The organism is Nonomuraea rubra (assembly GCF_014207985.1).
GTDB lineage: Bacteria > Actinomycetota > Actinomycetes > Streptosporangiales > Streptosporangiaceae > Nonomuraea > Nonomuraea rubra.
The window spans coordinates 6,880,873-7,110,540 of record NZ_JACHMI010000001.1 but is presented as its reverse complement, the minus strand read 5'-3'; the positions used below and the strand labels follow the sequence as shown (position 1 = coordinate 7,110,540).

The 229,668-nt window shown below is 72.1% G+C and carries 208 protein-coding genes, 1 tRNA gene and 3 pseudogenes (2 of these 212 cut by a window edge); 94 read left to right on the top strand and 118 right to left on the bottom strand.

The genetic code is table 11. The features are described from left to right. The 6 genes from HD593_RS32455 to HD593_RS32430 all read right to left on the bottom strand — a co-directional run. Positions 1–433 carry the 5' portion of an SDR family NAD(P)-dependent oxidoreductase gene (locus HD593_RS32455; protein WP_185105761.1) on the bottom strand. The gene continues 20 nt to the left of window position 1, outside the view, so the window shows 433 of its 453 coding nt (coding positions 1–433); the start codon lies at positions 431–433; its stop codon lies beyond the left edge, outside the window. A gap of 73 nt (positions 434–506) precedes the next feature. Further along, complete coding sequence (locus HD593_RS32450; protein ID WP_185105760.1) at positions 507–1,040, bottom strand: DM13 domain-containing protein; 534 nt, start codon at positions 1,038–1,040, stop codon at positions 507–509. Between the two features lie 80 nt (positions 1,041–1,120). After that, positions 1,121–1,750 (bottom strand): response regulator, encoded by a 630-nt coding sequence (locus tag HD593_RS32445; RefSeq protein WP_185105759.1) that lies wholly within the window; start codon positions 1,748–1,750, stop codon positions 1,121–1,123. Next, positions 1,747–2,970, bottom strand: a complete 1,224-nt coding sequence (locus HD593_RS64590) for a sensor histidine kinase (RefSeq protein WP_185105758.1) — start codon at positions 2,968–2,970, stop codon at positions 1,747–1,749. Before HD593_RS64590 ends, HD593_RS32445 begins: the two co-directional genes overlap by 4 nt. A gap of 16 nt (positions 2,971–2,986) precedes the next feature. Further along, positions 2,987–4,126 carry a DUF418 domain-containing protein gene (locus tag HD593_RS32435; RefSeq protein WP_312903863.1) on the bottom strand — a complete coding sequence of 380 codons (1,140 nt, stop codon included), beginning with the start codon at positions 4,124–4,126 and terminating at the stop codon, positions 2,987–2,989. 140 nt (positions 4,127–4,266) lie between these two features. Then, positions 4,267–5,661 (bottom strand): sensor histidine kinase, encoded by a 1,395-nt coding sequence (locus HD593_RS32430; protein ID WP_221525107.1) that lies wholly within the window; start codon positions 5,659–5,661, stop codon positions 4,267–4,269. Positions 5,662–5,784: 123 nt separating this feature from the next. Between HD593_RS32430 and HD593_RS32425 the strand changes: the two genes are divergently transcribed. The 9 genes from HD593_RS32425 to HD593_RS32385 all read left to right on the top strand — a co-directional run bounded on the left by HD593_RS32425 (position 5,785) and on the right by HD593_RS32385 (position 16,189). Next, positions 5,785–6,804 carry a sigma-70 family RNA polymerase sigma factor gene (locus HD593_RS32425; protein ID WP_221526202.1) on the top strand — a complete coding sequence of 340 codons (1,020 nt, stop codon included), beginning with the start codon at positions 5,785–5,787 and terminating at the stop codon, positions 6,802–6,804. Positions 6,805–6,861: 57 nt separating this feature from the next. Next, complete coding sequence (locus HD593_RS32420; protein WP_185105755.1) at positions 6,862–7,416, top strand: dihydrofolate reductase family protein; 555 nt, start codon at positions 6,862–6,864, stop codon at positions 7,414–7,416. Between the two features lie 81 nt (positions 7,417–7,497). Continuing rightward, a tRNA-OTHER gene (locus HD593_RS32415) sits at positions 7,498–7,569 on the top strand. 34 nt (positions 7,570–7,603) lie between these two features. Continuing rightward, positions 7,604–9,076: an SDR family NAD(P)-dependent oxidoreductase gene (locus HD593_RS32410; protein WP_312903859.1), complete on the top strand. Its 1,473-nt coding sequence runs from the start codon at positions 7,604–7,606 to the stop codon at positions 9,074–9,076. Beyond that, the gene (locus HD593_RS32405; RefSeq protein WP_185105754.1) at positions 9,076–10,209 is read left to right on the top strand and encodes a leucine-rich repeat domain-containing protein; all 1,134 of its coding nucleotides are present in this window, start codon (positions 9,076–9,078) and stop codon (positions 10,207–10,209) included. Before HD593_RS32410 ends, HD593_RS32405 begins: the two co-directional genes overlap by 1 nt. Further along, a complete protein-coding gene (locus tag HD593_RS32400; protein ID WP_221525106.1) occupies positions 10,206–12,053 on the top strand; it encodes an ankyrin repeat domain-containing protein in 1,848 nt (615 codons plus the stop codon). Before HD593_RS32405 ends, HD593_RS32400 begins: the two co-directional genes overlap by 4 nt. After that, on the top strand, positions 12,050–13,777 hold the full coding sequence (locus tag HD593_RS32395) for an ankyrin repeat domain-containing protein (protein ID WP_185105753.1): 1,728 nt from the start codon (positions 12,050–12,052) through the stop codon (positions 13,775–13,777). Before HD593_RS32400 ends, HD593_RS32395 begins: the two co-directional genes overlap by 4 nt. A 24-nt stretch (positions 13,778–13,801) precedes the next feature. After that, entirely contained in the window at positions 13,802–15,004 is a 1,203-nt protein-coding gene (locus HD593_RS32390; protein ID WP_185105752.1) for an AAA family ATPase, read from the top strand. Between the two features lie 3 nt (positions 15,005–15,007). Continuing rightward, on the top strand, positions 15,008–16,189 hold the full coding sequence (locus HD593_RS32385) for a vWA domain-containing protein (protein ID WP_185105751.1): 1,182 nt from the start codon (positions 15,008–15,010) through the stop codon (positions 16,187–16,189). A gap of 306 nt (positions 16,190–16,495) precedes the next feature. Here HD593_RS32385 and HD593_RS32380 read toward each other — a convergent pair whose 3' ends face one another. Together HD593_RS32380 and HD593_RS32375 are read right to left on the bottom strand one after the other, a co-directional pair. Further along, positions 16,496–17,743, bottom strand: coding sequence for an erythromycin esterase family protein (locus HD593_RS32380; RefSeq protein WP_185105750.1), 1,248 nt, complete (start codon positions 17,741–17,743; stop codon positions 16,496–16,498). Between the two features lie 103 nt (positions 17,744–17,846). Next, positions 17,847–18,011: a hypothetical protein gene (locus HD593_RS32375; RefSeq protein ID WP_185105749.1), complete on the bottom strand. Its 165-nt coding sequence runs from the start codon at positions 18,009–18,011 to the stop codon at positions 17,847–17,849. A gap of 73 nt (positions 18,012–18,084) precedes the next feature. Here HD593_RS32375 and HD593_RS32370 point away from each other — a divergent pair, with 73 nt between their 5' ends. Both HD593_RS32370 and HD593_RS32365 read left to right on the top strand, forming a co-directional pair. Beyond that, the gene (locus HD593_RS32370; protein ID WP_221525105.1) at positions 18,085–18,600 is read left to right on the top strand and encodes an SDR family NAD(P)-dependent oxidoreductase; all 516 of its coding nucleotides are present in this window, start codon (positions 18,085–18,087) and stop codon (positions 18,598–18,600) included. 284 nt (positions 18,601–18,884) lie between these two features. Continuing rightward, the gene (locus tag HD593_RS32365) at positions 18,885–19,571 is read left to right on the top strand and encodes a GNAT family N-acetyltransferase (RefSeq protein WP_185105748.1); all 687 of its coding nucleotides are present in this window, start codon (positions 18,885–18,887) and stop codon (positions 19,569–19,571) included. A 107-nt stretch (positions 19,572–19,678) separates the two neighbouring features. Here HD593_RS32365 and HD593_RS32360 read toward each other — a convergent pair whose 3' ends face one another. Together HD593_RS32360 and HD593_RS32355 are read right to left on the bottom strand one after the other, a co-directional pair. Continuing rightward, a complete protein-coding gene (locus HD593_RS32360) occupies positions 19,679–20,599 on the bottom strand; it encodes a M48 family metalloprotease (protein ID WP_185105747.1) in 921 nt (306 codons plus the stop codon). A 68-nt stretch (positions 20,600–20,667) separates the two neighbouring features. Then, the gene (locus HD593_RS32355) at positions 20,668–21,093 is read right to left on the bottom strand and encodes a BlaI/MecI/CopY family transcriptional regulator (protein ID WP_185105746.1); all 426 of its coding nucleotides are present in this window, start codon (positions 21,091–21,093) and stop codon (positions 20,668–20,670) included. Positions 21,094–21,232: 139 nt separating this feature from the next. Here HD593_RS32355 and efeU point away from each other — a divergent pair, with 139 nt between their 5' ends. From efeU to HD593_RS32325, 6 genes are all read left to right on the top strand, one after another. Next, the gene (efeU, locus tag HD593_RS32350) at positions 21,233–22,057 is read left to right on the top strand and encodes an iron uptake transporter permease EfeU (protein WP_185105745.1); all 825 of its coding nucleotides are present in this window, start codon (positions 21,233–21,235) and stop codon (positions 22,055–22,057) included. An 11-nt stretch (positions 22,058–22,068) separates the two neighbouring features. Then, positions 22,069–23,205: an iron uptake system protein EfeO gene (gene efeO, locus HD593_RS32345; RefSeq protein ID WP_185105744.1), complete on the top strand. Its 1,137-nt coding sequence runs from the start codon at positions 22,069–22,071 to the stop codon at positions 23,203–23,205. Between the two features lie 11 nt (positions 23,206–23,216). After that, positions 23,217–24,443: an iron uptake transporter deferrochelatase/peroxidase subunit gene (gene efeB, locus HD593_RS32340; RefSeq protein WP_221525104.1), complete on the top strand. Its 1,227-nt coding sequence runs from the start codon at positions 23,217–23,219 to the stop codon at positions 24,441–24,443. Between the two features lie 84 nt (positions 24,444–24,527). Beyond that, a complete protein-coding gene (locus HD593_RS32335; RefSeq protein WP_185105743.1) occupies positions 24,528–25,748 on the top strand; it encodes an FAD-dependent monooxygenase in 1,221 nt (406 codons plus the stop codon). A gap of 114 nt (positions 25,749–25,862) precedes the next feature. Then, positions 25,863–26,570, top strand: coding sequence for a sulfotransferase family protein (locus HD593_RS32330; protein WP_185105742.1), 708 nt, complete (start codon positions 25,863–25,865; stop codon positions 26,568–26,570). Positions 26,571–26,782: 212 nt separating this feature from the next. Continuing rightward, positions 26,783–29,863, top strand: a complete 3,081-nt coding sequence (locus HD593_RS32325; RefSeq protein WP_185105741.1) for a beta-L-arabinofuranosidase domain-containing protein — start codon at positions 26,783–26,785, stop codon at positions 29,861–29,863. A gap of 258 nt (positions 29,864–30,121) precedes the next feature. Here the strand turns inward: HD593_RS32325 and HD593_RS63690 are convergent, their stop codons facing one another. The 10 genes from HD593_RS63690 to HD593_RS32275 form a co-directional block, all read right to left on the bottom strand. Further along, on the bottom strand, positions 30,122–31,060 hold the full coding sequence (locus HD593_RS63690) for a sodium:calcium antiporter (RefSeq protein WP_185105740.1): 939 nt from the start codon (positions 31,058–31,060) through the stop codon (positions 30,122–30,124). A gap of 2 nt (positions 31,061–31,062) precedes the next feature. Continuing rightward, the gene (locus HD593_RS32315; RefSeq protein ID WP_221525103.1) at positions 31,063–32,721 is read right to left on the bottom strand and encodes an ABC transporter permease; all 1,659 of its coding nucleotides are present in this window, start codon (positions 32,719–32,721) and stop codon (positions 31,063–31,065) included. Continuing rightward, positions 32,718–33,611 carry an ABC transporter ATP-binding protein gene (locus HD593_RS32310; protein ID WP_185105739.1) on the bottom strand — a complete coding sequence of 298 codons (894 nt, stop codon included), beginning with the start codon at positions 33,609–33,611 and terminating at the stop codon, positions 32,718–32,720. The genes HD593_RS32315 and HD593_RS32310 overlap by 4 nt, the downstream gene beginning before the upstream one ends. Positions 33,612–33,808: 197 nt before the next feature. Then, positions 33,809–35,017: a glycosyltransferase gene (locus HD593_RS32305; RefSeq protein WP_185105738.1), complete on the bottom strand. Its 1,209-nt coding sequence runs from the start codon at positions 35,015–35,017 to the stop codon at positions 33,809–33,811. Beyond that, complete coding sequence (locus HD593_RS62080) at positions 35,014–35,466, bottom strand: GbsR/MarR family transcriptional regulator (RefSeq protein ID WP_185105737.1); 453 nt, start codon at positions 35,464–35,466, stop codon at positions 35,014–35,016. The genes HD593_RS32305 and HD593_RS62080 overlap by 4 nt, the downstream gene beginning before the upstream one ends. A 44-nt stretch (positions 35,467–35,510) precedes the next feature. Further along, positions 35,511–36,800 carry an ArsB/NhaD family transporter gene (locus HD593_RS32295; protein WP_185105736.1) on the bottom strand — a complete coding sequence of 430 codons (1,290 nt, stop codon included), beginning with the start codon at positions 36,798–36,800 and terminating at the stop codon, positions 35,511–35,513. Between the two features lie 270 nt (positions 36,801–37,070). Beyond that, on the bottom strand, positions 37,071–37,673 hold the full coding sequence (locus tag HD593_RS32290; protein ID WP_185105735.1) for a superoxide dismutase: 603 nt from the start codon (positions 37,671–37,673) through the stop codon (positions 37,071–37,073). Positions 37,674–37,772: 99 nt separating this feature from the next. Then, positions 37,773–38,216, bottom strand: a complete 444-nt coding sequence (gene cynS, locus HD593_RS32285) for a cyanase (RefSeq protein WP_185105734.1) — start codon at positions 38,214–38,216, stop codon at positions 37,773–37,775. 90 nt (positions 38,217–38,306) lie between these two features. Continuing rightward, on the bottom strand, positions 38,307–39,467 hold the full coding sequence (locus HD593_RS32280) for an NAD-dependent formate dehydrogenase (RefSeq protein WP_185105733.1): 1,161 nt from the start codon (positions 39,465–39,467) through the stop codon (positions 38,307–38,309). Positions 39,468–39,564: 97 nt separating this feature from the next. Further along, entirely contained in the window at positions 39,565–40,497 is a 933-nt protein-coding gene (locus HD593_RS32275; protein WP_185105732.1) for a LysR family transcriptional regulator, read from the bottom strand. Positions 40,498–40,596: 99 nt separating this feature from the next. Between HD593_RS32275 and HD593_RS32270 the strand changes: the two genes are divergently transcribed. The 5 genes from HD593_RS32270 (at position 40,597) to HD593_RS32250 (ending at position 45,943) form a co-directional block, all read left to right on the top strand. Continuing rightward, entirely contained in the window at positions 40,597–43,311 is a 2,715-nt protein-coding gene (locus HD593_RS32270) for an AAA family ATPase (protein ID WP_185105731.1), read from the top strand. A gap of 87 nt (positions 43,312–43,398) precedes the next feature. Next, positions 43,399–43,953 carry a dihydrofolate reductase family protein gene (locus HD593_RS32265; protein WP_185105730.1) on the top strand — a complete coding sequence of 185 codons (555 nt, stop codon included), beginning with the start codon at positions 43,399–43,401 and terminating at the stop codon, positions 43,951–43,953. Between the two features lie 58 nt (positions 43,954–44,011). Beyond that, a complete protein-coding gene (locus tag HD593_RS32260) occupies positions 44,012–44,788 on the top strand; it encodes a maleylpyruvate isomerase family mycothiol-dependent enzyme (RefSeq protein WP_185105729.1) in 777 nt (258 codons plus the stop codon). A gap of 73 nt (positions 44,789–44,861) precedes the next feature. Beyond that, positions 44,862–45,248 (top strand): PadR family transcriptional regulator, encoded by a 387-nt coding sequence (locus HD593_RS32255; RefSeq protein ID WP_185105728.1) that lies wholly within the window; start codon positions 44,862–44,864, stop codon positions 45,246–45,248. Beyond that, the gene (locus HD593_RS32250) at positions 45,245–45,943 is read left to right on the top strand and encodes an RDD family protein (protein ID WP_185105727.1); all 699 of its coding nucleotides are present in this window, start codon (positions 45,245–45,247) and stop codon (positions 45,941–45,943) included. Before HD593_RS32255 ends, HD593_RS32250 begins: the two co-directional genes overlap by 4 nt. A 3-nt stretch (positions 45,944–45,946) precedes the next feature. On the opposite strand, the gene HD593_RS32245 is transcribed toward HD593_RS32250, so the two are convergent. Beyond that, positions 45,947–46,375, bottom strand: a complete 429-nt coding sequence (locus HD593_RS32245; protein ID WP_221526196.1) for a VOC family protein — start codon at positions 46,373–46,375, stop codon at positions 45,947–45,949. A gap of 297 nt (positions 46,376–46,672) precedes the next feature. Between HD593_RS32245 and HD593_RS32240 the strand changes: the two genes are divergently transcribed. From HD593_RS32240 to HD593_RS32235, 3 genes are all read left to right on the top strand, one after another. Then, positions 46,673–48,319, top strand: coding sequence for an amidohydrolase (locus HD593_RS32240; protein WP_185105725.1), 1,647 nt, complete (start codon positions 46,673–46,675; stop codon positions 48,317–48,319). Between the two features lie 429 nt (positions 48,320–48,748). After that, entirely contained in the window at positions 48,749–48,877 is a 129-nt protein-coding gene (locus HD593_RS63685) for a hypothetical protein (protein WP_281402485.1), read from the top strand. 117 nt (positions 48,878–48,994) lie between these two features. Next, the gene (locus HD593_RS32235) at positions 48,995–49,600 is read left to right on the top strand and encodes a WD40 repeat domain-containing protein (RefSeq protein WP_185105724.1); all 606 of its coding nucleotides are present in this window, start codon (positions 48,995–48,997) and stop codon (positions 49,598–49,600) included. Between the two features lie 20 nt (positions 49,601–49,620). Here HD593_RS32235 and HD593_RS32230 read toward each other — a convergent pair whose 3' ends face one another. Further along, positions 49,621–51,210, bottom strand: a complete 1,590-nt coding sequence (locus HD593_RS32230; RefSeq protein ID WP_185105723.1) for an alpha/beta hydrolase family protein — start codon at positions 51,208–51,210, stop codon at positions 49,621–49,623. A 95-nt stretch (positions 51,211–51,305) separates the two neighbouring features. Between HD593_RS32230 and HD593_RS60550 the strand changes: the two genes are divergently transcribed. The 4 genes from HD593_RS60550 to HD593_RS32210 all read left to right on the top strand — a co-directional run bounded on the left by HD593_RS60550 (position 51,306) and on the right by HD593_RS32210 (position 59,942). Then, positions 51,306–51,884, top strand: a complete 579-nt coding sequence (locus HD593_RS60550; protein ID WP_312903856.1) for a TetR/AcrR family transcriptional regulator — start codon at positions 51,306–51,308, stop codon at positions 51,882–51,884. 92 nt (positions 51,885–51,976) lie between these two features. After that, on the top strand, positions 51,977–53,839 hold the full coding sequence (locus HD593_RS32220; protein WP_312903854.1) for an N-acetylmuramoyl-L-alanine amidase: 1,863 nt from the start codon (positions 51,977–51,979) through the stop codon (positions 53,837–53,839). A gap of 215 nt (positions 53,840–54,054) precedes the next feature. Continuing rightward, positions 54,055–56,343 carry a trypsin-like serine protease gene (locus HD593_RS32215; protein ID WP_185105722.1) on the top strand — a complete coding sequence of 763 codons (2,289 nt, stop codon included), beginning with the start codon at positions 54,055–54,057 and terminating at the stop codon, positions 56,341–56,343. A 50-nt stretch (positions 56,344–56,393) separates the two neighbouring features. Continuing rightward, a complete protein-coding gene (locus HD593_RS32210) occupies positions 56,394–59,942 on the top strand; it encodes an ALF repeat-containing protein (RefSeq protein WP_185105721.1) in 3,549 nt (1,182 codons plus the stop codon). Here the strand turns inward: HD593_RS32210 and HD593_RS60545 are convergent. Continuing rightward, the gene (locus HD593_RS60545; protein ID WP_221525102.1) at positions 59,828–60,448 is read right to left on the bottom strand and encodes a TetR/AcrR family transcriptional regulator; all 621 of its coding nucleotides are present in this window, start codon (positions 60,446–60,448) and stop codon (positions 59,828–59,830) included. The genes HD593_RS32210 and HD593_RS60545 overlap by 115 nt on opposite strands. 171 nt (positions 60,449–60,619) lie before the next feature. Between HD593_RS60545 and HD593_RS32200 the strand changes: the two genes are divergently transcribed. Further along, a complete protein-coding gene (locus tag HD593_RS32200) occupies positions 60,620–60,952 on the top strand; it encodes a hypothetical protein (protein WP_185105720.1) in 333 nt (110 codons plus the stop codon). 130 nt (positions 60,953–61,082) lie between these two features. On the opposite strand, the gene HD593_RS32195 is transcribed toward HD593_RS32200, so the two are convergent. Next, positions 61,083–61,304 (bottom strand): hypothetical protein, encoded by a 222-nt coding sequence (locus HD593_RS32195; RefSeq protein WP_185105719.1) that lies wholly within the window; start codon positions 61,302–61,304, stop codon positions 61,083–61,085. 99 nt (positions 61,305–61,403) lie between these two features. Here HD593_RS32195 and HD593_RS32190 point away from each other — a divergent pair, with 99 nt between their 5' ends. Further along, the gene (locus tag HD593_RS32190) at positions 61,404–62,471 is read left to right on the top strand and encodes a hypothetical protein (RefSeq protein ID WP_185105718.1); all 1,068 of its coding nucleotides are present in this window, start codon (positions 61,404–61,406) and stop codon (positions 62,469–62,471) included. A 164-nt stretch (positions 62,472–62,635) separates the two neighbouring features. On the opposite strand, the gene HD593_RS32185 is transcribed toward HD593_RS32190, so the two are convergent. Next, positions 62,636–62,962, bottom strand: coding sequence for a hypothetical protein (locus tag HD593_RS32185; protein ID WP_185105717.1), 327 nt, complete (start codon positions 62,960–62,962; stop codon positions 62,636–62,638). Between the two features lie 262 nt (positions 62,963–63,224). Between HD593_RS32185 and HD593_RS32180 the strand changes: the two genes are divergently transcribed. Continuing rightward, a complete protein-coding gene (locus tag HD593_RS32180) occupies positions 63,225–64,265 on the top strand; it encodes a hypothetical protein (RefSeq protein ID WP_185105716.1) in 1,041 nt (346 codons plus the stop codon). A gap of 70 nt (positions 64,266–64,335) precedes the next feature. Here the strand turns inward: HD593_RS32180 and HD593_RS32175 are convergent, their stop codons facing one another. Genes HD593_RS32175 through HD593_RS32150 form a run of 6 tightly spaced genes read right to left on the bottom strand, consistent with a single transcriptional unit; the run spans position 64,336 to position 70,571 of the window. After that, entirely contained in the window at positions 64,336–65,403 is a 1,068-nt protein-coding gene (locus tag HD593_RS32175; protein ID WP_312903852.1) for a M24 family metallopeptidase, read from the bottom strand. Further along, entirely contained in the window at positions 65,400–66,311 is a 912-nt protein-coding gene (locus tag HD593_RS32170) for an ABC transporter ATP-binding protein (protein WP_185105715.1), read from the bottom strand. The genes HD593_RS32175 and HD593_RS32170 overlap by 4 nt, the downstream gene beginning before the upstream one ends. Beyond that, positions 66,308–67,111, bottom strand: coding sequence for an ABC transporter ATP-binding protein (locus HD593_RS32165; RefSeq protein ID WP_312903850.1), 804 nt, complete (start codon positions 67,109–67,111; stop codon positions 66,308–66,310). Before HD593_RS32165 ends, HD593_RS32170 begins: the two co-directional genes overlap by 4 nt. Next, positions 67,108–67,968, bottom strand: coding sequence for an ABC transporter permease (locus HD593_RS32160; RefSeq protein WP_185105714.1), 861 nt, complete (start codon positions 67,966–67,968; stop codon positions 67,108–67,110). The genes HD593_RS32165 and HD593_RS32160 overlap by 4 nt, the downstream gene beginning before the upstream one ends. Continuing rightward, positions 67,965–68,987 carry an ABC transporter permease gene (locus tag HD593_RS32155; protein ID WP_185105713.1) on the bottom strand — a complete coding sequence of 341 codons (1,023 nt, stop codon included), beginning with the start codon at positions 68,985–68,987 and terminating at the stop codon, positions 67,965–67,967. The genes HD593_RS32160 and HD593_RS32155 overlap by 4 nt, the downstream gene beginning before the upstream one ends. A gap of 9 nt (positions 68,988–68,996) precedes the next feature. Continuing rightward, positions 68,997–70,571: an ABC transporter substrate-binding protein gene (locus HD593_RS32150; RefSeq protein WP_185105712.1), complete on the bottom strand. Its 1,575-nt coding sequence runs from the start codon at positions 70,569–70,571 to the stop codon at positions 68,997–68,999. A gap of 110 nt (positions 70,572–70,681) precedes the next feature. Here HD593_RS32150 and HD593_RS32145 point away from each other — a divergent pair, with 110 nt between their 5' ends. Beyond that, positions 70,682–71,317 (top strand): Lrp/AsnC family transcriptional regulator, encoded by a 636-nt coding sequence (locus HD593_RS32145; RefSeq protein ID WP_185105711.1) that lies wholly within the window; start codon positions 70,682–70,684, stop codon positions 71,315–71,317. 6 nt (positions 71,318–71,323) lie between these two features. Here HD593_RS32145 and HD593_RS32140 read toward each other — a convergent pair whose 3' ends face one another. The 7 genes from HD593_RS32140 to HD593_RS32105 form a co-directional block, all read right to left on the bottom strand. Next, on the bottom strand, positions 71,324–71,659 hold the full coding sequence (locus HD593_RS32140; RefSeq protein ID WP_225275458.1) for an avidin-fold protein: 336 nt from the start codon (positions 71,657–71,659) through the stop codon (positions 71,324–71,326). 152 nt (positions 71,660–71,811) lie between these two features. Beyond that, a complete protein-coding gene (locus tag HD593_RS32135) occupies positions 71,812–72,291 on the bottom strand; it encodes a hypothetical protein (RefSeq protein WP_185105710.1) in 480 nt (159 codons plus the stop codon). Positions 72,292–72,352: 61 nt separating this feature from the next. Beyond that, positions 72,353–72,901: a TetR/AcrR family transcriptional regulator gene (locus HD593_RS32130; protein WP_185105709.1), complete on the bottom strand. Its 549-nt coding sequence runs from the start codon at positions 72,899–72,901 to the stop codon at positions 72,353–72,355. Positions 72,902–72,995: 94 nt separating this feature from the next. Further along, positions 72,996–73,679: a DUF6461 domain-containing protein gene (locus HD593_RS32125; protein ID WP_312903848.1), complete on the bottom strand. Its 684-nt coding sequence runs from the start codon at positions 73,677–73,679 to the stop codon at positions 72,996–72,998. Next, the gene (locus HD593_RS65285) at positions 73,582–74,175 is read right to left on the bottom strand and encodes a TylF/MycF/NovP-related O-methyltransferase (protein WP_221525101.1); all 594 of its coding nucleotides are present in this window, start codon (positions 74,173–74,175) and stop codon (positions 73,582–73,584) included. The genes HD593_RS32125 and HD593_RS65285 overlap by 98 nt, the downstream gene beginning before the upstream one ends. Continuing rightward, the gene (locus HD593_RS32110; RefSeq protein ID WP_185105707.1) at positions 74,127–74,309 is read right to left on the bottom strand and encodes a TylF/MycF/NovP-related O-methyltransferase; all 183 of its coding nucleotides are present in this window, start codon (positions 74,307–74,309) and stop codon (positions 74,127–74,129) included. The genes HD593_RS65285 and HD593_RS32110 overlap by 49 nt, the downstream gene beginning before the upstream one ends. A gap of 110 nt (positions 74,310–74,419) precedes the next feature. Next, positions 74,420–75,433, bottom strand: coding sequence for a zinc-dependent alcohol dehydrogenase (locus tag HD593_RS32105; RefSeq protein ID WP_185105706.1), 1,014 nt, complete (start codon positions 75,431–75,433; stop codon positions 74,420–74,422). Between the two features lie 115 nt (positions 75,434–75,548). On the opposite strand from HD593_RS32105, the gene HD593_RS32100 reads away from it, so the two are divergent. Continuing rightward, positions 75,549–77,252 (top strand): IlvD/Edd family dehydratase, encoded by a 1,704-nt coding sequence (locus HD593_RS32100; protein ID WP_221525100.1) that lies wholly within the window; start codon positions 75,549–75,551, stop codon positions 77,250–77,252. Between the two features lie 11 nt (positions 77,253–77,263). Further along, positions 77,264–77,902, top strand: coding sequence for an SDR family oxidoreductase (locus HD593_RS32095; protein ID WP_185105704.1), 639 nt, complete (start codon positions 77,264–77,266; stop codon positions 77,900–77,902). A gap of 86 nt (positions 77,903–77,988) precedes the next feature. On the opposite strand, the gene HD593_RS32090 is transcribed toward HD593_RS32095, so the two are convergent. Together HD593_RS32090 and HD593_RS32085 are read right to left on the bottom strand one after the other, a co-directional pair. Further along, complete coding sequence (locus HD593_RS32090; RefSeq protein ID WP_185105703.1) at positions 77,989–79,482, bottom strand: carboxylesterase/lipase family protein; 1,494 nt, start codon at positions 79,480–79,482, stop codon at positions 77,989–77,991. Beyond that, entirely contained in the window at positions 79,479–80,390 is a 912-nt protein-coding gene (locus HD593_RS32085) for an MBL fold metallo-hydrolase (protein WP_185112260.1), read from the bottom strand. The genes HD593_RS32090 and HD593_RS32085 overlap by 4 nt, the downstream gene beginning before the upstream one ends. Positions 80,391–80,596: 206 nt before the next feature. Here HD593_RS32085 and HD593_RS64585 point away from each other — a divergent pair, with 206 nt between their 5' ends. Both HD593_RS64585 and HD593_RS32075 read left to right on the top strand, forming a co-directional pair. After that, complete coding sequence (locus HD593_RS64585; protein ID WP_185105702.1) at positions 80,597–83,374, top strand: helix-turn-helix transcriptional regulator; 2,778 nt, start codon at positions 80,597–80,599, stop codon at positions 83,372–83,374. Positions 83,375–83,588: 214 nt separating this feature from the next. Continuing rightward, positions 83,589–83,993 (top strand): DUF4189 domain-containing protein, encoded by a 405-nt coding sequence (locus tag HD593_RS32075; RefSeq protein ID WP_185105701.1) that lies wholly within the window; start codon positions 83,589–83,591, stop codon positions 83,991–83,993. A 67-nt stretch (positions 83,994–84,060) separates the two neighbouring features. Here the strand turns inward: HD593_RS32075 and HD593_RS32070 are convergent, their stop codons facing one another. Genes HD593_RS32070 through HD593_RS32060 form a run of 3 tightly spaced genes read right to left on the bottom strand, consistent with a single transcriptional unit; the run spans position 84,061 to position 88,309 of the window. Beyond that, entirely contained in the window at positions 84,061–85,170 is a 1,110-nt protein-coding gene (locus HD593_RS32070; RefSeq protein WP_185105700.1) for a saccharopine dehydrogenase NADP-binding domain-containing protein, read from the bottom strand. Continuing rightward, positions 85,167–87,113 (bottom strand): phosphopantetheine-binding protein, encoded by a 1,947-nt coding sequence (locus tag HD593_RS32065; RefSeq protein ID WP_246546818.1) that lies wholly within the window; start codon positions 87,111–87,113, stop codon positions 85,167–85,169. Before HD593_RS32065 ends, HD593_RS32070 begins: the two co-directional genes overlap by 4 nt. Positions 87,114–87,151: 38 nt before the next feature. Further along, positions 87,152–88,309, bottom strand: a complete 1,158-nt coding sequence (locus tag HD593_RS32060; protein WP_185105698.1) for a class I SAM-dependent methyltransferase — start codon at positions 88,307–88,309, stop codon at positions 87,152–87,154. 113 nt (positions 88,310–88,422) lie between these two features. Here HD593_RS32060 and HD593_RS32055 point away from each other — a divergent pair, with 113 nt between their 5' ends. Genes HD593_RS32055 through HD593_RS32025 form a run of 7 tightly spaced genes read left to right on the top strand, consistent with a single transcriptional unit; the run spans position 88,423 to position 106,639 of the window. Beyond that, positions 88,423–92,568, top strand: coding sequence for a non-ribosomal peptide synthetase (locus HD593_RS32055; RefSeq protein ID WP_185105697.1), 4,146 nt, complete (start codon positions 88,423–88,425; stop codon positions 92,566–92,568). After that, positions 92,565–99,314 (top strand): type I polyketide synthase, encoded by a 6,750-nt coding sequence (locus tag HD593_RS32050; protein WP_185105696.1) that lies wholly within the window; start codon positions 92,565–92,567, stop codon positions 99,312–99,314. The genes HD593_RS32055 and HD593_RS32050 overlap by 4 nt, the downstream gene beginning before the upstream one ends. Positions 99,315–99,316: 2 nt before the next feature. Beyond that, entirely contained in the window at positions 99,317–100,846 is a 1,530-nt protein-coding gene (locus HD593_RS32045; protein WP_185105695.1) for an ABC transporter substrate-binding protein, read from the top strand. Positions 100,847–100,856: 10 nt separating this feature from the next. Further along, a complete protein-coding gene (locus tag HD593_RS32040) occupies positions 100,857–101,795 on the top strand; it encodes an ABC transporter permease (RefSeq protein WP_185105694.1) in 939 nt (312 codons plus the stop codon). Next, positions 101,792–102,766, top strand: coding sequence for an ABC transporter permease subunit (locus HD593_RS32035; RefSeq protein ID WP_185105693.1), 975 nt, complete (start codon positions 101,792–101,794; stop codon positions 102,764–102,766). Before HD593_RS32040 ends, HD593_RS32035 begins: the two co-directional genes overlap by 4 nt. Next, the gene (locus HD593_RS32030; RefSeq protein WP_185105692.1) at positions 102,763–104,196 is read left to right on the top strand and encodes an ABC transporter ATP-binding protein; all 1,434 of its coding nucleotides are present in this window, start codon (positions 102,763–102,765) and stop codon (positions 104,194–104,196) included. Before HD593_RS32035 ends, HD593_RS32030 begins: the two co-directional genes overlap by 4 nt. Beyond that, on the top strand, positions 104,183–106,639 hold the full coding sequence (locus HD593_RS32025; RefSeq protein WP_185105691.1) for a class I SAM-dependent methyltransferase: 2,457 nt from the start codon (positions 104,183–104,185) through the stop codon (positions 106,637–106,639). The genes HD593_RS32030 and HD593_RS32025 overlap by 14 nt, the downstream gene beginning before the upstream one ends. A 48-nt stretch (positions 106,640–106,687) precedes the next feature. On the opposite strand, the gene HD593_RS32020 is transcribed toward HD593_RS32025, so the two are convergent. From HD593_RS32020 to HD593_RS32010, 3 genes are all read right to left on the bottom strand, one after another. After that, entirely contained in the window at positions 106,688–107,611 is a 924-nt protein-coding gene (locus HD593_RS32020) for an NAD(P)/FAD-dependent oxidoreductase (protein ID WP_185105690.1), read from the bottom strand. After that, positions 107,611–108,336, bottom strand: a complete 726-nt coding sequence (locus HD593_RS32015; RefSeq protein WP_185105689.1) for a class I SAM-dependent methyltransferase — start codon at positions 108,334–108,336, stop codon at positions 107,611–107,613. Before HD593_RS32015 ends, HD593_RS32020 begins: the two co-directional genes overlap by 1 nt. 85 nt (positions 108,337–108,421) lie before the next feature. After that, a complete protein-coding gene (locus HD593_RS32010) occupies positions 108,422–110,410 on the bottom strand; it encodes a heavy metal translocating P-type ATPase (protein ID WP_379478816.1) in 1,989 nt (662 codons plus the stop codon). 66 nt (positions 110,411–110,476) lie between these two features. On the opposite strand from HD593_RS32010, the gene HD593_RS32005 reads away from it, so the two are divergent. After that, the gene (locus HD593_RS32005) at positions 110,477–110,821 is read left to right on the top strand and encodes an ArsR/SmtB family transcription factor (RefSeq protein ID WP_185105688.1); all 345 of its coding nucleotides are present in this window, start codon (positions 110,477–110,479) and stop codon (positions 110,819–110,821) included. Between the two features lie 29 nt (positions 110,822–110,850). Here HD593_RS32005 and HD593_RS32000 read toward each other — a convergent pair whose 3' ends face one another. Continuing rightward, complete coding sequence (locus tag HD593_RS32000; RefSeq protein ID WP_185105687.1) at positions 110,851–111,600, bottom strand: SDR family NAD(P)-dependent oxidoreductase; 750 nt, start codon at positions 111,598–111,600, stop codon at positions 110,851–110,853. A 133-nt stretch (positions 111,601–111,733) separates the two neighbouring features. On the opposite strand from HD593_RS32000, the gene HD593_RS31995 reads away from it, so the two are divergent. Further along, positions 111,734–112,180 (top strand): Rrf2 family transcriptional regulator, encoded by a 447-nt coding sequence (locus HD593_RS31995; protein WP_185105686.1) that lies wholly within the window; start codon positions 111,734–111,736, stop codon positions 112,178–112,180. A gap of 8 nt (positions 112,181–112,188) precedes the next feature. On the opposite strand, the gene HD593_RS31990 is transcribed toward HD593_RS31995, so the two are convergent. After that, positions 112,189–114,858 carry an ATP-binding protein gene (locus HD593_RS31990; protein WP_221525099.1) on the bottom strand — a complete coding sequence of 890 codons (2,670 nt, stop codon included), beginning with the start codon at positions 114,856–114,858 and terminating at the stop codon, positions 112,189–112,191. A gap of 376 nt (positions 114,859–115,234) precedes the next feature. Here HD593_RS31990 and HD593_RS31985 point away from each other — a divergent pair, with 376 nt between their 5' ends. Both HD593_RS31985 and HD593_RS31980 read left to right on the top strand, forming a co-directional pair. Continuing rightward, on the top strand, positions 115,235–116,668 hold the full coding sequence (locus tag HD593_RS31985) for a dihydrolipoyl dehydrogenase family protein (protein ID WP_185105685.1): 1,434 nt from the start codon (positions 115,235–115,237) through the stop codon (positions 116,666–116,668). A gap of 30 nt (positions 116,669–116,698) precedes the next feature. Then, positions 116,699–117,022: a hypothetical protein gene (locus tag HD593_RS31980; RefSeq protein WP_185105684.1), complete on the top strand. Its 324-nt coding sequence runs from the start codon at positions 116,699–116,701 to the stop codon at positions 117,020–117,022. Between the two features lie 43 nt (positions 117,023–117,065). Here HD593_RS31980 and HD593_RS31975 read toward each other — a convergent pair whose 3' ends face one another. From HD593_RS31975 to HD593_RS31955, 5 genes are all read right to left on the bottom strand, one after another. Next, positions 117,066–119,831, bottom strand: coding sequence for an ATP-binding protein (locus HD593_RS31975; RefSeq protein WP_221525098.1), 2,766 nt, complete (start codon positions 119,829–119,831; stop codon positions 117,066–117,068). A 136-nt stretch (positions 119,832–119,967) separates the two neighbouring features. Continuing rightward, on the bottom strand, positions 119,968–121,365 hold the full coding sequence (locus tag HD593_RS31970) for an FAD-binding oxidoreductase (RefSeq protein ID WP_185105683.1): 1,398 nt from the start codon (positions 121,363–121,365) through the stop codon (positions 119,968–119,970). A 39-nt stretch (positions 121,366–121,404) separates the two neighbouring features. Next, positions 121,405–121,947 carry a carboxymuconolactone decarboxylase family protein gene (locus tag HD593_RS31965; RefSeq protein WP_185105682.1) on the bottom strand — a complete coding sequence of 181 codons (543 nt, stop codon included), beginning with the start codon at positions 121,945–121,947 and terminating at the stop codon, positions 121,405–121,407. A gap of 17 nt (positions 121,948–121,964) precedes the next feature. Continuing rightward, a complete protein-coding gene (locus HD593_RS31960) occupies positions 121,965–122,342 on the bottom strand; it encodes a nuclear transport factor 2 family protein (RefSeq protein ID WP_185105681.1) in 378 nt (125 codons plus the stop codon). An 81-nt stretch (positions 122,343–122,423) separates the two neighbouring features. After that, complete coding sequence (locus HD593_RS31955) at positions 122,424–123,488, bottom strand: class I SAM-dependent methyltransferase (RefSeq protein ID WP_185105680.1); 1,065 nt, start codon at positions 123,486–123,488, stop codon at positions 122,424–122,426. A gap of 353 nt (positions 123,489–123,841) precedes the next feature. Here HD593_RS31955 and HD593_RS31950 point away from each other — a divergent pair, with 353 nt between their 5' ends. After that, complete coding sequence (locus tag HD593_RS31950; RefSeq protein ID WP_221525097.1) at positions 123,842–124,750, top strand: RNA polymerase sigma factor; 909 nt, start codon at positions 123,842–123,844, stop codon at positions 124,748–124,750. A gap of 112 nt (positions 124,751–124,862) precedes the next feature. Further along, complete coding sequence (locus tag HD593_RS31945; RefSeq protein WP_185105678.1) at positions 124,863–125,756, top strand: alpha/beta fold hydrolase; 894 nt, start codon at positions 124,863–124,865, stop codon at positions 125,754–125,756. Positions 125,757–125,784: 28 nt separating this feature from the next. Here the strand turns inward: HD593_RS31945 and HD593_RS31940 are convergent, their stop codons facing one another. From HD593_RS31940 to HD593_RS31925, 4 genes and pseudogenes are all read right to left on the bottom strand, one after another. Beyond that, the gene (locus HD593_RS31940; RefSeq protein ID WP_379478818.1) at positions 125,785–127,332 is read right to left on the bottom strand and encodes a serine hydrolase; all 1,548 of its coding nucleotides are present in this window, start codon (positions 127,330–127,332) and stop codon (positions 125,785–125,787) included. A gap of 61 nt (positions 127,333–127,393) precedes the next feature. Further along, positions 127,394–127,438: pseudogene (locus HD593_RS62070) on the bottom strand (hypothetical protein); the annotation flags it as partial. After that, positions 127,435–128,154, bottom strand: coding sequence for a glutamine amidotransferase-related protein (locus HD593_RS31930; protein WP_221525096.1), 720 nt, complete (start codon positions 128,152–128,154; stop codon positions 127,435–127,437). The pseudogene HD593_RS62070 and the gene HD593_RS31930, both read right to left, overlap by 4 nt. Positions 128,155–128,246: 92 nt before the next feature. After that, a complete protein-coding gene (locus HD593_RS31925) occupies positions 128,247–128,936 on the bottom strand; it encodes an ATP-binding protein (RefSeq protein WP_185105676.1) in 690 nt (229 codons plus the stop codon). 138 nt (positions 128,937–129,074) lie between these two features. On the opposite strand from HD593_RS31925, the gene HD593_RS31920 reads away from it, so the two are divergent. Next, the gene (locus tag HD593_RS31920; RefSeq protein WP_185105675.1) at positions 129,075–129,977 is read left to right on the top strand and encodes a lipase family protein; all 903 of its coding nucleotides are present in this window, start codon (positions 129,075–129,077) and stop codon (positions 129,975–129,977) included. A 462-nt stretch (positions 129,978–130,439) separates the two neighbouring features. On the opposite strand, the gene HD593_RS31915 is transcribed toward HD593_RS31920, so the two are convergent. From HD593_RS31915 to HD593_RS31905, 3 genes are all read right to left on the bottom strand, one after another. Then, positions 130,440–131,519: an ABC transporter substrate-binding protein gene (locus HD593_RS31915; RefSeq protein WP_185105674.1), complete on the bottom strand. Its 1,080-nt coding sequence runs from the start codon at positions 131,517–131,519 to the stop codon at positions 130,440–130,442. Continuing rightward, the gene (locus tag HD593_RS31910; RefSeq protein WP_185105673.1) at positions 131,516–132,049 is read right to left on the bottom strand and encodes a SigE family RNA polymerase sigma factor; all 534 of its coding nucleotides are present in this window, start codon (positions 132,047–132,049) and stop codon (positions 131,516–131,518) included. The genes HD593_RS31915 and HD593_RS31910 overlap by 4 nt, the downstream gene beginning before the upstream one ends. 211 nt (positions 132,050–132,260) lie before the next feature. Next, entirely contained in the window at positions 132,261–132,815 is a 555-nt protein-coding gene (locus tag HD593_RS31905) for a GNAT family N-acetyltransferase (protein WP_185105672.1), read from the bottom strand. A 274-nt stretch (positions 132,816–133,089) separates the two neighbouring features. Here HD593_RS31905 and HD593_RS31900 point away from each other — a divergent pair, with 274 nt between their 5' ends. Then, positions 133,090–133,533 carry an inositol polyphosphate kinase family protein gene (locus HD593_RS31900; RefSeq protein ID WP_185105671.1) on the top strand — a complete coding sequence of 148 codons (444 nt, stop codon included), beginning with the start codon at positions 133,090–133,092 and terminating at the stop codon, positions 133,531–133,533. A 101-nt stretch (positions 133,534–133,634) separates the two neighbouring features. On the opposite strand, the gene HD593_RS62065 is transcribed toward HD593_RS31900, so the two are convergent. Continuing rightward, complete coding sequence (locus HD593_RS62065) at positions 133,635–133,907, bottom strand: hypothetical protein (RefSeq protein ID WP_185112779.1); 273 nt, start codon at positions 133,905–133,907, stop codon at positions 133,635–133,637. 81 nt (positions 133,908–133,988) lie between these two features. Here HD593_RS62065 and HD593_RS62060 point away from each other — a divergent pair, with 81 nt between their 5' ends. Together HD593_RS62060 and HD593_RS31885 are read left to right on the top strand one after the other, a co-directional pair. Next, positions 133,989–134,189: an alpha/beta hydrolase gene (locus tag HD593_RS62060; protein WP_379478817.1), complete on the top strand. Its 201-nt coding sequence runs from the start codon at positions 133,989–133,991 to the stop codon at positions 134,187–134,189. Positions 134,190–134,310: 121 nt separating this feature from the next. Continuing rightward, positions 134,311–135,060 carry a DUF4184 family protein gene (locus tag HD593_RS31885; RefSeq protein WP_312903846.1) on the top strand — a complete coding sequence of 250 codons (750 nt, stop codon included), beginning with the start codon at positions 134,311–134,313 and terminating at the stop codon, positions 135,058–135,060. An 8-nt stretch (positions 135,061–135,068) separates the two neighbouring features. Here HD593_RS31885 and HD593_RS31880 read toward each other — a convergent pair whose 3' ends face one another. From HD593_RS31880 to HD593_RS31850, 7 genes are all read right to left on the bottom strand, one after another. Further along, positions 135,069–136,103, bottom strand: a complete 1,035-nt coding sequence (locus tag HD593_RS31880) for an ROK family protein (protein WP_185105669.1) — start codon at positions 136,101–136,103, stop codon at positions 135,069–135,071. After that, the gene (gene manA / locus HD593_RS31875) at positions 136,100–137,407 is read right to left on the bottom strand and encodes a mannose-6-phosphate isomerase, class I (RefSeq protein ID WP_312903844.1); all 1,308 of its coding nucleotides are present in this window, start codon (positions 137,405–137,407) and stop codon (positions 136,100–136,102) included. Before manA ends, HD593_RS31880 begins: the two co-directional genes overlap by 4 nt. 14 nt (positions 137,408–137,421) lie before the next feature. Further along, complete coding sequence (locus HD593_RS31870) at positions 137,422–138,261, bottom strand: carbohydrate ABC transporter permease (RefSeq protein WP_221525094.1); 840 nt, start codon at positions 138,259–138,261, stop codon at positions 137,422–137,424. Next, a complete protein-coding gene (locus HD593_RS31865; protein WP_185105668.1) occupies positions 138,258–139,211 on the bottom strand; it encodes a carbohydrate ABC transporter permease in 954 nt (317 codons plus the stop codon). The genes HD593_RS31870 and HD593_RS31865 overlap by 4 nt, the downstream gene beginning before the upstream one ends. Positions 139,212–139,280: 69 nt before the next feature. Next, positions 139,281–140,588, bottom strand: coding sequence for an ABC transporter substrate-binding protein (locus tag HD593_RS31860; RefSeq protein ID WP_185105667.1), 1,308 nt, complete (start codon positions 140,586–140,588; stop codon positions 139,281–139,283). 213 nt (positions 140,589–140,801) lie between these two features. Next, positions 140,802–141,842, bottom strand: coding sequence for a LacI family DNA-binding transcriptional regulator (locus HD593_RS31855; RefSeq protein ID WP_185105666.1), 1,041 nt, complete (start codon positions 141,840–141,842; stop codon positions 140,802–140,804). Then, positions 141,839–144,310, bottom strand: coding sequence for a glycoside hydrolase family 2 protein (locus HD593_RS31850; protein WP_185105665.1), 2,472 nt, complete (start codon positions 144,308–144,310; stop codon positions 141,839–141,841). Before HD593_RS31850 ends, HD593_RS31855 begins: the two co-directional genes overlap by 4 nt. 301 nt (positions 144,311–144,611) lie before the next feature. On the opposite strand from HD593_RS31850, the gene HD593_RS31845 reads away from it, so the two are divergent. From HD593_RS31845 to HD593_RS31830, 4 genes are read left to right on the top strand one after another with little or no spacing between them, the layout of a single operon-like run. Further along, positions 144,612–147,137 (top strand): cellulase family glycosylhydrolase, encoded by a 2,526-nt coding sequence (locus HD593_RS31845; protein ID WP_185105664.1) that lies wholly within the window; start codon positions 144,612–144,614, stop codon positions 147,135–147,137. 16 nt (positions 147,138–147,153) lie between these two features. Beyond that, positions 147,154–148,563, top strand: coding sequence for a glycosyl hydrolase (locus HD593_RS31840; RefSeq protein ID WP_185105663.1), 1,410 nt, complete (start codon positions 147,154–147,156; stop codon positions 148,561–148,563). Then, the gene (locus tag HD593_RS31835) at positions 148,560–149,834 is read left to right on the top strand and encodes a hypothetical protein (protein WP_185105662.1); all 1,275 of its coding nucleotides are present in this window, start codon (positions 148,560–148,562) and stop codon (positions 149,832–149,834) included. Before HD593_RS31840 ends, HD593_RS31835 begins: the two co-directional genes overlap by 4 nt. Then, complete coding sequence (locus HD593_RS31830; RefSeq protein ID WP_185105661.1) at positions 149,834–150,841, top strand: glycosyl hydrolase; 1,008 nt, start codon at positions 149,834–149,836, stop codon at positions 150,839–150,841. The genes HD593_RS31835 and HD593_RS31830 overlap by 1 nt, the downstream gene beginning before the upstream one ends. A gap of 154 nt (positions 150,842–150,995) precedes the next feature. Here HD593_RS31830 and HD593_RS31825 read toward each other — a convergent pair whose 3' ends face one another. Next, the gene (locus HD593_RS31825; protein WP_185105660.1) at positions 150,996–151,832 is read right to left on the bottom strand and encodes a hypothetical protein; all 837 of its coding nucleotides are present in this window, start codon (positions 151,830–151,832) and stop codon (positions 150,996–150,998) included. Between the two features lie 401 nt (positions 151,833–152,233). Here HD593_RS31825 and HD593_RS31820 point away from each other — a divergent pair, with 401 nt between their 5' ends. Further along, positions 152,234–152,545, top strand: a complete 312-nt coding sequence (locus HD593_RS31820; protein ID WP_185105659.1) for a hypothetical protein — start codon at positions 152,234–152,236, stop codon at positions 152,543–152,545. A 134-nt stretch (positions 152,546–152,679) separates the two neighbouring features. On the opposite strand, the gene HD593_RS31815 is transcribed toward HD593_RS31820, so the two are convergent. Both HD593_RS31815 and HD593_RS31810 read right to left on the bottom strand, forming a co-directional pair. Next, complete coding sequence (locus HD593_RS31815; protein ID WP_185105658.1) at positions 152,680–154,224, bottom strand: Gfo/Idh/MocA family protein; 1,545 nt, start codon at positions 154,222–154,224, stop codon at positions 152,680–152,682. Positions 154,225–154,359: 135 nt separating this feature from the next. Further along, positions 154,360–154,926 carry a dihydrofolate reductase family protein gene (locus tag HD593_RS31810; RefSeq protein ID WP_185105657.1) on the bottom strand — a complete coding sequence of 189 codons (567 nt, stop codon included), beginning with the start codon at positions 154,924–154,926 and terminating at the stop codon, positions 154,360–154,362. Between the two features lie 220 nt (positions 154,927–155,146). Between HD593_RS31810 and HD593_RS60530 the strand changes: the two genes are divergently transcribed. The 4 genes from HD593_RS60530 to HD593_RS31790 all read left to right on the top strand — a co-directional run bounded on the left by HD593_RS60530 (position 155,147) and on the right by HD593_RS31790 (position 158,666). Then, entirely contained in the window at positions 155,147–155,368 is a 222-nt protein-coding gene (locus tag HD593_RS60530; RefSeq protein WP_221525093.1) for a TetR family transcriptional regulator, read from the top strand. Then, entirely contained in the window at positions 155,365–156,618 is a 1,254-nt protein-coding gene (locus tag HD593_RS31800) for a glycosyltransferase (protein WP_185105656.1), read from the top strand. The genes HD593_RS60530 and HD593_RS31800 overlap by 4 nt, the downstream gene beginning before the upstream one ends. Before the next feature lie 109 nt (positions 156,619–156,727). After that, positions 156,728–157,888 carry a cytochrome P450 family protein gene (locus HD593_RS31795; protein WP_185105655.1) on the top strand — a complete coding sequence of 387 codons (1,161 nt, stop codon included), beginning with the start codon at positions 156,728–156,730 and terminating at the stop codon, positions 157,886–157,888. A gap of 106 nt (positions 157,889–157,994) precedes the next feature. Beyond that, positions 157,995–158,666, top strand: a complete 672-nt coding sequence (locus tag HD593_RS31790) for a class I SAM-dependent methyltransferase (protein ID WP_185105654.1) — start codon at positions 157,995–157,997, stop codon at positions 158,664–158,666. Positions 158,667–158,828: 162 nt separating this feature from the next. On the opposite strand, the gene HD593_RS31785 is transcribed toward HD593_RS31790, so the two are convergent. Continuing rightward, entirely contained in the window at positions 158,829–159,551 is a 723-nt protein-coding gene (locus HD593_RS31785; RefSeq protein WP_185105653.1) for a TetR/AcrR family transcriptional regulator C-terminal domain-containing protein, read from the bottom strand. 113 nt (positions 159,552–159,664) lie between these two features. Between HD593_RS31785 and HD593_RS31780 the strand changes: the two genes are divergently transcribed. From HD593_RS31780 to HD593_RS31765, 4 genes are all read left to right on the top strand, one after another. After that, on the top strand, positions 159,665–160,216 hold the full coding sequence (locus HD593_RS31780; RefSeq protein ID WP_185105652.1) for a hypothetical protein: 552 nt from the start codon (positions 159,665–159,667) through the stop codon (positions 160,214–160,216). 91 nt (positions 160,217–160,307) lie between these two features. After that, a complete protein-coding gene (locus HD593_RS31775; RefSeq protein ID WP_185105651.1) occupies positions 160,308–160,634 on the top strand; it encodes a PadR family transcriptional regulator in 327 nt (108 codons plus the stop codon). Next, positions 160,631–160,987 (top strand): DUF1048 domain-containing protein, encoded by a 357-nt coding sequence (locus HD593_RS31770; protein WP_185105650.1) that lies wholly within the window; start codon positions 160,631–160,633, stop codon positions 160,985–160,987. Before HD593_RS31775 ends, HD593_RS31770 begins: the two co-directional genes overlap by 4 nt. 1 nt (position 160,988) lies before the next feature. Continuing rightward, positions 160,989–161,315 (top strand): DUF1048 domain-containing protein, encoded by a 327-nt coding sequence (locus HD593_RS31765; RefSeq protein ID WP_185105649.1) that lies wholly within the window; start codon positions 160,989–160,991, stop codon positions 161,313–161,315. A gap of 428 nt (positions 161,316–161,743) precedes the next feature. On the opposite strand, the gene HD593_RS31760 is transcribed toward HD593_RS31765, so the two are convergent. The 11 genes from HD593_RS31760 to HD593_RS31710 all read right to left on the bottom strand — a co-directional run bounded on the left by HD593_RS31760 (position 161,744) and on the right by HD593_RS31710 (position 171,473). After that, a complete protein-coding gene (locus tag HD593_RS31760) occupies positions 161,744–162,256 on the bottom strand; it encodes a DUF1707 SHOCT-like domain-containing protein (RefSeq protein WP_185105648.1) in 513 nt (170 codons plus the stop codon). After that, positions 162,253–163,056 carry an ABC transporter permease gene (locus tag HD593_RS31755; RefSeq protein WP_185105647.1) on the bottom strand — a complete coding sequence of 268 codons (804 nt, stop codon included), beginning with the start codon at positions 163,054–163,056 and terminating at the stop codon, positions 162,253–162,255. Before HD593_RS31755 ends, HD593_RS31760 begins: the two co-directional genes overlap by 4 nt. Continuing rightward, positions 163,053–164,021, bottom strand: coding sequence for an ATP-binding cassette domain-containing protein (locus HD593_RS31750; protein ID WP_185105646.1), 969 nt, complete (start codon positions 164,019–164,021; stop codon positions 163,053–163,055). Before HD593_RS31750 ends, HD593_RS31755 begins: the two co-directional genes overlap by 4 nt. 10 nt (positions 164,022–164,031) lie before the next feature. Next, positions 164,032–164,970 carry a DUF4097 family beta strand repeat-containing protein gene (locus tag HD593_RS31745; protein ID WP_185105645.1) on the bottom strand — a complete coding sequence of 313 codons (939 nt, stop codon included), beginning with the start codon at positions 164,968–164,970 and terminating at the stop codon, positions 164,032–164,034. Then, a complete protein-coding gene (locus HD593_RS31740; protein WP_185105644.1) occupies positions 164,970–165,479 on the bottom strand; it encodes a toxin-antitoxin system HicB family antitoxin in 510 nt (169 codons plus the stop codon). The genes HD593_RS31745 and HD593_RS31740 overlap by 1 nt, the downstream gene beginning before the upstream one ends. Positions 165,480–165,782: 303 nt before the next feature. After that, a complete protein-coding gene (locus tag HD593_RS31735; protein ID WP_185105643.1) occupies positions 165,783–166,982 on the bottom strand; it encodes a cytochrome P450 in 1,200 nt (399 codons plus the stop codon). 118 nt (positions 166,983–167,100) lie between these two features. Further along, positions 167,101–167,553, bottom strand: a complete 453-nt coding sequence (locus tag HD593_RS31730) for an ABC transporter ATP-binding protein (protein ID WP_281402484.1) — start codon at positions 167,551–167,553, stop codon at positions 167,101–167,103. Then, on the bottom strand, positions 167,550–167,744 hold the full coding sequence (locus HD593_RS31725) for a hypothetical protein (RefSeq protein ID WP_185105642.1): 195 nt from the start codon (positions 167,742–167,744) through the stop codon (positions 167,550–167,552). The genes HD593_RS31730 and HD593_RS31725 overlap by 4 nt, the downstream gene beginning before the upstream one ends. Positions 167,745–168,183: 439 nt before the next feature. Then, positions 168,184–168,873, bottom strand: a complete 690-nt coding sequence (locus HD593_RS31720; protein WP_221525092.1) for a MerR family transcriptional regulator — start codon at positions 168,871–168,873, stop codon at positions 168,184–168,186. 97 nt (positions 168,874–168,970) lie between these two features. Then, entirely contained in the window at positions 168,971–169,882 is a 912-nt protein-coding gene (locus HD593_RS31715; RefSeq protein WP_185105640.1) for a hypothetical protein, read from the bottom strand. A gap of 583 nt (positions 169,883–170,465) precedes the next feature. Then, a complete protein-coding gene (locus HD593_RS31710) occupies positions 170,466–171,473 on the bottom strand; it encodes a GntR family transcriptional regulator (RefSeq protein WP_185105639.1) in 1,008 nt (335 codons plus the stop codon). A gap of 273 nt (positions 171,474–171,746) precedes the next feature. Between HD593_RS31710 and HD593_RS31705 the strand changes: the two genes are divergently transcribed. Then, complete coding sequence (locus HD593_RS31705) at positions 171,747–172,703, top strand: hypothetical protein (protein ID WP_185105638.1); 957 nt, start codon at positions 171,747–171,749, stop codon at positions 172,701–172,703. Between the two features lie 118 nt (positions 172,704–172,821). Here the strand turns inward: HD593_RS31705 and HD593_RS31700 are convergent, their stop codons facing one another. Then, positions 172,822–173,748 (bottom strand): LysR family transcriptional regulator, encoded by a 927-nt coding sequence (locus tag HD593_RS31700; RefSeq protein WP_185105637.1) that lies wholly within the window; start codon positions 173,746–173,748, stop codon positions 172,822–172,824. 106 nt (positions 173,749–173,854) lie between these two features. Between HD593_RS31700 and HD593_RS31695 the strand changes: the two genes are divergently transcribed. Together HD593_RS31695 and HD593_RS31690 are read left to right on the top strand one after the other, a co-directional pair. Continuing rightward, positions 173,855–174,943 carry an aldo/keto reductase gene (locus tag HD593_RS31695; RefSeq protein ID WP_185105636.1) on the top strand — a complete coding sequence of 363 codons (1,089 nt, stop codon included), beginning with the start codon at positions 173,855–173,857 and terminating at the stop codon, positions 174,941–174,943. A 273-nt stretch (positions 174,944–175,216) separates the two neighbouring features. After that, the gene (locus HD593_RS31690; RefSeq protein WP_185105635.1) at positions 175,217–175,681 is read left to right on the top strand and encodes a hypothetical protein; all 465 of its coding nucleotides are present in this window, start codon (positions 175,217–175,219) and stop codon (positions 175,679–175,681) included. Positions 175,682–175,888: 207 nt separating this feature from the next. Here HD593_RS31690 and HD593_RS31685 read toward each other — a convergent pair whose 3' ends face one another. Further along, positions 175,889–176,158 carry a hypothetical protein gene (locus HD593_RS31685; protein WP_185105634.1) on the bottom strand — a complete coding sequence of 90 codons (270 nt, stop codon included), beginning with the start codon at positions 176,156–176,158 and terminating at the stop codon, positions 175,889–175,891. A gap of 134 nt (positions 176,159–176,292) precedes the next feature. Here HD593_RS31685 and HD593_RS63665 point away from each other — a divergent pair, with 134 nt between their 5' ends. Then, a complete protein-coding gene (locus HD593_RS63665; RefSeq protein WP_221525091.1) occupies positions 176,293–176,772 on the top strand; it encodes a glycoside hydrolase family protein in 480 nt (159 codons plus the stop codon). 580 nt (positions 176,773–177,352) lie between these two features. Here HD593_RS63665 and HD593_RS31675 read toward each other — a convergent pair. Then, complete coding sequence (locus HD593_RS31675; RefSeq protein ID WP_185105633.1) at positions 177,353–178,378, bottom strand: LacI family DNA-binding transcriptional regulator; 1,026 nt, start codon at positions 178,376–178,378, stop codon at positions 177,353–177,355. Positions 178,379–178,775: 397 nt separating this feature from the next. On the opposite strand from HD593_RS31675, the gene HD593_RS31670 reads away from it, so the two are divergent. From HD593_RS31670 to HD593_RS31650, 5 genes are all read left to right on the top strand, one after another. After that, positions 178,776–180,110 (top strand): ABC transporter substrate-binding protein, encoded by a 1,335-nt coding sequence (locus HD593_RS31670; protein WP_185105632.1) that lies wholly within the window; start codon positions 178,776–178,778, stop codon positions 180,108–180,110. A gap of 104 nt (positions 180,111–180,214) precedes the next feature. After that, entirely contained in the window at positions 180,215–181,180 is a 966-nt protein-coding gene (locus HD593_RS31665) for a carbohydrate ABC transporter permease (protein WP_185105631.1), read from the top strand. After that, positions 181,177–182,082, top strand: coding sequence for a carbohydrate ABC transporter permease (locus HD593_RS31660; protein WP_221525090.1), 906 nt, complete (start codon positions 181,177–181,179; stop codon positions 182,080–182,082). The genes HD593_RS31665 and HD593_RS31660 overlap by 4 nt, the downstream gene beginning before the upstream one ends. Positions 182,083–182,135: 53 nt before the next feature. Beyond that, complete coding sequence (gene arfA / locus HD593_RS31655; RefSeq protein WP_185105630.1) at positions 182,136–183,662, top strand: arabinosylfuranosidase ArfA; 1,527 nt, start codon at positions 182,136–182,138, stop codon at positions 183,660–183,662. Positions 183,663–184,067: 405 nt separating this feature from the next. Then, positions 184,068–185,084 carry an arabinan endo-1,5-alpha-L-arabinosidase gene (locus tag HD593_RS31650; protein WP_312903842.1) on the top strand — a complete coding sequence of 339 codons (1,017 nt, stop codon included), beginning with the start codon at positions 184,068–184,070 and terminating at the stop codon, positions 185,082–185,084. A 426-nt stretch (positions 185,085–185,510) separates the two neighbouring features. On the opposite strand, the gene HD593_RS31645 is transcribed toward HD593_RS31650, so the two are convergent. After that, complete coding sequence (locus HD593_RS31645; protein WP_185105628.1) at positions 185,511–186,158, bottom strand: class I SAM-dependent methyltransferase; 648 nt, start codon at positions 186,156–186,158, stop codon at positions 185,511–185,513. Between the two features lie 115 nt (positions 186,159–186,273). Between HD593_RS31645 and HD593_RS60525 the strand changes: the two genes are divergently transcribed. Beyond that, the gene (locus HD593_RS60525) at positions 186,274–186,837 is read left to right on the top strand and encodes a TetR/AcrR family transcriptional regulator (protein ID WP_221525088.1); all 564 of its coding nucleotides are present in this window, start codon (positions 186,274–186,276) and stop codon (positions 186,835–186,837) included. Positions 186,838–187,089: 252 nt separating this feature from the next. On the opposite strand, the gene HD593_RS31635 is transcribed toward HD593_RS60525, so the two are convergent. The 7 genes from HD593_RS31635 to HD593_RS31605 all read right to left on the bottom strand — a co-directional run bounded on the left by HD593_RS31635 (position 187,090) and on the right by HD593_RS31605 (position 192,238). Next, the gene (locus tag HD593_RS31635) at positions 187,090–187,944 is read right to left on the bottom strand and encodes an alpha/beta fold hydrolase (protein WP_185105627.1); all 855 of its coding nucleotides are present in this window, start codon (positions 187,942–187,944) and stop codon (positions 187,090–187,092) included. Continuing rightward, on the bottom strand, positions 187,923–188,774 hold the full coding sequence (locus HD593_RS31630; protein WP_221525087.1) for an alcohol dehydrogenase catalytic domain-containing protein: 852 nt from the start codon (positions 188,772–188,774) through the stop codon (positions 187,923–187,925). Before HD593_RS31630 ends, HD593_RS31635 begins: the two co-directional genes overlap by 22 nt. Continuing rightward, positions 188,771–189,388: a VOC family protein gene (locus HD593_RS31625; RefSeq protein ID WP_185105626.1), complete on the bottom strand. Its 618-nt coding sequence runs from the start codon at positions 189,386–189,388 to the stop codon at positions 188,771–188,773. The genes HD593_RS31630 and HD593_RS31625 overlap by 4 nt, the downstream gene beginning before the upstream one ends. Before the next feature lie 25 nt (positions 189,389–189,413). Next, the gene (locus tag HD593_RS31620) at positions 189,414–189,779 is read right to left on the bottom strand and encodes an SgcJ/EcaC family oxidoreductase (RefSeq protein ID WP_185105625.1); all 366 of its coding nucleotides are present in this window, start codon (positions 189,777–189,779) and stop codon (positions 189,414–189,416) included. Next, positions 189,776–190,498, bottom strand: a complete 723-nt coding sequence (locus HD593_RS31615; protein ID WP_185105624.1) for an SDR family NAD(P)-dependent oxidoreductase — start codon at positions 190,496–190,498, stop codon at positions 189,776–189,778. The genes HD593_RS31620 and HD593_RS31615 overlap by 4 nt, the downstream gene beginning before the upstream one ends. A 147-nt stretch (positions 190,499–190,645) precedes the next feature. After that, positions 190,646–191,566 (bottom strand): LysR family transcriptional regulator, encoded by a 921-nt coding sequence (locus HD593_RS63660; protein WP_185105623.1) that lies wholly within the window; start codon positions 191,564–191,566, stop codon positions 190,646–190,648. Positions 191,567–191,617: 51 nt separating this feature from the next. Continuing rightward, positions 191,618–192,238 (bottom strand): TetR/AcrR family transcriptional regulator, encoded by a 621-nt coding sequence (locus tag HD593_RS31605; protein WP_185105622.1) that lies wholly within the window; start codon positions 192,236–192,238, stop codon positions 191,618–191,620. Between the two features lie 196 nt (positions 192,239–192,434). On the opposite strand from HD593_RS31605, the gene HD593_RS31600 reads away from it, so the two are divergent. The 6 genes from HD593_RS31600 to HD593_RS62045 all read left to right on the top strand — a co-directional run bounded on the left by HD593_RS31600 (position 192,435) and on the right by HD593_RS62045 (position 196,976). After that, complete coding sequence (locus HD593_RS31600) at positions 192,435–192,857, top strand: winged helix-turn-helix transcriptional regulator (protein WP_185105621.1); 423 nt, start codon at positions 192,435–192,437, stop codon at positions 192,855–192,857. Positions 192,858–193,088: 231 nt separating this feature from the next. After that, on the top strand, positions 193,089–193,652 hold the full coding sequence (locus HD593_RS31595) for an NADPH-dependent FMN reductase (protein WP_185105620.1): 564 nt from the start codon (positions 193,089–193,091) through the stop codon (positions 193,650–193,652). An 89-nt stretch (positions 193,653–193,741) separates the two neighbouring features. Further along, the gene (locus HD593_RS31590; protein WP_221525086.1) at positions 193,742–194,821 is read left to right on the top strand and encodes an LLM class flavin-dependent oxidoreductase; all 1,080 of its coding nucleotides are present in this window, start codon (positions 193,742–193,744) and stop codon (positions 194,819–194,821) included. Continuing rightward, positions 194,818–195,516, top strand: a complete 699-nt coding sequence (locus HD593_RS31585; RefSeq protein ID WP_185105619.1) for an NADPH-dependent F420 reductase — start codon at positions 194,818–194,820, stop codon at positions 195,514–195,516. Before HD593_RS31590 ends, HD593_RS31585 begins: the two co-directional genes overlap by 4 nt. Positions 195,517–195,529: 13 nt before the next feature. Beyond that, positions 195,530–196,228 carry an SDR family oxidoreductase gene (locus HD593_RS31580; RefSeq protein WP_185105618.1) on the top strand — a complete coding sequence of 233 codons (699 nt, stop codon included), beginning with the start codon at positions 195,530–195,532 and terminating at the stop codon, positions 196,226–196,228. Positions 196,229–196,418: 190 nt separating this feature from the next. After that, a complete protein-coding gene (locus tag HD593_RS62045; RefSeq protein WP_246546814.1) occupies positions 196,419–196,976 on the top strand; it encodes a DUF4406 domain-containing protein in 558 nt (185 codons plus the stop codon). 153 nt (positions 196,977–197,129) lie between these two features. Here the strand turns inward: HD593_RS62045 and HD593_RS31565 are convergent, their stop codons facing one another. After that, complete coding sequence (locus tag HD593_RS31565; protein WP_185105617.1) at positions 197,130–198,506, bottom strand: sensor histidine kinase; 1,377 nt, start codon at positions 198,504–198,506, stop codon at positions 197,130–197,132. 191 nt (positions 198,507–198,697) lie between these two features. Here HD593_RS31565 and HD593_RS31560 point away from each other — a divergent pair, with 191 nt between their 5' ends. Beyond that, positions 198,698–199,540, top strand: a complete 843-nt coding sequence (locus HD593_RS31560; protein WP_185105616.1) for an Lrp/AsnC family transcriptional regulator — start codon at positions 198,698–198,700, stop codon at positions 199,538–199,540. Positions 199,541–199,648: 108 nt separating this feature from the next. Here HD593_RS31560 and HD593_RS31555 read toward each other — a convergent pair. The 7 genes and pseudogenes from HD593_RS31555 to HD593_RS31525 form a co-directional block, all read right to left on the bottom strand. Further along, a pseudogene (locus tag HD593_RS31555) lies at positions 199,649–199,833 on the bottom strand (ISL3 family transposase); the annotation flags it as partial. Between the two features lie 262 nt (positions 199,834–200,095). Next, positions 200,096–202,075: a SpoIIE family protein phosphatase gene (locus HD593_RS31550; RefSeq protein WP_185105615.1), complete on the bottom strand. Its 1,980-nt coding sequence runs from the start codon at positions 202,073–202,075 to the stop codon at positions 200,096–200,098. A gap of 376 nt (positions 202,076–202,451) precedes the next feature. Continuing rightward, positions 202,452–203,270 carry a serine hydrolase domain-containing protein gene (locus HD593_RS31545; RefSeq protein WP_312904460.1) on the bottom strand — a complete coding sequence of 273 codons (819 nt, stop codon included), beginning with the start codon at positions 203,268–203,270 and terminating at the stop codon, positions 202,452–202,454. Positions 203,271–203,491: 221 nt separating this feature from the next. Further along, positions 203,492–204,391: a hypothetical protein gene (locus tag HD593_RS31540; protein WP_185105614.1), complete on the bottom strand. Its 900-nt coding sequence runs from the start codon at positions 204,389–204,391 to the stop codon at positions 203,492–203,494. A gap of 80 nt (positions 204,392–204,471) precedes the next feature. Then, on the bottom strand, positions 204,472–204,978 hold the full coding sequence (locus HD593_RS31535; protein ID WP_185105613.1) for a hypothetical protein: 507 nt from the start codon (positions 204,976–204,978) through the stop codon (positions 204,472–204,474). A gap of 122 nt (positions 204,979–205,100) precedes the next feature. Further along, complete coding sequence (locus HD593_RS31530) at positions 205,101–205,436, bottom strand: hypothetical protein (RefSeq protein ID WP_185105612.1); 336 nt, start codon at positions 205,434–205,436, stop codon at positions 205,101–205,103. A gap of 258 nt (positions 205,437–205,694) precedes the next feature. After that, positions 205,695–205,994: a hypothetical protein gene (locus tag HD593_RS31525; RefSeq protein ID WP_185105611.1), complete on the bottom strand. Its 300-nt coding sequence runs from the start codon at positions 205,992–205,994 to the stop codon at positions 205,695–205,697. Positions 205,995–206,380: 386 nt separating this feature from the next. On the opposite strand from HD593_RS31525, the gene HD593_RS31520 reads away from it, so the two are divergent. The 3 genes from HD593_RS31520 to HD593_RS31510 all read left to right on the top strand — a co-directional run bounded on the left by HD593_RS31520 (position 206,381) and on the right by HD593_RS31510 (position 208,270). Beyond that, positions 206,381–207,025 carry a sensor histidine kinase gene (locus HD593_RS31520; protein WP_185105610.1) on the top strand — a complete coding sequence of 215 codons (645 nt, stop codon included), beginning with the start codon at positions 206,381–206,383 and terminating at the stop codon, positions 207,023–207,025. Then, on the top strand, positions 207,013–207,648 hold the full coding sequence (locus HD593_RS31515) for a response regulator (protein ID WP_185105609.1): 636 nt from the start codon (positions 207,013–207,015) through the stop codon (positions 207,646–207,648). The genes HD593_RS31520 and HD593_RS31515 overlap by 13 nt, the downstream gene beginning before the upstream one ends. Before the next feature lie 475 nt (positions 207,649–208,123). After that, positions 208,124–208,270, top strand: coding sequence for a hypothetical protein (locus HD593_RS31510; protein WP_185105608.1), 147 nt, complete (start codon positions 208,124–208,126; stop codon positions 208,268–208,270). A 173-nt stretch (positions 208,271–208,443) separates the two neighbouring features. Here the strand turns inward: HD593_RS31510 and HD593_RS31505 are convergent, their stop codons facing one another. The 13 genes from HD593_RS31505 to HD593_RS31450 all read right to left on the bottom strand — a co-directional run bounded on the left by HD593_RS31505 (position 208,444) and on the right by HD593_RS31450 (position 222,489). Continuing rightward, on the bottom strand, positions 208,444–211,575 hold the full coding sequence (locus HD593_RS31505; RefSeq protein ID WP_185105607.1) for a S8 family peptidase: 3,132 nt from the start codon (positions 211,573–211,575) through the stop codon (positions 208,444–208,446). Between the two features lie 96 nt (positions 211,576–211,671). After that, positions 211,672–212,787: an ABC transporter substrate-binding protein gene (locus HD593_RS31500; protein WP_185105606.1), complete on the bottom strand. Its 1,116-nt coding sequence runs from the start codon at positions 212,785–212,787 to the stop codon at positions 211,672–211,674. After that, entirely contained in the window at positions 212,784–213,944 is a 1,161-nt protein-coding gene (locus HD593_RS31495) for a M28 family peptidase (RefSeq protein ID WP_246546811.1), read from the bottom strand. The genes HD593_RS31500 and HD593_RS31495 overlap by 4 nt, the downstream gene beginning before the upstream one ends. Before the next feature lie 708 nt (positions 213,945–214,652). Continuing rightward, positions 214,653–215,717, bottom strand: coding sequence for an ArsO family NAD(P)H-dependent flavin-containing monooxygenase (locus HD593_RS31490; protein WP_185105604.1), 1,065 nt, complete (start codon positions 215,715–215,717; stop codon positions 214,653–214,655). After that, positions 215,714–216,091: an ArsR/SmtB family transcription factor gene (locus tag HD593_RS31485; RefSeq protein WP_185105603.1), complete on the bottom strand. Its 378-nt coding sequence runs from the start codon at positions 216,089–216,091 to the stop codon at positions 215,714–215,716. The genes HD593_RS31490 and HD593_RS31485 overlap by 4 nt, the downstream gene beginning before the upstream one ends. A gap of 34 nt (positions 216,092–216,125) precedes the next feature. Beyond that, positions 216,126–217,376: an MFS transporter gene (locus tag HD593_RS31480; protein WP_185105602.1), complete on the bottom strand. Its 1,251-nt coding sequence runs from the start codon at positions 217,374–217,376 to the stop codon at positions 216,126–216,128. After that, the gene (locus HD593_RS31475) at positions 217,367–217,627 is read right to left on the bottom strand and encodes a hypothetical protein (RefSeq protein WP_185105601.1); all 261 of its coding nucleotides are present in this window, start codon (positions 217,625–217,627) and stop codon (positions 217,367–217,369) included. Before HD593_RS31475 ends, HD593_RS31480 begins: the two co-directional genes overlap by 10 nt. 15 nt (positions 217,628–217,642) lie before the next feature. After that, complete coding sequence (locus HD593_RS31470) at positions 217,643–219,043, bottom strand: FAD-dependent oxidoreductase (protein WP_246546810.1); 1,401 nt, start codon at positions 219,041–219,043, stop codon at positions 217,643–217,645. 275 nt (positions 219,044–219,318) lie between these two features. Continuing rightward, on the bottom strand, positions 219,319–219,810 hold the full coding sequence (locus tag HD593_RS31465; RefSeq protein ID WP_185105600.1) for an SRPBCC family protein: 492 nt from the start codon (positions 219,808–219,810) through the stop codon (positions 219,319–219,321). A 96-nt stretch (positions 219,811–219,906) separates the two neighbouring features. Beyond that, positions 219,907–220,551, bottom strand: coding sequence for an SRPBCC domain-containing protein (locus HD593_RS31460; protein ID WP_185105599.1), 645 nt, complete (start codon positions 220,549–220,551; stop codon positions 219,907–219,909). A 134-nt stretch (positions 220,552–220,685) separates the two neighbouring features. Continuing rightward, the gene (locus HD593_RS31455) at positions 220,686–221,078 is read right to left on the bottom strand and encodes a Tc toxin subunit A-related protein (RefSeq protein ID WP_312904459.1); all 393 of its coding nucleotides are present in this window, start codon (positions 221,076–221,078) and stop codon (positions 220,686–220,688) included. Between the two features lie 189 nt (positions 221,079–221,267). Then, positions 221,268–221,540 (bottom strand): hypothetical protein, encoded by a 273-nt coding sequence (locus HD593_RS65280; protein WP_350668867.1) that lies wholly within the window; start codon positions 221,538–221,540, stop codon positions 221,268–221,270. Positions 221,541–222,036: 496 nt separating this feature from the next. Then, entirely contained in the window at positions 222,037–222,489 is a 453-nt protein-coding gene (locus HD593_RS31450; RefSeq protein ID WP_185105597.1) for a DUF6623 family protein, read from the bottom strand. A 173-nt stretch (positions 222,490–222,662) separates the two neighbouring features. Between HD593_RS31450 and HD593_RS62040 the strand changes: the two genes are divergently transcribed. From HD593_RS62040 to HD593_RS31435, 5 genes and pseudogenes are all read left to right on the top strand, one after another. Then, a complete protein-coding gene (locus tag HD593_RS62040) occupies positions 222,663–223,160 on the top strand; it encodes an aldehyde dehydrogenase family protein (RefSeq protein WP_312903839.1) in 498 nt (165 codons plus the stop codon). Beyond that, the gene (locus HD593_RS31445; RefSeq protein WP_312903837.1) at positions 223,061–223,501 is read left to right on the top strand and encodes an aldehyde dehydrogenase family protein; all 441 of its coding nucleotides are present in this window, start codon (positions 223,061–223,063) and stop codon (positions 223,499–223,501) included. Before HD593_RS62040 ends, HD593_RS31445 begins: the two co-directional genes overlap by 100 nt. After that, positions 223,402–224,083, top strand: a pseudogene (locus HD593_RS65275) (aldehyde dehydrogenase family protein); the annotation flags it as partial. The gene HD593_RS31445 and the pseudogene HD593_RS65275, both read left to right, overlap by 100 nt. Before the next feature lie 34 nt (positions 224,084–224,117). Further along, entirely contained in the window at positions 224,118–224,402 is a 285-nt protein-coding gene (locus tag HD593_RS65270) for a hypothetical protein (RefSeq protein WP_350668866.1), read from the top strand. Between the two features lie 144 nt (positions 224,403–224,546). After that, positions 224,547–225,236, top strand: coding sequence for an alpha/beta fold hydrolase (locus HD593_RS31435; RefSeq protein ID WP_185105595.1), 690 nt, complete (start codon positions 224,547–224,549; stop codon positions 225,234–225,236). 205 nt (positions 225,237–225,441) lie between these two features. On the opposite strand, the gene HD593_RS65265 is transcribed toward HD593_RS31435, so the two are convergent. Then, complete coding sequence (locus HD593_RS65265) at positions 225,442–225,582, bottom strand: hypothetical protein (RefSeq protein ID WP_185105594.1); 141 nt, start codon at positions 225,580–225,582, stop codon at positions 225,442–225,444. On the opposite strand from HD593_RS65265, the gene HD593_RS31425 reads away from it, so the two are divergent. Beyond that, positions 225,581–225,802, top strand: coding sequence for a hypothetical protein (locus tag HD593_RS31425; RefSeq protein WP_185112778.1), 222 nt, complete (start codon positions 225,581–225,583; stop codon positions 225,800–225,802). The genes HD593_RS65265 and HD593_RS31425 overlap by 2 nt on opposite strands. A 387-nt stretch (positions 225,803–226,189) precedes the next feature. On the opposite strand, the gene HD593_RS31420 is transcribed toward HD593_RS31425, so the two are convergent. Together HD593_RS31420 and HD593_RS31415 are read right to left on the bottom strand one after the other, a co-directional pair. Then, positions 226,190–226,681: a hypothetical protein gene (locus HD593_RS31420; protein WP_246546809.1), complete on the bottom strand. Its 492-nt coding sequence runs from the start codon at positions 226,679–226,681 to the stop codon at positions 226,190–226,192. Positions 226,682–227,102: 421 nt separating this feature from the next. After that, on the bottom strand, positions 227,103–227,534 hold the full coding sequence (locus HD593_RS31415) for a pyridoxamine 5'-phosphate oxidase family protein (protein WP_246546808.1): 432 nt from the start codon (positions 227,532–227,534) through the stop codon (positions 227,103–227,105). A gap of 578 nt (positions 227,535–228,112) precedes the next feature. Between HD593_RS31415 and HD593_RS31405 the strand changes: the two genes are divergently transcribed. Next, positions 228,113–229,668: the 5' portion of a caspase family protein gene (locus tag HD593_RS31405; RefSeq protein WP_185105592.1), read on the top strand. The gene runs 967 nt beyond the window's last position; only the first 1,556 of its 2,523 coding nucleotides appear in the window; it begins with the start codon at positions 228,113–228,115; its stop codon lies beyond the right edge, outside the window.

Here is a 229,668-nt window from a genome sequence, read left to right as displayed (position 1 = left end):
CGGACAGTTCGCAGGCGTAGGCGTCGGGTGGTGCGCTCAGCGCCCAGACGATCATCGCGGCCAGCGTCTGCGGCCGGATGCACGCCTCCGGATCGTACGGCCGCCCGAAGGCGCTCCTGACCTCGCCCAGCAGGGCGGTCGCCGTCGCCGCGGGATAGACCGTGGTGACGCGGATCCCGTGGGCGGCCTCCTCCTCGCGCAGTGACCCGGCCAGCTCCCGCAGCGCCGCCTTGCTGGCGACGAACGCCGACCAGCGGGGCACGCCGGTCATCCCGGGTGAGGCGTTGACGAAGATCACGTGGCCTCTGGAGCGGCGCAACGCGGGCAGCGTCAGCCGCACCAGCTCGGCGGCGGAGGCCACGTTCACCGCCATCGTCCGCCGCCAGGTTTCCGGAACGGCCTCGGCGACGGCTTCGACGGGGGAGATCCCCATACTCGGCGATGCGACAGCTGATCATCCACTCAGGGGAGGAAGTACACAACATCGTGTGCCCGCGCTGCGCGGGTCAGTTCAGCGCGGCGGCGCCGAAGGAGACGCTGAAGCGTTTGCACCAGATGGTCACGCTCTTCAGCGTGCCGAGGTCGGCCTCGGCCGGGATGGCGTAGTTGGCGTTGCCCTGGTTGCCCTTGAGGTGGCCCAGCTCGAGATGGCGTCCGTCGTCGAAGACGTACCAGTCCTTCGTGACCGGCTGGTCGCTCAGCCAGACGCGGAGGTCGGGGCCGTCCGAGGTGTCCAGGTTCTCCAGGCGCAGCACGCGCGAGCCATCCGGCAGCCTCAGCACGTGCGCCGTGCCCGTGGTCCTGTGCTCGTGGGTGACGAACGTGCCCGAGGCGAGCTGCGCGGGTGCGCTCGCCGGCTGTTCCGATGGGGTGGCAGAGGGCAGGGCGCCTGCCTGGGGCGACGAGACCGTGGGCGGCGCCTCGTTCACCACGACGGTCGTGAACAGCCGCCACGGCTGGAACAGGTACATCACGAAGGCGACCGACGCGGCGCCCAGCCCGATGACGGCCAGCCCGACGGGATGTCTGAAGAACTTCATGCCTCAAGGGCACCACGTCAGCCGCCGGTCAGCTCTTACGTGACGGTTACGGCCCCCCGCACGCGGGTGCCGGGGCATGATCAGGGCAGCAGGCCGCGCGTGTAGGCGGTGGCGACCGCGGCGGCCCGGTCGGAGACGCCCAGCTTGGTGTAGATGTGCGCCAGGTGGGTCTTGACCGTGGTCTCGCTGATGAACAGCGCCGCTGCCGCCTCCTTGTTGGTCGCGCCACCCGCCACCAGCCGCAGCACGGTGTGCTCGCGCTCGCTCAGCTCGGCCGCCCGGGGCGCGGGGTCACGTACCCGCCGCAGGACGCGGGCCGCCACGGCAGGCGACAGGACCGTCTCGCCCGCGGCGGCCGCGCGGACGGCGCGGAAGACCTCCTCGCGAGGCGAGTCCTTCAGCAGGAAGCCGATCGCGCCGGCGGCCACGGCCGGCAGCACGTCGTCGTCCCCGTCGTACGTGGTCAGCACCAGCACCTGGGCCGACGGCACCCGCGCGGTCAGCAGCCCGATGAACTCGGCCCCGCCCAGCCCCGGCATCCGCAGGTCGGTCAGCACGACGTCGGGCTGCTCCCGTACGGCCACCGCCAGCCCCTCCGCGCCGTCACCGGCCTCGCCGACGATCTCCAGATCGGCCTGCTCGACGAACATGCCGCGCAGCCCGTCGCGCACCACGGGATGGTCATCGACGATCACCAGTCGTACTGTCACGGGCTCTCCCCTTCGCCGGCCGCCGGGATGGCGGGCACGCTCACGCTCACCGCGGTGCCCCGGCCGGGCGCCGACTCGACTTCGACCTCGCCCGACAGCCGGCCGACTCGCTGGCGCATCGCGGTCAGCCCGAAGCCGTCGGCCTCCGATGGGGTGAACCCGACCCCGTCGTCCCTGATGTCGGCCACGACCAGCTCCTCCATGTACGACAGCGTGACGACGGTCTTGCGCGCCCGGGCGTGGCGGGCCACGTTCGACAGCGCCTCCTGTACGGCCCGGAACAGCGTCACCTCGACCTCGGGGTGCAGCAGCCGGGCGGTTCCGGTGATGGTGAGCGTCGGGGGTACCCCGTGCGTCTCGCCCCAGCCGGACACCAGCGCCGCCAGCGCGTCCGGCAGCCGGGAGGCGGCCAGCGGGCCGGGCCTCAGGTCGTCGAGGGAGCGGCGGACCTCGGTCAGGCTCTCCCTGGCCAGGCCGCGGGCGATGGCCAGGCGGCGGCGTACCGCCTCGGGGTCGGAGGCGACCTCCTCGGCGGCCTCCAGCTGGGTGACGATGCCCGCCAGCCCCTGGGCGACGGTGTCGTGGATCTCGCGGGCCAGCCGCCCGCGCTCGCCGGCCACGCCGGTCCGGCGGGCGGCGGCCAGCAGCTCGCCCTGGAGGGCGGCGTTCTCCTCGCCGAGCCGCGCCAGGCGCGCGTTGGCCTCCTCCAGCGCCTGGTTCGCCGCGCGCCGCCGCCCCACCTCGGCCTCCATCGCCCGGACGATCCAGCCGATGAACGCCGCCAAGACCACCGATGCCAGCGCCGCCGGCACCTTGGGCCATAAGCCCCCCGATGCGGACAGCGCGAACGGGTCGCCCAGCACCAGGAGCCCGGTCGCGGCCACGCCGAGATAGGCGTAGCGGCCGGGCAGCGCCACGAACGCCATCGGGAAGCAGGCGACGACCAGCAGCGCGTACGCCGGGTGCCGCGCCGACAGCACCCACGACAGCGCCAGCAGCCCCGCGAAGTAGACCGCCATCGGCGCCAGCGCCCGCTCCGGCCAGTGCGGATGCGCCATCACCATCCAGCCGTGCCACAGTGCGGTGGCCACGGCCAGCGCCACGGTGACGGCGAGCGCGGACGGCGGGGCCGCGGAGCCGGCCACGGCGAGCACGGTGGCCACGGCCAGCACGGCCAGGGGCACGGCGTGCCAGGCCCGATCCCAGTCGCGTACCCGCACCACCCGCACCTCGCTCTCACCCGCGGGGATAGACCAGGCGGCGCAGCAGCGCCTCGGCGGGCCCGCGTGCGCCGGCCCGGCGCATCACCTCGGCCACGAGCACGGTGCCCGCCCAGGTGAACAGGCCCAGCGCCACGGTGGCGGCCGATCCCAGCCTTCCGCCGAGCCCACCCGCGGAGGGGGACAGAAGCGCCACGAACACCACTGACTGTAGTAGATAACACGTCAACGAGCGCTGACCACAGGCCGCCAGAGCGGTCACGACCGGCCCGCGCCGCTGCCCGATCCTGCCGGCCAGCACGCCGATCAGCGCCGCGTACCCCAGCCCGCCCGCGATCCCCGTCACCACGTGCACCGCGTTGAGCGCCATGACCGTGACGGGATCGTGCACGGTGAGCGCCCCCGCCGCGATCAGCCCCACCGGCAGCCCGCCGGCCGCGCCGATCAGCGGCCCCCACAGCGCCGCCCGCCGCAGCCGATCCGGCGAGGACAGCAGCTCCCGTCGCCCCGCCCACACGCCGGCCAGCGCCGCGGTCCCCACACCCAGCAGGCCGAAGGGGGTCGCCACCCACTCCAGCGGCCGTAGTGCCAGCGCCGTCAGCGGGTCCTCGACGGCGAACGACCAGAAGTACGACCGCTGCGCCGTGCCTTCCGGCGTGCTGTAGACCAGTGCCGACGACAGCGCCACAGGGACCAGCCAGCAGCCCGCCAGGACGAGCAGGGTCCGGTCACGCACCCGTAACAACCGGACCAGCACGAGGCCGACCAGCCCGTACAGGCCGAGCACGTCTCCGGAGAACAGCAACGTCGCGTGGACCGCGCCGAACGCCAGCAGCCACCAGCTGCGCCGCCTGAGCACACGCCGCCCCTCGGCGTCGTCGCGGCGCCGGTTCCAGATGTGCACGAAGCCGTAGCCGAACAGGGCCGCGAACATCGGGTACGCCCGTGCGTCCACGACCGTCATGCTCACCGCCGAGGCCAACCGGTCGGCCCAGCCGTGCTCGATGATGTGCTGCCTGATGCCGTACGGGCGCCCGTACAGGTAGATGGCCGAATTGGCCACCGCGATCAGCGCCAGCATGATTCCCCTGGCCAGGTCAGGGGCGAGCTGCCGCGCTCCCTGCTCCACCGGTCCCAACCGTTCGACCGCCACCACGTCGCCTCCCTGCGTTCCCGGGTTTCGCCTCGAGTGTGGAGGCAGGGGGCGGGCCGCCGGATCGTGCGGCGGGGCGCGATCCGGCGGCGAACGGGCGATGCGCGGCATCCTCCGTTCGGAGGATGCCCGCGCGCCGGTCGTCAATCGGCGCGGGCGGCCTCGGTGGCGGGGAGGCGCAGGACGAAGCGGGTGCCGCAGGTGGAGTCCTCGATTCCCAGGGTGCCGCCGTGGGCCTCGGCGGTCTGCCGGGCGATCGGCAGGCCCAGCCCGGTGCCGCCGGCGCCCCGGTCGCGGGCGGTGTCCAGGCGGGCGAATCGCTGGAAGACCAGCTCGCGCTTGCCCGGGTCGATGCCCTTTCCGTCGTCGATCACCTCCAGCATCGCGATGCCGTTCGGGAAGCGGTGGGCGTCACGCTTGGAGCCGGCCACGTGACTGACGCGGAGGGTGATGGTGGAGGCGGCGTACCGTTCGGCGTTGTCGATCAGGTTGGAGAGCAGGCGTGACAGCCGGGCCCGGTCGCCGATCACCACCACGCCGGGCTCCAGCGCGTAGTCGAAGCGCTTGGCCGGGTGGGGCCTCCTGCCGCTTTCCGTGGTGACGAGCTCGGACAGGTCGATGGGCTCGCGTTCGACCTGCCGGTCGTGGTCCTGCCGGGCGATGGTCAGCAGGTCGCCGACGATGGCCTCCAGCCTGTCCACACTCCTCAGGACGGTGTTGCCCACCGTGGGCACGCTGGTCTCCTCGGGGGCGAGCAGCGCGTCCTCGACCTCGGCGCGGATCGCGGCGATGGGGCTGCGCAGTTCGTGGGAGGCATCCGAGGTGAAGGCCCGTTGCTGCTCCATCGCGGCCTGCAGGCGGGCCAGGGTGTGGTTGACGCTGTCGGCCAGGTCGTGGATCTCGTCCTTGGCCTGCGGGTAGGGCACCCGGCGTTCGGGGCAGGTCTCGTTGATCCTGTCGAGTTCCGTGCGGATGGCGGTCACCGGCCTGAGCGCCGCATGGGCGATGCGATGGCCGAGCAACGTGATCGCCGCGGCCAGCAGGGCCGCTCCGCCCGCCACCGTGCCGGCGAGCCAGGGATCGACGTAGGGGGGGATCGTGGGGGAGGAGCTGTAGATGATCCAGTCGCCCGCCGTCGTGTGCGCCGACTGCGCGATCACGATCTGGCACCGGCCGCCCGGGAAGACGCCGCCGCACACGACGGCATGGGTGATGTTCTTGCTGTCGGGGCCGAAGGGCGCGATGATCGGCTTGCCCTGGAGCTGCGGCGTCGCGGCGACCACCACCCCGCGGGGATCGACGACCTGCAGGTTCCTGTCGCGTTGCCCGGCCAGGGGAGTGGTGATGGCCTCGTGGCGCTCCACCTCGCTGGCCACCCGGCCGCCGGCCGACATGGTCTCCGTGGTCAGCGCCGTGGTGGCGTACCGGTGGAAGACGAGCATGAGCGTGATGGCCAGCAGGGCAGACAGGAGCGTCGCCACCACCGCCGTGAACAGTGTGATGCGTGTAGTGATCGAGATGCGACGTCGGATGGTCATGTTGAGTCCCTCGACCCAGTCGAGCACGCCGCCGGTAGCGGCTCGTCGAAGCGGAGGGAAGGAGTTGGCACGCGTGACGCCAACACCTCGTCAAATCGTCCCGGAACGCTGTCTCGGGCGGGGCTGGAGGGCGAGTGCCGAGGGGCGGCTGCGGGAGCGTCGCGCGCGCTCAGCAGCTCCTGCCATGCTGGGGCGGTGGATTTCGAGCCGTATCGAGCGGAGCTGGTGGCGTACTGCTATCGGATGCTGGGCTCGTTCCACGAGGCCGAGGACCAGGTGCAGGAGACGATGTTGCGGGCGTGGAAGGCCCGGGATCGCTACGACGCCGGCCGCGCGTCGCTGCGGACGTGGCTCTACCGGATCGCGACCAACGTCTGCCTGACCGCTCTGGAGGGCCGCGCGCGGCGGCCGTTGCCGTCCGGGCTGGGCGCGCCCAGCGACGATCCCGGGGCGCCGCTCGCACCGGCGTTCGGCGTTCCCTGGCTGCAGCCGTTCCCCGACGCACGGGTCGAGCTCGGGCTGCGGGCCGACCTGCGGCTCGCGCTGGTGGCGGCGATGCAGACGCTGCCGCCGCGGCAGCGGGCCGTGCTCGTCCTGCGCGAGGTGCTGGAGTTCAGCGCCGCCGAGGTGGCCGTCCAGCTCGGCACCACGGTCCCGGCCGTCAACAGCGCGCTGCAGCGGGCCCGCGCCGCCCTCGCCGCAGCGGGCGAGGCCGTGGACGCCGGCGAGGTCGGCGAGCCGGAGGACCCGAAGGTCCGCGAGGTGATCGAGCGGTACATGCGGGCGTTCGAGAGGGCCGACGTCCCCGCACTCGTGCGGCTCCTCACCGACGACGCCGTCCTGGAGATGCCGCCGGTGCCGCTGTGGTACCGGGGCAGCCACGACTACGGCCTGTTCATGCGCCGCGTGTTCGAGATGCGCGGGACCGGCTGGGGCCTCACGCGCCTGACCGCCAACGGCCAGCCCGCCCTGGCCGCCTACGCCCCCGAGCCCGGCGGCGGGCATCGCCTGCACACCCTCCAGGTCTTCACGGTCACCGGTGGCCGCGTCGCGCGTAACGTCGTCTTCGCCGATCCCGCCGTGTTCGAGGCGTTCGGCCTGTCCCAGGAGATTCTTTTCGACAGGTCCGACGGGGGGCGATGAGTCCGGGCGATGCCGCCGGTACGTACGGGTGACCATCGAACGAGAGGGACACCCGACGTGAGCGTCATCGTCATCGAATTCATCACCCTGGACGGGATCGTGTCCGACCCGGACGGCTCCGCCGGCACACCGGCCGGAGGCTGGGCGTTCCGGCACGGGCCGGAAACGGTCGCCGGGGACAAGTTCCGGCTCGGCGGCGTCCTCGACGACGGCGTCCTGCTGCTGGGACGCGGTACGTGGCAGCTGTTCTCGCGGCTCTGGCCGGGACGCGACGACCCGTTCTCGGCACGGATGAACGCCGTGCCGAAACTGGTCGCCTCCCGCACGCTGACCGACACGTCGGCCTGGGCCGGTTCGCAGGTCGTCGACGGCGATCTCATCGACGCCGTCAAGCGCGAGCAGCGCGACGTCATCATCACCGGCAGCCTGAGCGTCGTCCGTACGCTGATGGCCGAGGACCTGATCGACGAATACCGGCTGCTGACCTTCCCCACCCTCCTCGGCACCGGCGACCGGCTCTTCCCCGCCGGCGGGCCACCCCGGCACCTGGAGTGCCTGTCGGCCGAACGGGCCGGCGCCGCCGTCCTGACCCGGTACGGGCGGGAGTCCTGATCCGTCCGGTGGTTCCCGGGTCCGCGTAGCACCCATTTCGGTCATGAGATGTCCGTGCCTTTCGCTAAGATCAGCAACGGCAAGGCTGTAGCGCAGAGGTCGTCGCGCCTTACAGCAGGTTGGAGGACGCCGGTTCGAATCCGGCCGGCCTTGCCCCAAATCCTGAAGGTCATCGGTGGGGGTGCGGGTGTCGGTCGTCGAGCCTGACCTGACCGGGACACCGCCGCCCGGGCCGGAAACCCTTCCCGGCCAGGCCGACGTCGAGACCTGCCTGCGGGTGCTGGCCCAGGCGGGCGCGGCGGACCCGGCCGATCCTCGGTGGGCGGCCGTGCACGAGGCCGCGGCGCACCTGTACCGGGCGGGGAAGAAGGCCCGGAAGGCGTCGCGGCACGCCGAGCGCAGGCGGCGCGACCACGAGGCCATGGCCGCCACGGCGCGCTACCGGGAGCAGGATCCGTCTCCCTCGCCCGGCTCCACGGGCTCCGCGGAGCCGGACGCGCCCGGCGACCGGCCGGCGCCGGCCCGGCGCCCGCTGGCGGGTACGCGACGCTGTTACGTCTGCAAGTCCGCCTACCGGCAGGTGCATCCGGAATACCACCTGCTGTGCCCGGACTGCGCCGAGGAGAACCTGGCCCGCCGGCACGCCCGCTGCGACCTGCGCGGACGCCGGGCCATCGTGACCGGGGGACGGGTGAAGATCGGCTTCCAGCTGACGCTGAAGCTGCTGCGCGACGGCGCGGACGTCCTGGTCACCACCCGCTTCCCCCGGGATGCCGCCCGCCGGCTCGCGGCCGTGCCCGACGCCGAGGCCTGGCTGGACCGGGTGCACGTCCACGGTGTCGACCTGCTCGACCTGGCGGCCGTCGCGGATCTGCTGGAGTCCGTCGAGCGGCGTTCCGGCCATCTCGACATCCTGGTCAACAACGCCGCCCAGACGATCCGCCGTCCCGCCGCGTACCACCGCGAGGTGCGTGCGGCGGAGCGTGCGCCGCTGAGCGGCCTGGCCGCGCGGATCGACGTGGAGGAGACGGCCGCGCTCGCCGCGCGGCTGGACCCCGCGCCGGCGATCGCGGCCGGGCGTGCGCTCACCGGGCAGGCCGTCACGCGGCGGGACGACCTGGAGGCGCTGTTTCCCGCCGGGCGGACGGACGAGACCGGTCAGCCGCTGGACCTGCGCGAGCGCAACAGCTGGAGCCTGCGGCTGCACGAGGTGGACCCGGCCGAGTGGATGGAGGTGCAGCTGGTGAACTCCTTCGCGCCGTTCCTGCTGACGTCCCGGCTGCGCGGCTCGCTGGAGGCCTCGCCGTGGCCGGACCGGTACGTCGTGCAGGTCTCGGCGATGGAGGGCAGCTTCTCCCGGGAGCAGAAGACCGTCCGCCACCCGCACACCAACATGGCCAAGGCCGCCCTGAACATGCTGACCCGCACCGCCGCCGCGGACTACGCGGCCTCGGGCATCTACATGAACAGCGTCGACACCGGCTGGGTCACCGACGAACGCCCCCATCCGGACAAGACCGCGCAGCGGGAGGCGGGGTTCCGCCCGCCGCTGGACGTCATCGACGGCGCGGCCCGGATCTACGACCCGATCGTGCGCGGAGTGGGCGGGAACCGGGTGTCCGGCCTGTTCCTGAAGGACTACCGACCGGTGGATTGGTGATGATGGAGCCGACACCCGTACGCTGCCCCGCGATCGAGCACCCCGACGTGCCGCCGGCCGATCCGGCGGACCTGGAGCCGCTGGTCGCCCGGCTGGCCGCACCGGCCCCGGTGGCCGCCGACGAGAGCTTCCCGCTCGGCACCGTACGGCCGGACGGCCGGGTGGACCTGTGCAAGCAGGGCCTCGGCCCGGCCGGCGCGGCGCGGCTGCTCCCGGCCGTGGTGGCCTCGCCGCACGCCGTCCACCTGCTGCTGGGCACCAACGCCATCGGGAACGACGGAGCCCGGATCATCGCCGGCGCCCTCGTTCCCGGCCATGGCCTGGAGACCCTCTACCTCGGCTGCAACCGCATCGACGCGGCGGGCGCCCAGGTGCTCGCCGATCGGCTGGCCACGGACACCACCGTGCGCGCCGTGTGGCTCAAGCGCAACCCGGTCGGCGACGACGGAGTCCTCGCCCTCGCCGCGATGCTGCGCCGCAACACCACGATCCGCACCCTAGACCTGGTCAACACCGGGCTCACGCGGGAGGGGCTGCGGGCGCTGCTGGCCGTGCTCGCCGGGCGGCCGAAGCCGGTCGAGCGGCTGTTCCTGGGCGGGAACGGGCTGGGCCCGGAGTCCGCAGACCTGCTGGCCGCGCTGATCCGCGACGCCGGGGTTCGCGAGCTCTACCTCCCGGCGAACCATCTCGGGGACGCCGGCGCGGCCACGCTCGCCGCGGCCGCCGACGCCGCCCGCCCGGTACGCCTGGGCCTCGGCGGCAACGGCATCGGCCCGGACGGTGCGTACGCGCTGGCCGGCGCGCTCAGCGGCATCGAGGCACTCGACCTGGGACGCCCGCCGTCGGAGCAGAGCCTCGGCGCGCCCGCGAACGTCACCGGCGACACGGGCGCGGCCATGCTGGCGGCGGCCCTGCCCGGCAGCCCGCTGCGCCGGCTGGAGCTGCGCAGGACCGGGATCACCGGCCGTGGTGCCAAGGCCCTGCTGGCCGCCGTTCCCGACGACACCCGGCTGGAATACGTCGGGTTCGGCCCCGGCGTGCCCCGCCGGGTGAAGCGCGCCCTGGCGCCGCGGCTCCGCCCCGCCGCCGGGACGCACCCGGACCTGCACGCGATCGGCAGCCTCTACAGGTGAGCGCGGCGCCCCCACCGGCCGGCCTGCCACCTCGTACGCCGTCCCGCTCGTACCCGCCGCACGAGGCGTCCCGGTTACGGCGGATCCGGCAGTACGCGGTTCCGCCGTGGATGGTCGAGCAGGCGACGGAACGACGGCTCGCCGGCGACTGGCGTGGCGCCTGCGCCGCCGCCAACGTCGAGGTCACCTTCGACCTGGCCGGGATCGCCGGCACGCACGGCACCGCGGTCGCCACGGCGATCGAGGACGACCTGTGCCACTTCGCCCCGGACCTGCTGCGCTGGCACCTGCCCCGCCTGGACCGCGGGCGTACGACGATCGTGCCCGACCAGGTGATGGTGCTGAGCCGGCCCGGTGAGGCCCCGGACGCCTCCTGCCTGTACCTCCAGACGCCCCGCTGGATGGCCCACGGCCCGCAGCGGCTGCGGTTACGCGTCGGGCCGGTCCGCCATCGGAACACCTATCTGGAGACCGACTGGGCGTACAGCGCGTTCTGGCGCGACGTCGTCCAGGACTGGAGCTCCTCGCGTCACCTGTGGGATGCGCGCCATGCCGGCGACCTGCGTGAACGCTGCGGCGGTGACCAGGCTCGGGCTCCCTTCCTCCACGGGGACGGCACGCCGCGCGGGGCGGAAGAGCTGCCCGCGGCCGGCCCCGGCCGCGCCGACCCGGCGGCGCTCACCGAGTGGGTCACGCTGCTGCACGAGCGCGGCGAGGTCGAAGCGGCGTTCGCGGCGGCCGGCCTCGAACTGGACACCGCGCCCTTCGAGGTCGGGTCCTACTACGCGGTGCAGCGTGTCGATCCGCTCGACGTTCTCGCGCGCCTGCCCCTGGCCCTGACCCGGGTGGAGGCGGAGATCCGCCGCCTCTCCGCCTCGACGGGGACCGGGCGCTTCTGGCTTCCGTACCGGCAGTACGCGGCGCTCGTCTTCGAGACCGGCGGATCGGAGGCGGGCCTGCGCGTCCGGGTCGTCGAATTCGGGCTGGGCACGGAGCCCGGCGACGCGGTGCTCCCCGAGGCGTGCTGGCGCCGCCTGCCCGACCTCGACCTGCTGCGGGACGGCTATCCGCCGGAGCGGCTCCATCCGCTCGTACGCGAGGCCCTGGTCCCGGGCCGCGCCGTGGACGGCGTTCCCGCGCAGCCGTCCGATCCGGCGCTCCCGGAGCCGGCCCGGGTCCGCTGCCGCGGCGAGTGGCACGAGGTGTCCTTCCGCGACGGCGTCCTCCAGATCCCGCACAGCGCGGAGGAGCAGCAGCGGGAGAGCGCCATGCGGGCGTTCGGGGGCGCGATCGCGGGCTGCTTCGCCGTACGGCACGCGTGGACGTCCGGAACAGGACGGCTGCCCAAGGTCCTGCGCGACCAGCGGAAGGAACTGCTCTCGCGGGTCCAGCACGGCGACCTCCCGGAAGTCCTGCGGCTGCTGGACGCCGGCGTGGATCCACGCGTCCGCGACGGCCGGCAACGCACCCTGCTCCACCTGCTGCACCTGCTCGACCCCGGCGCCGACCCGAAGGTGCCCGGCCGCCGCAGGCGCGAGGCGGCCCACCGGCTGCGCCACCTCGACCACGACGGTCTGCTCGGGCGGCTCCTGGCGGCGGGCCTGGACATCGACGCCAGGGACGAGGACCGGCGCACGCCGCTGTTCTCCGCGATCTGCGGCGACGGCTCGGTGGGGCTCATCCAGGCGCTGCTCACCGCGGGGGCGCGGATCGACCTGACCGGCGACATCCACGGTGGGCCCGTCTCGCTCCACCGCCTGATCACCTGGCTCGCCCGCGACGACCTGGACTTCATCACGGATCGCATCGAACGCGAGCATCCGGAACTGATCGAGGAAGAGTGAACGCCGTCAGCACGCCAGCCCCCGGCCCCGTGGCCGGCACACCCGCAGCCGAGGCGGCGCCGCGCCGCACCCCGCCGTCGTACCCGCCGGACGAGGCGTCGAGCCGGCGGCGGATCCTGCGGTACGCCGTCCCGCGGTGGATGATCGAGCAGGCCACCGAACGCCGGCTCGACGGGGACTGGCGCGGCGCCTGTGCCGCCGCGAACGTGGACGTCACGTTCGACCTGGCCGGCCTCGCCCGGGAGCACGGCGGCGCCGTCGCGGCCGCGGTCGAGGACGACCTCCTCCATCTCGCGCCGGACCTGCTGCGCTGGCACCTGCCGCGCGTCCTGGCCGGGCGTACGACGATCCGCACCGGCCAGACGGTGACCTTGGGCACGTACCAGGGCGCGGCCGTGCGGTACCTGCACCTCACCACGCCGGCGATGGTGGACGGGCCGCAGCGGCTGCGCCTGAGCTTCGGCCGGATCGAGCGTGCCGACCGCCGGGGCTACCACCGGCACACCCTGCACAACTGGACCACGCTGCGGCACCTGTGGGACGCGCGGCACACCGGCGCGCTGCTGGAACGCCACGGCGGAGGAGACCGGCCGCCGTTCCTGAACGCGGACGGGACCCGGCGCGCCGCCGGGGAGCTGCCCACGGCCGACCCCGGTCCCGCCGACCCGCCGGCCCGAGCCGAATGGGCGGCCCTGCTCCATGAGCGAGGGGAGATCGAGGCGGCGTTCGCCGCGGTGGGGATCGCGGTGGATCCGTCACCGCTCGAGCTCCGCTGGGGTGCCGCGATCGAGCCGCTGCCGGTCCTGGAGAGGCTCCCGCTGGCGCTGACCAGGCTAGAGCCGGAGATCCGGCTGCTCGACCGCGAGGGTTTCGGGCGTCGCTTCCAGATCCCGCGTCCCTACCGCGGCTCCCTGCTGCTCGAAGACGGCGAGCGGACCGGCGAACTGCGGATCCGGATCGCCGACGCCGAGGAGATCTCCGGCATCCCGGTGCTGCCCGAGGCGTGCTGGCGGCGGCTCCCGGACCTCGACGCGCTCCGGCACGGCGACGCGGATCCCGACCGGCTGCACCCGCTGGTCCGGGACGCGCTCTTCCCGCTGCGCGAGCACCCCGCCGGTCCGGCCGGGCCGCCGGATCCGCGGCTTCCGTCCCCGGTCCGGGTGCGATGCCGCGGTGACTGGCACGAGGTGTGCTTCCAGGACGGCGTCCTGCAAGTGCCGCACAGCGCGGACGAGCAGCGGCGAGAGCAGGCGATGCGGGCGTTCGGCGGCGCGGTCGCCGGCTGCTTCGCCGTGGCGCAGGCGGTGTCCTCCGGCACGGGCCGGCTGCCGAAGGACTTGCGGGAGCAGCGGCGGGAGCTGTACACCCGCGCCCAGCACGGTGACACGCCGGGAGTGCTCAGGCTGCTCGACGCCGGGATGGACCCGCGCTTCCGCGACGGCCGGCGCCGCACGCTCCTGCACGCGCTCATCCACCTGGACCACGAGGTCCTGCTGCCGCGCCTGCTGGCCGCCGGGGTGGAGATCGAGGCCGTGGACCACAACCAGCGCACGGCGCTGCACGTGGCGGTCGGGGACAACGGCTCCGCCGCACTGGTACGGGCGCTGCTGGCCGCCGGGGCGAACCCCCACGTCACCGACGACGTGGGCCACTCGCTCGCCCAGCTCATCCGCTTCCACCAGCGCACCGACCTGGACTTCCTCCTGGCCCTGCTGGACCGCTGAATCGACGTGGAAGGACGAGGAACAGTGAACGTCACCGACGAGGACTTCGCGCCGAACCCGCTCGCGGCGGCCGACGACCTGGTCCGCCGGCTCGGGTCCCACCGTACGGAGCCGGCCGCGAACCCCCAGCTGGAGGCGCTGTCGCTCGCGGTGTCGGCGAACCTCCCCGTGCTGCTGTGGGGCGAGCCGGGGATCGGCAAGTCCGCCGGCCTCCAGCAGCTGGCCGCCGGGCTCCGCGTCCCGCTGGAGACGGTGATCGCCAGCGTGCACGAGCCCTCCGACTTCGCCGGGCTGCCGATCATCGGTGACGATCCGGCCACCACCGGGGTGCCGATGGCCCCGCCCGACTGGGCGGTGCGGCTGGCCACGGCCGGGCGTGGCCTGGTGTTCTTCGACGAGCTGTCCTCCGCTCCGCCCGCCGTCCAGGCGGCGCTGCTGCGGGTCGTCCTCGAACGCCGGGTCGGCAGCCTGGCGCTGCCGGAGCCGGTCCGGGTGGTCGCCGCCGCCAACCCGCCGTCCAGCGCCGCGGACGGCTGGCACCTCAGCCCGCCGCTGGCGAACAGGTTCGTGCACCTGCAGTGGACGCACGATCCGCGGACGGTCGCCCGGGGCCTGGCCGGAACCTGGCCGGCCGTGCCCCTGCCGCTCATCGACCCGGCCCGGGTGCCCAGCGCGGTAGCCCGCGCCCGCGGGGTGGTCTCCGGGTTCCTCACCGCCCGGCCCGGCCTGGCCCACCACCTGCCCGGTGACGCGGAGAGCCGGGGCCGGGCCTGGCCGTCGCCGCGTACCTGGGAGATGGCGATGCGCCTGCTGGCGGTGGGGTACGCCGCCGGCTCCGACCAGAAGGCGGTCGCGGCCGCGGTGGTCGGCGCGGTGGGCGACGGCGCGGGACTGGAACTGCTCGCCTACCTCGAACAGCTCGACCTGCCCGACCCGGACCGCGTCCTGGCCAACCCGGAGGCCTTCGCCCTGCCGAAGAGGGGCGACCGGCAGCTCGCCTTCCTGACGGCCGTCGTCTCGGCGGTGCAGAGCGACCTCACGCGGCGGCGCTGGGAGGCCGGCTGGACGGTGCTGGCCAAGGCCGTCGACGCCGGCGTGCCCGACGTCGCGGCCCGGGCCGCCGCCGATCTCGCGGCGCTGCGCGACACCGACTGGCCCGTGCCGAGCGGCATCGACGCCTTCCTCGACCTGCTCCAGCTGTCCGGCGCGCTGCCGGGCGCCTCCTGACCCATGGCCGAACTCGACCAGGTCAAGCTGCTCGCCGCGCGGTACCGTGCCGCGAGCGACCGGCCCTACCTCGCCTCCGCGCTCTACTCGCTGACGGTCGTGCCGACCAGCAGGGTGCCGACGATGGCCGTCGACCGGCACTGGCGGTGCTACGTGTCACCGGCGTTCGTCGAGGCGACGTCCGTACCCGAGCTCGCGGGCGTGTGGATCCACGAGCTGGCTCACGTGCTGCGCGACCACCACGGCCGCGCGGACCGGCTGCCGGCCGCCGACCAGCGCGACCGGCTGCGCGTGAACGTCGCCCAGGACTGCGAGATCAACGACGACCTGCTCGCCGACGGGCTGGCACTGCCGGAGGGCCGGGTGGAACCCCGCACCTTCGGGCTGGCGACCGGACGGCTGTTCGAGGAGTACCTCCCGCAGCTGCCGCCGTCCGCCGTCTGCTCCGACTGCGGCTCCGGCGCCCACGGCACACCGGCTGACTGGGAGATCACCGGCGACGGGCCGGGCGGCGTCAGCACGGTCGAGGCCGACGCCGTGCGCCGGCACACCGCCGAGGCGATGCGCGCCCACCGGCGCAACCGCGGCAGCCTCCCGGCCGGCTGGCAACGCTGGGCGGAGGAGATCCTGGAGCCGACAGTCGACTGGCGCCGCGTGCTCGCCGGCGCCGTACGGGAGGCGGTCGCCTGGGCCACCGGGGCGGTCGACTACACCTACCACCGCCCGTCCCGCCGCACCGCCGCGCTGCGCGGCGTCGTGCTGCCGAGCCTGCGCCGCCCGCTGCCGGTCGTCGCGATCGTCATCGACACCTCGGGGTCCATGGGCGAGGACGACCTCGCGGCGGCCCTCGCCGAGGTCACCGGCGTACTGCGGGAGGTCGGCGTGGGCGGCAACCGGGTCACGGTGCTCGCCTGCGACGCCGACGTGCACACCGCCGCCCGGGTGACGTCCGCGCAGCAGGTGAACCTCGCCGGCGGGGGCGGCACCGACATGCGGGTCGGCATCAGGGCGGCCCTCGCCCTGCCCGAACGGCCCGGCATCGTGATCGTGCTCACCGACGGCTTCACCCCGTGGCCCGAGGCGCCGCCGTCGTCCCGCCTCATCGCCGCACTCATCGGCACGGACCCGCCGCCCCCGCCCGCCTGGATCGAGACTGTCCGCATCCCTGGAACCGCTGACGCCTGAAACGCCTGGAAGTCGCCGAACGTCTCCGGCACCGGTCGCTCACCTGCATTGCCGTGCCGTTCTCCGGGAACGGTGACGCTGAACAGGGTGGTGCAGTACCCATCCGACATGTACCTCAGATCACGTACGCCATTCAGCCCCATCCCACACTGACCGCTCGCCCTCCACGAGCCGACAGTTCCCGAACACCTCGCCCGCCGGCTCGGCTGCTGTCGCAGCGGCGTGCCTGCCGGAAGTCGGCGCCCACGCGCTGCGTCAGCTCATCGAGCTCCAGCCGGGCCCGGACGAGCCGCACTGACCGGCACTCTAGAGCGGCTTGCAGGGAGTGACCACCTGCCGGTGGACGACCACGTCGAACCACTGCGCCAGCGACCCGCCCTCCATGTACGACTTCTGCGCCAACGCCGGGTCGTAACCCCCGTACCCGCGTACCTTCGCCGGGGCGCGCAACCACGCGCTGACCGCCTCCGGCGCCTCGCCCCGCAGGTCCACGACGTACTGCGCGGGGCCGCCGCCGGCGAAGGCGTCGCCGAAGACGCGGTTGGCGAAACCGGCGTCCGGGCGCGGCACGGGCACCGGTGCCGCGTCACAGCTGGAGCCCGGGCCCAGGGTTCCGTGGTCGAACAGCACGGTGATCGAGCGGTACCGGTCGCCGTACCAGCGGCGCAGGTAGGAGCCGGCGTTGTCGAAGACGAGCGGCGGGCCGCCGAGCGTCAGGCGCAGGCCCGGCGCGGCGGCGGTGTGCGCGGCCGCCGCCCAGTACGCCACCTTGTCACCGGTACGGCGCTGCCACCAGCGCAGGTTCTCCGCCGCGCGGGCGTCCCGGTAGGCGTGGATGTCCTCGAAGGGCAGGTCGAACGCCTCGTACCAGGAGAGGATCTGGCGGGCGTGGTGCAGGGCCAGTTGCTGGTCGTCGTTCTCAGGCAGCCGTTCGACCAGCCGGTACACCGCGCGGGCGTGGCTGATGAAGGGCCGCTTGTCGGGCACGTCGAGATACCACTCCAGGTTGGCCCGGGTGTTCTCGTGGCGGGGCGCGATGAACGCCAGATGGCGCCGCAGCTCGCGCAGCCGCCACGGGGCGGCCTTGGCCACGTACGAGGAGACGGCGTCGTGCGCCAGGGAGCGGGTGGCGTAGTACTCCACACCGACGAACTTCACCTTCCGGCCGGGGTGATCGGCGTTGTAGGACCGCAGCCAGGCCAGCACGTCGCGCACCTCGCGGGTCCGCCACGTCGTCGTCAGCTCGCCCATGAGCGCGCCGAGGTCGCCGTCGCCGGTGAGAACGTACCGGTTGACCCGTACGCTCGTCGTCCAGTCCTCCTCCCAGGCGATCGAGCGGAACCCCAGCTCCTCGACCAGGTATCTCAGGAGGCCGAACTTGATCACGGCCTCCTCGTGCGTGCCGTGGGTGGACTCGCCCAGGCCGACGACGGTGGCCCCGCCGATCGACTCCTTGGTGATCTCCTGGCGGGCGTTCCGCTCGATCCAGTCGATCACCTGGGGATCGGTGACCGGAGTGGTGGCCAGGACGCCTGCCATGAGGAGGTGCAACATGAGGATTCCCTTTCTCGAAGTGGCGGTGAACCAAGAGTCCCGTCCACCGCGGCCAGAGGAATCCGGCAGGCGATCCATCACCGGCTACACCCAGCGGCGTAGTTCACGGGGTTGCCGGCTCAACTTGGTGCCAGAGACCGGTCATCTCGGTGACCGCCGCCTGGCGGATCGCGGCCGGCTCCCGATCGGTGAGCGAAGCCTGGACGAAGCTCAGCCAGACCCTCGGCTCCTTCGCATCGGCCACGGGCATGGTCGCGGCCTCGACCATGCCCGTGAGCGCTCAGGAGTGGCCCTCGACCTGCTGCTTCAGAGCCTCGTTGAGGCGGGCGAAGTTCCGCTCCGTGCCCGCGATCATGTTCCCGAGGAACGGCACGAGCAGCCCCCTGAAGCTCTCGGCGCGAACAGCGGAGCAGGCGCGGGCGGAGATCCTCAGGGCCCATCCGGCGGCGGAGCCGGAGGTGCGGCGGATCGGCCTGGCAGACCTGGCCTCGGTCGAGGAGTTCGCCGGCGGCCTCGTAGCCGATGGCCGCCCTCTCGACCTGCTGCTCAACAGCGCAGGGGTGGTGTTCCCGCCGGTGCGGCACGAGACCGCCGACGGGTTCGAGCTGCAGCTGGGCAGCAACTTCCTCGGCCCGTTCGCCCTGACCGTGCGGCTGCCGCTGCTGCTGCGAGCGCCCGCCGCGCGCGTGGTGACCATGAGCAGCGGCGTGGCGGCCCGCGGCGAGATCGACTTCGGCGATATCGGCGCCCCGGCCGTCGTGCGGCCCACGAAGAAGGCGCTCGACCGGGATGTCGCCGCCCGCCTGTGGGCCGAGGCCGAACGCCTGACCGGCGTCACCGTCCCCGCCGCCCTCTGACCCGCTTCTCTCCAGACGAAAGGCGCCCGGCCACCCCCGAGGCTCCATCCCCGGCCGCCAGCCACGGCGCCGGCGAGCTTGCACCAGGTCTCGCCCTAGGGAAGATGGTCGGCCACGTACTCGCCGCGTCGGGGGCGCAGGGTCCGCCGCGATCTTCCGCACGCGAGTTCTCCTTGGGGGCATTCTCCTGCCTCTCGAACGCAGGCCGTAGGATGACCGGCTGGATCTGAGCGCCGTCCAGCGGGGCCGGCGCCGGTCCCGTACGGAACGAGAGGCACAGCACCATGGCGAACGGGGACGCCTCCGCCCTGGACGACCCGGTGGGCGCGTCACTGCGCGGTCACCACGCGCACCTCGCCCGCCGCCTGGGGAAGGCGGCCACCTACCAGCCGGGAGTCGCCACGTTCTGTGCGGTCAGCGCCGACCCGGACGACCAGGAGTGGGCCGACCTCGCCCGGCTGCTCGGCCGGGGCGAGGTGGCCGACCTGTTCAGCTGCGCGGCGGTCCCGCCGCAGGACTGGGAGCCGGTCTTCGCCCTCGAAGGCCGCCAGATGATCTGGAACGGCGGCCGGCCCGAGCCGGACAGCGGGGTGGTCGAGCTCGGCGGGGACAGCGTGCCCGAGATGCTGGACCTCGTCGGGCGGGCCAAGCCGGGGCCGTTCTGGCGGCGTACCCGCGAGCTCGGCACCTACCTCGGCGTCCGCGAGAACGGCAGGCTGGTGACGATGGCGGGCGAGCGGCTGCGGCCGGCGGGCCACACCGAGATCAGCGCCGTCTGCACCGCCCCCGAGGCGCGCGGGCGAGGCTACGCCGCCCGCCTGGTCCGCGCGCTCGTCGCGCGCGTCCTGGCGCGCGGCGAACGCCCCTTCCTGCACGTCGCCGAGGCGAACACCGGCGCGATCGCCCTCTACGAACGGCTCGGTTTCGAGACCCGCAAGCCCGTGACCTTCCGGGGCTTCCGCACACCGTGACGGCTCGCGGCACCGAGCCCCGTGCGGGCGACGGGCCCAGCCGCGAACTCAGCCGCGCATCCGGTCGCGGGCTCAGTCACGCGTCCAGCCGCAATCCGGTCGCGGGCTCAGCCGTGCGCGAGGATGAGCAGCTCGACCAGGTCATAGAGGGCTTCGCCGGTCCAGACGAGCGAGCTCACCGCCAGGACGGCCGGAACGGCGGCCGGCCAGAGCCGGCCGCCGCGCGCCTGGTGCAGGAGCGCGGCGACCCTGCGCGGGACGGCGCCGGGACGCCGGGGCCTGGCGAAGGAGGCGAGGGGGCCGGAGCCGAGCGCCGGCCGGCCCCGGGCGGCCAGAGCCGCCGCGCCGATCGCTCCAGCGAGAGTCCTGCGATCGCCGATCGCCGCGGCCGCGTGCTCGTCGGCGGCACGTTCGACCAGGTAGTCGACCCGGCGCGAGACCCACCGCAGCGCCGGGTGAACCGCGCCGGCCAGGTCGCTCAGCAGCATCAGCCGGGGATGGTCCTGGTCCAGGTGGGCCCGCTCGTGGGCGAGCAACGCAGCGTACTGATCGTCGTCGAGGGACTCCCGCATCCCGGTCGTGACCACGACGTGCCCCGGCCTGCCCGGCACGGCGAACGCCGCGACGTCCGCGCTGGGGACCACGACGATCCCGTCCTCGGCCGCGACGCCGCCGAGCCGGAGGGCCCACGCCCGTCCGCCGCGATGGCGCCGCACCACCCTGGCGGCGGCCACCGCCGCCCATCCCATCAGGAGCACGCACAACCACGGAACCCACCGCACGTGCCCCGTGTCGGCGACCACCGTCCGGTAGGACCACCCGAAGAGGCCGGCGACGAAGGGAATCTCGGCCACGGCCTTCACGGTGAACGCCGCCACGTTGAGCAGGCTCGCCAGCGCCGTTCCCGCGGCCGACCAGGCGAGGAGCCTGGCGGCGGGCGAGGGCGGCAACCGGTCCGCGAGCAGCGTCACGAGGGCGACCACCATGACCGGGACCGCCAGAACGGACCAGACGAAATGATCGAACAAGGCACCAGCCGGCTTTCAGTCGCATGCATTCAGGCAAAGCCAACCTAACCCCGGAAAGGGTGGTCCGGTCACGTGCCGCTCTCGCCGGGCTCGTCGGCCAGCAGCCGGCGCAGGAGCTCCTCGTCGCCGGGCTCCAGCTCGCCCACGAACCGGCGGAGCACCGTGGCGCGGTCGTCCTCGGCGTTGAGCAGGGCGTTCATGCGTTGCGCGAGGAGCCCGGCGGCATCGGTGAGAGCCCCGTACCGATAGGCGCGGCCCTCCCTGCGGCGGGTGACGGCCCGCTTCCCGTGCAGCCGGACGAGCGTGGTGACGACGGCGCTGTAGGACAACCCGCCCGTGGGGTCGAGCAGATCCCGCACCTGGCCCGGCGTGAGCGAGGAGCCCGCGTCCCGGAGAACGGCGAGGACCGCCGCCTCCAGCTCGCCTGGCCGGCGGCGCTCGCCCTGATCGGCGAGCTCGGCCCGATCAGCGCGATCTCCCGGGTCTGTGTCCATCGCGCACACCCTATGCGATCACGGCGCTCGACGGATTCGCCCGCGACCAGGCCACCTGGCTTAGTTAGGTGAGCCTATGTTAACTTCTACAAGCATGTAGCAGCCCGGTGTCCCGGGCCTTCCCGGCATTGGAGCAACGGTGTTCGCCAGCTTTCTCATCGGCCTGCGCGAAGGGCTCGAGGCGGCGCTCGTCGTCTCCGTGCTGGTCGCCTTCCTGGTCAAGAGCGACCGCACGGACAGGCTGCCGTACGTCTGGAGCGGCGTCCTCGCCGCCGTGGCGCTCTCGGTCGGGTTCGGCGCGATCCTGACCTTCACCGCCGCCAACCTCGGGCACACGGGCCAGGAGCTCTTCGACGCCATCACCTCGCTGCTGGCCGTCGCCTTCGTCACCTGGATGATCTTCTGGATGCGGCGGGCCGCCCGCGCGCTCTCCGGAGAGCTGCGGGGCAAGCTCGCCGAGGCGCTGGAGCTGGGCCCGGTCGCCGTGGTCGTCATGGCCTTCCTGGCCGTGGCACGCGAAGGGCTGGAGACGGCGCTGCTGTTCTTCGCCTCCGTCCAGGGCGCGACCACCTCCGCCCAGCCGCTCATCGGCATCAGCCTCGGCCTGCTCGCCGCGGTCCTGCTCGGCTACGGCCTGTACAGGTCGGCCGTCCGCATCAACCTCACCACGTTCTTCACCTGGACCGGCCTGCTCCTCATCCTGGTCGCCGCCGGGATCTTCAAGTACGGCGTGCACGACCTCCAGGAAGCGGCCATCGTGCCGGGCCTGAACGCCTACGCCTTCGACCTCACCGCCGTCCTGCCCGCCGACTCCTGGTACGGCGCCCTGCTGGCCGGAACGCTCAACCTCACCCCGCAGCCCAGCGTCCTGGAGACCGTCGCCTGGGCCGCCTACCTGATCCCCACCCTCTACCTCTTCCTGCGCCCCTCCCGCACCCGCACCACGCCCGCGCCCGCGGCCTGAACAGGAGCACCATGTCCGCCATCACCCGTCTCACCGCCGGCGCGCTCGCCCTGGCCGCGCTCACCGCGTGCGCGGCCGAGACCCCCGCCCCCGGCGGGTCCGCCGCGGCGAAGAAGCCGGACAAGGTCGCGGTCGCGGCCAGCGACACCGAGTGCAAGGTCGCCGTCTCCGAGGTCGCCGCGGGAACCAGCACGTTCGCGATCACCAACGGCGGCAGCAAGGTGACCGAGTTCTACGTCTACGCGCCGGGCGACCGCGTCATGGCCGAGGTGGAGAACATCGTGCCGGGCCTGACCCGGGAGCTGATCGCCGAGCTGCCCGCCGGGACGTACGAGACGGCGTGCAAGCCCGGCATGGTCGGCAAGGGCATCCGCAACCCGCTGAAGGTCACCGGCGAGCACAAGGCGCTCAACACCGACGCCAAGCTCGCCGAGGCGACCGCCAGCTACAAGCGCTACGTCAAGAGCCAGAGCGACACGCTGCTGGTCAAGACGCAGGAGTTCGTCGACGCCGTCAAGGCGGGGCAGATCGACAAGGCCAAGGAGCTCTTCCCGGTCTCGCGGACGTACTGGGAGCGCATCGAGCCGGTCGCGGAGATCTTCGGCGACCTCGACCCGGCCATCGACGCCCGCGAGGCGGACCTGGCCGAGGGCGAGGAGTGGACGGGCTTCCACAAGATCGAGAAGGATCTGTGGATCACCAAGGACGTCAGCGAGGACGGCCCTGTCGCCGACAAGCTCATCGCCGACGTCAAGACGATCGTGGCCAAGGCCAACGCCGCGGAACTGACCCCGCTGAACCTGGCCAACGGCGCCAAGGAACTGCTCGACGAGGTGGCCACCGGCAAGATCACCGGCGAGGAGGACATCTGGTCGCACACCGACCTGTGGGACTTCGACGCCAACCTCCAGGGCTCCAAGGCGGCGGTCCAGGCGCTCCGCCCCGTGCTGGAGGAACGCGCTCCCGACCTGGTCAGGACCCTGGACGCGAAGTTCGCCGCCGCCGAGGCCGAGCTGGGCAAGCACCAGAAGGGCGACGGCTGGCGGCTGCACGACGAGCTGTCCGAGGCGGAGCTGAAGAGCCTGTCGGATGTGATCAACGCGCTGGCCGAACCGATCAGCGAGATCGCCCCGATCGTGGCGAAGTAGGAGCCGGGGCCATGAGCGAGCGGATGAGCCGCAGGAAGGTGTTCGGCCTCGGCGCGGCCGGGGTCGCGGCGGCGGGCGCCGGCGCGATCGCCGCTCGCTCGCTGGTGCAGGAGCCGCCGGTAGCGCACGCGACCACCTCCGACCCCTTCCCCTTCTACGGCGAGCACCAGGCGGGGATCGTCACCCCCGCCCAGGACCGGCTGCACTTCGTCGCCTTCGACGTCACCACCGGCAGCAGGGCCGAGCTGGTGGACCTGCTGCAGGAGTGGACGGCCGCCGCCGCCCGGCTCACCCAGGGCAAGGAGGCCGGCTCCTTCGGCGCGGCGGGCGGCTCGCCGGAGGCCGCGCCCGACGACACCGGCGAGGCGCTCGGCCTGCCCGCCTCGGGGCTCACGCTGACGATCGGCTTCGGCCCGTCCCTGTTCGACCGCCGCTTCGGGCTGGCCGCCAGGCGTCCCCCTGCCCTGGCCGATCTGCCGAAGTTCCCCGGCGAGCGGCTGATCCCTGAGCTCTCGGGGGGCGACCTCTGCGTGCAGGCGTGCGCCCACGACCCCCAGGTCGCCGTGCACGCCATCCGCAACCTGGCCAGGATCGGCTTCGGCAAGGTGTCGGTGCGCTGGTCGCAGCTCGGATTCGGCCGTACGTCGTCCACCTCGCGCGCCCAGGTGACCCCGCGCAACCTGATGGGCTTCAAGGACGGCACCAACAACATGAAGCTGGAGGACGCGGCCCTGCTGCGCGACCAGCTCTGGGCCGCGGCACCGGACGGGGCGGACTGGATGGCGGGCGGCACCTACCTGGTGACGAGGAAGATCCGCATGACCATCGAGACGTGGGACCGCACCTCGCTGCGCGAGCAGGAGGAGATCTTCGGCCGGGACAAGGTCAAGGGCGCGCCGGTCGGAAAACAGAACGAGTTCGACCCCGTGGACCTGGCCGCGATGAAACCCGACGCGCACGTCCGGCTGGCGCACCCCAGCGGCCACGGCAACGCGCACCTGCTGCGGCGCGGCTACAACTACGTGGACGGCTCCGACGGGCTCGGCAGGCTGGACGCCGGGCTGTTCTTCATCGCCTACCAGCGCGACCCGCGCAAGCAGTTCGTGCCCATCCAGATGGCCCTGGCCAGGACCGACCCGCTCAACGAGTACATCAAGCACATCTCCAGCGGCCTGTTCGCCTGCCCGCCCGGCGTCAGGGACGCCGGCGACTACTGGGGGCGCGGCCTGTTCGGCTGACCCGGCCGGGGCGGTGACGAGGTGAGCGGGGAGTGACACTATTCCCATGACCGTCGCCTGCTGACAAGTAAGGACGTTCGTCTCATGCGGATTCTCATCTCCGGCGCCAGCGTGGCCGGACCGGTGCTGGCGTACTGGCTCGTCAGGCACGGCTTCTCCGTGACCGTCGTCGAGCGCGCGCCGGCGCTGCGCAAGACCGGCGGCCACGCGGTAGACCTGTTCCGGCCCGCGGTCGACATCTCGGAGAAGATGGGCGTGCTGCCGCGCATCGAGGGGCGGGCCACCGGCACGAGCCGGATGAGCGTGCACCGGGAGGGCGCACGGCGTCCCGTCCGGGCGGACCTCGCCAAGATCTTCAGCGCCACCTCCGAGAGGCACGTCGAGATCATGCGCGACGACCTGAGCGAGATCTACCACGACGCGGCCCGCGACGACGTCGAGTACGTCTTCGGCGACTCGATCACCTCGATCTCGCCCGGCGGCGAGGTGCGGTTCGAGAACGCCGCGCCGCGCCGCTTCGACCTCGTCGTCGGCGCCGACGGGCTGCACTCCAACGTGCGCCGCCTGGCCTTCGGCGACGAGTCCGCCTTCAGCGCCTTCATCGGCGCCTACCTCGGGGTTCTGTCCCTGCCCAACCTCTCCGGCCTCGACGGCGAGCTGCGCATCCACGTCGGCGTGGGCCGCACCGCCGGCATGTACGGCGCGCGGCACCTCGGCGACGCGCGGGTGCTGTTCCTGTTCCGCAGCGAGCGGCAGCTCGACTACCACCACCGCGACGTCCCCAGGCAGAAGGAGCTGCTGCGCGACGCGTTCAAGGGCATGCACCCGGAGGTGGAGCGCTGGCTGGACGAGCTCGACCGCACCCCCGCGTTCTACTTCGACTCCATCACCCAGCTCCGCATGGACACCTGGTCGCGGGGGAGGGTGACGCTCGTCGGCGACGCCGGTTACTGCCCCGGCCCGGCCGTCGGCGGCAGCACCAGCCTGGCCGTCGTCGGCGCGTACGTCCTCGCCGGTGAGCTGGCGCGGGCGGGCGGCGACCACGAGCGCGCGTTCCCCGCCTACGAGCGCGCGATGGCGGAGCCCGTGCGCGGCAGCCGCGAGGTGGCGCTGAGCGCGGCGCGCACCCTGATTCCTGCGTCCCGCCTCGGCGTGTGGGGGCTGGCCCAGGGCGCCCGGCTGATCTCCGCCCTGCCCGCGGGGCCCAGCCGCGCCCTGACCCGCCTCGCCAGTAAGACCGCGCGCCTCCACGACTCCATGTTCGTCGACGACTACCCGCCGCAGCGGCAGGCGGCGTCCGGGTGACCTCTCGGCTCCGGTACGGCGGTGCCGTCGGATTCCGGGGCCGACAGGGGCATTGCCAGGCTCATGATCACACCATCATGATCGGGGCAAGCCGACACCTCATGGAGGATCACCATGCTGACCGTGATCGGCGCGGGATTCCCGCGCACTGGTACGAGCTCGATGAAGGCGGCACTGGAGCGGCTCGGGTTCGGGCCCTGCCACCACATGTTCGACGTCGGGTCCGACCGCGACCGTGCCCTGCGGTGGGCGCCCCTGGCCGACAGGGACGTGGTGCCGGACTGGGATGCCGTGTTCGAGGGATTCCGTTCCGCTGTGGACTGGCCTGCCTCGTTCTTCTGGCGCGAGCTGGCGGCCGCGTACCCCGAGGCCAAGGTCGTCCTCACGGTACGCGACCCGTCCGCCTGGTTCGCGAGCATGCGGACGCTCATCGCCAACGGCCCGGCGCGGTTACAGGCCGAGCGGCTGGCACCGGAGATGGCCGGTCTGGTGCAGAACATGCAGACCACCCGCCCGCTGCTCGAGCGCATGATCAGGGAGGGGCTGGGCAGCGACCGGCCCTTCGGCGAGGTCCCCGACGAGAAGGACAGCATCGCGGCCTTCGAGCGGCACGCGGCCACGGTGAAGGAGAGCCTGCCGCCTGAGCGGCTGCTCGTGTTCGACGTGCGGGAAGGGTGGGAGCCGCTCTGCCGGTTCCTGGGCGTGCACGTCCCTGCCGGCGAGCCGTTCCCGCACCTGAACGACAGCAAGGTGATGCAGCAGTCGATCGACAGGCTGATGCAGGGGGAGAACATCGGGCTTCCGTTCCACCCCACCGCCTGACCCTTTCGAACGGGCATCGGGCGGCCTGCGGTATTCCGCATCCTGATGTGCAACACATCAGTAACAGTCGGCGGGCCGCCCTGGCCGGTGATATCGGGTGAAGGCTTACTGAGTTCATCAGGCGTCCTAAGCACCTCATCCATGAACTCGATTGTTAGCGCTAACAGAAATGTTAGCGCTATCATCCGCTCGCAAGCGAAGGGAAACGGACCATGACAGCGTCCGAGCAGCCGGGAGTGAGCCGCCGCACATTCGTCCGCGCGTCTGCCGCCGGCCTGGCGTTAGCCGTGACGGCCAGGCCCGTTCCCGCGGCAGCGCAGACCACGACCGCGGCGCCGGGGCCGGCCGGGATCCCGTACGTCGGGGCGGGGAGCAACACGGCGGTCAGGCCGTTCCCGCTGCACGAGATCCGCCTGAACGCCGGTCTGCTGCAGGAGAAGCGTGACCGGATGAAGGCGTTCCTGCAGGCGTTCGACGAACGCCGCTTCCTCGTCCTCTTCAACGACCAGGCCGGCCGGCCGAACCCTCCGGGCCTGCAGGTGCCCGGAGGCTGGGAGAACGGCGGGCTGCTGAGCGGGCACTGGGCCGGCCACTACCTGAGCGCCCTCGCCCAGGCCTACGCGGACCAGGGCCAGCAGGTCTTCAAGGACAAGCTCGACTGGATGGTGGAGGAGCTCGCCGCGTGCCAGGCCGCCATCACCGCGCGGATGGACACTCCCGGCGGGGGCGACGAGGCCGAGGAGCCCGTCATCGGCCGGGTCGAGGGACGCTTCGGCAGAGGTCTGCGCCTCAACGGCGGCACCAGCGCGGAGCATCTGCGGCTGCCCCAGGAAGCGGTGTCCCAGCTCACCGACTTCACGATCGCGACCTGGGTCAACCTCGCCTCGGCACAGAACTGGAGCAGGGTCTTCGACTTCGGCCAGAACACCACGGTCAACATGTTCCTGACCGCCCGCGCGGGCGTGACCGGAAACCCGCCGCGGTTCGCCATCACCGTGGGCGGCAGCGGTCAGGAACAGCAGATCACGGGCACGTCGGCCCTGCCGGCCGGGCAGTGGGTCCACCTCGCCGTCACCCTCTCGGGCACCGTCGGAACGCTGTACGTCAACGGCTCGGCGGTGGCCACGAACACCACCATGACGCTCGACCCGACCAGCCTCGGCGTCCCGGGCAACATCTGGATCGGCCGGTCCCAGTACGGAGACCCGCTCCTCGACGCCACCATCGACGAGTTCCACATCTTCGACCGCGCGCTCAGCGCGGGAGAGGTCCAGTCCCTCACGAGCTCCGCCGCGGGATCCACGGGAGGCGGGAACATCGCCTGGTACCGCTTCGACGAGGAAGGCGGATCGACCGCGCTCGACTCGTCACCGAACGGCCGCGACGCCGGCATCGTCCCCGCCACGCAGGGGGGTGGCGGGACGTGGGTGCCCACCCATCCCGGCTATCTCGGGGCCATCCCGGAGGACGCCGTGCTCCGGCTCGGGCCGCCCAGGTTCGCCGTCTACGGCAGCAACCTCGACACGAACGTCTGGGCACCCTGGTACACCCAGCACAAGATCATGCGGGGCCTGCTGGACGCCTACCACCTGACCGGCAACGAGCAGGCCCGCGACGTCGTCGTCAAGATGGCGGAGTGGGCGCACCTCGCCCTGACCATCGGAGACAAGAACCACCCGCAATACCCGGGGCCCATCACCAGGAGCGACCTCAACCTCATGTGGGACACCTACATCGCCGGCGAGTACGGCGGCGCCAACGAGGTGTTCCCGGAGATCTACGCCCTGACCGGTGACGCCAGGCACCTCGAAACGGCGAAGCTCTTCGACAACCGGGAGTCCCTCTTCGGCGCCTGCGTCGAGAACCGGGACATCCTCGTGGTGACCGACCCGGCCGAGCTCGGCCGGCGTCGTCCGGCCCGGCTGCACGTCAACCAGCACGTGCCCAACTTCGTCGGCTACATGCGGATCTTCGAGCAGAGCGGCGACCGGGACTACCTCCAGGCGGCGAAGAACTTCTTCGGCATGGTCGTCCCGCACCGCATGTTCTCGCACGGAGGCACCGGCGGGAACTACCCGGGCTCCAACAACAACCTCGAGATGTTCCAGAACCGGGACAACATCGCCAACGCGATCGCCCAGGGCGGTGCGGAGACCTGCTCCATCTACAACGTGTCCAAGCTGGCCCGCAACCTCTTCTTCCACACGCAGGACCCGGCCTATCTCGACTACTACGAGCGGGCCGTCTTCAACCAGATCGCCGGTTCGCGAGCCGACACGGCCACCACGAGCAACCCGCAGGTCACCTACTTCCAGCCCCTGACGCCCGGCGCGAACAGGTCCTACGGCAACACCGGCACCTGCTGCGGGGGAACCGGGCTGGAGAACCACACCAAGTACCAGGACACCGTGTACTTCAAGTCCGCCGACGGCTCGGCCCTCTGGGTCAACCTCTTCGTGCCGTCCACCGTGACCTGGGCGGAGAAGGGCTTCGCCGTGACCCAGGAGACGAACTTCCCGCGCGAGGCCGGCACGAAGCTCATCGTCGACGGCAGCGGCAGCCTCGACATCAAGCTGCGCGTCCCCGCATGGGCCAGGAGCGGCTTCACCGTGCGGATCAACGGAACCAGGGCGCCGATCCGGGCCGCGGAGCCCGGCACCTACGTGACGCTGCGCCGCACCTGGCGTCCCGGTGACGTCATCGACGTCTCGATGCCGTTCGGCATCCGGATCGAGCGCGCCATCGACCGGCCGGACACGCAGTCCGTCATGTGGGGCCCGCTGCTCATGCCGATCGTCGGCGACCCCGGTGGCGGCACCTACCGCGAGCTGTCGCTCTACCGGTACCTCAAGCGGGACGGCGACTACTCGCGGGCGGCCATCACGCGGGCCGGCACGAGCACGGCAGGAGACCCGATCTTCACGACGCACGGGTTCACCCTGCGCCCGTGGTACGTCGGCGACACCCAGGCGCACTCGGCGTACTTCCGCAGGGTGGAGCCGGAGATCGTGTTCGGGAGCATCGACTCCGGCGTTCCCAACGTGAAACGCGACGACGGGCTGCCCAGGTACGACGTCCCGGTCAGCGGGATCCCTTCGCCCGGCACCGACGGGCTGACGTTCCTCGACGTCGTCTGGGACCACGCGCCGTTCGCGACCCACGGACGGTTCGTCTCCACGATCGCCAGGACGGCCGGGGAGTTCGTGGCGGCAGGGCACCTGACCGAGGAGCAGAGGGACAAGGTGGTGGCGGCCGCGGCGAGCGCGCGGAGCGAGCTGGCGCCGGAGGCCTAGGCGACGTCCGAGTTCGTCAGGGAGCCTTCACGGCCCGGGGCGGTTCAGGCGCGCCACCGCTGGCCGCCGTAGGCGACGACCGCGTCGCGGACCTCTTCGGGCGGGATCGGTCAGCACCTGGTACATGCCCGCCAGGTTGTTGGCCACCGCGGGTGAGGGCTGGAGCTCTGGCGAGCGGAACACGGACGTGCCCATGAGCACGGCGCGTGACCGATGCGGGTCGGCGAGTCGCATTTCTCAGCTTTGAGCGCCGCCCGGTCAGGTGACGAGAGGCAGGAGCGCGACGTACACCCCCAGCAGCAGAGCCGACTCCCTGCGGCTGAGCCGTTTGCCGCGCGCCAGCAGGGCCCAGGTGAGACCGCTGACCCCGGCCATCGCGGCGATGACGGCCGGGGCCAGGGCGGGCGGCGCGGTGCCGGCGAACGCGATGACGGCGCCGCCGGCCAGGCTGTTGATCAGGTTGCTGCCGAGCAGGTTGCCGACCACCAGGTCGCTGTCACCACGCCGCTGGGCCTGGAGGGAGGTGACCAGCTCGGGCAGCGAGGTGCCGAGCGCGACCAGGGTGAACCCCACCAGGTCCGGTGACAGGCCCGCCTGGATGGCCAGCTCGGAGGCGTTGGCCACGAGTAGTTGCGCTCCCAGCAGCGTTCCGGCCAGGCCGAGCAGCGTCCGCGGCACCTCGGCCGCCAGCCTCGGGCGTACGGACGTCTCCAGGTAGTCCGCCGTCTCCGCCGCGACCGGGTCGCCTGGCGCCTGCCGGGCGAAGCGCAGCAGCAGCACCAGCGCCCCGGCCAGGGCCACGACCAGGACGGCGCCCGCGCCGAAGCCGAGCCCCGACAGGGCGGCGATCGCGAACAGCGTGACCGCCGCCACCGACAGCGGCGCCTCCCGCCGCAGCACCGACGAGCGCACGGCCAGCGCCGCCGCCAGCCCGCAGACGCCGAGGATCAGCGTCACGTTGACGATGTTCGAGCCGACCAGCCCGGCCAGCGCCAGGTCGGTCCGGCCCCGCAAGCTCGCCGTCGCGGTCACCACGAGCTCCGGCGCGCTCGTGCCGAACCCGATCACGACCACGCCCACCACGACGGGCTGCAGGCCGAGCCGCTCGGCCAGCCGTCCGGAGCCGAGCACCAGGTGGTCGGCGGCGAGGGCGAGCACGACCAGCCCCAGCACGCTGAGGGCGACCAGCGGCAGCATGCTCAATCCCCCCGCAGGTCACGTCGCTGGAAGGCGAGGACGCCGGCCAGGACGAGGACCATGGTGACCAGGCACAGGCCCAGCAGCGGGCCCGGGTCCACCGGCCCGGGAAGGGCCCGCGGCACGTGCGCGAAGGGCGACAGGCTCCGGATCCGGTCGTCGAGCTGCAGCAGCTCGCCGAGCTGGGCGAGCAGGGCGAACGCGATCAGCGCCGCCCAGGCGAGCGCGGTCAGCCGGGGGAGCAGCCCGAACAGCAGCATCGCGATCCCGGCCAGGGTCCAGGTGGCGGGCACCTGGACCAGCGCCGCGCCGAGCAGCCGCGGCACCTGCAGCGCGGGTTCGCCGATCCTGAGGCCGTGGGTGACCCCGGCGGCCACGCCGCCCGCGGCCAGGATCGCGGCGCTGCCGGCCAGCGCCATGCCGAGGTGGCCGGCCGCCCAGCGCCATCGGGGCACGGCGGTGGCCAGGACGGGGTCGGCCCTGAGCGCCGACTCCTCGCCCTGTAACCGCAGCGTGGCCTGAACGGCGTAGCCGCCGGCGATCAGGCCGAGCACGCTCAGCTCCGCCGCCAGGAACGTGTCGGTCAGCAGGCCCGCGCCGCCGCCCATGCGGGAGAGCAGCGCGGCCAGTTGCGGGTTGTCGCGCACGAGGTCGCCGACGCTGTGGGCCAGCGCCCCGAACAGCGCGCCCCCGATCGTGAACGCCGCCGTCCAGCCCAGGAGCACCCCGCGGTGCAGCCGCCAGGCCAGCGCGACCGTACCCCGTAGGGAGGCGGCGGCGTCGCGCGGGCCGGAACGCGGTGCGAGCAGCCCGGCGCCCAGGTCGCGCCGCCTGGCCAGGAGGGCCGCCAGCCCGGCCAGGGCAGGCCCGGTGGCGGCGAACAGGATGAGCACCCACCAGCGTTCGCCGGCGAAGGCGCGTACCCGCTGGGCCCAGCCCAGCGGCGACAGCCAGGACAGCGCCTCGATCCGGGCCGCGTCGCCGAGGGCGCGCAGCAGGAAGGCCGCGCCGAGGGCCGCGACCGCGACGGCGCTGGCGGTGCGGGCGTGCGCGGTGAGCTGCCCGGCCAGGACGGCGACGCCGGTGAAGGTCCAGCCGGTGCCGCTCACCGCGGCGCCGAAGGCGAGCGAGCCCGCGACCGGCAGCCCCTGCCCGGCCAGGCCGAGCGTGATGAGCACGCCGATCAGCAGGTTCGCGCCCGCGGCCACCAGCACCCCGGAGGCCGGGAGCGCGTGCCGGCCGACGGGGCAGGCGCCGACCAGCTCGGCCCGGCCGCTCTCCTCCTCGGCGCGGGTGTGCCGGATCACCACGAGGATGCTCATCAGCGCGGCCAGCACCGAGGCCATCGTGGTCACGCGCCAGGCGGTCAGGCCGCCGACCGAGGCGGCGTCGTAGACGGGCCCGGTCAGCGCCTGCAACGCGGGCGCGGAGCCGATGGTGACGCCGAGCGCGATGCGCTGGGCCGCCTGCGGGTACAGCTCGGCGATGGCCGAGGCGCTGGCGGTGACGAGCCCGGCGATGACGGCGACCCACGAGGGCAGCAGGAGGCGGTCGCGGCGCAGCGCGAGCCGCACCAGCGCCGGCGTGCCCGTCATCGCTCGCCCTACCAGCGCCGGCGTGCCGGTCGTCGCGAGCCCCGGCGGCGCCGGGGTGGCGGTCATGGCGCGACCTGGTAGTGGCGCAGGAACAGCTCCTCCAGCGTGGGCGGCTGACACGTCAGCGCGCGCACGCCCGAGTCCGTCAGCAGGCGCAACGCCTGCTCCAGGTGGCCCGCGTCGACCTGGAAACGGACCTGCGCGCCCTCGACGGTCAGGTCGTGCACGCCGTCCAGCCGGGCCAGCTCGCCGGGGACCCGATCGAGGGCGGCGGTGATGGAGGTGCGGGTGAGGTGGCGCAGCTCGGCCAGCGTGCCCGTCTGGACGGCGCGGCCGTCACGGATGATGGTGACCTGGTCGCACAGGGCCTCCACCTCGGACAGCAGGTGGCTGGACAGCAGCACCGTACGCCCCTGGGCGCGCTCGTCCCGGATCGTCTCGCGGAAGGCCGCCTCCATGAGCGGGTCCAGGCCCGAGGTCGGCTCGTCGAGGAGCAGCAGCTCGACGTCCGAGGCCAGGGCGGCGATCAGCGCGACCTTCTGGCGGTTGCCCTTGGAGTAGGCGCGGCCCTTGCGGGTGGGATCGAGATCGAAGCGCTCGCACAGGGCCGCCTTGCGCCGCCGGTCGAGGCCGCCGCGCAGCCGTCCGAGCAGGTCGATGGCCTCGCCACCGGACAGCGCGGGCCACAGGACGACGTCGCCCGGCACGTACGCCAGCCGCCGGTGCAGCTCGACCGCGTCCCGCCACGGGTCACCGCCGAGCAGCTCGGCGTGCCCGGCGTCGGCGCGCAGCAGGCCGAGCAGGATGCGCAACGTCGTGGTCTTGCCCGAGCCGTTCGGGCCGAGGAACCCGTGGACCTCGCCGGTGTGCACGTTGAGGTCGAGCCCGTCCAGGGCACGGACCTTGCCGTAGCACTTGACCAGGCTATCGATGAATACGGCAGGACTGCTCGCCATGGGGGGCGCCTCCCTGAAGCCGGTCCGATGTGACGTTGCCGACCAGGCTTCCCGGCGCTCCACCACCGACGGTAACAGCGCCGGATCGGTCCCGCCAGACGTTTCTTGACGGATTCGCTACGGTGGCGCGCCGCCGCCCCGGCCCCAGCGGACGCCATGAGCGTGCCGGGCCACGTTGCCGCCCGCCGAGGCCCGGCTCACCTCGGGCGGCTGATGCGGGCGACGGCGGCGGCGACGCCGTCCTCGGCGCGGACGGGTGCGGCGAGTGCGCGGGCGGCGGGGGCCAGGGCGGTCGCGGCGTCGATGGCGGCGGCCAGGCGAGCCGGGGTGAGGCGGCCGGTGACGGGTGGCGGGGCGACGCCGAGGCGGTGCAGGCGTCCGGCCCAGAACGGCTGGTCGCCGAGGAACGGGCGGACCACCTGGGGGACGCCGGCGCGCAGGGCGGCGGCCACCGTGCCGATGCCGCCGTGGTGCACGGCGACCGCCATCCGGGGCAGCAGCCACTCGTGCGGGGCCTCCTCGATGACCAGCACGCCACCCGGCTCCGCGCCCGGCCGCAGCGCACCCCAGCCGGTGGCCAGGACGGCGCGGCGCCCGGTCAGCCGGACGGCCTCCAGCACCGTGGCGGTCAGCGTCTCCGGGTCGCCGCTGGAGGAGCTGCCGAAGCCGACGTAGACGGGCGGGTCGCCGTCGTCGAGGAAGCGGGCCAGCCGTTCGGGCGGGGTCCAGTCGCCGGGGGCGGGCATGGTCCAGAAGCCGGTGGGGTGGGCGTCGGCGGGCCAGTCGGCGGGTGCCGGGAGCAGGTGCGGGCTCCAGGCGTGCAGGACGCCGCCCGCCTTGACCAGGTCGGCCACCGGGTGGAATCCGTCGCGCAGGCCGAGCGCCCCGGCCCGCCAGTCCCGCACCGTGCCGCGGTAGGGCGCCTCGACGGCGGAGGAGACGCGCCAGGTCGCCCGGTTGAGGGCGGGCGGCACCCGTACCGGGAGGATGGGGGAGGGGAAGGCGGCGGTGGGCAGGTAGAGCGGCAGGAGCAGGCCGGCGAGCGCCGGGACGCCGAGCTTCTCGGCGAGGTAGGGGCCGCCGAGGGACTTGGGGTGGTAGACGACGACGTCGGCCTGGTGGGCGGCGAGCGCGGCCTGGTCGTCGAGCAGGCGGCGGAGCATCGGCTTGACCGAGCGGGCGGCGGTGACGGCGGCGCGCACGCCCTGCCCCTGGACCTTGTCCTGCAGCGCGAGCATCTCGTCGTTCAGCGGCGCGAAGTCCACCCCGCGGGCGGTGGCGAGCGGCTCGAAGCGGCGGGGTGCGGCCAGCAGTGGCCGGTGCCCGGCGGCCAGCAGCCCGTTGGCCAGGGCGAGGTAGGGCTGGACATCGCCGCGGCTGCCGACGGTGATCAGTAGGGGTCTCATCGGGAGTCCTTGAGCTCGTCCCACTCGTCCAGCAGGCGGGGGAAGCGGTCCATCATGAACGCGTACATGTCGCGCATGAGCTCCAGCCGCCGCCGGCGCTCCGGGTCGTCGCCCACCGCGCGCAGTCCTTGCTCGGCCAGGGTGCGGAAGCTCTCGAACTCGGCCATCTTCGCGCGGAAGGCGCGGGCGAAGACGTCCTCGGCCAGCCGGTAGCGGTCGCGCCGCTCGCCGCGTACCCGGAACCGTTCGACGAGGCCCGCCTGCTCCAACTGCCGCAGCGCGACGCTCATGCTGCTCTTGGCCACGGCCAGCGCCTCAGCCAGCTCGGGCGCGTCGGCGCCGGAGGTGTCGGCGGTCAGCAGCCAGCCCATGACCCGGCCTGACGTGCGGCTCAGCCCGAGCCGCTCGTAGAACAGGCCCGCGTCCTCCACGAATTCATCAACGCTCACGAACCGACTATATCGGTTTGTTCGGATGGATCCGAACAGATTAGTCACATGAGGTAGCGCAGCCACAGGTACGGGGCGACGAGCACGACGGTGACCACCGTGACGACCAGGCCGTACTTGGTGAACTGCCAGAAGCTGATCGGCGTGCCGTTCCGGGCGGCGATGCCGAGCACCACCACGTTGGCGGCGGCGCCGACGGCGGTGGCGTTGCCGCCGAGGTCGGCGCCGAAGGCCAGCGCCCACCACAGCACCTGCGCCGCGCCGTTGCCGCCCGCCTGCACGAGCTGCTCGACGATCGGGCTCATCGTGGCGACGTAGGGGATGTTGTCCACGACGGCGGACAGCACGGCCGAGAGGCCGAGGACTCCCATCGTCGTCACCTCGAGCCGGCCGTTCGTGGCGGCGACGGCGGCCCGCGACAGCTCGCCGATGACGCCGGTCTCGACCAGGGCGCCGACCATGACGAACAGCCCGGCGAAGAACACCAGCGTGGGCCATTCCACCTCGGCGATGGCCTGCTCGGTGGTCACCCGGGTGGCGGCCACCAGCACGCCCGCGCCCAGCAGCGCGACCACCGACGGCTCGTAGTGCAGCACCGGATGCAGCACGAACGCGGCCAGCACCAGCGCCAGCACGGCCAGCGACTGCCACAGCAGCCTGCGGTCGGCGATGGCCTCCCGCTCGTTCAGCGCCATCACCTCGGCCGCCCGCTCGGCGTCGTACCGGAACGTCCGGCCGAACAGCAGATAGCACAGGCCGATGAACACCGACATGAGCACGAGCACCATCGGCGCCATGTGGATGAGGAAGTCGTTGAAGCTCAGGCCGCCGCGGCTGGCGATGATGATGTTCGGCGGGTCGCCGACGAGGGTGGCGGCGCCGCCGATGTTGGACGCCATGGCCTCGGCGATGAGGAACGGGATCGGGTTGATCGCGAGCCGTTCGCACACCAGGAACGTCACCGGCGCGATGAGCAGCACGGTGGTGACGTTGTCGAGCAGCGCCGACGCCCCGGCGGTGATCAGCACCAGCAGCACCATCAGCCGGAACGGCCGCCCGCGGGCCCGCTTGGCGGCCCAGATGGCCAGGTACTCGAAGACCCCCGTCTGCTTCAGCACCCCGACGATGATCATCATGCCGAGCAGCAGGAAGATGACGTTCCAGTCGATGCCGGAGTGCTCGGAGAAGAACGCGGCCTCGGCGCCGGTGGCGTGGATGGCCAGCATGATGCCGGCGCCGCCGAGCGCGGCGGCCACGCGGTGGATCTTCTCGGTGGCGATCAGCGCGTACGCGGCCAGGAACACCGCCACGCTCACCCAGGACAGCACGCTCACGCCGCGAGCACCCGCTCCAGCGGCACCTGGGCGCCGGGCAGGACGGTTACGGCGGGGGAGCCGACCATGAGGTCACGCACCGGCACTTCCTTCGCAGGTCCATGGGAAAGGAACTGCCGACCAGACTTCCCGGCGCACCTGTGGGAAACCTATCAAGTGCCGTCAAGATCGCATAGGTGCCCTGCCTGTCTGGCCGGGAGCCGGGAGGTGACGGCGCCCGCCTGGCCCCGCGGACCAAGCTCGGGCCAGGCGGGCGTCGCCGGCATCGGGCTAGGCGCCGCGGGCGGCGTCGTAGCGGGCGATCACGTCGTTCCAGTTGATCAGGCCCCACAGCTTCTCCACGTAGTCCGGGCGGACGTTGCGGTACTGCAGGTAGTACGCGTGCTCCCAGGCGTCGAACACCAGCAGCGGGGTGGTGTTCATGCCGACGTTGCCGTGGTGGTCGTAGACCTGCTCGACCACGAGCCGCCGGCCCAGCGGCTCCCACGCCAGCACGCCCCAGCCCGAGCCCTGCACCGTGGCGGTGGCGGTGGTGAGCTGCTTCCTGAAGGCGTCGAACGAGCCGAAGTGCTCGGTGATCGCGTCGCCCAGCTCGCCGTCGGGGCGGTCGCCGCCGTCGGGTGAGAGGTTCTGCCAGAAGATCGTGTGCAGGACGTGGCCGGACAGGTTGAACGCGTACGTCTTCTCCAGCCCGACCAATCCGCCGAACTCACCCTTGTCGCGGGCCTCGGCCAGCCGCTCCAGGGTGTCGTTGGCGCCCTTGACGTAGGCGGCGTGGTGCTTGGCGTGGTGCAGCTCCAGGATCTCGCCGGTGATCGCGGGCTCCAGCGCCGCGTAGTCGTAGGGCATGTCGGGAAGGGTGTACTGACCCATGACGTCTGTCCTCCAAAACCGCTACTTGCATACTCTTTGCAATAACCATACTCATGCAAGTAGCTCACGTCTTGGAAGACCCTCCGGACGCGTCCAGGATCACCACTGATAGGGCAGGTACTTCCCGTCGAGGGTGATGACGACCCGGTCGCCCGCCGGGTCGGGCACCCGCTTGACGTCCAGCCGGAAGTTGATGGCGCTCATGATGCCGTCCCCGCACTGCTCGTGGATCAGCTCCTTGATGGCCGGCCCGTAGACCTGGACGATCTCGTACAGCCGGTAGATGGTCGGATCGACCGGGACGGCGGACTCCAGCCCGCCACGCGTGGGCTGGAGCTGGAAGGCGAGCGCGACGTCGTCGCCGAGTTCGAGCAGGGCCGCAGCCGTCGCCGCCTCGTCCTTGCTCATCGGATGCTGGCCGAGCAGGGCCGCCGTCGTCCACACCAGGGGGCGGCCGATGGCCTCGGCGAGCTGTTCCCAGGTGACGCCGGTGACCGCCTTGGCGTGGCGGACGGCCTCTGCCGCTTGTTGCTTGGTAACCATCGCTGCTCCCTGGAGATCGCCGGGCGGATGCACGTCCACTGTCCGTCCCCCCGGCCCAGGAGGCAACGACCGGGGCCGGGGGGCGGCCGGTCAGGTGCGGGTGGAGTAGGAGTGGGCGCCGGTGCCGGCCAGGGCCCCGCCCTCGACGATCAGGTACTCCTCGCGGATCGGCGTCCCGTCCAGCCAGGCTTCGAGGATCTCGCGGGTGCCGGCGGCGTAGCGGGCCTGCGCCGACAGCGAGGAGCCGGAGATGTGCGGGGTCATGCCGTGGTACGGCATCGTCCGCCAGGGATGGCCGGCCGGTGCGGGCTGCGGGTACCACACGTCGCCCGCGTACCCGGCGAGCTGCCCGCTGCCCAGGGCGCGGACGATCGCGTCCCGGTCGGCGATCCTGGCGCGGGCGGTGTTGATCAGGTACGCGCCGCGCTTCATCGTGGCGAGCAGCTCGTCCCCGAACAGCCCCTCGGTCTCCGGGTGCAGCGGCGCGTTGATCGTCACCACGTCACAGTGCGGCACCATCGCGGCGGCGTCCGGGTGGAAGGTGAGCCCCAGCTCCTCCTCGACCTCGCGCGGCAGCCGATGCCGGTCGGTGTAGTGCAGGTGCACGTCGAACGGCTTGAGCCGGCGCAGCACCGCCAGGCCGATGCGGCCGGCCGCGACCGTCCCGACGTGCATGCCCTCCACGTCGTAGGAGCGGGCGACGCAGTCGGCGATCCTCCAGCCGCCCTCCAGCACCGTCCGGTGGGACGGCAGGTAGTTGCGGACCAGCGAGAGGATCATCATCACGACGTGCTCGGCGACGCTGATGCTGTTGCAGTAGGTGACCTCGGCGACGGTGATGCCGCGGGCGATGGCGGCGTCCAGGTCGACGTGGTCGGAGCCGATGCCGGCGGTGACGGCCAGCTTCAGCCTGGGGGCGCGGGCGATGCGCTCGGCGGTCAGGTACGCGGGCCAGAACGGCTGCGAGATCACCACGTCGGCGTCGGCCAGCTCGCGATCGAACGCCGAGTCGTCCCCGTCCTTGTCGGAGGTGACCACGAGGGTGTGCCCACGGTCCTCCAGGAAGCGGCGCAGCCCCAGCTCGCCGGAGACGCTGCCGAGCAGGTGGCCGGGGGTGAAGCCGATGCCCTTGGGGCTGGGCAGCGTCTGCCCGCCGGGGTAGCCGGCCAGCTCGGGCAGGCCGTCGCGCGCGTAGGAGGTGGGGTATCCGTCGATCGGGTCGTCGTACAGCACGCACAACACCTTGGCCATGATCTCTGCTCCTCGTCGTCGGGGGGAGTGATCACACTCTCCGCCGGCAGGTTTCCGCAGGTCAAAGCGTTTGTTTCTATCGCTTGATAGGAGCCGGCTATGACAGGTGCTCGCTGGCGAGCCGGTGGAAGACCTCGTGCAGGTCGAGCTCGCGGGCGAGGTCCAGCACGGCCCTGGCCATCACGGGCTCCGGCCCCGCGCCGGGCAGCACGAGCCCGACCCGCGGCTCGCGGGCCGGCCGCTCCAGCCTGACCACCCGCATGCCTTCAGGGACGCCGAACATGTGCAGCCAGGCGTGCGCGATCACGCTCGACCAGCGGTGCGTGGCCACGTGCGCGAACAGCGCGGAGACGGTGTCGGTCTCGATGGCCGGCACGGCCACCGCCCCGGCGTGACGGAAGTTGGCGTCCAGGATGCGGCGATTGCGCATCTCGGGCGTCAGCAGGCACAACGGCAGCGCGGCGACCTCGGCCCAGCGCGCCACCCGCCGGTCGGCCAGCTCACCGTCGGCGGGGGTGAGCAGCAGGTAGTGCTCCTGGTACAGCGGGGTGGTGCGCACCTCGCCGAAGTCCTCCTCCGCGTCGTCGTCCAGGTAGGTCATCGCCATGTCGATCTCGAAGTCGGCGAGCTGGCGCGCGATCTCCCGGGACGACAGGGACGTGAGCATCACCCGTACGTGCGGGTACCGCTCGCAGAACGGCGTGGTCAGCAGCGAGGCGGCGGTCAGCGCGGTCGGGATCGCCCCCATGCGCAGCGTGCCCGACAGCCCCTCGCGCATCCGGGACAGGTCCTGGCGCAGCGCCTCGGCGTCGGCCAGGATGCGGTGCGCCCACAGCACCACCCGCTCGCCCTCCGGGGTCAGCCCGGCGAAGCGCTGCCCGCGCCGGACGAGCGGCACGTCCAGCTCGCGTTCCAGCTTGCGGATGGCCGCCGAGAGCGACGGCTGAGAGACGTGGCAGGCCGCGGCCGCACGGGCGAAGTGGCGCTCACGGGCCAGGGCGACGAGGTACTCCAACTGGCGCAACAGCACGTCACAGGATGCCGCGCCCGTACCTTTCCCGTCCATCCCCCCGCGGGCCGCGGTGCGAGGCCGAAGGAACCCGCCGGCGGGAGGTGTAGCGTGCCCGCTGTGATAGTCGGACGCTCCGCCGAGCAGTCGCGGATCAATCGCCTGGTGGCCGAGGCGAAGGGCGGTCGCAGCCGGTCGCTGGTGCTGCGCGGGGAGGCCGGGATCGGCAAGACGGCGCTGCTCGACTACGCGGAGAGTGTCGCCGGCGGCATGCGGGTGCTCCGGGTGGTGGGGATCGAGTCCGAGGCCGAGGTGGCGTACGCCGCGCTCCAGCTGATGTTCATGCGCGACCTCCACCTGCTGGACACGCTGCCCGGCGCGCAGGCGGAGGCGCTCAGGGCCGCGTTCGGGGCGAGCAGCGCCCCGGTCGAGCGGATGCTGCCGGGCGCGGCGGCGCTGTCGCTGCTCTCCGAGCTCGCCGGCGAGCGGCCGCTGCTGTGCCTGCTCGACGATGCCCAGTGGTTCGACCGGTCGTCGATCGAGGCGCTACTGTTCGCGGTGCGCCGCCTGCACGCCGACCCGGTCGCCACCATCTTCGCCGCCCGGGACGGGGACCCCGGCTTCCCCGCGCCCGGGGTGGAGAGCCTCACGCTGCCGAGGCTGGGTGCCGCCGACGCCGCCAGGCTCGCCACGGCCGGAGCGGCGCTGCCGGGCGAGGTCGTCGACCGGATTCTCGCCGAGTCCGGGGGCAATCCGCTCGCCATCGTCGAGCTGGCCGCCCATGCGGGCGCGGCGCCCGCGGTCCCCGCGCCCGTCGCGCCGCTGCCGGCCGCCGGACGGCTCGACGAGCACTTCCGCCGGCAGGTGCGGGCACTCGGCGAGCCGGCCATGACGGTCCTGCTCCTGGCCGCGGCCGACCACGGCTCCGCCCTGTCGACCCTCATGGCCGCCGCCGCGGAGTTCGGGGGCGACGCGGGCGACTTCGAGCCGGCCGAACGGAGCCGGCTCGTCCACGTGAGCGCCGACGGCGTCGTCTTCCGGCATCCCCTGATCAGGGCCGCGGCGTACCAGGAGGCGCCCTTCGCCCGCCGGGTCGCCGCGCACCGGGCCCTCGCCCGGGTGCTGACCGATCCCCGCGAGGCCGACCGGCGCGCCTGGCACCTGGCGGCCGCCGCCGGCGGGCCGGACGACGCGGTCGCGGACGGTCTGGAGCAGGTCGCCCAGCGGGCGACGGGACGCGGCGCGGTGGCGGCCGCGGCCTGCGCCCTCGCCCGGGCGGCCCAGCTGACCGGCGCACCGGCCGTCCGCGGCAGGCGGCTGGTCGCCGCCGCGCGGGCGGCGTACGACGCCGGGCAGCTCGACCGGGCCGCCGAGCTGGCGGACGCGGGCGCCGAGCTGGCCGAGGCGCCCGGCGAGGTGGCGCAGGCCGGCTGGATCCGCGCGCAGGTGGCCTACGAGCGTGCGTCGCCGGGCGAGGCGGTCCGGCTCGCTCTGGAGGCCGCGGCCCCGGTGCTCACGACCGAGCCGGACCTCGCCGTCTCGATCCTGACCGAGGCCACCTGGTGCGCGCGCGACACGGCCGACCCCGCACTGCTGTACCGCTGCGCGGACCAGCTCCGATCTATCCCGCGGAGCACCCTGCCGACCGACGGGCCGACCGACGGGCCGACCGACGGGCTGGTCGGCGGGCTGGTCGGCTTCGCGGACCTGCTGTGCGGCGACACCGCGGCGGCGGTCGAGCCGATGCGCGCCGCGTTCCTCGCCGCCAGGGACAGCGACGGGAGAGCCACCCTGCAGCGGTTGAACGCCGCGTTCATGGGTCTGCTGATCGGCGAGGACGAGCCGGCCGTGGCGATGCTCGACGCCCACGTCGCCGAGGTGCGCAGCCGCGGAGAGCTGGGCTGGCTGCCCTACACCCAGGAGCCCCTGGCACTCGCGCAGCTCGCGACCGGCAGGATCCGCGACGCCGACAGCAACGTCACGGAGGCGATGGCACTGGCCGGGGAGCTGGGTCAGGAGCTCGAAGTGGTCGTCCTGTCCGCGACGGCGGCCTGGCTCGCCGCGGTCCGGGGCGACAGCGCCGGCGCCGAGCGGCACGCGGCAGGCGTCCTGGACGATCCGCGGCGGCACGGCATGGCGGCCGCGCAGGCCACCTGGGCACTCGGGCTGGTCGACCTCATGGGTGGCGACCCGCGGCGCGCGCTCGATCGGCTGGAGGCCGCCTGCGAGGGCCCGCCCGGCCGCGACCTCATGGTCCGCGCGATCCCCGACCAGCTGGAGGCGGCGGTGCGGGCCGGGGACACCACCCGGGCCCGCCGGTTCCTGCCGGGGCTCGCCGACTGGGCGGCGTACACCGGGAGCCCGGTGGCCTCCGCCCTCCTGCTGCGCTGCCAGGCGCTCCTCGGCGACGAACCGGCCGCGGACCAGCGGTTCGAGGAGTCCCTGGCGGCCGGGAGCTGCGGCCCCTACGATCAGGCCCGGACCCGGCTGGTGTTCGGCGAGTGGCTTCGCCGGCACCGGCGGCGCATCGCGGCCAAGGAGCAACTCCTGGAGGCGTACCGGACGTTCGACCGGATCGGCGCCCATGGCTGGCTGCCGCGCGTACGCGCCGAGCTGACCGCGCTCGGCGAGACCGCTCCGGGAGAGGCCGGGAGCGCCGGCGGGCTCACCCCGCAGGAGCTGCAGGTCGTGCGGCGCGCCGCCCAGGGCCTGAGCAACCGGGAGATCGCCGCCGAGCTGTTCCTCAGCCCGCGCACGGTCGGCCACCACCTCTACAAGGCCTATCCGAAACTGGGCGTCAGGCGACGGGCCGAGCTGGGGCAGCTCGACTTATGACGGCCGCCGCCCGCCCGGTGCCCGGCGGCTCAGCGGCAGTCGTTCGACCGATGCGGGCGTCCCGGGTGGCTCCCTAGCCTCGAACGCATGGGAAAGGTCGTCATCCACAACCAGATCACCGTCAACGGCGCCTTCGAGGCGCCCACCCCCGAGGATTGGCTGGAGCTCGACGCCGACAGCGGTGACGCGGGCCTCGAGCAGCTGATCCTGGCCGACGCGCTGCTGCTCGGCCGCAAGACCTACGAAGGGCTGGCCGCCGTCTGGCCGCACCTCGGCGAGGACCCGTCGATGGGGCACTACGCGGAGCGGATCAACGGCATGCCCAAGTACGTCGCCTCGCGCACGCTCGCCGGATCGCTGGGCTGGAACGCCACCCTCATCGAGGGCGATGTCGTCCAGGCCGTCCCGGCCCTGAAGGAGAAGCACCGGGGCAACCTGATCGTCTCCGGATGCGGGGAGCTGGCGCACACCCTCGCCCGGCACGGTCTGGCCGACGAGTTCTGGTTCTGGGTGAACCCGCACCTCTGGCCGGCCGGGCCGCGGATCCTCGACGGTGCCGGTCCCATCCGGCTGCAGCTGGTAGCGGCCACGCCGTACCGGTCCGGGGTCGTCTGGCTGCGCTACCGGCCGGCCGCGGGCTGAGGAGGGTTCATGACATGACACGTTTCAGCAGGAATCGACGGAGCACTTGGAGGTGCAGATGGACACATCCGCGTACGTGAAGGCCGTGGTCGAACAGACGCGCACGCTCGCCGAGTGGGTGGACGGCAAGGACGCGACGGCGCCCGTGCCGACCTGCCCGAAGTGGACGCTGGCCGATCTCGTCGACCACGTCGGCGGGACCCAGCGCATGGTGGCCATGCTCGTGGGTGAGCGGATGAGCGAGCCGAGCAGGGCGTACGCCGGTTACGTCCCCGGACCGGCCGATTCGGGGCAGTGGCGCGACTGGCTGGCCGAGGGCGCGGCCGAGGCGAAGCGGGCGTTCGACTCGGCCGACGACGACACGCCGGTGTGGGATCCGTCCGGCGGCGCCGCGGGCGTGCCGTTCTGGTCACGCCGGCTGTTCGGCGAGGTCTGCGTGCACCGGGCGGACGCGGCCGCGGCGCTCGGACTGCGGTACGAGCTGGCGCCGGAGCTCGCCGTCGCGGCCACCGAGGACTGGCTGGCGACGATGACCTCCCGCGGCTACTGGGAGAACAGGCCCGACTTCGCCGCCGCGATGCGCGGCAACGGCCAGACCCTGCACTTCCACGCGACCGACGCGCCCGGGGAGTGGGTGGCACGCCGGGAACCGGACCGGGTCGTCCTGGAACGCGCGCACACCAAGGCGGACGTCGCGGTACGCGGGCCGGCCGCCGAACTGCTGCTGGTGCTCAGCAGGCGCCGGCCGCTGGGTGCGGCCTCCGCGCTGGAAGTGCTGGGGGACCGGGCGCTGTTCCAGCTCTGGATCGAGCACATGGACTGGGTCACCGACTGATCTGAGTCCTCCCGGGGAGGCTCGTACGACCCGATACCTTGCCACGTAAGGTATCGGGTCGTACTGTGGTCTCATGTCCGAGGACACCGAGCTGCCATCGGAATCGGCGACCATCGCCCGCCTGCGGCGCGAGCTCGCCCGCGGCACCACCGAGCTGGCCGTGCTGTCCGTCCTCGGCGCTCGCCGTCGATACGGCTACGAGCTGATGAAAGTGCTGCGGGAAACGGGCGAGGGAGTCCTGCGGGTCAAGGAGGGCACGCTCTACCCGTTGCTGCACCGGCTGGAGGACTCCGGCCACATCGCCGCGACCTGGGAAGCGGAAGGGCGGGCCAGGCCGCGCAAGTACTACGTCATCACGCCGGAGGGTCGCACGTACCTCGCCACGCTGCGCGCCGAGTGGAGCGGCCTGGTCGACGGCATGCGACAGCTCCTCGACACACTCGGTGAGGTGCGGGAATGAGCAACGAGCAAGAGATCATCGACGATTACGCGGAGCGGGTCGGGCGCCATCTGCTGGGCTCGTCCCGGGACAAGGCGAAGGCGGAGCTCGGCGCGCATCTGTCCGACGCGGCCGAGGCGGGCGAGCTGGAGCACTCCCTGAGCCGGCTCGGCACGCCGAGAGAGGCGGCGGCCACGTTCGCCGGCTTAGCGTCGGCGCCGCCCGCTCCCATGGACGTGCGGCTGGTCGCCGTCGTGATCGACAACCTGCCGCTCGTCGGCGTCACGCTCACGCTGCTGGTGCGGGGCATCGCCCGGATCGCCGAGCTGGGCAGCGGCTTCTCGCTGGCGTTCCCGCCCTTCGTGTACGTCAAGATCGGTGAGGGGTGCGTGGCCGTCGGGCCCACGCAATGCGACGTCTACGGCTACGCCGGGCTCCTCTACACCGTGGGCGTGCCGCTGGCCCTGCTCTGGTCGATCGTCGGCCTGGGGCTGGTGGAGGCCTGGACCGGCACGAGCCCGGGCAAGCGCCTGATGGGACTGTGCGTCGTGACCGAGACCGGGCTGCGCATCCACCCGGTCACCGGCATCGTCCGGCGGCTCAGCCTGATGCTGGGACCGATCGCCTGGCTGGACTGGATACCCGTCGCGTGGGGCGACCGGCGCCGGGTGCTCGACCACCTGACCGGCAGCAAGGTCGTGCGGGCGGAGCGGTAGCCGCTACCCGAGCTGCTCCGCCAGCCCGACGATGAGGCCTTCGGGGCCGCGGACGTAACAGAGCCGGTAGCTGTCCTGGTACTGCTCCAGCTCGCCGACGAGTTCGGCGCCATGGGCGCGCAGGCGGGCGACGACGTCCTCGATGTCGTCCACCGCGAACATGATGCGGCGAATGCCCAGCGTGTTCACCGGCGCGTCCTTCGGCTCCGTGCTGATCGCCTCCGGCCGGTGGAACTTCGCCAGCTCCACCCGGCCGTGTCCGTCGGGGGTCCGCAGCATGGCGACGTCCTGCCGGACGTCGTCGAGCCCGATGACGCGCTCCGCCCAGCGTTCGCCCTCCAGCGGGCCCTTGCCCTCCAGCTCCATGCCGAGTTCGACGAAGAACGCGATGACGGCGTCCAGGTCGTCGACCACGATGAGGACGTTGTCCATGCGCTGAATCGCCATGCTGGTCTCCTTGGTGTGGTGCGGCCACGATGGCCGCATGTGCCCTGGGACGGAGCCGACAAGCCATTATCGACATCGGCTTCTGTACGGACGGTTCTGAAGTCACGGAAGCAGGGGTCGAGCCCGCCGCCCGTTCGGCGGCATCTCGGCGACCGCGTCGGGTGCGAGAACGTCCTGCTCCTCACGCTGGCGTGCGTCCTGGCGCTCGCCCGCCGTACCACCCATGATCGTGAGAAGGCCGCCGCGCAGCCCGCTCCCGTCCGCAACCGATAGGGCAACCTCGTGCAACTCGACGCTCTGTTCACCAACGGCCGCTTCACCACCCTCGACCCGCGCCGCCCCACGGCGCACACCGTCGGCGTCTTCGCCGGGCGCATCGCCGGCGTGGACGAGGAGGTCGCGCACTGCACCGCGCGGCAGGTCCACGACCTGGGCGGAGCGCCCGCCGTACCGGGGTTCAACGACGCCCACCAGCACCTCAGCCTGCGCGGCAGGCGGCTCCTGGAGCTGGACCTGCGCGCCGAGGCCGCCCCCACCCTGGACGCCCTCTACGCGGCCGTGGCGAAACGCGCCGCGGAGCTGGAGCCGGGCGCCTGGATCCACGGCTCCGGCTACGACCAGAACAAGCTGGGCGCCCACCCGGCGGCCGAGGCCCTGGACGCGGTCGCGGGCGGCCGGCCGGTCTGGCTCGAACACGTCTCCTGCCACATGGGCGTGGCCAACACCGCGGCCTTCGAGCTGGCCGGCTACCCCGGCGGCCTGGGCGTGCCGGACGTGGACGGCGGCCACGTCGAGCGCGACGCAGCCGGCCGGGCCACCGGGCTGCTCCAGGAACGGGCCCAGCCCCTGGTCACGGGGACCTTCCGGCCTCTGCCCGTCGAGACGATCGTCGCCGGGATCGCCGCCGCCAACACCGTGGCCGTTTCGGAGGGCCTGACCAGCTTCACCGAGCCCGGCATCGCCGCCGTCGGCGACATCGGGCACGGCCCGGTCGACCTGCACGCCTTCCACCTGGCGGTCGAGCGCGGCCTGCTGAACGTCAGGGCCACGGTCATGCCGTACCTCACGGTCCTGCACGACCTCGGCGTGTTCGAGCCCGGGAACACCTGGTTCGGGCTCGACCTGGGGCTGCGCAGCGGGTTCGGCGACGACCGGCTGAAGGTCGGCGCCACCAAGGTCGCCACCGACGGCTCCCTGATCGGACGCTCGGCCCACATGTGCACCGGCTACCACGACGAGCCGGACAACTCCGGCTTCCCGCTGTTCGACCCGGACGAGCTACGGCACATGATCGTCGAAGCGCACCGCTGCGGCTGGCAGGTCGCCGCGCACGCCATCGGCGACGCCGCCATCGGCCTCGCGCTCGACGCCTTCGCCGCCGCCCAGGCCGCCCACCCGCGCCGCGACCCCCGCCACCGCATCGAGCACTTCGCCGTCGCCACCGGTACCCAGGTGGAACGGCTGGCCGCGCTCGGCGCCATCGCCGTCCCTCAGGGACGTTTCCTGACGGAGATCGGCGACGGCATGATCGCCGCGCTCGGCCCTGAGCGGAGCGAACGCTGCTACCGCATGCGCAGCCTCCTCGACGCCGGGGTCGTCCTGCCGGGCAGCAGCGACGCGCCCGTGGCGCACGGCAGCCCGCTGCTGAACATCCACGACATGGTCAACCGGCGCACCGCCTCCGGCGCGCCGCTCGCCCCTGGCGAAGCCCTCACCCCCGAGCAGGCGCTGCGCGCCTACACGATCGGCTCCGCGTACGCCGAGCACGCCGAGGACCGCAAGGGGACGCTGGCCCGCGGCATGCTGGCCGACTTCGCCGTGCTGTCCGACGACCTGCTCACGGTCGCGCCCGACCGCATCGCCACCCTGTCGGTCGGCGCCACCGTCATCGGCGGTGACGTCGTCCACGACGACGGCGCGCTCGCCTGATCGTCTTCCCGGGTGGTGAGCCGCAGGGGCCCATGTTCGGCGTGGTCCAGCCGATCCGAGCAGGTCGAGGGCGATGCCGACGTGTCGTCGTATGCGGGCTTCGAGCAGGTTGGTGCCCACGTGAGGCACACGGAGGTGGCCGGGGGTCAGGAGTGCCGGTGAGCTCTTCCTGGACAGGGAGCCCGGCAGCCACAGTGACGCCTGCCCATGATCACGCCCGGGTGGAACGCTTGAGAGGACGAGGGGATGGCGCGACGTGCAGTCGGGAGAAGTGCCGGAACGCTGGTGGTGGCGCCGGCTCTCCTGGTGGCAGGCACGTGCCGGCACCCGCCCGCGGTGATGGCGACGACACCGGCCCACGCAGGCCAACCAGCCAGGCAGGCATCCGCCGCAGCGGTCCCACCGTTCGGAAGTGAACTGCGCGGACCGTTGAAGGGCCACACCCGGGGCATCAGCGCGCTCGCGATCGGCGAGCGCAGCGACGGCACTCCCGTCATCGTCTCCGGCGGCGAGGACGGCACCGTACGGATGTGGAACCTCGACACGGGCCGGCCCTAGGGCAAACCGCTCAGAACCGGGCACGAGCTCGTCCACGCCGTCGCCGTCGGGAAGCGCAGTGACGGTACGCCGGTCATCATCTCCAGCGGCGAGGGCCGCAAAACGGTGGCACTCCACATGTGGAACCTGAACACCGGCAAGTACATCGGCAAGCCCTGGTGGGGTCACCATTCCGGTGTCACGGACATCGAGGTCACCCATCGCGCCGATGGAACGCCCGTCTTCGTGACCGGCACCACCGACTCAAGGGTGCGGATCTGGAACCTCGACACGCGTAAACCCGTCGGCAAACCGCTCAACACCTGCTTCAACTGCACGGTCTACGGGCTGGCGATCGCGGAGCGCGGCGATGGGCAGCGTGTCGTGATCTCGGCAGTGGCTCGGAATTTCCCTCTGGACGACGGAAGCCCACCAGCGACGCTGCGCATCTGGAACCTGGAGCCGGGCCGGCCCCTCGGGGAGCCGCTGACGCCTGAAGGAGACGCCTACCATGTCGCCGTCGCGGCGACCACTGACGGCGACGGCACACCGGTCATGGTCTCAGGTGGCGACGACCGCAACGTGGTGGTGCGCGGCCTCGACACCGGCCTGCCCCTTGGCGGCCCCTTCACCGGTCACACCGGCACCATCAGCGCCCTGGCCGTGGGCACACGCGAGGACGGCACCCCCGTCGTCGTCTCCGGCAGTCTCGACGCCACGATCCGGATGTGGAGTCTCGCCTGAGCAACCCGTCGCTCCGCGCCTCAGCCCCATCCTTCATGCCCCCTTGGCTTCTCGCCGGCAGGCAGGGTCACCAGGGCGCCGGCAGGTCGGCTCGTACGGCCTCGGTTGTCGGGTGCGGTAGGAGCCGGTGCCCGGGAGGAGGTCGGCGTGGCCTCGGCGCGCACGCCGGAGAAGACGGGAAGGGCCGGATGGGCGTCCTTCAGGTACGTGTCGAAGAACGCGAGGGTATAGGCGTTGATGATGGTGTGGGCCCGTTCTGCCCCGATGGGGCCGGAGAAACCCAGCATGCCGATGAGCGGCGACCAGGCGGTCGCGTCGGTGTAGTCGAGGTGGAACGTGTCCGGCATGGTGATGAAGTAGCCGTCGGCCGGACGTTTTTCGTAAACCGCTCGCATGGTCGTCTGGTGCTGCTCGATCTCGGCCTCGTCCCAGCCCTCGCGGCGCATGGTGGCGGCGTCCCTGGTGAGCCACATGGCAGGGGTGCGCATGCCGTCACGCACGACGTCGGCGGTCATGCGGGCGTCCATGACGAGACCGGCGCGCAGGCGGGGCTCCAGGTTGGCGGCCAGGGGAGCGACGATGCCGCCCAGCGACACGCCGAACACCCCGGCCCGCGCCACGTCGAGCCGTCCGGTCAGGACCCGGCGAGGGTCGGCGCGGTCGAGGTCGCGCAGGCGGTCCAGGGCGAACGGCACGTCGCGGGCGAGATGCGGGATCAGCCCCTCGGGGAACGCGCGGCCGTGAAGCACGGGAGGCGTGGCCGCCGGGGTGAGACTCTGTTCGATGAGCGCGCTCATCCGGTCCCGGGGCAGGGCCTGCACGGTGCGCCCGCCGGGGAAGGTGACCGCGGCGGCGGTGTACGGCTGGTCGAGCGCGGCGACCACGTACCCGTGTGAGGCCAGTTCCTCGGCCTGGAACGTGTTCGACTGACGGAAGCCCTGTGCGCCGGTCAGGAAGACCAGCACGGGGTGCCGGCCGGGAGCGGCGGGCGCGTCGGCGACGGCGTTGGTGCGTACCTGCCGCAGGTGCTGGAAGGTGACTCCGGGCGCGCCGAGCAGCCGGGCGATGCCGTCCGTGATGGGGCCGTCCTGCACGTACGAGGCACGCGGCGCGGACGGATCGGCCTGGGCCGGATACCAGATCTGCGCCATCAGCTCGCGCGGCGCCCGTGGATCGGGGCCGAGGATCTCGCGGCGGGAGTGGTCGGTCCAGTGGTAGGTGAGGGTGCCGACACCGTGAGGGCCGGTGGGACGCGGGAAGCGGAACACGGGCAGCAGCAACGGCACCGCCACCACGACCACCATCACGACCACCATCACGACCACCATCGCGACCGGCCCGAGCACGGTCCCCGCCCGCGGCCGGGCCGGCCGGAGTCGCGGAAGCGCTCGCACGGTGGTCACCGCGCGGCGTGCCCACAACCCCGTCAGCGCCGCTGCCAGCGCGTACGCCGGCGCCATGGGCCACCGCGCCCCCTCCACCAGCACCTGCGCCACGACCGCAACCGGAATCGCCGGCGCGAACACTGCGGAGACGCGCACCGGCCGGAACGCCAGACCGAGACACGCCAGCGCCTCCGCTACCACCAACCCGATCTCGAACGGCCTCATCGGCGCCTCCTCGTCCTCATGCCCCGCACTATATGTCAGCTACCGCCTAATTGGCAGTAGCTGCCAGTTTGAAGGTGCACCGGTAGGCTCGCTTCGTGTCCCTGACCCTTCGCCAGCGCAACCGGCTCGCGGCCATCCACGTGATCATGGACACGGCGATGGACCTGTTCGACGAACGTGGTTACAACGCCGTGACGATCGACGAGATCGCCGCCGCGTCCGGGGTGTCACCACGCACCTTCTACCGCTATTTCGGCACCAAGGAAGGGCTGTTCACCACGGACCCGTTCGCGATGGTCGGACTGGACCTCTACTCCGCCCAGCTCGACCCCGACGACCTGCCGGGCACGCTGAAAAGGCTGATCGGCCTGTTCGACGAGTCCCCCGGCCACTCTCCCTGGCGCGGGATGCGTTACGTGCTGGAGGAGCCCGCGGTGCGCGCGGCGGTGTACGGCTCGCTGGACGAGGCCGCCGAACGCCTGGCCACCCAGCTGCGCGACCGCGGCGACCCACCGGCCAAGGCTCGGGTGATGGCGCGGACGTTCTGGTTCGGGGTCTACTTCGGCTCGCTGGAGCAGTGGCATCTGGACGGGCGTTCACGCCCCCTGCTCGACTACGTCCTCGAGGGCATGGCCGCACTCACCGCTGTGAAGACCACGCGCGATTCCTCGTAGTTCCGGCGGCCGGTCGAAGGCTGGTCGTCCTGCCACAAGAAAGCGGAAAACTATGACATGTCTCCTCCAGTCGGCCGTGTACCCATGCGACGGTGCAGGTGGAGGTGGTGGTGATGGCCACGATGCCGAAAGCGTTCGAACAGGCCGCGAGGAGACACGGCGTACCGGAGAGCGTCCTGCTCGCCGTCTCGTACATGGAGTCGCGCTGGGACTGTAACGGCGGCAAGCCCAGTACGGCCGGCGGGTTCGGCCCCATGCACCTCACCGACGGCGCCGCGCTGAGCACCTCGCGGCACCACCACCTCGACGGGGACGAGGACCCCCGCGGCGACGACTCCCGGCCTGCGCTGCGTCCCGTCGAACCGGCGGCGCGGCAGGACGGCCTGCCCGCGTCCCTGCACACCCTGGAGCGGGCCGCCGAGCTGACCGGGGAGAGCGCCGAGCGCCTGCGCAAGGACCCGGCCGCCAACATCGACGGTGGTGCAGCGCTGCTCGCCGAGTACCAGCGCGCCCTGGGCGCCCCGCCGAGCGCCGACCCCGCCGACTGGTACGGCGCGGTGGCACGCTACTCGGGCGCCACGGCCGAGGAGACGGCGGCGGGCTTCGCCGACGAGGTGTACGAGATCCTCCACGAGGGCGCCACCCGGACGACCGACACCGGTACGGAGGTGACGCTGCCGCCCGCTCCCGAGGTGCACCCGTCCCGCTCCTGGCTGGCCAGGCTGGACCTGCCCCACCTGGCCCGCGCGGACGCCGTGGAGTGCCCCGGCTCGCTCTCCTGCGAGTGGATCCCGGCGCCCTACAGCCAGCTCCCGAACGGCAAGTACGGCAACCACGACCTCGCCGACCGCCCCACCAGCCAGACGATCCAGTACATCGTCATCCACGACACCGAGGAGCTGTACGGCAAGACGCTCGATCTCGTGCAGGACCCGTCGGAGATGAGCTGGCACTACACGCTGCGCTCGCGCGACGGTCACCTCGCCCAGCACGTGCTCACCAAGGACGTGGCCTGGCACGCCGGCAACTGGTACGTCAACGCCAAGGCGATCGGCCTGGAGCACGAGGGCTTTCTCGCCGCCGGCGGCACCTGGTACACCGAGGCGATGTACCGCACGTCCGCCAAGCTCGTGCGTTACCTGGCCGACAGGTTCGGCGTCCCGCTGGATCGCGCCCACATCCTCGGCCATGACAACGTGCCCGGCCTGCTGCCGGAGAAGGTGCGGGGGATGCACGAGGACCCGGGCCCGTACTGGGACTGGGCCCACTTCTTCGACCTGATGGGTGCTCCGCTGCGCCCCGACGGCGATTCCGGCACGGTCACGGTCATGATCCTGCCCGGCTACGACCGCAACCGCCCGCACTACATCGGCTGTGACAAGGACCATCCCGCAGCCGCCTGCCCGGCGCACGGGTCGGCCTCGATCTGGCTGCACACCGAGCCGCGCGAGGGGGCACCCCTCGTCAAGGACATCGGCAAGCACCCGACGGGCCAGTCCACGTTCAGCGTGTACGATCACGCCGCCCGTGCCGTCACCGGGCAGCGCTACGTCGTCGCCGAGCGGCGCGGCGACTGGACCGCCATCTGGTACCTGGGCCAGAAGGCGTGGTTCCGCAACCCGGGCTCCGCTCCCGTGGCCGTGCCCAGCCGGACCCGGATGGCGACGCCCCGGCCCGGCCTGGACTCCGTTCCCGTGTACGGCCGCGCGTACCCGGAGGCGGCGGCGTATCCGCCGGGCGTGGCGGTGCAGCCGCTGGTCCCGCTGCAGTACACGTTCGCGGCCGGGCAGTCGTACACGGTCGGCCTGACCACGACCGGCGAGTTCTACAAGGCGACGACCTTCGACACCACGCAGCATCGGGTGGTCCGCGGCACCCAGGAGTACCACCAGATCCAGTTCGGCCACCGCGTCATGTTCGTCAGGAGCGAGGACGTCGTGGTGACCGAGGCGTGAGTGCCCGGACCCACTGGCGGTCCGGACCGGCGAAGGCGCTCCAGAACGCGGTGTTCGAGCTCGTGACCGGTGCCCGGGTGTTCCGGTTCGCAGAACAGCGCGCCGCAGGAGTGAAGCAGATCTGAAGGCGGCCTCCCTGATGATGGCACGCAACCAGCGGTGTGTGGGGCCGCTGTCGCGTGCCGGTCGTCGTGCCGGGGAAGAGAGGTTCGTCCATGCGTTTGTGGTTATGCCGCGCCGCGGTCGCCGGGCTGGTAGCGGGTGGGATGGTGGCCGGTGCGGCGCTGGCGGCCGCCCCCGCCCTCGGGGTCGCCGGCGGGTCGGCGGCACCCGCCGACGGGTACGGGTTCGTCGCTGACGTCAAGGTGGGCAACGCGGTACGCGGCTGCTCCGGCGCGCTGATCGACCCGGAGTGGATCCTGACCGCGAAGTCCTGTTTCGTCGAGGGCTCCGATCCGGTGCCGACCGGCCCGCCCTCGCAGCCGACCACCGTCACCGTCGGCCGGGAGGACCTGACCGCCATCGGCGAGGGACAGGTGCGCGGCGCGACCCACGTGGTCCCGCATCCGTCGCGCGACCTCGCGCTGGCCAAGCTGGCCAGTCCGGTGGTCGAGGTGGCGCCGGTCAAGGTGAGCGCGACCGCGCCGGCCTCCGGTGAGGTGCTGCAGGTCGCCGGCTTCGGGCGCACGGCGACGGAGTGGCTGCCGGAGCGGCTGCACACGGCGCCCTTCTCGGTGAGGACGGTCAGCTCCGGGGCCATCGAGATCAGCGGCGACCCGTCGGCGCCGGCGAGCATCTGCAAGGGGGACGCCGGCGGGCCGACGGTGCGCGACCTCGCGACCGGCCCCGAGCTCGTCGCCCTGCACAGCGCCTCCTACCAGGCGGGCTGCCTGGGCACCGACGCGACGGAGACCCGCGACACGGCGACCGAGGCGCGCGTGGACAACGTCAGGGACTGGGTACGGCAGACGGTACGCGGGGGCACCTTCGTCCGCCTGCCCACCAGCGCGAGCGTCCTGGACACCCGGTCCGGGCTGGGCGCGCCCGCCGGTGCGCGGCCCGCGGGCAGCCTCACCCCGTTCCAGGTGGCCGGGGTGGGCGGCATTCCGGCCACCGGCGTCAGCGCGGTGCTGGTCGACGTCACGGTCGTCGCGGCCTCGCCCACGTTCCTGACGCTGCTGCCGGAGGGCGCGCCGCGCCCGCCGCTGTCCACGGTGAACGCCACCGCGAACCAGATCATCTCCAACACCGCCGTCGTGCCCGTGCCCGCCGGCGGGCGGATCTCCGTCTACAGCCACGGACCCGGCGCGCACGTCCTGGTCGACGTCCAGGGCTACTACACCACCTCGGGCAGCTCCGGGCGCGGCTTCGTACCGGTCGACCACACCCGGCTCGCCGACACCCGCAGCGGCCTGGGCGGCGCGGCCGGCGTCGTGCCGGCCCGGGGGACGCGCACCTTCACGCTGACGGGCGGCGCCATTCCCGCCGGGGCGAGCTCGGCGTACCTGGACCTGGTCGTGACCGGCGCTACCACGCAGGGCTGGGTCGGCGCGTTCCCGCCCGGCGGCTCCAACAACCGCAGCGTCATGGACTTCGTGCCCGGTACGACCTCGCACGGCGTGACGGTGCAGCTGGGCGCGGACGGGCGAGCGACGTTCACCAACAACAGCGGCTCGCCGGTGCACTTCGTGCTGACCGCGCTGGGCTACTTCACCGGCAGCGCGGACACCGGCGCGGGGCTGCGCACCATGCCGGCGGTACGCCGCCTGGACACCCGCACGACCGGCACGGGCGTGCCCCTCCCGGCCAACAGCACCATCGACGTACCGCTCGGCCTGCCCGCGGGCAGCACGGCGGCCCTGAACCTGACCGTCGCCGACAACACCGCGAACGGGCACCTCAACGTGTGGCCGGTCGACGGCACCGAGCGGACGACGTCGCTGGTCAACTACGCGCCACCGGCCAACGGCGTGCGGGCCGGGCACACCGTGGTCAAGGTCGGCACCGGCGGCAAGATCCGGGTCAGGAACGACAGCCCGGGCACCGCGCACGTCCTGGTGGACCTCCAGGGCTGGTACGCCGCCGACCTCGTACCGGCGGGAGGAGGCGCGGCGGCCGAGAGCAGGGCGGCCGAGGACGTGGACGTGCCGGGATCGGTGGTCGAGGACTTCCGCTACCCGGGCGCGGAGTCCATCGACGACATCGAGCTGATCCGCGGCGACGGCCGCATCACGCTGGCGGAGTGCACCGATGACCCGCAACTGATCACGGTGGAGAGCGTCGGCCGGTCGAAGTTCTGCTTCCGGGTCAAAGGCGACACCGGCTGGCTGAGCCTCCGGCTGGACGCCGTCTTCCTGGTGGGCTCCGGCGACCAGGAGGTCGAGGCGACCATCACCGCCAACGGCGAGGAGCAGACGGTCGTCGTGCCCGAGGGTGAGATACGGCCCACCGGCACCACCGACCCCGACTTCGCGGTGCTGCTGGAGCTGCGCGCCTCCCCGTGACGGCGCCTGGACGCGGATCCGACTCGGTACACGTTCGGAAGGAGGGCGTCGTGGAGGCGTCCCGAGCATGGCTTGGCACGAAGCACCTGCTGGTGGCGCTGCTCGCGGCCGGAGGGATCGCCGTTCCCGCGCACGCGGCGGAACCGGCGGACCGGCGGGCGCAGGCGCTGGAGCTGATGAAGACGGCGGGCCCAGGGGTGGCCAGGGCGGCCCAGGTCGCGCTCCTGGGCTCCGACGAGGACGTCCGCCTGTTCCTGGACACCGACCGGCACGAGCTGGGGGTGCAGGACGACCGGATCCGGGCGGCCTACCTCATGGAGGTGAGCGGGCCGGCGATGGTCCAGGCCGGGCAGACGGCGCTGGCCGGCCCGCCGGAGCAGCTCCGGGAGCTCCTGGAGAGCGGCTACCGGCCGATCATGGCGCAGGACCGGCGGATCCGCGTCGCCGGCCTCATCGAGGCCGGCGGCCCGTCCACGCAGGCGGCCGGGCGCGCCGCGCTGGACAGCGGCGACGACGCCGTCATCCAGTTCCTGATGGACGGACGGTACACCGCGGCGGAGCAGGACGACCGGATCGCGGTGACCCGGCTGATGGCCGCCGGCGGGCCCGAGGTCACCCGGGCGGCGCAGGCCGCGCTCCAGGGCACGCCGCAGGACATCCGCGAGTTCCTCGACCACGGCCGGCACGTGGCGCGGGCGCGGGACGAGGAGATCACCACCGTCGCCCAGTTCGCGGAGATCGCGCGGCTGGCACAGGTGACGGCCGCCCAGGAGACCCAGGCGGCGAAGGAGGAAGCCGAGCGCGCGGTCAACGCGGCCCGGCTGGCGAAGGAGGCGGCCGAACGGGCCGCGGCGGAGACGGCCGCGGCCGGCTCGTCGGCCAAGAAGGCCACCGAGGCGGCCGGCCGGGCCGCCGACGCCGCCCGCCGCGCGGCCTCCGCGGCGCAGGAGGCCATCGGGGCGGCGCAGGCGGCCGGCAACGCCGCCCGGGTCGCGGCGAGCGCGGCCTCGCGGGCCGCATCCGCCGCGGTGCTCGCGGGCCAGGCCTCCGCGCGGGCCTACCAGGCGGCGGCGAACGCGGCGACCGACGCCACCAAGGCCGATGCCGCCCGGCAGGCGGCACAGCAGGCGCGCGCCGTCGCGGCGGCCGCGGAGAAGGCGGCCGACGCGGCGAAGGCCGCCGGTGAGGCCGTGGACCAGGTCAGCGTGGCGGTCGGCGCGGCCCGCAGCGCGATCGCCAACGCGCAGGCGGCCGCGGCGGCGGCCGAGCAGGCCGGCGGCCACGCCCAGGTCGCCTCGGCCGAGGCCGCCAGGGCGAGGCAGGCCGCGGCCGAGGCACGCGCCCACGCCGCCCGGGCGGACCGGGCGGCCGACGCCGCCGAGTCCCTGGCCAGGCAGGCGAGGGCGGCGGCGCGGGACGCGGAGCACTGGGCCCGCGACGCGGCGGCCCACGCCAGAGCGGCGGCCACCGCGGCCGACGAGGCCGCCGCGCACGCGGGGGAGGCGGCGGAGGCGGCCCGGCGGTCCGCGGAGCACGCCAGGAACGCGGCCGTCGCCGCCGACGCCGCCACCGCGGCGGCCAAGGTCGCGGAAACCGCCGAGACGACCGCCCGGGCGGCCGAGGCGGAGCAACTGCGCTCGTACACCGAGGAGCGGGTCGCGGCCGCCCGCGCGGCCAAGGAGAAGGAGGAGGCACTGCCGGCCGCGGTCCCATGGGACGCGCCGGAACAGGACCGGGTGGACACCGAGACGGCGCGGCTCCTCGCGGCCGCCACCGCCGCCGGCGCCCCCGCCGAGGTCGTGCTCGACAACGGCCGGGGGGCCGCCATGCGCCTCGTGACCGCCGGCGGCACCTGGACCAGGGCCGCCGCGGAGGCCGCGCTGGCCGGCTCGGAGGCGGACCTCCGCACGTGGCTGGAGGCGACCCGCGCCACCGCCGCCGAGCACGACGACCGCTCCCGCGTCGTCCGGCTCGCCGACCTCAGCGACAAGCCGGCGCTGAAGGCGGCCGCCGCGGCGGCTCTGGCCGGCACGCACCGGCAGGTCGTGCAGTTCCTGCGGCTGCCCATGTACGAGGGCAAGGTCCAGGACGACCGGATCGCCATCGCCAGGCTCATGGAGACCGGCGGCCCGGCGACGGACGCGGCGGCGCAGACGGCGCTCAACGGCACCCCGGCCGACGCGCACCAGTTCCTGCGCACCGGGCGCCATCTCGCGGCCGAGCAGGACGACCGCGTCGCGATCGCCCGCGCGATGGAGACGGGCGGCGCCGAGGTCGACGCCGCCGCGCAGGCCGCGCTCAACGGCCCCCGCCGCTACCTGAGCGACTTCCTGCGGACGGGGCTGTTCAAGGCCCGCCAGCGCGACCACGACACCGCGCTGCACGTCGCCAACGTCCGCAGGTACGTGGCGGAGGCGGCCGGATCGGCGGCCCTGGCGCGTACGGACGCCGCCGAGGCCGCCCGGGTCGCGGCGATCGCCAAGCAGGCCGCGGACGAGGCGGCGTACTGGGCGGACAAGGCCCGCGAGTCGGCCGACCAGGCCGAGGTGTTCGCCGGGCAGGCGGCCCAGGCCGCCGCCGAGGCCAGGCAGTCCGCCGACCAGGCCGAGGCGTCGGCGCGCACGGCCCGCGACGCGGCGAACGCCGCCGCCCAGGACGCCAAGGCGGCGACCCGGTCGGCGGCCCTGGCCGACGCCGCCGCGGCCCGCGCGCAGGCGTCCGCCGCCGCGGCCTACTCGGCGGCGGAGCGGGCCCGGGCGTCGGCGCTGGAGGCCGGCGACGACGCCGCCGAAGCGGCACTGGCCGCCCTCGACGCGCTCAACCTGGCGGCGGCCAAGCAGCGCGCGGAGGACGAGGAACGGCTGCGGGAGAACACCCCGCCGCCGACCGGCCCGGAGAGCGGCCTGACCACGTTCGAGACGTACGAGCGGGGAACCATGCTCGTCGTCTTCGACGACGCCTGCTATCTCAACGGCTACAAGCTGCCCGGCGATCTCGGCGTCGGCTCCTGCGGCGAGCTGGCGAGCGACTTCGACAGATGGCTGGGCGACTTCGGCGCCTTCTTCGACCTGGCCGGGATCGAGGAGGACGACTGGGCCGCGGTGCTGCTCAAGACGTACTGCACCGGCGAGAACAACCGTGGCGGAGACCCCTGCGGCAACGTCCTGCGCCACGAGCTCCGGGACGTGTCGATGGCGCCGATGGGCGAATTCGGCGGTCCCGGCCTCTTCCCCGGCGTCGGCGGGCGCCGGCCGCCGCTGCACAACCTGGCCGCCAGCCGGGCGCTCTTCGAGGAGTACAAGAACATCCTCCGCGCCGAGATGGTCAAGCCGCACGTGGTCGACAGCCAGCTCGCCAGGTGGTTCGAGGAGCTGTGGCGGCCTGGCGCGACCGTCGGCAACGGCAGCACCGCGGCCGCCGTCCGGTTCGAGCTCAAGTTCGGCGGCTCGGTCGGTGGCGCCCACCACGCGCAGAAGGCGAGGAACTACATCGACGCGCTGGAGAAGTGGCTGAGGAACAATCCGGCCGCGTCGCCGGGTGACCGCGCGGCGGCGGAGAACGTGATCATCGACCTGCGCAACGCGCTGGCAGGCAAGTGAGACCGGCCCCGTGACGACCTGTCGTCACGGGGCCGCCGTCCGGCACCGCCTGGGGAGCATGCCTGAATCGCAGCTACGGGATGCCTTCGCGACAGTGCCCGCCAGCCGGGGCGGTCATGGGCCGCACCGATGCCGTGCAGTGCCATCATGACGGCACCGGCACCCACGTCGTCGCGGACGGCGCCGTCCTCCACGGCGGCGGCCACCAGGTTGGTGACGGCCTGCTCCAGCGCCCGGCTGCCCTCGGCGAGCGCGCCCGAGCCGGTGGCCATGAGCGTGGCCGGCGTCCGGGCGAGGCCCTGGTGGGCGCCCAGGTAGCCGACCATGCCACGCAGGAAGGTCGCCAAGGCCTCCTCCGCGGGCAGCGTGGCCCGCAGCCGGCGGGCGCGGTCGCACAGCGCGGCGACCTCCTCGTGATAGACCGCCTCGGCCAGCGCCTCCCGGGTGGGGAAGCGGCGGTACAGCCCTCCTGGGCCGCCGCCCTCGGCCGGAGCGACCAGCCGCACGAGGTGAACCCTCCGTGCAGCCGGCACAGCTGACCCACCGAGCGGTGTTTCACAAGGCCGAGTGATCTTGAGCCTTCCTCACAGGTCAGGGAGCGGCCGCGCCGGCCGCGTCAGCGGCCGTGTCAGCGCGACAGCGGCCGGGCATCAGAGCGGTCCGCGACCGTAACGGCCATGAACGGTTCAGTGATCGCGGCCGCGACGCCGCGTAAGGCGTACGAGGGCGGGATCGTGCTGGACGGCATCGACTTCCGCCACACACTGCGGGGCCTGCTGGGCCGCTACGACGTCATGCTCGGGCGCCTCGTGGCCATCGGGATCGTCCTCGGGCTCGTGCCGGCCGGCAAGAAGGGGCCGGGGGTGCGGCCATGGGCTCGGCACCTGTCGTTCACCCCGCTCATCGAGACCCTGCGCGGCCTGCCGTCGGCGGGCCCTGTCCTCATGGTGATCGCCGGGTGCGCCGGGCTCTCGTTGCTCGGCTACCTGTGGGCACGCGCTCGGCGTTGAAGCCCTGGCCGCCCCGTCCCGGCTGGCGGAGCCGCGCGACCGCCCGGCCGGACCGGCGGGCCGCCCCTGACACTCACCGCGCCGATCGCCATCGCCGTCGCCGCGCCTTCGTTCCTGCTCTTCGCCCTGGTCAAGACCCGCATCCGCGCAGACGGTCGGCCCACCTCAGCGGCGGACGCGGCCCCGTACGACTGCGGGCCGACCCGGCCGAGGGCCTGCGCGCGGTCTTCGCCCACCACGTCCTGCGCACGGCCTGCCGGTCGGCCTGATCGGCGTCCTGGTCGCGCTCACCGGCGTGCTCACGCCCACTGCCCGCGAGCTCGGCTGACAACACCGCCTTCTGAGATCGCATACGGACGGATGGTGACGTTCCCCTTCATGCCTTGGCGGCCGGCGATCACGCCCGTATGTTGGTGATCGTTTTGCTGGCTCTCCGAACCGCGGGGTGATCATGGGATCCACGCGCACGAAGCTGACCATTCTGGCGAGCATCCTCCTCATGGCCGGCCAGGCGGCGGGCGCGGGCCCGGCCGCGGCGGACGGCTGCCCGGCGACCACCGGCCAGTGGGAGGTCACCGACCTGGGCGTCACCGGGAGCGCGCTCGACATCAACGACCTGGGACAGATCGCCGGCTCCAGCGTGAGCGCGGCCGGCGAACAGCGGGCGACCGTCTGGGACGGCGCACAGGTGATCGATCTGGGCGGTCTCGGCGGCGGCCACGCCTACGCCGCCGCCCTCGACGAGGACGGCAACGTCGTCGGCAGCAGTTACACGGCGACCGAGAAGGGACACGCCTTCCACTGGCGCGCCGGAACGATGACCGACCTCGGCACCTTCGGCAGCATTCCCACCCTGGTCCGCGATGTCAACGCGGGCGTCATCGTGGGCGAATATCGGTACCTGCTGCCCAATGGCACGGCCCGCTACCAGGCGTTCCGCATCCAGGACGGCGTCAGGACCGACCTCGCCGCCGTCTCCGGCAGCAACGCGGCGGCCGTCAACGCGGCCGGGCAGATCGCCGGCACCCAGCGTCGCCTCGAACCGCCCGGCCCGGCGAGCCAGCGGGCCCACCGGGCCTTCCTCTGGGAGGACGGCGTCATCACCGAGCTCGGCACGCTCGGCGGCCAGTGGAGCCAGGCCGAAGGGATCAACCGCCACGGCCACATCGTCGGCCAGTCGGCGCTCGGCGCGGACGGCGTGCTCGCGGGCGGCTACATCTGGAGTGCCGTGGAGGGCATGCGGCGCCTGCCCGACGCGGGCGGTCTGGCCGCGCCCAGGGCCGTCAACGACGACGACGTGATTGTCGGCACGCACACCTGCACGGAGGCCGGCACCGCCGCCCACGCGGCGGTCTGGACAGGCCCCGACGCGGCGCCGGCCCTGCTGCCCGACCCGGCGACCGGCACCGCCACGATGGCCAACGCCGTCAACGCGCGGGGCGAGATCACCGGATGGGCGCAGGCCCCCGACGGCACTCGGCGCGCCCTCGTGTGGCGGCCCGCGCCAGGCAGCTCCTGAGCCTCAGCCGGCGGCGGGTTCGGGCGCTGGCCGCGGCCGTCGCCACCCGTCGAGCGGCCGGCGCCACCTGGGACGAGATCGCGGTCGTGCTGGACGTCAGCGCTGACACCGCCGCCCATCGCCATCACACCTGACCACGGCGCTCGTCCTCACCTCAGTTGGCGTCACGCATCAGAAGGCTGGTCGTCTTCACGGCGAGAACGACGGCGGTATCCGGACGCCAAGGACGCGATCGTGGATGCAAGGAGAACGACCATGACCCCGAGGACGAGCCAGTGCTCGACCCACTGAGCGACGACACCCCACCCCCATGCCTTGACGGCCAGGCTTTGCGGGGTGCCCGCGACGATGCCGACGATGTGCGTGAACACGATCCAGGCAGCGACGACTGCCGTCAGCCAGCTGATCCAGGCAGGGGATCGATCCGCCCCGATAGCGTTGCCCCCGCGTATCTGTGCGCGCGTCGCACGAAGTAAATGCCGATACGCCATGAGATCAATATGGCACGTCACTTTTCCGGCAAGAAGGGTGGTTGGTACGCCACGACATGAAGTTGGGACACCATTCGGCATGGTTCGGCGGTGATGACGTCGTCCACGACGACGGCGCGCTCGCCTGATCGTCCTCCCGGAGTCCTGCCTGGGCAACCCAGCGCTCCGCGCCTCAGCCGGTGCCCGTCCTGGCGGTCCCGTTCGCCTGGAGGACGATCTACGTTCACAACACAGCCCAAACCAGCCCATAAATTGCCATTCCATGACTTTTAACGCTGTTTCCCGACGATCCCTGCTCACCGGCGCGCTGGCGGGCGCGGGCCTCACCATGCTCGGCGGCACCCCCGCCCGCGCCTCGGCCAGGCCCGGCGGCAGGACGCCGCGCGTCCTCATCGCCACGAACGAGCCATGGGGCACCTACCACTCGGCACCGCTGCTGCCGGAGGCGCGGCGGCTGGGCTGGGAGCTGGTGCAGCTCGTGCCCGACCGTACGGGGATCAAGCCCGGCGATCCGGTGCCGGTCGCGCTGCTCGACGAGGTCACCGACGCCGACCTGCTCGTGGTGACGGGCGCGGGCGACTGGCCCGCCGACTGTGCGGCGCGGCTGCGCCGGGTGCCGCTGGTGGCGAGCTCGCTGGCCTACCAGTTGCCGGTCGAGGCGCCGAGGGCCAAGGAGTTCAGGGGACGGCTGCGGGCGATCACGGCGTCGTCGCCGGCGGAGGCGAAGGTGTTCGACGACTACCTGGGCACCCGCCGCGAGATCGACGTGGTGGGCTCGCCGCAGACCGACGACCTGCCCGCGTACGCTCCGGAGGCGGGCACCGTACTGGTGCTGACCAGCGTCACCAAGTCCAGCCAGACCGGCGGCTCGGCCCCCGGCACCGAGCTGCTGCTCGCCGCGGCCGAACGGCTCGCGGCGGCGGGCAGGCACATCCTGGTGGGCCTGCACCCGCGCGAGGACCGCTCGCTCTGGGAGCGGTACGAGATCAGCACCGTCGCCTCCGTGCAGGCGTCGGCCCGCGCCGAGGCCGCCATCGGCATCCCCGGCACGGTCTTCCCCGTCGTCGCCGCCGTGGGCGTGCCGCTGGTCGGCTGCACGGACCCGGCCCTGCAGATCCCCGGCTACCTGCTGAGCGTCTGCTCGCACACGATCACCTCCGCCGACGAGGCCGTCACCGCTGTGCAGACGGCCGGGCCGGTGTCGCGCAAGGTACTGTACGAGGCCGTCGGGCCGGTGGGCGGCTCGGCCAGGCGCCTGTTCAGGGTCTGGCGCAAGGCGGGCCTGCGGGCGCACGCGGCCTGAGCGCGGGAATCCGCAAGGCGGGCCTGCGGGCACCCGCGGACTGAGGGGCCGACACGGCTCGGGTGAAGCGCTAGCGGTCGAGGACGTGCAGCGGGTGCGGGGCCGTGCCGAGCGGCAGGGCGCCCTCCTCCGCGCAGAGCACCACGTCCGCCACCCTGGCCCCGAACAGGTCCGGCACGTGGATGGCCGGCTCCAGGCAGTACGTCATCCCCGGCTCCAGGACCGTGTCCTCGCCCGGCCCTTCGTCCGGACCGAGGCCGACGCCCCGGCCGGCGTGGGCCGCCGCGAACCGCCCGTACCCGCTGCCGTCGATCACCTCGGCCACCGCTCGGGCGACCTCGCCGGCCGGGACGCCGGGACGCAGCGCCGCCAGGCCCGCGCGGTGGGCGGCGAGCACCACCGAGTACATCGCCTCGAAGTCCTCCGGTGGCTCGGCCACCACGAAGACGCGGGCCGCCTCCGCGCAGTAGCCGTCCCACCGGCCGCACACCGACACGCCCAGCGCGTCCCCGGGGTTGATCACGCGTGGCGAGGGCAGGTGCGCGGGCCGCGCCGTGTGCTCGCCGGCGGCCACCCGCAGCGACAGCAGCTCCTCGCACCCGGACTCCAGCAGCAGCGAGCGCAGCCGCGCGGCCATCACCCGCTCGGTCTCCCCGAACCAGGCCAGCTCCCGCACCCGCTCCAGCACGCCTTCCGCCGCCGCCACGGCGCGCCGCAGAGCCTCGATCTCGTACGGCTCCTTGCGCAGGCGGAGCGGCGCGAGCACGGGGCCGGCGGGGACCAGCTCGGCCTCGATCGCCAGCCCGAACAGCTCGCGCACCCGCATCTCCGGATCCACCCCGACCCGCCGCGCCCCCCGCGGCACCAGCGCGGCCGGGTCCCCGGTCTCGGCCAGCCCCTCCCGCGTCACGACGAGGAACGGCCCCTGCCCGCCGCCGAGGAAGCGGAAGTCGGGCGAGGGCCGCAGCACGAGCGCGTCGATCCCGGCCTCCGCCATGACCCGCCGCGCCCCGGCGACCCGCCCCGCCACCACCGCCTCGGGCGCGGCGGGTGGCGCGGGCGTGGTCACCGGGTCGGGCGCGGCGGGCACGGCGGGCACGGCGGGCGTGGTCACCGGGTCGGGCGGCCCGGGCGTCACTTCGGCTCGTGCAGCCAGCAGGCGACCGGCCCGAAGTCCGGTTCCTTGTCGCGGCACACGTCCATCACCAGCGGGCAGCGCGGGCTGAACCGGCATCCGGCCGGCGGGTTGGCCGGGTCCGGCACGTCGCCGGGCAGCTCCGCCGGCAGCACGCCCAGCCCGTCCGGCTGCGGGATGGCCGCCAGCAGCGCCTTGGTGTACGGATGGCGGGGGTTCGCCCACACCTCCGCCGTGTCGCCCACTTCGACGATCTTGCCCAGGTACATGACCGCGATCCGGTCCGCGATCAGCCGTACCACCGACAGGTCGTGGCTGATGAACAGCAGCCCGGCCCCCGACTCCACGGCCAGGTCGCGCATCAACCGCGCCACCTGCGCCTGCGCGGAGGCGTCCAGCGCCGAGATCGGCTCGTCGCCGATCAGCAGCCGCGGCCGCGCCGCCAGCGCCCGCGCGATGGCGATGCGCTGCCGCTGCCCGCCGGAGAACTCGTGCGGGTGCCGCCCGGCGAAGTCGCGCGGCAGGCCGACGCGTTCCAGCAGGTCGGCGGGGGAGGCGGCGGTGTCGCGGGCGGCGCGCAGCCCGTCGGCGATCTGGTCGCCCACGCGCCGGCGCGGGTTCAGCGACGCGTACGGATCCTGGAACACCATCTGGATCCCGGTCAGCCTGCGGCGGCGCAGCCCCAGCGGCGTGACCGGCTGCCCGTCGAAGTCGATCGAGCCCGCGGTGATCGGGTTCAGCCCGCAGACCGCGCGGGCCAGCGTCGACTTGCCGCACCCGGACTCGCCCACGAGGCCGACGACCTCTCCCGGCCGCACGCTCAGGCTGGCCCCGGCCACGGCCCGCACGACGGGACGCCCGGGGGAGCGGTGCTCGACGACCAGGTCGTCGATGGTGAGCAGGTCGTTCATCGCATCTCCGCATCAGGCAGGGAGTCCAGCAGCGAGCGCGTGTAGGGGTGCTCCGGCTCGCGCAGCACCCGGCCGCGCGGCCCCGACTCCACCACCAGGCCGTCCTTCATCACGCTCACCTCGTCCGCCACCGCCGACATGACGCCCAGGTCGTGCGTGACCAGCAGCACCGCGAGCCCCAGCTCGTCGCAGAGGCCGCGCAGCAGCCGCAGCACGCCGGCCTGCACGGTCACGTCCAGCGCGGTCGTGGGCTCGTCGGCGATGAGCACCTTCGGCGAGCAGGCCAGCGCGATGGCGATCGCGATCCGCTGCCGCATGCCGCCGGAGAACTGGTGCGGGAAACGCCCGTACGCCTCCTCAGGCCCCGGGATGCGGACCTTGCCCAGCAGCTCCACGGCCCGCGCCTTCGCCTCGGCCTTACCCAGCCCGAGGTGGTGGCGCATGTGCTCGGTGAGCTGCTTGCCGATGGTGAGCATCGGGTGCAGGCTCGTGGCCGGGTCCTGGAAGACCATGGCGATCTCGCCGCCGCGCACCCGGTTCAGCTCCTTGGGCGGCAGCGTCAGCAGCTCGCGCTCGCCGAGCCGGATTGAGCCGGTCACCCGGGCGCCGTGCGGCAGCAGCCCGAGCGCGGCCAGGCCGGTCATCGTCTTGCCCGACCCGCTCTCCCCGGCCAGCCCGTGCACCCGCCCGGCCTCCAGCCGCAGGTCCACGCCGCGCAGGATCTCCTTGCCGCCGATCGAGACCCGCAGGTCCGTGATGTCCAGCGTCGTGATGTCCGACGCGCTGATGTCCGGCGTCACAGCGCACGCTCCTTGATCGCGCGGGCCGTACGGGGGTCGAGGGCGTCGCGCAGCGTGTCGCCCAGGAAGTTGAACGCCAGCACGACGGTCAGGATGGCCAGCCCCGGGAACGTCGCCACCCACCAGCTGTCGAACACCTCCACGCCCGAGGCCACCATCGCCCCCCACTCGGGGGAGGGCGGCTTGGCCCCCAGGCCCAGGAACGACAGCCCGGACAGCAGCAGCAGGGCGGTGCCGATGTCGAGCGTGGCCAGGACGAGGACCGGCCCTGTGATGTTCGGCAGCACGTCCACGCGCAGCGAGCGCCACACGGAGAAGCCCAGCAGCCGCCCGCTCAGCACGAACTCCCGCTCGCGCACCCCCAGCACCAGCCCGCGCGTGACGCGGGCGTAGGCCGGCCAGGCCACCACCAGGACGGCCAGCACCGCGTTGGTCAGGCTCGCGCCCAGCGCGGCGGCCACCACCATGGCCAGGATCACGGTCGGGAACGCGAACACCAGGTCCGCCACCCGCATGATCGTCTCGTCCACCCAGCGGCCGAAGTACCCGGCGCACGCGCCGAGCAGGCCGCCGATCAGCACCGACAGCGCCACCAGCAGCAGCGTCAGCGGGATCGACACCCGCGCCCCGTACAGGACGCGGCTCAGGATGTCGCGGCCGAGCTGGTCGGTGCCGAACCAGTGGCCGGGACCGGGCGGCGCGAGCCGGGGCAGCTCCTGGGCGAGCGGGTCGTGCGGGGCGATCCAGGGCGCGAGCAGCGCGATGACCACCCACGCCACGGCGAGCACGGCGCCGGTCACGGCCAGCGGCTGCCGCCACGCCTCGGGCAGCCTCCCCAGGAGACTCACGCGGGTCATTGCAGCCTCACTCGGGGGTCGATGACGCCGTACAGGACGTCCACGACCAGGTTGATGACGAGGTAGACGATGCCCACCACCAGGCCGACGCCCATGACGGCGGGCAGGTCGAGGGTGGTGGCGCTCTTGTAGGCGTACTGGCCGACGCCGGGCCAGGCGAAGATCGCCTCGACCAGGACGGTGCCCGACAGCAGGCTGCCGAAGGCCAGGCCCGCCACGGTGATGATGGGCACCAGCGCCGAGCGCAGCACGTACCGGAACAGGATGGTCCGCCCCGGCAGGCCCTTGGCCCGGGCGGCGCGCACGTAGTCCTGCCCGAGCACCTCCAGCACCGCCGAGCGGGTGAAGCGGGTCAGCAGGCCGATCGTGTAGAGCGCCAGCACCAGCGCGGGCGTGATGAGGTGGCCGACGGCCGAGGAGAAGATGTCCCAGCGGCCGGCCAGCACGGCGTCCACCGTCTGCAGCCCGGTGACGTAGGGGGCGCCGCCGAGGGCGGCGTCCACCCGGCCGCTGCCCGGGGTGATCTGCAGGCGGTAGAAGAACACGTAGAACGCGACCAGCGCCAGCCAGAACGTCGGCACCGAGATGCCGATCAGGCTCAGCACCCGCAGCGCGTGGTCGGAGAGCCGGTCGCGGCGCAGCGCGGCCACCACGCCGAACGCCACGCCCAGCACCAGCGAGACCAGGATCGCCGCGCCCGCCAGCTCCAGCGTCGCCGGCACGAACTCGGCCAGGTCCTGGCTGACCGGGCGGTGGCTCTGCTGGCTCGTGCCCAGGTCGCCCTGGACCAGGCCCTGCAGGTGGAGCAGGTACTGCTGCCAGAGCGGCTTGTCCAGGCCGTGCTCGGCCCGCCACTGGGCGACGATGGCCGGATCGCCCAGTGCCCGCTGACCGAGGTTCGCGGCGACGGGATCGCCGGGGACCAGGTTCGTCAGGACGAACGTGACGAGCGTGATGCCCCAGGCCATCAGGACGGCCAGCAGGACGCGGCGGATGAGGAACCGCGCGAGCGGAGGCACCCCGGATCCCTACTTGACGCCGAGGTCGGCGACGTCGACCGTCCAGACCGGGTGGTACTCCAGGCCGGTCACCGAGGCGGCCGTCACGATGTTCTGGCCCGGCTGGATCAGCGGGATGAACGGCCCGGAGGCGTTGAGCTTGGTCTGGACGTCGGCGTAGGCGGTCTTGCGCGCGTCGTCGCCGATCGTCTCCGCGGCCTTGGCGCCCGCCTCCTCGATCTCCTTGGCCGCGCCCTCCTTCCAGCCGGCCCGCAGGCCGACGGTCTTACCGGGCAGGAAGGCGAGGTAGTCGCTCGGGTCCGGGTAGTCGGGGCCCCAGTACCACAGGCCCATCTCCTCCTTGCCGTTGCGGTAGTTGTCCAGCGCCGTCGTGACCGGGGCGGGCTGCAGGTCCACCGTGATGCCGACCTCCTTGAGGTTGGCCTGGATGCGCTCGGCCAGCGGCTGGAACGACAGCCCGTTCACGGTCAGCTCGCTCGGGTACTCCAGCTTCACGGTCGGGTTGGACAGCCCGCTGGCGGCCAGCGCCGCCTTGGCGCCCTCGACGTCCCGCTTGGCCCCCTGGTCGGCGGGCAGCGCGCCGAGGATCTGGGACGGGATCACGCCCGGCGCCTGGGTCGAGCCCTCACCGGCCAGCTCCAGCAGCCCCGCGTAGTCCACGCCCTTGCGCACGGCCTCGACGAACTTGGCGTTCGGCGTGGTCTTGCTGATCGCGGAGTCCTGGTTGGCCAGCAGGAAGATGACGTTCGCCGAGGCGGTCTTCTCGACCTGAAGGGTCGCGGGCATGCCGGTCACCTGGTCGCCCGACAGGTTCAGCGCCACCTGGCTGTCGCCGCGCTGGACGTTCAGCTTCTGGGTGGCGGCCTCGACGTTGCGGATGACGACCTTGTCATAGGCGGGCTTGGTCCCGTAGTACTTCGGGTTCGCCTTGAGCGTGACCTGGCTGCTCACGTTGAACGACTCGATGGTGTAAGGCCCGGAGCCGGCGGAGTTCGCGTTCAGGTACTGCTCGGCCTTGTCCTGGGCGTCGGCGGTCGCGCCGTTCTGCTTGGCGACCTTGCTGTTGAGGATGCCCAGCGCCGGGTTCGGCAGGATGAACGGCAGCGCCGGGTTGGCCGCCTCCGACGTCAGCGTGATCGTCGTGTCGTCGGTCTTGGCCACCTCGACGCCGTCCAGCAGGAACGACGGCGTGCCCTTCATGTCGCGCACGCGCGTCAGGGAGAACACCACGTCGTCGGCCGTCACCGGCGAGCCGTCGGCGAACGTCGCGCCCTGCTTGAGCTTGAGGGTCAGCGTCTTGCCGTCCTCCGACAGCTCGTACGACTCGGCCAGCGCCGGCACCGGCTTGGTCACGTCGGCCCCGTCGAACGTGAGCAGCGTCTCGTACACCGCCTTGCCGACGATGAGCCCCGTGGGCTCGTACGTGCGGCCGGGGTCGGCGGTCTTCAGGTCGAAGGACGTGTCGATGACGAGGGTCTTGGCTCCGGAGGCCGCGGGGGCCTGGGAGGTGCCGCCGCTTCCGCAGGCGGCGAGGGCGAGTGCACCGGCGAGCAGTACAGCCGCCGTCTGCGAGCGGGTCGCCATGAGGGTCCTCCAAAATTGGACGTTCAGCAGAAGGATGTCGAGGATTGTGCGGCAGATCGTCCAGGGACTGTGCGGTCGGCTAGACGTATATAAAGGTCAGTGAGGTAATGATGAGTGAAATTTCCAGAAATGGTGTCAGCGGTGGCGGTCAGCCTGGACGGATCGGCATCGGTCTCGAACTGGACGACATCCACCTGAAGATCCTTGAGGTCCTGCGCGAGAACGGCAGGATCTCCGTCGCGGCGCTGGCCGAGCGGGTGGGCATCTCCCGGGCGAACGCCTACACCCGCTTCGAGGCGCTGCGTGCCGACGGCGCGATCAAACGGTTCACGGCGGAGATCGACCACGTCAGGGCGGGGCTCGGCATCACCGCACTGATCTTCGTGACCGTGCGCCAGCAGATGTGGAAGCAGTTCAGGGCGGAGCTGGCCAGGATGCCGGAGGTGGAGTACTGTGCGATCACCACCGGGCAGCACGACGCAATGATCCAGGTACGGGTCTCCGACGTGGCCGCCGTGCACACCATGGTGACCGACCGGCTGGCCAACATCCCGGCGGTCAAGGCGACCGAGACCGTGTTCATCCTGGACGAGGTGCTCAGGCGGCCGTACGTGCTGCCCAGCGACCGCGACCAGGCCCGCTCCCAGCGCCGGCCCTCCCAGGAGGCGCAGGGCGACGTGCCGCTCGGCAAGATGCGCTTCGTCGGCGCAGCCGAGGGCCGGGCCGCCCTGCGCAAGGACGGCTGAGCCCCGCTAGGCGACCTCGGTGCACACGCTCACGTGCAGCGTGTCGTCCCCGTCGAAGCTGAACTCCTCCACCAGGCGCAGCAGCCCGTCGTCGCCGGTCTCGATGCGGCTGCTGCTCTGCCCGCCCGCCTTGCCGCCGGCCTTCAGCGCGTGCGCGTACGCGATCGAGACCTGGTCGCCGTCGCGCGTGCCGACGAAGCGCCCGTGGGTCACCGTGTCGCCGGTGTACTCGCCCCACACGACCTCGTCGGCCTCCCAGTACTGGAACCGGGTGGGACTGTCGGGGTTCACCGCGCTCGCCGTCGAGCTGACCATCACGAATGTACGACCGTTGAGATTCACACCCCCATGGTGCTGATGTTTCCGAAATATCAGCACGTGGCTGGACATATGGTGAGGGCGTCCTGTCAATGCCTGGAAATCCGTCCAGCCCGGCGCTCGCCGGAGGGCGCGCGAGCGCGGCTCAGTCCACCGGCCTCCCGGCGGCGAGTGCCTCACCGAGGTGCGCGAATCCTCGCCTCCGCGTCGCGGAGCACCCCGGGCACCAGCAGGCGGTGGACGGCGGACAGCGGAGGCCACACGCGGGCGCCTGCCCTCCGGCGATAGTGCAGGAAGGTCGCCAGCGACACCTGCTCGCCGGCCGTCCGTACGAGGAGGTTGCCGGTCAGGAACCAGGAAGCCGCCTCGAGCCGGATCCAGTCCTCGCCGCCTCCGCCGATCCGCCAGCCGGCCACGGTGGCGGGCGATCGGGTCCGGCTGAGCCGGAACCCGAGGAGAACGCACCAGATCAGCACCTCTCCGGCGTTGGGCACGTCGCCGAACATCGCCCGCGCCCACTGCTCCGGCGTTGCGGCCACCTCCGTGGGAAGGGTGAACTGGTCGGCGTAGTCGATGCCGGGCAGCGAGCTGAGCGCGCGGACGGACTCGGGGACGTTGTGCGCCCCTACGGCGCTGTGAACGAAACCGACGGTCATCTCACAGTCTCCGTTCATGTGGATCACATGGTTGGCCGGCTTGCCCGCACCCTGTGGCGGTTCACGGGGTCTCCTTCTCGGCGCGCAGGGAATCGATGGCGGCCAGGCTCCCACCCGTGAGGTCCGCCCCGACCGCCTGCAACATCACCACGAGCGCACCGTCGGCCAGATTCCGCGCCAGGCCGTCCATCCCCGCGCCCGTCAGCCGTGCGACTTCTCCCAGAATCCCCGAGATGACGGCGCGGCAGCGCGCCGCCACCGTCTCGTCCCTGCGCGCGGCGGCGCAAGCCTGCAACCACAGGCCGCTGATCACCCCGCCGGCCAGCATCCCCCGGAAGCCGGCGCGCATCGCGGCCACGGGATCGTCCGGAGACGTCGCCGCGGCCTGCCGGACGACCTCCAGCAGCTGACGTTCCAGCTCGTCGAGGCAGGCCAGGAAGAACGCGTGCTTGCTGCCGAAAAGCCGGAAGACGTACGGCTGCGACACCCCGATCTCGTCCGCGACCTGCTGGATCGACGCCGTCACGAACCCGTGGTCGGCGAAGACCCGCATGCCCGCCACGACGGCCTCCGCACGCCGTTGTTTCGCGGTGCTGCGCCTCACGTCCATGCTTCGCATTTTACGCAGTAACCACTTACTAACAAGGTTGGTAAGTGCTTGATCCCCCTCATGAGGGTGGCCATCCGGTGGGCTGGTCACGCGTTCACGGTGTGGGGATGACCCCGCACAGGTAGACGGACCCCTCCAGCAACTCCGGTGTCAGCGTGATGCCGGTGAGCCGCTCGGCCAGGACGAACGCCGGCCCGTCGCTCGGATGGAGGAGCCCCTGGCCGGTGTCGATCCGCCGCATGATCTCCAGGACCTCGTCCGGTACCTCTTCCGCGTAACCTTCATCGGCGAGGAACCAGAATCGGAGCTTTTCGTTCTCGCTCCAGTAGAAGTATTCGAGGCCTTCGACGTCGCGGAAGTGGGAGACGAGGCGGGTTCCCGCAGACAACGACGTGATGATTTCTTCGTCGGCGCCGAGCCCGCCGTTGGGCTCGACGATGAACACCCGGTCACCCACGGTCGTGGCGCCGAGAAACGCGGTGTCGTAGCCGTTCCTGTAACTGGCCTCGATCAGCTTCTCGAGCGTCATGGGCGTGAACTCCTCCGGCCGGCCGCCGAGCCGGGCCACCAGGCGCTCGGGGGTCAGGCCGCGGACGTAGGTGAAGCAGTAGGCCTCCGCCAGCTCGGGGAAGCGCTCGTAGGAGAACCAGGCGAAGTCGCCAGGAGTCGCGATCATGTCGTCATGCTGGCAGAGCCGGCCGCCACCGTGAGCCCTGCCCTTGCCGAGCAGCCGGGCGATCGCGACCTGCGCGGGCGTGGCGCCGGCCTCGGCCTGCACCTCGCCGGCGAGGGCGAGGTCGCGCCTCTCGCCGGTGAAGCGGGGATTGCCGGCGCGGAAGTCGTCGGGGCCGAAGTCGCTCTCGCTGCACCCGGCGTCGTCGCTGCGGGCGCCGGTGTAGCCGTGGACATGCCCATGCAGCGCGGGTACGGGCGCCGCGATACCAGGCGCCGGTCTGGCCGTTCATGCAGCGCACGTACAGGCTCTGGCCGACGCGGTGCAGGCCCAAGCCCCAGTCCTGGCCGGGTGCCGCGGCGCGGGAGGCGGGCAGGTCGGCGTGGTCGTCGAGCAGCAGCACCGCGCCCGGCGCCAGGCGGGGCACGCAGGCGCGCAGCGCGGTGAGCGTGGCGTCGTAGCGGTCGACGTCGAGGTAGGCGAAGGTGATCTGCTCGGGCAGGGCTCCGGGCAGGGCGTCGGCGAGCCGGCCGGGATGGATGACCGGCCGGCTCAGGCCGAAGCGGTCGTGCGGGGCCTGTCCAGCACCGCGCGCAGCCACGCGGTCATCGCCCCTCGATAGCAGCCCAGCTCCACCACCGCACCCGGCACCCGCCGGCCCGCCACGTCGGTCAGGTAGGTGCGCACGACCTCCAGCCGGCCCCGATTGATGGTGCGCGGCTGGTCATCCAGCAAGATTCGCGAAGCGCATCGATGTCGCCACCCGTAGTGGTCAATGGTGTCACCCCGGCGGCGGGAGACCGGCGGAAACCCGCCGTAGGGGCAGTTCCCGGTTGATCACGCTCTCACCGGCGCGGATCGATGTGGATCTTCGGGCCGGGCCCCGCGCCGGTCGGCCGGCGTCCCGCCAGGACGCCGGCGGTGTCCGCGAGGCCGACCGTGGCGGCCACGAGGGGGCGGGCGTCGACCGAGCCGTCGGCGTAGGCGGCGATGGCTCCGGCCAGGCCGGCCGAGCCGCCGAGGATGCCGACCGCGGTGACGTCCTTGAGCACCAGGTCGCGGGTGTCGATCGTGGACGGGGTGCCGGCCAGGCCGATGTAGACGGCACGCCGGCCGGGTTCGACGAGGTCGAGAGCGAGCGCGGGCAACCCGGGCGCGTTGGTGGCGTCGATGACGGCGTCCCAGGCGAGCGACGGCAGCGACCCTCGGGTCCAGGCGTCGGTGAAGCCGAGGCTCCGGGCCAGGTGGAGGCCGTGCTCGTCGCGGCCCATCAGGTGCACCTCGGCTCCGCCCGCCCGCGCGAACAGCGCCGTGAGCAGGCCGATCGTGCCCGTACCCAGGACCAGCACCCGCTCGCCCGCCTCCAGCCCCGCCGCGCGGACGGCCCGCAGCGCGTTGCCTCCGGGCTCGACGAGCGCGCCGAGCGTGGGATCCACGACGTCCGGCAGGTGGTGCAGGGCCGTCGCGGGCACCGCGAGTCGCTCGGCCAGCGCGCCCGGGCGGCCACGGCTGATGCCGATCTCGGCCAGTTCGGCGCACACGTGGTGGCGGCCGGCCCGGCAGCGGTCGCAGTGACCGCAGCCCAGCATGGTGTCGCCGGTGACCCGCCGCCCGGCCCAGGAAGGGCTCACGCCCTCGCCCACCGCGCTGACCCGCCCGCACCACTCGTGTCCTGGACGCAGCGGGTACCAGGAACGGCCGGTGTGCAGGTAGCTCATCCCGCCGGTGAACAGCTCGACGTCCGTGCCGCACACGCCGACCCGTTCGAGGTCCACCACCACCTCGCCCGGCCCGGCGACAGGCGGTTCGACCTCCTGTACCTCGGCCTTCCCGGGGCCGGTCAGGACCAGAGCACGCATGTTCCGGAGGTTAGATCACCGTTCCACAAAATGGAAGTCTTCGCATCAGGGGAGAGATGCACTACTCTCCCAAATGTTCCACTTTATTAGTATTCGTTCCAACTGTTGGAATGTGATGAACCGTAGTAGCCAGTGGTATGCCGGTACCGACCGCAACGCCTACATCCATCGGGCGTGGATGCGCCGCGGGCTGCCGTCCGGCGCGTTCGACGGCCGGCCGCACATCGCGATCGCCAACACCGCCTCCGACCTCACTCCCTGCAACATGCATCTGGACGAGGTGGCCGAGCACGTCAAGCGCGGCGTGTGGGAGTCGGGCGGCGTGCCGCTGAACCTGCCGGTGGTCTCCCTGGGGGAGACGAACGTGCGGCCCACCGCGATGTTGTGGCGCAACATGGCGGCGATGGCCATCGAGGAGATGCTGCGCGCCAACCCGATCGACGGCGTGGTGCTGCTCGGCGGCTGCGACAAGACCATTCCCGCGCTGCTCATGGCCGCCTCCTCGGTCGGCCTGCCCGCGGTGGTCGTCCCCGGCGGGCCGATGCTCACCGGCACCTTCCGCGGCGCGCCGCTGGGCTGCGGCACCGACGTGTGGAAGCTCAGCGAGGAGGTACGCGCCGGGACGCTGTCCCAGGCGGACTTCCTGCGCTCGGAGTCGTCCATGATCCGCAGCAAGGGCCACTGCAACACGATGGGCACCGCCTCCACCATGGGCCTGCTCGCCGAGGTGCTCGGCATGACGCTGCCCGGCCTGGCCGGCACCCCCGCCGCCGACAGCCGCCTGCTGGAGGGCGCGCACGAGACCGGCTGCCTGATCGTCGAGATGATCGCCGCCGGGCGCCGCCCCGCCGACGTGATGACGCGCGGCTCGTTCCTCAACGCCATCGTCGCGCTGGCCGCGCTCGGCGGCTCCACCAACGCCGTCGTGCACCTGCTCGCCATCGCCGGACGCCTCGGCGTCGAGCTGACCCAGGACGACTTCGACCGCACCGGCTCCGGCGTCCCCCTCCTGGCAGACCTGCAGCCCGCCGGCCGCCACCTGATGGAGGACCTGTACCGGGCCGGCGGCCTGCACGCCGTCCTGAACGAGGTACGCGACCTGCTCGACCCGCACGCGATCACCGTCACCGGCCGCCCGCTCGTCGAGCACCTCGGCGAGGCGAAGGTCTACGACCAGGAGGTCATCCGGGCTCGCGAGCGGCCGCTCCAGGAGGACGCCGGCATCGCCGTCCTGTACGGCAACCTCGCGCCCGACGGCGCCGTGATCAAGCCCGCCGCCGCCTCACCCCACCTCCTCCAGCACCGCGGCCCCGCCGTCGTGTTCGACTCCATCGAGGACCTGCACGCCCGCCTCGACGACCTGGACGTCACCCCCGACTCGGTGCTGGTCCTGCGCGGCTGCGGGCCGAAGGGCTACCCCGGCATGCCCGAGGTGTCCAACATGCCGCTGCCGCCCAAGCTGCTCGCCCAGGGCGTACGCGACATGGTCCGCATCTGCGACGGCCGGATGAGCGGCACCGCGTACGGCACCGTCGTGTTGCACGTGGCGCCGGAGGCCGCCGCCGGCGGGCCGCTCGGCCTGGTCCGCACCGGCGACATGATCATCCTGGACGTCCCGGCCAGGCGGCTGGAGCTCGACGTCCCCGCCGAGGAACTGGCCGCGCGCGAGCCGTCCCCGGAGATGACCGCCGCGTTCGCCCGCCCGTCACGCGGCTGGGAGCGCCTCTACGTCGAGACCGTCCAGCAGGCCGACACCGGCGCCGACCTGGACTTCCTCGTCGGCTCCAGCGGCGACGACGTGGCCCGCGAATCCCACTGAGAGGACCCCGCATGTCCCGCACCGCCCTCATCACCGGCGGCGTCAGCGGCCTGGGCAAGGCCGCCGCCATCCGTCTCAAGGCCGACGGCGTCAAGGTGATCACCCTGGACGTGGCCGGCGGCGCCGACCTGGTCGTGGACGTCACCGACCCGGCCGCCGTCCAGGCCGCCGCCGACGAGGTCGGCCCGAACGCGCCCCTGTGGGAGCTCCCGCTCGACGGCTGGCGGCGCACCTTCGACGTCAACGTGAACGGCATCTTCCACACCTGCCGCGCCTTCGTCCCGGGCATGGTCGAGCGCGGCAGGGGCCGCATCGTCAACCTCGCCAGCATGGCCGGCAAGGACGGCAACCCGAACATGGCCCCCTACTCCGCCTCCAAGGCCGCCGTCATCGCGCTCACCAAGTCCCTCGGCAAGGAGCTGGCCACCACCGGCGTGCTGGTCAACGCCATCGCCCCCGCCGTGATCGAGACCCCGATGAACGCCGCCACCGCGCCCGAAGCCCTGGCCCGCCTCACCGGCCTGATCCCGATGAAGCGCCTCGGCCGGCCCGAGGAGGTCGCCGAGCTGATCGCCTGGCTGGCCTCCGACAAGGTCAGCTTCTCCACCGGCGCCGTCTACGACATCAGCGGCGGCCGCGCCACCTACTGACGGCGGGTTCTCGAAGCAACCATGAGGCTCCACGCGTGCGCGTGCTGCTCATGACGGAGACCTCCGGTAGGGGAGGGGACGGGCGGTCAGGCCCAGGCCTGGAGCTCGTCGCCGTGCGGGTCGTCCACCACGTCCCACTCGTCGCCGATGCGCATGGTGGCCCGGCGGCTGGTGTCGTATTGGTCCCAGCCGGGGTCGCCGGTCGTGGCGAAGGCCACCCAGGCCGCGTGCGTGCGGGCGGCCAGGCCCGGCGGCGGCTCGTCCGGCCCGAGCATGGCCTGGGGGCCGCGCAGCCGGGGCAGATCGGTGACGTCGAAGACGAACGGCAGCTCCACGGCGTGGGTGGCGCCCAGCTCGCCGTCGAGCGCGGTCGAGCGCCACGCGAAGGAGTAGCGGTAGGTGGCCCCGTCGCCGCGGGCGGTGGCGTGGGCGTCGGCCAGGCGCCGGCTGCCCACGCCGAACAGGGCGTCGCCCATGATGGCCGCACGCAGCTCCCCCTCGGACGCCTGCGGCCTGGCCTTGCGGTAGGCCTCGACCAGGCGGGCGGGCCGCGGGTGCGAGCGGGCCGCGGCGGCGTCCACGTCCGCCGCCGTCGAGGTGGACAGGTTCCCGAACGGCGCCAGGTAGAGGTTGCCCTCCTCCGTGTTGGTGCCGAGCAGCAGATCCACGTTCGCGCCACTGCCTGCGGCCACGGCCTCGGCCGGCTGCCGGTCGAGCACGAGGCTGAACGGGCTCAGCCCGATGAGCGGGTCGCTGTGGGCCTCGGTCCGCAGGTCGATGCCCGACAGTTCGGACATGACCTCGACGAGGCGCAGGTCGGGGATGGCGGCGAAGGCGTCGGCGTGCGGCTCGGCCCCGAGCGCGCGGGCCGCGGCGCGGGTCACCCGGGCGGCCTGCTCAGGGGTGAACGCGCCCAGGCCGCTGCCGCTCTGCACGATCGCCCGCCGGAACAGGCCCTCGGCCTCGGGCGCGGCCAGCACGCCGCCCACGATCGTGGCGCCCGCGGACTGGCCGGACAGGGTGACGCGGCCGGGGTCGCCGCCGAACGCGGCGATGTTCTCGCGTACCCAGCGCAGGGCGGCGATCACGTCGAGCAGGCCGCGGTTGGCGGGCGCCCCGGGCAGGTCGAGGAAGCCCGCGACGCCCAGCCGGTAGTTGAGCGTCACGAGGACGACGCCGTCGCGGGCGAAGGCGGCGCCGTCGTAGAGCTCCGACCTGGTGGAGCCCGCGACGAACCCGCCGCCGTGCACGAACACCATCACGGGCAGGCGCTCCCCGGACGTGCCGGGCGTCCACACGTTGACGGTCAGGAAGTCCTCGCCGGGGATCCAGCCCGGCCCGAAGTACGGGGTCATGTCCACGCTGCCCAGCCTGCGTTCGGCCTGCGGCGCGGTCGGCCCCGGCGCGGTGGCGTCCCGCACGCCGACCCAGGGGGCGTGCGGCCTCGGGGCGGCGAACCGGGCGGCGCCCGTCGGCGCGGCGGCGTACGGAATGTTCAGGAACACGGTCGTCCCGTCGCGCCGCACGCCGCGCACGGCGCCCTGAGCGGTGCGAACGATGTCCGCCGAATGGTGGCTCATCGGGCGTCCTCCCCGGCGTAGGGGGCGAACGGCGCCCAGCCCTTGATGGCGAACCCGCTCCCCTCGCGGGCCACCTCGGCGGCTCCCTGGCCGCCCAGGTGCGCGGGGATGACCAGGGCGCGGTGGTCGGCGGCCCAGCCGAGCACCTTGCGGCGGGTGGCGCGCGCCCCGGCGGGGTCCTCGCAGAAGCAACTGTTGGCGTCCGGCTCCACGAACTGCACCGGGCTGTGCAGCAGATCGCCGACGAACACCGCGCGGTCCGTGCCCGACGCGAGCGTGACCACCGACGAGCCGGGCGTGTGCCCCGGCGCGAGGTCCAGGCGCAGGTTGGAGTCGATCGTGTACGAGCCCTCCCACAGCCTCGTCAGCCCCGCCTCGTGGACGGGAGCCACGCTGTCCTCGAACACGTTCTGGTTGCCCCGCCCGAGCAGCGGCCTGTGCTCGTTCGCCGGGTTCCAGAAGTCGAAGTCGGCCCTGGAGATGAGGTAGGTGGCGTTGGGGAAGGTCGGCACCCAGGTGCGGCCGTCCAGGTAGGTGTTCCAGCCGACGTGGTCCACGTGGAGGTGGGTGTTCACCACGAGGTCCACGTCCTCGGGCCGCACGCCGGCCTCGGCCAGGTTGGCCAGGAACCCGGTGTCGAGCCGGCTCCAGACCGGCGAGTAGGGGCGCTCCTTGTGGTTGCCGACGCCGGTGTCGACGAGGATGTTCCTGCCCTCGCTGCGGAGCAGCCAGGTCTGGATCGCGGAGTTGACGATCCGCGTTCCCGGGTCCACGAAGTGCGGCTCCAGCCAGGAGGAGTGCTCCTCCCACGTGCGCGGCGAGCTCTCCGGGAAGAACGTCTCCGGCGTCATCTCGACCGGCCCGTAGTATTCCCGGACCCGGGTGATCGTCACGTCACCGAGAGTGATGTGGTTGGCGGTCAATGAGTAGTCCTTGATCGGAGGAGTGCGGTCGGATCCGCCGCCCGTCCATCGTGCGCCGCGGCCCCGGGCCGGCGGTATGCGTCAGGTGACTGCAGTCCGCCGCGGGGCCGGGCGCTTGCTAGCGTGGCGGAAGGGCGCGAGGACCTGCGACGATGCTGCGGTCCTGATCAAGAGAGACTGCTGGAGGTCCTGTGGACGAGCGGGTGCCGGGCTCCCGCGCCACCGCCGAAGGTGACCCGATCGTCGGGCGGGACGCCGAAGCCGATCGGCTCTCCGCGCTGGCGGCGGGCGCGTCCGGTGGCGGCCGGGTCCTGCTCCTGTCCGGAGCCGCGGGGATGGGCAAGAGCACGCTGCTGGAGTACGCGGCCGGCCGCGCCGAGGAGGCGGGCCGCCGGGTGCTGCGGGCGAGCGGCCGCGAGTCGGAGCGGGACCTGGCCTTCGCGGGCCTGCACCAGCTCCTCCGGCCGGTGCTGGACGAGGCGGCCCGCCTGCCTGACCGGCAGCACCGGGCGCTGCTCGGCGCCTTCGGGTTCGTGTCCGATTCCCCGGATCCCCTGCTGACGGGGGTCGCCGTCCTGACCCTGCTGTCCCAGGTGGCCGAACGGGCGCCGCTCCTGGTCGTGCTCGACGACGCGCAGTGGCTCGACGCCGCCTCCGCCGACGTCCTCGCCTTCGCCGCGCGCCGGCTGGACGACGACCCCATCACGGTGCTGGCCGCCGTACGCGACGGCGATCCCGTCACGGTGCCGGCTGCCGGACGCGACGGCGGGCCTGGCTTCGACCGGGGATTTCCGACGCTCGTCCTGGGCCCGCTCGACGACGCGGCGGCCCGGCGGCTGCTCGGCCTGCGCTGGCCCGGCCTGACGGGCAGGATCAGGGACCGCGTGCTCGGCCAGGCCGCCGGGAACCCCCTGGCCCTGCTCGAACTGGCCCGGCACGCACCGCCCGATCCCGACGACCACGGCCCCCTGCCGGTCGGCGAGCGGCTGGCGGCCGCCTACGCCGCCCGGCTCGCGGAGCTGCCGGAAGCCGGCCGGCAGGCCCTGGTGCTCCTGGCCGCCGCGGACGCGGAGGATCCCCCTGACGCCGTGCTGGCACTGCTGCCCGACGCCGGCGACAAGGCCTGGGCCGCCGTCGAGGAGTCCGGGCTGATCCGCCGGGCAGGCCGTCACGTCCGGTTCCGCCACCCGCTGGTCCGCTCCGCGATCTACCACGCCGCGCCGTTCGACGCCCGCATGAACGCCCACCGCGCGCTGGCCGGCGCCCTGCGCGACGAGCCCGACCGCCGTGCCTGGCATCTCGCCGCCACCGCCCTCCACCCCGACGCGGAGGTGTCGGCCGCCCTGGAGCGGACGGCCGGCAGGGCACGCAGGCGAGGCGGCTACGCGGCGGCGGCCAAGGCGCTGGCCCGCGCGGCGGAGCTGCGTCCCGGGCGCGACGACGGCGCCAGGCTGCTGGCCGACGCGGCGGGCCTGGCCGTCTACACAGGGGACCTGTCCTGGGTGGAGGAGCTGGCCGGCCGGGCCCGCGCCCGTACCGACGATCCCGCCGTGCTCGCCACCGCCTCCCTGCACGTCGGGCGGCTGGCCGCGCTGACCGGGCAGCACACCGCCGGCTTCGGCGAGCTGGCCGCGATCGCCGGCGACCTGGCGGCCACCCACCCGGCCATCGCCCTCGACGCGCTCGCCGCCGCCGCGGTGCTGCGCTTCTACTCGGGCGAGGAGTCCCAGCGGCAGGAGATCGACCGGCTGCTGCCACGCCTGCCCGCCGGGCCGCTGCGGGAGTGGGCGCGGATCGTGTCGGACCCGTTCGGCGGCGGACGCGAGCTCGCGCCCCGGCTGCCCGGCCTGATCGCCGAGATCGCACGCGCCGGTGCGGGCGGCCGTCCCGAACGGCTGACCGCGCTGGCCATCGCCGCCTGGGTGCTGGACGAGACCCCGCTGGCTGTCCGGACGTTCGACGAGGCCGTCCAGTCGTGGCGCAGCGCGGGACCGCTGCCCGACGGGCTCGGCGGCGTGGTCGCGCTGGCCTGCTTCGAGTACGGCCGCTGGGACCGGGCCCGTGAGGTCTGCGCCGAACTCGGCGCGCTGCCGGCCGCGTCCCGGCTCCACCACGCCGTCGCGTGCGCGCACGCCATCGAGGCCCTGATCGTGGCCTCCCAGGGCGACACGGCGGCCGCCCGCACCCTCGCGGACGGCGCGCTACGCCTCGTGGACCCGCTGGAGAGCCGATCGGTCGCCGTGTACGCGCACCGCGCCCTGACCGCCGCCGCCCTGGCCGAAGGCGACTACGAGGCCGCCTACCAGCACCTGCGCATGATCTTCGGCGCCGGCGGCGACCCCGTCCACTACCACGCCTCCTACCCGGCCCTGCCGGACCTGGCCGAGTCCGCCGCGCGCACCGGCCATCACGCCGAGGCGATCGGGATCGTCGAGCGCGCGGCCCAGGTTCTCGCCCGAGGCGGCTCGCCCCGCCTGTGCGGCCTGGTGCACCGCAGCCGCGCGTTGCTCGCCGAACCCGAGCATGCTGAGCCCGGATTCCTGGCCGGCCTGGCCGCTCCCGCGCTGGAACGCTGGCCGTTCGAACGCGCGCAGGCGCAGCTGGAGTACGCGGAATGGCTGCGCCGCCGTCGCCGGATCGCCGAGGCGCGGCCGTTCCTCACCGCGGCGTACGACACCTTCCGCCGGCTGGGCGCGCGGCCGTGGAGCGAGCGCGCACAGGCGGAGCTGCGGGCGGCCGGACTGGACGTCGACGCGGCCACCCCCGGAGCCTTGTCCGGCCTCTCGCCGCAACAGCAGCAGATCGTCCGCCTGGCCGCCCGCGGGCTGACCAACCGCGAGATCGGCGAGCGGCTCTTCCTGTCGCCGCGCACCGTCGGCTCCCACCTCTACCGCACCTTCCCCAAGCTGGGCGTCACCGCCCGCTCCCAGCTACGCGACGTGGTGGAGGCGGCGGCCGCCGACGGCTAGGCGTTCCCGCCCAAGGTCCCGCACCGAGCTGCCGCCGGCGGCCGGCGCCACCCTCCGCGCGTACCGGAAGGGCAGAGCGCCACGGCGGGCCGATCACCAACTGCCACCCCGTTTTCCCGAGTATCCAGGAGTTTCAGTAGTTTGCAAGCGTCACACAAGAGACTTTCTTTACCAACTACGTGACCGTCCGCTCGGACGGTACGAAGGAGACATCATGCAGCTAGGCAAGAAACTCACCGCCGTGGCCGCTTGCGTCCTCATGGCAAGCGGAGGGCTGGCTACGGCGTTTCCCGCGGCGGCTTCCGCGGCCACCACGGAGGTAAGCCAGGCGCGTTACTACTACGGCGCCATCGCAGTCTCGTCGACCGGCCGGGTCGGCCGGTCCTGGGACTACGGGACGGTCTCCGCCGCCAAGCGGCGGGCGTTGAAGGAATGCGGCCGCGGCTGCAAGGTCCTTGTCACCTTCGTCAACGGGTGTGGCGCCGTGGCCTACAACGCCAGGCGGAACGTCTACTGGGGCGGCCGGGGCAGCACCCCCGCCAAGGCGAAGAGGAACGCCGTGGCCAACGCGGGCGGCGGCCGCTGGATCGCCTACCAGTGCACCAGGCGCTACCGCTGACACGGCAGCCGCCATTGCCCGGTTGAGCCGGACCGCGCGCAGGAAGGGGCCGGGTCTCGCGAGAGTCCTATTCGACGGTGAGACCCCCCACCAGCGCGTCCTTCTGCAGTGCGGCGGTGATGGCGTCGGGGTCCAGCACCTCGGCCGCCAGGTGGACGCCGGCCGGCACGGAGCCGGTCGACACCGCGCGGGTGGCCAGCGCCATCACCACCCCGCTCAGCGCGTACGAGTCCACGGCCGTGAGCAGCACTCTCGTGGGTCCCGGCGGGGTGCCCGGCCGGGGGCGCGCGGTGAAGAGCATGACGTAGAAGGCGCCGAAGTCGGCGTTGTCCCGCAGCGACGCGCGCACCACCGTCTCCGCGTGTGGTGCCAGTGCCTCGGGGCGGGCGTCCGGCACCTCCGCCCAGGTCGCGGCGAGGGCTTCGGGCAGGCGGTTGGAGACGAAGACGTTGTAGGAGCGTACTTCGCCGGCCCCGGTGGCGGCGCCCAGGGTCTGGGCCTCGGTGGTGAGGTACGGCCAGGCGTGCACCGGCACCGGGAAGCCCGGTAGCCGTACCTGGTGCAGCGGGGCCAGCGTGTTGGGGGCCACCCGGCCGTCCCGCCAGGCCGCCATGGGCTCGCCGAACCTCGGCCCCCTGGTCAGCAGCGCGTCCACCGCGGACAGCGGGGTGAAGACGGCGGCGCCGCCCACGTACACGTCGAGGCGGCGCAACGGGCGGCCCCTGGCCAGCAGCCGGGGCAGCAGGCCGGACAGGCCGGGCATGACCCCGGCGGAGAACACCGCGACGCGCTCGCCGGCGGCGACGTCCCCGGCGAGCGCGTCCTTGGCGGCCAGCTCGCCGCCGATGTCGACGTAGTCGGCGCCGGCGGCGAAGGCGGCGCGGGCCACCGTGTCCAGCACCTGGTACGTCGGCCCCGCGCAGCTGACCACGATCCGGCAGCCGTCGCAGAAGGCGGCCAGCTCGGCGGGATCGTTCAGATCGACCCGGACCGCGTGCGCGGAACCGGCCGATGTGGCCGCGAGGTCCGCGTGCGTGGGGGTGGCGAGTGACGCCGCGAGGTCCGCGGCCGCCGTCAGGTTCCTGCCGCCGATGCGGAGCGGGCCGAGGCCGTAGGCGGCGATGCGCTGCGCGGCCGTGCGGCCGACGGCGCCGGTGGCGCCCAGGATCCCGATCACCGCTGCTCACCGAGGCGGGAGCGGACGGCAGCGGCCACCCCTGCCACCGTGGAGTCGGCCAGGAACTCGCGCACCGGCACGGACACGCCGGCCTCCTTGGCGAGCCGCACGACCGCCCGCACCGCGAGCAGCGAGTCCCCGCCGAGCCCGAAGAAGCCGGCGGACCGGTCGAGCACCGGCACCTCCAGGAGCTCCTCGAACACGTCGGCGACGGCCTGCTCCAGCTCGTCGGCGGGCGGCCCGTCGCGGTGGCCGACGGCCGCCTCGGGCAGCAGGCCGAGCCGCAGAGCGGACGCAGGGCCGGGCTCAGCGTCCTCCGGCAACCCGGGCACCCGGTCCCAGCCGCTCCCGTCGGCGAGCGCGTCGACCAGCGCCACGAACTCGGCGAACGCCGCCGTCACCTGATCGGTTTCGAACAGCTCCTCGACCAGCGAGAAGACCGCCACCATCTCCGGGCCCAGCTCGAAGCAGCGGACCTCGATCGCGACCTGCGGCGTGCGCAGCTGGTGGAAGTAGTCGGCGGCCACCACCCGGCCCAGCGGCCCCGCGTCCTCCGGTGGCCCGCCGCCCATGGCCGCGTCCACCCCGAGCACGCTCTGGAACACGACCGGCCCGACCGGCCGCCAGCTCCCGCGGCGGCGGGCCACCTCGCGCCCGACCTCCACACCGGTGATCAGGTTGTGCGCGGCGTGCTCGCCGGACGTCGCCTGCACGGTGGCGGCGAGCCCGGCGAACGTGGCCCCGGGATCCAGGTCGAGGGGGAGCAGCATGGTCGCGGCGAAGGCGCCCACCACGCGCTGCACCTCGGGATGGATCGGCAGTCGGTTGAGCTGGAGCGAGTTCAGCAACATCCGGCGGTGCCCGGCCCAGCGCGCCAGCACCACGCCGAACGCCGTCAGCATGGCGGTGGACGGCGTCACGCCCCGCTCGGTGCACTGCCCGCGCAGCGCGGCCCAGTGCCCGGCGCTCCAGCGGTGCTCGCGGTTGCCCATGGTGACCGGCCGCACCTGCTGCGGGTCGGCGGCCAGGGGCAGCGCCGGCGGCCCCGGCAGCGTGTCGAGCCTGGACCACCACCAGTCCCGGTCGGCCTGCCAGGCCTCGGTGGCGGGCAGGCCGGCGAGCGAGGTGACGTAGTCGCCGAAGTGGATGTCCAGGGGCGGCAGGGCGGCGTTCCAGTCGGCGGCGAACGTGAGCAGGTCGCGGCTGAGCACGCTGGACGACCAGCCGTCGAAGATCAGCAGGCTCAGGCCGAGGTGCAGCCGCCCCTCGTCCCCGGGCAGCAGCGTGAGCCGGACGTCGAGGCCGGGGCCGCCGGTGGGATCCGGGCCGCTGGTGCTCATCTCCTGCCGTACGTCGCGCAGCGCGGCGGCGATCTCGTCCGGGGACGCCTCGCGCAGGTCGTACACGCGGACCTGGGGGACCGCGCCGGGCGCGCCGGCGTGCAGGACGTGCTGGCGGCCGTCGGAGGTGACCCGGGCCCGCAGCGTGGGCTGGTGCGCGGCGAGCCGTTCGAGCGCGTCCGCCAGCGCGTCGGCGGCCTCGTCGCCGTCCACGCCGGTCAGGGCGTAGTCGAGGTAGTAGTGGGCCGAGTCGTACGACAGCTCCCAGCCGTCCTGCTGGCCGACGAAGTAGCCCTGCTGGAGGGGGAGCAGGGGGAACTCGGCGTGCGGGTCGGGGCGGGGCGTGACGGTGAGCGGCAGCGTCCGCGACGCGGGTCCGTCGCCGGAGGCGTGCCGCCGCACGAGCTCGGTCAGGTCGCCCAGCGTGGTCTCGACCCGCACGTCGGACAGGGCGAGAGCGACGCCGAGCCGCTTGCGGACCAGCGCCGCCATGCGGACCGCCAGCACCGAGTCCCCGCCCAGCCGCAGGAACCCGACATCGTGCGGGATCTCGCCGGGCGGCAGGCCGAGCAGCTCCGACCAGATCTCGGCCAGCTCCTTCATATCGTGTACTCCCATCGTCGGGGTGGACGGCTCAATGATCAGCGGGTGGCGACGAGCAGGCGCTGCGACAGCGCGGTCAGCGGGTCCCCGGGACGGGGCAGGTCCACCTCGACCCGCAGGCCGCTGCCTTCCAGCGCGCTCAGCCACTCCGCGCGGCTCAGGTAGGTGCGGGTGGTGCCCGCCCGGCCGTCGAGCCGGCGCGGCGGCCCGTCCTGCGTGGACAGGGCGAACGGCATCGAGGTGAGCGACTGGGGGTGCTCGCGGACGGTCTCGATGAGCAGCACCCGCCCGCCGGGGGCCAGCAAGCCCGCGACCTGGCCGAGCAGGCGGCCGATGTGCGGGGCGTTGTGCGCCATGGTCGCCGCGACGACCAGGTCCAGCTCGCCCGGCCGGCGCGGCAGGTCGCGGGCGATGTCGAGCAGGGCGTAGCGCAGGAAGCCGGCGTCGAACCGGCGGCGCGCGGTGTCGAGGAAGAACGGCGACAGGTCGGTGAACAGGTAGAACTCGACCGGCCGGCCTGCCAGCACCGGCAGCAGGTCCGCGGTGGTGGCGCCGATGCCGGCGCCCAGCTCCAGGATGCGCAGCGAACGGGTGGCGCGCGCGGCCAGATCCCTGAGCACCTCGGCCGCGGCGGTGTTGAGGTAGCGGCTGATGACGTTGCCGCGGTAGACGGCCTCGGCGGTCGCGGGCTCGCCGTCCGGGTAGAGCAGCGCCTGCACGCCGATCTCGTCGCGCAGCAGGGCGGGCAGCAGGCGCAGCGAGCGCAGCATCAGCTCGGCCAGCTCGGCCGGGTAGCCGAGCGCCAGCCGGGCGGCTTCCATGCGGGTGCGGGCCGTGGCCAGCTCCGCGCGCCGCGGGGCGTGCAGGTCGTGGTAGCGGCCCGCGGCGTCCCTGCCGACCAGGCCGGCCTCGTGGAGCGCGGCCAGCCAGTGGCCGGCGATCCAGCGGTGCCGCGGCGCGGCCCCGAGATCGCTCGCGACCACGTCGGCCTCGTGCGCCGCGCCCCGGCCCGGTCGGTCCGCGCCGGTCTCGCGCGCCGTGCTCCGGCCCAATCTGGTGCGTCGGTGCAGGTCGGTGGCGAGGCCGAGGAGGATCAGCCGGTCCAGGTCGTGGACGGCTCCGGCCGCGCCACTCGGGTCGACGCCGGCGATGGCGGCGTGCCCGGCGGCGTCGGCACGGTCGTTCAGGGGCGACATGAGGCGAGATCGTACGAAATAGCGGTAATCATTTTCAAGATCTGGACAAACCGGCCAAGATGTGTAGCAATGAAAACCGTTTCCATTGCCGTCGCCCGTGGAAGGGGTCACCCTTGAGTTCCGCCACCGTCGAAGAAGTGCTCGCCTGCCTGGCCGACGTACTGGAACTCCGGCCCTCGGACCTGGACCCCGACGCCCCGCTCACCGCCCTGGGCCTGGAGTCGTTCACCGCCGTGCGCCTGCGCCGGCGCCTGCTGGAGGAGTCCGGGCTCGAACTCCCGCTGACGGCCTTCCTCGGCTCCGCGACCGCCCGGACGGTCGCCGCCGGGATCGTCCCGGACGAGCCCGCCCAGGGCGGGGAGTCCTTCCCGCTGACTCCCATCCAGACCGCCTACCTGGTCGGCCGGGATCCCGCGTTCCCGCTCGGGGGAGTGGCGACCTACTACTACTTCGAGTACGACCGCGTGCCGCAGGAACCCCAGGAGGCCGACCTCGACCGCTTGCAGAGCGCGTGGAACCGGCTCGTCCGGCGGCATCCGATGTTGCGCATGGTCGTGGGCGCCGATGCCAGGCAGACCGTGCTCGACCAGGTGCCGGACTACGTGTTCGCCCGTACCGACCTGCGCGGTGAAAGCCCGGAACGGGTGGAGCGGGCGCTGGAGGCGTTGCGCGCGGAGTGCTCGCACCAGGTGCTGCCCGCCGACCGGTGGCCGCTGTTCGACCTGCGCGCGGCGTTGCTGCCGGACGGCCGCACCCGGCTGTTCGTCGGCGTGGACGTGCTGGCCCTGGACCTCATGAGCTGGATGCGGCTGATGCGTGAGTGGGGCCGGTACACGGCCGATCCCGGCCTGGAGCTGCCCGCGCCGCCGCTCGGCTTCGCCGACCTCGTACGGCGCCGCCTGGAGGACCCGGCCGAGCTGCGGCGCCGCGAGCTGGACTCCGCCTACTGGGCCCGCCGCGCACCCGGCCTGCCGGACGGTCCCGCCCTGCCCTGGACCCGCGGCCCGGCCGGGTTCAGCGGCCACCGCCTCGTCCGGCACGCCGCCGACCTGCCCGCGGAGGAGTGGGCGCAGCTGCGCAAGCAGGGCGCCGCGCACGGGCTGAGCCCCACCGGCCTGCTGCTGGCCGCCTTCGGCCTGGTGCTGCAGCGCTGGGGCGCCCGAGAGTCGTTCTGCCTCAACACCACCCTCTTCGACCGCGACGACCTGGCCCGCGGTGACGACACCCCGGGCCTGGACGGCATCGTCGGCGACTTCACCAGCACCGTGCTCGTGGAGATCCCCGTCGCCGACCCCGGCCGCTGGTACGGCTTCGCCGGCTACGCCGCGGCCGTCAACCGCCAGTTCTGGGCCGATCTCGACCACCGGGCCGTCTCCGGGATGGAGGCGCTGCGTGCCGCGATCGAGTCGGGGGAGCGTCCCAGGGTCACCGACGAGGCCACGGGACTGCCCATCCCCACCCACACCGTGGTCTTCACCAGCGGCGTCGGCCTGGCGGGGACCGGTGAGCCGCCTGCCGCCTGGCTCGGCACCGAGGTCTTCGGCGTCTCGCAGACGCCCCAGGTGATGCTGGACCACATCGTCTGGGACGAGGACGGCAGGCTCCGCATCGCGTGGGACGCCGTGGACGGGGCGCTGCCGGCCGGGTTCGTCGACGGGATGCTGGCCGCGCACGTCCGTCTCCTGCGGCGGCTGGCCGGCGAGCCGGAGCTGTGGACCGACCCGGCGCTCGGCTGGGACCCGTCGTTCCTCGCCGACGAGGACGTGGCGGGCGGGGCGTTCGGCGGGGCCGGGCCGCTCCTGGACGACCCGCTGCGCGCCGCCGCCGTACGGGCCCCCGCCGCGCCCGCCCTGCTCACCCTGACCCGCGAGGTGACGGCGGGGGACCTCGCCGAGCGAGCCCGCCGCACCGGCCGCGCGCTGGCCGCGCTCGGGATCGGGCCGGGCGACCTGGTGGCGGTCGTGGCGGACAAGGGCCTCGCCCAGGTCACCGCCCTGCTCGGCGTACTGGCCTGCGGAGCCGGGTACGTGCCGGTCGAACCCTCCTGGCCCGCCGGCCGGGTGGCGTCGCTGAGAGAGCAGGCGTCGATCCGGACGGCGCTGCTGGCACCGGAGGCCGACGGCACGGCCTGGCCGGAACACGTCCGCGTGCACCGGCTCGACGCCGACGGCGTACTCGGGCTTTCGGCCTCCGGGGAGCCGCGGCGGCCCGCGCCGGAGTCCGAGGAGGCGAGAAGGCCCGCGGCGGACTCTGAGGAGCCGCGGCGGCCGGCGCCGGACGACCTCGCTTATGCGATCTTCACCTCGGGCTCGACCGGGCGTCCCAAGGGGGTGGCCATCGAGCACCGTGCCGCCCGCACCACCCTCGACGACCTCGACGCCCGATTCCCCCTCGGCCCGGACGACCGGGTGCTGGCCCTGTCGGCGTACAGCTTCGACCTGTCCGTCTACGACATCTTCTCGGTGCTCGGCTCGGGAGGCGCCGTCGTCCTGCCCGAGGCCCACCGCCAGCGCGACCCCGGCCACTGGCTGGAGCTGATGGCCCGCCACCGCGTCACCGTGTGGAACACCGCTCCCGCCCTGCTGGAGATGCTCGTGGAGTACGCGGAGCTGGAGCCGGAGGTGGTCAGGGAGGCGCTCTCCACGCTGCGGCTGGTGTTCATGTCGGCCGACTGGATCCCGGTGACGCTGCCCGACCGGCTGCGGGCGCTGGCCCCCGATGCCGAGGTGGTCAGCCTGGGCGGGGCGACCGAGGCGTCGATCTGGTCGATCTGCCACCCCATCGGAGCCGTCGATCCGTCCTGGCCGAGCATCCCGTACGGCAGGGCGCTGGGCGGCCAGTCCTTCCACATCCTCGACCAGCACGGCCGGCCCTGCCCGGTGGGCGAGCCCGGCGAGCTGCACATCGGCGGCGACGGGCTGGCCCGCGGTTACGTCGGCGACCCCGGGCAGACGGCCGAGCGGTTCATCACGCATCCGATCCTGCGCCGCCGCCTCTACCGCACCGGCGACCTCGGCCGCTGGCGGTACGACGGGACGATAGAGTTCCTCGGCCGGCTGGACCGGCAGGTCAAGATCCGGGGCCACCGGATCGAGCTGGGCGAGATCGAGGCCACCCTGGACCGGCATCCGGCCGTGCGGCAGGCGGTGGCTCGCGCGGTGCCCGGCCCCGACGACCGGCCCCGGCTGGTCTGCCACGTGGTGCCCGCCGATCCCGCGATGCCGCCGTCGGACGACGAGCTGGCCGAGGCCCTGCGGGCGAGCCTGCCGGGGTTCATGGTGCCCAACCGGTTCCTGATCACGGACGCCTTGCCGATCACCGACAACGGCAAGGTCGACTACAAGGCCCTCGCCAACCCCTACCGGTCATCCGGGAGTCCGGACAAGGACGAGACCGTCGTGCCCGGCGACGGCACCCAGACGCAGGCATCCCCTGGGGCAGCGCCGCCTGCGCAGGAACCCCCTGTGAGTGTGGCGCATGCGCAGGCGTCCCTTGCGACAGTGCCGCCTGCGCAGGCGATCAGCGCCACCCTCGCCCGTGGGCTGCGTCTCACCCTCACCGTGTCGCCCGACGGGGTGATGGAGCTCGTCGTCGAGGGCGGCGCCGACGGTCCGCCACCCACCCGTGACCTCGCAACAACACCGCAACCTGCCACGCCGCAACCCACCTCACCGCAAGCCGCCACGCCCAGCGTCGGCCCGCAGCCCGCGTCCCACCGGGAACCGCCGCCCGCCGCCCCCGCCACGTCACAGGCGGGCCCCGATCCGCAGGTGGAGCGTGCGGTGGCCAGGGTGTTCAGCGAGCTGCTCAAGACGCCGGTCGACGTGAGCACGCCCTTCTTCCGGCTGGGAGCGTCGTCCCTGACCATGGTGCTCGCCCATCGCGCCCTGAGAGCCGAGCTCGACGAGGGCCTGACGGTGGTGGACATGTTCGCCCGGCCCACGGTCAGGGAGCTCGCCACCTATATCACCGCCCGCAGACAGGCGTCGGGCAACGCCACCCCGCCCCTGCGGGAAGGCCCGCCACCGGCCCCCGATCCCGCCTCCGCCCCGCCTGCCCAACCGACCCAGTCGGCCTCTGCCCAGCCGGCCCGTCCGACGCAGCAGGCCGCTGACCGGCAGGCGTCTGACCAGCCCGCCTCTGACCAGCCCGCCTCCGACCAGCCCGCCTCTGACCAGCCCGCCTCTGACCAGCCCGCCTCCGACCAGGCCGCCGCTCGCCGCGCGGCCCGGGCGCGGGCGGCGGAGCTCGCCGGATGACCGCCGCGCAGAACCGCATCGCCGTCGTCGGCCTGGCCTGCCGCTTCCCCGGCGCGCGTGACGCGGAAGCGTACTGGGACCTGCTGCGGGACGGCCGCGACGGGCTGACCAGGTTCACCGACGAGGAGCTGGCCGCCCGCGGCGTGCCGGGCAGGTTACGGGCCCACCCAGGGTTCGTCCCGGTGGGCGGGCTCATCGAGGGACAGGCGGACTTCGATCCCGACCCGTTCGGGTTCAGCGACGCCGAGGCGGCCCTGCTCGACCCCCAGCAACGCCTGTTCCTCGAATGCGCCTGGCACGCGCTGGAACACGCCGGCCACGGCGGCGGACGCGGGGCCGGCGCGGTCGGCGTCTTCGCGGGCGCCATGCAGAGCGCGTACCTGGCGAGCAACCTCGCCGGCCGGTGGGACCCGACCGGCGCGGGACGGGACCCGCTCGGCAGCCTGCAGACGGCGATCTCCACGCAGGCCGACTACCTGCCGCTGCAGACGGCCTACCGGCTGAACCTCACGGGCCCCGCGGTGGCGGTGGCGTCGAGCTGCTCGACCTCGCTGGTCGCCGTGCACCTGGCCGCGCAGTCGCTGCTGTCCGGCGAGTGCGACACCGCGCTCGCGGGCGGGGTGTCGCTGATCGTTCCGCAGGGCCAGGGGTACGTGCACGTCGCCGGCGGCGTGTACGCGGCCGACGGGACGATCAGGCCGTTCAGCGCGGACGGCACCGGCATCGTCTACTCCCAGGGCGTGGGCGTGGTGGTGCTGCGCCGCCTGGACGACGCGCTGGCCGGCGGCGACCCGGTGCTCGCCGTGCTGCACGGCTCGGCGGTGAACAACGACGGGGCCGACAAGGCGGGGTTCACCGCGCCGTCCATGCGCGGCCAGGCCCGGGCGGTGGCCGAAGCGCTCGCGGTGGCCGGCGCGTCGCCGCGCGAGATCGGGCTCATCGAGGCGCACGGCACCGCCACCGCGCTCGGCGACCCCATCGAGGTGGCCGCGCTGCGACGGGTGTTCGGCGACACCGGGCCGGCGTGGTGCGGGCTCGGCTCGGTGAAGGGCAACATCGGGCACGCCAACTCGGCCGCCGGCATCGCCTCGTTCATCAAGGCGGTCCTCGCGGTACGGCACCGGGTGCTGCCCGCGTCGCTGCACGCCCACCCGCTCAACCCGCTGCTCGGCCTGGAAGGCTCGCCGTTCGAGGTCATCGCCGAGACCCGCGACTGGGACACGCCCTCCCTGGCGGGGGTCAGCTCGTTCGGCATCGGCGGCACCAACTGCCACGCGGTGCTCGGGCCGGCCCCGCGCCGCCCGCCCGTTCCCGCCGACCGGCGGCCTCAGCTGCTGGCCGTCTCGGGCGCCACCGCCGAGGCGGCGATCGCCACCGCCCGCGCCGTCGCGTCCCGGCCGGAGCCCGGCGAGGACGATCTCGCCTACACGCTGGCCGTGGGGCGGGCCGAGCTGGCCTACCGGGTGGCGGGCGTGGGCCGGGCCGGGCTGGCCGCGGCGACCCCCGTCAGGGCCGCCGCCACGCGCCTGGTGTTCGCCTTCCCCGGCGCGGGGAGCGCGTACCCCGGGATGGGCGGCGAGCTCTACCGGGACGAGCCGGTCTTCGCCCGGGCCGTGGACGAGTGCGCGGAGCTGCTGCTTCCCCCGCTGGGGGCCGACGTCCGCGACGCCATGGATCCGGCGATCGCCGAGGCCCGCGTCCGCGACGCCGGCTTCGGGCTGCCGGCCGTCTTCGCCGTGTCGTACGGGATGGCACGGCTGCTGGAGTCGTGGGGCATCGTGCCCGACGCCCTCGTCGGGCACAGCCTGGGCGAGTGCACGGCCGCCGCCGTCAGCGGCGCGCTGCCGCTTCCGGAAGCCGCCAGGCTGGTCGCCGCCCGGTGCGCCGCCGCGGCCAGAGCCGCCGGCGGCGGCTCGATGCTCGCGGTGCCGCTCGGCGAGGACGACGTACGCGAGCTGCTGTCGCACCACCCCGGCCTCGACCTCGCCGCCGTCAACGCCCCGGCGGCGTGCGTGGTGTCCGGGCCCGCGGCGGCCATCGACCGCCTGGCGGACGAGCTGCGCGGACGTCACATCCCGGGCACGAGGCTGCGGGTGGACGCCGCGATGCACTCCCGCCTGATGGAGCCGGAGCTGCCGGGCCTGGGCACGGCCCTGGCAGGGTTGACGGGCGGCGCCCCCACCGTGCCCGTGTTCAGCACGGTCACCGGCGCCTCGATCGGCGCCGAGCTGGCGGACGCCGGCCACTGGACGCGGCAGCTACGCGAGCCCGTACGATTCGCGCAGGCCCTGCGCGCGGCACTCGGCCCCGAGGACGAGCCCCTGCTCGTGGAAGTCGGGCCGGGAAGCGCCCTGTCGGCCCTCGCCCGCAGGAACGCCCTGCCCGGCCTGCGGTCGGTCGTGACCACGTTGCTGGCGGGGGAGCCGGAGTCGGCCGGCGTGCGGGAGGCCGCCGGCACGCTGTGGGCTCATGGCCGGCCGGTGGACCTGGCCGCGCTGCCCGCATCCGGCCGGCGGCGGGTGCACGCGCCCGGGTACGCCTTTCAGCGCCGCCGCCTGTGGATCGACCCCCCTTCCTCGGACACGTCATCCGAGATCGATGCGGATGAGCCGCTGCAGGTCCCGGTCTGGAGCCAGATCCTCCCCACCGGCCCGGCCCCGATCCCGGCCGGGCGCTGGACGGTGATCGGCACCGGCGCTCTGGCGGACGAGCTGCGCGCACGCCTGGAACCGGCCGACCCCACGGCACCCCTGACCGGGCTCGTCGCGGTGGCGACGGAAGACGCCGTTCCCGCAGCCGCCCAACCCGACTCCGGCGCCGAGGCGGCCGAACCCGACGCCAGTGACGGGGCCGCCGATCCCGACGCCCATGCCGAACCCGACGATCCCGACACCGATACCAAGGCCGCGGGCACCGACACCGACGCCAGGGCCGGGGCCGGGGCCGGGGCCGGCGAATGGGACACCGGTGCCGGGGCCGACGAATCGGAGACCGAGGCCGTCTGCGCTGCCGTGCTCGCGTTCGGTGAGGTCGCCGCCGTGGCGGCGGAGCAGGCCGGGCAGCCGCGCCTGCTCCTGGTCACCCGGCACGGCGAGCAGGTGGGCGGCGACCCGCCACCCCGCCCGGCGCAGGCGGCCGTCCGCGTGCTCCCGCGAGTGCTGGGCCAGGAGCAGCCCGGCCTCCGGTGGGCCACGCTCGACCTGGGCACACCGGCCGATCCCCCCGCCGAGGCCCGTGCCGTGCTGCGCGAGCTCGCCGCCTTCGAAGCGGGAACGGAGACCGCCCTCCGGGGCTCGTCCAGGTGGCGACGCCGCCTGGCACCGTGGACCCCGCCCGCCACCGCGGCAGCCGCCACCCCGCCCGCCACCGGGGTAGGCGGCACACAGCCGGGCACCGTGCTGATCACCGGCGGTCTCGGGGCTGTCGGCCGGCTGTTCGCCAGCCATCTGGCCGCACGCGGACACCGCGTGGTCGTCACCTCGCGTACGGCGGACCGCCGGCCGGCAGCGCTCGCCGAGACCGGTGTCGACGTGCGGATCTGCGACGCCACCGATCCCGCAGCGACCGCGGCCCTGATCGAGGAGCTCTCCACCGGCGGCCCGATCGAGCTCATCGTCCACGCGGCAGGCGTGGTCGCCGGAGCGAGGCTGGACCCGCTGCGCGCGCTCGCCACCGGGCAGGCCACCGAGCAGGCCACAGGGCAGGCCACAGGGCAGGCCACCGAGCAGGCAACGGAGGAGGTCACGCAGGCCACCGAGCAGGCCACGCAGCAGGTCATCGGGCACGTACGGGCCAAGGCCGGCGGAGCGCTGGCGCTCCGCGACGCGATCACCGCGCTCCCGGCGGAGCGCCGCCCCGGGACGGTACTCCTCATGTCCTCGGTCACCACCCTGGTCGGCGGCGTCGGCATGGGCCCGTACGCCGCCGCCAACGCCGCGATGGACGCGCTCGGCCTCGCCGCACCCGGCCCCACCCGGTGGGTCAGCGCGGTCTGGGACGGCTGGCGGGTGGCGGACGACGGCACCGAGGCCACCGTCGTCCTCGCCGGCGCGCTCGACGCCGCCACCGGCACCAGGGCACTGGACCGGCTGCTGGCCGCGCGCGAGCCCGGAATGTCCCCACCGATCGTGTCCATCGCCGCGACCGACCTCAACCCGCGCATCGCCGAGGCAGGCCGCCCCAGGACGATCGCGGCCACCGGCGGCGACGTGACACACCTGTCACCGGCCGAGCAGGTGGTGGCCGGGCTGTGGTCGGAGCTGTTCGGCGTTCCGGTGACCGATCCCGGCGCCGACTTCTTCGCTCTCGGCGGCCACTCCCTGCTGGGCGTGCGGATGCTGGCCGCGCTGGGCGAACGCTTCGGCGTACGGCCGGGCATGCGGGACCTGCTGGCCGCGCCCACCGTGGCGGGAATGGCCAAGCTGCTCGAATCGGCGGGCTCCGGGCCGGACCCGGAGGTCACACCGGCGGAGGACGTCCTCGACGGCGACGGCACCTTCGCGATGACCCGCGTCCAGCACGCCTACTGGATCGGGCGGAACGGCGGCTACCAGTGGGGAGACCTGCCCTGCCACTTCTCCCTGGAGTACGACTGCCACGGCCTCGACCTCGCCCGTTTCGAGGAGGCGTGGAACCAGGTCGTGAACCGCCACCCCATGCTCCGCGCCGTGGCCACGCCCGAGGGACGCCTGCGCGTGCTGGACGACCTGCCGCGCTACCGGATCAGGACGCACGACCTGACCGCGATGACCCCGGAGCGCCGGGCGGAGCGGCTGGCGGTCCTGCGGGAGAGGCTGTCCACCAGGCCCGGCCCGCCCGACCGCTGGCCGCTGGCGCAGATCCAGGCGGCCCGGCTGCCCGGAGACGTGATCAGGCTCTTCATCGGGGTGGACGTGCTCATCTGCGACGCCGCCAGCTGGTGGATCATCGAGTCCGAGCTGCACGCCCTCTACACCCGTCCTGACGTCCCGCTGCCGCCGCTGGAGCTGCACCCGGCGGCCTGCGCCGCCGCCCTGGAGCGCCGGGGCGACGACCGCGCCGCACGCTACTGGCGCCGGCGCCTCGGCACGCTTCCCGGCCCGCCCCGCCTGCCGGTCCGCGATCCGGACGGGACGCCCCCCAGGTTCGTACGCCGCTCGGCGCGGCTCACCCCCGGCGAGTGGGCGGCGTTCAGGGAGGCCGCCGCCCGGCACCGGGTCACCCCGGCGGCGGCGCTGCTGACCGTCTACGCCGACGCGCTGGCCCGCTGGTCGGGATCGGCCGGGTTCTGCGTGACGCTCACCCTCTTCGACCGCCCGGCCATCCACCCGCACGTCAACCGGGTGGTCGGCGACTTCACCTCCCTGCTGCTGCACGAGGTGCCCGCCGAGCCCGCCGCCGCCTTCGCCGGCCGGGCCGCGGCCACCCAGGGGCGGATGTTCGAGGACCTCGACCACCGGGGCTTCTCCGCACTGGACGTGCTCGCCGAGCAGGCCGCCAGGACGGGAGAGGTACGGCCGGTGCCCGTGGTGTTCACCAGCGCGCTCGGCATCACGGACCTGGTGGACGGCGGCGGCCACCTGGAGTGGGCGGGCGAGCAGGTGTACGCGCTCTCCCAGACCCCGCAGACCTGGCTCGACCACCAGGTGCTCGAACACGACGGCGAGCTGCGCCTGCAATGGGACGCCCTGGACGGCGTCCTGCCGGCCGACGAGCTGGAGGCGGCGATCGCCGGCCACGTGGCCCAGGTGCGCGAGCTGGCCGGATCGCCCGCCGCCTGGACCAGGCCCGAGCCGGGCCACGCCGTCGCGGCACGACCGCCCGGCGACGGCGTCCCCTCCTCCATCGAGACCGCACCACGTCCGGTCGCGGCGAGCCCCGTACGGGACATCGTGCTGCCGCTGCGTGCCGAGCCGGGCGGAGAGCCCCGCCCCACCCTGTACCTCGCCCACCCCTCGGGCGGCGACGTGCTGTGCTACGCCGAGCTGTCCCGGCTGCTGGACCCCCGAGTGAACGTCGTGGCGCTCGCCGACCCCGAGCTGGCCGGCGCGTACGGCCCGGGGCCGGAGACCGTCGAGGGCATCGCCGAGCAGTACGTGCGGGCGATCGACGCCTCCGGCGGCCCGGGGGAGGGCCCCTGGCTGCTGGGCGGCTGGTCGATGGGCGGCACCGTGGCCCAGGAGATGGCCCGGCACCTGCACGCCACAGGCCGCCACACCGCGCTGCTGGCGCTGCTCGACTCCAACGACCCCGCGCTCATCCGCGAGGTCCCCGGCCACGGCGCCGCCGAGATCGAATGGCAGGTGACGGTCCGGCACCTGCACGCCCTGGAGGCGTACCTCGGCATCGACCTGAGCATCGGCGACGTGCCGGAGGAGCGGCGCATGAGCGCGGTCGCCGACCGGCTGCGCGAGCACCGGCTGCTCGGCCGCGGCGAGGACCTGGCGGGGCGGGTGGCCGTGTTCGCCAGGCACCTGCGCGCGCTGGCCGCCCACACCCCGGGCCGCCTGGCCGACCCGGACACGGTCACCCTGCTGATCCGGGCAGAGCGGCCCTCACCCCGCAACTCGGGCATCGGGATGGGCGTCGACGACACCCCGCCGGGCCGGCCCGACCTCGGCTGGGGACGCTACCTGGCCGGACCCGTCGAGGCCACCGGCGTGGACGCCCACCACTACGGCCTGCTGCACCCTCCCGCGCTGCCCGCCGTGGCCCGCCAGATCAACGCCGCGCTCGACAGGGCGCTGGCGCGACTTCGAGAAAGGTAACCATGCACACCCAGCTCCGCCGCCGGTCAGCGGCGGTCGTCACCGCGGTCGCCCTCCTGGCGGGCTGCTCCGGGACCGCGCCAGGCTCCTCACCGGCCAAGAGCACCGCGACCGGTACCGTGCGCTACGCCGCGCCCGGCTCGCCCTCCAACGCCGTCACCGACCCGCACGGTCTGCTGCCCGGCGAGAGCGACGTCGTCAGGATGGCCCTGACCTACGACGTCCTCACCGTTCCCGGCGCCGACGGCTCCACCAAGCCGCGCCTGGCGACCGCGTGGCGGCCCGACGCCACCCTGACCAGGTGGCGCGTCACCATCCGCGGCGACGCCACCTTCTCCGACGGCCGCCCGGTCAGGGCCGCCGACGCGCTGTTCTCGCTGCGCAGGATGGGCAGGAAGGCGGCGGAGAACTTCGGGCGCATGGCCATGTTCGACCTCGACGCCTCCACGACGATCGACGACACCACCTTCGAGCTGGTGACCAGGAAGCCCTACGCCGAGGTCGGCAAGGCGCTGGAGGGCGCGACGTTCGTCGTGCCGGAGGGCAGCGACGACTTCGGCAAGCCGGTGCCGGGCTCCGGCCCGTTCCGTCCGACGGACAAGGGCGGCGCCCAAGCGGTGGTGTACGAGCGCAACGACGACTGGTGGGGCCCCAAGCCGCCCGCCAGCACCATCGAGGTACGCGCCGTGCCCGACCCGCAGGCACGCGCCCAGGCACTGCTGTCCGGCCAGGTCGACCTGGCCGGGGGAGTGCCCGCCACGCTGGCCAGGCAGCAGGAGGGCAACAGCGCGGTACGGCTGCTGCGCCGCCCGGGCGCCACCCTGTACCCGCTGGTCATGCGCCTGGACACCAAGCCGTTCGACGACCTGCGGGTACGCCAGGCCGTCCGGCTCGCCCTCGACCGGCAGCAGCTCCTGGACACCGTCTTCCTCGGCTACGGCGAGATCGGCAACGACCTCATCACCCCCAAGGACCCGACCAGCCCGGCGACCCTGCGCCAGCGCACCCGCGACCTCGCCCAGGCCAGGAAGCTGATGTCGGAGGCAGGGCTCGCGGACGGCGTCGACCTCACGCTGCACACCACCACCGCCTACCCGGGCATGGACAGCGCCGCCACGCTGATCGCCCAGCAGCTCGCCGAGATCGGGATGCGGGTGAAGGTGGCCGTGGAGCCGGCCGACACCTACTTCTCCGCCGTCTACGCCCGCAAACCCTTCTACCTCAGCTACCTGGGAGGCATCCCGTTCCTCGACGTGGTGCGGGTGGCGCTCACGCCCGGCTCCCCGACCAACGAGACGGCATGGCAGGACCGCACCTGGTCGGCGAAGCTCGGCAAGGCCCTGGCCGAGCCGGACGACACCGAGCGGCGCGCGCTCCTCGGTGACCTCCAGGCGGAGCTCCGCGACCAGGGCGGCTACGCGATCTGGGCGCTCAGCGACCGCCTTGACCTGGCAAGGGCCGGGCTGAGCGGCGTGCCCGAGGGGATCGGCTTCGCCTCGGCGTTCATCGACCAGGTGAGCCTGGACGGCTGAGGTGTCGCGAATGCCGTGGCCCGCCCGCGTGCCGGCCAGGGCTGTGCTGCTGATGGCCGCCGCCTCGGTGGTGATCTTCCTGTGCACGGCGGCGCTACCGGGTGACGCGGCGGACGTCCTCGGCGGCGGCCGTGCCGGGCCGGGGGAGCTGGCCCGGTTGCGGGCGGAGCAGGGGCTGGACCGTCCCCTCCACGTCCGCTACCTGGACTGGCTGGCGGGCGTGCTGACCGGCGATCCGGGAGTGTCGCTCATCACCGGCCGGCCGATCGGCGAGCTGGTCGCGCAGCGGGCCGGCGTGACGCTCACCCTGGCCGTGCTGGCGCTGGCCGTCGGCGTGCCCCTCACGGCGGCCCTGGCCTGGGCCGCCGTACGCGGGCCCGGGTGGCTGCGGCACCCGGCGAACGCCGTCATCGTGGCAGGGGCGGCGCTGCCCCAGGCCGTGGTGGCCGCCGCGCTGGTGGCCTGGCTGTCGGCGGGCTGGGGGCTGTTCCCGCCGGTCTCGATGCTGCCCGCCGGAGAGCCCGCCTGGAGCCGGCCCGATCTGCTCGCGCTTCCCGTGCTCACGCTCGCGCTCCCGATCGCCGCGTACGGCGCCGCCCTGCTCCGCGGGGCGATCGGGGACGTGGTGACCCGGCCCTACGTGCGTGACGCCGAGCTGCGCGGCCTGCCGCCCGCCACGATCGTGCTCCGGTACGTGCTGCCGATGATCGCGGCGCCCGCCACCCGGCTCCTCGCCGTCACCCTCGGCGGGCTGGTCGCGGGCACCGCCGTGGCGGAGACCCTGTTCGGGCTGGCCGGGCTGGGGGAGCTGCTGGTCACGGCCATCTCGACGAGGGACGTGCCGGTCGTCCAGAGCGTCGCCCTGCTGGCCGCCGCCGTCGTCGTGGCCGGCCTCACCGCCGCCGACGCCGCCGCCCCCGGCCGGCGTCGGGAAACGGCACGCCCATGAAGCACGCGAACGGCTCCACCGGGCCGACCCCGAACGCCCGCGCGGGGCAGAACGTCCGTGCCGGGAAGGACATTCGTGCTGGGCAGGACGTCCGTGCCGGGCAGAATGCCGGGGGACGGCGCCGCTCGCGTGCCGCGCTCGTCCTCGGGGCCTTGACCGGAGCCGTGCTCCTCGTAGCGCTCGGTGGCGGGACCGTCCTCCTCGACACGGCCGGCGGCGGGGCCGTGCTCCTCGACACGGCCGGCGGCGGGGCGGCGGGCGGGCACGACCCGGTCGCGATCGTCGCGCCGCCGTGGGCCGGGCCCGCGCCCGGCCTGCCGCTCGGCGCCGACGCGCTGGGCAGGGACGTGCTCGCCAGGGTGCTGGCCGGCGGCAGGGACCTGACCCTGACCGCGCTGGCCGCCGCGTCGACGGCCTCGGCCCTGGGGGTGGCCGGCGGGTTGTGGGTGGGATGGAGCCGCGGCCGGCTCGGGCGTACCGCGGCCGGGGCCGCCGACCTGCTGCTGGCCCTGCCCCTGCTGCTGCTCGCCCTGCTCGCGGTGGTGGCGCTGCCCGGCCCCGCGGCCGTGGTCGCCGGCACCGTGCTCGGCGGCACGCCGCTGACCCTGCGGGTGGTCGCCGACGCAACGGCCGCGGCCAGGCACGCCGGCTACGTGGAGGCGGCGCTGTCGCGCGGGGAGCGGGCCGGTGCCGTACTGCTGCGCGAGGTCCTGCCCGCGCACGCCGGGCTCGTCGGCGCGGACCTCGGCCAGCGGCTGGTGCTGGCCGTGCAGCTCGCCGCCGCCCTCAACGTCCTCGGCTTCGGACCGGCGCCGCCCGCGCCCGACTGGGCCGCCATGCTCCGCGAGAACCTCCAGGGCCTGGGGCTGAACGCCGCGGCGGCGATCGCGCCGGCGGTGGCCCTGGCGGTCCTGGCCGGCAGCGTGGCGGCATTCGCACACGTCCTCGCCACCCGGGACGGCCTCCCATGAGCGGCCGGGACGGGCTGACCGTTCGCGAGCTCACGGTCACCGACAGGGCGGGAACGGTGATCGTCGATCGGCTGAGCCTGCGGATCGCGCCCGGCGAGGTGCTCGCCCTGGTGGGACCGTCCGGGGCGGGCAAGACGACCGTGCTGCGGGCCGTGCTGGGCGCGCTGCCGCCCGGCCTGAGGCAGGTCAGCGGCCGGATCGAATGGCACGGCACCCCGATGCGGTCCCCGCGCCGCTGGCGGCGCCGCACCGTCGGCTTCCTCGGCCAGGACCCAGCCTCCGCGCTGCATCCCCTGCTGGACGCGCGGGCAGCCGTGCGCGAGGCCCTGACCGGGTCCGCGCGTGACGCGGGAGCGGCGGAGCGGGCGCTCGCCGAGGTGGGTCTGGACCCCGCCGTCCTCGGCCACCGCCGCCCACACCAGCTCTCGGGCGGGCAGGCGCAGCGCGTGGCGCTCGCCCGCGCCCTGGCGGCGGACCCAGAGCTGCTCGTGCTGGACGAACCCACCAGCGCGCTCGACCCGGCCGCGCTCGCCCTCGCCCTGGCGCGCGTACGGCGCCGCCGCGGCGACGGCCGCTCGGTGACCCTCGTCGTCTCCCACGACCGGGGCCTGGTGCGCGAACTGGCCGACCACGTCGTACGGCTCGGCCCCGGCGAGGGGACGGACCCGGCGCCCAGGACCGCGATCCCTCCCACGGTGATCGCAGGCGAGCCGGTGCTGGAGGTGCGCGGGATGACGATCTCGCAGCCGCCAGGCGGGACACCGATGCTGTCGGACGTGCACCTCGCGATCCGGGCAGGGGAGGCCGTGGCGCTGCTCGGGCCGTCCGGCTCGGGCAAGAGCACGCTGTTGCGCGCGCTCGCCGGACTGCACCCCGCCGAACAAGGCCAGGCCACGGTGGCCGGGCGGCCGCTGCCCTGGCCGGTGATCGAGCGGAGCCCGGCCGCCGTGCGGACGCTGGCCCTGGTCGGGCAGAACCCCCTCGACGTGCTCAACCCGGCCCGCACCGTCGGCGCGGCACTCGCCCGCCCGCTGCGCACCCTGCGCGGGCTGCCTCGCCGGACCGCCCGCGCAGGGGCACTCCGGCTGCTGGCCACCGTCGGCCTCCCGGAGGACCTGGCACATCGCTACCCGGCCGCGCTCTCCGGCGGGCAACGCCAGCGGGTCGCGCTCGCCCGGGCACTCGCGGGAGAGCCCGCCGTGCTGCTGGCCGACGAGATCACCGCCGCCCTCGACACCCGGACCGCCGCCCAGGTCCTCGACCTCATCGACACGCTGCGCCACGAGACCGGCCTCGCCGTCCTCGCGGTCACCCACGACCCGGCCGTCGCCGCCCGCGCCGACCGCGTGCTCCGTACGGAAGACGGCCGGCTGCATCCCCATTCCCGTTCCCCCGACGATGACCGGAGGCCAGCCCTTGACGCCCCATGAACCTCTGCTCGCCCACCCCTGGATCGCCCGCGTGGACCCGGCCGGAACGGGCGGGCTCGTCGTCACCGCCGACCCCGCGGCGACGGCGGTGCGGCACGAGCCGGGACGCCTGCCCGTCCTCGGTGACCTGGTGGCGGAGCACCTCGAACACTGGGGAGAGGTCTACGACTGGACCTACAGCTCCGGCGAGGGCGCACACCGCCCCGACCTCGACCTGTCCGGCTGGCGCGCCACCGGCACCGGCCGCCCGCTGCCCGCCGATCACATGGCCGAGTGGGCCGACCGCACCGCCGAGCTCGTCCTGCGGCACCAGCCGTCCCGCCTGCTCGAACTCGGCTGCGGAACCGGCATGCTGCTGCACCGCCTCCACCCCCACCTCAAGGGCTACGTGGGGACCGACCTCTCCGAGCACGTCGTGACCCGGCTGAACGGGCTCGGCCTGGACGGCGTCACGGTCGTACGGGCGGCCGCCCACGAGATCAACGGCGGCACCGTGCGCGCCGCCCTGGCCCGGCTCGGCGAGCGGCCCGACTGCGTGCTCCTCAACTCCGTCACCCAGTGCTTCCCCAGCGTGGAGTACCTGGCGGCCGTGCTCCACGACGCCATCGGCCTCGTGGCCCCGGCGGGAACCGTCGTCGTCGGGGACGTACGCCACTCCGGGCTGCTCGACGAGCACTACAGCAGGCTCGAACCCGGTTCGGCGGACCGGGCCGCCGCCGACACCGAGCTGCTGTTCGACCCCGCGACCCTCGCCGCGGTGGCCGCGAGCGCGGGCCGGCGGCTCACCGTCAGCCTGTTCGCCAAGACGCTCACGGCGGACACGGAGCTGACCCGGTACCGGTTCGACGCCGTGCTGCACGTCGAGCCGCCGCAGAGCCCGCCCGCCGCGATCCGCCGGTGGGACGAGCTCGGGCCCGGCCCGATGGCCGCCCTGGCCCGCCAGGGCGGTCCGGTCCGCCTGACCGGTGTTCCCAACGGCCTGTTCGAGCCCGGCGCGCCGACCGGGGCGAGCCTGCGGGCCGCACTGGCGGGAACGGGCGGCGCGGTGCTGCTCGACCCGGACGACCCCATGCGGCTGCAGGTCGCGATCCCGGCCGCGGCGGCCGCCACGCCCCCCGACGCGCTGGCGGGAGTGGGCCGGCCGCACGAGCCGCTCGGCGCGTTCGCCCGGGCCCGGCTGAGCGAGGTGGCCCGCCGCGAGCTGAGGCGGGCCGGGCTGCCGATCCCGGAGCACCTGACGGCACGGATCCCCAGCGGCCCGGGACACGACGCCGTCAGCGTGACCCGCGAGGCGGCCGACGCCGACCGCGCCGGACGCCTCGCGCTCGCGCGCATGATTCCCGCCGGGCGAGGGCGGGCCCCCGAGCCGGTGCCCGACTCCGCGCTCACGCACCTGCCCCACGCCGTCCGGCGCTTCGACGAGATCGCGCTGCGGGCGCTGACCCGGCTGATCGCCGGCGTGGCGCCCGCCGGCCGGCCCAGGACGGCCGGGCAGATCATGGCGGCGCTCGGCGTGGCCTCCCGGCACGAGTGGATCGTCCGGCGCTGGCTGCAGGTGCTGACCACCGAAGGGACCGTGCGCCGCGACCCAGGCGGCCGGTTCGACGCCGCCGCCCTGGACACCGCGGCTCCGGACGACACGGCAGGGCTGGATCGTGCCTGCGCCGAGCTGGGCTACCCCGGACAGATGGCGATCTTCTACCGCACCGCTCTCGCCCGCCTCCCCGAACTGCTCCGGGACGAGATCATGGCGCAGGCACTGCTGTTCCCGGACGGGGACCTGCTCACCTCGCTCAGCAAGGACCAGCACAACGTCAGCAACACCTACCTGAACGCCGCCATGGGACACCTGGTGGCGCGGGCCGCCGCCACCCGTACCGGGCCCTTGCGCGTGGTCGAGCTCGGCGGAGGCGCGGGCGGCAGCACCGCCGCGGCGCTGGACGGGCTCGGCGGCGCACCGGCGGACTACCTCTTCACCGACGTGTCCAGATTCTTCACGATGTCGGCCGAGGACCGGTTCGGCGACCGGCTCCGCTACGCCCTGCTGGACATCAACGCCGACCTCGTGGCCCAGGGAGCCGTACCAGGCGGCGCCGACGTGGTGATCGCCGCCAACGTGCTGCACTGCGCCCGCCACGCGGGGCGATCCCTGCGCTGGATCAGGGAGCTGCTGGCCCCCGGCGGGCTGCTGGTGGTCACCGAGGCGATCCGCGAGCACTACCTGGTGCTCGCCACCATGCAGTTCCTGCTGTCGGCCAGGGAGGGGGAGCCGCAGCTCGGCGCCGGCGACCGTCGCGGCGGCACGGGCCGGGTGTTCCTCACCGGGAGGGAGCTTCCCGCGGAGCTGGCGGAGGCCGGGCTGCGCCCGATCCTGGAGCTGCCGCGGGCCGGATCCCCGCTGGTCGCGCCCGCCCAGCACCTGTTCGTGGCGACGAGGCTCTGAAGCCCCGGTACGGCGGGCGCGCGGCCCGCCGTACCGGCCGGCGGGGGATCAGCCCGGCGCCACCGGCAGGCCCGCACGGAACAGCTCCTGCTCCAGCCAGACCGCCGCCCGCACCCCGTCGGCCGCGCTCGGCCCCACCAGCGTCACCGGGTCCGGCACCGCCTTCAGGTGGGCCGCGTCCCCGGCCGCGTAGACGCCCGGCACGCTGGTCCTGCCGTACTCGTCGACCTCGACGCAGCCGTCGGGCAGCAGCGTGCAGCCGAGCTGGACCGCCAGGTCGGTGTTGGGCCTGGTGGGCGCGCGATGGTAGACCGCCTCGCGCGCCAGCGCCGTCCCGTCCGCGAAGCTCAGGGTCAGCGCGTCCGGCTCGCCCTCGATGCCCGCCAGCGGGGTCTCGATCACCTGGACGCCGCGGGCCTTGACAGCCGCTGCCACCGGCTCGGGCAGGGCGCTCGGGCCGTTCGTGCACAGCACCACGTCGTGGCTGTACCGGTCGGCCACGTAGGCGGCCAGCATCGCCTCGAAGCCGTTGCCGATGACGGCGAGCACCTTCCCGTTCGTCTCGTAGCCGTGGCAGAAGGGGCAGTGGAACACGCTCGTGCCCCACCGTTCGGCCAGCCCCGGGATCGCGGCGGGCTCGTCGGTCAGCCCGCTCGCCAGCACCAGCCGGGAGGCCTCCACCCGCTCGCCGTCCTCCAGGGACAGCCGGAACCTGCCGGACTCGCCCTCCGCCGAGCTGACGCGCCCCTGCCTGAGCTCGGCCGTCGGATAGGCGCTCACCTCCGCGCGGCCGTCGGCCAGCAGCTTCGCGGGGGAGCCGCCGTCCCGGCCGAGGAACATGTGCATCTCCGCCGCCGGCGCGTTGCGTGGCCGGCCCGCGTCCACCAGCAGGACCCGGCGGCGCTGCCGTCCCAGCACCAGGGCCGCGCTGAGCCCGGCGGGACCGCCGCCGACCACGACCACCTCGTACATCACGCGCCTCCTCTGTCGATGACGTACATGCCGAGCTCGGCCGGGCCGGTGCGGTGATGCACCAGGCCGTGCGGGCCGAGCTCCTCCTTGAGCCGCCGCTCGTCCAGCACCCACCAGTCGTAGCGGGTCTCCAGCTCGCCGGCCGGCCGGTCGTCCTGGTAGGTGCGGTAGGTCATGTGCCAGGTGATCAGGTCAGGGCCGGCGGGCTCGGCCCGGCCCCAGCCCTCGTACCGGCGCCGCCCGATCCGTACCTCGGCGAACCTGGACTCCGGCACCGCCGCCGGCTCGGCGGGCGGCTGCAGGTTCAGCACCGCCCGGCCGCCGGGAACGAGCCGGTCGGCGAGCATCTTCCAGGCCGCCTGCCGCCCGGCCGGGTCGAAGTGGCCGAGGACGTTCATCGCGACGACGGCGCCCAGCCGGGACGGCAGCGCCGCCGCGAGGAGGTGCTCGGGCAGCACCGTCACCCGCTCGCGCAGCTCCCCGGCCTCGCCCACCCTGGCCAGCAGGATGGACCGCAGCGCCATCGACGGCTCGACGGCCACGATCTCCGCTCCGGGCGCCGCCTTCGCGATCACCCGGGTGCCGTGCCCTCCGCCGGCGCCCACGTCCACGATCGGATCGGTGATCCCGCGCAGGGCCGCCGCGAGCGGCGGGCCCAGTCCTGCCCAGTGCGGCGCGAGCATCAGGTCGACGAATTCCGCGGATCGCTCGTATTCGTCCGCCACGCTCATCCTCTCGCAAATTTGATAATCATTACCATTTCGGGAGCCTAAGGATGGCAGGGAGGAGTCGTCAAGACGCCGAGTCCACTCAGGAGCCCGCGACACGCGCCTTCGTGGCAGGGGCGGCGGCGCGCCGCCAGGCGGCGTCGCGCAGCAGCCGCAGCCCGTTGAGGCCGACGATGACGGTGGAGCCCTCGTGCCCGGCCACGCCGAGCGGCAGCGGCAGCTCCCCGAACAGGTCCCAGGCCACCAGAACGGCGATGAAGGTGCCCGCGATGGCCAGGTTCGCGATGACCAGCCGGCGGGCGCGCCGGGCCAGTGCGAGCACGGCGGGGACGGCGTTCAGCTCGTCGCGGGTGATGACCGCGTCGGCCGCGTCGAGGGTGAGATCGGCGCCGGCGCGGCCCATGGCGATCCCGGCGTCGGCGGTGGCCAGGGCGGGCGCGTCGTTCACGCCGTCGCCCACCAGCGCCACCCGCGCCTGGCCCTCCTGCAGCTCGCGTACCGCGCGCACCTTGTCCTCGGGCAGCAGCCCCGCCCGTACGTCGGCGATCCCGGCCTGGCCCGCCACCAGGGCGGCCGCGCGCGGGTTGTCGCCGGTCAGCAGGACGGGAGCGGTCCCGGTCAGTCCGGTCAGCCGCGCGACCGCTCCGGCGGCCCCGGCGCGCATGCGGTCGGCCAGGCCGAGCACCGCCACGGGGGAGCCGCCCAGCAGCATCAGCACGGCGCTGTGCCCGCCCTCCTCGAGCTCGGCCACCACCGCGCGGACGTCGGCCGGCGCGCTCTTGTCCAGCACCCGGACGGGACTGCCGATCTCGACCAGGTGACCGTCGACCCGGGCGCGTACGCCGCGCCCTGGCAGGGCGGTGAACCCGGTGGCGGCGGGCAGCGGCACGCCCCTGTCGCGGGCGGCGGCGACGATGGCGCGGCCCAGCGGATGTTCCGAGCCCTGCTCGGCCGCCGCCGCCAGGGCGAGCAGCCGGTCGGCCGCCTCGCCCCCGGCGACGGGCAGGGGGTGGAGCCGGGCCAGGTGCGGGCGGCCCTCGGTCAGGGTGCCGGTCTTGTCGAAGGCGACGCGGGTGACGTCGGCCAGCTGTTCCATCACCACGGCGGACTTGACCAGCACGCCGTGGCGGCCGGCGGTGGCGATGGCGGCCAGCAGCGGCGGCATCGTGGCCAGCACCACGGCGCACGGCGAGGCCACGATCATGAACGTCATGGCCCGCAGCAGGCTGTCCTGTACCGGCGTTCCCCACAGCAGGGGCAGCACGAACAGGGCGAGAGTGGCCGCCACCATGATGACCGAGTAGCGCTGCTCGACCTTCTCGATGAACAGCTGCGTGCGTGCCTTCGTGGCGCCGGCCTGCTCGACCATCGCCACGATCCGGGCGATCACCGTCTCCGACGCGGGCCGGGTGACCCGCACGCGCAGCGCGCCGGTGCCGTTCACCGTGCCCGCGAACACCTCGTCGCCCGCCTGCTTGTCCACCGGCAGGCCCTCGCCGGTGATGGTGGCCTGGTCGACGTCGCTCGCCCCGGCCAGCACGTGGCCGTCGGCGCCGATGCGCTCGCCCGGCCGTACCAGGATGACGTCCCCGACCCGCAGGCCGGCGGCGGCCACGACCTCCTCCCCGCCGCCCTCGCCGAGGCGGGTGGCCTGGTCGGGGGCCAGGTCCAGCAGGCTGCGCACGGAGTCCTCGGTGCGTTTGGTGGCCACCGCCTCCAGCGCGCCGGAGGTGGCGAAGATGACGATCAGCAGCGCGCCGTCGAAGACCTGCCCGATCGCCGCCGCCCCGATCGCCGCGGCGACCATCAGGAGGTCGACGTCCAGCGTCCTGTCGCGCAGTGCCTTCACCCCGGCCAGGCCGGGCTCCCACCCGCCGGCGGCGTAGCAGGCCAGATACAGCGTCCACCACAGCCAGGCCGGCGCGCCGGCGACCTGGGCCAGGCCGCCGGCGGCGAAGAGCGCGGTGGCCGCCATCGCCCAGCGCACCTCCGGCAGGGAGCCTGCCCCGGCCCGCCACCAGCGGGCCGCCGGGGGTGGGGCGGGGATGGACGTCGTCAGCTCCAGGGTCACCGAAGCATCGTATATGCGCACACATGCAGATACGCAAATAGCGAGGTTCGCGGATATGCTGGGCCCATGCACACCTCGCTGCCCGACTTCGACATGCCGAACGAGGAACAGGTGCACCTGGCCGCCGAGTCGTTCCGGCTCCTGTCCGACCCCACGCGCATCAAGATCCTCTGGGCGCTGCTGCAAGGGGAGTCGTCGGTCGCCTGCCTCGCCGAGCTCGCCGACGCCGCTCCCGCCGCCGTCAGCCAGCACCTGGCCAAGCTGCGGCTGGCCGGCCTGGTCAAAGGGCGCCGCGAGGGGACCTTCGTGTACTACAGCGCCGCGGACGAGCACGTGCGCCGGCTGCTCACGGAGGGCCTGTACCACGCCGATCACCTCGACCGTGACGAGAGCGGCCGGGCGTCAGCCTGACCGCTCAAGAGTCGGGCCGGGGCTGCCGGTCAGGCGTTGTACCCGCCGTGAGCGTCCAGCACGGCGCCCGTGACGTACGACGCGGCAGGGCTCGCCAGGAAGGCGATCGCCGCGGCGATCTCGCGGGGGTCACCCATGCGCTGCAGCGACAGCGAGCTGAGCAGGGCCTTGAGGGTCTCGGGGTCCGGCGTTTCCATCCCGCCCTCCATCAGCCCGGCCTCCACGACGTTGGCGGTGATCCCGCGGGGGCCGAGGTCCCGGGCGACGCCCATGGTGTACCGCTCGATGCCTGACTTGGTCGCCGCGTAGTCGGCGACACCCGGCACGCCGACCCGGGAGCCCAGCCCGGAGCTCACCGTGATGATGCGGCCGTCCGCGCGCAGCACCCGGGAGGCGGCCCGGATGACGGCGATCACGCCGAGGTAGTTGGTGGCGTGCATCCGGTCCAGCGCGGCGGTGTCCACGTCAGGGTCGTCCACCGTACCGCTCGCCGAGATCGCCGCGTTGTTGACGAGGATGTCGAGACCGCCGAAGCGGGCGACCACGTCGTCGATCAGCGCCGGCGCCCGGCTCGTGTCCGCCTGGTCGGACTTGAAGGCGACGGCCTCGGCTCCGAGACCGCGTACCTCCTCGACGACGGCCTTCGCCTGCCCGTCGGAGCTGACGTAGGTGAACGCGACGTCGGCGCCCTGCTCTGCCAGCACCCGTACGGTCGCGGCTCCCAGTCCACGGGACCCTCCGGTGACCAGAGCGACCTTGCCCGTGAGTGGCTTGTTCATTTCTTCCCCCATCTTGCTGATTGGCCCGATTGGCTGTCGTAACGCTAACTGTTACGACACTATGTCGCAACTTTTGTTGTTACGACTGGCGATGTCGTAACATGAAGCGTTACGGCAGGGGGGATGAGAGTTCGTGAGCGCCAACAGCAGGTTGACCATCGCCGCGCACGCGCTGGCCTGGATCGGCCTCTACCAGCGCCAGGGCCACGAGGTCGCCACCTCCGAGCAGATCGCGACCAGCGCGAACACCAACCCCGTGGTCATCAGGCGGCTCCTCGGCGAGCTGCGCAGGGCGGGGCTCGTGGAGTCGCGGCGGGGCGTGGGCGCGGGCTGGTCACTGGCGCGTGAGCTCGGGTCGATCACCCTGCTCGACGTGTACGAGGCGGTCGAACCCGGTCCGCTGTTCGCCATGCACCGCACCGCCCCCGACCAGGGCTGCGTGGTCGGGTACGGCATCCAGCCGGCGATGCAGGGCGTCTACGAGGGCATCGAGAAGACCCTGAGGGGCGAGCTCGCCCGCGTCACGCTGGAGGACGTACTCCGCGACGTTCTCGCCGCGCCTCGCCAGGGGCACCGGTAGCCGGTGCGTCAGTCATTTGACGCAGAGACGTGGTCGGGGCGGTTCATGGCGTCCCGGAGGGCGGCTCGGGTGGTGACGCCCAGCTTGGGGAAGATCCGGTACAGATGGGAGCTGACCGTACGGGGTGACAGGTGCAGCCGTGCGCCGATCTCCTTGTTGGTGAGGCCGCTGGCGGCGAGGTCGGCGATTCGCCGTTCCTGCCAGGTCAGCGACAGGTGAGAAGCGGAGACCAGGGGTGTCGCTCCGTCGATCCGCAGTTCGGCGGAAGCTCGCTCGGCCCATGAGGTGGCGCCGAGCCGTTCGAAGGTCTCGGCGGCGTGGGCGAGGATGGGCCGGGCGGCGATGCGTTCGCGGGCGTGGCGCAGGCGGATCCCGTGGGCCAGCTGGATCCGTGCCGTTTCGAACGGGAACCGGGCGGCTGCCGGATGGGAGGTGGCGCGTGCGAACATTTCGGCGGCCTCTCCCTCGGAGCTCGCGGTCATCGCGAGCGCGCCGTAGCAGGTCAGGGCGAGGCGGGGGGTGAGGTCGGCGAAGCCGGCGTCGCGGGCGGCCAGAGCGTGGCGGCGGGCCTCCTCGGTGCGGCCGGTGTGCAGGGCGGCCTCGACGAGGTCGAGGAGGGATCGTGACGCCGGGCCGCAGTAGGGCCGGAACGTCCCCGGTGTCGTGATGTCGACGGAGTGCCGGTACGCGGCCTCGTAGTCACCCGCGCTCAGCGCGGCCGTCACGGCGATGGAGTCGGCGAGGTTGGTGATGAAGCCGACTCCGCGCGGCCTGGCCCAGGCGTCGGCCTCCGCGCGTAGTTCGAGGGCCTGGGCGATCTGGCCGCGCAGCGCCGCGAGCTGCGCCAGGTGGGCGCGGGTCTGGTGGGCGAGCAGATGACGGCCGTGCTCGATCTCCAGGGCCAGAGCCCGTTCCCCGGTCTGCACCGCGGCGTCCCAGTCGCCGGACCCGATCTGGTCCAGCAGGATCATCTGCAGCATGAGCATGCCGCTGAAGGCGGTGCCGGTCGCCAGCTCGCGGTCCGCGACGCGCTCCAGATGAGGCCGGTACTGGCTGAGGATGTCGAGGTGGTAGGCCGCTGTAGCCAGGCGGGTGACGTCCCAGGGCTCCCGGTCGCGCAGGTTCGCCGCGGTCCGCTCCAGGGGCCCGGCCCAGCCGCGTCCGTGCAGGATCACGTCGCTCCAGGTGTTGCTGTAGATCTGGGTCTGCTCGGTGACGAGGTGGCCGAGGGACGCGAGGGTCTTGTGAGCCTCGGTCCACAGAACGGGGTCGGCGGCGTACTGGCTGATGGCGAGCAGGAGGACCTGCAGCCGGGTGAGGGTCTCGGTGGGCTCGCCGTTCAGGCCCTCGATCGCCGCCATCACCTGCCGGTGGGCGGAGCGCACGTCACCGTCCTCGAAGAACGCCTGGTGGATGGCGTTGACGGCGGCGTCAGGACCGGAGGTGAGATGCACCGGGGGGAGCGCGCTGCCGGGCCGGGCCGCGTATCCGGAGAGGAACGTCGCGTAGCTGAGCCGCCGGGCCCGTTCCTCGGCGTCCTGGCTCAGCTCGGCGGCGCGGGTCAGCCAGCCGACGGCGGCGATGGCGCCGCCACGGCGGATCGCCGAATCGGCCGCGGCCTCCAGCGCCCGGGCGACCTCCTCGTCGGGGGCGACGCAGGCCGCCGCCAGGTGGATCGCACGCCGTTCGAGGTCGTCCCGGTGGACGTCCGCGAGTGCGCGATGGGCCGCCCGGCACTGCTCGGGGGTCGCCATCCGCACGACACTCGACCGGACCAGCGGATGCCGGAAGGTGACGTCCCCGGTGATCGGCTCGGCGGTCAGCAGGCCGCACGCCACCGCCTCGTCGACGTTCCGCATCCGGTGGCGCGGCTTCGGCCTGTCGTCGCCCGGCCGGGAGCCGACACCGTCGAGCGCGCCCATCAGCAGTTCCGCACGGGCCGCGTCGCTGAGCGCGGCGATGCGGGAGCCGTACAGGTGGTGCAGCGTGCGCGGCAGCCCCGCGTCGCCGGCCAGGGACGGCAGTTCCAGCAGCGCCAGGGGGTTGCCGAGAGCCTGGTCCAGCACCCATTGGCGTACCCGCTCGTCCAGGGACGGGTGGTGCCGGTCGAGCAGGCGCACCGCGTCCTCGTCGGTGAGCGGGCCGACCGAGATCTCGGGCAGCACCGCGCTGTCGAACCGGGAGACGACCTCGTCCCGGACGGCGACCAGCAGTTTCACCGGGATACTCCCGATCCGGCGCCCGACGAAGCCGAAGACGTCGGCGCTGGAATCGTCGAGCCACTGGCCGTCGTCGAGGGTCACCAGCACGGGACGTCGCGTGGCGAGGTCCGACAGCAGTTCGAGCACCGTGATGCCGAGCGTCATCACCGAGGGAGCGTCGCCGGGCCGCCGTCCGGTGATCACGTCGAGCGCCACGCGGATGTCGTCGTTCAGGGGGAGCAACTGGTAGAGCAACTGGTGCAGCCCGGAGTAGGGGAGTTCGGACTCGGCCTCGACCCCGGTGATCCGGCTCACGAGGTGACCGTCCCGGACGGCCAGCTCCGCCGCCTCCTCGAGCAGGGCGCTCTTGCCGACTCCCGCCTCGCCCCGCACGACGAGCACCCGGCCGGCGGTGGACTCCACCAGGCCGGAGATCGCCGCCCGCTCACGATCCCTGCCGATGATCACTTCGCTCACTCCCCGCTTCTCCTCCGTGGCGTGCCCGGTGAACAGCTTCGCCCGGCCGGAGGCCCAGAGCCCCAGGGGGTGACCCTGGCCCGCTCTCCCGGGGGTACGGGGGTTTGCCCCGGGCTCGGCACGGGTCTGCGGCTCTGGCCGCAGTGCGAGGTGCCCGGCACGGGGGAGTCATCGACGTCACCCGGTTCACCGGGCATCGGTCACCTGACTCCAGATCGTTGCGGCGCCGTCTGACTCACCGTCAGATGACCGATGTGCGCGATCGGGACGTGGTCGAAGGTGGTTCAGGAGGTCACCCGGCGCGCTCCCCGCCGCTGACCCGCTGTCCCACGGGAAGGCGGAAACACCGCTCTCCCTGCCCCCTTTTGGAGATCTTGTGCGTATTTTCGACGTCGTCGTCATCGGCGCCGGACCGGTCGGTGAGAACGTGGCCGGCAGGACGGCCGCCGCCGGCCTGAACACCGTCATCGTGGAAGCCGAACTGGTCGGCGGAGAATGCTCCTACTGGGCGTGCGAACCCAGCAAGGCACTGCTCCGGCCGGTGCTGCTGCACGCCGAGGCGCGCGGCATGCCCGGCCTCGACCCTGGACCGCTGGACGTCCAGGCCGTCCTGCGGCACCGCGACCGGATGTCCGGTGACTGGAACGACCAGTCCCAGGTGCAATGGCTGGAGCAGGCGGGCATCACCCTGATCCGCGGGCACGGACGGCTGTCCGGGCCACGGACCGTGGAGGTGACGGGTGCCGACGGCGCCGTCCTGCGGCTGTCGGCCCGGCACGCCGTGGCCATCTGCACCGGGACCCGCGCCGCCCTCCCGCCGCTGCCGGACCTCGCCGCCCTGCGGCCCTGGACCAGCCGCGAAGCCACCAGCGCCACCCAGGTCCCACCGCGGCTGGCCATCGTCGGCGGGGGCGTCGTCGCCGTGGAGATGGCCACCGCCTGGCAGGCCCTCGGCTCGCAGGTCACCCTCCTCGTCCGGGAGTCCGGGCTGCTTGCCCGGATGGAACGTTTCGCCGCGGACCTGGTCACCGACGCGCTCCGTGCCTCGGGCGTCGACGTGCGGTTCGACACGACCGTCACCGCCGCGACCCGCGGTGCCGACGTCCGCCTCGAACTGTCCGGCGGGGAGGTGCTCCACGCCGACGAACTCCTGCTGGCGACCGGCCGCGCCCCTCGCACCGACGACCTCGGCCTGGAGACCGTCGGCCTGCGCCCCGGTGCCTGGCTGCCGAGCGACGACACCTACACCGTGCCCGGCGTCACCGGGGACTGGCTGTACGCCGTCGGCGACGTCAACCAGCGCGCCCTCCTCACCCACCAGGGCAAGTACCAGGCGAGGATCGCCGGCGCGGTCATCGCCGACCGCGCCCGCAACCAACCCCTCGACCGCGGCCCGTGGGGCCGCCACACCGGGACTGCCGACCACGCCGCCGTCCCCCAGGTCCTCTTCACCGACCCCGAGATCGCCTCCGTCGGTCTCACCACCGACGACGCCGCCCGCCTGGGCCGCGACGTCGACATCGTCGACTACGACCTCGGCCTCGTCGCCGGTGCCCACCAGCACAGCCCCGGATATCGGGGCCGCGCCCGCATCCTCCTCGACCCCGGACGCGGCACCGTCGTGGGCGCCACCTTCGCCGGCCGGGGTGTCGCCGAACTCCTCCAGTCCGCGACATTCGCGATCACCGGCGAGATCCCGCTCGACCGCCTCTGGCATGCCGTCCCGGCGTTCCCCACGCTCAGCGAGGTCTGGCTCCGGCTCCTCGAAACCTACCGGGACACCCCCGCGTCCCTGCGCAGCGGGCGCTGAGGCCGATCATCGAGAAAGGAGAGCACGACCATGGAGTGGTTCTTCGCGTCCTGGGCCTTCATGGCCTATCTGAGCGGACCGTTCGACACGACAGGCCCGTACGAGATCGAACGGAACCGGTACGAGCCTCCTGGACCCGCCGACAAATGGCTGATCGACATCGCCTACGAGACGGCCGCCGCCGAGACCCGCTGCACGAGATGCGGCGCGCCCCTGGACCGTCCCCGTCTCCGGGCGGACGCCTGGCCCGTCCGGGTCACCTCCCGCTGCCGGAGCAGTGCCCGCCACCGCCACCGCGCCGACGTCTCCCGCACCGCCGACGGCCTCCGCACCAACCCTCTCATCCGTGCCTAGCCGCAGCCCTGCACGATGGCCGGCGCGCTCTGACGATCATCGTCTAGCGGTCCAGGAGGGCGCCGTCCCGGTGCAGGGCGGTGGCGAGCTGGCGGCGGGAGGTGATGCCGAGCTTGCCGAAGACGTTGCGCAGATGCCACTCGACGGTGCGGGCGCTGAGGAACAGCTGGGCGCCGATCTCCTGATTCGTGAGACCGGCGGACGCGAGGCGGACGATCAGCGTCTCCTGAGCGGTGAGCGTGCTCTCGCTCTCCTCCGCGCCCTGCCGGACCCGTTCGCCGGTCGCCAGCAGCTCGCGGCGGGCGCGTTCGGCGAACGCCCTCATCCCCAGCTCGCTGAACAGCTCGTGGGCGATCTTCAGCTGGTGGCGGGCGTCCACCCGGCGGTTGACCCGGCGAAGCCACTCGCCGTAGAGCAGGTGCGCCCGGCCCAGTTCGGGGCGCAGCGGAGTCCGGCCGAGCCGGTCGACGGCCTCCAGATAGTACTGCTCCGCGACGTCGCCGCCGCTGAGCAGCGCGCGCGAGCGGGCCTCCAGGCCGAGCCCCACCTCGGTGCCGCCGGCCGACGTCGACTCAGCCAGCCGGGCGAGGGCCGCCTCGGCGACCCCGGTGTTCCCGGTACGGGCGGCGGCTTCGACCAGTTCGGGCAGCGACCACAGCGCGATGAACAGATCGGAGGAGCTCTCACTGGACGCGACGGCGGCGGCCAGTGCCTCGCCGTAGCGGCCGAGCCCGTTGTAGAGGACCGCTGCCACCCAGTTCGCGTACGTGACGCTCGCGCCCTGGCCGGTCACCTCCACCTCGGCGATCATCGAGTGGATGAGCGGGACGGCCTTGTCCTCGTCGCCGCGCAGGCAGGCGAGGATCGTCGGGCCGAAGGCGGCCGCGGGTGCGCCGGTCACCTCGCAGATCGTCTCGGCCTCGGCGAACATGGCCGCGGCCGCCGAGAACTCGCCCGACCAGGTGGTCACGGTCCCCAGCGTGGCCAGCACGATGGGCAGCAGGTCGAACGCCCCCACCGTCCTGAGCACCTTGAGCTCCCGTTCGAGCAGGAAGCGCCAGTTGGTGAAGTCCCAGCTGCCGACGGCGGCGGCGTGCGCGAACCAGCCCCAGCGCAGTACCTGGTCGGGGGTGAGGCAGGCGTCGACGATCGCGCTGACCGCTCTGCGCATGACCGGCGCCGCGCCGGCCGGGCCCTCCACGATCACCCGCGCCAGCGCGTCGAGGACGAGTTCGGCCTCATCCGGGTGCGCCGACACGGGCAGCCTGCGGGCGGCCTGGGACACGTCCGCCAGGCTTCCGCCGATCGCGAGATCGCCCGCGAACATCGCGGCCATCCAGGCCTTCAGGTAGGTCTCGCGAGCCAGGTCGAGGTCGAGCGGTTCGAGCCGCCTGGCCGCCTTCAGCAGCAGCGGCGGACCCTCGCTGCCCAGCCCGGAGGCGAAGGCGACATTTCCCTGCAGCAGGTCCGCGCGGGCGCTCTGCAGTTCCGTCAGCGGCTCCGCCCGCACCATGGCGAGCAGTTCGAGCACGCGGTCGTAGGAGCCGGCCTGCAGGTTGGCGTGAGCGGCCGCGAGCATGTGGTCGGCCCGGCGCGCCGGGTCGACGGTCAGGGCGGCGGCCTGCTCCAGGAACGCCGCCGCCGCGTTGGGTCCGCCGCGGGCTTGCGCCCTGCTCGCGGAGCGCTCGAGGTCGGCCGCGGCGTCCTCGTCGGGCCCCTCCGTCGACTGCGCCCGATGCCAGGCCCGGCGATCCGGATCGGCGACGGGATCGGTCGCCTCCGCCAGCGCGCGATGCACCGCGCGCCGCTGCTCGGCCGTCGCCGACCGGTAGGCGGCCCTGCGGAGCAGCGGATGCCGGAAGCTGATCCGCTGCCCGAAATCGGCGAGCCCTGACGCTGTCGCGGGCCGGGCCGCCACATGCGGAATGCCCAGGAGGCCGGCGGCCCGCCAGATCAGCTTCGCATCGCCCGAAGGCTCGGCCGAAGCCAGGCAGATCAGCAGCTTGGTGTCACCGGGCAGGGCATCCAGCTGCCGGGCGAAACTCTCCTCGATCCGTCCCGACAGCGGCGCCGTGCCCGGGAAACCGAAACCGCCGGCCAGCTCCTCCCGGGACATCGTCCGCGGCAGCTCCAGCAGTGCCAGCGGATTGCCCCGCGTCTCGGCCACGATCTGATCGCGTACCCGCGCGTCGAGCGGCCCGCTCAGCGCGGAGGAGAGCAGTTCGTGCGCATGCTGATCGGCCAGCCCGTCGAGGCGCAGCTCACGAACGCCGGCCACCTCGTCGGTCGGAGTCCGCGTCCCGAACACGATGCCGATCGGGTCGGCCCCGAGCCTGCGCGCGACGAAGCCGAGTGCCTGCGCCGACGCCCGATCCAGCCAGTGCAGGTCATCCACCACGCACAGCAGCGGCCGCTCTCTGGAGACCTCCGACAGCAGGCTGAGGACGGCCATCCCCACCATGAACCGCGCCGGTGGCGGACCCTCCGCCAGCCCGAACGCGGTCCGCAGGGCCAGCAGCTGTGGCCGGGGCAGCACCTCCACCCGCTTCAGCAACGGGCCGCACAGCTGGTGCAGCCCGGCGAAGGCCAGCTCCATCTCCGACTGCATGCCCGACACCCGCAGCACGCTGAACCCGCGCGCCTGGGCGGCGACATCGTTGAGCAGTGCCGTCTTGCCGAGCCCCGCGTCCCCGCTCAGGACGAGAGCCCGCCCCTCACCCGTGCGGACGGCCTCGAGAAACCCGGTGAGCGCCTCCCGTTCGACGACCCGGTTGACCAGCTCGACGGGTGCGTCTTGCAGGCTCGGCACCACGACCACATCCTTTCACCAGCGCGGATAATGCCACGAGCGCCAAGGGCTCAGCAATTTCCCGCCGCTGGCCGGGATCCAGGGAGGGCCTCGCGTGGTGAGGGTGGTTCATGCGGGCCGGGGGCAGCCCGCTCCGTCACACGTCGGGACGGATGTTGTGGTTGAGCCGGAACAGGTTGGCCGGGTCGACCCGACGCTTCAGCGAGACCAGCTCGCGGTAGACCTCCGGCCGGTAACCCCGCTCGACGCCGTCGACGTCGGACATGAAGCTGAGCAGGCTGTATCCGGTGCACCAGGGCCGCAGCCGCTCGATCGCCGCGGCCTGCGCCGCGTCGATCTCCTCGGCGCCGGCCGTCCCGCCGATGTTGGCCATGAAGAGGGTGAAGGCGGCGGCCCGGTACGAGATCGCGTTCGGCACCCTGGGCTGACGCGCGAACGCGCCGCCGAGGTGCCGCACCTCCAGCAGATCCGGGGGAGCCACCGCCGCCTCCGCGACGGCGAGCAGGGCGTCGACCGTCTCGGCGGTCAGCTCGCGCAGGAGCCCGCCCCGCTCCTGGACGGCGGCCGGGTCGACCGGGTCGGAGTGGATGGAGGCGCAGTCGGCGTACGGCATCTCGCGTACCAGGTCCATGATCGGCGTCGCGACGGCGCGCAGCGGCTCGACCAGGGCGGCGCCGCGCTCCGCAGGGTCGGTGCAGGAGATGCGGACGCTGACGACCTGCTGCCCGCGCAGCGGCTCCGGCAGGACCGGCGCGTCCGGCAGCCGCAGCAGCGCGACGGAGGACGACATGGTCTCCGGTACGGTCTCCACCCATTCGCGGTAGGCGTTCAGCACGGTGCGGGCGCTTCCAGCCGGGAAGATGAGCGAGCCCCCGTACAGGGTGGTCACCGGGAAGAGCGCGATCTCGACGGCCGTGACGATGCCGAAGTTGCCCTTCCCGCCGCGCAGGCCGAAGAACAGCTCAGGGTCACTGCCGGCGGTGACGGTGCGCAACTCGCCGTCGGCGGTCACCACCTGGATCCGGTTGACGTGGTCGGCGGCGTACCCGTGGGCCCGGCCGAGCGTGGGGCTGTGCCCGCCGGCCAGCACGAAGCCGACGACACCCACGCCGGGGCTGGCTCCGTTCAGCGGCGCGAGCCCGTACTTGGTGATCTCGGCGACGGCCTGCCCCCAGAGCACTCCCGCCTCGATCCGGGCGGTGCGTGCCCCGGCGTCCACGGTGACCTCCTGCAAGGCCCGGGTGCTCACCAGCACCGCGTCCGGCCCGATCGGCACCGGCTGCACCGCGTGCCCGGTGGCCATGGCGGCGATCGGCGCGTTCCTGGCCGCCGCCAGCCGTACCGCGGCCTGGACGTCGCGCGCCGAGGCCGCGGCTATGACCACGCCCGGCCGGACGTCGGCTCTCAGGTTGAAGGTACGGGTCTCGGCGGCGTACCCGTCGTCCCCGGGCAGCAGCGCCCGGTCCCGCAGCTCGGCGGGCAGGTCGTTCCGGTCGAAGTTCGAGGGACCGGTGGACGGCCGCTGGTCGTGCATGAAAGTGCTCCTGAGGTAGGGAATGGGGAGAAGCCCGGGTCAATCCCGGTTCAACACCGGTTCGTCGTAGACCTTGGTCACCTCGACGTCCAGCACGGTGGACACCCGGGCGAACGACCAGTAGTAACCGGCCACCTGCAGCACCTCGACCAGCTCGCGCTCGCTGAGGTGCCGCAGCACCTCGCGCAGCAGCTCGTCGGAGACGCGCGGCCGCTGCACCACCTCGGCGGTGAAGCGGAGCAGCGCGCGGTCGTAGGGGGACAGCCCGGGGTCGTCGAGCCGCCGGGCGCCGATGAGTGCCCGGGTCCGCTCGTCGACCCCGGCGGCCCGCGCCATGGGGACATGCTGGGCCGTGACGAAGCTGCTCTCGGTGTACTCGGCCACGGTGAGGATCACCAGCTCGCGTGAACGGGCCGGCAGCTCCAGCGAGGAGAACTGCGCGGCCGCGAGCTGGACGAACGGCTTCACCGTGCCCGCCGAGTGGGACAACATCCTGACCATCGGGTCGGGCGGCAGGGTGGTGAGGAACTCGCGGACGTCGTCCGGGAACGACGCCGGGTCCGGATCGGTCAGGCGGGGCATGACGTGCTCCTCTCGTTTCAGCGGGTCTCGTCCGGGCCGACGCTGAAGCCCGTCTCGCTCAGGTGCCGGAAGCGGCCGTCCTCGGCGAGGGTGCCGAAGACGGCGACCTCCCGGTGCTGGGTGGAGCCGTCCGCCAGCGTGATGCGGAAGACGTGCCGCTCGGCGTAGGCGGCACCGTCACGCAGCTCGTCGAGCACGGTCACCGTGCCGCCGGTGATCTGGCTGCGGGTACGGGCGACCATCTCCGCGAATTCGTCGCGGTTCAGCGTCTTCCCGTCGCTGCGGTGGGTGTAGTCGGGGGCGTAGTACCGGTCGAGGACCTGGCGCAGCTCGACGGCGGGCTCGGGTTCGAAGACCAGGGCCCGGAGGGCTTCACTGATACGGGCGTGACTCATCGCGTGGAGACTCCTTTGGGGCGGGGGTCGTTGATCGGCCGTGTCCCGGGCCGTGCGGGCGGCAGGGCGGAGAAACGCGGGTCAGGGTCGGATGTCGTACACCCGATGGGCCGGGTCCTCCGCGGCCAGTTTCCAGGTGCGCAGGCCGGCCTCGCTCGCGATGCTCCGCAGGGTGTCCTCGCCGGCGTGGTTGCCCAGGGTGTGCGGCCCCTTCTGGGCCACCGCGCCGGGCAGGCACAACGTCGCCGACGTGGCGGTGAAGGACCGGCCGATCGTGGTGATGTTGTCCTGGGGCGCCGCGGCGGCGTTCGGCTCGACCACCATGCAGGCGCCGCCGTCGGCCAGTGCCTGGGCGGCCCGCCGGAACGCGGCGCCGGGGTCACCGAGGTCGTGCAGGCAGTCGAAGAAGGTGATCAGACCGTAGCCGCCCCCGGGGAAGTCGTCCGCGGCCGCCACCTCGAAGGTCACCCGATCCGCCAGCCCTTGCTCCTGAGCCGTACGGCGCGCCCGCTCGACAGAGGGGGCGTGGAAGTCGAAGCCGTGAAAGCGTGAGTTCGGGAACGCCCGCGCCATGAGCAGCGTGCTGTGGCCGAAGCCGCAGCCCACGTCGGCGACGAGCATGCCCCGCTCCAGCCCCGCCACGACCCCGTCCAGGGCGGGCAGCCACTCCGGCACCAGGGCCGCCGCGTATCCGGGGCGGAAGAACGCGGCCACCCCCTCGTACAGTGCCGGCCCGTGCTCCCCCCAGCCCACGCCTTCACCGGTGCGGTAGGCGTCCACGAGCGCGTCCTCGGTGGCGTACAGCGACTGCAGCATGGTGAACGCCCCGGCCGAGTACGTCGGCGCGTCCTGGTCAGCGAGCACGGCGGCGTGCTCATCGGGGAGCAGGTACGTGTCCGTGCCGGGCGCGTAGTGCACGTATTGCCCCGCTACCTGGGCGGCCAGCCACTCCCGGACGTAGCGCTCGTCGAGGCCGGTGCGTGCGGCGAGGCCGGGTGAGGTCAGCGGGCCGGCTCCGGCCATCGCCTCGTAGAGCCCGAGCCGGGCGCCGATCGACGTGCACAGGCCGGCGAAGGCGGCACCGCTGTCGATCATCACGCGCTCCAGGAACGCCATCACCTGGTCCTGGTCGAGCGCCTTTCCCATGATTCCCCCGAAAACACTTACTCTGCACCAATTCGGCCGCCATGCGGAGCGCAACAGCCGCCCGTGGTGATTCAATCTAAGCGCGCCGCATCGACGGCATCTATACGAACGGTATCGGCGCCGTCTACATGAATGGTTGACGCCGTGTGCGTCCGGTTGACGATGAATTGATGGAGCGCGCGGAAAATGTCGGTTGAGGCGTCCGGCAGGAGATCCTCCCCTGCTCGGAGTGGCTGTCGAGGTGCATCCCGCGGCTCCGTTTCCTGGCGCCGGTTCGTTTATGGTGTCGATGATGGGATCGCCGCAAAAATCCCGTCATCGTCGAGCGAGGAATATTTCAGAGAATGAATGACATGTCGTCGTCGCCCTCCGACGCCGAATTGACCCTGCGGGCCCAGGCGGGGGAAGCGCCCGCGCTGGGCCTGCTGCTGGCCAGGCACCAGGCGGGCATGCGCGCGGTGGCGCTCAGCCTGCTGGGGCACGTGCCGGACGTGGACGATGTGCTGCAGGACGCGGCGCTGGTGGCCCTGCGGCGCATCGGCGACGTGCGCGACCCGGGGGCGGCCGGTGCCTGGTTGCGGATGGTGGTGCGCAACGGCTGCCGCGCGCGGCTGCGTACCACGCCCGTCCTGCCGATCGCGGACGAGGCCACCCTGCCGTCCGGCGGCCCCACGCCCGATCAGGTCATCGAGTCCGGCGCCCTGCGCGACTGGGTGTGGCACGCCATGGGCGAGCTGTCCCCGCCCCTGCGGATGGCTTTGACGTTACGGCACTTCAGCGGCCTGACGTCGTACGAGCAGATCGCGGCCGCCTGCGAGGTGCCGGTCGGAACGGTGCGCAGCCGCCTGAGCCAGGCGCGGGCCAAGCTGGCCGAGGCCCTGCTGGCGACCGCCGGCCTGGCCCACGACGACGCCGCGAGACGTACGGCGGCCAGCCGGCAGGAGGCCGTCGAGACGCTGGCCGCCGCCTCCCGTGGCGCGTTCGCCGAGGTCGTCCACGACCGCTGGGCACCGCACGCCGAGCTGATCGCCGGCCAGGGCCGGCGAGGCGGCCGGGACTTCGCCATCCAGGGGATGGAAGGCGATCTGGAGGCGGGCGTGCGGCAGCGGGTCGCGGACGTGGTGGCCGCCGGTGACCTCGCCATCTGGGAGATGGACCTGCTCAACCCGGCCGACGACCCCGAGCACTGCCCGCCTTCCGTCGTCTGGATCATGACTCTGGAACGGGGACGCGTCCATCGGCTGCGCCTGATCCATCCTTGACGCGGGACGAGGGCCGCTTGCTGTGACGAGGCTCACCCCGCGCGGATCGAACTTTCCCGGCGGCCGCGCATCCTGCCGGTGTCATCGAAACACCGAACGAGATGAGCCGAACATGAACAAGGTCGTCACCGGCGCGCTGACGCCGGGCAGCCACCTGATCGACGTCGCGGGCGTGCGCCAGCGCTACCACGTGGCGGGCAGCGGGCCCGTCGTCCTGGCCCACCCGGGCGGGCCGGGGCTGTCGTACGAGTACCTGCGGATGCCGGCCGCCGAGCGGCACCTCACGATGGTGTACGTCGAGCCGATCGGCACCGGCGCGTCCGGCCGCCTGCCCGCGCACCCGCACGGCTACACCCGCGAACGGTACGCCCGCGCCCTGGACGGGCTGATCGAGCACCTCGGCGTGGACCGCGTCCACCTGCTCGGCCACTCCCACGGCGGCTTCGTCGCCCAGCACTACGCCCTGACCCGCCCCGACCTGCTCGCGGGCGTCATCCTGTACGACAGCGCGCCGGTGACGGGCGCCGACCACTTCGCCGAGGCGGCCAGGAACATGGAGGCGTTCGCGCGGCGCAACGCGGACCGGCCGGAGCTGCCCGCCGTCCTCGCCACGTGGCAGTCGCTGGGCGGCCTCTCCGACGACGAGGGCACCACCCGGGCCGCCCGCGGCATGCTGCCCGCCTACCTCGCCGACTACTGGGACCACCAGGAGGAGTACGCGCCCCTGTTCTCCATCACCGGCACCTTCATCTCCGGCCTGGACGAGCAGCTCGTCCCCGACCCGATCGACGACCGCGCCGCGCTCCCCGCCATCAGGACGCCCGCCCTCGTCATCGCCGGCCGCCACGACGTCATCTGCGGCCCGCGCTGGGCGAACGAGCTGGCCGACGGCATTCCCGGCGCCGAGCTGGTCATGCTGGAGAACAGCGGCCACCTCGGCCACGTCGAGGAGCCGGACGCCTTCACCCGCGCCGTGACGTCCTTCGTGCTGGGCGGGGCTCGCTGAGCGCCGGCGGTGCTCCTCGCACGCCGAATCAGCAGAACGCGGTGGCCAGAACCTTCGGAAGGGCGTCGGCGGGGACCTCGCCGGAGTACGGATTGCCGGAAAGGACCAGCGTGCGGCCGGAATCCGAGCGCAGCGCGTAGGTCGGGTAGCCGAACGTGCCGCCGCTGTGGCCGTACACCTTGCCGCCGCACGGCAGCGGGAACGCCTGCAGGCCCAGCCCGTAGCCCATGCCCCTGCCCGCGTCCTCCAGCGTGCGCATCTGCTTGAGCGCCTGCCCGCTGGTGAGCTTGCCGCCGAGCAGCGCGTCGAGGAACGTCGCCAGATCGGCCGTGGTCGAGATGATCTCGCCCGCGCCGTACTCCAGGGACGGGTTCATCCGGGTCGCGTCGACCATCCTGCCCTGGTACGGCGCGTAGCCGCGGGCGTGCGGCCTGGGCAGGTCCTTGCGGTGGCCGGGCAGCAGCGTGTGCCGCAGGCCGAGCGGGCGCAGGATGCGGTTCTCGATCTCCTTCGCGTACGGGTTGCCGGTCAGCTTCTCGATGAGCATGGCGGCGATCACGTAGTTCGTGTTCGAGTAACGCCAGCCGCCGCCCGGCTTGAAGTACGCCGGCTTCGACAGGCCGACGGCCAGCAGCTCCTGCGGCGTCTGGTCGTACAGCGTCTCGCGCGGCCGGTAGTCACGCACCGACCAGCCGGGGATGCCGGCGCCGGCGTAGTCGAAGATGCCGCTGGTGTGGTTGAGCGCCTGCCGGACGGTGACGGTGCTGCCCTCGGGCAGGGCGCCCGGCAGGTGCTTGCTCACCTGGTCGTCCAGGGACAGCTTGCCCTCGTCGGCCAGTTGCAGCAGCACGGTCGCCACGAACGTCTTGGTCACGCTGCCCACCCGGAAGTGGCCGTGCGGGTCGGCCGGCGCCTTCGACCGCAGGTCCCGCACGCCGGCGGCCATGCTCCGGTCGCGGCCGTCCTCGCGCACCAGCGCCAGCGCGGCGGTCATGGCCTTGGCGTCGACCAACGCGTCCAGCTGGGTCTTCAGCTCGTCGTGCACCGGGGCGACGGTGGTCAGGGCGAGAGCGAGCGCGGCGGTCTTGGTAAGGATCATGGCGTCCACGCTAGGGACGACGGCCCTGCCGGAACCATGCGGCGGACCGCACAGCCACCTGCGGAAAACCCCAGCCGGCTCCTGGTGGCCGGCGTGACGGGGGATCCGGTTCACGGGGACGCCGGACGGCGGGCGGTGGCCAGGCCGGCGAAGGCGGTGGCCGTGGGGAGCGGGTCCGCGGTAAGGCCAGGAGGACGACCCGCTCGACGCCGGGCTCGGCGGGATCGCGTGCACGCCGGTGTGGCGGGCGGGCAGCGACAGCTCGGCGACGATGCTCAGCCCGAGCCCTTCGGCGACCATGGCGAGGATGCTGCCGGTATCGCGCACCCGGTAGTGACACCTCAGGCTCACACCCGCCGCCCGCGCGATCGCCGCGATCAGCGGCTCGCACCCGCCCGTGGACATGATGAACGGGTGCCGCGCCGGCTCGGCCACCGGCAACGAAGGGCGGACGCTCAACTCGTGCCCGCTGGGCAGGACGGCCCCGTACCAGCAGCGTCACCCCGAGCTCGCTCTCCAGCGCCCGCAACGCGTGACTGACGGCGGACTGGGTGGCGGCCAGCTCCTCCGCGGCCCTGGTCATGTTGCCGGTCCGCGCGACCGCCTGAAGGATCCTGAGCTGGGTGAACGCCACAGCGCCGCACGCAGCGGCCCGACCACCAAGGGGGTGGGGCGCCCCGGGACGCGAGCGGGCCTGCGGCACGAACAGCGTGGCCACGTAGTACGGGTGCCCGGGATCTCCAGCACCCGGGCCTCGCCGTCGCCGTCGACGCCGGTGACCAGGAAGCCGCCGTCGTGCAGGATGCCCTGCCGGCCGGGGTCGAGGCCGAAGTTGCAGTAGTACTCCTCCTCGACCTCGCTCCGCCCGTACAACGCGGCCACCCGGGAACCGGGGACCAGGGGCACGGGCATGGTCTTGCCCGCCGGCGAGCAGGTCAGCTCCGACACGAACAGGGCCGAGGCGTACGGGTCGGATTCGGCATGCTGGGCGTCCTCGAAGCCGAGGACGTGGCGGGCGTACTCGATGACCATGTGCTGGCAGCCGCCGCACGTTCCCAGGGTGGGGACGCCGTGCTCGCGACCGTGCCGGAGCGCGGCCAGCGCGCCGGGCAGGCTGCGGTACGGGCTGCCGGGCGCGCGCCACAGCACGTCGGCGGCCTCGACCTCGGCCAGGCCGGACTCGAGCGGCTCGGTGGCGAGCCAGCGGACGTCCACCCCGATGCCGAGGCCCTCACCATGGGACGGGCCGGCCATGAGCGCCAATGCCGGACCACGCACCCGCCATGAGCGATCACTCATGTCATGTCGGCTGGCAGGAGGATCACCCGCGCATCCAGCCGGGAACGTCCTGGCCGGTGATCGCGCGGTACTCGCGGGTGACCCCCGCGGAGTCACCCGCGTAGGCACGGCGGAGCTGCGCCATGATCGTGATGAGGAGGTCCCGGCCGTGGCCGGCAGGTGGGTGGCGGGGTCGGCGGCGGCCAGCTCACGCCGGAACGCGATGGCCTCTTCGAGCAGCGGGAGCCCCTCGTTCCGCCGGCCGGGCGGGCCAGCAGCAGCACGCGTACCGGCAGCCCCGTGCCGACGCGGGTGTCGGCCAGCAGCGACAGCACGTCGGCGGTGTCCCACCGTTCGGCGTAGTCCACGACCACCAGCACCCCGGCGGCCCGCGCCAGATCGGGAACGACGAAGGGCTCGGGCACGGAGCGGTCGCGCCGGTGCCGGGCCGCCAGCGCCACCCACCCGTCTTGCCGCCATGCCCGCGCCACCTCATGGGCCAGGCGCGTCTTGCCCTGCCCGCCCGCTCCGTGGATCAGCCGCACCTCAAGGCCCGGCCCATCCCGCCAGCGCCGCAAGTCGTCCAGCAGGTCACGGCGTCCGGTGAACGCGACCAGCCCGTTCGCCGCCTGCAGCAGGCCGCTGGGCCGCGCCCGCGCCTGCTCCGGCGGCGGGGCGGCGGCAGGGGCCGGCCAGAGCGCCAGCCGGTACGGCTCCCCGCCGTCATAAATGATCATGTCGCCGGCGGCCTGGTAGATGCGCGCGAACCCCGAGCCGGTCGCACGCTGGTGAATCCGGCGCACCCGGTCATCATCGGCCGTAGCCGGGACCCCGGGCAATGGCCCAGCAGGTCGGGATCCGCCCATCCACTGATGACTAATCGCAGTGCTGTGGGTACGGACAGTGACGACAGTTCGGGGAGTACCACGCAAGGAACGCTCATGACCACGATCACCTTCGACCACACCGCCACCGGCTACACCCTGGCCCAGGCCCGCTGCCTGGCCCACGCCGCCGCCCTGGCCTACAAGGACGAGCGCGAGATCCAGACCACCGCCACCGGTTGGGGCTTCGACCGCGTCAAGAGCTTCCGGGTGCCGCACGCCGCGCCGTTCCCGCTGGAGGACACCCAGGCGTACGTCGCCGCCAGCGACCAGATGATCATCGTCGCGTTCCGCGGCACCCAGCCCGAGGAGCTACGCGACTGGCTGTCGGACGCCAACACCCTGCTCACCCCGTACACCGCCGCGGACGGCAACATCCACGCCGGCTTCTACCGCGCGCTGGACGTCGTGCATCCCGCCCTGCTGCGGACGCTGGAGAACTGGCACACCTCCGGCCAGTCGCTGTGGTTCACCGGGCACAGCCTCGGCGGCGCGCTGGCCATGCTCGCCGCCGCCCGCACCCACTTCGAAGACCCCACGCTGCTGGCCGACGGCGTCTACACCTACGGCCAGCCCCGGACCTGCTGCCCCCGGCTTGCCGCCGCCTACGACCAGGCCTTCCGCGGCCGCACCTTCCGCTTCGTCAACAACAACGACATCGTCGCCCAGCTCCCGCCCGCCCCCCTGTTCCACCACGTGGCCGAGGAACGCTACTTCGACACCCACGGCACGCTGCACGAGAAGATGCCGCCCGTGACGGGCCTGCTCGACCGCCTCAGCGGGGCCACCGCCGACCCGCTGGCCCCCGGCACCGACGGCATCCGCGACCACTTCATCAACGCCTACCTGGCCAGGTTCGACGCCGCCGCCCAGCAGAAGGCCGCATCTCCTGCCGCCGGCCGCAAGCGGAAGGCCGGCGGCGGCCCTGCCGCGGCCGTGACCGGCCTGCTGCCGAAGTAGACCCGCCGTCCCGAGGCGGCCTTGGCCGGCGCCAAGGCCGCCTCGACAGCACCCTGCCCCGCGACCGCCAGGCGCAGGACTTCGCCCGCGCCCGCACCGCTTACCCGTTCGCGGAGAGAGAGCCACGTCCGTGCCAGATGACAACCCCCGCGCAGCCGAGACCGAGCAGGAAGGGATGGACGGCGCCGCGTTCGATGAGGCCGACGAGGACGTTGGCCCCGGGAGATGACGTCGGCGAAGTAGGCCACCGCTTCTACGTCCGCTTCGCCCTGCATATCCAGCTCAGCGCCACTCACGAGGCAGATCCGGAATCGACCATCGACGTCGGGTTCCGGCTCCTCGATGAAGGCTGGGCGCGCTACCACGAGGCGGGAAGGCAGCGCGCATCCGGGTAAAAGGGGAGCGGGGCGGTGGCAGGCTGCGGCGCCCGCGCCCGCCCGTGCGACCGTCCCAGCCGTCGCCTCACCCGCCCTTCACGATCACCTTGCCGAGGTCGATCGGGCTCTTGAACCAGCCGTACGCGAAGCCCAGGTCGGCGATCCGCCGTAGCTCCGCGTGATCCAGCCGGGCCGGATATGAACCGAATGAGAGGTTCGCGGTGGTCGCCTTGGTGATCCTCGTATACCTGGGTATCGCGTCACGCACCTGCTGCGGATCGCTCGCGATCAGGCGCTGCGCCTTGGCCAGAGCCCGCTGGAAGGCCGCCAGCGTGCGCGGGTTCTCACCGATCCAGCTGTCGGAGGCCACCAGGCCCGCCGTGTGCAGGCCGGCGAACTGCCCGGTCATCGCGTCATCCAGGACGCGCGTGCGCCGGCTCTCGCGACCCGCGGTGACGAACGGCTCGGCCAGCACCGCCGCGTCGACCTGGCCGCTCTTCAGCGCGTGGAGCATCTCGGGATAGGGCGTCTCGACCTGCACGACGTCCTGCCGCTCCAGCCCCGCCCGCTTGAGCACCGCCTCCAGCGTCAGAGTCTGGAGAACCATGAGGTTCGGGACCGCGACCTTCTTGCGCTTGAGGTCCTTCGCCGTGCGGATCTTCGACTTGGCGTCCACGACGATCGCGAAGCTGCCCGGCGCCGCCCGGTACATGCTCGCGACCACCTTGACCGACTCGCGGACCTCATTCCTGCGCATCGCCGTGAGATAGTCGGTCAGCGCCAGGTCCAGCCGCCCGTTCTCGACCTGCGGAAGGGCAGCCGCCGGGCCGGTGACGATCGTCGGCTCCACCGTCAGCCCTTCCTCCTTGAAGTAGTCGTTGGCCATGGCCACGAACACGGGGACCGACTCCACGGTCGGCGTCACCCCGACCCTGAGGGTGGTCAGTTCGGGCGGCGCGGACGGGCGGGCGGCGGCGCGCGGCTCCGCGGGCAGGGCCCGCAGCCCGATGGTGGCGGCGAGCAGGGTGACGACGACCACCGTGGCGGCGGCGAGCGCCACGAAGTTGCGCCGCCTGCGCTGATGGATCTCCAACGCTCTGGTGGCCAGGTCGCGCTCCGGCATGTCGTCGGCGATGCGGGAGAGTTGATCTCCGAGCCAGGTCATCGGCGTGCCCCCTCACTACGGGCCGGGTCGTCCAGGGCGGGCAGTCTCGGCGCCAGTTCGGGTGCCAGTGAGCGCAGCCGGGCCAGGGCGTGGTGGGCCTGGCTCTTCACGGTGCCGACCGAGCAGCCCAGCAGGTCGGCGACGTCGCGTTCGGTCCGGTCCTCGTAGAACCGCAGGACGATCACCGCGCGTTGCTTGGGCGTCAGCCGCATGAGCGCCTGGTGCAGGACGACCCGCAGGACGGCGGAGTCCTCGGTCGAGTACGCCCGGTCGGGCGGGTCGGCGCTCGGCGTCTCGCTCGAGCCGCGGCGCCGCCGCCACGAGATGTACTGGTTGACCATGGTCTTGCGCGCGTAGGCGTCGAGGTTGTCGATGTGGTGCAGCTTCGGCCACCGCCCGATCATGCGCACCAGCACGCTCTGCAGGAGGTCCTCGGCGCGGTGCGTCTCTCCGGTGAGCAGGTAGGCCAGGCGCAACAACGAGCGTTGGTGGGCATCCACGAACGCTCGGAAGCTGGCATCGCGATCCAACGTCTCTCCTCATGTCGATACCCTTCAAACGCGATGGGCGTTGCGAAAGGTTGGCGCTCCCGGGAAGCGAGCGCACAGAGGGACTTGAAGAGGGCATCGGATCTAAATCTTGACCGAGATGTCCGTTAGAGGCTCATACCCGAGCCGTAGCCCGGACGCCGGAAGCGCCGCTGCCCCCTCGCCGCCGGCTGACCGGGCTTCACTGGCATGATCATGGGGTCCACTCGGATTCGAGGATGGCGTAGATGGCTTCGGTGCACCATTCGCCCTTGACGTGTTCGTTGTCGATGAGGGTGGCTTCACGGCGCATGTGAAGCTTTTCCAGAACGCGGGCCGAGGCGGTGTTGCGGGCGTCGAGGCGGCCGGTGATGCGGTGGAGGCCAAGCTGGGTGAAGCCGAGGTGGAGCATGGCGGAGGCGGCTTCGGTGGCGTAGCCGTGACCATGGTGGTCGGGATGCAGGATGTAGCCGATTTCGCCCTGGCGATGGGCTTTGCTGGTCCAGATGAGCAGGCAGCTGCCAATGAGCCGGCCGGTGTGGCGGAGGGTGACGGCCAGGTCGATGGCGTCGCCGTCGTCGTGCAGGGCGGTGCGCGTGACTCGCTGGGCGAGGGCGTCGCGGGTGGCGTCGCGGTCGCGGGCCGCCCAGTAGAGGTAGCGGGCGACGTCGGGCCGGGATTCGTAGGCGTGCACGGCGTCGAGGTCGTCGGCGGTGAACGGGCGTAGAACCAGGCGGGAGGTGGTGAGGGGGTAGCGAGGTGTGATCACGGGCGCAGTGTAGGGAGCGGTCAGGGGGGCGGCAATCCATTTGTGACGGCGGGGAGGGGCGTGATCAGCACGGCGTGGGGCGGCGGAGCCCGCTGGGCTCGACGACGAAACTTCCTCCTCGGCGCGGCGGCCACGCTGACCGCCACAGCGGCGCCCGCCACGTGTACCGGAGATGTTCTGCGCATATTCCGCGCTACGGCACTGTGGCAGACGGTCACTCAGGTGACCGTGCTGGGCTCCACGGAATGCGACGACACCCGAGATGGGAAGGTTCATGCGCAAGAGACAACGGTTCGCGTGGTTCATGGCGTCGGCGATGCTGGCTTCGGGGATCGTGGCCGGAGGCGGCGGGGTGTCGACCGCCAGCGCCGACACGATCAGGCCCTACCTCTACTGGTCGCAGACCAGGGGCCAATGCGGTGGTGTGTGGACGAACTACCTCGGGACGAGGACCTTCGACCCGAATACGCACAGCGTCAAGCGGCTGAAGAGGACCGAGACGACGTCGAGCAGCATGACGAAGATCTACAACCAGAACGGTGTACGTCAGGCCAAGGTGTACGACGTTTGCACGAACGGATACATCGTCCGCAAGTTCAATCCGTCGGTTTACAAGCACCGGAGCATCAAGGTGAGCTACGTCTGCTACTCCGGTCGCTGCCGGATCACCAGCACCCTCTACGGCAGCTGGCTGAGCGGGACCGGCGACCCGATGTAGCGCATCATCCGCCCCTCTCGCCGCCGCGGGTCAGCGGACGGCGCGGGGGCGGATGGCGTTCGCGCGGTTTGTCCCAGGAGTTGACCGGCCAGGTGCCGCGTTCACGCAGTTCCAGGACGTGGCGCGGCAGTCGTGATGATCTTCTCGACCAGGCTGCGTGCCTGTTTGGCCGGGCCCTGCGGGCCGAGTGACTGGCTCGAGGCGTGCAGGCCCTCGAAGACCAGGGTGAGGTGATCGGCCAGCTGGGACGGGTCATCGACACCGAGCCGCTCGGTCAGCTCGCCGATGGTCTCGCGGAACCAGGACTTCGCCGTGACGGCGTTGCGGTGGGCCGGCAGGCCGGGGTCGGGAAACTCGGCCAGCGCCATCAGCATCGCGACGGGCCACGCTGGAGGCGTTCGCCGAGGCGCTGGCCACGATCGCCAAGGGCGGCATCGCTCGGCGACCTGCCGACGTTGTGGCTGCACGGAGAGGACGACGGGCTCGTGCCGCTCAGCGGCAGCCGGGGCGGGATCGAGGCCGTGCGGGGGAGTGACCTGACCGAGCGGTTCTACCCAGGCGGCAGGCACGAGGTGTTCAAGGAGACCAACAAGGACGAGGTCCTGGACGACGTCACCTCCTTCCTCGACCGCGCCCTGACCGCACGCAATCCGTAGCACCCGCCGGCTGAATGCCGCGGGTACCGCCGATGACGAAGGAATCCCTTTCCGGGGACACCTCCTGAGCGGCGGCCCGCCGCCAGGGCCGGCGACGGGCGGCACATGCCGATAATGGCGGGTGCCCTTCACACTGAGCCATGTGGTGGCGATCCTGCCGGTACGGCGGTGGCTGCCACCGTCGGCGCTGGCCGTCGGCGCCGTGGTGCCCGATGCGCCGTACTATCTGCCGCTGCCGGTTTCGTCGGCGAGCACGCATTCATGGTGGGGGGCGCTGCTGTTCGGCCTGCCGGTGGGGGTGCTGCTGCTGGTGGTCTTCCACCTGGGTGTGCGGGCGCCGCTGACCGCGCTGGCTCCTGCCGGGCTGCGGTCGCGGCTGCCCGAGGCGGTGAGGCCGGCGCCGGTGGCCGTGGTGGCCGCGTTGCTCGCCGGGATGGTCACGCATCTGTTGTGGGATGCCTTCACGCAGGTCGGAGGGTTCGCGGTGATGCACTGGCAGGCGTTGCGGCAGCCGGTCATCGGCGCTCACCGGGTGTTCAACGTGCTGATGTACGTCAGCTCAGCGGGGGGCCTGGTCGTCCTGGGTGGTTGGCTTGCCCGGTGGTGGCGGCGGGCGCCGGTCCACCGCGAGCGGCGACCGGGGCTGGCGGGCCGGGCGCGCGGCGCGGTGCTGGCCGCGGTCGTGCTCGCCATGGCCGTCGGCGCCGTCGCCGGGGCGGCCTCGGACCGTGCCGCGGTGAGTGACTACGACCTGGTGCGGAGCATGATCTTAGGGGGTGCCGACGGAGTGGCGTCGGCCCTCGCCTGCTACGTGCTCGCCTGGCACGGCTGGACGGTGTTCAGCCGTCGGCGGCCTCGCGCGAGGCGGTGACCGATCTGTCAGCCGGCGCTTCCGGGCATCGCGGGGTGCAGGGCCGTTCCGGTGGTCAGGAGTGCCAGGGCGGCGGCGCCGTACAGGCCGGCGTCCCGTTCCAGGCTGGTCAGCGCGACCTGGACGTGGCGGACGAAGTCCATGCCCGCGCGCTTGGCGAGCCGTTCGCGCAGAGGGTCGAGGAGCAGCGGGCCGGCCGCCGCGACGCCGCCGCCGATGACGACGTGGTGAAGGTCGGCGACGGCGGCGGTGTTGAGGACGACGGTGGCGAGCGCGTCGGCCGCCCGCTCGAACGCCGCCAGCGGAACCCGGGCTCCCCGCCGGGCGTCGTCGGCCAGCTCCCTGGCCGTGACGCCGTCCGGCCGCCCGCCCCCGACGTCCGTCCGCGCGCCGCCCCCGACGTCCGTTCGCGCGCCGCCCTCGATGTCCGTTCGCGCGCCGCCCTCGATGTCCGTTCGCGCGCTGCCTCCGACGTCCGTCCAGCCGTTGGACAGGGCCCAGCGCACCATGCTGGGACCGCTGGCGATGGTCTCCAGGCAGCCGTTCGTGCCGCATGAGCACGGCTCGCCATCGCGGTCCACGATCACGTGGCCCACGTGGCCGGCGTTGCCCGTCCCGCCGAGGACGGGACGCCCGTCCAGGATGAGGCCGCCGCCCACACCGGTCGAGACGACGATGCCCAGGAGCGAGTCCGCACCATGGCCGCCGCGCCACCACTCACCCAGCGCCATGCACTGCCCGTCGCCGGCCAGCGCCACGTCCGCGCCGGGCACGAGCCGCCGTACGGTGTCCGCCAGCGGAAAGCCCCGCCACGCCGGGATGTTGATCGGGGAGACCGTCCCGGCGCGGACGTCCAGCGGGCCGGCCGACCCGATCCCGACCGCGCGCAGCCCGGGAGTGCGGAAATCGGCGACGAGGTCGCTCAGCGTGGTGGCCGGGACGGGGCCGATGGGCCGCTCTTCACGCCGCACCAGCGTGCCGCCGGCGGTGACGTGGGCGGCGGCGAACTTCGTACCACCGATGTCGAGCGCGAGGACCGTCATGCCCGCCACCCTTCCGGAGCTGACGCCGGGGGAGCGGGTGAAGCCGGCGACGGGGACAGTGACAGGCCTGGCACGGCTCGGTACACGGTTCCCCGGCCGGTGAGCCGCGCACCGGTCAGGCTCGCGGGCACGAACGCCGCCTGTCCCGCGCCGAGCCGCACCGCTCGTGCGGCCTCGATCGCCACCTCGCCCTCGACGCACAGCACGATCTGCGGGACGCCGCCGGGCAGCCGGTGCGGCTCCTGGCCGGTGAGCGCGTGGTGGACCAGGCCGAACTCCTCCACGGGCGGCCGATAAATCTGACGCCCCGATGCCGCAGGTGACGCCGGTTCCGCGGGGACGAAGTGGGGTGGCGAGGGCTCGAAGGTGACGACGCGCATCAGTTCCGGCACGTCCACGTGCTTGCCGGTCAGCCCGCAGCGCAGCACGTTGTCGGAGTTGGCCATGATCTCCACGGTGACGCCGCCCAGGTAGGCGTGCGGCACACCGGCGCCGAGGAAGACCGCCTGGCCCGGCGCGAGCCGTACGTGATTGAGCAGGAGCGCCGCCGTGACGCCGGGGTCGCCGGGGCAGGCGCGGGCCAGGTCCGCGTAGACGTCGAAGCCGGCAGCCATGGGGCCGTCGATGAGGGCTCGCTCGATGGCGGCGCGGGCGGCAAGGACGGCCGGGTTCCCGGGGTCGAGCATCTGCTGGAACACCGCGCGCAGGGCGGCGATCCAGTCGCGGACCTGCGCCGCCGCGTCCGAGCGCTCGCCGTCAGGGCCGGGTGCGACGCCCAACGCCTCCAGCACGGCCGCGGCGTCGCCGGGAGCGCGGAACCCGCACAGGCCGTGGAAGCCGGTGAGCGCGCACACCATCTCGGGCTTGTGGAACGGGTCCCGGTACGTGCGCGCGGCGTCACCGACCGGTGGGCCGGCGGCCTGCTCGCGGGCGTATCCCGCCCGGGCCTGGGCCATCGTCGGATGCACCTGCAGGGACAGCGGCCGTTCGACGGCGAGGACCTTCAGCAGGTACGGCAGCACCGGGCCGAACGCCCGCACCACGGGCTCGCCGAGCATCCCGGCCGGGTCGCGCGCGATCAGCTCGCCGAGCGGGACCCCGTCCACGGTCGAGGGGGCGCCGGGATGGGCGCCGGCCCAGAGCTCGGCCTGCGGCTCACCCGTCGCCGGGGTGCCGAACAGCTCGGGGAAGGCGGCCGGGGAACCCCACGCGTACGGCCGGATCGCCGTGACCAGCGGCAGGGCCCCACCGCGAGAGGCAGGCCCGGCACCGATCGTGACCAGCGGTGGCGGGGGTGCTGTCACGGGAGCGTTGTCGTTCACTTGGCCGCGCCCTGGGTCAGCCCGTTGTAGATGAAGCGCTGGAGCAGCAGGAACACGGCCAGCGTCGGGACGATCACCAGGATCGCCCCCGCCGAGATGTTCTCCCAGTGCGCCCCGAACGGCCCCTTGAAGCGGAACAGCGACGTCGAGATGGTGCCGAGCCCCTGGTCCGGCATGTACAGGAAGGGGATGTAGAAGTCGTTGTAGACCGCGATCCCCTTGACGATGACGACGGTCGCGATGGCAGGCTTGAGCAGCGGCAGGATGATCTTCCGGTAGATCGCGAACGAGGAGGCGCCGTCCAGGCGGGCGGCCTCGTCCACCGAGATCGGGATGCTCCGGATGAACTGCAGGAAGATGTAGATCGCGACGATGTCCGTGCCGAGGTACAGCGCGATCGGGGCCAGGCGGGTGTTGAAGAGGCCAAGCTGGTCGATGACCTGAAATGTCGTGACCTGGGTGGTGATGCTGGGGACGAGCGTCGCGAACAGGAACAGGCCGACGATGAGCTTCTTCAGCCGGAAGTGGAATCGGTCGATCGCGTAGGCGGCGGCCGAGCCGATGAAGACCGTGCCGGTGATCGACACCACCAGGATGACGAAGGTGTTGAGCGCCGCCTCCGCCATCCGTCCCTTCTCGAAGGCCGTGACGTAGTTGGCCAGGTTGAACCAGTCGCCGGGCGGCGTCAGCGGGCCGCTGCCGGCGGCGAGCTCGTCGGACGTCTTCAGCGAGGTGAGCAGCACCACGCCGAGCGGCAGCAGGACGACCAGACTGGCCACGATCAGGGACAGGTACTTCAGGGTGCTCGCCACCCGGGCGCGGACGGCGGTCGTCACGAGGTCACCCTTTCTTCAGGGACGATCCGCCGCTGCAGCCACGTCACCAGCAGGATGATGACGAGGAGCACGACGGCGGCGGCCGAGGCCAGGCCGGTCTTGTCGAAGCGGAAGGCGAGCTTGATGGTCTGGATGACGAAGGTCTCGCTCGCGCCGGCGCCGCCGGTCATGATGTACGGGATCTCGAAGACCGACAGGCAGCCGGAGATCGCCAGGATCGCGGTCAGCCCGATGAGGGGGCGCAGGCTGGGCACGATGATGAAGCGGAACTGCTGCCACCGGTTGGCCCCGTCGAGCTCGGCGGCCTCGTACAGCTCCGGCGCGATCGACTGGATGGCGCCGAGGAAGAGCACGAAGTTGAGCCCCATGTAGCGCCACACCGAGACCCCGGCCAGCGAGTAGTTGACCAGGTCGGGGTCGCCGAGCCACAGGTGCTCGCCGCCGACGCCGAAGAGCCTCAGCACGGTGTCGAACGTGCCGCCCTCCTGGAAGAAGTAGAGGAAGACGAAGCCGATGGCCACCCCGTTGATCAGGTAGGGGAAGAACAGGATGCCCTTGAACAGGTTGCGGAAGCGGGTGTTGAAGCTGAGGACGGTGGCGAAGTACAGCGCGAGCACGATCTGCAGGACGGCGGCGCCGAGGTAGTAGGCGCTGGCGACGAAGACCCTGAACAGCTCGGGACGGGTGAAGATCTCGACGTAGTTCTCGAGACCGGTGAACGTGTAGTCGGGGCTGACGCCGTCCCAGTCGGTGAAGCTGTACACGATCATGTTGATGATCGGCACGTACGAGAAGGTGATGAGCAGGGCCAGCGGCACGAGCAGGAACAGCCACGGGGTCAGGCCCTGCCTCCAGCGGCGGCGCGGCCGCTGCCTGGAGTGCCGCGCCGCGTCCTGCAGTCGCGTGCCTCCCGCGGGGCCGCGCCTCAGGGATGACGAGATGGGTGTCATCGCTGCCTTTCTTCGGTCGGCGGGCGGTGCCGGCGCGCCGGGTCGGGCCGGCACCGCGAGCGGGGAGTGTCAGGCGGCGGACTGCTGGCCGGCCTTCCATCGGGCGGACAGGTCGGCGAGCACGCTGTTCAGGTCGCCCTTGGCGGCCCCGCGGGCGACGTCGATGAGCTTCTGCCGGTAGTCGGGCGACTTGATCCCGACCTCTGATTCCTTGTCGATGTTGTCGACCAGGATGCGCTGGTCGGTCTCCAGCTCGATGAGCTTGACGCCGGCGTCGCTGTACGGCTTCAGCGCCGAGGGCAGCGGGTCGGACGTGACGGGTGAGACGCCCTGGTTGGTGGCGGAGAAGCCGGACTTGTCGACGAACCAGTCGAGCCAGGCCCGCGCCGCAGCCTTGTTCTGGGAGTGGCTGTTGACGGCGTACTGGTAGTCGGGGTTGAGCACCGAGCAGAACGAGCCGCCGGCCTGGGAGGGGAAGGGCATGAAGGCGATGGAGTCCGCGCTCTGGCCGGCCGTGGTGGCGGCGGCCTGCATCTGCGGGATCGCCCAGGAGCCGAGCCACATGGCGCCGATCTTGCCGGTGGCGATGAACTTCTTGGAGTCCTCCCAGTTGGTGGTGGTCGGGTCCTTCTCGGTGAGCTGCTGGTGCACGGCGTTGAACAGCAGGGAGTCGATGACGTTGAGGTCCTTGCCCGGGGCCCACGGGTCCCCGGTGGTCATCGCCGTCTCGGCCTTGGTGTCGCAGGTGACCGAGCCGTTGCCGTTGGTCCAGTTGCTGAGCGGCCAGCCGTCCTTGTAGTTGGTGTAGAGCGGGGTGGCGCCGGTCTTGTCCTTGACGGCCTTCAGCGCGGCGAGGAACTCCTCCGGCGTCTTGGGCCACTCGGTGACGCCGGCCTTGGCCCACAGGTCCTTGTTGTAGACGAAGCCGTTGGCCGAGGCGAAGGAGACGATGCCGTACACCTGGTCATTCACAGTGCCGGACTGGGTGAACTTGTACTTCTTCGACAGCTCGGCGGCCGAGCCGAGGGGGGCGAAGAACTTGGGGTAGTCGCCCTTGGCGATCACGTTCGGGATCAGCAGCACGTCACCGTAGTTCTCGGTGTTCATGCGGATCTTGACTTCGCCCTCGTAGTCGGTGATCGCCTCGAACTTGACCTGGACGCCGGGGTAGACCTTGGCGAAGTCGTCGGCGTACTTCTTCATCGTGCCGTCGTTCACCAGGTCGGTGCGGTTGGTCAGTACGGTGATCTCGCCGGAGACCTTCGACGGGTCGCTCGCCGCCGTGGCGGGCGCCGTGCTCTTTCCGCTGCCGCCGCAGGCGGCGGCCAGCGCCGCGGTCACCGCGAGGGCCAGACCGGTCAGCGCAAGTCTGCGCATCTCACACCATCTCCTAAGGGAAGCACCGTGGTTGCGGTGAACAGTGGCATGTCGCGTTTAGGCGTAAAAGGGACGAAGCACTGAAGATACATAACCGTTACAAGGTGTTCAGTGCGAACGTCGATCGAGATATGGGTTGAACTGGGAAAACAACTACTAGAGCGGTTTAGTCACCAGAGGGCATGCGGAAGCCGCGCCCGGAAAGCGGGTGGGTCAGCGGGCCCTGGCGGTGGTGCCGCGCGGGACGAGCACGGGCGTCGGCACCGCGCCCACCTCGGCGTGACCGCTGTCGATGAGGTCCATGAGCCGGCGCGTGACCTCCGCCCCGAAGGCGAAGACGTCGTGGCTCATGGCCGACAGCGGCGGGTGGGTGAGCCGGCAGAGCTGGGAGTCGTCCCAGGCCAGCAGGGACAGCTCGGCGGGCACGGACACGCCCATCTCCGTGGCCACCGACAGGCCGGCCACGGCCATGATGTCGTTGTCGTACAGGATGGCCGTGGGCCGCTGGGCGGAGGCGAGCAGCGCCCGCGTGGCGCGGGCGCCCTGCTCGCCGGAGAAGTCGGTGGGCAGGATCCGGCCGGGCTCCAGGTTGAGGTCGGCGACCGCCTTGGCGAACGCCTCGCTCCTGATCATGCTGTGGCCGAGCGTGGCGGGGCCGCCCACCCGCGCGAGCCGCCGGTGCCCGAGCGCCGCCAGGTAACGCACCGCCTCGGTGACCGCCGCGCCGTCGTCGGTCCAGACCGACGGCAGCCCGCCGGTCAGGTCGGGATGCCCGACGGCGATCACCGGCAGGCCCAGCGCCGCGATCGGCGCGACGCGGGGGTCGTCGAGGGTGAAGTCGACCATGATCGAGCCGCTGATCTGCTTGCTGCGGCCCCAGCCGTCCAGGACGCCGATCTCCTCGCCGACGTCGTGCACCAGCCGCAGCAGCAGCGAGTACGACCGCTCGACCAGCACGCTCTCGATGCCGGAGACGAACTCCATGTAGAACGGCTCCAGCCCCAGCATGCGGGCCGGCCTGGCGATGACCAGCCCCACGTTGCTGACCTGCGTCGAGGCCGACGACAGGGAGCGGGCGGCCTGGTTGGGCAGCCAGCCCAGCTCGCGGGCGGCCTTGAACACCTTCTCCCGCGTGGCCGCGGACACGCCCGGCTTGTCGTTCATCGCCAGCGACACGGAGCCCTTGGACACCCCGGCGCGCGCGGCGACCTCGGCGATCGTCACCTTCCCGCCCGGGCGGGCGGCAGCTCTCATGGCCGGGAGGCTCCTTCCGCCGCGTTGACACAGAACAGCGCCGACCGTACGCCGGCCGCGTCGAGGCGCGCGGCGTCGGCGGCGGGCAGGCCGCTCACCGTGATCGTGACGCTCTCGCCGGGCAGCAGCGTGACCAGCCCGCGGTCGGCGGTCGCCGCGGGGCCGAGCCGGTCGGCCTGCAGCAGCAGATCGCGGACGAAGGCGCGGGCGGTGATCACAACCATGAGCGTACCGCCGGAGACGTCCAGGCGCAGGTCGAGCTCGGCGGGCGGGTAGCCGAACTCCTTGTCGGGCCCGCCGAGCACGACGTCGCGCAGGCCGCCCGCGTCGGCCACGAGCAGCTCGCCCGCGGCGTCCTTGATCTCGGCGACCTCGGCCGTCAGCGGCAGCAGCCCGACCGAGCGCGGCGGCACGGTGAACGGCACGTGCTCCTCGGCCAGGCCCGTCCCGTCGGCGCGCAGCCTGCGGACGACGGCGGTGCCCTGCCAGGGCTCGGGCGACTGGTTGTCGGCGGCCAGCACGCGGGCGCCGTCCCTGCTCTGGAAGGTCAGCAGCCGGTCGGCGTACAGGCGGCGCAGCTCGTGGTAGAGCGGCTTGAGCCGCTCGGCCCCGTCGATCGCCGCCCACGAGGTCACCGGCCAGCAGTCGTTGAGCTGCCAGACGACGGTTCCGCCGCAGACAGGCCAGTGGGAGCGCCAGTGGGCCACGCCGGTCGCGATGGCGCGGGCCTGGTTGACCTGGGTGAGGTAGTGCCACTGGTCGAAGTCGCCGGGGACGGTGAAGTGGTGGGCCAGGCCCCGGTCGAGCTTGCCGTTGCCGTCCTCGGCCTTCTGGTGGTGCAGCATGCCGGGCGAGGTGGAGGCCAGCGGGTCGTCGCCCAGCCATTCGCGCAGGGTGGCGTGGGCGGGCGGCGCCTGCCAGCCGAACTCGGCGGCGAAGCGCGGCACGTGGCCGAGGTAGTCGCCGTAGTCGCGGCGGTTCCACGCCTCCCAGAAGTGGGAGGGCCCGTGCGCGGGGTCGTTGGGGTGGTGGTCCCACGAGCCCGACCAGGGGCTGCCCGCCTGGTACGGGCGGGTCGGGTCCAGCTCGGCCACCACGCGCGGCAGCAGCCCGAGGTAGTAGCCCTCGCCCCAGCTGTCGCCGGCCAGCCTGGGCTCCCAGCCCCAGTCGCGAAAGCCCCACAGGTTCTCGTTGTTGCCGTTCCAGAGCACCAGGCTGGCGTGCGGGCTGAGCCGGGTGACGTTCTCGCGGGCCTCGGCCTCGATCTCGCCGCGCAGCGGCTGCTCCTCGGGGTAGGCGGCGCAGGCGAACAGGAAGTCCTGCCAGACCATCAGGCCGAGCTCGTCGCAGGCGTCGTAGAAGGCGCGGTCCTCGTAGATGCCGCCGCCCCAGACGCGGACCAGGTCCACGCCGGCCTCGGCGGCCTGGACCAGCCGGCGGCGGTAGCGCTCGGGGGTGACGCGGGCGGGCAGGGCGTCGTCGGGGATCCAGTTGACGCCGCGGGCGAAGATCGGCTGCCCGTTGACGCTCAGGGTGAAGGCGGTGCCGTGCTCGTCGGGCGAGCGGTCCAGCTCCACCGTGCGGAACCCGACGCGCCGCTCCCACCGGTCCAGGACCCGGCCGGCGTCGGACAGGGTGACGACGCAGTCGTACAGGGGCTGGTCGCCGTACCCGCGCGGCCACCACAGCTCGGCCCCCGGCACCTCCAGCACGATCACCGCGCTGCCGGAGGAGACGTTCTGGACGGCGGTGTGCCCGGCGGCCTCGATGGTGAGCGTCAGCTCGCGGCCCGCGCCGGAGGCGGTGCGTTCCAGCTCGACGTGCGCCTCGATCCTGCCGTCCGCGCCGGTGACGGTGACCAGCGGCCTGACCGAGGCCAGCCGGGCGGTGCTCCAGCTCTCCAGCCGCACCGGACGCCAGATGCCGGCGGTGACGAGGGTGGGCCCCCAGTCCCAGCCGAAGCTCGCCGCCATCTTCCTGATGTAGTTGAACGGCTCGGGGTACTCGTTCGGCCGCGCGCCAAGGCGCTCGCGCAGCGACTCGGCCTCGGTGTAGGCCGAGGTGAACAGCACCGACAGCGCCGAGCCGTCGCGCACGCGCCCGGTCACGTCGAACCGGTAGGAGCGGTGCATGTTGCGGGTCCGGCCCAGCTCCTGCCCGTCCAGCAGCACCCTGGCGACGGTGTCGAGCCCGTCGAAGACCAGGTCCGTACGCTCGAAGCCGGGCGGGGCCGCGGCCAGCGCGGTGTCATAACGCCAGTCGGCCCGGCCGGCCCACGCCACGTCGAGCTCGTTGAGATCACGGTACGGGTCGGGGATCAGCCCGGCCGCCAGGAGGTCCGCGTGCACGCAGCCGGGCACCTGGGCGGGCACGGCCTCGTCGCGGAGCCCGGCGACCTCGGCGGGGGCCGCGCCGCCCGCCAGCCGGAGCGTCCATCCCGAGTCCAACGACCTACTCTGCTTCGTCAACCGCCTGCTCCTTGATCATGACAATGGGACAAACGCCCCCAGACGTCCGACAAGGTAGCGATTTCCACCTGAACGTGTCTAGACCGTTTTAGGTTCCGGCTAAACCACCAGGTCGCGGAGGCCGCTCAGGACCCCTGCTGACCTCCCGGTGGCAGGCGCCGCTGAACCGGGTCAGCCGGACGTTAAGCGACCGTTTCTTGGGCGTTCCCGGTCGTTGACACTGTTGTCACGCGAGCTCTATCTTCAGGGCACTTATTCGGTAAAGCAATCGTTCAGCCGAATCCGAGAAAGGCCCTGCCCCATGCGATCCCTCCGATGGGCGAGCCTCGCCGCGGTCGTCCTGGTCCTCTCCCTGGCCCCGCCCGCGCACGCTGCCCCCGCCCCAGCGGACCTGACCTCGCTGAACACCCGGTTCGTGACCCGCTCGGACTCCCGCCTCGACCTCGACGGCAAGCCGTTCCGCTTCGCCGGCACCAACATCTACTGGCTCGGCCTGGACGAGAACGTCGGCGGCGTCGCCTACCCGACCTTCTTCCGCATCCGGGACGCCCTCGACACGGCCAAGGCCATGGGCATGACCGTGGTGCGCTCGCACATGCTGGCCTCCACCGGCAACCCCCTGTCGATCCTGCCCTCGAAGGAGGCGGGCTTCAACGACGAGGCGTTCGCGACGGTGGACTACGCGATCGCGTACGCCGGCTCGATCGGCCTGCGCCTGATCCTGCCGCTGACCGACGAGTGGTCCTACTACCACGGCGGTCACCGCGACTTCACCGAGCCCTACGGCCTGCCGTCGGAGGCGTTCTACACCGACGAGCGGGTGATCGCCGACTACCAGGCCTATGCCGAGCACGTGATGCGCCGGGTCAACCCGCTGACGGGCAAGGCCTACAACGCCGACCCCACGATCATGGCCTGGGAGTTCGGCAACGAACTGGAGGGCATGACCCTCGACTGGATCAACACCAACGCCGTCAAGTTCCGCCAGTGGGCGCCGCGCCAGCTCATCGCGGCCGGCCGCCGCTTCGACCTCGACCCCGACACGCTCGCCGCGCCCGGCGTGGACATCGTGGACGTGCACTACTACCCGCCGACGGCCGAGCGGGTCGGCGCCGACGCGGCCACGGTGACCGGCGCGGGCAAGGTCTACATCGCCGGCGAGTACGCCTCCACCGCGGCCACCAAGGAACTGCTCACCCCGCTCGCCGCGGACCGCAACGTCACCGGCCTGCTGTCGTGGTCGCTGTTCGGTCACCACGACCGGGGCGGCTTCGTCCAGCACGACGACGGCTTCACCCTGCACTATCCCGGCGACGACGAGCGCATGCGGGCCTCCGTCGAGGCGCAGGTCGCCTTCGCCGAGCAGGTCTCCCCGCCGAGCGGCCGCCCCGCGCGCGTCGGGCCGCCGCTCATCACCCAGGTGGACAAGCGCGGCGGGCTCAACGAGCTGCGCTGGCGCGGCGCGGCCGGCGCCGCCGGCTACGTCGTGGAGCGCTTGCGGCGTGGCCGGTGGAGCGCCGCCCACCAGGGGCTGCTCACCGACAACCAGACGCCGTGGATCGACCCGGGAGCGACGGGCGAGGTCACCTACCGGGTCGTCCCGGTCGATCGGGACGGCCGCCGCGGCACCGCTTCGGAGCCGGTGCGGGTCGCCCGCTCGCAGGTCGTGCTCGTCGACCCGCTGCAGACGACGGACCTGGCCGGCGGCCACGAGAACGTCACCATCACCCCGGCCGCGGCCGTCGCCGACGGCGAGGCCTGGATGTCGTGGAGCCGCCCCGGGCTGCAACGGGTGCGCTTCGACGTGGCGGGCCGGCCGCGTATAAAGGTGCAGGTCTCCGACGACGGCTCCGCCTGGCGCACCGTGCGGCACGAGACCGACACCGTGCGGGACGAGACCGACACCGTGCGGCACGAGAGCGGTGACGTGCGGCACGGGAGGGGCGACGGCCAGGTGACGGCCGAGATCGGCGGCGCCGGGCACGTCCGCGTGCTCTGGAGCGGCGGCAAGGGGCTGACCCGCGCCACCCTCTGGTCGGCCGACCCCGCTCCCGTCACCGCGCCTCCAGCCGCCCCCGCGCCGCTCACCCCGGCTCCCGGCGCCCGTGACGTGCTGGGCACCCCGGCGTTCACCTGGAGCCCGGCCGCGGGCACGGGCCTCTACACGCTCACCGTCTCCGAGCACGCCGACCTGAGCGACCCCGTGCTGTCGGCCACCGCGATCACCGGGACGGAGCACAGGCCGTCCGGGGAGCTCGAACCCGGCGTCACCTACTACTGGCGGATCACCGCGGTCAACGCGGCCGGCCGCACCCACGGCGCGGTGTCCACCTTCGCCACCCGCCCGCTGCCCACCGCCCCCGCCGTCGTGGACGACTTCACGGGCTACGCGGACTCGGCCCAGCTCGCCGCCGCCTACGCGCGCAACCCCGGCGGCGACCAGATCACCCCGTCGCTGCTGCCCGGCCAGGGCATGCGGCTGGACTACACGCTCGGCGGCGCCGGCTACGCGGGCGTCATCCGTACGTTCTCCCCGGCCCTGGACGTGTGGGGGCAGCACGGCCTCGAACTGCGGCTCGCCCAGACCGGCGCGGCCGCGAAGATCACCGTCCAGTTCGTCACCGGCGGCGTCTACTTCGAGCACACCCTCGACGCCGCACCGAACGGCGTGGTGCGCATCCCGTTCACCGAGTTCGACCACCCGAGCTGGGCCGGCGCGGGCCCGCTCGACGTGACCCGCTTCGAGCAACTGTCGTTCTACGTCGGCGGCGGGCCGGGCACCGGCGCGCTCACCGTCGACCAGGTCACCGCCTATCCCGCCCCGTAGGAAGGGGAACCCCCCCATGCGCACCCCCCGCAGCCTCTTACTGACCCTGGCGGTGGCCCTGGCCACCGTCGCGAGCCTGGCCACGCCCGCACTGGCCTTCCCCGCCGCCACCCGGGCCGGCCTGATCAGCTTCCTGAACGGGATCTCCGGCCGGTACACCCTGTCGGGCCAGCACAACCGCGAGCCCAACAGCGACCCCACCAAGTACACCCGCGTCGCCCAGAGCATCACCGGCCAGACCCCCGGCCTGTGGGGCGGCGACTTCCTGTTCGCCTCCTCCGACGTCGCCAGCCGCCAGACGATGATCAACGAGGCCATCCGCCAGTGGCAGGGCGGCTCGGTCGTGACCCTGACCTGGCACATGTGCCCGCCCACCACCGGCTCCACCTGCGGCTGGGACTCGGCGGGCGTGCTCAGCCACCTGTCCGACAGCCAGTGGAGCCAGCTCGTCACCAGCGGCACGAGCCTCAACAACGCCTTCAAGAGCCGGCTCGCCGAGGCCGTGCCCTATCTGCGCCAACTCCAGAACGCCGGGGTGCCGGTGCTGTGGCGGCCCATCCACGAGATGAACGACGGCTGGTCCTGGTGGGGCGGCCGGCCGGGCGCGTCGGGCAGCAGGAAGCTGTACCAGATCACCTACGACTACCTGACGTCCCAGGGGCTGACGAACCTCGTGTGGGTCTGGAACGTCAAGGACGTCTCCATGGGCTCGATCGGCGAGTACTGGCCCGGCTCGTCGTACGCGGACGTGGCCTCGCTCGACGTGTGGGCCAAGCTGGAGCCCTCCTCCTCCGACTACCAGGCGATGCTCGGCGTGGCCGGCGGCAAGCCGATCTCCCTGGCCGAGGTGGGCCGCGCCCCCAGCCCCGCGCTGCTCGACGCCCAGCCGCGCTGGACCTGGTTCATGGTGTGGGCGGAGTGGCTGACCGACCCGTCGTACAACACCAACGCGAGCGTGCAGGCCAGCTACTTCGGCCCGCGGGTGTACAACCGCGGCGAGTTCGCCATCACCGGCGGAGGCGGCGGCACGACGAGGACCGGGAAGATCAGGGGACTCGGCGGCAAGTGCGTCGACGTGGCCGCCGCCAACCCCGCCAACGGCACCAAGGTGCAGCTCTACACCTGTGACGCCAACGGCAGCGCGCAGGCGTGGACGGTCGGCTCCGACGGGACCATCCGCGCGCTGGGCAAGTGCCTCGACGTGGCCGGCGGGGTCAACGCCGACGGAACGAAGGTGCAGATCTGGGACTGCACGAGCGGCAACGCCAACCAGCGGTGGACCTACGACTCCGCCACCCAGCGCCTGACCAGCGCGGCCACCGGCAGGTGCCTGGACGCGACCGGGCAGAGCTCGGCCGACGGCACCGCGCTGCAGATCTGGAGCTGCACCACCAACGCCAACCAGAAGTGGACCCTGCCCGCATGAGGAAGGTGCTCACCGTCCTGCTGACCCTCCTCACGCTCTGCGCGGCCGTCCCGGCCGCGCAGGCCGCGGACTCCTACCGGGAGCAGCTGGACGACTTCTCCACCTACGCCGACAGCGCCCGCCTGTCGGCCGCGTACGCGCCGAACCCCAACGGCGGGACGAACACCGCCACGCTCGTGCCCTCGCCGTTCGGCGCCGGGCTCGGCAACGCGATGGCGCTGTCCTATACGCTGACCGGCGGCTACTCGGGCCGCTCCCGGCCGGTGAACGGCTACTGGCCCGGCCTGCGGGCCGTCGAGCTGTGGGTCGCCAACGCCACGCCCGGCCAGGACGTGCTGCTGCAGCTCTCCGACGGGGCCTCCTACGAGGCGCACCTGAACGCGGTGCCCGGCTTCGACCCGGCCTCGGCGCAGCCGCAGCACCTGACGATCCCGATCGGGTCGTTCACCCCCAAGACGGGCACGGGGACGATCAACACGGCGGGGATCACGTCGTTCGCCCTCTACGTCAACCAGGTCGGCGACGTCCGGGAGGGACGCATCACGGTGGACGAGATCGAGCTCGTCTTCGACGAGAAGCCGTACGTGCCGGAGGTCTCCTTCCCCGGCGGCGCGCTGACGGCCGACCGGGTCGGCAACCTCGTCACCGCGCTGAACGCCGCCGCCGTGCTGCCGGCCGGCGCGCGGATCGTGCAGGCGCGCTACACCTCGGACAACGCGGCCGTCCTGCCCTCCTCCGGCGACCGGTTCGCCCCCAAGGGCGACTTCGCCGGCAACGGCAGCGCGCTCGTCCGGCTCCAGCAGCTCAAGCTGCACCAGAACGGCGTCACGTTCACCGTGGACCAGGACGTGAGCCTGCGCCTCCGGGTGCGCAACCTGCCGCCGCGCGTGGACGTGACCGCCTACCTGAAGGGCCTGACCGGCAGGGGCATGCTCGCGGCCATGCACCACGACCAGTCGTACGCCGACCCGCTCAACGCCGACGTGCTGCACCAGCGGGTGGCGAACCAGTTCGGCGTGTACCCGGCCCTCTACAGCGCGGACTTCCTGACCGGCGGCACCGTGCCGTACCGGCAGAACATGATCGACGAGGTGAGGCGGCAGTGGGCCGGCGGCGGCCTCGTGCAGATCATGTTCCACGTCTCGCCCCCGCAGTACACCGTCGCGCAGGAGCGCTTGAGGGCGGCTGGGGCGGCGACCAGGCGCACGAGACGCTGCCCGGCCCGAACCGGATCTTCAGCTACCTCTACAACGACCAGTGGAAGGAGCTGATGACCGACGGCAGCCCGCTCAACCTCAGCTGGAAGCGGCGCATGGACGAGTACGCCCGCTACCTCCAGCAGCTGGAGGACGCCGGCGTGACCGTGCTGCTGCGGCCCTTCCACGAGATGAACCAGCACGTGTTCTGGTGGGGCGGCCGGCCGGGACTGACCGGCAGCGCGGGGCTGTACCGGATGTTCCACGACTACCTGGAGGTCGAGAAGGGGCTGTCCAACATCGTCTGGGTGTGGAACGTCCAGGACCTGCCGGACAACTACGGCTGGGCCGACGGCGACCCGAAGTTCGACCGCTACGAGGGCCTCGAGGGCGGCCTGGCCGAGTACGACGCCGGCGACTGGTCCTCCTTCAGCCCCGGCAAGGACTACTACGACGTGCTGTCGGTGGACTTCTACGACCCCGAGGGCTACGCGGCCCGCCACTACGAGCAGGCGCGGTCGATCGCGAGGCGCGACGGCAAGCCGATGATCATCGGCGAGACGTTCGTCTTCCCGTCGCGGGCCGAGCAGGCGGCCCAGCCGGACTGGACGCTCGCCATGCCGTGGGGCGTGCGCACCTGGAACCACAACACTCCGGAGGCGATGGCCGAGTTCTACCACCACAGCATCGGCGCCGCCGGCGTGCCGCGCCTGGCCGCCCGGCGCAACGCCATCGACGCCCTGCCGCGCGTCTCCGCGGAGGCCACGTCGGACGCCCGCGAGCCCGCCACCGACGCGGTCCTCACGTTCGTCCGCCCCGCGCACTCCGCGGGCGAGGAGCTGACCGTGCGCTACGCCGTCCGCGACGACCGTGACACGCGGGCCGGCCGGGACTACGCGCCGCTCGACGGGCGCGTCACGTTCCAGGCCGGCCGGACCACGGCCACCGAGACGGTCCGGGTGCTCGACCGGCGCGGGCACTCGCCGGCCGGGCGCACGGTCACGGTCACACTGCTGCCGGGCAGGGGGTACCGCGCGAGCGCTCCCGCCACGGCGACCGTCCGGATCCTTCCGGAGGGGTGACGGGGGTGCGGCGGTATCCCCGAGCGGGGGAGACCGCCGCACGCTTTCACACCGGACCGGTCGGCCCGTGGGGAACGCGAAGGCCGCCGGAGTTGACGCGCTCTCCTCTTCCTCCGCATGCGGCGGCGACGGCTTCCTCCGCATGCGGTGCGGGTCATGCGGCGCGTACCGCGGTGATCGCGAATCGCTCGACGTCGGCGACGTGGCCGCCGGTCCAGACGACCAGAGTCAGCACCTCGCCCCGCTTCGCCTTCGAAGACAGGTTGAGCTTGACCCGCCACGGCTGCGCGGTTTCGACCCCGCCGGCGGGTTCGCAGCACGAGCTGCCCAGGACGCGGGCCGGATGCCGTCGCAGCGCCTGAACCCGCAGGCTTTCGTCCACGCCCCTGATCTTGCCGCCCACCGTCACAGGGAAGCGGACCGCCGAGCCGTACGCGGGCGTCGTCAGAGACAGCTGCTCGTCATCGGTGCCGACGACCTCCCACGGCGCGTTCTCGCCGTCCCCGAACCGGACCAGGTGCACCACCGCGGCCACGGCCGGCCGGCCGGATTCGGAGCTGCGGTAGCCGACCTTGACCCGGGCGTGCCGGCCTTGCACCGATCTGCCCACCTCGACGTTGATCTCCTTGAAGCGGAGAAGGTCGCGGGTGAAGCGCAACGCGGTCTTGCCGGGGTCGAGATGCCAGGCGTCCTTCCCGCTCTTGTCGTGGGCTCGCTGCCAGGCGCGCACCTCGGCCAGGTCCCCGAAGGGCCAGACCGGCTGGTAGTGCCCGGCGACCAGCACGGGCCCGGGCCGTGTGCCGCCCCAGGCGCCGGACGACGACGGTACGGCGGCGGTCGTGGCGCTCAGCTCGGACGACGTCGTTCGGAACGCGGTCCCGGAGGCCGGCCCTGAGCCGCCCCCCGCCAGGACGAGCCCCGCACCCAGCACGACGGCCATCATCCGCCGGGCGCCCAGGCGGCCCGGATGACGACGAAAAGGTGTGATCATCTTGTTCCCCCATCCCCCTGATGGGCGGCCCGTGTGTGCCGCCCGTGAGCCAAGAAGCCAGCGGGATCTCCCCACCGGCTGGTCAATTCGGACTCACTTCGTATGACGTGAGAGCGCCGGTTCGGGTTCGGAGCGCGAGGAGATGCGTGTGGCCACCACCATGGGGTGACGTCCCTGCCTTGGTGGGGGCGATCTTGTGCAGCGGGGGATGTTCTCCGGGCCGGGCGCGCGTCGTGAGCCATATGCGCGGTAGCGTGACGATCAGGTTCAGCGGCAGGGCCGGGGCGGCAGACATCGCTCCCGGTCCCTGCCCATCGCACGGCAGTCTCGGAGGTGATCACGGTGCATCCGGTCTAGTGACGGCCCCGGCCAGGGGTGTCACGGAGCCGAAAGGTGACCGTATGAGCAAGACCGACAAGACCCGGCCCTGGTGGGTGCGGATGGCCGACGCGCCGATGGTGACCTGCCGCCCCGCGCACGATCACCGGTACGGGCCGTGCACGCTGCCGGACGAGATCACCATGGACAGCGCGTCGTTGAACCGCCGGACGAGCGGCTGCTACTGGCAGGCCACCGCCCACTTCCTGTTCGACTGCGGTGGCCTCAGCGGGGGACGGGAGGCGTACTTCATCCGGCGCGAGGACCGCCGCCGAAGCCGCCATCAGGCACGCCGTCGGCTGCGCACCATCATCGACCTGAACATACGCCGGTGAGACCGTCTCGGCGGCCCCCTCCACGAGTGCTCACCTGCCGCTTGACCTGCACTGGATGCGTTTTCCGGCAGGCGTACTCCACTCACCTGCGCCGCCCGTTTCCGCGCCGGCGGTCACTGGCCGTCCGGGTCAGGTCAGTCGCCTTCCTGGCCGCTGCGGGCGCCCGGTGCGGGGTCGGCGTCCCCGTTCGCTTCGCTGCTGCCCGGCTCGATGATCCCGGTGGCGCGGCGACGGGCGGTCGAGCCGGCCCTGAGCTGCGGGTCCTCCGGTTGCGGGCGGTCGAAGGTGGGGCGGGCCTCCTTCCAGTGGCCGCGGGTGAAGTCGGGCACCTTGACCGGGCGCAGGTGGCCGGACCTCAGCGACTCGTGGCTGAGCGGGATCACCGAGCACCACGCCGCCGAGTCGTAGACGTCGATGTCGGGCGTCATCCCGAGCCGCATCAGCTGGACGAGGCGGAAGATGGACACGAAATCGCCGCCGCCGTGCCCGCCGTACTGGTCGGCCAGCCTTTCCAGCAACGGCCATAACCAGTGGTCGTACTGCTGGCGGATGGCGGTGTAGGCGTTGCCGGTCCGCCACGTGTGGTCGTCGTGGCCGAGCGATTCGAGGTAGACCCGGGCGTTGTCGAGCTCGATCGACCCCCGGGTGCCGGTGAGCGTGGTCTCCCTGGTGTACGGGTGGGGGGAGTTCACGTCGTGCTCGACCCGGATGAACCGGCCGCGGGCGGTGGTGACGAAGCAGGTGTGCCGGTCGCCCGAGATGTACGGCCTGTCCTGCCAGGACGAGTGATCCGGGGTCACCCGCGGGTCCTCCTCGCGGAACAGGGCCAGCGCCTTGGGCAGGGAGGCCACGGCGACCAGCTCGTCGAAGCGGTCCCCGCGGTTGATGCCCATGGCGGCCGAGACGGGCCCCAGGCCGTGCATCGGGTAGTGCAAGGCGTTCATCCGGGTCTGCCAGCGCCGCCGCCAGTGCTCGGGGTGGTAGGCGCCGCCGAACAGGTACGGCCAGCGCAGGTCGTGGACGTAGCCGCCGGAGCCGTGCTGCAGCTCGCCGAAGAGCCCCGCCTGGACCATGTTGAACATCTGCAGCTCGGGACGGAAGTAGTTGACGTTCTCCAGGAGCATGCAGTGCTTGCGGGTCCGCTCGGACGTGCGCACCAGGCTCCAGATCTCGTCCAGGTGCGGGGAGATCGGCAGCTCGACCGCGACGTGCTTGCCGTGCTCCATGGCCGCCCTGGCCTGCGGGTAGTGCCATTCCCACGGGGTGGCGACGTAGATCAGGTCGATGTCGTCGCGCTGGACGAGCTTGAGGAAGTCCTGCTCGCCCGCGGAGTAGCCGACCGGCTCGACGTCCTGGAAGCCCTGCTGCATGATGCGGGCGATGGTGCGGCTGACCCGTTCCGGACGGATGTCGCACACGGCGGTGACCGTGGAGACGGCGCCCCAGCGCACGTCCTGGCTCCCGCCCCGGTTGCCGAGGCCGATGAGCCCGACCCGGACGTTCTCGAAACCCTCGAACGGCACGTTCACCATGCCGCGCTCGCCCTGGGCGCGCGGCGGTTCCCAGGCGGTCGAGGCGTGGGCGGCGCCGGCGCCGCCGACACTCGTGGCGGCGCCGAGCGAGATGCCGGACCTCAGCAGGTCGCGGCGTGAGGGGACGTAGCGGTGCGGAGCGGCCACAGCGATCACTCCCTGCTCGGTGGACGGTGCTGATGCCTGGCGCTTTCCCCCCGGTTATGGGCAGTATCGATCGTCCGTCGCTCGCGGGCAAGAGAGGCGCCGCGGCACAGGAGCGCGCGGCGCCCGGGCGCGGCGTCAGGCGTTGCGGACGCGGTAACGCACGTGGGGCACGAACGCTCCACCCGCGACCGCCTCCACCGGGACGAGCTCCACCTGCTCCCCGTCGAACAGGCGCGTGCCGCCGCCCAGCAGCACGGGCGCGATGTGCAGCCAGATCTCGTCGAGCAGGCCCGCCCGCAGCAGTTGCCGGGCGACGTCCGCGCCCATGACGATGACGTGCTTGTCGCCCGCGGCCTCCCTGGCGCGGCGGACGGCGGCCTCCAGGCCGTCGAAGGCGAACGTCCCGCCGTTGTCGCCGAGCAGGTCCTCCCTGGTGCGGTGGGTGACCACGAAGCTGGGCACGCCGGGCCACGGGGTGCCGCCCCACGGGCGCAGGCCGAGGTCGAACGTGTGCCGGCCGATGACGACGGCTCCGACCGCCGCGTCCACCTGCCGCCGCATGTCCTGGTCGACCGGCGAGGCGTTGCCCATCCACTCGTGCAGCCGCTCGCCGCCGTCCCCCATCGGCTCTTCCGGGCGGACGTCGGGACCCGCCGTGAAGCCGTCGAGGGACACCGACACGTCCAGAATCACTTTGCTCATCGCGAGCCGTCCTTCCTTGCGCGGGCGCCGCCGTCCGGCGCCGTCACCAGAAGGTCGGAGCCGGACGCGCGCCTTCGACATCGCGCGCATGGCGCGGGGGGAGGGGCGGGCATGGGGAGCGGCATCGGGAGCGGCATGGGGAGCGGCATGGCGTGCCGCATCAGGCGTTGTGGTCCCGGACGCGGAGCAAACGGCTGACCACTTGGTTAGTATGCTGAGCATGCGGTCAAGCGAGGATGCCGATCTCACGGCGCGTGCCCGGATCAGGAACGCGGCCCTGGAGCTGTTCGGCGCGGAGGGTGTGGGCCGGGTCAGCCTGCGGGCGGTCGCGACTCGGGCTGGGGCATACGGGAGGGGCGGGCGCGGCCGAGCGACGACCCGGGGCGTGTTCGCCGACGATCGCGCCCTGGCGGCGTGGGACGAGGTCAGGAGGCGGCGATGAAGGTCCTCATCCTCACCCACGGCACGCACGGCGACGTGCAGCCGTATGCCGGGCTGGCACTCGCGCTGCGGCGGGCCGGGCACGAGGCGGTGCTGGCCGCTCCGGCGGCGATGGCCGCCCTGGCCGAGCCGCACGGGATCACCTTCGCACCCGTGGACGACGGGACGAACAAGCTCATCGACGACCCCGGGATCCGTGAGGCGATCGAGAGCAACTACCGGGGGCTCCGCGGCAAGAAGGTCGCACTGGAGGTGATGCGCCGCAGCAAGCCGCTCCTGGCGAAGGTGTTCGACGACATGGCAGGCGTGGCGGAAGCGGGCGCGGATCTCGTGGTGCACGCGCCGGGCATCCCCGCCCACCACTTCGCCGAATGGCTCGGCGTGCCCGCGGTGCCCGCCGCGCTGCAACCGGTGTGGGTGCCGACCGCCACCTTCCGCAACCCGATGCTGCCGGTGCCGCTGCCGAAGGCGCTCAACCGGGCTTCGTACCTGGCGATCAAGCTGATGCTGCGCTCCTTCGGCGGCATCGCCGACCGGCTGCGCGCCGAACGGCTGGGCCTGCCCCGGCGGCGCGGCCGGCACGACTTCCTGCGCCGCCCGGACGGCGGCCCGGCCACGGTGCTGCAGGGTTTCAGCACGCACGTGCTGCCGGACGGGCTCGACTATCCGCGCTCGGTGCACACCACCGGCTTCTGGTTCCTGCCCGCGCCGCCCGGCTGGACGCCCTCGGCGGAGCTGGCGGCGTTCCTGGCGGCAGGGGACAGGCCGGTGTACATCGGGTTCGGCAGCATGGCGGGCAACGACCCCGCGCGGGTGGGGCGGGTGGTGGCCGGGGCCGTGCGGCGAGCGGGGGTGCGGGCGGTGCTGGCGTCCGGGTGGGGCGGCCTGCGGGTGGACGACCTGCCGGACGGCGTCTTCGTGCTGGACCAGGCGCCGCACGACTGGTTGTTCCCGCGCATGGCCGCGATCGTCCACCACGGCGGCAGCGGCACCACGGGCGCCGCGCTGGCCGCCGGCCGGCCGCAGGTGGTCTGCCCGTTCGTGGCCGACCAGCCGTTCTGGGCCGCCCGCACGTACGCGGCCGGTGTCGCGCCGCCGCCTCAGCCCCAGCGGCGGCTCACCGCCGAAGGGCTCGCCGCAGCCATCGGCCAGGCCCTGGACCTGGAGGAGAACGCCGGACGCCTGGGCCACCTCATCCGGGCCGAGGACGGAGCACGCCGCGCCGTCACGATCCTGGAGTCGCTGTCATGAGCATCGCCGGACGTGCCCTGGCCGCCGGGCCCGGCTGTCCGGGCCCGCGTCTCGTCCATCACACCCCCGTACGGCCCTCGGCCGTCATCCTTCCCGCATCGGAGTGAGCATGACCAACATCGCCGGCCTGCTGACCGCCGCCGACCGTGACGCCTTCCTCGCCGACCTGGCCGAGCAGGGCCCGGTCAGTCGCGGCACCTATGTGGACGGCACCCCCATCTGGCTCGTCACCGGCTATCCGGAGAGCGTCACGGTGCTGACCGATCCGCGCTTCAGCAGCGACGTCGCCAAGCAGGCCAAGATCGACGTGGCGGCGGCGGCCGGGCTGCCCGAGGACGTGGTGCCGTACCTGATGCGCACGCTCGGCGCCTATGACCCGCCGGACCACACCCGGTTGCGCAGGCTCGTCTCCCGCGAGTTCACCGCCCGCAGGATCGAGGGGCTGCGCCCGCGCATCCAGGAGATCGCCGACGAGCTGCTGTCCGGCCTGCCCGCGGAGTTCGACCTGATCGAGCGGTACGCCTACCCGCTGCCCATCCAGGTCATCTGCGAGCTGCTCGGCGTCCCCGCACAGGACCGTGACACCTGGCGCGGCTGGGCCGCCGATCTCGGCGCACCAGATCTGGAGCGGCTCGCCGCCGGGGCCAGAGGGCTGGTCGGCTACATGCGCGACCTGATCGCCGCCAAGCGGGCCGCCCCGGGAGAAGACCTGCTGTCCGGGCTGGTGCGGGTGCGCGAGGAGGACGGGGACCGGCTCAGCGACGAGGAGCTGATCTCGATGTCCGTCAGCATCCTGATCGCCGGGCACGAGACCACCGTCGGGCTCATCAGCCAGAGTGTCCGGCTGCTGCTCACCCGCTCCCTCGGCCTCGGCGACGTCGCGGCGGCGGTGGAGGAACTGCTGCGCTACAGCGGGCCCGCCGAGATCGCCGTCCTGCGCTACACCCTGGAGCCGGTGGAGCTCGGCGGCGTCGTCATTCCGGCGGGGGAGGCCGTCCAGGTCGTGTACGCGGCGGCGAACCGCGACCCGCGCCGCTTCGACCGGCCCGGCCTGCTCGACCTGCACCGTCCCGACAACGCTCACCTCGGCTTCGGGCACGGCATCCACTACTGCCTGGGCGCCGCGCTGGCCCGCGCCGAGACGCAGATCGCGCTCACCAGCCTCCTCGATCGCTTCCCGGAGCTCACCCTGGCCGGTGAGGTCGGCTGGCAGCCGGGGCTCAAGCGGGCGCTCACCGGGCTGCCCGTCCGCACGTCTCCGGAGCCCTGACGATGGCATGCCGCCGGTCTCAACAACGCGTTTGAATTGCGGACGAATCCGTCAGGATTGCGTAGAGGTGCCGCCCTTTTGAGCCGGGCGGCCCGATAGTGAAGACATGGCAGTCCACACAGGCGATCTGGCGGATCCGCCGGATACCGAGCGCCACTTCACCGGCGGCATGGAACAGTTCCACCACCCCCGCAGAGTCCGTACCGACCGCAGGAACGGATCCGCCCCGACCCCGCAGCGCGCGCGACTCCTGGCCGGCCTGGGCGGGCGCGTCCTGGAGATCGGGGCGGGCGACGGGGTGAAGCTCAGCTGCTACCCGGCCGAGGTCGAGGAGATCGTCCTGGTCGAGGCGGATCCGTTCCTGCGAGCGGCGGCGAAGGGCATCGCCGGACGCCTGGCCACTCCGGTCCAGATCCTGGACGGCGACCTGCGGGCCCTGCCCGTTCCCGGCGGCTCGTGCGACGCCGTCGTGTGCTCACTGGTGCTGTGCTGCGCCGCCCGCGTTCAGGACGCGCTGAGCGAGGTGCGGCGGGTGCTGGCGCCGGGCGGCGAGTTGCGCTTCTACGAGCATCAACGGTCGGCGAAGCCGCTCATGACGCTGGCGGAATGCCTGGTCACGCCGGTCTGGTCGCGGGCCGCGGGAGGCTGCCATCCCGCCCGTGACATCGTGGCCGGCATCCGTGAGGCAGGGTTCGTCATCGAGAGCTGCGACCGGTTCTCCTTCCTGCACTTCGAGCACGTCCTCGGAGTGGCCAGGCCTGCTTGCGGCGACGACTGACCGCGGTGGCCATCATCCATAGGAGCAGCGGATCGCGTTGAACTTGAGCCTGGTCGGCGATTCGCAGCTCGGCACCGGCTAGCGCGCCTGGCTGCACACGATGAACTTCGTGCTCGGCGGGCTGCTGACCGGCTTCGGCTGGATCGCACCCGCCGCTACCAGCTACCCGAGGAGAGGGTCATCGTCCGGCGGCGCGGGACCGTCCGCCCGGCCGGCGCCGAGCTCGGACTGAAGGCCGTTCAGGATCGTGCGTAGACCGAACTCCAGCTCGTTGCCGGGGGCCGCAGCGGTGTCGTCATGGTCCTGAGTCGCGCTGTGGGCGCGTAGCCGCGGGAACCGCATCGCGATCTCGGTCGCCTGCGCCACCATGGTGCGGATCTGTTCCTGCTCGTCGCCGCCCGTACGGCGCAGGCGCGCCCTCCATGCCGCTTCGGAGGCCACGCCGAGGGCGGTGCCCAGGACGAAGGTGAAGACGGTCTTCATGGCCTGCTCCACGTCACGTCCGGTGAAGCCGGCCGCCTGGTAGACCGCGAGCAGGTGGTCGTCGTGGCGGGCCTTGCCGGGGCCGTACAGGAGGTGGGTGCTCATGGCGGGGACGAGCCAGGGGTGCCGGAGGATCATCGCGAACAGTCCCTTGGCCATGGCCGTGGCCGCCGCCTGCCAGGTGACCTCCTCCAGGTCCGGTAGCTCGATCTCCTCCCAGACCGCGTCGGCGGCGAGGACGAGGAGGTTGTCCTTGCTCTTGACGTGCCAGTAGACGGCCGTCGCCGCGGAGTCCAGGCGGATGCCGAGCTGGCGCATGCTGAGGCCCTCGATGCCCTCGCTGTCCAGCAGTTCGACGGCTGTTCGGACGATCTGGTCCTTGGTCAACGTCTCGCGTGGCACCTGCCCAGGATACGGGGGCTCTTGCACAGTGTTCGAGCCCGGACTTGCACAGTGTTCAAGTCCGGTCGTACGCTCCGACTTGAACACTGTGCAAGTCGTCGGAGGGGATCCCCGTGATACCGGTCACCGTTCTGTTCGCCTCGATCCTGCAGCTGCTGCTCGCAGGCACCTTCTTCGTCATCCCCGTCGTCGGCCGCCGTCGCGGTCCGGCCGCGCAGAGGGCGGCCGAGACCGAAGTGGCCGGGCAGGGGCTCCCGGCCGCCGTCCTGGCCCGGCACCGGATCGACTTCGGGGCGAGCCGGGCCAGCGTCGTCCTCGCGATGTCCATCGGGGTGTGCCTGGCGGCGCTCGCCCTGCTCAACCTGAGCGGAAGCGGCACCGGCCGGATCCTGTCGTGGATCTTCCAGGCGGTCGTCCTCGTGCTCGGATGCGTGATCATGCCTGGCGAGGTGTTCACCACGCGATACATCGAGGCGGCCGTCCGCAAGTCGGACGACCAGGACCTGCGTCGCCTCGACGTCGGAGCGGTCGTCGAGGCTGCGGCGAAGGCGTACCCTTCCTGGTTCCGCGGTGTGATCGCCGCCCGCCTCGTCCTGGCGACGGCCGGCTCGCTCCTGGTCATCATCATGCTGGCCATGCCTGGCGCCGGTGAATACCTCGCGTGATCGCTTCCGTGACGCGTGGGCCACTACTTTGTGATACTGTGTAGTGGTACTCGGGGTCACAGAGTACCGAGTGAATCGAGAAGGATCCGCGATGGACGACCTGACGGAGATGCTGAAGGGCACGCTTGAGGGCTGCGTGCTGGAAATCATCGGCAGCGAGGAGACCTACGGGTACGCCATCACGCGCCGGTTGAACGAGCTCGGCTTCGCCGACGTCGTCGAGGGGACGGTTTACACCATCCTGCTGCGGCTGGAGAAGAAGGGGCTCGTCCAGGTGATGAAACGGCCGTCCGAGCAGGGGCCGCCGCGCAAGTTCTACGCGCTCAACGACGCGGGGCGCGGGGAGCTTGCGACGTTCTGGGCGAAGTGGGAGTACATCACCTCGCGGATCGACAAGCTCAAGGAGGGCGGAAGATGAACTTCTGGGAGGCCATCACCGGTAGTGATCTGACCAGGGACTTCAAGGCGTTCGAGGTCCGGGCGGCGGCGTTGCCGGCCGATCACCGGGCGGCGTGGGAACAGGTCAAGGGCGGTCTGTTTCTCTACGGGGACTTCACGGGCCGCAACCTGATGCCGATTCTCGACGGTGTCCTGGGGCTGCTCGAAGAGACGGCGGCCGACGGGCAGAGCATCGACGAGGTGCTGGGGGACGACATCGCGGGCTTCTGCGCGGCGCTGGCCGGCGGATCAGGGGCCCGGAACTTCCGGGACCGGTGGCGCGAGCAGCTGAACAGGAACGTCGCGAGGAAACTGAGCCGGCTGGGAGGCTGACGTGAGCATCCGGGACATCATCGAGGGCAAGAGGCAGTGGCGGGCGCACGTGGCGCGGGTGAAGGCGCTCCCGCCCGACTACGAGATCGTCTACAAGGAGATTCAGAGATACTTCTTCAAGGTCGGGCCGGTCGGGCTGAGTGACGGGTCGCTGCTCACGGGGATCCTCGACTTCTTCGAGGAGGGTGTCGCGGCCGGCAAGGGCGTTCTGGAGCTCATCGGCGACGACGTCGCCGCCTTCGCCGACGACCTGATCAAGGACTCGCCCACCTATGCGGAGCTCTATCAGGAGTCCATCAGCGGGAAGCCTGGCACGGCGCAGAAATGATCCGAATCCACCCGTGCGGTGGTCGTCGAGCGTGAACAGGCGTCGCCTGTCCGTCGTCGGCGGGCCGGCCGCGCTGTCGCTGGACGCGATGGCGTCGATCGCGTACGGGGTGGCCGCGCTGACGTCGGCCTTCCCCGGGCTGCTGCCTTCTCTTGATCGTCGCGGGGGCTGGTCAGGGGCGAGCCGGCCGTCCCGGTCGAGCAGCAGGTACGAACCTGCAGACGGTCGGCGTGCCCGAGCACGCCTGGCAACGGATGCTCCAGAACCAGCGCGGGGCCGTTCCGCCAGGGCGCTGCGCCGGCGCACGGATGCGGTGGTGTGCCGGATGCGGTTCCGCGTCTCGGACAGGCCCGTCCCCGTTGAGCCGTCCGCGGCGGCCGGGTAGGCAAGCAGGTCCCGAGCGCGAGGATCGGGCGGAGGCCAGGTGATCAGCGCTTGCGTGAGCTGCGGATGATCAGGCGGCCGTACGGAAGCTCTCCCGCGACGTGGACGTGCAGCCCGCCCGGGCGGGGGCGGCCCGGCGCCTTGCAGATCACCCGGCCCCATTCGGTACGTACCCCGTCGGCGTCCGCGCTCGCGCCGGCGGGCAGGATGATCAGGGCGCGGCCGTACGCGAGCCGGAGCTCGATGTCGACCTGCGCGTACGGGGCGTGGGCCTGGGTCAGGTCGAGCCGCACGCTGCCGTACTCGGAGTCGATGCGCAGCCGGCGCGGGACCTGCCAGTCGCCCGTCCGCGTGACCCGCCCGCCGACGGACTCGAGCCGCACCGGCTCCTCGCCCGGCAGGTCGGCGACGACCGGCGCCAGCTCGTGGGCGGAGGTGGCGGTGAGCGCCCGTTCGAGCCGCGCCTCCAGCTCGGCCGGGTCGAGCCGGCCGTCCGCGTACGCCTGCTGGACGAGCTCCACCGCCCGGTCGCGGTCCACGTCGGAGACGCGGCTCATCGGCTGACGGCCTTCTTGTAGAGCCGCGTGGCCAGCGGCGCGAACACGACCAGGAGCAGCACCGACCAGAGCAGCGACACCGGCACCGCGTGCCGGAGCGGCCAGGCGGTGGGCGCCGGCATGGCCGCGCTGGTGTTGCCGAACAGCTCCCGCGCGGCCTGGACGAGCGTGGACACCGGGTTCCACTCGGCGACCACCTTCAGCGGCCCGGGCAGGCGAGTGCTGTCCACGAACGCGTTGGACAGGAAGATCAGCGGGAACGACAGCAGCGTCGCCACGTTGTTGAACACCTCCGGGGTGCGCAGGGCCAGCGCGACGGTCGCCGTCACCCAGGAGAAGGCGTACGCGAACAGCAGCAGCATCAGGAAGCCGAGCGCGCCCTCCAGCGGTGAGCTGTGGATGCGCCAGCCCACCAGCAGCCCGACGAGCGCCATGGTGACGATGCTGGTCACGTTCATGATCAGGTCGGCGGCGGTCTGGCCGGTCAGCACGGCCGACGGGGACATCGGCAGGGTGCGGAAGCGGTCGAAGATGCCCTTCTGCAGGTCCTGCGTCAGGGTGTAGCCGGTAATCTGCGCGCTGCTGACGATCGTCATGACGAAGATCCCGGGGAGCAGGTACTCGCCGTACGACATGCCGGGCAGCTCGATCATGCTGCCGAAGACGTACGTGAACAGCAGCACGAACACGACCGGGAGCATGACCACGCCCCCCAGCAGGTCGGGGGCACGCCGGATCTTCAGCGCGTTGCGTTTGGTGATCGTCAGGCCGTCGGCGACGGCGATCCGCAGGGCGTTCATCGGGCGTTCTCCTTCACCTTCTCGCCGGCTGCCCCGTGTCCCGTGAGGGTCAGGAAGACGTCGTCCAGGGTCGGGCGGCGCAGGCCGGCGTCGCGTACGGTGATCCGCTCGGCGGCCAGGTGGCCGAGCGCGCCGGTCAGCGCGGCGGCGCCGCCGGCGACCGGGATCGTCAGCCGCAAGGCGGCGGCGTCGATCCGCACGTCGCCGACGGCCAGCGGCGCCAGCGTCCGCGTGGCGGCGCGCAGGTCCCTCTCGCTCGTCACCGACAGCTCGATGCGGTCGCCGCCGACCTGGTCCTTGAGCTGGTCGGCGGTGCCGAGGGCGATCACGCGGCCGTGGTCGACCACGGCGATGCGGTGGGCGAGCCGGTCGGCCTCCTCCATGTACTGGGTGGTGAGCAGGACCGTGGTGCCGCCGGCCACGAGCTCGCCGATGACCTCCCACAGGCTGGTCCGGGCCCGCGGGTCCAGGCCGGTCGTGGGCTCGTCGAGGAACAGCACCGGTGGGTCGGCGACCAGCGCGCCGGCCAGGTCGAGGCGCCGGCGCATGCCGCCCGAGTAGCCCTGCACCGGGCGGCCGGCGGCCTCGGTGAGGTCGAAGCGTTCGAGCAGTTCGCGGGCGCGCTGCCGGCTGCGCTTGACGCCGAGGTGGTAGAGGCGGCCGACCATCTCCAGGTTCTCCGCGCCGGTGAGGTGGTCGTCGACGGCGGCGTACTGGCCGGAGGCGCCGATGCGGGCGCGCAGCCGGGAGGCGTCGCGGACGACGTCGAGCCCCGCCACCCGGGCGTGCCCGGCGTCCGGTTTCAGTAAGGTCGTCAGGATCCGCACGGTGGTGGTCTTGCCGGCGCCGTTCGGGCCGAGCAGCCCGAACACGGTCCCCTCGGGGACGGTCAGGTCCATGCCGTCGAGGGCGGTCAGCTCGCCGTACTTCTTGACCAGGCCCTCGGCCACGATCGCGTCGGTCACGGGTTTCTCCTCAGGAGCGATGGACGGCGATGTCGCCGTAGTCGGTGTGGGCGCGAACCTCGACGACCGGGTCCGTCTCGCCGGGGGCGTCGCTGGATGCGAGGGAGACGTCGACCGTGCCGTACTTGGAGCTCACGTCCAGCCATGCGGCGGTGCCCCGGCGGATGCCCAGGTCGAGGCTGCCGCCGGTGGTCTCCATGACGATCGAGCCGGAGGCCGCCTCGCCGATCCGCACGTCGGCGTACGCGGTCTTGGCGGTGACGCCGGCCAGGGGCCGCTCGACGGCGACGTCGCCGTGGGCGCTGGTGAGGCGCAGGTCTCCGGTCACCTCACCCAGGCGGATGTCGCCGTGGGAGTTCTTGACCGCGGCGGTGCCGTCGATGCGGCCGGCGTCGATGTCGCCGTGGTTGTTGGTGAGCTCCGCGTGCCCGCGGGCGCGGGTGACGGAGATGCCGCCGTGGGTGTTCTTCAGGCGGAGCCGGTCGGCCTGCTCGACCTGGAGGTCGCCGTAGGAGGTGGACAGCGACACCTCGCCGAGCGGGCCCCGGCACACGACGGTGCCCGCCGTCCTGACGTCGAGGCGGGAGCCGGACGGCAGGTCGATCGTCACGTCGATCGAGCCGGGGCCGAGCAGCAGCGAGCGGGCCCAGTCCGCGGGCGACTCGACCAGTTTGCCGAGCGACAGGCCCCAGTCGGCGGCCGGGCCGGCGTGCTCCTTGTCGGTGCGCACCAGGAGCCTGCCGCTGGCGTAGTCGACCTGGGTGTGCCTGGCGGCCTGCACGTCGGCGTCGTTGTGGGGGTCGCTCGGGCGGACGTCGACGACGGTGTCGGCGCGGTCGCCGGCGTTGATCCGGATGGTGGCGGTCGCCGTGTCGAGGACGGCGGCGATGGGCTCAGAGGTGTCGAAGGCCGGCATACCGATCCCTCCGTCGTGGGTTGTCGTGGTCATCAGCGCACCCAGCCGCTGTAGCGGTTGCCGGACCGGTGCGCGGAACGGTTGCCGGCGGCGGGGTCGAGCGCGGCGGAGACGGCCCGCACCAGCCAGGCGTTGACCGACAGCCCGTCGCGGGCGGCGGCCTCCTCGATGCGGGGCTTGAGGTGCTCGGGGACCCGGAGCGAGATCCGGGACGTGCCGCCCTCGTCGGCGTCCGGTGGCGGGGGCAGGGGCGGTTTCTCGGCCCGGCCGGTCTCGCTCTCCTCCGGCGGCCGGGTGGCCGGGGGTGGTGTCACGACGAAATCGGGATCGCGGCCGCGCAGGCGTACCTCGACCGAGCCGGGGCTGAGGTCGTGCGTGATCTCGTCCGCGGCGGCGGACAGGGCTTCGAGCAGCGCGAGCCGGGTGGCTGATTCGAGCGTCGCGGCGAGACGTTCGGCGAGTGCGCGAGCCTCCTCGCCGCCGGCTCCCGCCGCGATGGCGAGCTCGCGGCGGAGGTGATCCACATACGGCGCAAGATCCATGACGTCATAGTGGCATCATTATGACGTCACTTCAACCTTGCTGGCGACGGAGGTGACGTCGTTTTGACGTCATCGCGCCCGCGCCGTGCTGGGGATCCGACCCCGCGCGTCCCGCCCCGGGGTGCTGTAAACGTCGCGTCAGGGATTCCTGGGTCGCGCGTCGAGATCGCGTAGTGATCGCGGAATGTGTCCGGAAACGGTTCTAGCGTCCCTCCTGCACGCCTTCGCAGGAGGGACGCAGCTGTGTAGAGATCTGCCCTGTGATGGTGCAGGCCCAAATCGAGCGGACGGCCGGATCGGCGGTTACGCGTCCCAGGTGACCGGGAGGCTCTTGACGCCGTAGATGTCGGCGATCTCCGGTCGCAGGGCGACTTGTTCGGCGGGGACGGCCAGGCGGAGGGTGGGGAAGCGGGTGAGCAGGGCGGGGAAGGCGACGCGCATTTCGACGCGGGCGAGTTGCTGGCCGAGGCATTGGTGGATGCCGTGGCTGAAGGCGAGGTGGCCGCCGTGCCGGCGGTGGATGTCGAGGGTGTGGGGGTTGGGGAAGCGGTGGGGGTCGCGGTTGGCGGTGTTGAGGGAGAGGATGACGGTGGTGCCGGCGGTGATGGTGTGGCCGGCCAGGTCGACGTCTTCGAGGGCGACGCGGAAGAACTGTTTGGCGACGGTGAGGTAGCGCAGGAGTTCTTCGACGGCCTGGTCGGTGAGGGTGGGGTCGGTGCGCAGGGCGGTGAGCTGGCCGGGGTTTTGCAGCAGGGCGAAGGTGCCCAGGGCGAGCATGTTGGCGGTGGTGTCGAAGCCGGCTGACAGCAGGATGAGGGCCATGCCCTGGAGTTCTTCGTCGGTGAGGTCGCTGTCGAGCAGGTCGCTGAGCACGTCGTCGGTGGGGTGGGCGCGTTTGGCGGCGACCAGCTGGGCGAGGTACTGCTGGGTCGCGACGTAGGCGGTGCCGACTTCTTCGTCGCTGGCTTCGCCGCCGAGGAAGGCGTCGATGTTGTGCTGGAAGAAGTCGCGGTCTTCGTCCGGGACGCCGAGCAGTTCGCAGATGACGATGGCGGGGATGGGTTTGGCGAAGGCGGTCACCAGGTCGGCTCCCGGGCCGGCCTTCTGCATGGCGTCCAGGTGGTCGGTGGTGATCTGCTCGATGCGTTCGGTGAGCAGCCGCATCCGGCGGACGGTGAACTTGCCGACCAGGGGTTTGCGGTAGCGGCCGTGCTGGGGTTCGTCCATCAGCAGGAATTCGCCGGGCGGTGCGGGGGGCACGTCGATGTCGCCGTAGTCGATGAGCGGGTGGTGTTTCATGAATTCGCGGCGGGAGCTGAAGCGGGGGTCGGCGAGGATCTGCCGGGTCAGGTCGTAGCCGGTGACGATCCAGCCCTGGTGGCCGTCGGGGAAGGCGAAGCGGCTGATCGGACTCTGTTCGCGGGCGTCGAGGAGCTCCTTGGGCGGGTCGAAGGGGCAGCCGGGCCGGCGGGTGGTGGGCATCGCGGCGAGGGTGTGGGTCATGAGGGCTCCTTAGGAGATCTTGCGGCGGTAGGTGGTCATGGCGAAGGCGTAGGCGACGGCGAGGATGCCGGCGCACCAGCCGAGGGCGATCCAGATGTCGGTGCCGGCGGGTGGCCGATCAGGTCATCGCGATGTCCAGGCGGCGGCGCATGCCGCCGGAGTAGGTGGCGACCTTGCGGCCGCCGGCGTCGGTGAGGGAGAAGCGGGCGAGCAGGTCGTCGGCGATCTGGCCGGGGTTGTTCAGGTGGCGTAGCCGGGCGACCAGGATCAGGTTCTCGCGGCCGGTGAGGATGTCGTCCACGGCGGCGAACTGGCCGGTCAGGCTGATCGACTCGCGCACGTTCGAGGAGTGGGTGCTCACGTCGAAGCCGTTGACGCGGGCGGTGCCGGCGTCCGGTTTGAGCAGCGTGGCGAGGATCTTCACGGCGGTGGTCTTGCCGGCGCCGTTGGAGCCGAGCAGGGCGAAGATGCTGCCGGGCGCCACCTCGAAGGTCACGCCGCGTAGCACGTGCAGGTTCTGGTAGGACTTCTCCAGGCCGTGCACCTGGATGGCCATCTGGGGTGGGGTCATTGCTGTGTCCTGTCGTGTTGCGCGGCGCGGGTGATGGCGCTGGTGAAGCGCTCGCGCTCGCGTCTGCGGTAGTTCTCCGGCAGCGCCTTGACCCGGGCCTTGTAGGTGCGCCAGCGTTTCTTGTCCTCCAGGGATCCGGTGACGAGTTCCAGTGCCTGCTGCAGGCGGCTGCGCGGCTCGTTCGAGCCCATGGAGCGCCCTCCGTCCAGCTACTTGGTGGTGCTGACTACCGGTACAAAGTAACACCGACTACCGGTACTTAGCAACACCGGATAGTGGGGAGGTGGGCCGGAATCTTGAGTGGGGGCGGCCTGATCGCTGTTCGTGAGCGAGTCCGCCGTCCCTGGGGCGAAGACGGTTGTGTCGGCTCTGTTCATGGCGTCAACCATCGCCGCAAGCGCTGACACCGGGCCGTCGCCGCGCTGACACGGACGCCGGCGCGACACCGCGACAAGTTTCTTTAGTGCTGGCCTGGCGGGCCTCCCTGTGGCCCAGTGCTCTGATGGCCGTATGGCCGTCCGGGTCACGTCAATGGACGCGCGGGTGCGGGCAACTGGACGGCGTTCTTAGGGCGGATGGGCATGGCGCCACCTCCACGGATGCCCTGGTGCTGAGCGCGTTCAGCGTGGTTCACGCGGGGCCTGGGAAGCCGGCGGCGAAGGCTCTCTTGAGGTAGTCCCACGCGGAAGCACTGAGAACCCCCTTCGTAGCCGCCTCGGTGCCCTTGGTGCCGATCTTGTCGTACAGGGCGGCCAGAGCACTCCTGTCGCCGTTCACCAGCTCCACCACCGCCTCGGTACCACGCTCGGCATGCACGCCGGCCTCCGCCGACAGGTCCCTGAGTCCGCTCAGCCGGTGCGCGAAACCCTCGTGACCGAGCTCCCGGTGCCGAGCTTGGAACTGGGTGAGCTGTCCGGGGGTGAAGTGCCGGGCTTGCATCGTGGCCTCCATGATCGCGATGAGCTGGTCGATCGATGGTCGCTGTGCCTTCCGCAGCGTTTCGACGATGCCGAGCAGCCGACGGCGCAGGGCGTGCTGGCTGGCAAGCCGGCGTTCGACCAGCCTGAGCTGGGTCTGGATCGTCGCCTGGAGATCGGCGCCGTTCAACGCGTCGGCGATCCCGCCGAGAGGCAGGCGCAGCTCTCGCAGCGCCAGGATCTGGTAGAGCCTGCGCACGTCGTCGCTGGTGTAGACGCGATGCCCCGCAGCAGACCGCTGGGCGGGGCACAGCAGGCCGATCTGGTCGAAATGGCGCAGGGTCCGGACGGTCACGCCCGTGGCGGCCGCGAGGTCGCCGATCTTCCAGGTTCGTACGTCCACCTCGCCGAAGGTAGATGCTGACGTCGCGTCAGGCACAAGCCTCGGTTCGAGACCGGTGACATCGCCGGCGTTGATCATCCTGGTGGTGTGGGCGTGATCAGGCTGGACGGGTGCCCGGCAGGATCTCCAGGCGGATGTCGTCCTCTTCCTTGACGACGAAGGTCCGGCCGAACCCGGCGGCCCATTCGGCGGAGGTGGTGGCGGGAATCAGGTAGTAGGTGTCGCCGCGGACGATCAGCAGGCGCAGGCCCAGGTAGCGGTGCTTGTACCTGCCTTGGGCGAAGGGCTGGTGCTCGACGTTGAGAGCGTTGAGGGCCAGGGTGTCCTCGGTGTAGAGGGCCACCTGAGGGCGGTCGTCGAGGGTGTCGATGACCGTCGCGGCCGAGCGCGCACCGCGTTCGGCCGCGTACAGAGCTGCCGTCCACAGCAGGCAGAAGATCGAGACGGTGGCGGCCGCGGCGAAGGCGACGCGGCCCAGCGGGGTGCCGCGTGACGGCCAGGTGAGCAGCAGCGGCCCGACGATGACCAGAGCAAGCAGCAGGTAGGTGTTGACGGTCAGCAGGTGCAGGGCGGCCATCGCCAGGGCCAGGGCGGCGGATGTGATGACGGCGCCGGAGATGGCGCTGTTGCCCACCACGCGTACGACGCGCCGCGAACGGGCGGCGGCGCCGAGGGCGCGCAGTCGTGAGGGGAGGCGTGGCAGCAGGGTCGCGCGGTGCGTGGCTGCGGCCAGGAGCAGCGCCAGCGCCGCCATCCACGGCAGGAACGCCGGGGAGAACAGGTTGAGCCCGTACAGCGCGTACTCGTCGGGACTGTAGTTCAGATCGGTCGGCTTGAGGGAGAAGGGCCGCAGGTAGCCGTCCAGGTAGGCCCAGCCCATGTAGATGAGGACGGCCCCTGACGTGGCGAGCAGCAGGGTGATCAGCCCCACCGCGTCGAGGGGCCGGGGCGGTTCGGACCGGTGCTGCTCGGATCGGGCTTGCTCGGGTTCGGACAGATCGGCTGTCATGGCGACGTGGTCGCTTCCGGTACCGGCTCGGACGCGGTCCCGTCCGATACCGGCGCGGAATCGCTCACCGAGGGGGAGGGTGAATCCACCGGCGGTGTCGTCGACGGCTGCGGAACGGTGATGGTGGGGCTCGCACTGCGGGATCGCCGCACCGACGGGCACGGAACCGACACCGGGTCTCCGCCCCCGGTCGGGCACGGAGGCGGCGTACGCACCCGGTTGGACCGCTTGGGACGCCTCGATGGAGAGGTCTCGCCATCGGGTGATGGGGACGCGGTCACGGTGACCGTGGCCGACGGCGATTCGGCATCACCGCATCCGGCCGTTCCGGCGAGCATCGCTAACGCGCCCGCCGTCATGAGAGTCATCGCCCGCGACCACCCCACGCGCACCCCCTTCGCCCACACGGTCATCTGCGTTCAGGCCCCGCGCGTTACGGGAGAACAGTCCGATAAGCAGGGGGGATTTCGTGTCGTAACGACACAAACACGACCTGGGAGGCGTGGTGGGGGTGGGCGGTGGAGAACGTACCCCTGGATACCGAACCGGGAGACTACGCATTCCGGCGGGCTCTCATGAGAGGTCAGGGGAGCCGGCCAGGACCCGTTTCCGGGACCTGGCCGCACCCAGGACGAGCCGCATCCCTGCTCAGCATGACGGCGAACCCGTCGAGATGGCGTGCCAGGATGTAGTCGAACATCCCGTCCAGGTCCGACACCGTCTCCTGGGGAAGCATGGCCAGGAGCGGGAACTGCCCGGTGCTGAGGAGTTCGTCGGCCCGCTTGCGCTGGATCAGCCACCACCCGTCGAGCGTCACACCGGTCTCCTGCTCGGCTTCGGACTCCTCCGCCATCGACAGCGCCACGGTGTGGACCAGCGCGGGCAGCGTGAGCGCCTCCCGGACCCGCGTCTCCAGGGGCAACTCGAGCTCGTCGAGCGCGCGCAGGGTCCACTCGGTATGGGCCATCATGTTGGGCACCAGCAAGGGGCGGGTGAACGAGACGGCCCTGGGCAGCCAGAGGTGTCGCCGCGACAGCTCCCATTGCAGGCGGGCGACCAGTTCCAGCTTGGCCCGCCACCCCTCCGGCCCCGGGACGGGCAGCTCCGCTTCGCCGAAGACCTCGTCGGCCATCTGCGTCACCAGTTCGTCCTTGCCCGTGACGTGCCGATACAGCGACATCGGGCCCGCGCCGAGCTCGGCCGCGAGCCGCCGCATGGACACCGCGCCGAGCCCTTCGGCGTCGGCGATCGCGATGGCGGTGCGCAGGACGTGCCTGCGGTTCAGCGAGCCCTTGGGGACACCGGCCTGCCGCGCCGCCGGAGGCACAGCCGGACCGACCGGCCGCTCCTCCCGGCTCGCGCGTGCGCTGACCACCGTACCGGCGCCGACCTTCGCCTCGACCAGCCCCTCGTCACGCAGGGCCGCCACGACCTTGGTCGCGGTCGCGACCGCGACACCCCATCGCTGCGCGATCTGCCGGATGGACGGCACCCGATCGCCTGGCCGCAGCTCGCCGGCCAGAATCCGGGTACGGAACTCCGCGACGATGCGCCGGTAGGGCGGATCCGGACGTTGCGTGGCCGAGGTCATGAGTGCCTTCCCATCCTCTGACGGTTGTCGCGCGCTTGCCTTCAATGTACTAGTTCATTAGCCAGCACACTAGTGCACTTTATGGCGCAGATGAGCGGGAATTCCGTGCTTCCGGCACGAGGCGGAAATACGATGTACGCATGACATCTGATACACCGTACGCATTCATGCATGGTCGGTGAAGGCCGCATGAACCAGTTGGGGAGCCGGTTGTCCCTCTCGCATGCCGAAGTACGGTCGTGGCACCGGCCGCTCACGATCATGGTGGCCGCCATGTCCGCATTGGTCGTCGTCGCGTGCGTCGGTCTCTTCGCCGACGGCCGCGAGCTCCTGCAAGAGTCGATCTGGGCCAAGCCGCTGAAGTTCGGCGTGTCGTTCGTCATGTACGGCGCGACGCTCGCCTGGCTGATCCCGAAACTGCGCCGGGCGCGGCGCACGATGTGGACCGTCGGAACGGTCTTCGCCGTCGCCGGGCTGATCGACGTCGGTTTCATCGCGGTGCAGGCCGCCCGCGGCACCTTCAGCCACTTCAACGCCGGCACCGACACGTTCAACCAGATCGGGCAGCAGGTCTTCTCCACCGGTGTGTTCGGGCTGTTCGGGGCGAGCCTGACCGTCGCCGTCATGCTGCTGTTCCAGCGCATCGGTGATGCGGCACTCACCTGGGCCCTGCGTGCCGGGGTCGGGCTGGCTGTCCTCGGCATGGCGCTGGCGTCCTTCATCACCGGGTGGACCTCGTCGGCCGGGCCCCGCACGGTCGCGGACGCCTACGGCGATCCGGTCCCGCTGGTGGGCGGACACGGGGTCGGGGCACCGGACGGCGGCGGCATGCCGATCACGAACTGGAGCACCACAGGCGGCGACCTGCGCGTCCCGCACTTCATCGGCCTGCACTCCATCCAGGTGTTCGTGCTCACGGTGCTGGTTCTCACCGCCCTCGCGACCCGGATCGGCCTGCTACGTCACGAACGCGTACGCGCCCAGCTCACCGGGGTCGTCATCCTGGGCTACGGCGCGCTGTTCACCATCACCGCCTGGCAGGCACTGCGCGGCCAGTCGCTGATCCACCCCGACGCGGCCACCTGGACCGCGCTCGCGGCGACGGCCGTCATGACCGCGCTGGCGGCGGCCCTGGCCATCACGGCGGCCCACCGCAACGAGGCGGCCCGCCGCGCCGAGGCGGTGCGCCGAAGCAAGCTCGTCCGCCGCAGGAAGGCGGCACGACCGTGAGCTACGTGCTACGGATCCGGGCTCCGGGCAGACCGTGGAGTGGTGAGCTTGCTCCGCTTCGACGTGGTGGTCAGACCGCTGCGGCGGCCTCGTGGACAGCGGGGGCGTCCGGGGCAGGCTAACTCCGGAGAGCGTCGCCTGTCTGCCGGCCTTCGCGCCAGCCCTCGCGGCGGGCGAGCCTGCGTGCCGTCTGACAGAAGGCGGTCACCGCGGGCCCTCCGTCTGGTCGCCAGAAGAGCCGCAGCTCGATGGAGGGCAGTACGTCCGTGACCGTCAGGTACGCGATGCCACCCGGGAGCTGCCTGCCGAGGGAGCGGGGCAGCAGCATGAAGCCGTCGGTGCGCAGGTTGACGTTGAGGTTGCGCAGGCCGGGCAGGGGGTTCTCCCAGACCTCGAAGGTCTCACCCGTGCTGCTCAGCGCGGCGAGCACCGCGTCGTGATAGCGGGGAGCGTACCGCCGGGGGAAGAAGCGCAACGTCTCGCCGCGCAGGTCGCGCAGGCTTACGCTCTCGCGACCCGCCAGCCGGTGATCGGTGCTGACCATCACGACGAAATCCTCCCTGCGCAGGGTCTCGAAGCGGAAGCCGGCGGGCGTCGGCAGATGCCTGCCCAGCAGTACGTCCAGATCGCCGGCGGAGGCCTCGTCCGTGAGCTCGACGTCCCAGCCCTCGCGGGCGTGCAGGTGGATGCCGGGATGGCGGGCGCGCATGGCGGTGAACAGCTTCGGCATCTCCTCGAAGGCGGTCGTGACGGTGTAGCCGACTCGTACGACGCCGCGGTGGAGGTCGGCGGCCTGCCGGGTGGTCTCGACCACCCGTTCGGCGTCGGCCAGCACCCCGCGGGCCCCGTCCACGAACACCTGCCCGGCCTCGGTGAGCCGGGTCGGACGGCGGTGGAACAAGCGGACGCCCAGTTCACGCTCCAGCTCCCGGATCTGGCGGCTGAGCGGTGGCTGGGTCATGTGGAGTCGTTCGGCGGCGGCTTCGAAACCGCCGGCGTCGGCGACGGTGATCACGTAGCGCATGAGCCGCAGATCCACTGACATGCCTCCAAGGTATGTCGCCGGTCCCAACCGGACTTGGCCATGCGGCGGTTCGCCGGGGGAGCATGGGTGCGAATCCCCGGATGATCGGCAAGAGAGGCGTCTTGGCATGCGCGACAAGCGGGAGTGGTCGCCGACTCGGCGGCAAGTGATCACGGCCGGCGGGCTGGGCGCGGCGGCGGGTGTGCTGCCTGCCGAGGCGGTCCACGCCTCGGCCCCGATCCCGGCGCGGACCGTGCCTGACGATGTGATCACCCGAACGATCCCGGGCACCCGTGAGCGGCTTCCGGCGATCGGGCTGGGCACGTTCATGACGTTCGACACCGTGTCGGACCGAGGACGGGAGCGCATCCGTGAGGTGGCGCGGCGCCACTGGCAGGAGGGCGGCAGGGTGTTCGACGTCTCGCCGCTGTACGGCAGGTCGGAGGTGAACCTCGGCGACTTCGCCTCCGAGATGCGGATCAATGACCGGATGTTCCTGGCCAACAAGATCTGGGCCACGGGCGATCACCTCTGGGACGACGGTCACGCCGCCGACAGCCTGCGCCGCACCGTCAAGCGCCTGTCGCTGGACAAGCCGGTGGACCTCATGCAGTGTCACAGCCTGACCAACGTGGACGTGATCATCCCGCTGCTGCACGCCTGGAAGAAGGAGGGCCGCATCCGGTACCTCGGAGTGACCCATCACGAGCCCACCTACTTCGGCGTGCTGGCGAGCTGGGTGGAGCGGGCGGAGGTCGACTTCGTACAGGTGCACTACTCCATCCACACCCGCGCCGCCGAGGAACGCGTGATCCGCGCGGCGGCCGACCGGGGGGTCGCCGTGCTGGTCAACATGCCGCTGGAGAAGGCGAGGCTGCACAAGATCGTGGAAAACCATCAGGTGCCGGACTTCGCCAGGGAGCTTGGCATGGACACCTGGTCGCAGTATTTCCTGAAGTGGGTGATTTCGAATCCGGCCGTCACCTGCGCCCTCCCCGCCACCACGAACCCCGCCCACCTGGCCGAGAACGTTGCCGCCATGCGTGGTGAGCTGCCCGACGCCGAGACCCGGGACCGCATGGTACGTCACATGGAGACGATTCCCGGCTTCGATGAACTCGCCACGATGCCGTGGTATCCAGGCAAGACCTTCAACGGCCTCGTATCCACCGCCCAGGCCGCTGTACGGAAACGCAGCCCCTGGTGGCCGTCGTGAGCTGGGCTTGGCGGCGCTTGATCCGGCCGGTCCGGCAGCGGGGTCACGTCGGAGTCGTCGGAGGAAGCTCGAAGACCGCGGGAGCGGCGTTGTCATGATCGACGTCCAGCAGGGTGCGAAGGTGACGCACGCCGAAGATCAGCACCCTGTCGGTGCACTGCGTACGGTGCGGGCCCATCGTTCGGCGAACGCGTCCACGGGTGGCGCGCGTCCCTCCCGGAGAGGTGCGGTTACTGTACGTCCATGCCCCCCTCACACAGCACCATCATCGCGGTGACCATCACGCTGCTGATCGCAGGATGCGCGACCCAGGGGGCCGCCTCGAAGCCTGCGCCGACGACCGCGCCACCCTCCACCGGCCCGAGCCCTTCGGCCGCGACGGCGCCCCCGGCTCCTGCCGCGACTTCCGCCTTCTGCCTTGACCTGACGACCTTCCAGATCGGCGTCCTGGTCTGGCGTAATGACGTGCTCGAAGAGGTCAAGCAGGGCTCACCCGACCTGAAGGGCCTGCAGCAGAGGGCCGTCATGATCGAGTACATCGGCGAGAAAATGCAGGAAAGCGCGCCGGCCGACATCGCCAAGCAGCTCCGTGCGGTCCGCAAGGCCATCGCCGCCTCCGCCAAGGCGCTGAAGCCGGGGCGGAACGTCCGCGACGTCATCGAGCCCCTGTACAACAAGCGGATCACGCCCGCCTTCGACGCCGTGGACGCCTACCAGGGCTGCCCAAGAAATTCCTGATCAGCGCGCTGCCGTTGGCCTACGCCTGTGACACGCCATGCACAGGGGCGCGAGTTCGGCGGCGGCAGTGTAATAGCCGCTCGCCCGCAGCGCTCCGCACCCGCGGCTCACCAACTCGGTCAGCTCGTACAGAGCGGGCTCTTCCAGAGCCGAGGGCGCGATGGAGAGCAGGGCGCGCAGGTGAGGCATCAGTCCCTGCCAGGCGGGTCAGCCGGAAGGGATGTCGGGTCGCCTGCCGGCCGCCGTGCCGCGTACGAGGGCGATCGCGACGGTGGTGATCATCGGCGTAACGTGCGTGCGGCTCGCCTCAGCGACCAGGGGATGGACGACCAGCGTGGAGGATGCTGCCCCGGCGGACACGCGGGCCTCGATGAGGCCCATGGAGCTCAGCGCCTCCAGCCCCGGCCACACGTTGTGCTCGCCGCCGCAGATCTCACCCAGCGGTGTGTCCCCCAGGAGTGCGGCGTCGATCTCCACTGCGGGAGCGAGACAGGCGATTGACGGCCCGGCACCGCTGTCACCGAGGACCTCAGGGATGGGGCGTCCAAAGCCAGAAGGTAGTCAGGGAAGGTCCTCTCGGTGGAGAAGGGAGAAGCAAGGTGGTTACCGGCGTGAGACAGCGCCAGCGGCAACCCACTCAGCCGCCTGGCCACCATGCCGGCCTGCGCCGGCGTGCCGGCGTGTCCGGCAAGATCCAGCAGCATTCTCGCCCCGTCGTCCTCGTCCAGGCACAAAGCGTGGTGAACCCGGCCGCCGCCGTACTACCGCGGCATGTATCACCCGTCTGCCAGCACAACCCGCACGGCCTGAACCGGGACACCATGCACTGGGGGCACGCGACCAGCCCCGACCTCGCGCACTGGACGCAACGGCCGATCGCCCTGGAGCCGGGAGTGCACAACGCCACCCTGTGGTCGGGCGGCGGCTGGGCCGACACCCGCAACGTGACCGGCCTGAAGAACGGGGATCACGACCCGATCCTGCTGTTCACCACCATCAACGGCGTCTCCATCGCCTACAGCACGGACGGAGGCCACCGCTTCCAGATGTACGGCGGCGGAGCAAACCAGTCATGGAGCCATCCGATGTAGGGCTCCCGTCGGCCGGGTACGACGTCCCGGGAACGTGTCGTCCTGCCCGGCGAGCACAGGACAGTGCCGCCTCCGGATGAACTCGAGCATGCGGCCGGCGCCGTGCCCTCGCCGGCGCTGTCCGTTGAATGGTGTGACCTGTCGAGGAGGGTCTCTGGGCCGGACGCCTACCTGCCGATGGGCGTCACCGCGGTCCTGTCCACGATCCCGGCGTAGCGCGCAGCAGAATGCTTCCGCCGGAGGTTCGATGACCGGCGTCGACTCGCCGCTTCGAAGATCTGCTCCGTGGCCGGCACGGAGGTCTGATCCTTCTCCGGCCCCGTACAACGCGGCCACCAACCGGCTCGCCGAACCCGACACTTCACTCAGGGCCTGGCCACAGACGGGTCTGTGGTCCCGCACGCGCACACCTTCGACGTACGCATCGAGGTGAACGTGGACCCGGTGGTCGACTCGCGCCGGCGCGTCGTCCCGGCCCGCCCCCGTGTCTCTGGAACCAGTTGACGTCCCCGGCCGGCTACCTGCTCCGCCCTCGTCAGGGGTCACGACAACATGATCTCGGAGTTTGCGCCCCAAATGATCACACCTGGCCGCGTCCGAGGGTGCTCTGGCGGGGGATCAGCCGGTGGTCGGCGAGCAGCTCGACGCCGGCAACAGGCTGGGGGCTGCTGATCCGCATGATCAGCCGCTCGACCGCCAGCTGGGCGATGGCGGTTTTGTCGGGGGAGATCGTGCTGATCGTGGGGTTGCTGTAGCGGCCGTCCTCGATGTCGTCGTAGCCGATGATGGCGATGTCCTCGGGAACGCGCAGCCCGCGCTCCAGGACGGTGTGGATGGCGCCGGAGGCGACCAGGTCGCTGTAGCAGAACACAGCGTCGGGCGGGTCATCGCGGTCGAGGAGTGCGGCCATCGCGGTCGCGCCGTCGGCCCGGTTGAACCGGGGGGTTCTGATGATCAGTGACTCGTCGATCGGCAGCCCGGCCGCGGCGTGCGCGTTGCGAAAGCCGCGCGTGCGCAACTGGGCCGCTTCGCCGGTCGCGTACGGCTGGTCGCCGATGGCCGCGATGCGTTTGCGGCCGAGTGAGAGCAGATGGGAGACGGCATCCTGCGAGGCGGCGACGTCGTCGATCCCGATGTGGTCGAACGTGCCGTCGCAGACCCGTTCGCCGAGCACGACCAGGGGCAACGAAGGGTCGCGCACGGACAGGTCCTCCTGGGACAGTCCGAGCGGGCTGATGATCATGCCGTCGAACAGGAAGCCCCGGGAGCCGCGCCTGATGAGCTCGCCCTCGTGCTGCCGGTCGCCGTCGGTCTGGTCGATGAGGACGTTGTAGCCGCTCTTGCGCGCGGCCGGGATGATGGCCTGCAAGAGTTCGGCGAAGTACGGGGTGTCCAGATACGGCACGACGACCGCGATCTGACCGGAGCGGCCGTTGGCGAGGTTGCGCGCGAGCACGTTCGGCCGGTAGCCGAGCTCGGCGATGGCGCGCTCGACCTTCTCGCGGGTGGCCGCCGTCACGTGGGCGTAGCCGTTGACCACGTTCGAGACCGTGCGGGGTGAGACCCCGGCAAGCTCGGCAACGTCACGCAGCGTGGCGTCCCGCACGAGGTGCCTCCTGGGTGTAGGGGGCACTCATGTGCCCTGAGGTAACGATCATATTTCGGAGACATTGCCTCTTGCCAGAGCCCGAGGGTCGGTGCATAGTCCTTTGCAGCGCTGCAAATGCCAACATACAACACACCTTGCCTGGCGTGGGAGCTCCCCTCTCCGCGTCATCCGCCGCGCGAGCGCGACATTGCATGCTTCATCCCGCCGAGAACCTGTCCGGTGGCATCGACGGCCACGGTCCTCCGGATTGTTCCCGGCCGAGTGCGCCCGTAGGCGAGCGTGCAGGAATCGTCGTGCGCACCGCCGCGCGGATCGCAGGCCGGCAAGTTGACCCAGGAAGGCCGGAACATTGAGTTTTAGGAACAAGATAGCGCTTCGACGTCTTGTGGTCACGGTGTCCATCTCGTCCATCGCCCTTGGTGCGGCCGCCTGCGGAAGCGGTGAGGACAGCGGTGGCACCTCCGCCAAGGCCAAGCCGACGAACTGCACGAACAAGATCGTCCGTCCGGACGCCACTCGAGTCTCGGTCTGGGCCTGGTACCCGAACATGGCCAAGGTCGTCGACAACTTCAACAACGCTCACACCGACGTGCAGGTTTGCTGGACGAACGCTGGTCAGGGCGCTCCGCAGTACGCCAAGTTCCAGACGGCGATCGCGGCGAAGAAGGGCGCGCCCGACGTCATCATGCTGGAGAGTGACCAGCTGGTCGGCTTCGAGATCCAGGACGCCCTGGTCGACATCAGCGCCTATGGCGCCAACGAGGTGAAGGCCAACTTCAGCGACGGCGCCTGGAAGGACGTCTCGCAGGGCGAAGCCGTGTACGCGATCCCGGTCGACGGCGGCCCGATGGCGATGATCTACCGCACGGACGTCTTCGAGAAGTACGGGATCAAGACGCCGCCGAAGACCTGGGCCGAGTACGCCGAGGCCGCCGCGAAGATGAAGGCCGCGGGCGGCCCGCTCTTCGGCGATCTCGGCAGCAACGTGCCGGCCGTGGTGACCGCCCTGATGATCCAGAAGGGCGCCAAGCCGTTCACCTACGACCTGGCGAACAAGCAGAACATCACCATCAAGCTCGACGACCAGGCCACCAAGGACGTGCTGAACTACTGGGCCGACCTGGTCAGCAAGAAGCTGGTCGGCACGGCGGACCAGTTCACCACCGACTACATCGCCGGTGTCGTCAACGGCAAGTACGCGACCTACGTCTCCGCGGCCTGGGCTCCCGGATACCTGACCGGAGCCGGAGTGGGCAGCGGCGCGTCGAAGGGCAAGTTCGCCGTGGCGCCGCTGCCCCAGTGGGATGTCAACGCGCCGGTCTCGGTGAACTGGGGCGGCTCCGCCTTCGCGGTGACCTCGCAGGCCGCGGACAAGAAGGCCGCGACCAAGGTCGCGATGGGCCTCTACGCCGACGACGCGTCGCTGACCGACGGCTGGAAGACGCAGACCATCTTCCCGCTGAACCAGAGCGTGCAGAAGTCCGACGCTTTCATCAGCAACAAGGTCGAGTTCTTCAACGGCCAGACGGCGAACAAGGACATCTACATCCCCGCGGGGGACGCCTACCAGGGCGCCACGTACAGCCCCTTCACCGTCTACTACTACGCCCAGCTCCAGGCGCAGATCGTGAAGATCAACAGCGGGAAGACCACCGGCGACCAGGCGGCGACCGAGCTCCAGGACATCATGGTCAAGTACGCCAAGAGCCAGGGCTTCATCGTTCAGTGATCCGCCGACCGGACGGGCGCCCGCTGCTCTGCTCCTCCGCAGCCGGCGGTCGCCCGACCCCCGCTCGTGACGCGACGACGCCGCAAAGGAAGACGCGAACCGCCATGGCCCTCACCCGATCGACACCACCCACCCCGCTACGCGCGAGCACCGGCACGCGGCACCGAGCCGCCTCGGCGCCACCAGGCCGCCGACTGACGCGGCGTGGTGCCGTCGGCTGGCTGTTCATCCTGCCGTTCCTGGTGGTGTTCCTGGTCTTCCTGATAGCGCCGCTGCTCTACGCGGGCTACCTGAGCCTTTACACCAAGGGACTCGCGACCGGGACCACCTTTGCCGGCATCGACAACTACATCCGCGCGTTCACCGACCCGTCCTTCCTCACGGGTCTGTGGCTGGTGCTGCGGTTCAGCCTCGTGGTCATTCCGCTGCAAATGATCGTCGCGCTGGTGGCGGCACTCCTCTTCGACGAGATCACCGGCCGGCTCGCCCGCTTCTCCCGGCTGATGATCTTCCTGCCGTACGCGGTGCCCGCGGTGATCGGCGCGCTGATGTGGGGCTTCCTCTACAGCCCGAGCTTCGGGCCGCTCGAGCAGATCTTCTCGCTGTTCAACACCCAGGCACCGTTCCTGCTCAGCCAGGGCAACATCTTCTACGGCCTGCTCAACGTCGTCACCTGGCAGTGGTCCGGCTATTACATGGTCATCATCTACGCCGCCTTGAAGGGCATCGACTCCTCGATCTACGAGGCGGCCCGGATCGACGGCGCCACCAGCCTGCAGATCGCGCTGCGCATCAAGGTCCCGATGGTGTCGTCCGCGTTCGCGCTCATCCTGATCTTCTCGCTGATCGGCACCCTGCAGTTCTTCACCGAGCCGCAGGCGCTCGGGCCGATCGCCAACGGCTCGGTGACGCCGGACTTCACGCCCAACATCTACGCCTTCAACCTGGCCTTCACCTACGCCCAGTTCAACTATGCCTCGGCGATCTCCTTCGCCTTGGGATTCGTCGTCTTCGTGGCGGTCGCGATCTTCATGTTCTTCACCCGCAAGCGAGGGAGCATCTTCACGTGAGCACCGCATCCACCACGCGCGGGCCGAGTCCCCGCCATATGTCCACCGGGCGCGGGCGGCGTCCCCGCCACGTCTGGGCGAAGCTGCTCATGCTGGCCCTGGTCTGCTATTTTCTCGTCCCGGTCTGGTGGCTCATCGTCGCCAGCACCAAGAACGCCGAAGGGCTGTTCTCCGGTACGGGCGCCTTGTGGTTCAACGGCTTCCACCTGTTCGACAACCTGCGGGACCTGTTCACCATCAACAACGGCGAATACCTGCGCTGGCTGGGCAACTCGCTGCTGTACGCGCTGGCCGGCGGAATCGGCGCGACGATCATCTCGGTGCTGGGCGGATACGGATTCGCGAAGTACAGGTTCCGTGGGCGCAACGTCGTCTTCGCCCTGGTGCTCGGCTCGGTCATGGTGCCGCTGACCGCCCTGGTGATCCCGACGTTCGTCATGATGTCCAACGCCGGGCTGACCGACACGGTGTGGGCGGTCATTCTGCCCTCGCTGCTCAGCCCGTTCGGCGTCTACCTCATGCGCGTCTACACCGCGGCGTCCGTGCCCGACGACCTGCTCGACGCGGCCCACATCGACGGTGCCGGGGAACTGCGTACCTTCTTCCAGGTGGCGCTACCGCTGATGCGGCCCGCGGTCGTGACCGTGCTGCTGCTGTCGGTCGTCTCCACCTGGAACAACTACTTCCTGCCGCTGACGATGCTGTCCGACGCGAAGCTGTACCCGCTCACCGTGGGCATCGGCCTGTGGTCGCAGCTGGCCAGCGCGAACAACGGCGGCGGTCAGTCGCTATGGAGCCTGATCATCATCGGCTCCCTGGTGTCCGTCATCCCGCTCATCATCACCTTTCTCACCCTGCAGAAGTACTGGCAGGGCGGGCTGACCGTCGGCAGCCTCAAGTGAACCTCCCGTCCGGCGCCATTCATCACCACATCCCCTCGATCTCTGGGAGATCCGTGCTCTCCGCGACCCTCACCCTCAACCCCGCCTTCACCATCGCACCGGTTTCCCGCCGCACCTTCGGCTCCTTCGTCGAGCACATGGGCAGATGCGTCTACACCGGCATCTACGAGCCTTCGCACCCCACCGCGGACGCCGACGGCTTCCGTGCTGACGTGCTCGAACTGACCCGCGAACTCGGCGTCTCGCTCGTGCGCTACCCCGGCGGCAACTTCGTCTCGGGCTACCGCTGGGAGGACGGCGTCGGCCCGGTCGCGGACCGGCCTGTGCGGCGCGACCTGGCCTGGCACAGCCTGGAGACGAACGAGGTCGGCATCGACGAGTTCATGCGCTGGGCGCGCAAGGCCGACGTCGAGATCATGTACGCGGTCAACCTCGGTACCCGCGGCGTGCAGGAGGCCCTGGACGTACAGGAATATCTCAACCATCCCGACCGGACCCGTCTGGCGCTCATGCGCCAGGCCAACGGATCCGCGGAACCGTACGGTGTGACCCTGTTCTGCCTCGGCAACGAACTCGACGGCCCCTGGCAGACCGGGCACAAGACCGCCCGAGAGTACGGCCGGCTCGCCATGGAGACGGCCCGGGCACTGCGCAGCGCCGAACCGTGGCTGGAGCTGGTGGCCTGCGGCAGCTCCAGCTCCTCCATGCCGACCTTCGCCGCCTGGGAGGCAGAGGTCCTCGAGCTGACCTACGACGCGGTCGACTACATCTCGGCGCACGCCTACTACGAACCGATCGACGGCGACCTGGGCAGCTTCCTCGCCTCGGCGGTCGACATGGACCACTTCATCAACAGCGTCGCCGCCACCGCCGACAGCGTCGGCGCCAAGCTGAAGAGCCCCAAGCAGCTCAAGATCTCCTTCGACGAATGGAACGTCTGGTACCAGAGCGCCTTCCAGGCCAAGCAGGAGACCGACTGGCAGGTCGCCCCCCGGGTCATCGAGGACTGCTACAACGTTGTCGACGCCGTGGTGGTGGGCAACCTGCTGATCTCACTGCTGCGGCACAGCGATCGAGTGACCGCCGCCTGCCAGGCCCAGCTGGTCAACGTCATCGCCCCGATCCGCACCGAGCCCGGCGGTCCCGCGTGGCGGCAGACGATCTTCCACCCGTTCGCACTGACCTCCCGCCTCGCCCGCGGCGAGGTGCTGCGCGTAGAGACCCAGGCGCCCAGCTACCCGACCGCGCGGTACGGTTCGGTGCCCGTCCTCGACGCCGTGGCCACCCATGACGCCGAGACCGGCGACGTCACGGTCTTCGTCGTGAACCGGCACCTCACCGACGGCATCGACCTGGCGGTCTCACTGGCCGGCTTCGGCCCGGGCCTGCAGGTGTCGGAATCGTACACCCTCGCCGACGAGGACCTGTATGCCACGAACACCTTGGACGACCCCGACCGCGTCGTCCCCAGCCCAGCGAAGGACGCGGACGTCACCGACGGCATCCTGCGGGCAAGCCTGCCGCCGGTGTCCTGGACCGCGATCCGGCTGTCCGTCAGCCCGCACCGACCCATCCAGTAATTGGCACGGTATTTGGAGGGTGCCGCAGAAGCGTTATCGCAAGGCGTTTATGCCGCTATTTTGTCGGCCGTTGATACCTGTCAGATGGTCGCTGGCTCGCGCCATCGGACAGGTTAAACGCGAACGTGCACACGCGAATGAGGAACTTCCAGTGCCAAGATTTATCCCGGCAAATCATATTGACGGAGATGTGCATTTCTTGATAGATCCTATATAGGTCATTCATGAGTTACTCGCGAGATGTTAGCGCTCACATTATTGGCCGATCCGATTCGTTCGAAATGAGCGCCGATCTCGGCTGCGGCGAATGGCCAGGTGTTCCCCCATTCGGAGACCTCGACGGCGACCGCTCCCATGCGGCACCCCAGCCGAGAGGTCGGCTCGAGTACACCTAGGAGAGAAGTAGTGCGACTCACACGAAACAAGCCCCCTACCGACCGGCTCCGGGGTCGCCGGATCGCCGCGTTGGTGGCCGGCCTCGGCGTCGTCCTGGCCGCGGCCATCACCATCCCGCTGACCGTGGGAACCGCCTCGGCGGCCGCCTACCCCGGGCCCGGCATCGTGACCGGGGACATCGTCGACGTGCACGACCCGGAAATCACCAAGACCCCGGCCGGGGGCTACCTCCTCGTGCACACCGGCCGGGGCCTGTCGATCAAGACGTCCAGCGACCGTACGGCCTGGCGCAACGCCGGCTCGGTCTTCCCCAACGGCACGCCCTGGGCCGACACCTACACCCGCGGTGGTCAGGACCTGTGGGCTCCGGACATCACCTACGTCAACGGCCAGTACTACCTGTACTACTCGGCGTCCTATTTCGGGGAGAACCGATCGGCCATCTTCCTCGCCACCAGTCCCACCGGAGCGTCCGGGTCATGGACCCACCGGGGACTGGTCGTCGAGTCCAGGACGACGGACAACTTCAACGCGATCGACCCCAACCTGGTCATCGACGGCGGCAGGTGGTACCTCGCCTTCGGCTCGTTCTGGTCCGGCATCAAGATGATCGACCTGAACCCCGGTACGGGACTGCGGTCGGGTACCGCCCTGCGCAGCATCGCCGGCCGCAACGGCGGCGCCATCGAGGCGCCGACCCTCTTCAAGCGTGGTTCGTACTGGTACCAGTACGTCTCGTTCGACCGGTGCTGTGCCGGCGCAGCCAGCACCTACCGCGTCATGGTAGGCCGATCCACCAGCGTCACCGGCCCCTACGTAGACCGTAACGGCGTGCCCATGACAGCCGGCGGCGGCACCGAGATCCTGGCAGGACACGGCAGCATCCACGGCCCAGGCCACCAGGCGGTCCTGGCGGACAACGACGCCGACGTGCTGTTCTACCACTACTACACGGACAGCGGCCGTCCTCAGCTCGGCATCAACCTGATGAGGTACGACTCCGCGGGCTGGCCGGTCGTCTACTGACGGGCACGCCACACGGCACCAGACGGGGCGACCGATCGGTCGCCCCGCTCTGCGATCCACCCCGCGTAGCAGGTTGAGGTGTCGGCAACAACCCGCACCGCGAACACCGCGATGGTGTCCAGTTCCCTGAACGGTTCGGTGTTTCAGCGGCTGATGGACGCGCTGACCAGCCGTTGACAGCAGGCTGCCGGCACCGTTCAGCTTCGAAGGGCTTGTCCCAGGTAACCGTTTCGCGAGACCCAGACGGAGGGGCGGCAGTTGCCGAACGTGCGTCTTCCGCACAGCTTGAACACGGTGATGCGGAATTTCGCCGTCACTTCGGGGCCGGCCGGGCCGAGCGTTCTGCCTGTGACGGCGGGTTCCGGCGGATGGAACTTGATGCGTTGAGTCGAGTGACGTCCTCTGCTGACGCTCCTCACGCGCTTGTCAGGGGCGGGTCGCGCGGACGTAGTACATCAGATGGGGCAACCGGCCTTCGGACTCCACCTGAAACCCGGCGTCAGGGATCATGGTGCCGAGCAGGTCGTGCGGGTCGTGCCGCATGGCCGGGCCGGAGAGCAGGCCGATGAGGTGTCGTGCGGCGGGGTTGGCCGGTGGGCGGAACTCGGCGATCAGCAGCCGTCCGCCCGGGCGCAGCACGCGGAACATCTGCCGCAGCGCCTCGGGTCGTGCGGCGGCGGGCATGTGGTGGATGGCCAGGCTGGAGACGACCAGGTCGAACGAGCCGTCCGGGAAGGGCAGGTCCTGGCCGACGCCGGTGAGGTAGGTGCAGTTGGCGGGAGCCTGCCGTGTGGCATGGTCGATCATCGCCGGGGACGGGTCGAGGCCGGTGATGTGGCCGGTGGGGGTGATGACGGGCGAGAGGATGCGGGTGAGGTAGCCGGTGCCGCAGCCCACGTCGAGGACGCGGTCGCCCGCACGGGGCCGGGCGGCGGTGGCCAGGCGGGTGAAGACGGTGCGCCGGCCGCCGAGAAAGCCGATCGAGGCGAAGACGTCGTAGGCGCGCGGCCGGTCGATGGTGCCGCCCTCGTCGGCGTGCTCGTGGTGGCTGTGGAGCAATTTGCCCAGACCCATGATGGTCGACTCCTTTTCCGTACGATGTGTTCGGTTATGAAGCATGCGTTCAGGATGGGACGCGGTCAACGAGCAGATCGGGTGAGGTGTGCCGTACCGAACAGAGGGCGGGAAAGTGTCCGGAGATCGGCGGGTGCGGCGGACGCGGCGGCTGATCCAGCAGGCGCTGGTGGAGCTGATTCTGGACAAGGGGTACGACGGGGTGACCGTCAGCGACATCATCAGCCGGGCGGACGTGGGCCGCTCCACGTTCTACGCGCACTTCACCGACAAGCAGGACGTGCTGTTCAGCAACGTCGAGGAGCTGACCTTCCTCCATCCGATGCCGTCGGCGCAGGGCGCGGGGGAGTTGTTCTCGTTCAGCCGGCCGATGTTCGAGCACGTGCGGGAGCAGGAGCGGCTGGTGCGGGCGTTGATGGGCCGGCGCAGTGGCGGGCTGGTGCACGCGCGGGGTGAGCGGTTGCTCGCCGCCGCGGTGAAGGGCGAGCTGATCGCGGCGGGCGGCCGGGAGTCGGCCGTGCTCGATCTGCTGGTGATCTGTGTGGTGGGCGCGTTCATGGGGCTGCTGCGGGCGTGGGTGGACGGTGAGACCGATGCCTCGCCTGCGGAGCTGGACGCCGCCTTCCGCGCGGCCGTCCTGCCGGGCGTGCTGGCCGCGCTGGGGCAGGCTGGAGCGTAGTGCGCCGGCGTCGCGCCGGGTGGCCTGCAGCTCGGTCTCCAGCTCGGCGATGCGGCGCCTGGCAGCGGCCGGCTCAGCCTTCTCGCCGCTGGTCAGGCCTGATTGCCGCCTTTTTCACCCCATGGGGTCACGCTATGAGGCGATCGGGTCGTCCAATCCTCAGCGCAGGTAGCCTGCACGCCATGAGTCGTCAAAGCTTCGCCAGGGCTCGATCTCGCGGCTTGACGGGCACAGCCCCTTGTGGTCACCTGCCTATCCCCGCTGGTCCAGGAAGGCTCTGATGTGCTCGGCCGCCTCGTCGGCGCGCGTGTCGAGGACGAAGTGGCCGCCGTCGAGCACGTGCACCCGCGCCTCCGGGAGATCGGCCTGGTAGTTGTCGGCCTCCTGGACCTGGAACGAGCTGTCGTAGCGTCCCCAGAGCACCAGCGTGCGGGGCTGATGCTCGCGTAGCCACCGCTGCCAGACGGGGTAGGCGGCTACGTTGGTGCGGTAGTCGTAGAACAGTTCCACCTGGATTTCGGCCTGCCCGGGCCGGGTCAGGAAGGCGTACTCGTCGGTCCACAGGTCCGGGTCGTAGCACTCGACCGACGGATCGGTGCCGAGGTGCCGGGCCCGGGTGGCGTCGAGGGAGAGGAAGGTCTCCCGCAGCGCCGGTTCGTGGGCGGCGCGGTCGGCCCAGAACGCGCGCCTGGTCTGCCACAGCGGCCCGAGCCCGCTGTCGTGGGCCACGGCGTTCTGGATGATGAGCCCGTCGAGTCGGTCGGGGTGCGCCATGGCCATCCGGAACCCGACCGGGCCGCCGTAGTCCTGCACGAAGAGCGTGTAGCGGTCGATGCCGAGCGTGTCCGCGAAGCGGTTCATCACCTCCGCCAGGTGGTCGAAGGTGTAGGCAAAGCCGGCCGGTGGGGGAGCGCTGCTGTGCCCGAATCCCGGATAGTCGGGCGCGACCAGCCGCCAGCGGTCGGCCAGGTGCCGCAGCAGCGGCTCGTACATCCGTGAGGAGGACGGGAAGCCATGCAGCAGGAGCAGGACCGGCGCATCGGCCGGCCCCGCCTCGCGATAGAAGATGTCGAGGCCGTCGACCGTCAGCGTGCGGTAGCAGGACATGGCTTTCCTTCGCGTGTTCCGATCTCCTGGTGAACGAACCCGGCGAGGACGATGCGGAAGCGGGCGTCCCCGTTGATCACGCGTTCGTAGGCCTTGGGCGCCTCGCTCAGCGGGAACACCTCGTCGCAGGGCGGCGCCGGGGTCGGTCTGCGCGCTGTCGACGTAGTGGTGGGCGCCGAGTTCTGCGGCGAGCGTGGCCTTGGCGGTGCCCCGGGCGATGGCGACGACCCGGTGGCCGGGCGCGCGGGCGTACTGGATGCCGAGGTGGCAAGGCCGCCCAGGCCTTGCACGGCGACCAGGGAGCCGGGCCGCGCGGATGCCGAGATCAGCGCGTTGTACATGGTCAGGCCCGCGCACAGCAGAGGTGCGCCGGCGAGAGGGTCGAGGCCGGGCGGGATCCGAACGAGGCCGGTCGCCCGCGCGTAGGTCACTTCGGCGTAGCCGCCGTCCACGGCGGTGCCGGTCTGCGGCTGGTCGGAGCAGTTGACGAAGTCGCCGCGCCGGCACGGCTCGCACGTGTTGTCCTGCCCGCCGAGGAAGCCGACGCCGACGCCGACGCGGTCGCCGGGCCGCCACGTCGGATCGGCCCCGGCGCCGACGGCCTCGATCACGCCGATGATCTCGTGACCGGGCGCGATCGGCGCCGACGGGTCCGGCCGCAGCCCCTCCACGGCGAGGGCGTCGGTGTGGCAGATTCCGCAGGCTTCGACCCGGATGCGGACCTGCCCGGGTGCCGGCTCGTGTCGCTCGCGCTCGACGAGGGCGAACTGCCGCCTGCCGGTGACGGTGAAGGCCCGGTAGGTGGAGGCGTGGTGGGCGGGGTTGTTCATCTCGGGAGATCGCTTCCGGCTTGTTCGCGTACCAGGTAGTCGGCGTACCAGTCGGGCCAGTTGGGGTCCTCGGCGCCGGTGCGGGCCTCGTGCTCGCCGTGCGCGGCTGCGGCACGGCGTAGCGCCGCGGCGAGGTCCGGGGCTGAGGCGAAGGTGGTGACGGACGGGTCCAGCCGTCCGGGGAGCCGGGTGGTGACCTCCTGCAGGATCCAGCCGTTGCCGTCGGGGTCGCTGAACGACAGGAACGAGCCGTAGCTGCGGCGTTGCGGGTCCGGGCCGGGCACGCGGGCGTCGGTGCCGGCGTGGTGGAAGACGCCGCCGGCGTCGTGGAAGACTTCGCTCGGGTTCGCGCCGAGCCGCTTGAGCTCGTCGTGGGCGGCTGCGATGTCGTCGACGATCAGGTGCAGGCCCTGTGCCGAGCCCGGGGTCTGGGACGTGACCGAGGTGCCGAAGATGACCGAGGCGGGTGAGCCGGGCGGGGTCACCTGTACCACCCGGAAGCCCTCGCCGGTGGCGAGGTCGGCGTCCAGCCGCCAGCCCAGCCCGGTGTAGAAGCTCTTGGCCCGGTCGACGTCCGTGACCGGCACGACGATCACTTCGAGTTTCATGTCCATGATGTGCGCCTCCTGCGCCTGGTTCTCAGTCGAGGTGGGAGACCTGGTAGTGGGCGATCTGCCAGCCGTCTTCTGTTCGTTTCACGAGCACGCTCAGCCACACGTGGAGGGTGCGCCGGTCGGTGAAGGTGAAGTCGACGGCGAGGTAGCCGAGGACGAGGTCGTCGGCGAGGGTCCGGGTCTCGACGATGCGGTAGTGGGCGGCCAGGCCGGGCGGCTGGGAGTCGTAGTAGGCGGCGATGCCGGGCCGGCCGACGCTGTAGGGGCGCAGCCCCTGGAAGATCGCGTCTTCGGTGAACAGGTCGGCGACCTGCTGCGGCCGGTGTGCGTCGACGCCGGCCTTCCACCGGTCCAGGATGTCCTGGAGCGCTGCTTCGGTGCTGGTGTTCATGATCGGTGTCCGGCGCTCATGCCGCCGTCGACGTGCAGGATTTCGCCGGTGATGAAGGGTGCGTTCTCCAGGAACAGGATGGCGTCGGTGATGTCGCTGGGTTCGCCCATCCGGCCGATGGGGTGGAGTGCGGCCAGGGTCTGGTGGTTCTCCTGTGGGTGCATCGGGGTTTTGATGGTGCCGGGTGAGACGGCGTTGACCCGGATGCCGCGGGTGGCGTATTCGATGGCCAGGGACTTGGTGGCGGACTGCAGGCCGCCCTTGGTCAGTGAGGCCAGCACGGATGGGACGCGACCGTCGGCGTTGTCGACCAGGCTGGTGGTGATCGTGACGACGTGGCCGCTGCCTTGCTCGAGCATCTGGGCGATGGCCAGTTGGGTGATGTGGAAGAAGCCGTCGAGGTTCACCCCGCGCGCGGCGGTGTAGTCGTCGAGCGTGTAGTCGGTGAACGGCTTGGCGATGAAGATTCCCGCGTTGTTGACGAGGGTGTCCAGGCGGCCGAACCGCTCCACGGCCGCGGTGACCGCGCGTTCGGCGGTGGCCCGGTCGGCCACATCGCCCTGGACGGTCACGACGTGGGGATCGGCGGAGGGGGCGATGGTGCGGGAGACCGCGACCACCGCGTAACCCAGCTTGCGGTAACCCTCCACCACTCCGGCACCGAGGCCCTGCGACGCCCCCGTCACCACAGCGACCCGCTGCTGCTGCTGAATGCTCATGATGAACCCTTCTCCTGCGTGCCGATCATCGTGATAGACGATCGGTCGTCTATCCGTGTGCCAACGTAGGCTGCTAACGCGGGGAAGGCCAGGCTCCATGCCGGTGGAGCCAGGACCGGCATCCTCTCAGCTGAGAGCCTCAGGCTCCTAGAGACGTCGGCGCCGGTGCGGGTCGTCCTCGGGCAGCCAGGAGCCAGGGTCGTGAATGCCGAAGTGGCCGTCGGCGCGCAGGGCCTCCACGACGTCGAGCACCGAGGTGCGATCCTCTCCTCGCCGCCACACCAGCGACCACGTCCAGTAGACCTCCGGCGCGACGATCCGCCGCCGCACCAGATCCGGCGGCAGCGGCGCGGCCTGGCCCTTGGGCGAGTTGATCACCGGGCGGCGGCAGCGGCGTACGTGGTCGAAGAAGGCCGGACCGGTGATCCCGCCGTCGGAGATGCGCACGGCGCGCGCCCCGGTCCGGGCGGCCAGTTCCTCGGCGTAGACGTTCCACGACGACCAGGACGTGACGTCGTCATCGAGCAGGATCGCGGTCTCCCGGGCGGAGACGTCGCCGGTGTCGTGACCGGTGGCTACCGCATACAGCCGATCGGCGCCGATGAGTTGCGCGCGCAGCCCGCGTTCCGCCAGGTCGGCGGCGCGCACCCAGCAAACCGCCAGATCAAGACCGCCGTCGGCGACGCGGGCCGCCTGCGTGTGGGACGGCGCCACCCACGCGTCGAGGTGCACCTGCGCCACCGCCGCGGTGCGAGCGCCCAGGTCCGGCGGCAGCCAGTTCACGTAGCCGAGCCGGACCGGCTCGGAGCCGGACAGCCGCCGGGCCCGGTGGCGCAGCTCGTCGGCACGCTCCAGCAGAGCCCGCGCGTCCGCGAGCAGCGTGGCCCCGGCCGGGGTGAGCGACACCGAACGGCGATCCCGGTCGAACAGGCGCACACCCAGATCCCGTTCCAGCGCCTTGATCTGCTGGGACAGCGAAGGCCCGGCGATCAGCAGCCGCCCGGCGGCACGGCCGAAGTTCAGCTCCTCGGCGACCGCGACGAAGTATCGCAGCTGACGCAGCTCCACTCCGTCATGCTACTGGGCCACGTAGGAGGCTGCGGCTACCAGCGGAGCACGTCAGAGCCCGGCGGCCACCTCGCCGGGCGCGTCGGCGCCGAGCAGCGCCAGGCAGCCGGCCCACAGGGCGCCCATCCGCTGCGGGTCGTTGTACAGCTTGGCGAACAGGACCTGTCCCTCCAACTGCGCCACCACCGACCGCGCGGCCTGCCGGGTATCGGACACGCCGGCCTCCTCCCGCGCGACGGCCTCGGCGATGACCGCCTCGATCATCTCGACCTGCACGTCGAAGATCTCCTGCAGCCGTACGCGGATGGCCTCGGTCTGGTTGCTCAGCTCCAGCGTCAGGTTGCCGAACAGGCACCCCGCGACGCTGCCGCAGCTGCGCTGCCCGGTGCGCATGGTGGCCTCCGTCGCCTCGAACAGCCGCCGCAACCGCTGCAACGGCGGCGCCTGACCGCTCAGGATCCGCTTCCAGTCGCGTTCCTGGGCGGCCCAGTGCTCGTCGATGACCGCCAGGGCGAGGGCCTCCTTGGACGCGAAGAAGTAGTAGAAACTGCCCTTGGGCACGCCGGCCGCCTTGCAGATCTCCGCTACGCCTAAGGCGGAGTAGCCGCGCAGCTCGATGAGCGTGCGCGCGGCGTCGAGGATCTTCTCCCTGGCATCGCTGGTCCGTCCCATGCCACCAGCGTACGACCCGGCGGCTCCCGAATACCTGACCGGTCGGCTACCACGGCCACGCCGGCGCCGGCCCGGATCTCCGGCACGATCACGGCGACGCTCCGCAGAAGGTTACTTTTGCTTACTGATGTACTCTTCGATAACCGTTATGAGCACGTGACTTGGTCACCTTCGGGTGACGGAGGAGGCGGGGGCCATGTCGCACCAGGTTGAGGCGGACAGGGTGCTGCGTTCGCTGGGCCGGACGTGTCTGGAGCACGACCCGGATGTTCTGCGGTCCGTGCTGGACCGGGTGGGCGACAAGTGGAGCCTGATCCTCATCGGGTTGCTCGACAAGGAGCCGATGCGCTTCACCGGCCTGTTGCGGACGGCGCCCGGCATCTCCCGCCGCATGCTGACCCTGACGTTGCGCAACCTGGAGCGGGACGGGCTCGTCAAGCGGGTGGTCTACGCGGAGATCCCACCCCGGGTCGAGTACGAGGTCACTCCGTTCGGGCGCACGCTGTCCGAGCCGGTCCTGGCGCTCACCCGGTGGGCGGCCGACCACCAGGACACGATCCGCGCCAACCGCCATGCCTTCGACCAGGCGGCCGGCCTCGACACCGACGATCTCGGCTGAGATCCGGCCGGTTCACTTCATGTGACCTGGGTTCAATTGAAGTTACCGATCATCGCCGTGTAGTCAATACGGGGAAGCCGCCGCCGGCCTGGGCGGCAAGGCGAGGAACGCGGATCCCTCACGCCGTCACGGTGGAGAGCTCGCGGTTCACCCTGCCCTGACCGGGCCTCTCCCGGCACCGGGCGGCAACTCCTGGCTCCCAAGCCGCATCCGTGTTGAAAGGACCCCGCAATGATCCGTATGGGCATCATCCTCGGCAGCACCCGCCCCGGCCGCAACGGCGCGCAGGTGGCGCGCTGGGTGCTGGAGCATGCCTCCCGGCGCAACGACGCCGTCTTCGAGCTCGTGGACCTGCTGGATTACCCGCTCCCGCATCTGGACGAGCCCATGCCGCCGGCCTACGGCCAGTACCAGAACGAGCACACCAGGGCGTGGGCCGCCAAGATCGGCTCTTATGACGGCTTCGTCATGGTGACGCCGGAGTACAACCACTCCACCTCGGGTGTGCTGAAGAACGCGATCGACTACCTGTTCGCCGAGTGGAACCACAAGGCGTTCGGCATCGTGTCCTACGGGAGCGTCGGCGGTGCCCGGGCGGCGGAGCACCTGCGGCTGATCGGCGGCGAGCTGAAGCTCGCCGACGTACGCACCAACGTGGCCCTGTCCCTGTTCACCGACTTCCGCGACTTCAGCACGCTCGCGGCCGGTGAGCACCAGGTGGCGGCTCTCACCACCATGCTGGACGAGGTCATCGCCTGGAGTCGCGCCCTGGCCCCGCTGCGCCAGGCCGCCTGACCCCGTGCCGGCCGGGGCCGGTCCCAGGCTTCCCCGGCCGGCGCGGCGATCTCCGCACTCCACACCCACGATGCAAGCAGGGGAAAACCGTGACCAACGACGACAGGATCGAACCCCCACGCTTCGAGCTGGGGCTCAACTCGTTCGGGGAGGTGGCGACGGACGGCGGACGGGTGCTCGGCGACGACGAGACCGTGCGCCTGCTCGTGGAGGAGGCCCGGCTGGCCGAGGCGGCGGGGGTGGATGTCTTCAGCGTGGGGGAGCACTACCGGGAGGGGCACAACGACTCCGCGACCCCGGTGCTGCTCGCCGCTATCGCCACCGCCACCCGGCGCATCGGGCTGGGCACGTCGGTGACGGTCCTGAGCACGAACGACCCGGTCCGGCTGTACCAGCAGTTCTCCACCCTCGACGCGGTCTCCGGCGGCCGCGCGCAGATCGTGCTCGGCCGGGCCTCCGCAGCGGAGTCGTTCCCGCTGTTCGGCTACGACCTGGCCGACTACGAGCGGCTGTTCGAGGAGAAGCTCGATCTTTTCCTGCGGCTGGAGCGCGAGGAGGAGGTGACCTGGTCGGGAACGGTGCGGACGCCGCTCACCGGGCAGCGGCTGCACCCCCGCATGCGGCCGGGAGGCATCCCCACCTGGATCGGGGTGGGCGGCAGCCCGGACTCGGTGCTGCGCGCCGCCCGCCACGGCCTGCCCCTCATGATGGCCATCATCGGCGGACGACCCCAGCGCTTCGCCAGGAACGTCGAGCTGTACCTCACGGCGCTGGAACGCTTCGGCCACCCCGGGCTGCCGATCGGCCAGCACTCGCTCGGTCTCGTCGCGGACACCGACGAGCAGGCCGCGGAGACCTGGTGGCGGTACTGGCAGCCCGTCGTCCAGGCGCTGGCGGCCGAGCGCGGCTTCTACGCGCCGGACCGCCGGCGGTACGAAGCCGAGCTGGAGCACGGCGCGCTCTTCGTCGGATCGCCGGAGACGGTCGCCCGCAAGATCGTCCAGATGGCCCGTGACCTCCACCTGAGCCGCTTCGACCTCAAGTACGACATCATGCACCTTCCCCGCGACGCCCGCGCTCGCACGATCGAGCTGCTCGGCCGCGAGGTCGCCCCGCGGGTACGCGAGCTGCTGGCCGCGGAGCCCGCTGGCAGCCTGGAGCGAGCATGAGACCCGGCGACGTTCGTACCATCGGCATCCTCGGCGCCGGCAAGGTCGGCACCGTCCTGGCCCGCCTCGCCGTCGCGGCCGGCTACCGCGTCCTGATCTCGGGTTCCGGGGAGGCCGCGCGGATCTCCCTTCTCGTCGAGATCGTCACGCCCGGCGCGGTCGCGGTGACCGCCGTGGAGGCCGCGTCCGAGGCGGACGTCGTGGTGCTGGCCCTGCCGCTGGGCATGTATCGCAACGTCCCCGCCGAGGCGCTGAGAGGCAAGCTGGTGCTCGACGCGATGAACTACTGGCAGGACGTGGACGGGGCGCGTGACGACCTCACCGACCCGCGTACGTCCTCCAGCGAGATCGTCCAGGCGTTCCTGCCTCATGCCCGGGTCGTCAAGGCGTTCAACCACATGGGCTACCACGACCTGGAAGAGAGCGCCCGTCCCGCCGGCGCGCCCGGCCGCCGCGCGATCGCCGTCGCCGGCGACGACCCGGACGACGTCGAAGTGGCCGCCTCGATCGTGAACGCGCTCGGCTTCGATCCGGTGATCGCCGGCCCGCTCGCCGAGGGCGTGCGCATGGAGCCGGGGACGGAGCCGTTCGGCGCGAACGTCGAGGCGGCCGGACTGCGCGCCATGCTCGACCGTTTCGCCGAGTCGCGGCGCGGACGGGAGGTGCTCGACGCACGGGGCATGACACCTGCGTAGCGAGGAGGAAAAGATGGAGATCAAGGGATCGGCCGCTCTGGTGACGGGCGCGAACCGCGGTATCGGCCGCGCGTTCGCCCGCGCGCTGGTCGACCACGGTGCGAAGAAGGTGTACGCCGGCGTCCGCGACCCGGGCGGCGTGCGGGATTCCGACGTCGTACCCGTACGGCTGGACGTCACCGACGAGCGGAGCGTGGCCGCGGCCGCGGCCATCGCGGGTGACGTCTCCATCGTGATCAACAACGCGGGGGTCGGCGGCGCGGGCACCACGCTGATGGAGGGCACGTTCGAGGGTGCCCGCCAGGCGATGGAGGTCAACTACTTCGGCACCTGGGCGGTGGCTCGCGCTTTCGCTCCCATCCTGGCCCGCAACGGCGGGGGAGCCCTGGTCAACATGCTGTCGCTCGCATCCTGGTCCAGCCGGCCGGAGCTGCCCGGCTACGCGGCTTCGAAGGCCGCGCAGTGGTCACTGACGGACGCCCTGCGCAAGGGGCTGAGCGGGCAGGGAACCCTGGTGGTCGGCGTACACGCGGGTTTCGTGGACACGGATCTCAGCGCCTGGACCGACGCGCCGAAGATCGACGCCGCCACGGTGGCCGAGCTGACCATGGACGCGCTGATCCGTGACCAGCTCGAAGTCCTGGCCGACGAGCGGACCCGCGAGATCAAGGCGGCACTGTCGAAGCCGGTCGAAGCGCCGCCCGAGCCCTGATGCGGTGGCCGGCCACGGCCGGTTACACGAGCACCGCTCGTCGCCCCGTCCCGCGGCGGCTCCGAGGCGATCCTGACCTTTCCTCGGGCGACGCAGCCATGACCCAGGCGTATGAGCCTCGTCGCACGGCCGTGCTGCTGGTCGACCCGTACAACGATTTCTTGTCGGAGGGGGCAAGGTCTGGCCGCGCGTGCAGGCCGTAGCGGGGCAGGCCGGGCTGCTGGACAACCTGCGCGCCGCGATCGCCTCCGCACGGAAGGCCGGAGTACGCGTGATGTTCGCCCCGCACCGCCGCTGGGAACCGGGCGACTACGAGACCTGGGATCATCCCAACCCCACCCAACGCGCCCTCGTGCAGCGGCACAGTTTCGCCCGCGGCACCTGGGGCGGCCGCCTGATCTCAAGCAAGAAGCTGTTGAGCCTCCCGGGTATCGTCGTGATCTGCGGCTCCACCCGCTTCATGACCGAGATGAACGAGGCCGATCTGCGGGAGACCAAAGCCGGCAGGATTGTCGTCAAACCGGGCTGTGACATGAAGTCGCCGCACGAACTTCGGTCCGATCCTGTCGAGGCCGAGGCGCTGAAGGCTCGACTCGACGAGCTGCACCGGGCGAAGATCCGGCTCGCTGATGAGGTGCTCGTGGTCGGCGACTACATCGGAGACAGCACCCGGGCCGAAATCGCCTACGCCCGGTCGCTGGGCAAGCCCGTGCGGTTCACACACCCCGAAGTCGACCCTGACGCCTGACCGCCCGTCGCCACCTCGACGACCAGGGCCGGCAGCCCGCCGCCTGACCGTCTCGCGGTGGCTTCGGCCGGCACGACAACTTCCCTGTTGAAGGTTGGTGATCCGCGGGTCAGGCGGAGCATTCGGGAGCGAAGTGGTCGGCGTTCGCGTGGCTCACGCCATGGGCAGGCGCAGGACGATGCGCGTGCCCTGAGCGCTGTCCTCTATGCTCAGAGAGCCGCCGTGCTGCTCGGCAATCTGCCGTGCTATGGGCAGGCCGAGACCGGTTCCCCCGGCGAGCCTGCCACGGGCGCTGTCCAGCCGGGCGAAGCGCTGGAAGACGAATTCGCGCTTGTCCGGATCGATGCCGGGTCCGTCGTCGATCACCTCCAGGATCGCGACCCCGCGCGGGAAGCGCTGCAGGTCGCGCTTGGAGCTGGGGGCCTGGCGTACCTGGATGGTGATGGCGCGGTCGGCGTGCCGCTCGGCGTTGTCGAGCAGGTTCGACAGCAGCCGCGCCAGCCTCTGCCGGTTGCCCATGACCATGACAGAGGGTTCGAGGATGGTCTCGACACTCTTGTCGGTTTCCGCGCGCCGCTCGTGTTCCGTGGTCACGAGTTGGGCGAGGTCGATCTGCTGGGGTTCGCACTGAACGTCTTCCTGGTGCTGCCGGGCCAGGGTCAGCAGATCTCCCACAATGCGCTCAAGCCGGTCAAGGCTGGGCAAGATGGCGTTGCCCACGTTGCTGACGCTGGTGTCCTCGGGCGCGTACAGCGCGTCCTCGACCTCGGCGCGAATCGCGGCGATCGGGGTGCGCAACTCGTGAGAGGCGTCGGTGGTGAAGGTGCGCTGCTGCTCCATCGCGGCCTGGAGACGAGCGAGCGTCTGGTTGACGCTGCCGGCCAGGTCTCGGATCTCGTCCCGGCTCTGCGGCATGGCGACACGTCGCTCGGGACAGGTCTCCGTGATCTTGTCGAGCTCCGCCCTGACGGCGTTGACCGGCCTGAGCGAGGCGATGACGATCCCCCGTCCGAGCCCGACGATGGCCAGCGCCAGCAACGCTGCTCCGCCGACCACCGTTGCGGCCAGCCACGGCTCGACGTACCAGGGAACCGACGGCAGGGACGTATAGATCGCCCAATTCTGCCCGTCTCGGTAGGCCGGCTGCGCCACCACCTGCTCGCACCGGCCGGGAGGGAAAACGCCGCCGCAGACCTCGCCGATGGCGATCTCCATGTCCTTGGGGACGAAGGCGGCCATGACCGGCTTGCCCACGAGCGTCGGCGTCGACGTGGCGACCGATCCCGTGGGGGTGACCACCTGGACGTTACGGCCCTCATGCTCGACCAGCGGATAGGACCATCCGTCGTTCTCGACCTTGTACGCCATCTTGCCGCCGGCCGCGGCCAGTTCCGCCACGAGATGCTCGGTGGCGTACCGATGGATGGCGATCATCACCGTGGCGGCCAGAAGCGCACACAACAACGCCGCCGCGGTCGCCGTGAACAAGGTGACGCGAGTGGTGATCGAGAAGTGGTTCCAGGCGTTCATGATCGTCCCCCTGTCAGGTAAACACACCCGCCAGGACGGCCCCGGACCCGACAAGCATCCATTCGGTATGCGGCGTCCAAAGGTATCCCCGGTGGACGGGCCGTGGGTGGCCCGGCACCACCGCATCCCTGGCAGTGACGTGCTCGAACGCCACAGTGGCAGCCGGCACCGGCCGACGAAGTGCCACGCCCATGATGGATGGGACTCCGACCGGGCATGGCGAGGCCGGCGTCCTGCGCGTGGTCGGCCTGCTCGATGGCCGGCGCTTCGGCCGTATCTCCTGGTCGGTCCGGCTCGTGTGCACGCCGGATGCGGCCGGCCGAGTGGCCGAGGCCATCGCCCGGCGCGACGACACCGTCTGGGTCCGCCTGCTGTCCGGCGGCACCGAGATCGCCTGCGGGGTCCAGGCGGGCGGCGACCAGGACGGCGACGAACTGCTGCTGAAGAAGCTGCCGCGGACCCCGCGCATCGTGGCCATGTCCGCGCACGCGACCCTGCACGTGTTCGCCGGGTGGCGCAGCCGGGTCGCGGTACTCACCGACGAGCAGGCCGAGCGGATCCGGCCCGCTCTGCCGTACGAGAAGGAGGTCTTTCTGAGCGCGCAGGACCACGCCATGGCGCGCGTGCTGGCCCAGGACGGGCGGGCCGGGTACGGCGTGCTGGCGGCGGCCGGCGGATGGTCGCAGACGGCCGTGCGACGCCGCCTCGGCGAACTGCGATCCAGCGACACGCTCAGGTTCGACGTCGAAATCTCCTCGCAGGCCCTGGGTTTCCACGCCGAGGCCTGGTTGTGGATGAAGGTCGAGCCTTCGGCCCTGGCCTCGGTCGGCGAAGCCATGGCCGCCCGCCCCGAGGCTGACGTGGTGGCGGCCACCACCGGCCCCACCAACCTCATGGCCGGTGTGACCTGCCGCGACACGCACGACCTCTACCGCTACCTCACCGAGCGGGTGGCGCCACTCCACGGCGTGCGCGAGCTGGAGACCGCACCCGTGATCCGCACCGTCAAGCGGGTGGGCACCTTCCTCTCCTGAGACTCGGCTCTCCCTGCCCACGCCTCGCCGACACGATCATCGCCTCCCGCGCAGCCCGGCCACTGCCCGCCTGCGGGCGACCGCTCAGATGGCGGCTGGTGGGGCCGTCCTCACCGACAGGCCGACGTGGAAGGCCTGCTTGGAGCGATCCTCGACCATGTCCGGCAACCTGGCTGGGCCGGTGCGGCACGCACGGGCGTGAGATCGGTGATCACGGTGACGTCCTTGTCGCCCTTACGGGTGTGACGCCAGAGATGTTCGTCCGCGCCGACCACCCGGATGCCGTCGAGCCGGCCCCTGATCAGCCGCGTCAGTGCCGGTGCCAGCAGCGGAGGTGACGACTGATCGCCTCGGCCGGGCATCCGTCGATCGCCGCGGCGCCGTCGGCGCCGCACCCGCCATCGGGAACGGCTTCTGCCCGGGCCGGTCGTCATCGGGACGGCGGGTTGTCAACGGCCCGGCTGGTCAGCCGCTTGGAGGGCGGTCAGGCACGTCATGCGAACAGACCCCACCGTGCCGAGCACGGTGGGCGCGGGCCGGACGGCACGCCGGGGGTCATGCTCGGATGCGGGCCATGAGCAGGGCGATGTCGTCCTCGGCGGGCGCGTCGCCCACGATGGAGCCGATCACGGCCGTGCACATGCGCTCGAGCGTCAGCGACTGCGGCGCCGCGTGGGCGAGGGCGTCGCCGAGCCTGGCCATGCCCGCGTCGAGGTCGGCCTGCCGCGTCTCGATCAGGCCGTCGGTGTAGAGGGCCAGCAGGGTCCCGGCCGGCAGGTGCAGGTCGTGCGACTGGAAGGCGCCCAGCTCCACGCCGATCGGGGTGCCGGCGGGCAGTGCCGGGAACGTCACGTCGCCGGACGGGGTCACGATCGCCGGTGGCGGATGCCCGGCCGCGGCCATGGTGCAGCGGCCGGACTGCGGATCATAGACCGCATAGAGGCAGGTAGCGGCCGTGGCGTCGAAGCCGCGGGCCTCCTTCGCCATCAGGTGGTCGAGGTGGGTGAGCAGCTCGTCTGGTGGCAGGTCCAGGTAGGCGAGGGTGCGTACGGCGGTGCGCAGCCGTCCCATGGTGGCCGCGGCGTTGATGCCGTGCCCGGTAACGTCGCCGACGACCAGGGCGATCCGGTCGCCGGGCAGGGGGATGGCGTCGTACCAGTCGCCTCCTACTCCTCCGTGCGTGTCGGAGGGCAGGTAATGCGAGGCGACCTCGACGGTGCCGGTTCCGCGCAGGTCGTGCGGCAGCAGGTCGCGCTGGAGCGCGAGGGCGGTCATCCGTTCGCGCGTGTAGCGGCGTGCGTTGTCCAGGCTCAGCGCGGCCCGCATGACCAGCTCTTCGGCTAGCAGCAGGTCGTTTCCGGTGAACGGCGCCGGGTTGGAGGTGCGCGCGAACGTCGCGACGCCGAGCACGTCGCCGCGCGCCTGGAGGGGAATGACGATCAGCGAGTGCATGCCGGTGGCGTGGGTGGTCCGCGCCCGGTCGGGGTCCAGATCCAGCCAGGTGCCGGGCGAGGTGTCCAGCACGCGCTCGAGGTGCGGCCGGCGCGAGTGCAGGACCTCCATGAACGGGGATCCCGGCGGCACGGACACGGTCTCCTTGCGCTTCCAGGGCGACTCGGGAGCCCCGTCGTGCACCGAGGCCACGCCGGCCCGCCGCAAGACGGGGATGCCGGCCTCTGCCGCGGCCGGCCGCTGCAGCTGCTCTGTGCCAGGCAGCATCGCCTCCGGCAGGTCGACGGTCACGTAGTCAGCGAGGACCGGAACAGCCAGTTCGGCCAGCTCCTGGGCGGTCTCCATGACGTCCAGCGTGCTCCCGAGCCGGACGCTGGCCTCGCGCAGCAGGTCAAGGTGGTCACGCGCCTTGCTGCTGCTGAAATCCAGAGCCACCGAGCACACGCCCAGCGGCCGGCCGTCCGCGCCCGCCAAGGGCAGCAGCGAGACCGACAGCTCCCGCTCCTGATCCCCGTGGGACCAGCGGGCCTCACGATCGATCGTGGGCCGGCTGTCGGCGAGCACCTCGCGCATCGCGTCCTGCAGCGCTTGCGTGTCGATCCCCGGAACGACCTCGGCCAGGGAGCGGCCGATCCGGTAGTACGGGTAGCCGTCGCTGAGCTGCTCGGCCGCCTCGTTGAACCAGACGCAGCGCAGGTTCCTGTCCCAGATGGCCATGGCGACGGGGAAGCTGCTCATGAGCGACTCCAGCAGGGGACCGGTGCCGGTGGCCACGTCGGTGGCGGCAGGGATCGCCGACACCAGCCAGAATTCCTGCCGGCCCCCGGCGTCGTCGCCCAGAGAGAGGGGGGCGGCCTCGGCGCGCACCATGACCACCTCGCCGTCCCGCCGCCGCACCTCCGTCAATCCCGTACGGGGCAGGTCCGCGCGTTCGCCGCCGCGGTCGTGGCCGTCGAGCGGGAGGAGCGTACCGATGGGGCGGCCGAGAATGTCGGCGGCGCAGTAGCCAGTGAGCTCCTCGGCGGCCTCGGTCCAGCCGATCACCGTGCCCGCGCCGTCGGCAACGGCGACCGCTGGAGTCACCCCTCCACTGACGCTGCCGGCTGCCTCCATGCCATCACCCATCTCCGGTGGCGGATGAGTTCGCTGCCAGAACCTCTCAGATTAGCCGCATCTACCTGCAGTTATTCACACCTTGACCAAGGTTTGTCGTGATACATAGGGCGATGCGATGCCTCGCGGCCGTTGAGCGGTCGCGTGCTCCGTGCATGCTCCGTGCGTGCTCGCGCGCACCAGCCCCGCACACCCCGTGACCCATTCGCCGTACTCCCGCTCGGTACGAAAGCAGCGGCCCGTCTCGCCGCGAGTCGGCAAGACGTCCGACAGCCAGCTGGCCGGCGCTCCAGTGCCACGACGAGGCTGGGCCCGGATGGCGCCATCCAGGCCCGGCCCGGTGATCTCAGGCGTACGCCGCCTGCCGGAGGCTGTTGTCCAGCGAGCGCCGGGCGTCGTCGGTGAGGCGCTTGTCGTAGGTGACCACGACGGAGACGCCGTTGTCCCACAGGGCGAAGAAGGCGCTGAACTCGCGTGGCCGGGTGCTCACCGAGCGCCAGTCGCCGTGGTGGAACACGTTGCGGCCGCCAGGTGTGCGTACGACGTAGACGCCGAGCGCGGCGGTGGCCCTGCCCGGGACGGCGAAGGCGTCGATGAACTGGTGACCCGCGGGACTCAGCAACGTGGAGCGGCGGTCGAAGGCACGGGCGAAGTTCGCGTACTCGGCCGCGGAGATCTCCCATCCGCCGAACGCGCCCATCGCTCGGGTGCCCGGACCGATCCTGGCCGTGGGCGCGCCGCGCGGGACCAGCACCTCGCGGCGGCAGTACTTCTCGTACGACTCGCCGCTGACGTGCGCGATGAGAGCGCCGAGGATGGCGTAGTTGACGTTGTTGTAGACCTCCTTCGTGCCCGGCGTGGCGCCCAGCGGCCGGGACAGGGCACGGCGGATCAGCACCCGCTCCGCTGTGGAGGTCTTGGGCAGCAAGGACATGCCGTACTGGGTGGGGTCGAAGGTGATGCCGCTGGTGTGCCGGAGCAGGCGTCCCACGGTGATGCTGCTGGCGGAGCCGCGGGGCCACGGCCCGGTCTTCTTCTGGAAGCCCGGGAGGGCGGCGATCGGGGTGTTGAAGGTCAGCTTGCCCTTGTCCACGAGGGACGTGACGCACACCGCGGTGATGGCCTTCGACAGGGAGGCGACGTTGGTGGGGGACTCGGCGCCGATCGAGTTGCGGCCGTAGTGGCCGATCAGTGTTGTCCCGCATCACGGCGAGGCCGGCGTTGCTGACCCCGTTGGCGTACATCCACCTGTCCAGGGCGTGCCGGATGCGTTCCTGGACCGGAGCCTGGCTCTCCGACGTGGCGACGGCGGCTACCGGGGGCAGGCCCAGCAGAGCGGCCGCGCAGAGGAGGGCGAGTTTGACGGAGCGCTGCATGGCGTGATCCTCACTGGGTCCAGATGGCGGCGTATCGGCCCAGCTCGGTGCTGATGTGGACCGGGTAGAAGCCCTTGGCCCCGAGCTCGTCGAACCGGCTCTGGTAGACCGGGGCGGTCATGTTGACGTAGGAGTACCAGGGGCCGGCTTTGTCGTCGCGCCAGACGGTGGTGTACTGGCCGGTCGTGCTCATCGTGATGGCCGCGGCGCGGTAGCCCTTGGCCACCTGGCGCTTGAACTCGGCTTCGTGCCGTGCCTGCGACAGGCCGACCTTGACCAGCCAGTTCACCCGGCCGGGGTTGGCCGACCAGACCGCGGCGTAGCGTCTGGCGGCGGCGGTGCCGTACACGTCGACCGAGGTGAGGATCAGTCCCTGCGCGCGGGCGGTGCGGGAGGTGCTGAGCAGTTCGGCGGCGGTGATGCCGTGCTTGGCGATGAACGGGGAACCGGGCTTCTTCACGAAGATGGCGGCGAAGCGGGCGCCGGTGCCGGTGCCGGTGGCGCTGACCACGGCGGGCTGGAAGCCCTGGGCGGCGAGCTGTTCGAAGCGCGTCTGGTAGCCGCTGGGGGACATGTCCTGGTAGAAGGCCCAGGGCAGGTCGCCGCCGAGGGCGCGGCCGGAGGTCGACCAGGTCGCCGAGTAGCGGCTGCGGCCGGCGGCGTCGAGGGTGACGCTGACCGTGATCGGCCGGTAGCCCTTCGCTCGCAGGGTGGCGAACCGGGCGCTCTGCTGGGCGGAGCTGATCGCGTGGTAGGAGACGAACGGTGGCGCCGTCCACGCGGTCACGGCGGATGGCGAGGTGGTGTCTCCGGCCGCCACTGCGGGGGCCGCCATCGGGACGGCGGCGGCGAGGGCGAGCGCGGCCGTGGTCATGCCGACGGCGGCGGTCCTGCGGATCATCGTGTTCATGGAACGGTCCTCTCGGGTGAAGGATGATCGGGCCGGTGCGGTGGATGCCGTGGGGGTCGGCGTGGGAAGGCTCAGAGGGGTTAGTGCGGGGAGGTGTAGAGGGTCCGCCATGCGGGGTTGCCGGCGGTGCACTGGATCGAGGGCTTGCCCGCCCGGCGTTCGGAGCAGACCTTCAGATCCACCTGGTAGACGCGGTGGTAGGTGAAGGAGAACTTCCTGGCGGCGCGGAAGGCACAGGTGCGGACGGGGTGATGCGTCCAGGCCACCCGGGTGCCGGCGGCGTTGATCGTGGCGATGCCGAACACCGCCCACCCGCAGGCGGAACCCCTGGTCAGGTCGGACACCGTTCCGGAGACCGTCAGCGTGGCGGCGGAGGGCAGCGTCTCGTGGTCCTCGCCGATCGGGGTGATGGTGCCGAACGCCTTGGCGCGTTTGCCGCCGGGGGAGTAGTACGGTCCCCAGGTCAACGCCGACGCGGTGGCTTGAGCGGTTGGAGAGGAGTGCGCGGTGGCGGCGGCGGGCAGGGTGGGCGAGGCCAGGAGCGCCGCCGCGATGAACCCGGTCACGGCGGGTGAACGCTTGTCCATGTGCTTTCTCCAGAGGTGAAGGGTGGGCAGAGTATGAGCGTGCGGTGCCGTCGTTCCTCGTGACGAGGGAGTGCGCGGCCAGGCGGCCGGGAGGATTTCCCGGTGCGGGTGCGGTCGAGCTCCTAGGTCGTGGGTGGCTGATCAGCGATCGAGCCGTACCTCGGCGGCGGACTGGCGCCGGCGGTCGCGCAGCCAATGGCCAGCGTCACCAGCCCGAAGCCGGCGAGGCAGACCGTCGAGGTGAAGGCCAGATAGCCGAGGCTGCCGTCGAGCAGCTCTTGTGCGTCACTACGCGGGAAGGCGGCGGTGGCGCCGTTGGTCCACTCCATGACCAGCAGTCCGGTCTGGAAGGTGTAGACCTGGGCGAAGACAACGGAGAATGCGAGGTAGGCACCGAGCCGATCACGGATCAGCAGCCCGATCGGCAGGGCCAGCAGAACGACGACGATGGCGATCAAGGTGTGTCTCCCTGGTGAATCGGCGGATCGGAACACGTCCACTGTCTCCGGAGTGATCTGGGCCCCACATCGACGCCAGCGCTGAATTCCGCTCGGTGCCGGCCGGTAGGTGCTGGCACTGATGCCCGGACGGCCTCCCGCGGTGGACAATGTCGCCGTGACCCGCATGCGCTGGTGGATGGCGACGGCGACGATCGCCTGCGTCGGCGCATGGACTGGACTGGCCGTCGCGGGGATCGGCGGCTGGGCGTTCGCCGTCTACCTGCTGGGGCTGGTGCCCTTGGCGCTCGGCTGGCTGGTCGCGATCCGGGCGCCCGCCACTCCGGCGTCGGGCGCGCTCGCGGGGATCGCCGTGTCGATGCTGGGCGTGCCCGCGCTGGAGGCCTGGGGGCGCGACGCCTGGTGGAGCGGGACGATCTGGTCGTGGCAGGTGGTGGGGTTCCTGATCCTGCTGCTGGTCTTCCCTGACGGCCTCCTGCCCGGGAGGCGGTGGCGGCTGGCGGCGGCCGCGGTGCCCCTGTCCGCGCTCGGCGTGACGGTGGCGATGACGCTGACCATGAACCACTACGATCCGCCGCCGGTGGTGCGCTCGCCGATCGCGGTGCCGCAGGGGATGTGGATGCCGCTGATGATGGTCGCGCTGGCCGTGCTGCTCCTGGTGGCGGTCGTCAGTGTGAGCGCCGTGGTGGTTCGCTATCGCCGCGGTGACGAGCGAGTCCGCCTGCAGACGCGATGGCTCGTCCTGGCCGCCGGGCTTGTCGTGATTCTCATGGCGGGCAGCTGGGCGATCACCACGCTCGGCTGGGCGGGGCCCACCGCCTATGACGGTTTTCTCCTCGGCATCGTGGTGCTCGTGCCATCCGCGGTGGCCGTGGCCATCCAATTCCGCCCGCCAGCTCAGACGCGTCCGCCTCGCGGTCTCCGCGGCCGCGCTGCCGATCGAGGTGAGCCGGTTACGCCTCGGCCTGCGCAGGGCTCTCACCGAGGTGTCCGAGAGCCGGCGGCGCCTGGTGTCAGCCGCGGTCGCCGAACGCAAACGGCTGGAACGCGACCTGCACGACGGTGCGCAGCAGCACCTGCTGGCGGTCGGCATGCAGCTCCGTTCCGCCCAGCGCAACCTCGACCCGGCCGACCCCCTGTCCATCGAACTGGACCGGGCCGTCAACCGGCTGGAGGACACCGTCGGCGAACTGCGCAGGCTCGCACACGGCCTGCGCCCCGCCAGCCTCGACGACGGGCTCGTCGCCGCGCTGCGCCGGCTCGCCGCACACAGCGCCCTGCCGGTCGACCTGCGCGCCGGCACGGTGGAGACCAGCGACGTCGTGGCCGCCACCGCGTACTTCCTGGTCGCCGAGGCGATGACCAACGTGCTGAAACACGCCCAGGCGACCGGCATCCGCATACGCGTGCGCCAGGCCGAGGAGCACCTGCACATCGCCGTCACCGACGACGGCATCGGCTCTGCCCCGTCCCAGCTGTCCTTGACCACCCTGCGCGATCGTGTCGGCGCGGTCGGCGGGACCCTCTCGGTGACCAGCGCGTCGCACGAGGGCACCACCATCGAGGCGGTCATGCCGTGCGTGTCGTAGTGGCGGAAGACTCGGCGCTGTTCCGCGAGGGCATCGTCCGGCTGCTCGAGGACGCCGGCCACGACGTGGTCGCCGCCGTCGGCGACGCCCGTGCCCTGGTCGACGCGGTTCGCGCCCATCGGCCCGACATCGCGGTCATCGACGTCCGGATGCCGCCGACGATGACCGACGACGGCGTACAGGCAGCCCGGCTCCTGCGACGGGAACTGCCCGGCTTCCCCATACTGCTGCTGTCCCAGCACGTCGAAACGGCCAACTCGGTGCCGCTGGTCAGCACCGGGGCGTTCGGCTATCTGCTCAAGGACCGGGTGCTGCGCGTCGACGATTTCCTCGCCGCCCTCATCAGAGTCGCGGACGGCGGCTCGGCCCTGGACCCGGAGGTGGTGGCGGCGTTGATCCAGGCGCAGAACACACAGATCGCGCGCCTGTCCGAGCGCGAGCGCGACGTCCTCGCCCTCGTCGCCGAGGGGCACTCCAACACCGCCATCGCCACCCGCCTGGTCATCGCCGAGCGCACCGTGGAGGCTCACATGCGCTCAATCTTCCAGAAGCTTCATATCCTGGACTCGACGGAGCATCATCGCCGGGTTCTGGCCGTCCTGGCCTACCTGAAATCACTCTGATGAGTTCCCCTTGTTCAAGATGACCGAGGCGGCGCAGGAGGCTCCGGGGGAGCGGAGACTCCCTGTGGTCCGGCGGACAGCGGTGTCGCGATCGACTTCAAGGCTGGCCGGCCTTGATCTGCCCGGTGCCCGCGTGCTTCGCGGCTCGGCCGCGAATCAGCGCATCGCGCAGACCCTCCACCGTTCGAGCGCCCTCGTCCAGGTCACTTCTTCAGGGGCAACATCCGATGGCCTGTCCGTGGCCATGTAAGAGGGTGTCTGAAAAGCGGAGTTTGTGGTTGATTGCGAGTTGTGTGAATCGCCATGTTGGGTTTGTTTTGTCAGTTATGCGTTGGATGAGGTTGTCGATGGAGGCGAGGCTGGGTGGGTCGAGCCAGAGCTACTACGCCTGGGCGGCGCGGCCCGGCAGGACCAGCTGCTGACTGAGCAGATCCGCCGTCATCACCAAGCCTCCGACTGAGATCTGCGGGGCGCCGTGGAGATCCATCACGTCGTGCTCGCGGCCCGGAGCCGTGACGAAGCGGAACGTACGCTGCACGCGCACGGGCTCGCCCTCGGGCGGGGGCGGGTGTCGCCGGGCTACGGCCTGCCGAACCTGGTGGTGCCGTTCGGGCCGTCCTGACGATGCTCGACAGCCACTCTGAGCCCTTGATCCCGTCTCGTGGCCGGTCGGCTTCGAGCACGGCCCGCCGGTCACCCTGGGCGCGCCGTCCCGGCAGGTTGATCGAAGAGGGCGCTCATTCCTGACGTTCAGGAATGAGCGCCCGGGTGCTCACGGCCGTACGGCGGAGGTCGTCATGGCTGTACGGCGGGCAGCCTGCCGAAGCCGACCTGGTCGGCCTCCTGCCGGCCGGCGCGGTCGTCCAGGCTGACGACCAGCCAGCCCTTCGCCGGCGTGGCGGCGAGCCGCGCCTGGTCGACGGTGAGCTGGATGGTGGCGGAGGCGCCGGGGGCCAGCGGTGCGTACGCGCCCGTGGAGATCGCCGGGGCGAAGGCGTCGAACGCCGCCGACTCGGTCTCGTCCACGAGCCCGTCGGGCACCTGGGAGAACCCTGTCACCGCGTAGGTGAAGCGCGAGGCGCCCTCGGCCAGGCCCACCTGGGAGGCGAGTACCGGCATGAGCAGCGTGCCGCCGTTCATCGGGGCCGTGGCGACCCACGCGTCCACGAGCGTCCCGTCGGCCTTGAAGACGAACGTGCCGAACCGCCCGTCGAGATCGCCCGTGGTCACCAGGCCGTAGTCCGCGCCGACCAGAATGTGGTCGGGCGCCCCGTCGCCGGTGGAGTCGATCGCGATGTCGAACTCGTTGGTCGCGGCGTTGGACCAGCGGCCGGAGGTGCTGACCGCGAAGACCAGCGCCCGGTCCGTGTCGGCCCCTCCGAGAGCCGGGCCGGGGAGCGTCTGCACCCCTGCCGCGCTGATGTCCATCGAGTCCTCGGCACCCTTGACGTCGTCGGCGTCGGTGATGCCCCAGGCGTAGACGTCCGCGGCGCCGGCGTGCACACCGTGGTTGCGTACGTTGACGGAGGTGACGAGCCCGCCGTCCCCCGCGGTGTACCGGCCCGGCCGGGAGGAGCGCACCTCGGACTCGGCGTCGGGGACGAGCAGGAACGCCGCCCGCAGCGGGTGGACGCCTTCGGCGCTTGCCCGGGGCGTGGCGGTGACCGCGCCCTGGATGTGCACGACCGTGCCGAAGTTGGAGGCCTCGGCCGCGGGCAGCGCGGCCACCGCCTGGGCGCTGAGCGACAGCGTGACGCGGACGTCGCGGCCGCTGTTCCGGCCCACGGTCACGGTCTTGGGGGAGACGGACACCTGCGCGCCGTAGGCCTCGCCGGAGAAGGCGGCGGCCAGGTCGTAGGTGACCGGGTGCCGGCCCGTGTTGCGGATGGTGAAGGACTCGCTCTGCCGGTAGGCGCCGGTCAGCGGCTTCAGGCCGAACGACAGGTTGGCCGAGCCGTCCCTGCCCTCGGCGATCACGGACGCGCCGACCGCCTGGCGGGCGGCGACGACCCCGGAACCGGCGACCCTGGCGGTGTGACCCGCGATCTTCGAGGTGGCGTCGGCGGTGCTGATGATCGCGGCCTTGATCTGGTTCGGACGCCAGGCCGGATGGGCCTGCTTGGTCAGCGCGGCCACGCCGGCGACCATGGGGGAGGCCATCGAGGTGCCGGAGATCGTCGCGGGGCCGGAGCCGGTGCCCACCCCGGTCGAGACCACGGCGACGCCCGGCGCGGTCACGTCCGGCCTCAGCGCGCTGCCGACGTTGGCCGGGCCGCCGGAGGTGAACGAGGCGAGCCGGGCGTAGCTGGGGTTGGGCACGGTCAGCGCGGCCAGCGTGGTGCTCCTGCCGTCCAGCCCCGCGGCGGCGGCGCCGTCGGTGCTCCTGATGCCGAGGAACGGGATGGTGACCGTGTACGCCTCCCCGGTGTCCGGGTCGGAGGTGATCGGCCCTTCCAGCGACGGGTAGGCGGTGTCGGTGTTGACCATCGCCACCGCGGCGGCGCCGGCCTTCTGCCCGAGGATGGCCCGCTTGACCCGGGCGCAGGAACCGCGCAGCGTGATCACGAGCTTGCCCGACACCCCGCCGGGGTAGGCGGCGTAGTCGGCGGGGTCACAGCCCAGCGACAGGGGCCCGGACGGGTAGCTGGTGCGCAGCACCGCGATCGGCAGGCTGCCCGAGGGCAGGGGCGCCTCGTTGGAGTTCTGCGCGACGATCTCGGTGCCGTCCACCGCGATCTTCGCCGCGGGAAGCTGGGCGCGCGCGGCGTCGAGGGCGGCGACCGAGATGGCCGTCGGCGCGATGGCGGGCGCGCCCACGAGGTAGGCGTTCTGCCCTGAGTTGCCGGCGGAGGCGACCACGGTCACCCCGGCGCGGGTCAGCGTCCGTACGGCCTGCGCCGACGGCTCGTCCACGCGGCCGTAGGGCGAGCCGAGCGACATGTTGACCACGTGGGCGCCGTCCTTCAGCGCCCGCTCCATGGCCGAGACGATGACGTCCTCGCTGGCCGAGCCCCCGCAGCCGAACACCCGGTAGGCCAGCAGCGAGGCGGCCGGAGCGACGCCGGGCCCGACCTTGAAGGTCTGGGTGTGGGTGGTGGAGTCGTACGGGCCCGAGTAGGTCTTGCCGTCCGCGCTCACCCCGAAGCCGGCCGAGCTGCCCGCCACGTGGGAGCCGTGGCCGTCGCAGTCCAGGGGATCGGGGTCGGGCTGGGGCACCGAGGCGGGGTCGTTGGCGTCGTAGGCGTCGCCCACGAAGTCGTAGCCGCCGATCACCTTCGCCGTCGGGAAGCTGCCCGGCTCGATCACGGTGCCGTTGTTGCCCTCGAAGGCGGCCGGATCGCCGGGGCCGCCGAAGTTGGCGTGCGTGTAGTCGATCCCGCTGTCGATGACCGCGATCTTGATGCCGGTGCCGGTCTTGCCCAGGTCCTGCCAGGACTGCGGGGCGCCGATGTACGGGACGCCGGCGCTGTTGTCCGGCTTGAACGTGCGTACCGGGTGGATCGAGAGGACGCCCGGGGTCTGCTGGATCGCCGGCAGGCTGCGGCGCGGGATCGAGGCGGCTATGCCGTTGAAGCTGTCGGTGTAGGCGGTGAGCACCGTCCCGCCCTCGGCCTGGACCTTCTTCTCGACGTCGTGCTGCTTCTGGCGGAGCCCGGCGCGCAGGGCGGGCCGGTCGACCGTCTTGCCGTCCTCGGCGGCGTCGGCGGCGGCGTCGCCGACCGGCGCGCCTTCCACCTGGATGAGGACCTTGAGCCGGCGGGCGGGATCCAGCGTGGCCGGCTTGAAGCCGGTGTAGCCGAACGCGCCGTCCAGATGCTGGAAGCGGTCGGGCCGGGCGGGCTCCGTGTTCGCCATCGCCGGCGTCACGGCTAACGGAAGCACCAGGCCCGCGGACGCGAGCGCGGTGAGAAGCAGGCGTTTCTTCACTGATCACCTCGGTAGGAACAGGGTTGCTGATCAAAGCCTGAACCTGTCACAAAAGCATCACATTGCACTTTGGTAACAAAAAGAACACGGGTGCAGTCAAGGTGCGAGTCTGAGCCTTGGCTTCCTGCCTTGCCCGGCCCGCGGGTTCGTCGGTGAGCTCGATGTCGCCCGAGCAGTTCGAACTCGCCGTAGACCTCGTCGACCAGCTTCTGCGTGGACTTGCCGACGCAGAACACGCCCTGGTTGTCGAATCATCTCGAGCTCGATCGCGGCGACGTCGCCGTGGAAGTCGTGGACACCTGCCTCCTTCACGGCACGGTCGCCGAGAACCTGCGCGGCCGACGCTGTCGGGCGGGCAGCGGCAGCGCCGGGCCATCGCGCGGGCGCTGCTGGCGACGCCCCCGTCCTGGTGCTCGACGAGGCCACCTCGCACGTGGACGCGCACCGAGCAGGCCCTGTCCGAGGTGCGGCGAGGCCGCACCTGCCTGGTGATCGCCCACCGGCCCGGCACCGTCCACCAGGCGGCCACGCGGTGACCCTGGACAACGGCACCCTTCTGGAGACCGTGGCATGAACCCGTCCATCCGCCGGCTCGCCGGTCCCGGCCGAGGAGGTCAGGATGGTGACGGGCCGCGCCGGCGCTCCCGCGGCGGCCACCGGCTCACGTGTTCGGGCGGGATCGTGGGCGGCGTGGATGCCGGGGTCGGCGAGGTCGCCGAAGACCGGCGGCAGGAAGCCCGCGCCCGGCGTGGCGGTGCCGGCCGGCAGCGCGCCCTTGTCGATCAGCCCGTCCACCTCGCCGGCCCGCAACGCGGCGACGCGGGCGTTGGCGTCCGGGATCACTCTGACCACGATCGTGTCGCAGGCGGGGGTGGCGCCGTGGTAGCGCGGGTTGGCGGTGAGCACGGCCTGCTGGCCCCTGGTCCAGCTCGCCAGCGTGTACGGGCCCGTGCCGATCGGCTTGCCGGCGAAGCCGCCCGAGCCGGTGAACGCCTTCGGCGGCTGCACCATGCTGTAGGCCCAGGACGCGGCCAGGGCAGGGACGGGCCGCAGCTTGTCGTCCACCGTCACCAGCGGCTCCCACACCCGTAACGTCTGGTGGGCGTAGTAGGGATCTTCCGGCCCGGCGACGAGGTCGCGCGGGGTGGCCAGGGTGAGCTGTCTTTCGTCCTGCCCGGTGCGTTCCGTAACCGGACCGGGCAGGCAGGTCATCCAGGGGAAGCCAGTCCCAGGACGGTGGCGATCAGCAGGCGGGCGGCCGCGAGGAGGGTGTCCTCCTCGACGCGGTCCGGGGTTTCCGCCGGGGTCTGGTAGCCGGGCATGCCCATGCCGATGCCGATCGCCGCCAGCCCTGCTGCGGCGTAGCGGCGGTTGTCCGAGGCCATCGCGCCGGCCCGCAGAGGCACTCCGGTTGCACGAGCGGCCTGGTCCAGAGTGGCCAGAAGAGCATGGGCGGGACCACCCGCCTCGACCGAGGCGGCTTCGTGAAGTTGCGCCGCCCCATCAATATTGATCACCAGCGTGCCTGCCGGGACGGCCGCGGCGTGGTGCGCTGATCCCAGCGCCCCTGCTTCCTCCCCGTCCAGGAACGCGACCCGCACGTCCAGTCCGTCTGGGATGCCAACCGTCACCAAGGCCCGGGCGGCCTCGAGGACGACGGCCACGCCGGAGGCGTTGTCGGCAGCGGCGGGCAGACGGCGCGCCGGATCGTCACCGACGCCATCGAAGTGCGCGGTCAGCAGCACTCGCGTGGTGCCGTTGGGGTGAGCCTTGCCCGGCAGGCGGCCCACGACGTTGATCCCGCCGGTGGAGACCACTCTCATCGGCATCGATGCCGTCACCTGCACTGCGGCGTCACGGGAGGCGCCGGACAGCTGCTGGTGCAGGTCGGTACGCAAGGCCAGGATCGGCACGGGCTGAACGGCCGGCCCCGCGATCATCTTGGGCATCCAGCCCTCGGCATCGGTGCCGCGCGTGGTGAGAATCCCGGCTGCCTGGCCTGCTGCGGCCCGTTCGCACGCCTGTCCCAGTTGCTCGGCACCTGCCAGTATCCAGCGGCCGTGCAGGTCGGCGTCCTCGATCGTGGCCAGGGGAGCAGTACGTGCCATGGGCAACTCGGCCGACGCGAGGTGCTCGACGAAGTCCCGGCGATGTTCCAAGCGTCTCAGCTGCCCGCCGATCCGCCATTGCAGGACCGGCGTCTCATACAACTCACGCACGCCGGAAACGGGGAAGCGCATCGTCTCGGGTTCTGCGTTCAGTTCGCGAAGGCTGCCGGCCAGCCAGACGCCGGCGGCCCGGCCGCCGGGCGTGCCCACACGCCGCCCGGCGTAGCGATCGCCGGCCAGTTCCCGCACGGTGGCGAGCATGTGTGCGGAGGAGAGCTGCTCCAGGGCGGACGCCGGTGCCGGCGTGGAGCGCGCCGGCACCGGGCTGGAGGACGTCATCCGCAGCATGCCGCGGTGGCGGTAACCGCCTGCTCCCGGCTCGAGGCCGGTGCCTGGCCGCAGCAACCGCCGCCCTCGCTTGCTTGCGCGACGGGTGCCGGGTCGCCACAGCAGCCTGCGGAGGTGTCTCCTCCGGCCGGCGAGACGGCCTGCGGGGCGGGGGCACCGCAACAACCTCCGGCTGCCGCCGGAGCGAATGCCTCGGCCGGGTTGCCGATGAAGCCCCCACGCGTCTCTTGCGTCATCTTGCGGTCCTTTCCCCTTATTTCGATGAACTTCTAAACAATGGCCATCCTGGCACGCTGATTAGAAGCTCGTCAAGATAGACGGCAATCTAATCACCGTCGAAGGTTGCGCAGCGCGATCGCGAACTCGTGGTCGGCGACCAGCAGGTTCACTTCGATGCTGTGGGACTTCTCGGATACTCGGGGAAGTCGCTGGATGAGGTGCACGCCGTGGCCATCGACGTTCTGGGACTACCCACGCTCGGGCGCGCTGGAGTGGGAGGGGCGCCGTTACTTGCCCGAGCGGTGGATGTGTCGCAGTCCCACCGCTTCTATGCGCGATGGCAGAATCATCCCGAGCCCACGGGCCGGATCGTGGCGCAGTGGATGCCTCCCGACGCCCCGTTCACCGGCTGGCAACCTCGCCGGGGCTCATGGCTCGCACGATTTCGGCGACGGTGTCTCTGGCCGTGCGGCTCGCGCCGATCAAAGTGGCGGAGGCGGGGCCTGTCCAGTCGCCATAACCGAGCAGGTGCAGGCGAGGCTCGCCCACGGCGCGGGTGCCCTCCACCGGGATGAGCCCGTCAGGGCCGCGCAGCCGGAGCGGAGCCAGATGGCTCAGGTCCGGGCGGAAGCCGGTGCACCAGATGATGGCGTCACAGTCGAGGCTGGTGCCGTCCGGCCAGGTGACGCCCGTGCTGGTGATGCGGTCGAACATCGGCTGGGCCTTGAGCACGCCGCGGTCGCGGGCCTCCCGGACCGGTGGGACGGCCACGATGTCGCCCAGCGAGCCCACGCCGTCCGCGCCCTGGGTCTGGCGGGTGGCCAGGGCGAACAGGGCCCGGCCGTCGACCTCGTCGGGCAGCAGGCGAGGTGGGCGCAGGGTGACCCAGGTGGTGTCGGCGACGGTGGAGACGTCGGCCAGGATCTGCGCGCCGGAGTTGGCGCCGCCCACGATCAGGACGCGCCGGCCGTGGAACGGCTCCGGGCCACGGTAGCCGGCGGCGTGCAACTGCTTCCCCTGGAAGTCGCCGATGCCAGGGTAGTAGGGCACGTAAGGCCGCCACCAGGTGCCGGTGGCGCTGATCACGTGGCGGGCCTGCCAGGTGCCGGCGTCGGTGTCGGCCAGGAGGCTCCGCTCCTCTCGCCGTACCGCATGCACGGTCGTGGGCCGGACGATCGGGAACTGGTAGCGCTGTTCGTAGTCGGCGAGGTAGGCGACCGTGTCGGTGGCGCTGGGGTAGCCGCCGCCGGGCGGGGTGGGCATCATGCGGCCGGGCAGCGAGCTGTACTGGGCGGGGGAGAACAGCCGGAGCGACGGCCAGGCGTGCCGCCACGCCCCACCGGGCTCCTCCTGGGCGTCCAGGATGACGAAGTCGGCCCTGGCGCGGCGCAGGTAGTAGCCGGCGGCCAGACCTGCCTGGCCGCCGCCGATGACCAGGACGTCGACCGGGCGGGGAGCTCGGGTCATACGGGCAGGAGCTCGAGGTCTCCCGGCCTGCCGGGTGAAGGCTGGGTCAGCGGTGCGAACAGGGCGCCCAGCTTGTTCACCGCCTCGGGGATGATCCGGTAGTACACCCAGGTGCCGCGCCGTTCGCCGTCGATCAGCCCTGCCGTGCGGAGCACCTTGAGATGGTGGGAGATGGTCGGGGCGGTCAGGTCGAACGCGTCGGTGAGGTCGCACACGCACGCCTCGCCGCCCGCGTGAGATCCGATCATCGACAGCAGGCGCAGCCGGACCGGGTCGGCGACCGCCTTGAGCATGACGGCGAGGTCGGCCGCGTCGGTCTCGGACAGCGGCTCGCGTGCGATCGGTGCGCAGCACGGGGTCGTGGTGGCGGCCATCCGGCTCCCCCTGCTGATTCGAAGCTTGTCGAAATTATAGGCGGTGATAGGCGAGCAGGGCCAATGCCGCGATCGCGCAGGCGGCGGCCACCGCACCCATGACCCAGCCGTAGCCGGCCACCTGGGCCAGGGCGACGGCGGCCAGCGGAGCGGCGGCCTTGTCGGCGACCGAGAACAGGGCGATCCGGCCGGACAGGCTGGCGTAGGCGGCGGTGCCGTACCGTTCGGCGAGCAGGTGCGGCAGGGTGATCGTGCCGACGCCGAAGCCGATCCCGAAGAGCAGGACGCATCCGATCGCGCCCGGCACGCCGGCTCCGACGACCGGCAGGAGCAGCGCGCCTGCGCCTTGCAGGGCGAAGACACCCGCGGCGACCGGCGCGGCGGACCAGCGGCGGCGCAGGCCGGTGGTGACCAGGCGGCCGGTCACCGAGAGCACGCCGAGCAGTCCGGCGATGGTGGCGGCGAAGACCGGGGGATGGCCGAGGTGGGTCAGGTAGGTGACCAGCAGGACGGCGATGATGGCCACCGCGCCGCCATGCGCGGTGAAGGCCGCCGCCAGCAACCAGAACGGACGCGCCCGTACGGCGGCCTTGACCAGCTCGCCGCGTGCCTCGGCCTTGGCCTTGGCGGTGTGGTGGGCGGGCCGGCGCAGGACCAGGGCGTGCAGCGGGATCGCCGCCACGCCGTAGCCGAGGCCGAGGATGACCAGGGCCTGGCGCCAGCCGTAGTGCTCGACGAGCAGGCCGGTCAGCGGCAGGAAGATGGAGGAGGCGAACCCGGCCACGATGGTCAGCGCGAGCAGCGCGCCGGCCCGGCCGTGCCCGTGGGCCGGGCCGTCGAACCAGGCGATGATGACGGCGAAGGCCGGCTCGTACAGCACCATGGCCGAGGCGATGCCGATGGCGAGGAACACCCCGTACAGCTGGAGCAGGTTGTGAGCTTGGGACCAGGCCAGGACGGCGAGCGCGCCGAGCACCGACCCGGCGGTCATCAGGCCTCGGCCGCCGTGGGTGTCCAGCCACCGGCCGACCAGCGGCGCGCACAGAGCGGTGGTCAGGACGGCGAGGGTGAGCGCGGCGGCGACCTGCGTGCCGCCGGCGCGCAGGTCGCGGGTCATCGGAGCGAGAAAGACGGAGAAGGCGTAGTAGAGGACGCCGTAGCCGATGGTCTGGGTGACGGCCAGGGCGGCGACGATGCGCCGGCCCTGGTGGAAACGGCCTTGGCCGCCGCGCTCGCTGACGGAGGCGACGGCCGGGTCGCTGGTATCGCCGGAGCTCAGGCGCATGAGATCAGCGCGCGGCCGGAGGAGGTGGTGCGCCAGGTGTCGGTGCCGTTGGCGGTGATGAAGCCCTGTGCTTGCAGTCGCCAGGCCAGGGTTCCGGCCATGCGGGTGACGGCGCGGGCGTAGCCGGGGTTGGTGCTGGGTTCGCGGGCGGCCAGCAGCCGCTCCGCGAGCCGGGCTGTGGGCATCGGCTCGTGGTCGCGGATCAGGCTCAGCGCCTCTTTCTGCGCCGCGGTGGGGTAGCCGTCGGACATCGTGCTCCTCCTCGTTCAGCCGCAGCAGCCGCCGCCGGTCGAGGCGGTCACCAAAGGGAGCGGGGCGGACAGCAGGCCGCCGCTGATGCCGGTGGCCAGGCCGACGCGCTGCTCCTGGGCCTCGGCGAGGTTGGAGGAGCAGACACCGGTCTCGGGCAGGTCGAGCTGCACGTCGCGTGCGGCCTCCCAGTCGCCGGCCAGTGCGGCGACGACCGAGCGGGCCTGCTCGTAGCCGGTGGCCATGAGGAAGGTGGGCGCGCGGCCGTAGCTCTTGACGCCGATCGCGTAGTAGCCGGGCTCGGGATGGGCCAGCTCGTCCGCGCCGTGCGGCGGGACCGTGCCGCAGGAGTGCTGGTTCGGGTCGATCAGCGGGGCGAGAGCGCGGGTGGAGCCGAGGACCGGGTCCAGGTCGAGGCGCAGCTCGCTCGCGATGGAGTGGTCGGGGCGGTAGCCGGTGGCCGACACGATCCGGTCCACGGCGATTGTCCGCTCCGCGCCGGACGGGTCGCGGCTGACCACCTCGACGCCTTGGCCGGTTCCCCGGACGCGGTGGGTGTAGAAGCCGGTCAGCAGGGTGATCCGGCCGGACTCCACCAGGGCGTGCAGGCGGCTGCCCAGCGCCCCGCGCGCGGGAAGCGCGTCGGCGTCGCCGCCGCCGTAGGTGCGGCTGGCGTTGCCCGCGCGGATCGCCCAGGTGATCGGGGTGTTCTCGAGCTGGGCCAGGGCCAGCAGCGTGGTGGCGGCCGAGTGGCCGGCGCCGACGACGAGGGTGTGCTTACCTTCGTAGGTGGCGCGGTCGGCACCGAGGACGTCGGGGAGCGCGTGGTCGATGAGCTGTGCCACCTCCGCTTCGCCGTGCGCCGGCAGGCCGCTCGCGCCCAGCACGTTGGGGCTGGTGTAGGTGCCGGAGGCGTCGATGATCGCGCGGGCGTACAGCTCCTCGCCGTCCTGCAGGCGGATCAGGAACGGTACGTCCTCGCGGCCGTTGGTCCGGACCCGGTCGAAGCCCAGCCGGGTGATCGCGGTGACCTCGGCGTTCAGCCGTACCCGGTCGCCGAGGGCCTTGGCCAGCGGGGCGAGGTAGTCGTCGACGAGCTCGGCGCCGGTCGGCAGCCAGTCCTCGTCCGGCGCCTGCCAGCCCGCCTCTTCCAGCAGGCGGCGGGCGGCGGGGTCGATGTTGTAGCGCCACGGGCTGAACACCCGTACGTGACCCCACTTGGCGATGGACGCGCCTGCCTGCCCGCCCGCCTCCAGGATCAGGAAGCCGAGGCCCCGCTCGGCCAGGTGGGCGGCGGCGGCCAGGCCGATCGGACCCGCCCCGATGACCACCACCGGCAGTGTGCTGGTCTCCGGGCCGGCGGTGAACTGCTCCGCCTCCGAGGGCGTGGTGGTGCCGCAGCATCCGTCACTCATCATGGCTCCTTGCTTAGACGATTGTCGAAGTAGCAGGAAGCATGCCTCATTGATTAGATTGCTGTCAAATTAGTCGCTCGCTGCCGTTCTCACGGACCTCTTGGGCATCAGCCCCGAGACCGCCACCGCCTGGACCGGGGAAGGCGGCCACTGGCCCCGACCCGCCGCAACCATCCCCGCCAAGTCGACGTCTCGATGGCCTCTTCCTCGAAGATCATGTCCTCATCGTCCACCGCACAGAACCCGCCTCCATGGCCATCGCCGAGCGTGACGGCAGATCAGTCCGTCTCTTCCCGGACGTCCTTGCCTTGCTCGGCGAAACGCTTGAAGTCCTGCATGTGCTGCTCCGACTGCTTGCGGAAGGCACCGGGCATCAGAAGTCCCACCAGCCGCATCATCACGCTGCTGAACCGGTATTCGCTCTCGCTCTCCCAGAGTGTCGTCTCCGGACCGGCTTCGGCCAGCCGATCGCGCACGGCGCTCCACGTGCCCTTGCTGACGATCTCGCGGTCGAAGTGAACGACGCCGCCTTTCGGGATCTCGTGCAGGTCTGCCGGTTCCCGGCGGGTGATGGTCTCGGTGCACTCGATCTTCCGCTTCCCCATCTGCATCACGACGCGCGACTTGGTGCCGAGCTCCCCGTGCTTCCCGTTCAGCGGCTCGTGCAGCACCAGGCCCCGCAGCCACTTCGGCAGGTGTGCCGGGTCGGCCAGGAGCTGGACCACTGTCTCCCGCGGCAGGGCGATCTCGGTCGAGACGGTGTACTTCATGGGATATCGCTCCTTCTCGTGGTGTGGGACGACGTGCTGCAGTCCTGCTGGTCGTGGGGCGCCGAGGAAGCCGGTCAGTCCGCCGCCGCTGGAGTGTCAGGCCGGGTCGGGTACGTAGAACTTGGTGGTGGCCTCGACCGCGGCCGCGACGTGCTCCGGTTCGCCGCCGGCGGCCAGGTGGGCCCGACCCCAGGCTGCGGCGCTACGGCGGCCGAACTCGCGCCCTTCGGGCGACTTCTCGAACTCCTCGTGACCGGTGATCTCGTCGCCGGCCAGGAACCGTCGCAGGGCGAGGAGGGCCAGGTCCCAGCCGACACCTCCGGCGCCGGGGCCGTACGTAGGGAACATGGGCTCGCCGACGACCGCTGCGTGGATCAGCTCGAACTCGGTGTCGCCGGCCGGGCCCGCGGCCAGGCGCACTTCCACCTCGCTGGTGCCGGGCCAGGCGTCGGCGTCCGGCCCGTAGAGCCAGGACACCTTCAGCAGACGCGGCGGCTCGCACCGGAGGATCTCGCCGTGCTCTCCGCCGTCCAGAGCGAACTGCCCGCCAAGCCGAAGGTCCCCGGTGACCGGCTTGAACCAGCGCTGCAGCCGCTCGGGGTTGGTGATGGCGTCCCAGACGTCATCGATCTCCGCGTCGTATCGACGCCGCAGCTCCACGGTGTACGCCTCGCCGGCGGGCACGCTGCCGGTGCCCATCGCCCGGCGCACGGCAGCCAGCTCGTCGAGAACATCCTTCATGTCATGTCTCCTTCGGTAGCTTCAGAACGCGCCGGCGCACGGGGTCGCCGAGTATGTCGAAGGCGTGCACGGCAGCGACTATACCGGCCTTCGCTTATATAGCCCACCGCTGATTCTTGGTGCCGCGCCGCCGTTCACACAAGCCGACGCGCATCACGTCCTGGGCACGCGCGGCACAGCGGCCAACGACGACGTCGCCGCCAGCCGGCGGGGAGATCGTGCCGGAGGCTGAACAGGCGCACCGGCCCCGACTCCTCCGCCGCCCCGGCCAGGTCGCGGACCCGCTCAACCGCCTTGTCACACAACTGGGCGCCGCCCTCCCCGGCCGTGTACCGCAGGTGCAGGATGACGTCGGAAACCGTGTCGTAGTCGAACTGCCGAAGTCGACGGGCAGTTCGATCCGCCGGCTCATGCCCCTCGAACGGCAGGGAGCGCTCGTCTCGCAGGCTGGTCTCGAACAGCCCGCTGCCGGAGCTGGTGGCGATGGTCTGCACGGCGCCGGAGTAGTCGACGAAACTCCTCGTGATCGCACCACGGCGAGCCGTCCATGGTGACCTTGGGCCCGAACCTGCCGTGGCCGAGACTCGGCCAGGAGCAGATCTCGCCGTTGCGGATCCGTGCCAGGCCGGTGAGACCCGTCGCCGGACACGTCCGCCACATGGATCGACTCGGTGCGGTCAGCGACCAAGCGACTTGCCGTAAATGGCCGGCCGATTTCAAGGTGCCTTCCGGAAATCGTGCGCCCACTTCAAGCTGACCCGGGCCTCGAACCGCCGTCCCGAAACTGCCTGAGGATGGCGGGGTCGCAGTGATTGCTCCACCGCCCAGGGGTCCAGCTGCCGGAGGGCGGCGTGGTCGGCGCTGCCGGGCGGAGCCGTAATGAGCACGATGGACTGTTCGTCGACGCTCGTCAGGATGTGCCAGCCGAGACTGACGGGGCCGGTGATGGGGTGGTGGACGGTGCTGTGGCCGAACGGGTGCAGCGTGATCAGGTGCTGGCTCCTTCAGGCGCGGAAGTCGGCTTCGCGGGCGCGGGCCGGCCAGTCGGTTTCCAGGGCCCGGACGCGCTGGCCGAGGAAGAGCATGCGCACGTGGTTACGGTGGCCGGGCGTATGGCGGCCGGGTCGCCGGGCAGAGCGGCACCGAGCCGGTTCCGGGACAGGATGTCGAGGGTACGCCCGAGCACCACGGCGGGGGTGCCGATGCGGTTGGCCAGCAGCCCGCACGGATTGCGGGTGATGCGCTGTCCGGACTCGCCGGGCTGTAGCCGGCGCTGATCCCGGCGAGCTGGGCCACTTCCTCCCGGCGCAGGCCGGCGACCCGCCGAGGGCAGGCCGGTTCGGGCAGGCCGTGTCCGGCCGCGGTGACCGCGGCGCGCCGGGCGGTCAGGAAGCCGGCCGGCGCTCCCCGCGAGGAGATGATCAGGACGACCCTGCGGACGCATGAACATACTCCCGGAAAGTGTGCGTACGTGGCGCACGGGGCTCACACGTTGTGGAAGAAGTCTCCGCCGAAGCTGCTGATGAAGAACTCGCTGTCGGTGGAGGCCGAAATGTTGTTGACGCGTAGTGTGACGCCGATCCCGAAGGCGATATCCGCCTGGCGGACGACGAAGACGTTTCTCGCATCGACTCCTTGCGCGTGATCGCCTGAAAGTCGCATTTCCGAGAACCTGGAGATTCGGCGGGGCCCGTCGAAGACGTGGACCTCGATGATCTCGCTGTTCTGGCGTGCATGGAACAGGACCAGTACCTTGTCCAGGGTGGCGCGGTCGCCCTCCGCGATGACCGGTGTGGGGATCGGCAGGTGGATCCATTCGGCCCGGCCCGCCGGGATGGTGAAGGTCACCCCGAAACCCTGGCGGAGCGTTCGCAGATTGGCGGTCTCGGGGAATGCTGCGTATCCCGACGCCCAGGACGCGTACAACTTCTCGGCCATGGCTATTCCTTCCGGTCCGAAGCTAAGGCCTCTTCAGATTCGGCTACCGCTCGCGGACTGTCGTGAGTAGCCCCCTACTTATATGCAGGGGACGAGGCGCTGGCCCAGGCCGTACGGATCCTGAAGCTGCGCCTCGACATCACCGGCGGCGCGGCCCCTCGGGGAGGTACGGCGTGATCGACGACGCCGCCCTCCAGACGACCGTCGGCGCCTTCGCCCGGCACGCCATGATCACCTCGCCGATCGACGTCAAGTCCAGCGGGCTGTTCGACTTCGGGCCGGCCGCCACGTACAACTCGTTCGACGAGAAGGCCGTCGAAGCGGAGGCGCGGCAGTGGGAAGGACTGAGGCTCGTCGACCCGTGCACCGAGGAGGTCTTCGCGGAGATCCCCGCGGCTTCGGCGGCCGACGTGGGCGATGCCGTCGCCGCCGCCGCCGCCGCCGTCGCCGCCGCACGGGCGGGCGAGGGCTGGGCCCGCGTACCCGTGGCCGAGCGCGCCGCGGTGCTGCGCCGGGCTGCCAGCGAATCGGACAGCAGGTGGCGGCCCTGGCGGCGGCGAACGTCGCCCGGGTGCTGCTGGAGCTGGGCGGCAAGTCGGCGTCGATCCTCCTGGACGATCTCGACGGCGCCACCCTGGCCACCGCGGTCGCGCACTGCCTACGCACGGTGATCGTCAACAGCGGGCAGACCTGCACGGCGCTCACCCGCCTGGTCGTGCCGAGGTCGCTGCCGGCCGAGGCCGGGGCATGCGCGGCGGGCCTGCTGTCGGCCGCGCGGCCGGGCGATCGCGACTCCGCGGTCGCCGACCTCGGGCCCGTGATCAGCGCCCGGCAGCGCGAGCGGGTGGCGGCCTGCATCCCGGCGGCCGTCCTGGACGGAGCCCGGCTCGTGTGGGCGGGCCGGACCGCCCGCTGGACCGCGGGTTCTACGTCTCGCCCACGCTGCTCACCGGCGTCGATCCCGGCATGGCGGTCGCCCAGGAGGAGATCTTCGGGCCGGTGCTGGTCCTGATCGGCTACGACGACCTCGATGAGGCCGTGTGGATCGCCGTACGGGCTGTCGGGAGCGGTGTGGTCGCCCGATCAGGAGCGGGCGCTCGCGGTTGCGCGCCGGTTGCGGACCGGGCAGGTCAGCGTCAACTTCAACCCCGTGGCGCCGTTCGGCGGCTACAAGGGCTCGGGAATCGGCAGGGAGAAGGGGCGGTACGGCCTCGAGGAGTTCACCGAGCATCCAAATGCCGATCAATGGGGATATTTCATGACCACTGGGGCCGATCAGGTCGCGGCGGCGCTGGACACGCTCGGCGTCCGGCACGTGTTCGCCATCGCAGGCATCCACAACCTGCCGATCCTGCGGGCCCTGCGGGTATGGGGCGGCATCCGCATCGTCGGCATGCGGCACGAGCAGACGGCCGTGCACGCCGCCGACGGCTACGCCAGGACCACGGGGACGTTCGGGGTCGCGCTGGTCAGCACCGGTTCGGGCACCGCCAAGGCCATGGCCGGCCTGTACGAGGCGTCGTTCGCCTCCTCCCGCGTCCTGCTCATCACCGGCCAGGTGGAAAGCGCCCATCTGGGCCGGGGCCGCGGCTACATCCACGAGGCCGACAGCCGGCCGGACATGCTGCGTGCGGTGTGCCGCACCGTCGCGCGGGCCCGCCGCGCCGGCGACCTCGGCGCCGAGGTCATCCGGCTGGCCAGGGACGTGCTCACCGGGCGGCGGCGTCGTGGGCGCGGGAGCCACCGCCGAGCTGACCCGGCTCGCCGAGGCCGCTCAGGCGCCGGTGGTCACCTCCCGCGAGGGCCGCGGCGCGCTGGCCGAGGACCACCCGCTGTGCCTGGGCGCCTTCCCCGCCGGGCGGTGCGCGCAGGACTGGTGTCCGGTTCGCCCGTGTGCACGGCGAGGGAGCTGAGCATCGAATCGCCCAGCCCGCCGAACTCGTCGGCGGCCCGGGCCCGTGCCGTCATCGGTGACACCGCCGTCGATGCCGCATATGGGGTCCGTATATGCGGCCCTGGCACCCTGGCCGGGTGACACGCGAATGCAGGGGGAGAACATGGTGAACAAGGAGACGCTGGTGCTCGTGCACGGCGCCTGGCACGGACCGTCGTGCTGGGATCGGCTCGTGCCGGAGCTGGAAGAGCGCGGCTGGGCCACGTCCACGGTGGACCTGCCGAGCACGTCGGGGGATCCACGTGCGGGGATGTACGACGACGCGCGGGCCGTACGGGACCATCTGCGTGCCCTTGAGGGACCGGTCACCGTGCTCGCGCACTCCTACGGCGGCGTCCCCGTCACCGAGGTGGCCGAGACCGTGCCGAACGTGCGGCGGCTCGTCTACCTGGCGGCCCACATGCTGGAGGCCGGGGAGGCGGTGGTCACGCCGGTCGGCGGGCCGTGGTTCCCCCAGGACGCCGAGCTGGTGCCGGCTCCCGAGCCGCCGGTCGAGGCGTTGTACCACGACGTACCCGCGCGGTGGGCGGAGGCGGCCGTCGCCCGGCTCAGGCCGCAGAGCGCGCGTGCCTTCACCGAGCAGCAGACGCGGGCCTCGTGGCGGACGGTGCCCTCCGCGCTCATCGTCTGCGACGATGACCGGAGCATGCCCGAGCTGTTCATCAAGCGGCAGCTCACGATGGCCGAGGTCGTCAGGCACCTGCCGGGGAGCCATTCTCCGTTCCTGTCGCGGCCGGGCGAGCTGGCCGGCCTCATCGACGAGGTGACCGAGGCCCTGCCCGCCCGGCGGTAGGGAGATCCCGGCGAGCTGGAAAGGGCGAATGTCGCGGTAAGGCGAACCGGCCACGAACCCGGCACTCAACCTGGACGGGCCTTCTTCCAGGACCCCGCATCCGGTCTACCGGCGCGTTCGCGAGGCGGACCGGTGCGGCCCGGGCCCGCACACCGGCGGCTCAGGATCTGGCTTGTCACCAGGTACACCGAGGCCAGGGAACTGCTCAACGATCCCGGGCCGGGCGCTGCCGACATCGCCGCTCAGGTGCTGGAGGGCGCGCGCTGCTCCAGTCGAAGAGCTCCTTGGCTGGTACTGCGAGTGCGCCGGCGATCTGGACGACCTTGTCCAGGTGTGGGCTGTACATGCCGTTCTCGATCCGATTGATCGTCTTGCGGTCCAACACCGGCCATCTCGCAGAGCTGCTCCTGCTGCCCCCGGGCAGAACACGCGAGCAGTTCCGGGACGTCTACGGGAGCGTCTTTCCTGGGGCTCGCTTCGATGATCTGGGCTTCGCGTTGGCCATGGTCTGGACGGCCCCGGCAAGCGGCGAGATTGCTCTGATGAGTGGATTCGAACGGGACTGAAGGCGTCCATCCTGCGTCACGTCGAGTGAACGGATTCCGGGAGTTCGGGCGCACTGCTTCCGTTGGCTAGAGGGCGGTTCGCGAGTGATCGCTTGCGCTGCCCCGGAAGACCTGGGCACAACCTGCCTGGCGGCCGCCCCAGCGGCCACCGGCAAGGCCGGGCATCACGGCGGGGAGGCGCCGGACCCAGGGATCAGCCCGGCGGCCAGCAGCACGTCCCCCGGCTGCCACGGCCATCGTGACGAACAGCGTGACCCGCCACCGCCGCCGCGCTCGGTTCGATGTCGCCGTACTCCGCCACCACGCGGGCGGCCCGTGTGCGGGCCGGCAGCACGCCGTCGGAGACGGTCGACAAGGGATTGGCCTACGCCGAGATGCCGGGGGTGCTCAGTTGAAGCAGTCTTGCTTCTTGAGCGCGACGCCGTACTCGGTGACCTTGCCGTGCATGACGCCGAAGGTGTAGTAAGCCTTCTTGTTGCCAGGGACCGTGATCACATAGTACCCGTGGATGTCCTTCTTGATCTTCGGGTAGGCCCCCTTCAGCCGATTGACGGTGGAGCCGATCTTGATGCCTTCCGGGGTCTGCATACCCTTGGCGGCGAAGATGGCGGCCAGCCCCACGCGCGGTGAGATGTAGACGCCAGCCTCGTTCTTGGGGGTTGGGAACTTCTTCAAGTCCCAGCCGGAGCAGCCGCCTCCGCCCGGCATCTTGCTGACCACGTCCCCTGTCGCCTTGGCCTGCTTGACGGTCATGCCGAGCTTCACAGCACCGTAACCGTACGGCCCCAACGTCGGCTTCGTCTGCGCCACTGCGGCGGTGGCACCGGAGACCATCAGCGAGCCGGCGAGGAGCGAAGCCCCGATCATCGTCTTCATCATGTCTGCTTGGACTGCGAAACGCCGGCAAAAGTTGTGGGACACGATCAACTATTGATCACTGCCGCCGCCTGCGTCTGCGCCGCGCGACCGCGCATCGGGGAGGTGCAGGCGGACGTAGGGGAGTGGTTTGCGTGGCTCGTCCGGCGTGCCGCCACTCGTGGTCGGCGTCACCCGGCCGGCGTCCCGCGCAGGTCCTCCCAGCCGCGGGCGGTAGTCGTGCGGCTTGTTCGCCGGACCGGGCCGCCGTTTCTCCCGCCGCGCGGTCTTCTGCCTGAGCGGAGGGAACGTCAATGACTGCATCCGCGGGGCGTCCCCCGCCCGTTCGGCGACAGCTCTTCCTGGCGGGCGGTCCGGTCGTCCCGCGACACAAGCGGGCGCCCGCTGGTCGCGGCGCCGGAGGCCGGAGCCGGGCGGGGCCGGCTCACGGGAGGTCCAGGGCGGTGCCGTACAGCCGGGACACCTTGATCCTGATCACCACGCGGCGTTCCCTGGCCTGCTGTTCCAGGAAGGCGGCGGTATCCGGCTGCTCGCCGGCGAAGGCCAGGAGCTCGGCGGCGTCGCCGGACACCTCGGCCTCGCCCTCGGCGACGGCGAACGACCACACGTCGGGGCCTTGCACGTGCAGGGCGACGTGCGGGTTGTTGCGCACCTGGCGCGCCTTGAGCCGGTCGGCCGTCGTGGAGATCCTGATGATCCGCGCGGCCGGGTCCCACCGGTACAGGACCGTGGACAGGGCGGGGTGACCGCTGCGCCTGACCGTCGACAACACGCCGAACTGCTGTCCGCCGAGCAGCTTCAGCAGTTCTTCTTCGCTCAGCGGCCGGGGGGCGGGGCCCGACTGGTTCTCGTTCATGTTGGTCTCCATCAGACGGTGCGGCGCCAGGGAGGCGTGCCACGGAAAGTGCGCTTGCCAGGTAAGGACCGTAGCAGATGGTTTTGTTGTAGACAGTCTAGTGCCCGGTCGCGTGCGTCGGTGTCGGGGCGGATGGTGCCCTCAGAGGTCCTGCCCCACCCCGCCTCGACGGCTGTGAAGCCCCCGCGTTTGGCCTGTCCTCGACGTGGCCGGCTGGTCGGCGATGATCGACGGCGACCTGCGCGGCGTGCTGCGCGGCATCGCCGTCGCGCTGCCGGTGTTCCGCGAGCAGGGCAGGGCCACCTCGTGACCACGGTGTCGGCGGCCGGCCTGAAGATCACACCCACGGCGTCCGGGGTGCCGCGGCCTCTTCGCCGGCCCGCGCGGGATCCTGGGGCGAACGCGTCCGCGACCTGCCGAACACCCCGGACAAGCTGCTGGAGGGTGCGGGGCCACGCATCCGGTGGCGACTGCGCGTAGCGGCAGGGTGATCGTCGGCGATATCGGTACGTGACGGCAGAGCCCCTGGCGGCAGGCCGTCCTCGCGGTGTCCTGCGTTCGCGCCTCGGAGGCGGCCCATGGTGAGCGAGACGGTGCAGCTGCGGCTACGGGTGGTCGACGCGGCCGCCGATCCCCAGGAACTGGACGAGGCCACCGCCAGGCTGAGGGAGGAACTGCTCGAACTGGACGTGGTGGCCGGCACCGCCGAGGCGGGGGAGATCCCGGAAGGCGCCAGGGCGGTGCTGTCGTTCACGGTCGGCGGCCTGGTGATCGCGCTCGCCGGTACGGAACTGCTGGCCTCGATCGTGAACGCCGTGACCGCCTGGCTCAACCGCCACCAGCATCGTTCCGTCAAGCTGGAGATCGACGGCGACGTGCTGGAGCTGACCGGCATCCCGTCGAAGGAGCAGCGCGAGTTCGCCGACGTGTGGCTGCGCCGCCGCGGGCGGCCGGACGCATCCCCCCGGCCCGGGCGCCGCCTCGCGCTGATCGTGGCCGGCGACGAGTTCGGCGATCCCGGGTTGCGGCGGCTGCGGGCGCCCGCCCTGGACGCCGAGGCGCTGGCTAGGGTGCTGGGCGACCAGGCGATCGGCGGCTTCGACGTGCGCACGATGCTCAACGAGCCCACCGCTGTCGTCAGCGAGGCCGTGGAGGAGTTCTTCGCCGACCGCCATCCTGACGATCTGCTGTTGCTGCACTTCTCCGGCCACGGGGTCAAGGACGACAACGGCGAGCTGTACTTCGCCACGCCCAGCACCAAGCTCAACAGGCTCGCCGCCACCGCGGTGTCGGCGGAGTTCGTCAACCGGCGGATGGGCCGCAGCCGCTGCCGGCGCATCGTCCTGCTGCTCGACTGCTGCTACGCGGGCGCCTTCGCCCGCGGCGCGCTGCCGAGGGCGGGCACGGACGTGCACGTCGAGGAGCAGTTCGGCGGGCGCGGGCGAGTGGTCATCACGGCCTCCAACGCCCTGGAGTACGCCTTCGACGGGACCGACCTCGCCGACGCGCAGGAGACGACCTCGCCCTCGGTGTTCACCAGAGCGCTGGTGGAAGGGCTCGAGACCGGCGAGGCCGACCGCGACCAGGACGGCTTCGTGGGCATCCACGAGCTGTACGACTTCGTCTACGACAAGGTACGGGCGGTCACGCCCAGTCAGACGCCGGGCAAGTGGACGTTCGACGTTCAGGGAGATCTGATCATCGCCCGGCGTGGCCGTCCCGTGGATCGGCCCGCGCCGTTGCCCACCGAACTTCAGGAGGCCGTCGACCACCCGATCGCCAAGATCAGGGAGGGGGCGATCGGCGAGCTGGCGCGCTTGCGGCACAGCCGCCACGCCGGGCTCGCGCTCGCGGCGCGGCTGGCCCTGGAGGAGCTGGCCGACGACGACAGCCGGTCCGTCTCGGCGGCGGCGTCACGCGCCCTCGCCCACCCCGACGCCGTGCCCGCGGTCCGGCCGGCGGTCATGCCCGACGTCGTGCCTGCGGCTCCGTCCGAGGGCGTGGCCGATATCGTGCCCGCAGCCCGGTCCGAGGGTGTGGCCGACGTCGTGCGCGCGGTTCGGTCCGAGGGTGTGCCCGATGTCGTGCGCGCGGTTCGGTCCGAGGGTGTGCCCGATGTCTCGCCCGATGATGC

Excerpts from the sequence above, each read along its gene's own strand:
- HD593_RS31810 (WP_185105657.1), bottom strand. The coding sequence starts at position 154,926 with ATGAGCAAAGTGATTCTGGACGTGTCGGTGTCCCTCGACGGCTTCACG.
- HD593_RS32450 (WP_185105760.1), bottom strand. The coding sequence starts at position 1,040 with ATGAAGTTCTTCAGACATCCCGTCGGGCTGGCCGTCATCGGGCTGGGC.
- HD593_RS32235 (WP_185105724.1), top strand. The coding sequence starts at position 48,995 with ATGTGGAACCTGAACACCGGCAAGTACATCGGCAAGCCCTGGTGGGGT.
- HD593_RS32170 (WP_185105715.1), bottom strand. The coding sequence starts at position 66,311 with ATGAACGACCTGCTCACCATCGACGACCTGGTCGTCGAGCACCGCTCC.
- HD593_RS32405 (WP_185105754.1), top strand. The coding sequence starts at position 9,076 with ATGATGGAGCCGACACCCGTACGCTGCCCCGCGATCGAGCACCCCGAC.
- HD593_RS32190 (WP_185105718.1), top strand. The coding sequence starts at position 61,404 with ATGGGATCCACGCGCACGAAGCTGACCATTCTGGCGAGCATCCTCCTC.
- HD593_RS32255 (WP_185105728.1), top strand. The coding sequence starts at position 44,862 with ATGTCCGAGGACACCGAGCTGCCATCGGAATCGGCGACCATCGCCCGC.
- HD593_RS31540 (WP_185105614.1), bottom strand. The coding sequence starts at position 204,391 with ATGAACACGATGATCCGCAGGACCGCCGCCGTCGGCATGACCACGGCC.
- HD593_RS31695 (WP_185105636.1), top strand. The coding sequence starts at position 173,855 with ATGCGCGACAAGCGGGAGTGGTCGCCGACTCGGCGGCAAGTGATCACG.
- HD593_RS31820 (WP_185105659.1), top strand. The coding sequence starts at position 152,234 with ATGAGCAAGACCGACAAGACCCGGCCCTGGTGGGTGCGGATGGCCGAC.
- HD593_RS31845 (WP_185105664.1), top strand. The coding sequence starts at position 144,612 with ATGCGATCCCTCCGATGGGCGAGCCTCGCCGCGGTCGTCCTGGTCCTC.
- HD593_RS31825 (WP_185105660.1), bottom strand. The coding sequence starts at position 151,832 with ATGATCACACCTTTTCGTCGTCATCCGGGCCGCCTGGGCGCCCGGCGG.
- HD593_RS32200 (WP_185105720.1), top strand. The coding sequence starts at position 60,620 with ATGAACGGTTCAGTGATCGCGGCCGCGACGCCGCGTAAGGCGTACGAG.
- HD593_RS32380 (WP_185105750.1), bottom strand. The coding sequence starts at position 17,743 with ATGTTGCACCTCCTCATGGCAGGCGTCCTGGCCACCACTCCGGTCACC.
- HD593_RS32185 (WP_185105717.1), bottom strand. The coding sequence starts at position 62,962 with ATGGCGTATCGGCATTTACTTCGTGCGACGCGCGCACAGATACGCGGG.
- HD593_RS31705 (WP_185105638.1), top strand. The coding sequence starts at position 171,747 with ATGTCCGCATTGGTCGTCGTCGCGTGCGTCGGTCTCTTCGCCGACGGC.
- efeO (WP_185105744.1), top strand. The coding sequence starts at position 22,069 with ATGTCCGCCATCACCCGTCTCACCGCCGGCGCGCTCGCCCTGGCCGCG.
- HD593_RS31755 (WP_185105647.1), bottom strand. The coding sequence starts at position 163,056 with ATGAACGCCCTGCGGATCGCCGTCGCCGACGGCCTGACGATCACCAAA.
- HD593_RS31700 (WP_185105637.1), bottom strand. The coding sequence starts at position 173,748 with ATGTCAGTGGATCTGCGGCTCATGCGCTACGTGATCACCGTCGCCGAC.
- HD593_RS32000 (WP_185105687.1), bottom strand. The coding sequence starts at position 111,600 with ATGAACAAGCCACTCACGGGCAAGGTCGCTCTGGTCACCGGAGGGTCC.
- HD593_RS31965 (WP_185105682.1), bottom strand. The coding sequence starts at position 121,947 with ATGCCCCGCCTGACCGATCCGGACCCGGCGTCGTTCCCGGACGACGTC.
- HD593_RS63690 (WP_185105740.1), bottom strand. The coding sequence starts at position 31,060 with ATGCTGCCGCTGGTCGCCCTCAGCGTGCTGGGGCTGGTCGTGCTCGCC.
- HD593_RS32135 (WP_185105710.1), bottom strand. The coding sequence starts at position 72,291 with ATGACCGTCGGTTTCGTTCACAGCGCCGTAGGGGCGCACAACGTCCCC.
- HD593_RS31600 (WP_185105621.1), top strand. The coding sequence starts at position 192,435 with ATGTCGCACCAGGTTGAGGCGGACAGGGTGCTGCGTTCGCTGGGCCGG.
- HD593_RS31945 (WP_185105678.1), top strand. The coding sequence starts at position 124,863 with ATGAACAAGGTCGTCACCGGCGCGCTGACGCCGGGCAGCCACCTGATC.
- HD593_RS31470 (WP_246546810.1), bottom strand. The coding sequence starts at position 219,043 with ATGATGAGTGACGGATGCTGCGGCACCACCACGCCCTCGGAGGCGGAG.
- HD593_RS62065 (WP_185112779.1), bottom strand. The coding sequence starts at position 133,907 with ATGCTGATGGCGCTGGCCGAGTTTCCCGACCCCGGCCTGCCGGCCCAC.
- HD593_RS32075 (WP_185105701.1), top strand. The coding sequence starts at position 83,589 with ATGCAGCTAGGCAAGAAACTCACCGCCGTGGCCGCTTGCGTCCTCATG.
- HD593_RS31480 (WP_185105602.1), bottom strand. The coding sequence starts at position 217,376 with ATGCGCCTGAGCTCCGGCGATACCAGCGACCCGGCCGTCGCCTCCGTC.
- efeB (WP_221525104.1), top strand. The coding sequence starts at position 23,217 with ATGAGCGAGCGGATGAGCCGCAGGAAGGTGTTCGGCCTCGGCGCGGCC.
- HD593_RS31525 (WP_185105611.1), bottom strand. The coding sequence starts at position 205,994 with ATGGTCAGCGTCATCGCCACCGTCACGCCGAGCGCGGACAGGGGCACC.
- HD593_RS31495 (WP_246546811.1), bottom strand. The coding sequence starts at position 213,944 with ATGCTCGCCACCGTGCGGGAACTGGCCGGCGATCGCTACGCCGGGCGG.
- HD593_RS32215 (WP_185105722.1), top strand. The coding sequence starts at position 54,055 with ATGCGTTTGTGGTTATGCCGCGCCGCGGTCGCCGGGCTGGTAGCGGGT.
- HD593_RS32330 (WP_185105742.1), top strand. The coding sequence starts at position 25,863 with ATGCTGACCGTGATCGGCGCGGGATTCCCGCGCACTGGTACGAGCTCG.
- HD593_RS31645 (WP_185105628.1), bottom strand. The coding sequence starts at position 186,158 with ATGGGTCTGGGCAAATTGCTCCACAGCCACCACGAGCACGCCGACGAG.
- HD593_RS31770 (WP_185105650.1), top strand. The coding sequence starts at position 160,631 with ATGAACTTCTGGGAGGCCATCACCGGTAGTGATCTGACCAGGGACTTC.
- HD593_RS31735 (WP_185105643.1), bottom strand. The coding sequence starts at position 166,982 with ATGACCCACACCCTCGCCGCGATGCCCACCACCCGCCGGCCCGGCTGC.
- HD593_RS32030 (WP_185105692.1), top strand. The coding sequence starts at position 102,763 with ATGAGCGGCCGGGACGGGCTGACCGTTCGCGAGCTCACGGTCACCGAC.
- HD593_RS32130 (WP_185105709.1), bottom strand. The coding sequence starts at position 72,901 with ATGGACGTGAGGCGCAGCACCGCGAAACAACGGCGTGCGGAGGCCGTC.
- HD593_RS31725 (WP_185105642.1), bottom strand. The coding sequence starts at position 167,744 with ATGGGCTCGAACGAGCCGCGCAGCCGCCTGCAGCAGGCACTGGAACTC.
- HD593_RS32160 (WP_185105714.1), bottom strand. The coding sequence starts at position 67,968 with ATGACCCGCGTGAGTCTCCTGGGGAGGCTGCCCGAGGCGTGGCGGCAG.
- HD593_RS31930 (WP_221525096.1), bottom strand. The coding sequence starts at position 128,154 with ATGAGTGATCGCTCATGGCGGGTGCGTGGTCCGGCATTGGCGCTCATG.
- HD593_RS31625 (WP_185105626.1), bottom strand. The coding sequence starts at position 189,388 with ATGGACATGAAACTCGAAGTGATCGTCGTGCCGGTCACGGACGTCGAC.
- HD593_RS32365 (WP_185105748.1), top strand. The coding sequence starts at position 18,885 with ATGGCGAACGGGGACGCCTCCGCCCTGGACGACCCGGTGGGCGCGTCA.
- HD593_RS31665 (WP_185105631.1), top strand. The coding sequence starts at position 180,215 with ATGGCCCTCACCCGATCGACACCACCCACCCCGCTACGCGCGAGCACC.
- HD593_RS31535 (WP_185105613.1), bottom strand. The coding sequence starts at position 204,978 with ATGGACAAGCGTTCACCCGCCGTGACCGGGTTCATCGCGGCGGCGCTC.
- HD593_RS32040 (WP_185105694.1), top strand. The coding sequence starts at position 100,857 with ATGCCGTGGCCCGCCCGCGTGCCGGCCAGGGCTGTGCTGCTGATGGCC.
- HD593_RS31450 (WP_185105597.1), bottom strand. The coding sequence starts at position 222,489 with ATGGCCGAGAAGTTGTACGCGTCCTGGGCGTCGGGATACGCAGCATTC.
- HD593_RS32375 (WP_185105749.1), bottom strand. The coding sequence starts at position 18,011 with ATGGTCGAGGCCGCGACCATGCCCGTGGCCGATGCGAAGGAGCCGAGG.
- HD593_RS31840 (WP_185105663.1), top strand. The coding sequence starts at position 147,154 with ATGCGCACCCCCCGCAGCCTCTTACTGACCCTGGCGGTGGCCCTGGCC.
- HD593_RS31435 (WP_185105595.1), top strand. The coding sequence starts at position 224,547 with ATGGTGAACAAGGAGACGCTGGTGCTCGTGCACGGCGCCTGGCACGGA.
- HD593_RS31620 (WP_185105625.1), bottom strand. The coding sequence starts at position 189,779 with ATGAACACCAGCACCGAAGCAGCGCTCCAGGACATCCTGGACCGGTGG.
- HD593_RS31635 (WP_185105627.1), bottom strand. The coding sequence starts at position 187,944 with ATGTCCTGCTACCGCACGCTGACGGTCGACGGCCTCGACATCTTCTAT.
- HD593_RS32230 (WP_185105723.1), bottom strand. The coding sequence starts at position 51,210 with ATGAGGCCGTTCGAGATCGGGTTGGTGGTAGCGGAGGCGCTGGCGTGT.
- HD593_RS31980 (WP_185105684.1), top strand. The coding sequence starts at position 116,699 with ATGGAGTGGTTCTTCGCGTCCTGGGCCTTCATGGCCTATCTGAGCGGA.
- HD593_RS60530 (WP_221525093.1), top strand. The coding sequence starts at position 155,147 with ATGCGGTCAAGCGAGGATGCCGATCTCACGGCGCGTGCCCGGATCAGG.
- HD593_RS31760 (WP_185105648.1), bottom strand. The coding sequence starts at position 162,256 with ATGAGCCGCGTCTCCGACGTGGACCGCGACCGGGCGGTGGAGCTCGTC.
- HD593_RS32385 (WP_185105751.1), top strand. The coding sequence starts at position 15,008 with ATGGCCGAACTCGACCAGGTCAAGCTGCTCGCCGCGCGGTACCGTGCC.
- HD593_RS31560 (WP_185105616.1), top strand. The coding sequence starts at position 198,698 with ATGATGGATGGGACTCCGACCGGGCATGGCGAGGCCGGCGTCCTGCGC.
- HD593_RS32090 (WP_185105703.1), bottom strand. The coding sequence starts at position 79,482 with ATGAGCCACCATTCGGCGGACATCGTTCGCACCGCTCAGGGCGCCGTG.
- HD593_RS31800 (WP_185105656.1), top strand. The coding sequence starts at position 155,365 with ATGAAGGTCCTCATCCTCACCCACGGCACGCACGGCGACGTGCAGCCG.
- HD593_RS31485 (WP_185105603.1), bottom strand. The coding sequence starts at position 216,091 with ATGGCCGCCACCACGACCCCGTGCTGCGCACCGATCGCACGCGAGCCG.
- HD593_RS31415 (WP_246546808.1), bottom strand. The coding sequence starts at position 227,534 with ATGAACGAGAACCAGTCGGGCCCCGCCCCCCGGCCGCTGAGCGAAGAA.
- HD593_RS31580 (WP_185105618.1), top strand. The coding sequence starts at position 195,530 with ATGGAGATCAAGGGATCGGCCGCTCTGGTGACGGGCGCGAACCGCGGT.
- HD593_RS32045 (WP_185105695.1), top strand. The coding sequence starts at position 99,317 with ATGCACACCCAGCTCCGCCGCCGGTCAGCGGCGGTCGTCACCGCGGTC.
- HD593_RS32280 (WP_185105733.1), bottom strand. The coding sequence starts at position 39,467 with ATGGCCAAGGTGTTGTGCGTGCTGTACGACGACCCGATCGACGGATAC.
- HD593_RS31745 (WP_185105645.1), bottom strand. The coding sequence starts at position 164,970 with ATGACCACGACAACCCACGACGGAGGGATCGGTATGCCGGCCTTCGAC.
- HD593_RS31465 (WP_185105600.1), bottom strand. The coding sequence starts at position 219,810 with ATGAAGTACACCGTCTCGACCGAGATCGCCCTGCCGCGGGAGACAGTG.
- HD593_RS31420 (WP_246546809.1), bottom strand. The coding sequence starts at position 226,681 with ATGATGAAGACGATGATCGGGGCTTCGCTCCTCGCCGGCTCGCTGATG.
- HD593_RS32105 (WP_185105706.1), bottom strand. The coding sequence starts at position 75,433 with ATGCGTGCTCTGGTCCTGACCGGCCCCGGGAAGGCCGAGGTACAGGAG.
- HD593_RS32100 (WP_221525100.1), top strand. The coding sequence starts at position 75,549 with ATGAACCGTAGTAGCCAGTGGTATGCCGGTACCGACCGCAACGCCTAC.
- HD593_RS31860 (WP_185105667.1), bottom strand. The coding sequence starts at position 140,588 with ATGCGCAGACTTGCGCTGACCGGTCTGGCCCTCGCGGTGACCGCGGCG.
- HD593_RS31585 (WP_185105619.1), top strand. The coding sequence starts at position 194,818 with ATGAGACCCGGCGACGTTCGTACCATCGGCATCCTCGGCGCCGGCAAG.
- HD593_RS31920 (WP_185105675.1), top strand. The coding sequence starts at position 129,075 with ATGACCACGATCACCTTCGACCACACCGCCACCGGCTACACCCTGGCC.
- HD593_RS31595 (WP_185105620.1), top strand. The coding sequence starts at position 193,089 with ATGATCCGTATGGGCATCATCCTCGGCAGCACCCGCCCCGGCCGCAAC.
- HD593_RS32195 (WP_185105719.1), bottom strand. The coding sequence starts at position 61,304 with ATGCGATCTCAGAAGGCGGTGTTGTCAGCCGAGCTCGCGGGCAGTGGG.
- HD593_RS32005 (WP_185105688.1), top strand. The coding sequence starts at position 110,477 with ATGCACACCTCGCTGCCCGACTTCGACATGCCGAACGAGGAACAGGTG.
- HD593_RS31740 (WP_185105644.1), bottom strand. The coding sequence starts at position 165,479 with ATGGATCTTGCGCCGTATGTGGATCACCTCCGCCGCGAGCTCGCCATC.
- HD593_RS31425 (WP_185112778.1), top strand. The coding sequence starts at position 225,581 with ATGCCGTTCTCGATCCGATTGATCGTCTTGCGGTCCAACACCGGCCAT.
- HD593_RS32250 (WP_185105727.1), top strand. The coding sequence starts at position 45,245 with ATGAGCAACGAGCAAGAGATCATCGACGATTACGCGGAGCGGGTCGGG.
- HD593_RS31950 (WP_221525097.1), top strand. The coding sequence starts at position 123,842 with ATGTCGTCGTCGCCCTCCGACGCCGAATTGACCCTGCGGGCCCAGGCG.
- HD593_RS65265 (WP_185105594.1), bottom strand. The coding sequence starts at position 225,582 with ATGTACAGCCCACACCTGGACAAGGTCGTCCAGATCGCCGGCGCACTC.
- HD593_RS32150 (WP_185105712.1), bottom strand. The coding sequence starts at position 70,571 with ATGGCGACCCGCTCGCAGACGGCGGCTGTACTGCTCGCCGGTGCACTC.
- HD593_RS31775 (WP_185105651.1), top strand. The coding sequence starts at position 160,308 with ATGGACGACCTGACGGAGATGCTGAAGGGCACGCTTGAGGGCTGCGTG.
- HD593_RS32145 (WP_185105711.1), top strand. The coding sequence starts at position 70,682 with ATGAGTGAAATTTCCAGAAATGGTGTCAGCGGTGGCGGTCAGCCTGGA.
- HD593_RS32315 (WP_221525103.1), bottom strand. The coding sequence starts at position 32,721 with ATGACCGCCACCCCGGCGCCGCCGGGGCTCGCGACGACCGGCACGCCG.
- HD593_RS32180 (WP_185105716.1), top strand. The coding sequence starts at position 63,225 with ATGACTTTTAACGCTGTTTCCCGACGATCCCTGCTCACCGGCGCGCTG.
- HD593_RS31795 (WP_185105655.1), top strand. The coding sequence starts at position 156,728 with ATGACCAACATCGCCGGCCTGCTGACCGCCGCCGACCGTGACGCCTTC.
- HD593_RS31565 (WP_185105617.1), bottom strand. The coding sequence starts at position 198,506 with ATGAACGCCTGGAACCACTTCTCGATCACCACTCGCGTCACCTTGTTC.
- HD593_RS32335 (WP_185105743.1), top strand. The coding sequence starts at position 24,528 with ATGCGGATTCTCATCTCCGGCGCCAGCGTGGCCGGACCGGTGCTGGCG.
- HD593_RS31880 (WP_185105669.1), bottom strand. The coding sequence starts at position 136,103 with ATGACGGTCCTCGCGCTCGACATCGGTGGTACGAAGTTCGCCGCCGCC.
- HD593_RS31605 (WP_185105622.1), bottom strand. The coding sequence starts at position 192,238 with ATGGGACGGACCAGCGATGCCAGGGAGAAGATCCTCGACGCCGCGCGC.
- HD593_RS32065 (WP_246546818.1), bottom strand. The coding sequence starts at position 87,113 with ATGAAGGAGCTGGCCGAGATCTGGTCGGAGCTGCTCGGCCTGCCGCCC.
- HD593_RS32325 (WP_185105741.1), top strand. The coding sequence starts at position 26,783 with ATGACAGCGTCCGAGCAGCCGGGAGTGAGCCGCCGCACATTCGTCCGC.
- HD593_RS32310 (WP_185105739.1), bottom strand. The coding sequence starts at position 33,611 with ATGGCGAGCAGTCCTGCCGTATTCATCGATAGCCTGGTCAAGTGCTAC.
- HD593_RS32050 (WP_185105696.1), top strand. The coding sequence starts at position 92,565 with ATGACCGCCGCGCAGAACCGCATCGCCGTCGTCGGCCTGGCCTGCCGC.
- HD593_RS32260 (WP_185105729.1), top strand. The coding sequence starts at position 44,012 with ATGGACACATCCGCGTACGTGAAGGCCGTGGTCGAACAGACGCGCACG.
- HD593_RS31500 (WP_185105606.1), bottom strand. The coding sequence starts at position 212,787 with ATGACCTGCCTGCCCGGTCCGGTTACGGAACGCACCGGGCAGGACGAA.
- HD593_RS31475 (WP_185105601.1), bottom strand. The coding sequence starts at position 217,627 with ATGTCCGACGGCTACCCCACCGCGGCGCAGAAAGAGGCGCTGAGCCTG.
- HD593_RS31960 (WP_185105681.1), bottom strand. The coding sequence starts at position 122,342 with ATGAGTCACGCCCGTATCAGTGAAGCCCTCCGGGCCCTGGTCTTCGAA.
- HD593_RS31955 (WP_185105680.1), bottom strand. The coding sequence starts at position 123,488 with ATGGGAAAGGCGCTCGACCAGGACCAGGTGATGGCGTTCCTGGAGCGC.
- HD593_RS31630 (WP_221525087.1), bottom strand. The coding sequence starts at position 188,774 with ATGAACAACCCCGCCCACCACGCCTCCACCTACCGGGCCTTCACCGTC.
- HD593_RS31970 (WP_185105683.1), bottom strand. The coding sequence starts at position 121,365 with ATGCACGACCAGCGGCCGTCCACCGGTCCCTCGAACTTCGACCGGAAC.
- cynS (WP_185105734.1), bottom strand. The coding sequence starts at position 38,216 with ATGGTTACCAAGCAACAAGCGGCAGAGGCCGTCCGCCACGCCAAGGCG.
- HD593_RS31715 (WP_185105640.1), bottom strand. The coding sequence starts at position 169,882 with ATGACAGCCGATCTGTCCGAACCCGAGCAAGCCCGATCCGAGCAGCAC.
- HD593_RS31460 (WP_185105599.1), bottom strand. The coding sequence starts at position 220,551 with ATGAAGGATGTTCTCGACGAGCTGGCTGCCGTGCGCCGGGCGATGGGC.
- HD593_RS32020 (WP_185105690.1), bottom strand. The coding sequence starts at position 107,611 with ATGTACGAGGTGGTCGTGGTCGGCGGCGGTCCCGCCGGGCTCAGCGCG.
- HD593_RS31730 (WP_281402484.1), bottom strand. The coding sequence starts at position 167,553 with ATGACCCCACCCCAGATGGCCATCCAGGTGCACGGCCTGGAGAAGTCC.
- HD593_RS32265 (WP_185105730.1), top strand. The coding sequence starts at position 43,399 with ATGGGAAAGGTCGTCATCCACAACCAGATCACCGTCAACGGCGCCTTC.
- HD593_RS31915 (WP_185105674.1), bottom strand. The coding sequence starts at position 131,519 with ATGACCTGGCTCGGAGATCAACTCTCCCGCATCGCCGACGACATGCCG.
- HD593_RS31710 (WP_185105639.1), bottom strand. The coding sequence starts at position 171,473 with ATGACCTCGGCCACGCAACGTCCGGATCCGCCCTACCGGCGCATCGTC.
- HD593_RS32060 (WP_185105698.1), bottom strand. The coding sequence starts at position 88,309 with ATGTCGCCCCTGAACGACCGTGCCGACGCCGCCGGGCACGCCGCCATC.
- HD593_RS32095 (WP_185105704.1), top strand. The coding sequence starts at position 77,264 with ATGTCCCGCACCGCCCTCATCACCGGCGGCGTCAGCGGCCTGGGCAAG.
- HD593_RS31830 (WP_185105661.1), top strand. The coding sequence starts at position 149,834 with ATGACCGACGGCAGCCCGCTCAACCTCAGCTGGAAGCGGCGCATGGAC.
- HD593_RS31855 (WP_185105666.1), bottom strand. The coding sequence starts at position 141,842 with ATGAGAGCTGCCGCCCGCCCGGGCGGGAAGGTGACGATCGCCGAGGTC.
- HD593_RS31835 (WP_185105662.1), top strand. The coding sequence starts at position 148,560 with ATGAGGAAGGTGCTCACCGTCCTGCTGACCCTCCTCACGCTCTGCGCG.
- HD593_RS32035 (WP_185105693.1), top strand. The coding sequence starts at position 101,792 with ATGAAGCACGCGAACGGCTCCACCGGGCCGACCCCGAACGCCCGCGCG.
- HD593_RS32305 (WP_185105738.1), bottom strand. The coding sequence starts at position 35,017 with ATGAGACCCCTACTGATCACCGTCGGCAGCCGCGGCGATGTCCAGCCC.
- HD593_RS31490 (WP_185105604.1), bottom strand. The coding sequence starts at position 215,717 with ATGACCCGAGCTCCCCGCCCGGTCGACGTCCTGGTCATCGGCGGCGGC.
- HD593_RS32430 (WP_221525107.1), bottom strand. The coding sequence starts at position 5,661 with ATGACCATCCGACGTCGCATCTCGATCACTACACGCATCACACTGTTC.
- HD593_RS31900 (WP_185105671.1), top strand. The coding sequence starts at position 133,090 with ATGCGCAAGAGACAACGGTTCGCGTGGTTCATGGCGTCGGCGATGCTG.
- HD593_RS31865 (WP_185105668.1), bottom strand. The coding sequence starts at position 139,211 with ATGACACCCATCTCGTCATCCCTGAGGCGCGGCCCCGCGGGAGGCACG.
- HD593_RS31790 (WP_185105654.1), top strand. The coding sequence starts at position 157,995 with ATGGCAGTCCACACAGGCGATCTGGCGGATCCGCCGGATACCGAGCGC.
- HD593_RS32290 (WP_185105735.1), bottom strand. The coding sequence starts at position 37,673 with ATGGGTCAGTACACCCTTCCCGACATGCCCTACGACTACGCGGCGCTG.
- HD593_RS32355 (WP_185105746.1), bottom strand. The coding sequence starts at position 21,093 with ATGGACACAGACCCGGGAGATCGCGCTGATCGGGCCGAGCTCGCCGAT.
- HD593_RS31615 (WP_185105624.1), bottom strand. The coding sequence starts at position 190,498 with ATGAGCATTCAGCAGCAGCAGCGGGTCGCTGTGGTGACGGGGGCGTCG.
- HD593_RS32245 (WP_221526196.1), bottom strand. The coding sequence starts at position 46,375 with ATGGACAACGTCCTCATCGTGGTCGACGACCTGGACGCCGTCATCGCG.